General features: G+C 62.8%; 200 protein-coding genes, 2 tRNA genes and 3 pseudogenes (1 of these 205 only partly in view). 93 read left to right on the top strand and 112 right to left on the bottom strand.

Annotated features, from left to right (window positions below; all coding sequences use genetic code 11):
- A protein-coding gene (gene trmB, locus PIN31009_RS23465) for a tRNA (guanosine(46)-N7)-methyltransferase TrmB (protein WP_150791715.1) crosses the window boundary here: on the top strand, positions 1–242 show its final stretch. It extends 559 nt beyond the left edge of the window; only the last 242 of its 801 coding nucleotides appear in the window; the start codon falls outside the window, past its left edge; it ends in the stop codon at positions 240–242.
- 79 nt (positions 243–321) lie between these two features.
- Here trmB and PIN31009_RS23460 read toward each other — a convergent pair whose 3' ends face one another.
- The 4 genes from PIN31009_RS23460 to PIN31009_RS23445 all read right to left on the bottom strand — a co-directional run bounded on the left by PIN31009_RS23460 (position 322) and on the right by PIN31009_RS23445 (position 3,164).
- Complete coding sequence (locus tag PIN31009_RS23460; RefSeq protein WP_150791714.1) at positions 322–1,164, bottom strand: undecaprenyl-diphosphate phosphatase; 843 nt, start codon at positions 1,162–1,164, stop codon at positions 322–324.
- A gap of 98 nt (positions 1,165–1,262) precedes the next feature.
- On the bottom strand, positions 1,263–1,901 hold the full coding sequence (locus tag PIN31009_RS23455) for a DUF1439 domain-containing protein (RefSeq protein ID WP_150686265.1): 639 nt from the start codon (positions 1,899–1,901) through the stop codon (positions 1,263–1,265).
- A gap of 134 nt (positions 1,902–2,035) precedes the next feature.
- Positions 2,036–2,296 (bottom strand): YkgJ family cysteine cluster protein, encoded by a 261-nt coding sequence (locus PIN31009_RS23450; protein WP_150791713.1) that lies wholly within the window; start codon positions 2,294–2,296, stop codon positions 2,036–2,038.
- 94 nt (positions 2,297–2,390) lie between these two features.
- Positions 2,391–3,164 (bottom strand): SDR family oxidoreductase, encoded by a 774-nt coding sequence (locus tag PIN31009_RS23445; protein WP_150791712.1) that lies wholly within the window; start codon positions 3,162–3,164, stop codon positions 2,391–2,393.
- A gap of 108 nt (positions 3,165–3,272) precedes the next feature.
- On the opposite strand from PIN31009_RS23445, the gene PIN31009_RS23440 reads away from it, so the two are divergent.
- The 4 genes from PIN31009_RS23440 to PIN31009_RS23425 all read left to right on the top strand — a co-directional run bounded on the left by PIN31009_RS23440 (position 3,273) and on the right by PIN31009_RS23425 (position 6,643).
- On the top strand, positions 3,273–3,926 hold the full coding sequence (locus PIN31009_RS23440) for a TetR/AcrR family transcriptional regulator (protein WP_087686471.1): 654 nt from the start codon (positions 3,273–3,275) through the stop codon (positions 3,924–3,926).
- 79 nt (positions 3,927–4,005) lie between these two features.
- Positions 4,006–4,674 (top strand): protein-L-isoaspartate O-methyltransferase family protein, encoded by a 669-nt coding sequence (locus tag PIN31009_RS23435; protein WP_058379901.1) that lies wholly within the window; start codon positions 4,006–4,008, stop codon positions 4,672–4,674.
- A gap of 121 nt (positions 4,675–4,795) precedes the next feature.
- Positions 4,796–5,119, top strand: a complete 324-nt coding sequence (locus PIN31009_RS23430) for a rhodanese-like domain-containing protein (RefSeq protein ID WP_058376053.1) — start codon at positions 4,796–4,798, stop codon at positions 5,117–5,119.
- 9 nt (positions 5,120–5,128) lie between these two features.
- Entirely contained in the window at positions 5,129–6,643 is a 1,515-nt protein-coding gene (locus PIN31009_RS23425) for a TolC family outer membrane protein (RefSeq protein WP_150791711.1), read from the top strand.
- A 147-nt stretch (positions 6,644–6,790) separates the two neighbouring features.
- Here PIN31009_RS23425 and waaA read toward each other — a convergent pair whose 3' ends face one another.
- The 4 genes from waaA to PIN31009_RS23405 form a co-directional block, all read right to left on the bottom strand.
- Entirely contained in the window at positions 6,791–8,125 is a 1,335-nt protein-coding gene (gene waaA / locus PIN31009_RS23420) for a lipid IV(A) 3-deoxy-D-manno-octulosonic acid transferase (RefSeq protein ID WP_150791710.1), read from the bottom strand.
- Complete coding sequence (gene kdoO, locus PIN31009_RS23415; RefSeq protein ID WP_246185821.1) at positions 8,125–9,066, bottom strand: Kdo hydroxylase KdoO; 942 nt, start codon at positions 9,064–9,066, stop codon at positions 8,125–8,127. Before kdoO ends, waaA begins: the two co-directional genes overlap by 1 nt.
- Positions 9,063–10,052, bottom strand: coding sequence for a lipopolysaccharide heptosyltransferase I (gene waaC, locus PIN31009_RS23410; protein WP_246185826.1), 990 nt, complete (start codon positions 10,050–10,052; stop codon positions 9,063–9,065). Before waaC ends, kdoO begins: the two co-directional genes overlap by 4 nt.
- Before the next feature lie 200 nt (positions 10,053–10,252).
- Positions 10,253–11,650: a phosphomannomutase/phosphoglucomutase gene (locus tag PIN31009_RS23405; protein ID WP_087686468.1), complete on the bottom strand. Its 1,398-nt coding sequence runs from the start codon at positions 11,648–11,650 to the stop codon at positions 10,253–10,255.
- Positions 11,651–11,947: 297 nt separating this feature from the next.
- Here PIN31009_RS23405 and PIN31009_RS23400 point away from each other — a divergent pair, with 297 nt between their 5' ends.
- From PIN31009_RS23400 to PIN31009_RS23370, 7 genes are all read left to right on the top strand, one after another.
- Positions 11,948–13,186, top strand: coding sequence for an oligosaccharide flippase family protein (locus tag PIN31009_RS23400; RefSeq protein ID WP_150791709.1), 1,239 nt, complete (start codon positions 11,948–11,950; stop codon positions 13,184–13,186).
- A gap of 4 nt (positions 13,187–13,190) precedes the next feature.
- Entirely contained in the window at positions 13,191–14,330 is a 1,140-nt protein-coding gene (locus PIN31009_RS23395; RefSeq protein ID WP_150791708.1) for a glycosyltransferase family 4 protein, read from the top strand.
- A complete protein-coding gene (locus PIN31009_RS23390) occupies positions 14,327–15,472 on the top strand; it encodes a glycosyltransferase (protein ID WP_150791707.1) in 1,146 nt (381 codons plus the stop codon). The genes PIN31009_RS23395 and PIN31009_RS23390 overlap by 4 nt, the downstream gene beginning before the upstream one ends.
- 6 nt (positions 15,473–15,478) lie before the next feature.
- Complete coding sequence (locus tag PIN31009_RS23385; RefSeq protein WP_150686257.1) at positions 15,479–16,633, top strand: glycosyltransferase family 4 protein; 1,155 nt, start codon at positions 15,479–15,481, stop codon at positions 16,631–16,633.
- A gap of 55 nt (positions 16,634–16,688) precedes the next feature.
- A complete protein-coding gene (locus PIN31009_RS23380; RefSeq protein WP_150686256.1) occupies positions 16,689–17,789 on the top strand; it encodes an MraY family glycosyltransferase in 1,101 nt (366 codons plus the stop codon).
- Positions 17,790–17,839: 50 nt separating this feature from the next.
- Entirely contained in the window at positions 17,840–18,931 is a 1,092-nt protein-coding gene (locus PIN31009_RS23375) for an MraY family glycosyltransferase (RefSeq protein WP_150791706.1), read from the top strand.
- A 103-nt stretch (positions 18,932–19,034) separates the two neighbouring features.
- On the top strand, positions 19,035–20,060 hold the full coding sequence (locus PIN31009_RS23370; protein WP_150686254.1) for a symmetrical bis(5'-nucleosyl)-tetraphosphatase: 1,026 nt from the start codon (positions 19,035–19,037) through the stop codon (positions 20,058–20,060).
- A 157-nt stretch (positions 20,061–20,217) separates the two neighbouring features.
- Here PIN31009_RS23370 and PIN31009_RS23365 read toward each other — a convergent pair whose 3' ends face one another.
- The 7 genes from PIN31009_RS23365 to PIN31009_RS23335 all read right to left on the bottom strand — a co-directional run bounded on the left by PIN31009_RS23365 (position 20,218) and on the right by PIN31009_RS23335 (position 26,187).
- The gene (locus tag PIN31009_RS23365; protein WP_150791705.1) at positions 20,218–21,048 is read right to left on the bottom strand and encodes a lysophospholipid acyltransferase family protein; all 831 of its coding nucleotides are present in this window, start codon (positions 21,046–21,048) and stop codon (positions 20,218–20,220) included.
- Between the two features lie 12 nt (positions 21,049–21,060).
- Positions 21,061–22,374 carry a dihydroorotase gene (locus PIN31009_RS23360; RefSeq protein WP_150791704.1) on the bottom strand — a complete coding sequence of 438 codons (1,314 nt, stop codon included), beginning with the start codon at positions 22,372–22,374 and terminating at the stop codon, positions 21,061–21,063.
- An 8-nt stretch (positions 22,375–22,382) separates the two neighbouring features.
- Positions 22,383–23,360 (bottom strand): aspartate carbamoyltransferase catalytic subunit, encoded by a 978-nt coding sequence (locus tag PIN31009_RS23355; protein WP_150686251.1) that lies wholly within the window; start codon positions 23,358–23,360, stop codon positions 22,383–22,385.
- An 89-nt stretch (positions 23,361–23,449) separates the two neighbouring features.
- A complete protein-coding gene (ruvX, locus tag PIN31009_RS23350) occupies positions 23,450–23,878 on the bottom strand; it encodes a Holliday junction resolvase RuvX (RefSeq protein WP_087686458.1) in 429 nt (142 codons plus the stop codon).
- The gene (locus tag PIN31009_RS23345; RefSeq protein WP_058376067.1) at positions 23,875–24,444 is read right to left on the bottom strand and encodes a YqgE/AlgH family protein; all 570 of its coding nucleotides are present in this window, start codon (positions 24,442–24,444) and stop codon (positions 23,875–23,877) included. The genes ruvX and PIN31009_RS23345 overlap by 4 nt, the downstream gene beginning before the upstream one ends.
- A gap of 90 nt (positions 24,445–24,534) precedes the next feature.
- Complete coding sequence (locus PIN31009_RS23340; RefSeq protein WP_150791703.1) at positions 24,535–26,004, bottom strand: hypothetical protein; 1,470 nt, start codon at positions 26,002–26,004, stop codon at positions 24,535–24,537.
- Between the two features lie 12 nt (positions 26,005–26,016).
- Entirely contained in the window at positions 26,017–26,187 is a 171-nt protein-coding gene (locus tag PIN31009_RS23335) for a rubredoxin (protein WP_039370930.1), read from the bottom strand.
- 213 nt (positions 26,188–26,400) lie between these two features.
- On the opposite strand from PIN31009_RS23335, the gene thiD reads away from it, so the two are divergent.
- Positions 26,401–27,285 carry a bifunctional hydroxymethylpyrimidine kinase/phosphomethylpyrimidine kinase gene (gene thiD / locus PIN31009_RS23330; protein WP_150686249.1) on the top strand — a complete coding sequence of 295 codons (885 nt, stop codon included), beginning with the start codon at positions 26,401–26,403 and terminating at the stop codon, positions 27,283–27,285.
- 98 nt (positions 27,286–27,383) lie between these two features.
- Here thiD and PIN31009_RS23325 read toward each other — a convergent pair whose 3' ends face one another.
- The 8 genes from PIN31009_RS23325 to recA form a co-directional block, all read right to left on the bottom strand.
- The gene (locus PIN31009_RS23325) at positions 27,384–29,159 is read right to left on the bottom strand and encodes a PglL family O-oligosaccharyltransferase (RefSeq protein ID WP_174997355.1); all 1,776 of its coding nucleotides are present in this window, start codon (positions 29,157–29,159) and stop codon (positions 27,384–27,386) included.
- A gap of 231 nt (positions 29,160–29,390) precedes the next feature.
- Complete coding sequence (locus PIN31009_RS23320) at positions 29,391–29,915, bottom strand: pilin (RefSeq protein ID WP_217426830.1); 525 nt, start codon at positions 29,913–29,915, stop codon at positions 29,391–29,393.
- Between the two features lie 180 nt (positions 29,916–30,095).
- Positions 30,096–30,824 carry a TerC family protein gene (locus PIN31009_RS23315; RefSeq protein ID WP_150686246.1) on the bottom strand — a complete coding sequence of 243 codons (729 nt, stop codon included), beginning with the start codon at positions 30,822–30,824 and terminating at the stop codon, positions 30,096–30,098.
- A 125-nt stretch (positions 30,825–30,949) separates the two neighbouring features.
- Complete coding sequence (sucD, locus tag PIN31009_RS23310; protein WP_058376073.1) at positions 30,950–31,831, bottom strand: succinate--CoA ligase subunit alpha; 882 nt, start codon at positions 31,829–31,831, stop codon at positions 30,950–30,952.
- An 81-nt stretch (positions 31,832–31,912) separates the two neighbouring features.
- Positions 31,913–33,079: an ADP-forming succinate--CoA ligase subunit beta gene (sucC, locus tag PIN31009_RS23305; RefSeq protein ID WP_150686245.1), complete on the bottom strand. Its 1,167-nt coding sequence runs from the start codon at positions 33,077–33,079 to the stop codon at positions 31,913–31,915.
- Positions 33,076–33,753 carry a DUF2889 domain-containing protein gene (locus PIN31009_RS23300; protein ID WP_150686388.1) on the bottom strand — a complete coding sequence of 226 codons (678 nt, stop codon included), beginning with the start codon at positions 33,751–33,753 and terminating at the stop codon, positions 33,076–33,078. Before PIN31009_RS23300 ends, sucC begins: the two co-directional genes overlap by 4 nt.
- 318 nt (positions 33,754–34,071) lie before the next feature.
- Entirely contained in the window at positions 34,072–34,617 is a 546-nt protein-coding gene (recX, locus tag PIN31009_RS23295) for a recombination regulator RecX (RefSeq protein ID WP_150791702.1), read from the bottom strand.
- 142 nt (positions 34,618–34,759) lie between these two features.
- On the bottom strand, positions 34,760–35,824 hold the full coding sequence (gene recA, locus PIN31009_RS23290) for a recombinase RecA (RefSeq protein WP_058376077.1): 1,065 nt from the start codon (positions 35,822–35,824) through the stop codon (positions 34,760–34,762).
- Between the two features lie 201 nt (positions 35,825–36,025).
- On the opposite strand from recA, the gene PIN31009_RS23285 reads away from it, so the two are divergent.
- From PIN31009_RS23285 to PIN31009_RS23265, 5 genes and pseudogenes are all read left to right on the top strand, one after another.
- Positions 36,026–36,715, top strand: a complete 690-nt coding sequence (locus PIN31009_RS23285; protein ID WP_058376078.1) for a response regulator transcription factor — start codon at positions 36,026–36,028, stop codon at positions 36,713–36,715.
- Positions 36,716–36,879: 164 nt separating this feature from the next.
- Positions 36,880–38,523, top strand: a complete 1,644-nt coding sequence (locus tag PIN31009_RS23280; RefSeq protein ID WP_246185820.1) for a sensor histidine kinase — start codon at positions 36,880–36,882, stop codon at positions 38,521–38,523.
- Positions 38,524–38,694: 171 nt separating this feature from the next.
- Entirely contained in the window at positions 38,695–40,353 is a 1,659-nt protein-coding gene (locus tag PIN31009_RS23275) for an MFS transporter (protein ID WP_150686243.1), read from the top strand.
- Positions 40,354–40,519: 166 nt separating this feature from the next.
- A tRNA-Met gene (locus PIN31009_RS23270) sits at positions 40,520–40,596 on the top strand.
- A gap of 144 nt (positions 40,597–40,740) precedes the next feature.
- Positions 40,741–41,781 (top strand): annotated as a pseudogene (locus PIN31009_RS23265) (tyrosine-type recombinase/integrase).
- A 55-nt stretch (positions 41,782–41,836) separates the two neighbouring features.
- Here the strand turns inward: PIN31009_RS23265 and PIN31009_RS23260 are convergent.
- Positions 41,837–42,835, bottom strand: coding sequence for a protein NO VEIN domain-containing protein (locus PIN31009_RS23260; RefSeq protein WP_150791701.1), 999 nt, complete (start codon positions 42,833–42,835; stop codon positions 41,837–41,839).
- 303 nt (positions 42,836–43,138) lie between these two features.
- On the bottom strand, positions 43,139–43,978 hold the full coding sequence (locus PIN31009_RS23255) for a hypothetical protein (RefSeq protein WP_150791700.1): 840 nt from the start codon (positions 43,976–43,978) through the stop codon (positions 43,139–43,141).
- A gap of 453 nt (positions 43,979–44,431) precedes the next feature.
- Between PIN31009_RS23255 and PIN31009_RS23245 the strand changes: the two genes are divergently transcribed.
- Both PIN31009_RS23245 and PIN31009_RS23240 read left to right on the top strand, forming a co-directional pair.
- A complete protein-coding gene (locus tag PIN31009_RS23245; RefSeq protein WP_150791698.1) occupies positions 44,432–45,004 on the top strand; it encodes a helix-turn-helix domain-containing protein in 573 nt (190 codons plus the stop codon).
- 492 nt (positions 45,005–45,496) lie between these two features.
- The gene (locus PIN31009_RS23240; RefSeq protein WP_150791697.1) at positions 45,497–45,739 is read left to right on the top strand and encodes a hypothetical protein; all 243 of its coding nucleotides are present in this window, start codon (positions 45,497–45,499) and stop codon (positions 45,737–45,739) included.
- A 63-nt stretch (positions 45,740–45,802) separates the two neighbouring features.
- Here the strand turns inward: PIN31009_RS23240 and PIN31009_RS23235 are convergent, their stop codons facing one another.
- Positions 45,803–47,599, bottom strand: coding sequence for a hypothetical protein (locus PIN31009_RS23235; RefSeq protein WP_150791696.1), 1,797 nt, complete (start codon positions 47,597–47,599; stop codon positions 45,803–45,805).
- 516 nt (positions 47,600–48,115) lie between these two features.
- On the opposite strand from PIN31009_RS23235, the gene PIN31009_RS23230 reads away from it, so the two are divergent.
- A complete protein-coding gene (locus tag PIN31009_RS23230) occupies positions 48,116–52,240 on the top strand; it encodes a HigA family addiction module antitoxin (RefSeq protein ID WP_150791695.1) in 4,125 nt (1,374 codons plus the stop codon).
- Positions 52,241–52,599: 359 nt separating this feature from the next.
- Here PIN31009_RS23230 and PIN31009_RS23225 read toward each other — a convergent pair whose 3' ends face one another.
- Together PIN31009_RS23225 and PIN31009_RS23220 are read right to left on the bottom strand one after the other, a co-directional pair.
- Positions 52,600–52,980 carry a TFIIB-type zinc ribbon-containing protein gene (locus tag PIN31009_RS23225; protein WP_150791694.1) on the bottom strand — a complete coding sequence of 127 codons (381 nt, stop codon included), beginning with the start codon at positions 52,978–52,980 and terminating at the stop codon, positions 52,600–52,602.
- Positions 52,981–53,235: 255 nt separating this feature from the next.
- Positions 53,236–54,015 carry a TerC family protein gene (locus PIN31009_RS23220; RefSeq protein ID WP_150686241.1) on the bottom strand — a complete coding sequence of 260 codons (780 nt, stop codon included), beginning with the start codon at positions 54,013–54,015 and terminating at the stop codon, positions 53,236–53,238.
- Positions 54,016–54,207: 192 nt separating this feature from the next.
- Between PIN31009_RS23220 and PIN31009_RS23215 the strand changes: the two are divergent.
- A pseudogene (locus PIN31009_RS23215) lies at positions 54,208–55,080 on the top strand (LysR family transcriptional regulator); the annotation flags it as partial.
- 148 nt (positions 55,081–55,228) lie between these two features.
- A complete protein-coding gene (locus PIN31009_RS23210) occupies positions 55,229–56,302 on the top strand; it encodes an AI-2E family transporter (protein WP_150791693.1) in 1,074 nt (357 codons plus the stop codon).
- A 33-nt stretch (positions 56,303–56,335) separates the two neighbouring features.
- On the opposite strand, the gene PIN31009_RS23205 is transcribed toward PIN31009_RS23210, so the two are convergent.
- Positions 56,336–57,913: a tetratricopeptide repeat protein gene (locus PIN31009_RS23205; protein ID WP_150686239.1), complete on the bottom strand. Its 1,578-nt coding sequence runs from the start codon at positions 57,911–57,913 to the stop codon at positions 56,336–56,338.
- A 473-nt stretch (positions 57,914–58,386) separates the two neighbouring features.
- Here PIN31009_RS23205 and PIN31009_RS23200 point away from each other — a divergent pair, with 473 nt between their 5' ends.
- Together PIN31009_RS23200 and PIN31009_RS23195 are read left to right on the top strand one after the other, a co-directional pair.
- Complete coding sequence (locus tag PIN31009_RS23200) at positions 58,387–60,126, top strand: ABC transporter permease (RefSeq protein ID WP_150686238.1); 1,740 nt, start codon at positions 58,387–58,389, stop codon at positions 60,124–60,126.
- Between the two features lie 10 nt (positions 60,127–60,136).
- Positions 60,137–61,453 carry an ABC transporter ATP-binding protein gene (locus tag PIN31009_RS23195; protein WP_150686237.1) on the top strand — a complete coding sequence of 439 codons (1,317 nt, stop codon included), beginning with the start codon at positions 60,137–60,139 and terminating at the stop codon, positions 61,451–61,453.
- Positions 61,454–61,581: 128 nt separating this feature from the next.
- Here PIN31009_RS23195 and PIN31009_RS23190 read toward each other — a convergent pair whose 3' ends face one another.
- On the bottom strand, positions 61,582–62,475 hold the full coding sequence (locus tag PIN31009_RS23190) for an outer membrane protein (RefSeq protein WP_150686236.1): 894 nt from the start codon (positions 62,473–62,475) through the stop codon (positions 61,582–61,584).
- A 467-nt stretch (positions 62,476–62,942) separates the two neighbouring features.
- Here PIN31009_RS23190 and PIN31009_RS27980 point away from each other — a divergent pair, with 467 nt between their 5' ends.
- Complete coding sequence (locus PIN31009_RS27980) at positions 62,943–63,086, top strand: hypothetical protein (protein WP_157125863.1); 144 nt, start codon at positions 62,943–62,945, stop codon at positions 63,084–63,086.
- Between the two features lie 84 nt (positions 63,087–63,170).
- Here the strand turns inward: PIN31009_RS27980 and PIN31009_RS23185 are convergent, their stop codons facing one another.
- Positions 63,171–64,145: an NAD-dependent epimerase/dehydratase family protein gene (locus PIN31009_RS23185; RefSeq protein ID WP_174996248.1), complete on the bottom strand. Its 975-nt coding sequence runs from the start codon at positions 64,143–64,145 to the stop codon at positions 63,171–63,173.
- A gap of 2 nt (positions 64,146–64,147) precedes the next feature.
- Positions 64,148–65,365 (bottom strand): glycine C-acetyltransferase, encoded by a 1,218-nt coding sequence (kbl, locus tag PIN31009_RS23180; RefSeq protein WP_150791692.1) that lies wholly within the window; start codon positions 65,363–65,365, stop codon positions 64,148–64,150.
- A gap of 128 nt (positions 65,366–65,493) precedes the next feature.
- Between kbl and PIN31009_RS23175 the strand changes: the two genes are divergently transcribed.
- Together PIN31009_RS23175 and PIN31009_RS23170 are read left to right on the top strand one after the other, a co-directional pair.
- Positions 65,494–66,084 carry a helix-turn-helix domain-containing protein gene (locus PIN31009_RS23175; protein WP_150686233.1) on the top strand — a complete coding sequence of 197 codons (591 nt, stop codon included), beginning with the start codon at positions 65,494–65,496 and terminating at the stop codon, positions 66,082–66,084.
- 193 nt (positions 66,085–66,277) lie between these two features.
- Entirely contained in the window at positions 66,278–67,900 is a 1,623-nt protein-coding gene (locus PIN31009_RS23170) for a methyl-accepting chemotaxis protein (protein WP_150791691.1), read from the top strand.
- Between the two features lie 59 nt (positions 67,901–67,959).
- Here PIN31009_RS23170 and PIN31009_RS23165 read toward each other — a convergent pair whose 3' ends face one another.
- Positions 67,960–68,643, bottom strand: coding sequence for a TetR/AcrR family transcriptional regulator (locus PIN31009_RS23165; protein WP_150791690.1), 684 nt, complete (start codon positions 68,641–68,643; stop codon positions 67,960–67,962).
- Between the two features lie 243 nt (positions 68,644–68,886).
- On the opposite strand from PIN31009_RS23165, the gene PIN31009_RS23160 reads away from it, so the two are divergent.
- Positions 68,887–70,173: an MFS transporter gene (locus PIN31009_RS23160; RefSeq protein ID WP_150791689.1), complete on the top strand. Its 1,287-nt coding sequence runs from the start codon at positions 68,887–68,889 to the stop codon at positions 70,171–70,173.
- Between the two features lie 68 nt (positions 70,174–70,241).
- Positions 70,242–71,366 carry an alkene reductase gene (locus PIN31009_RS23155; protein WP_150791688.1) on the top strand — a complete coding sequence of 375 codons (1,125 nt, stop codon included), beginning with the start codon at positions 70,242–70,244 and terminating at the stop codon, positions 71,364–71,366.
- A gap of 122 nt (positions 71,367–71,488) precedes the next feature.
- On the opposite strand, the gene PIN31009_RS23150 is transcribed toward PIN31009_RS23155, so the two are convergent.
- The 6 genes from PIN31009_RS23150 to PIN31009_RS23125 form a co-directional block, all read right to left on the bottom strand.
- Positions 71,489–71,833, bottom strand: coding sequence for a type II toxin-antitoxin system PemK/MazF family toxin (locus PIN31009_RS23150; protein WP_150791687.1), 345 nt, complete (start codon positions 71,831–71,833; stop codon positions 71,489–71,491).
- Positions 71,834–72,168: 335 nt separating this feature from the next.
- Positions 72,169–73,404 carry a mechanosensitive ion channel family protein gene (locus tag PIN31009_RS23145; RefSeq protein WP_150791686.1) on the bottom strand — a complete coding sequence of 412 codons (1,236 nt, stop codon included), beginning with the start codon at positions 73,402–73,404 and terminating at the stop codon, positions 72,169–72,171.
- Between the two features lie 229 nt (positions 73,405–73,633).
- Positions 73,634–74,836, bottom strand: coding sequence for an osmoprotectant ABC transporter ATP-binding protein OsmV (locus tag PIN31009_RS23140; protein WP_087686437.1), 1,203 nt, complete (start codon positions 74,834–74,836; stop codon positions 73,634–73,636).
- Positions 74,833–75,480, bottom strand: a complete 648-nt coding sequence (locus PIN31009_RS23135; RefSeq protein ID WP_058376095.1) for an ABC transporter permease — start codon at positions 75,478–75,480, stop codon at positions 74,833–74,835. Before PIN31009_RS23135 ends, PIN31009_RS23140 begins: the two co-directional genes overlap by 4 nt.
- Before the next feature lie 52 nt (positions 75,481–75,532).
- Complete coding sequence (locus tag PIN31009_RS23130) at positions 75,533–76,435, bottom strand: glycine betaine ABC transporter substrate-binding protein (RefSeq protein ID WP_150686386.1); 903 nt, start codon at positions 76,433–76,435, stop codon at positions 75,533–75,535.
- A 67-nt stretch (positions 76,436–76,502) separates the two neighbouring features.
- Positions 76,503–77,237, bottom strand: coding sequence for an ABC transporter permease (locus PIN31009_RS23125; protein WP_058376096.1), 735 nt, complete (start codon positions 77,235–77,237; stop codon positions 76,503–76,505).
- 869 nt (positions 77,238–78,106) lie between these two features.
- On the opposite strand from PIN31009_RS23125, the gene PIN31009_RS23120 reads away from it, so the two are divergent.
- Positions 78,107–79,474, top strand: coding sequence for a GGDEF domain-containing protein (locus tag PIN31009_RS23120; RefSeq protein WP_150686227.1), 1,368 nt, complete (start codon positions 78,107–78,109; stop codon positions 79,472–79,474).
- Here the strand turns inward: PIN31009_RS23120 and PIN31009_RS23115 are convergent.
- The 4 genes from PIN31009_RS23115 to PIN31009_RS23100 are packed head-to-tail and all read right to left on the bottom strand — an operon-like array spanning position 79,471 to position 84,685.
- On the bottom strand, positions 79,471–79,884 hold the full coding sequence (locus tag PIN31009_RS23115) for a VOC family protein (protein WP_150791685.1): 414 nt from the start codon (positions 79,882–79,884) through the stop codon (positions 79,471–79,473). The two genes, PIN31009_RS23120 and PIN31009_RS23115, sit on opposite strands and share 4 nt — an antisense overlap.
- 50 nt (positions 79,885–79,934) lie before the next feature.
- Positions 79,935–81,482: a SpoVR family protein gene (locus tag PIN31009_RS23110; protein ID WP_058376099.1), complete on the bottom strand. Its 1,548-nt coding sequence runs from the start codon at positions 81,480–81,482 to the stop codon at positions 79,935–79,937.
- A 2-nt stretch (positions 81,483–81,484) separates the two neighbouring features.
- Positions 81,485–82,747 carry a YeaH/YhbH family protein gene (locus PIN31009_RS23105; RefSeq protein WP_058376100.1) on the bottom strand — a complete coding sequence of 421 codons (1,263 nt, stop codon included), beginning with the start codon at positions 82,745–82,747 and terminating at the stop codon, positions 81,485–81,487.
- Between the two features lie 15 nt (positions 82,748–82,762).
- Complete coding sequence (locus PIN31009_RS23100; RefSeq protein WP_058376101.1) at positions 82,763–84,685, bottom strand: PrkA family serine protein kinase; 1,923 nt, start codon at positions 84,683–84,685, stop codon at positions 82,763–82,765.
- Between the two features lie 1,019 nt (positions 84,686–85,704).
- Here PIN31009_RS23100 and PIN31009_RS28390 point away from each other — a divergent pair.
- The 10 genes from PIN31009_RS28390 (at position 85,705) to lnt (ending at position 94,952) form a co-directional block, all read left to right on the top strand.
- On the top strand, positions 85,705–85,827 hold the full coding sequence (locus tag PIN31009_RS28390) for a hypothetical protein (protein ID WP_257786045.1): 123 nt from the start codon (positions 85,705–85,707) through the stop codon (positions 85,825–85,827).
- Positions 85,824–86,597: a metal ABC transporter ATP-binding protein gene (locus PIN31009_RS23095; RefSeq protein ID WP_174996247.1), complete on the top strand. Its 774-nt coding sequence runs from the start codon at positions 85,824–85,826 to the stop codon at positions 86,595–86,597. The genes PIN31009_RS28390 and PIN31009_RS23095 overlap by 4 nt, the downstream gene beginning before the upstream one ends.
- A complete protein-coding gene (locus PIN31009_RS23090) occupies positions 86,587–87,465 on the top strand; it encodes a metal ABC transporter permease (RefSeq protein WP_174997353.1) in 879 nt (292 codons plus the stop codon). Before PIN31009_RS23095 ends, PIN31009_RS23090 begins: the two co-directional genes overlap by 11 nt.
- An 11-nt stretch (positions 87,466–87,476) precedes the next feature.
- Positions 87,477–88,415: a metal ABC transporter solute-binding protein, Zn/Mn family gene (locus PIN31009_RS23085; protein ID WP_150686223.1), complete on the top strand. Its 939-nt coding sequence runs from the start codon at positions 87,477–87,479 to the stop codon at positions 88,413–88,415.
- A gap of 279 nt (positions 88,416–88,694) precedes the next feature.
- Positions 88,695–90,038, top strand: coding sequence for a tRNA (N6-isopentenyl adenosine(37)-C2)-methylthiotransferase MiaB (miaB, locus tag PIN31009_RS23080; protein ID WP_150686222.1), 1,344 nt, complete (start codon positions 88,695–88,697; stop codon positions 90,036–90,038).
- A gap of 46 nt (positions 90,039–90,084) precedes the next feature.
- The gene (locus PIN31009_RS23075) at positions 90,085–91,155 is read left to right on the top strand and encodes a PhoH family protein (protein WP_058376106.1); all 1,071 of its coding nucleotides are present in this window, start codon (positions 90,085–90,087) and stop codon (positions 91,153–91,155) included.
- Complete coding sequence (gene ybeY / locus PIN31009_RS23070) at positions 91,152–91,709, top strand: rRNA maturation RNase YbeY (RefSeq protein ID WP_150791684.1); 558 nt, start codon at positions 91,152–91,154, stop codon at positions 91,707–91,709. The genes PIN31009_RS23075 and ybeY overlap by 4 nt, the downstream gene beginning before the upstream one ends.
- Before the next feature lie 21 nt (positions 91,710–91,730).
- The gene (locus PIN31009_RS23065) at positions 91,731–92,429 is read left to right on the top strand and encodes a gamma-glutamylcyclotransferase (protein WP_087686429.1); all 699 of its coding nucleotides are present in this window, start codon (positions 91,731–91,733) and stop codon (positions 92,427–92,429) included.
- Between the two features lie 78 nt (positions 92,430–92,507).
- Positions 92,508–93,383: a CorC family transporter gene (locus PIN31009_RS23060; protein ID WP_150686219.1), complete on the top strand. Its 876-nt coding sequence runs from the start codon at positions 92,508–92,510 to the stop codon at positions 93,381–93,383.
- A 21-nt stretch (positions 93,384–93,404) separates the two neighbouring features.
- A complete protein-coding gene (gene lnt, locus PIN31009_RS23055; RefSeq protein WP_246185818.1) occupies positions 93,405–94,952 on the top strand; it encodes an apolipoprotein N-acyltransferase in 1,548 nt (515 codons plus the stop codon).
- A gap of 99 nt (positions 94,953–95,051) precedes the next feature.
- Here the strand turns inward: lnt and PIN31009_RS27975 are convergent, their stop codons facing one another.
- Positions 95,052–95,207: a hypothetical protein gene (locus PIN31009_RS27975; protein ID WP_157125864.1), complete on the bottom strand. Its 156-nt coding sequence runs from the start codon at positions 95,205–95,207 to the stop codon at positions 95,052–95,054.
- Here PIN31009_RS27975 and glyQ point away from each other — a divergent pair.
- From glyQ to gloA, 6 genes are all read left to right on the top strand, one after another.
- Entirely contained in the window at positions 95,206–96,144 is a 939-nt protein-coding gene (gene glyQ / locus PIN31009_RS23050; protein WP_058379905.1) for a glycine--tRNA ligase subunit alpha, read from the top strand. The genes PIN31009_RS27975 and glyQ overlap by 2 nt on opposite strands.
- Positions 96,141–98,252, top strand: a complete 2,112-nt coding sequence (gene glyS, locus PIN31009_RS23045) for a glycine--tRNA ligase subunit beta (RefSeq protein WP_150791682.1) — start codon at positions 96,141–96,143, stop codon at positions 98,250–98,252. Before glyQ ends, glyS begins: the two co-directional genes overlap by 4 nt.
- 23 nt (positions 98,253–98,275) lie before the next feature.
- On the top strand, positions 98,276–98,878 hold the full coding sequence (gene gmhB, locus PIN31009_RS23040) for a D-glycero-beta-D-manno-heptose 1,7-bisphosphate 7-phosphatase (RefSeq protein ID WP_150791681.1): 603 nt from the start codon (positions 98,276–98,278) through the stop codon (positions 98,876–98,878).
- A gap of 91 nt (positions 98,879–98,969) precedes the next feature.
- Positions 98,970–99,734, top strand: coding sequence for a lysophospholipid acyltransferase family protein (locus PIN31009_RS23035; protein WP_150686215.1), 765 nt, complete (start codon positions 98,970–98,972; stop codon positions 99,732–99,734).
- Positions 99,735–99,835: 101 nt separating this feature from the next.
- Positions 99,836–100,780 (top strand): M48 family metallopeptidase, encoded by a 945-nt coding sequence (locus PIN31009_RS23030; RefSeq protein WP_150791754.1) that lies wholly within the window; start codon positions 99,836–99,838, stop codon positions 100,778–100,780.
- A 99-nt stretch (positions 100,781–100,879) separates the two neighbouring features.
- Positions 100,880–101,281: a lactoylglutathione lyase gene (gloA, locus tag PIN31009_RS23025; protein WP_150686214.1), complete on the top strand. Its 402-nt coding sequence runs from the start codon at positions 100,880–100,882 to the stop codon at positions 101,279–101,281.
- 58 nt (positions 101,282–101,339) lie between these two features.
- Here gloA and PIN31009_RS23020 read toward each other — a convergent pair whose 3' ends face one another.
- Positions 101,340–101,807 carry a rubredoxin gene (locus PIN31009_RS23020; RefSeq protein WP_150791680.1) on the bottom strand — a complete coding sequence of 156 codons (468 nt, stop codon included), beginning with the start codon at positions 101,805–101,807 and terminating at the stop codon, positions 101,340–101,342.
- Between the two features lie 283 nt (positions 101,808–102,090).
- Here PIN31009_RS23020 and PIN31009_RS23015 point away from each other — a divergent pair, with 283 nt between their 5' ends.
- Positions 102,091–102,981 (top strand): DMT family transporter, encoded by an 891-nt coding sequence (locus tag PIN31009_RS23015; protein WP_150791679.1) that lies wholly within the window; start codon positions 102,091–102,093, stop codon positions 102,979–102,981.
- Here the strand turns inward: PIN31009_RS23015 and rsmA are convergent.
- The 4 genes and pseudogenes from rsmA to PIN31009_RS22995 form a co-directional block, all read right to left on the bottom strand.
- Positions 102,956–103,789 carry a 16S rRNA (adenine(1518)-N(6)/adenine(1519)-N(6))-dimethyltransferase RsmA gene (gene rsmA / locus PIN31009_RS23010; protein ID WP_150791678.1) on the bottom strand — a complete coding sequence of 278 codons (834 nt, stop codon included), beginning with the start codon at positions 103,787–103,789 and terminating at the stop codon, positions 102,956–102,958. The two genes, PIN31009_RS23015 and rsmA, sit on opposite strands and share 26 nt — an antisense overlap.
- A 166-nt stretch (positions 103,790–103,955) precedes the next feature.
- Positions 103,956–104,948 (bottom strand): annotated as a pseudogene (pdxA, locus tag PIN31009_RS23005) (4-hydroxythreonine-4-phosphate dehydrogenase PdxA); the annotation flags it as partial.
- A gap of 42 nt (positions 104,949–104,990) precedes the next feature.
- Entirely contained in the window at positions 104,991–106,358 is a 1,368-nt protein-coding gene (locus tag PIN31009_RS23000; protein ID WP_150686210.1) for a peptidylprolyl isomerase, read from the bottom strand.
- Complete coding sequence (locus tag PIN31009_RS22995) at positions 106,351–108,765, bottom strand: LPS-assembly protein LptD (protein WP_174997351.1); 2,415 nt, start codon at positions 108,763–108,765, stop codon at positions 106,351–106,353. The genes PIN31009_RS23000 and PIN31009_RS22995 overlap by 8 nt, the downstream gene beginning before the upstream one ends.
- A gap of 109 nt (positions 108,766–108,874) precedes the next feature.
- Here PIN31009_RS22995 and PIN31009_RS22990 point away from each other — a divergent pair, with 109 nt between their 5' ends.
- The 7 genes from PIN31009_RS22990 to purH all read left to right on the top strand — a co-directional run bounded on the left by PIN31009_RS22990 (position 108,875) and on the right by purH (position 116,616).
- On the top strand, positions 108,875–109,963 hold the full coding sequence (locus tag PIN31009_RS22990) for an aminoglycoside phosphotransferase family protein (RefSeq protein ID WP_150686208.1): 1,089 nt from the start codon (positions 108,875–108,877) through the stop codon (positions 109,961–109,963).
- Between the two features lie 10 nt (positions 109,964–109,973).
- Positions 109,974–110,723, top strand: coding sequence for an N-acetylmuramate alpha-1-phosphate uridylyltransferase MurU (murU, locus tag PIN31009_RS22985; protein ID WP_246185817.1), 750 nt, complete (start codon positions 109,974–109,976; stop codon positions 110,721–110,723).
- Between the two features lie 103 nt (positions 110,724–110,826).
- A complete protein-coding gene (locus PIN31009_RS22980; protein WP_150686207.1) occupies positions 110,827–112,158 on the top strand; it encodes an aminopeptidase P N-terminal domain-containing protein in 1,332 nt (443 codons plus the stop codon).
- Positions 112,159–112,191: 33 nt separating this feature from the next.
- Complete coding sequence (locus PIN31009_RS22975; RefSeq protein WP_425495509.1) at positions 112,192–113,550, top strand: UbiH/UbiF/VisC/COQ6 family ubiquinone biosynthesis hydroxylase; 1,359 nt, start codon at positions 112,192–112,194, stop codon at positions 113,548–113,550.
- Between the two features lie 76 nt (positions 113,551–113,626).
- A complete protein-coding gene (gene dusB / locus PIN31009_RS22970) occupies positions 113,627–114,655 on the top strand; it encodes a tRNA dihydrouridine synthase DusB (protein WP_425495508.1) in 1,029 nt (342 codons plus the stop codon).
- A complete protein-coding gene (locus PIN31009_RS22965) occupies positions 114,652–114,885 on the top strand; it encodes a Fis family transcriptional regulator (RefSeq protein ID WP_058376120.1) in 234 nt (77 codons plus the stop codon). The genes dusB and PIN31009_RS22965 overlap by 4 nt, the downstream gene beginning before the upstream one ends.
- Before the next feature lie 165 nt (positions 114,886–115,050).
- The gene (gene purH, locus PIN31009_RS22960) at positions 115,051–116,616 is read left to right on the top strand and encodes a bifunctional phosphoribosylaminoimidazolecarboxamide formyltransferase/IMP cyclohydrolase (protein ID WP_150686205.1); all 1,566 of its coding nucleotides are present in this window, start codon (positions 115,051–115,053) and stop codon (positions 116,614–116,616) included.
- 443 nt (positions 116,617–117,059) lie between these two features.
- Here purH and PIN31009_RS22955 read toward each other — a convergent pair whose 3' ends face one another.
- The 12 genes from PIN31009_RS22955 to PIN31009_RS22900 all read right to left on the bottom strand — a co-directional run bounded on the left by PIN31009_RS22955 (position 117,060) and on the right by PIN31009_RS22900 (position 131,527).
- Positions 117,060–118,115, bottom strand: coding sequence for a porin (locus PIN31009_RS22955; protein WP_150791675.1), 1,056 nt, complete (start codon positions 118,113–118,115; stop codon positions 117,060–117,062).
- 50 nt (positions 118,116–118,165) lie between these two features.
- Positions 118,166–119,239 carry an XdhC family protein gene (locus tag PIN31009_RS22950; protein WP_150791674.1) on the bottom strand — a complete coding sequence of 358 codons (1,074 nt, stop codon included), beginning with the start codon at positions 119,237–119,239 and terminating at the stop codon, positions 118,166–118,168.
- Complete coding sequence (locus PIN31009_RS22945; RefSeq protein ID WP_425495511.1) at positions 119,239–121,515, bottom strand: xanthine dehydrogenase family protein molybdopterin-binding subunit; 2,277 nt, start codon at positions 121,513–121,515, stop codon at positions 119,239–119,241. Before PIN31009_RS22945 ends, PIN31009_RS22950 begins: the two co-directional genes overlap by 1 nt.
- 34 nt (positions 121,516–121,549) lie before the next feature.
- Entirely contained in the window at positions 121,550–121,993 is a 444-nt protein-coding gene (locus PIN31009_RS22940; RefSeq protein WP_058376124.1) for a (2Fe-2S)-binding protein, read from the bottom strand.
- Between the two features lie 199 nt (positions 121,994–122,192).
- Positions 122,193–123,146: an AraC family transcriptional regulator gene (locus PIN31009_RS22935; protein ID WP_150791672.1), complete on the bottom strand. Its 954-nt coding sequence runs from the start codon at positions 123,144–123,146 to the stop codon at positions 122,193–122,195.
- Positions 123,147–123,378: 232 nt separating this feature from the next.
- Positions 123,379–124,005 carry a HutD/Ves family protein gene (locus PIN31009_RS22930; protein ID WP_174997349.1) on the bottom strand — a complete coding sequence of 209 codons (627 nt, stop codon included), beginning with the start codon at positions 124,003–124,005 and terminating at the stop codon, positions 123,379–123,381.
- Between the two features lie 52 nt (positions 124,006–124,057).
- Positions 124,058–125,326, bottom strand: a complete 1,269-nt coding sequence (locus tag PIN31009_RS22925; protein ID WP_150686200.1) for a glutamate-5-semialdehyde dehydrogenase — start codon at positions 125,324–125,326, stop codon at positions 124,058–124,060.
- A gap of 82 nt (positions 125,327–125,408) precedes the next feature.
- On the bottom strand, positions 125,409–126,488 hold the full coding sequence (holA, locus tag PIN31009_RS22920; protein ID WP_150791670.1) for a DNA polymerase III subunit delta: 1,080 nt from the start codon (positions 126,486–126,488) through the stop codon (positions 125,409–125,411).
- Positions 126,489–126,525: 37 nt separating this feature from the next.
- Positions 126,526–127,041, bottom strand: coding sequence for an LPS-assembly lipoprotein LptE (locus tag PIN31009_RS22915; protein ID WP_174996243.1), 516 nt, complete (start codon positions 127,039–127,041; stop codon positions 126,526–126,528).
- Positions 127,042–127,123: 82 nt separating this feature from the next.
- Positions 127,124–129,715: a leucine--tRNA ligase gene (leuS, locus tag PIN31009_RS22910; protein WP_150791669.1), complete on the bottom strand. Its 2,592-nt coding sequence runs from the start codon at positions 129,713–129,715 to the stop codon at positions 127,124–127,126.
- A gap of 285 nt (positions 129,716–130,000) precedes the next feature.
- Positions 130,001–130,798, bottom strand: a complete 798-nt coding sequence (dapB, locus tag PIN31009_RS22905; RefSeq protein ID WP_087686528.1) for a 4-hydroxy-tetrahydrodipicolinate reductase — start codon at positions 130,796–130,798, stop codon at positions 130,001–130,003.
- 30 nt (positions 130,799–130,828) lie between these two features.
- The gene (locus PIN31009_RS22900) at positions 130,829–131,527 is read right to left on the bottom strand and encodes an outer membrane protein assembly factor BamE (protein WP_150686196.1); all 699 of its coding nucleotides are present in this window, start codon (positions 131,525–131,527) and stop codon (positions 130,829–130,831) included.
- A 164-nt stretch (positions 131,528–131,691) separates the two neighbouring features.
- Here PIN31009_RS22900 and fur point away from each other — a divergent pair, with 164 nt between their 5' ends.
- Positions 131,692–132,123, top strand: coding sequence for a ferric iron uptake transcriptional regulator (fur, locus tag PIN31009_RS22895; RefSeq protein WP_023594193.1), 432 nt, complete (start codon positions 131,692–131,694; stop codon positions 132,121–132,123).
- A 39-nt stretch (positions 132,124–132,162) separates the two neighbouring features.
- Complete coding sequence (locus PIN31009_RS22890) at positions 132,163–133,149, top strand: GumC domain-containing protein (protein WP_150791668.1); 987 nt, start codon at positions 132,163–132,165, stop codon at positions 133,147–133,149.
- Positions 133,150–133,268: 119 nt separating this feature from the next.
- Here the strand turns inward: PIN31009_RS22890 and gap are convergent, their stop codons facing one another.
- Together gap and tkt are read right to left on the bottom strand one after the other, a co-directional pair.
- Positions 133,269–134,279: a type I glyceraldehyde-3-phosphate dehydrogenase gene (gap, locus tag PIN31009_RS22885; protein ID WP_058376133.1), complete on the bottom strand. Its 1,011-nt coding sequence runs from the start codon at positions 134,277–134,279 to the stop codon at positions 133,269–133,271.
- 28 nt (positions 134,280–134,307) lie between these two features.
- On the bottom strand, positions 134,308–136,320 hold the full coding sequence (gene tkt, locus PIN31009_RS22880; RefSeq protein ID WP_150791667.1) for a transketolase: 2,013 nt from the start codon (positions 136,318–136,320) through the stop codon (positions 134,308–134,310).
- A 197-nt stretch (positions 136,321–136,517) separates the two neighbouring features.
- On the opposite strand from tkt, the gene PIN31009_RS22875 reads away from it, so the two are divergent.
- The 4 genes from PIN31009_RS22875 to PIN31009_RS22860 all read left to right on the top strand — a co-directional run bounded on the left by PIN31009_RS22875 (position 136,518) and on the right by PIN31009_RS22860 (position 139,556).
- A complete protein-coding gene (locus PIN31009_RS22875; protein WP_150791666.1) occupies positions 136,518–137,459 on the top strand; it encodes a spermine/spermidine synthase domain-containing protein in 942 nt (313 codons plus the stop codon).
- A gap of 113 nt (positions 137,460–137,572) precedes the next feature.
- On the top strand, positions 137,573–138,001 hold the full coding sequence (locus tag PIN31009_RS22870; RefSeq protein ID WP_150686192.1) for a VOC family protein: 429 nt from the start codon (positions 137,573–137,575) through the stop codon (positions 137,999–138,001).
- A gap of 113 nt (positions 138,002–138,114) precedes the next feature.
- Positions 138,115–138,852 carry a 16S rRNA (uracil(1498)-N(3))-methyltransferase gene (locus PIN31009_RS22865; RefSeq protein WP_150791665.1) on the top strand — a complete coding sequence of 246 codons (738 nt, stop codon included), beginning with the start codon at positions 138,115–138,117 and terminating at the stop codon, positions 138,850–138,852.
- Positions 138,853–138,914: 62 nt separating this feature from the next.
- Entirely contained in the window at positions 138,915–139,556 is a 642-nt protein-coding gene (locus PIN31009_RS22860; protein WP_150791664.1) for a YidB family protein, read from the top strand.
- Between the two features lie 155 nt (positions 139,557–139,711).
- On the opposite strand, the gene PIN31009_RS22855 is transcribed toward PIN31009_RS22860, so the two are convergent.
- From PIN31009_RS22855 to PIN31009_RS22845, 3 genes are all read right to left on the bottom strand, one after another.
- On the bottom strand, positions 139,712–140,260 hold the full coding sequence (locus PIN31009_RS22855) for a barstar family protein (protein ID WP_058376139.1): 549 nt from the start codon (positions 140,258–140,260) through the stop codon (positions 139,712–139,714).
- A gap of 7 nt (positions 140,261–140,267) precedes the next feature.
- The gene (locus tag PIN31009_RS22850) at positions 140,268–140,663 is read right to left on the bottom strand and encodes a guanyl-specific ribonuclease (protein ID WP_150791752.1); all 396 of its coding nucleotides are present in this window, start codon (positions 140,661–140,663) and stop codon (positions 140,268–140,270) included.
- A gap of 295 nt (positions 140,664–140,958) precedes the next feature.
- Positions 140,959–143,262 carry an NADP-dependent malic enzyme gene (locus PIN31009_RS22845; protein ID WP_150791663.1) on the bottom strand — a complete coding sequence of 768 codons (2,304 nt, stop codon included), beginning with the start codon at positions 143,260–143,262 and terminating at the stop codon, positions 140,959–140,961.
- 371 nt (positions 143,263–143,633) lie between these two features.
- On the opposite strand from PIN31009_RS22845, the gene thiL reads away from it, so the two are divergent.
- The 3 genes from thiL (at position 143,634) to PIN31009_RS22830 (ending at position 145,725) form a co-directional block, all read left to right on the top strand.
- Positions 143,634–144,635, top strand: coding sequence for a thiamine-phosphate kinase (gene thiL / locus PIN31009_RS22840; protein ID WP_150791751.1), 1,002 nt, complete (start codon positions 143,634–143,636; stop codon positions 144,633–144,635).
- Positions 144,632–145,153: a phosphatidylglycerophosphatase A family protein gene (locus PIN31009_RS22835; protein ID WP_150686189.1), complete on the top strand. Its 522-nt coding sequence runs from the start codon at positions 144,632–144,634 to the stop codon at positions 145,151–145,153. The genes thiL and PIN31009_RS22835 overlap by 4 nt, the downstream gene beginning before the upstream one ends.
- Positions 145,154–145,221: 68 nt before the next feature.
- A complete protein-coding gene (locus tag PIN31009_RS22830) occupies positions 145,222–145,725 on the top strand; it encodes a CinA family protein (RefSeq protein WP_058376143.1) in 504 nt (167 codons plus the stop codon).
- 205 nt (positions 145,726–145,930) lie between these two features.
- On the opposite strand, the gene pyrF is transcribed toward PIN31009_RS22830, so the two are convergent.
- Positions 145,931–146,743, bottom strand: coding sequence for an orotidine-5'-phosphate decarboxylase (pyrF, locus tag PIN31009_RS22825; RefSeq protein WP_150686188.1), 813 nt, complete (start codon positions 146,741–146,743; stop codon positions 145,931–145,933).
- A gap of 63 nt (positions 146,744–146,806) precedes the next feature.
- A complete protein-coding gene (gene corA / locus PIN31009_RS22820; RefSeq protein ID WP_150686187.1) occupies positions 146,807–147,769 on the bottom strand; it encodes a magnesium/cobalt transporter CorA in 963 nt (320 codons plus the stop codon).
- A gap of 279 nt (positions 147,770–148,048) precedes the next feature.
- Between corA and PIN31009_RS22815 the strand changes: the two genes are divergently transcribed.
- Positions 148,049–148,903 (top strand): mechanosensitive ion channel family protein, encoded by an 855-nt coding sequence (locus tag PIN31009_RS22815; protein ID WP_150791662.1) that lies wholly within the window; start codon positions 148,049–148,051, stop codon positions 148,901–148,903.
- A 36-nt stretch (positions 148,904–148,939) separates the two neighbouring features.
- Here the strand turns inward: PIN31009_RS22815 and mtgA are convergent, their stop codons facing one another.
- From mtgA to mpl, 7 genes are all read right to left on the bottom strand, one after another.
- Entirely contained in the window at positions 148,940–149,683 is a 744-nt protein-coding gene (gene mtgA / locus PIN31009_RS22810; protein WP_058376147.1) for a monofunctional biosynthetic peptidoglycan transglycosylase, read from the bottom strand.
- A 9-nt stretch (positions 149,684–149,692) separates the two neighbouring features.
- Positions 149,693–150,595, bottom strand: a complete 903-nt coding sequence (gene aroE / locus PIN31009_RS22805) for a shikimate dehydrogenase (RefSeq protein WP_150791661.1) — start codon at positions 150,593–150,595, stop codon at positions 149,693–149,695.
- Positions 150,596–150,771: 176 nt separating this feature from the next.
- Complete coding sequence (lpxO, locus tag PIN31009_RS22800; protein WP_150791660.1) at positions 150,772–151,668, bottom strand: lipid A hydroxylase LpxO; 897 nt, start codon at positions 151,666–151,668, stop codon at positions 150,772–150,774.
- 69 nt (positions 151,669–151,737) lie between these two features.
- Complete coding sequence (locus tag PIN31009_RS22795; protein ID WP_246185816.1) at positions 151,738–152,718, bottom strand: energy transducer TonB family protein; 981 nt, start codon at positions 152,716–152,718, stop codon at positions 151,738–151,740.
- Positions 152,712–154,895: a ribonuclease catalytic domain-containing protein gene (locus PIN31009_RS22790; protein WP_150791659.1), complete on the bottom strand. Its 2,184-nt coding sequence runs from the start codon at positions 154,893–154,895 to the stop codon at positions 152,712–152,714. Before PIN31009_RS22790 ends, PIN31009_RS22795 begins: the two co-directional genes overlap by 7 nt.
- Before the next feature lie 130 nt (positions 154,896–155,025).
- The gene (locus tag PIN31009_RS22785; protein ID WP_150686183.1) at positions 155,026–155,637 is read right to left on the bottom strand and encodes a YqiA/YcfP family alpha/beta fold hydrolase; all 612 of its coding nucleotides are present in this window, start codon (positions 155,635–155,637) and stop codon (positions 155,026–155,028) included.
- Between the two features lie 66 nt (positions 155,638–155,703).
- Positions 155,704–157,086 carry a UDP-N-acetylmuramate:L-alanyl-gamma-D-glutamyl-meso-diaminopimelate ligase gene (gene mpl / locus PIN31009_RS22780; RefSeq protein ID WP_150686182.1) on the bottom strand — a complete coding sequence of 461 codons (1,383 nt, stop codon included), beginning with the start codon at positions 157,084–157,086 and terminating at the stop codon, positions 155,704–155,706.
- A 212-nt stretch (positions 157,087–157,298) separates the two neighbouring features.
- Between mpl and PIN31009_RS22775 the strand changes: the two genes are divergently transcribed.
- The 10 genes from PIN31009_RS22775 to PIN31009_RS22730 all read left to right on the top strand — a co-directional run bounded on the left by PIN31009_RS22775 (position 157,299) and on the right by PIN31009_RS22730 (position 165,398).
- The gene (locus tag PIN31009_RS22775; RefSeq protein ID WP_150686181.1) at positions 157,299–158,003 is read left to right on the top strand and encodes a UDP-N-acetylmuramate--alanine ligase; all 705 of its coding nucleotides are present in this window, start codon (positions 157,299–157,301) and stop codon (positions 158,001–158,003) included.
- Between the two features lie 102 nt (positions 158,004–158,105).
- Positions 158,106–158,630, top strand: coding sequence for a TlpA family protein disulfide reductase (locus PIN31009_RS22770; RefSeq protein ID WP_087686389.1), 525 nt, complete (start codon positions 158,106–158,108; stop codon positions 158,628–158,630).
- Positions 158,631–158,784: 154 nt separating this feature from the next.
- Positions 158,785–159,231, top strand: coding sequence for a type II 3-dehydroquinate dehydratase (gene aroQ / locus PIN31009_RS22765; protein ID WP_058376153.1), 447 nt, complete (start codon positions 158,785–158,787; stop codon positions 159,229–159,231).
- Between the two features lie 70 nt (positions 159,232–159,301).
- Positions 159,302–159,763 carry an acetyl-CoA carboxylase biotin carboxyl carrier protein gene (gene accB, locus PIN31009_RS22760; protein ID WP_150686180.1) on the top strand — a complete coding sequence of 154 codons (462 nt, stop codon included), beginning with the start codon at positions 159,302–159,304 and terminating at the stop codon, positions 159,761–159,763.
- Between the two features lie 106 nt (positions 159,764–159,869).
- Positions 159,870–161,231 carry an acetyl-CoA carboxylase biotin carboxylase subunit gene (accC, locus tag PIN31009_RS22755; protein WP_150686179.1) on the top strand — a complete coding sequence of 454 codons (1,362 nt, stop codon included), beginning with the start codon at positions 159,870–159,872 and terminating at the stop codon, positions 161,229–161,231.
- A 40-nt stretch (positions 161,232–161,271) separates the two neighbouring features.
- Positions 161,272–162,165 carry a 50S ribosomal protein L11 methyltransferase gene (prmA, locus tag PIN31009_RS22750; protein ID WP_150686178.1) on the top strand — a complete coding sequence of 298 codons (894 nt, stop codon included), beginning with the start codon at positions 161,272–161,274 and terminating at the stop codon, positions 162,163–162,165.
- 24 nt (positions 162,166–162,189) lie between these two features.
- Positions 162,190–163,305, top strand: a complete 1,116-nt coding sequence (locus tag PIN31009_RS22745) for a DUF3426 domain-containing protein (protein ID WP_150791658.1) — start codon at positions 162,190–162,192, stop codon at positions 163,303–163,305.
- A gap of 33 nt (positions 163,306–163,338) precedes the next feature.
- Positions 163,339–163,839: a thiol peroxidase gene (gene tpx / locus PIN31009_RS22740; protein WP_087686385.1), complete on the top strand. Its 501-nt coding sequence runs from the start codon at positions 163,339–163,341 to the stop codon at positions 163,837–163,839.
- Positions 163,840–163,966: 127 nt separating this feature from the next.
- Positions 163,967–164,902 carry a carbohydrate kinase family protein gene (locus tag PIN31009_RS22735; RefSeq protein WP_150791657.1) on the top strand — a complete coding sequence of 312 codons (936 nt, stop codon included), beginning with the start codon at positions 163,967–163,969 and terminating at the stop codon, positions 164,900–164,902.
- Between the two features lie 16 nt (positions 164,903–164,918).
- Positions 164,919–165,398, top strand: coding sequence for an outer membrane lipoprotein (locus PIN31009_RS22730; RefSeq protein WP_058376160.1), 480 nt, complete (start codon positions 164,919–164,921; stop codon positions 165,396–165,398).
- Between the two features lie 238 nt (positions 165,399–165,636).
- Here PIN31009_RS22730 and PIN31009_RS22725 read toward each other — a convergent pair whose 3' ends face one another.
- Together PIN31009_RS22725 and PIN31009_RS22720 are read right to left on the bottom strand one after the other, a co-directional pair.
- Positions 165,637–166,302 carry a histone H1-like DNA-binding protein gene (locus PIN31009_RS22725; RefSeq protein WP_058376161.1) on the bottom strand — a complete coding sequence of 222 codons (666 nt, stop codon included), beginning with the start codon at positions 166,300–166,302 and terminating at the stop codon, positions 165,637–165,639.
- 716 nt (positions 166,303–167,018) lie between these two features.
- The gene (locus PIN31009_RS22720; RefSeq protein WP_150686174.1) at positions 167,019–168,170 is read right to left on the bottom strand and encodes a ribonucleotide-diphosphate reductase subunit beta; all 1,152 of its coding nucleotides are present in this window, start codon (positions 168,168–168,170) and stop codon (positions 167,019–167,021) included.
- A 655-nt stretch (positions 168,171–168,825) separates the two neighbouring features.
- On the opposite strand from PIN31009_RS22720, the gene PIN31009_RS22715 reads away from it, so the two are divergent.
- Positions 168,826–169,767, top strand: coding sequence for an aldose epimerase family protein (locus PIN31009_RS22715; RefSeq protein ID WP_150791656.1), 942 nt, complete (start codon positions 168,826–168,828; stop codon positions 169,765–169,767).
- 107 nt (positions 169,768–169,874) lie between these two features.
- On the opposite strand, the gene PIN31009_RS22710 is transcribed toward PIN31009_RS22715, so the two are convergent.
- From PIN31009_RS22710 to PIN31009_RS22690, 5 genes are all read right to left on the bottom strand, one after another.
- Positions 169,875–172,826 carry a ribonucleoside-diphosphate reductase subunit alpha gene (locus PIN31009_RS22710; RefSeq protein WP_150686172.1) on the bottom strand — a complete coding sequence of 984 codons (2,952 nt, stop codon included), beginning with the start codon at positions 172,824–172,826 and terminating at the stop codon, positions 169,875–169,877.
- A gap of 375 nt (positions 172,827–173,201) precedes the next feature.
- Positions 173,202–173,828: a 1,6-anhydro-N-acetylmuramyl-L-alanine amidase AmpD gene (ampD, locus tag PIN31009_RS22705; RefSeq protein ID WP_150791655.1), complete on the bottom strand. Its 627-nt coding sequence runs from the start codon at positions 173,826–173,828 to the stop codon at positions 173,202–173,204.
- Between the two features lie 415 nt (positions 173,829–174,243).
- Complete coding sequence (locus PIN31009_RS22700) at positions 174,244–174,756, bottom strand: DUF1269 domain-containing protein (RefSeq protein WP_150791749.1); 513 nt, start codon at positions 174,754–174,756, stop codon at positions 174,244–174,246.
- Between the two features lie 268 nt (positions 174,757–175,024).
- Complete coding sequence (locus PIN31009_RS22695) at positions 175,025–175,303, bottom strand: PP0621 family protein (protein ID WP_058376166.1); 279 nt, start codon at positions 175,301–175,303, stop codon at positions 175,025–175,027.
- Between the two features lie 6 nt (positions 175,304–175,309).
- The gene (locus PIN31009_RS22690) at positions 175,310–176,194 is read right to left on the bottom strand and encodes a cytochrome C assembly family protein (RefSeq protein ID WP_058376167.1); all 885 of its coding nucleotides are present in this window, start codon (positions 176,192–176,194) and stop codon (positions 175,310–175,312) included.
- Between the two features lie 103 nt (positions 176,195–176,297).
- On the opposite strand from PIN31009_RS22690, the gene ffh reads away from it, so the two are divergent.
- Positions 176,298–177,662, top strand: a complete 1,365-nt coding sequence (gene ffh, locus PIN31009_RS22685; RefSeq protein ID WP_058376168.1) for a signal recognition particle protein — start codon at positions 176,298–176,300, stop codon at positions 177,660–177,662.
- A gap of 139 nt (positions 177,663–177,801) precedes the next feature.
- Entirely contained in the window at positions 177,802–178,350 is a 549-nt protein-coding gene (locus PIN31009_RS22680) for a hypoxanthine-guanine phosphoribosyltransferase (protein ID WP_058376169.1), read from the top strand.
- Positions 178,351–178,437: 87 nt separating this feature from the next.
- On the opposite strand, the gene PIN31009_RS22675 is transcribed toward PIN31009_RS22680, so the two are convergent.
- Both PIN31009_RS22675 and PIN31009_RS22670 read right to left on the bottom strand, forming a co-directional pair.
- Positions 178,438–179,031: a MarC family protein gene (locus PIN31009_RS22675; RefSeq protein ID WP_150686169.1), complete on the bottom strand. Its 594-nt coding sequence runs from the start codon at positions 179,029–179,031 to the stop codon at positions 178,438–178,440.
- Positions 179,032–179,214: 183 nt separating this feature from the next.
- Positions 179,215–180,954 (bottom strand): proline--tRNA ligase, encoded by a 1,740-nt coding sequence (locus PIN31009_RS22670; protein WP_150791654.1) that lies wholly within the window; start codon positions 180,952–180,954, stop codon positions 179,215–179,217.
- 130 nt (positions 180,955–181,084) lie between these two features.
- Here PIN31009_RS22670 and PIN31009_RS22665 point away from each other — a divergent pair, with 130 nt between their 5' ends.
- Positions 181,085–181,822, top strand: a complete 738-nt coding sequence (locus PIN31009_RS22665; protein ID WP_246185815.1) for an RNA pyrophosphohydrolase — start codon at positions 181,085–181,087, stop codon at positions 181,820–181,822.
- Positions 181,823–182,014: 192 nt separating this feature from the next.
- Entirely contained in the window at positions 182,015–182,587 is a 573-nt protein-coding gene (locus PIN31009_RS22660) for a CNP1-like family protein (protein WP_150791653.1), read from the top strand.
- A 169-nt stretch (positions 182,588–182,756) separates the two neighbouring features.
- Here PIN31009_RS22660 and proB read toward each other — a convergent pair whose 3' ends face one another.
- The 4 genes from proB to rplU form a co-directional block, all read right to left on the bottom strand.
- Positions 182,757–183,890: a glutamate 5-kinase gene (proB, locus tag PIN31009_RS22655; RefSeq protein WP_150686166.1), complete on the bottom strand. Its 1,134-nt coding sequence runs from the start codon at positions 183,888–183,890 to the stop codon at positions 182,757–182,759.
- Positions 183,891–184,068: 178 nt separating this feature from the next.
- The gene (gene cgtA / locus PIN31009_RS22650; protein ID WP_150686165.1) at positions 184,069–185,211 is read right to left on the bottom strand and encodes an Obg family GTPase CgtA; all 1,143 of its coding nucleotides are present in this window, start codon (positions 185,209–185,211) and stop codon (positions 184,069–184,071) included.
- Positions 185,212–185,361: 150 nt separating this feature from the next.
- On the bottom strand, positions 185,362–185,622 hold the full coding sequence (gene rpmA, locus PIN31009_RS22645; protein ID WP_017234735.1) for a 50S ribosomal protein L27: 261 nt from the start codon (positions 185,620–185,622) through the stop codon (positions 185,362–185,364).
- Positions 185,623–185,650: 28 nt separating this feature from the next.
- Positions 185,651–185,962, bottom strand: coding sequence for a 50S ribosomal protein L21 (gene rplU / locus PIN31009_RS22640; RefSeq protein ID WP_058376175.1), 312 nt, complete (start codon positions 185,960–185,962; stop codon positions 185,651–185,653).
- 350 nt (positions 185,963–186,312) lie between these two features.
- Here rplU and PIN31009_RS22635 point away from each other — a divergent pair, with 350 nt between their 5' ends.
- The 9 genes from PIN31009_RS22635 to yacG all read left to right on the top strand — a co-directional run bounded on the left by PIN31009_RS22635 (position 186,313) and on the right by yacG (position 194,169).
- Positions 186,313–187,242, top strand: a complete 930-nt coding sequence (locus PIN31009_RS22635; protein WP_246185824.1) for a polyprenyl synthetase family protein — start codon at positions 186,313–186,315, stop codon at positions 187,240–187,242.
- A 24-nt stretch (positions 187,243–187,266) separates the two neighbouring features.
- Positions 187,267–187,343 (top strand) — tRNA-Pro (locus PIN31009_RS22630).
- Between the two features lie 227 nt (positions 187,344–187,570).
- Positions 187,571–188,860 carry an HlyC/CorC family transporter gene (locus PIN31009_RS22625; RefSeq protein ID WP_150791652.1) on the top strand — a complete coding sequence of 430 codons (1,290 nt, stop codon included), beginning with the start codon at positions 187,571–187,573 and terminating at the stop codon, positions 188,858–188,860.
- Positions 188,861–189,047: 187 nt separating this feature from the next.
- Complete coding sequence (locus PIN31009_RS22620) at positions 189,048–190,331, top strand: GspE/PulE family protein (protein WP_150791651.1); 1,284 nt, start codon at positions 189,048–189,050, stop codon at positions 190,329–190,331.
- Positions 190,312–191,565 carry a type II secretion system F family protein gene (locus tag PIN31009_RS22615; RefSeq protein ID WP_174997347.1) on the top strand — a complete coding sequence of 418 codons (1,254 nt, stop codon included), beginning with the start codon at positions 190,312–190,314 and terminating at the stop codon, positions 191,563–191,565. The genes PIN31009_RS22620 and PIN31009_RS22615 overlap by 20 nt, the downstream gene beginning before the upstream one ends.
- A complete protein-coding gene (locus PIN31009_RS22610; protein ID WP_150791649.1) occupies positions 191,562–192,431 on the top strand; it encodes a prepilin peptidase in 870 nt (289 codons plus the stop codon). Before PIN31009_RS22615 ends, PIN31009_RS22610 begins: the two co-directional genes overlap by 4 nt.
- A complete protein-coding gene (coaE, locus tag PIN31009_RS22605; protein WP_150686159.1) occupies positions 192,428–193,042 on the top strand; it encodes a dephospho-CoA kinase in 615 nt (204 codons plus the stop codon). The genes PIN31009_RS22610 and coaE overlap by 4 nt, the downstream gene beginning before the upstream one ends.
- A gap of 172 nt (positions 193,043–193,214) precedes the next feature.
- A complete protein-coding gene (gene zapD / locus PIN31009_RS22600; protein ID WP_058376183.1) occupies positions 193,215–193,970 on the top strand; it encodes a cell division protein ZapD in 756 nt (251 codons plus the stop codon).
- A 4-nt stretch (positions 193,971–193,974) separates the two neighbouring features.
- Entirely contained in the window at positions 193,975–194,169 is a 195-nt protein-coding gene (yacG, locus tag PIN31009_RS22595; protein WP_058376184.1) for a DNA gyrase inhibitor YacG, read from the top strand.
- Between the two features lie 121 nt (positions 194,170–194,290).
- Here the strand turns inward: yacG and PIN31009_RS22590 are convergent, their stop codons facing one another.
- The 4 genes from PIN31009_RS22590 to secA all read right to left on the bottom strand — a co-directional run bounded on the left by PIN31009_RS22590 (position 194,291) and on the right by secA (position 200,104).
- Positions 194,291–194,722 carry an NUDIX domain-containing protein gene (locus PIN31009_RS22590; RefSeq protein WP_150686158.1) on the bottom strand — a complete coding sequence of 144 codons (432 nt, stop codon included), beginning with the start codon at positions 194,720–194,722 and terminating at the stop codon, positions 194,291–194,293.
- Between the two features lie 85 nt (positions 194,723–194,807).
- Positions 194,808–195,686: an ATP-binding protein gene (locus PIN31009_RS22585; RefSeq protein ID WP_058376186.1), complete on the bottom strand. Its 879-nt coding sequence runs from the start codon at positions 195,684–195,686 to the stop codon at positions 194,808–194,810.
- 225 nt (positions 195,687–195,911) lie between these two features.
- Positions 195,912–197,141, bottom strand: coding sequence for a bifunctional glutamate N-acetyltransferase/amino-acid acetyltransferase ArgJ (gene argJ / locus PIN31009_RS22580; protein ID WP_150791648.1), 1,230 nt, complete (start codon positions 197,139–197,141; stop codon positions 195,912–195,914).
- Positions 197,142–197,308: 167 nt separating this feature from the next.
- Entirely contained in the window at positions 197,309–200,104 is a 2,796-nt protein-coding gene (gene secA / locus PIN31009_RS22575; RefSeq protein ID WP_150686156.1) for a preprotein translocase subunit SecA, read from the bottom strand.
- A gap of 306 nt (positions 200,105–200,410) precedes the next feature.
- On the opposite strand from secA, the gene PIN31009_RS22570 reads away from it, so the two are divergent.
- Positions 200,411–200,878, top strand: coding sequence for a DciA family protein (locus PIN31009_RS22570; RefSeq protein WP_174996241.1), 468 nt, complete (start codon positions 200,411–200,413; stop codon positions 200,876–200,878).
- A 125-nt stretch (positions 200,879–201,003) separates the two neighbouring features.
- Here the strand turns inward: PIN31009_RS22570 and lpxC are convergent, their stop codons facing one another.
- From lpxC to coq7, 17 genes are all read right to left on the bottom strand, one after another.
- A complete protein-coding gene (gene lpxC / locus PIN31009_RS22565) occupies positions 201,004–201,918 on the bottom strand; it encodes a UDP-3-O-acyl-N-acetylglucosamine deacetylase (RefSeq protein ID WP_058376190.1) in 915 nt (304 codons plus the stop codon).
- 578 nt (positions 201,919–202,496) lie between these two features.
- Positions 202,497–203,687 (bottom strand): cell division protein FtsZ, encoded by a 1,191-nt coding sequence (ftsZ, locus tag PIN31009_RS22560; protein WP_058376191.1) that lies wholly within the window; start codon positions 203,685–203,687, stop codon positions 202,497–202,499.
- Positions 203,688–203,803: 116 nt separating this feature from the next.
- Positions 203,804–205,036 (bottom strand): cell division protein FtsA, encoded by a 1,233-nt coding sequence (gene ftsA, locus PIN31009_RS22555; RefSeq protein WP_010806905.1) that lies wholly within the window; start codon positions 205,034–205,036, stop codon positions 203,804–203,806.
- 22 nt (positions 205,037–205,058) lie between these two features.
- Positions 205,059–205,895 (bottom strand): cell division protein FtsQ/DivIB, encoded by an 837-nt coding sequence (locus tag PIN31009_RS22550; RefSeq protein WP_150791647.1) that lies wholly within the window; start codon positions 205,893–205,895, stop codon positions 205,059–205,061.
- 50 nt (positions 205,896–205,945) lie between these two features.
- Complete coding sequence (locus tag PIN31009_RS22545) at positions 205,946–206,929, bottom strand: D-alanine--D-alanine ligase (protein WP_084656438.1); 984 nt, start codon at positions 206,927–206,929, stop codon at positions 205,946–205,948.
- A gap of 1 nt (position 206,930) precedes the next feature.
- Positions 206,931–208,340, bottom strand: a complete 1,410-nt coding sequence (gene murC / locus PIN31009_RS22540; RefSeq protein ID WP_150686153.1) for a UDP-N-acetylmuramate--L-alanine ligase — start codon at positions 208,338–208,340, stop codon at positions 206,931–206,933.
- A gap of 1 nt (position 208,341) precedes the next feature.
- Positions 208,342–209,445 carry an undecaprenyldiphospho-muramoylpentapeptide beta-N-acetylglucosaminyltransferase gene (murG, locus tag PIN31009_RS22535; RefSeq protein ID WP_425495507.1) on the bottom strand — a complete coding sequence of 368 codons (1,104 nt, stop codon included), beginning with the start codon at positions 209,443–209,445 and terminating at the stop codon, positions 208,342–208,344.
- Positions 209,442–210,710, bottom strand: coding sequence for a putative lipid II flippase FtsW (ftsW, locus tag PIN31009_RS22530; protein ID WP_150686152.1), 1,269 nt, complete (start codon positions 210,708–210,710; stop codon positions 209,442–209,444). The genes murG and ftsW overlap by 4 nt, the downstream gene beginning before the upstream one ends.
- Entirely contained in the window at positions 210,707–212,230 is a 1,524-nt protein-coding gene (gene murD / locus PIN31009_RS22525) for a UDP-N-acetylmuramoyl-L-alanine--D-glutamate ligase (protein WP_150791646.1), read from the bottom strand. Before murD ends, ftsW begins: the two co-directional genes overlap by 4 nt.
- A gap of 126 nt (positions 212,231–212,356) precedes the next feature.
- Positions 212,357–213,526, bottom strand: coding sequence for a phospho-N-acetylmuramoyl-pentapeptide-transferase (gene mraY / locus PIN31009_RS22520; protein ID WP_058376197.1), 1,170 nt, complete (start codon positions 213,524–213,526; stop codon positions 212,357–212,359).
- 15 nt (positions 213,527–213,541) lie between these two features.
- A complete protein-coding gene (locus PIN31009_RS22515) occupies positions 213,542–214,951 on the bottom strand; it encodes a UDP-N-acetylmuramoyl-tripeptide--D-alanyl-D-alanine ligase (RefSeq protein ID WP_150791645.1) in 1,410 nt (469 codons plus the stop codon).
- Positions 214,948–216,486, bottom strand: coding sequence for a UDP-N-acetylmuramoyl-L-alanyl-D-glutamate--2,6-diaminopimelate ligase (locus tag PIN31009_RS22510; RefSeq protein WP_150791747.1), 1,539 nt, complete (start codon positions 216,484–216,486; stop codon positions 214,948–214,950). The genes PIN31009_RS22515 and PIN31009_RS22510 overlap by 4 nt, the downstream gene beginning before the upstream one ends.
- 23 nt (positions 216,487–216,509) lie before the next feature.
- Entirely contained in the window at positions 216,510–218,285 is a 1,776-nt protein-coding gene (locus PIN31009_RS22505) for a peptidoglycan D,D-transpeptidase FtsI family protein (protein ID WP_150686149.1), read from the bottom strand.
- Entirely contained in the window at positions 218,282–218,626 is a 345-nt protein-coding gene (ftsL, locus tag PIN31009_RS22500; protein ID WP_087686358.1) for a cell division protein FtsL, read from the bottom strand. Before ftsL ends, PIN31009_RS22505 begins: the two co-directional genes overlap by 4 nt.
- Positions 218,623–219,576 (bottom strand): 16S rRNA (cytosine(1402)-N(4))-methyltransferase RsmH, encoded by a 954-nt coding sequence (gene rsmH / locus PIN31009_RS22495; protein WP_058376201.1) that lies wholly within the window; start codon positions 219,574–219,576, stop codon positions 218,623–218,625. The genes ftsL and rsmH overlap by 4 nt, the downstream gene beginning before the upstream one ends.
- A 22-nt stretch (positions 219,577–219,598) precedes the next feature.
- Positions 219,599–220,027 (bottom strand): division/cell wall cluster transcriptional repressor MraZ, encoded by a 429-nt coding sequence (gene mraZ, locus PIN31009_RS22490; protein WP_039406026.1) that lies wholly within the window; start codon positions 220,025–220,027, stop codon positions 219,599–219,601.
- A gap of 440 nt (positions 220,028–220,467) precedes the next feature.
- Complete coding sequence (coq7, locus tag PIN31009_RS22485) at positions 220,468–221,163, bottom strand: 2-polyprenyl-3-methyl-6-methoxy-1,4-benzoquinone monooxygenase (protein ID WP_150791644.1); 696 nt, start codon at positions 221,161–221,163, stop codon at positions 220,468–220,470.
- A gap of 318 nt (positions 221,164–221,481) precedes the next feature.
- Between coq7 and PIN31009_RS22480 the strand changes: the two genes are divergently transcribed.
- Entirely contained in the window at positions 221,482–222,636 is a 1,155-nt protein-coding gene (locus PIN31009_RS22480) for a porin (protein WP_150791643.1), read from the top strand.
- A 169-nt stretch (positions 222,637–222,805) separates the two neighbouring features.
- The gene (locus tag PIN31009_RS22475) at positions 222,806–223,285 is read left to right on the top strand and encodes a MarR family winged helix-turn-helix transcriptional regulator (protein WP_058376204.1); all 480 of its coding nucleotides are present in this window, start codon (positions 222,806–222,808) and stop codon (positions 223,283–223,285) included.
- 164 nt (positions 223,286–223,449) lie between these two features.
- Here PIN31009_RS22475 and PIN31009_RS22470 read toward each other — a convergent pair whose 3' ends face one another.
- Both PIN31009_RS22470 and PIN31009_RS22465 read right to left on the bottom strand, forming a co-directional pair.
- On the bottom strand, positions 223,450–224,583 hold the full coding sequence (locus PIN31009_RS22470; protein WP_150791642.1) for an aminopeptidase: 1,134 nt from the start codon (positions 224,581–224,583) through the stop codon (positions 223,450–223,452).
- A 109-nt stretch (positions 224,584–224,692) separates the two neighbouring features.
- Entirely contained in the window at positions 224,693–226,768 is a 2,076-nt protein-coding gene (locus PIN31009_RS22465; protein WP_150791641.1) for a molybdopterin-containing oxidoreductase family protein, read from the bottom strand.
- Between the two features lie 213 nt (positions 226,769–226,981).
- Here PIN31009_RS22465 and PIN31009_RS22460 point away from each other — a divergent pair, with 213 nt between their 5' ends.
- A complete protein-coding gene (locus PIN31009_RS22460) occupies positions 226,982–228,178 on the top strand; it encodes a M20 aminoacylase family protein (RefSeq protein ID WP_150686144.1) in 1,197 nt (398 codons plus the stop codon).
- Between the two features lie 69 nt (positions 228,179–228,247).
- Here the strand turns inward: PIN31009_RS22460 and PIN31009_RS22455 are convergent, their stop codons facing one another.
- Entirely contained in the window at positions 228,248–229,087 is an 840-nt protein-coding gene (locus tag PIN31009_RS22455; protein WP_150791640.1) for a DUF3047 domain-containing protein, read from the bottom strand.
- Positions 229,088–229,326 lie beyond the last annotated feature (239 nt).

Here is a 229,326-nt window from a genome sequence, read left to right as displayed (position 1 = left end):
AGCCGCCGTTTGTCGCGCTGCTCGCCTCGCGCCTGAAGCCGGGCGGTTATCTGCACTGCGCGACCGACTGGCAGGAATACGCCGAACAGATGCTCGAAGTGCTGGGCGCCGAGCCGACGCTCGAGAACACGGCCGCCGACTATGCGCCGCGTCCCGATTACCGTCCGGTGACGAAGTTCGAAAACCGTGGCCTGCGCCTCGGTCACGGCGTGTGGGATCTGGTCTTTAAGAAGCGCGGCTGAACGGCGCGATTGAAAGGCTGAGGTATACGAAAAAGGGCACCGCGACGTGCCCTTTTTTCATTGCGTCAATCCGTGATGCTTAGTCGGCCCAGACCACCAGCCCGCTGTAACCGGTCGCCAGCACCACCAGACCGAACACGATGCGGTACCACGCGAACGCCGTGAAGTCGTGCGACGCGATGTAGCGCAGCAGCCAGCGCACGCAAATGAAGGCGCTGATGAACGCCGCCACGAAGCCGATACTGAACATACCGACGTCGTCCACCGACAGAATCGAACGCGATTTATACAGTTCGTAGATCGTTGCGCCAAACAGGATCGGAATCGCGAGGAAGAACGAGAACTCGGTCGCCACCTTGCGCTCCAGCCCGAACATCATCCCGCCGATGATCGTGGCGCCCGAGCGCGACGTGCCGGGCACGAGCGCGAGGCACTGCGCAAAACCGACCTTCAGGGCGTCGGCCAGCGACAAATCGTCGATGGAGTTCACACGCGGCAATTGACCGGCTTCGACATTACGGCGGTTATGCCGCTCGACCAGCAGAATGATCACGCCACCCACGATGAACGCCGTAGCCACCACCGTCGGATTGAACAGCATCGCCTTGATGTGCTTGCCGAGCAGCAGCCCCAGCACGATGGCCGGCAGGCAGGCGACGATCACGTTGATGGCGAAGCGGCGCGACGTAGCATCGCTGCCCAGTCCGGCCACGACGCGCGCAATCTTCACGCGGAATTCCCAGCACACGGCCAGAATCGCGCCGAACTGAATCACGATCTCGAAGACCTTGCCTTTGTCGTCGTTAAAGTTGAGCAGACTGCCGGCCAGAATCAGGTGACCGGTCGATGAGATCGGGAGGAATTCGGTCAGACCTTCGACCACACCGAGAATGATCGCCTTAAGCGCCAGCAACAAGTCCATGCAATGGTTTCCTGATAAGTGTCTTGAAAGGGTGAAATCGGGAGATTCGTGAGCCGGCGAGCGTTGCCGCCGGATTAACGGATTAATTGATCAACGGATTAGCGCGAATCGAATTTGACGTTCACACCGTGCGAAAGCACCGTGATCTGGCCGGGTTGCCGTGCCACGCCGCCAATGTTCAGTTGCTCGGGCTTGAACGTGTAGATCGGGGCGCCCTGCAACAACTGGGTGGCGAGCAATGCGCCAGCAGCGTTGAGCTGGCGAGACCAGCGCTCGGGCAGGCCATCGATCGTGAACGTTTCGACTTCTGGGTCGCGCAGCACCACGGACAGCGTGGCCGGGTCGTAGGCCAGCGCACTGTCGATGGCCAGCGTGCCGGTGAGCGGTGCGCCGCCAAGCGGATGCGTCACGGTGGCGTCGACAGCCACCGCCAGCCGGTTACGGTCCGGCAGCAGCGTGAGACGCGGGTGCGACAGGTTCACGTCGAGCACGGCCAGCACGCGGCGGTCGAACGGAAACTTGCGCTCCAACGCGCGCTGCAATTGGCTTTCTGAAAACGTGTAGTCGTTGCCGAACGGCAAACCGGCACAAGCGGCAAGCCCGGCAGCAAGTGCCGATGCGCCAGTGAGGGTCAGCCAGCGACGACGCGAAGGGTTCGTCGCTTCGTGCACATCGCGTGTGTCCAATGCCTCGCACTGCTGATGATGTTGCCGGTCCGGATGCGTGTGACGCGCCATGTCTCATTCCACTACAGGGCGCCCAGCGCCCGACACGCGCGACTATAGCATTCGCCCATGACGCCGAACTACCCTGCGCCTATTGGCGTAGCGCCGTGCTGGATGACGTTTGATGTGGCGGCGCGATCCGCCGGTTACCGCACCGGCGCAGTCAGCGCTTCGAGCTCGGAGAGCCAGCGCACGGCCTGTTCACGGTCGTCGCCGCACATTTCCACGGAAGGCTGCAACGAGCCGCACACGGCCGGGCGCAGCGGGCTGCCGAAGATCTGGCAGCGGTCGGCCTCGTCGAGTTGCACGCAACGCGTGTTCGCCGGCTTGCCGTGCGGCATGCCGGGAATCGGCGACGAGATGGAAGGCGCGATACAACAAGCCGCGCAATGAGGTCGGCAGTTCATGAAACGATCGGTCGGGGCCGGTGGCGGAGGTGTCACCGGATTAGCAGGCTGCGCATTTTACCGCGAGCACAACCTGCCCTCCCCCTTCACCTGATCACCACGGCAACGCGCCTGCCACGTTAAAGAAGCCGCCGTTGACCGCCCCGCGCTCGCCCAGCGCCAGCATCACCACGCTGCGCGCACCGTCTTCCACGCTCTGCGTGCCCCGCTTGCCGTTCAGATCGGTGGCCGTGTAGCCCGGGTCGACCGAATTCACGGTGATCGCCGTCTCGCGCAAGGTGTGCGAGAGCTGCACCGTCAGCATGTTGAGCGCCGCCTTGGAAGCGTTGTAGCCGATCAGCTTGAACGCGGCATGCTCCCACGCCGGGTCGCCGTTGTAGGCGAGCGAGCCCAGACCGCTCGACACGTTGACGATACGCGCGGCATCCGAGCGCGACAGCCACGGCAACATGGCTTGCGTCACCCGCAAGGTGCCGAAGAAGTTGGTCGCGAATATCCGCTCGACTGCCTCGATGGACGCCCGCTCGGGGGTGTCGTCGCGCGGATCGGTAATGCCCGCGTTGTTCACCAGCACGTCCAGCCGCCCGTGATAGCGCCCGATCCGGTAGGCCGCCGCGTGCAGCGTCTCCGGCTTGAGCAGGTCGATCACCAGCGTCTCGGCCTGAAAACCCGCCTTGCGCAGCGGCGCCACCACCTCTTCACCTCTTGCCTCGTCGCGGGCCCCCACCACCACCGTCATGCCCGCCTCCGCGAGCGAGCGTGCCACTTCCTGCCCAATTCCCTTGGTTGCGCCCGTCACCAGTGCCACCCGTCCCAGATGGCGTTCGGCGTCCGCTCGCACTGCGTTGTCGATTGCGTCCCGTTTCATCACTGCTCCCGTCGTCATGCCTGTTGTTCTGCGCTGAACTGCATGCAAAGCCGCGCAAATTTGTTAGCATCGAGTTTATGAAGAATCCTTCAGATTTTCTATTCGCATATGAAACCGGACATCCGAGGGGCCTCAGGGCCCCGTAAATCGCCGCAGCAGGCCCGTTCGCGTGTCACGATCGACGCGATTTTCGAGGCCGCCCTTCAGGTTTTGCTGCTCGATGGCGGGCGCCAGCTCACCACCACCCGGGTGGCGGAGCGCGCCGGGGTGTCGGTCGGCACCCTCTATCAATATTTTCAGAACAAACAGGTGCTGCTTTATGCCGTGCTGGAGCGGCATATCGATCGCATCGTCTGCACGGTGGAAAAGACGTGTCTCGATTCGCACGGTCTGCCGCTCGAGGCGATGGCCCGGGCGCTGGCCGACGCGTACGTCGGCGCGAAGATGACGGATATCGAGGAGGCGCAGGCGCTCTATCGTCTGTCGGAAGATCTGGATGGCCGGGAGGTGTTTGCGGGGGCGAGCCAGCGCATGCATGCGGCGGTCGTCGCCATGCTGGATACCGCGCAGGACGGGCGTTTCGACGATACGAGCACGGTCGCATTCGTGTTTCTGAATTCGATGACGGGGCCGATCAAAGCGATTCTGGAGAACCGCACGCCGGCGGGCACGACCTGCGGCCAGCTCGCCGCGCACATTGCCGATCAGATCGCCACGATGTGTGCGGCATATCTGCATCGGGTGACCCTTCCCACCCCATAAGTTCACGCGTCATCATGACCGTCGCCCGGAACTGGTAAAATGCGCGGTTGTGTTTGCCTACAATCCCACGGTAATCGAAATGAATTACGAACAGGCCCGCTTTAACATGATCGAGCAGCAGATCCGCCCTTGGGATGTGCTCGATCAGCAGGTGCTCAATCTGTTGACGGTGGTCAAGCGCGAAGACTTCGTGCCGGCGCCCTACCGCAACCTCGCTTTCACCGACGTCAAGATCCCGCTCAAGGGCGCCGCGATCAGCAACGACAGCCAGTTCATGCTGGAACCGCGTGTCGAAGCGCGCATTCTGCAAGCGCTCGCGCCGAAGAAGAACGAGAACGTGCTGGAAATCGGTACGGGTTCGGGCTATATGGCCGCGCTGCTCGCGTATAACGCGCATCACGTGACCACGGTGGAATTCGACGCCTACCTCGCCCAGACCGCCCAGCAGACGCTGCGCGCGAACGGCGTGACGAACGTGGAAGTCGTGAACGCCGACGGCGCGCAAGGCTGGAGCGCCGCCGCCCCGTACGACGTGATCGCGATCTCGGGCGCGCTGGCAGAACTGCCGCAGGCCTTCCTCGCACAGCTCAAGGTGGGCGGCCGTCTGGCAGCCTTCGTGGGCGGCTCGCCGGTGATGGAAGCGCAACTGATCACGCGCCTGTCGGAAAACGAGTACCGCACCGAAAACCTGTTCGAGACGCAAGTGGCCTATCTGGTCGCGCCGCAACCGTCGAGCTTCAAGTTCTGAGCCCGGCGCCCGGGTGTGTACCGCCGCCAGCTGACGGCGGTGCGCCCGGATTGCCGTGTGCGGACCAGTCCCACGGGGGATGAACGAGGACTGGCCGCCATCTATACGACACACGTTGATCATGCAAAACATTACACCGGCGCAATTAGCCCAGTGGCTGGCGGATGGGGACCGCGGCCAACCCACGCTTCTGGATGTGCGTGAGGATTGGGAAGTGCAGACCTGCCACATTGCGCAGAGCAAGAACGTGCCGCTCGGCGACGTGCCTGCCCGCCTGAACGAACTCGACGCCGACGCGCCCATCGTGTGCATTTGCCATCACGGCATGCGCAGCGCCCGTGCAGCGATGTTTCTGGAACAACAAGGTTTTACCCAGCTTTTCAATCTCGACGGTGGTATCGATGCCTGGGCTCGCCAGGTCGACCCGTCGATGCCGACTTACTGAGTCAGGGCCATGCGCCCCTCGAGGCTCGCCGCGCTCCCGCGCGCGGCCAAGCGTGCGCCTGCCCTGCGCGCAGCGTCTGCGATGCCCGTCGTCCTCGCGACGATGTGCTTCGCGCTCGCAGCGCCCGCCGGTGCTACCGATCTTCTCCAGCTTTATGGGGAAGCCCAGACCCGCGACGCGCTGATCGCCAGCGCCCGCTCGGCCTATCTCGCGAATGTCGAAGCCCTTCCGCAAGCCCGCGCCGCCCTGCTGCCGCAAGTGACCGCGCGCTGGAGCAGCGTGAATACGCACTACGGCTCGGGCAATATTTCGAACACGTTCGGCAGCGGCGGTTACAGCCTCGCGCTCACGCAACCGATCTTCCATTGGGATAGCTGGCAGACGTATCAGCAAGGCAAGCTGACGGTCGCCGCCGCCGAAGCCTCGTTCGCGCAAGCGGAGCAGGATCTGATTCTGCGTGTGGCCGGGGCCTATTTCGATGTGCTCGCGGCGCAGGACGACCTCGCGCTGGCCGGTACGCACAAGCAGGCGATTGCCGAACAACTCGCCGCCGCGAAGCGCAATTTCGAAGTCGGGAACGCGACGATCGTCGACGCGAATGAAGCGCAGGCCAGTTTCGATCAGGCCACGGCGCAGGAAATTGCCGCGCAGAATACGCTCGATGTGCGCCGCGCTGCATTTGCGCGCATCGTCGGCCACCCGGTCGGCTCGCTCGCGACGCTGCGCGCTGGCTCGACGCTGCCTTCGCCGCAGCCGAACAATGTGGCGGACTGGGTCGCACAAGCGGAACAAGCGAACTACGGCGTGCAGTTGCAAACACTGACGCTGGAGACGGCGCGACGCGAAACGTCGAAAGCGAAGTCGGGCTATATGCCTTCGATCGATCTGATCGCCAGTGGGGCGCACTCGAACGTCGGTAACGCGAACAGCCTGCTGTCGTCGGCGATGTCGAGTCCGACCAGCCAAGGCTCAGGGCCCAGCTCGGCCGGACAGATCGGTATTCAGATCAGCATTCCGATCTTCTCGGGCGGCTCGGTGCAGAGCAAACTCCGCCAGACACTCGCGCTGGAAGACAAGGCGATGAGCGATCTCGACGACGCACGCCGGCTCGCCGTGCTGAGTGCGCGTACCTCATATCTCGGGGTTTCCAGCGGACTGGCTCAGGTGAAAGCGCTTGAAGCCGCAGAGCAATCGGCGCAATCGTCGGTCGCGTCGAACAAGCTGGGCTATCAGGTCGGCATCCGCATCAACGCCGACGTGCTCAACGCGGAAGACAAACTCTTCACGACACGCCGCGATCTCGCCAAGGCACGCTACAGCACGCTGCTCTCAAGCCTTCAGTTGAAGGCCAGCGCGGCTACGCTGGTCGATACGGATCTGCAACTGCTCAACGCGCTGCTGACGGAAAATCCTGACGCGTCAGCCGCGATGGCTGGTGTTCGCGAAGCCGCGCCGAAGAACGCTGGGGCGGGGTTGCCCGAAAAAGGTGTGCGGCCGGGGACTACGGCGCCATTGCGACGCTAAGGCGCTAAGGCTGATGGGTGCGCCCAGTCTGTCCTCCGGGACGGACCGGGGCCCCTTCCCGCTGCTCAGACAAGTTCAACTCGCCTCGGGAAGGGGCCCCGATCCATCCCCTCCCACATCGCCTGTCCGCCCACGAAACCGATCAGCTCAAGTCGCGCTCGGTGCGGCTTTCACGACTTGCTCTACCGTCGTTTCTTCGCCCAGCCAACGGCCCAGTGCGCCCACGGTGCGCCGGGTCGCGCCCTGATGCTGCTTGGCAAATAACGTCGCCGCCGTACGCATCGCCAATCGACGATCGTCGTTAACCAACAAGTCCGCCAACGACGCCGCCAACTCGCCCGCATCGCTCACCCGTCGCGCAGCACCCGCCGCCAACGCGTTTTCGCTCGCCTGCGTGAAGTTGAACATGTGCGGACCAAAGATCACCGGGGTGCCCGCGGCACACGCTTCAATCAGATTCTGGCCACCCAACGGCAGCAAACTTCCACCGATGAAGGCGATGTCCGCCGCCGAAAAATACGCCGGCATCTCGCCCATCGAGTCGCCCAAGACCACTTCGACGTCGGCAGGTAACAACGTGCCATCGTCAGGCCAGGCGCTGCGACGCACGTAGTTGAGTCTGAACTTCTCCAACATCGCCGCGACTTCGTCGAATCGCTGCGGATGCCTCGGCACCAGTACCAACAACGCACGGCGCCCTTCGTCCGACGCTGCCGCCAACATGGCCCTCGCCTGCAATACCTGCGCTTCCTCACCATCGCGTGTGCTGGCGGCCAGCCACACTTTCCGATTGCCGAAACGCTCGCGCCACACTTTGCCCAGCGCAACGAGTGCGGGCGGTGCCGTCATGTCGAACTTGAGATTGCCCAGCACGTCGACGTCATGCGCACCCAACATGCGCAAGCGCTCGGCGTCGGCATCGCTCTGCGCAAGCACGCGCGTGAAACCACCGAACACCGGCCGGGCCGCTTCGCCAAACTTGGCCGCCCGCTTGAATGAACGCGCAGACATGCGCGCATTGACGAGCACCAGCGGCACACTCTGTTCGCGGCACGTGAAGATCAGGTTCGGCCAGACTTCGGTCTCCATCACCACACCGACACTCGGGCGCCACTGCTTCAGGAAACGCCGGATCGGTCCGACCATGTCGTACGGCAGATAACAACGCAACACGCGATCGCCGAACAGGCTTTCGCCCGTGGCACGGCCGGTGGGCGTCATGTGCGTGAGCAAGATGCCGTGCGACGGATATTGTTCGAGCAAAGCCTCGATGAGCGGCTGTGCGGCACGCGTCTCGCCAACGGAGACGGCATGCACCCAGATGAGCGGGCGGCCGGTGTACGGCGCCGCATCGTAGAAACCGAAACGCTCACCAATGTGACGGCGATAGCCCGGTTCGAACCGGCCGCGCCACCACAGGCGAATCACCGCGAGCGGCGCTACGATCCACCACAACGCACCATAGACGAGACGCAAGAACATCAGATGAGCGCCCGGTGCGTGAGACGTTGCAAGACCGCCAGCGGCGAGCACTCGGGGTGCACCATCGCGTCGGCAGGCAGGAAGAAGGTCTGCTCCATCATGAACTGCCCGGACATCACGGCATGCGAGGTCTGGTCGGAAAAACAGATCCACACGCTCCCCGGCGGGAACGGCATGGTCTGCTGACCGGCTTCGCTCTGGTAAGTCATGTCGGCCTTCATGCCGTCGTGCAGATTCAGCATGATGTGGTCGTAACCACTGCGCGGACGCTTGGTAATGCCCACCGCGTTTTGCAACCACGCGGAGCCCGGCCACTGGGTCGGCACTTTCGGCAGGAAACGCTTGGCCACGTCTTCGAATGGCTCACCCACCCGCCACACGCGCGGCTGGCCCGCCGGGTTGATGTTGGTGAACACGCGCAGGATGCGCTCGCCATAGTTGGGCCGCGACGGGAACGCATCGACGTGCAGACGGCTGTCGTCCTTGCGCCACGAGGTCTGGCGCGTCTCGACCTGATGCAGACGCAAGCTCGTCGGCGCCGCACGCAGCTTGCCCCGGTACTCGGGCAACAAACCGTCGATCAGGCTGCTCGCCTGCGCATAGTAGCGTTTGACGAGTGCATGCACTGCGCGCTGGGTGGCGTCGTCGGACGCCACGCCCACGAGGACGTCGGTTTTCGGATCGAGGCTGATGTTCTTGCGCTTAGGATCGGCAATCGCCGGGTCCAGCAGACGCTTTTCGTCCGCGCCGATCGCAAAGGCCAGATGCGGGAAATACAGCACCTTGCCGGCCTCGACATCGGCCACCAACCGCTCGCGTGGCAGCGACAACTCGCCGCCCTGCCAGTTGCCGGATTCGACGGTGACGATCTGGCTGCCCTCGTTCGCAGTGTTCGCCGTGCTCGTAGTATTGGCAGCACTGGTTGAATTCGTTTGGCTCATGCGTTTCGGTCCTCCCCGGAGGCGGCGACGTTGCCGGGCAACCCATGCGCCGGCGGCGAGGCTGCCGGCAGCAACGGTGCGAACGCGCGCACGGTGTCGCGCACCTGCGCGAGCGTGGGTTTGTGCTCGGCGTCGCCGAGATTGACGATGTGCGGCGACCAGAATCCGCCGGTGCGCCACGCAGTGCTGAAATTGTATAACTCGATGGTCGGACGGTTCAGCGCTGCGGCAATATGTACCAAACCGGTATCGACCCCGACGGTAAGCGCGCCGCGATCGATCAGCCCGACCACCTGCGACAGGTTCATCTTCGGCGGGACCCATGCGCTGTCACCCAGTGCCGCGCCCAAACGCTCGGACACCTCACGTTCGGCCGCACTGCCCCACGGCAACACGATCAGCAGGCCCTGCGCGGCCAGATCGCGGCCCAGCGCAATCCAGTCGGCCTCGGGCCACGTCTTGTCGTCACGCGAGGTGGCATGCACGAACACGGCATACGGACGGTCCGGGCACTGGCTGTGATCGGCACGCTCGGTCGCAATGCCGAAGTCGATATCCCCCGGCACCTCGAAACCCATCGCCCCGGCCACCAGCAGGCGCGAGCGCGTCACGACATGGGTGTGCGGTTCGATCTGCACCATGTGCTGGTAGAGCAGCCGCACGGGCCATTCGTAGCTGGCGCCTTCGGTGCGATTGCCCAGCCCCCACACGGCACCACGCGCCGTGCGCGCGATCCAGCCGGTCTTGACCAGACCCTGCGTGTCGATCACGTAGTCGTAGGGGGTTTCGCGCAGGGCACGGCGGAACGTGCCGATCTCCTGCCACGTCTGGGCAGCGAGCGGCTTCTTGCGCCAGCGGCGCAGCGCAAAGGGGATGACCCGGCGCACACCGCGCACGAGTTTGACGAGGTCGACGAAGCCCTCTTCCACGACCCAGTCGATCTGGGCGTCGGGATGGTGACGCAGGATGTCCTGCACCACGGGCATGTTATGGACGACGTCGCCGAGCGACGAGACTTTGACGATCAGAACCTGCAACCGAACGCTCCGGCGGTTCGGCCGGGCCTCGTGAGCAAAAACGCGATTTTACTCTGTCCCAGCCCGCCAATCATGGCTTCGGTGACAGTTCGGGCCCGACGACACCAGTGGATGGCGAACGTCAGGCCCGAAATGCCCTCAATCCACGCTTAGAACGGCAGCTTGGCGTCCGGCTTGACCGCCAGAATGGCGCTGCGGAAGTCGTCCTGAATACGCTTGATGGCAGCCTCGCTGTCGGCTTCGAAACGCAGCACGACGACCGGCGTGGTGTTGGACGAGCGCGCCAGCCCGAAGCCATCCGGATACTCGACACGCACGCCGTCGATCTTGATGATTTCCTGCGAGCCATCGAACTTCGCGGTCTCGCGCAGCTTGTCGATCAGCGCGAAGTTCTCGCCTTCGGCCAGCGGAATCTGCAACTCGGGCGTGGAGATCGAGTTCGGCAGCGCATTTAGCACCGCGCTCGGATCGGCCGACTTCGAGAGAATCTCGAGCAGGCGCGCGCCGGTGTACAGGCCGTCGTCGAAACCGTACCAACGGTCCTTGAAGAACACGTGACCGCTCATCTCACCAGCCAACGGGGCGCCGGTCTCCTTGAGCTTGGCCTTGACCAGCGAATGGCCCGTATTCCACATGACCGGCTCGCCACCGTGCTCACGCACCCAGCTGGCGAGATTACGCGTGCATTTGACGTCGTAAATGATCTTCTCGCCCGGGTTGCGGCTCAGCACGTCGGCCGCGAACAACATGAGCTGACGGTCCGGGTAGATGATCTGGCCGTCTTTGGTCACAACCCCCAGACGGTCGCCGTCGCCATCGAAGGCGAGGCCGATTTCGGCATCGGTGGTCTGGAGCGTGCGGATCAGGTCCTGAAGGTTCTCGGGGTGCGCCGGGTCCGGATGATGGTTCGGGAACGTGCCGTCGACATCGCAGAACAGCTCGATCACGTCGCAACCGAGCGCATGGAACAGCGCCGGAGCATAAGCGCCGGCCACACCGTTGCCGCAGTCGACGGCAATCTTCATCGGACGCGCCAGATGCACGTCGTTCGAGATGCGCGAACGATACGACTCGCCGATTTCGTCGGCCGTGTAGGTGCCCTGACCGGTCTCGAAATCCTGCTGCTCGATGAGCTTCGCCAGACCCTGAATGGCATCGCCGTAAATGGCGCGGCCACGCAGCACCATCTTGAAGCCGTTGTAGTCGGGCGGGTTATGGCTGCCCGTGACCATGATGCCGGAATCGACGACGCGTCCGTGCAGGGTCACGTTGGTGGCGAAATAGACCATCGGGGTGACAACGACGCCGATGTCGACCACGTCGACGCCGGCGGCGCGCAGGCCGTCGGAGAGTGCGCCGACCAACTCGGGGCCGGACAGACGGCCATCACGGCCGACCACGACGGCATTGCCGCCTTCGCGACGCAGCGCCGTGCCGAAAGCGCGACCGATCAGGTGCGCGACGTTGGCATCGAGGGTCTTGCCGACGATGCCGCGAATGTCGTATGCCTTGAAAATCGCAGGCGAAACTTGCGTGGTTTGCGTCATGGAAAAGGGTCTCTCGGAAACGAGGGGGAAATTAGTACCTGATGCGGATACGCGAAGCGGCATGTCAGAGCATGCGGCCATGCTGCCGTATCAAGAAAGGCCCGCCACGAAGGCAGGCCGGTAACGGCTGCATTACGCTAAAATTATACGGGACTTCGCCGCACTGCGGCACGCCGCGAAACCCTTGTCAGCGAGTGCCTACAATCGCCCTGCGAACCGTACCGGCTCACGATGACAAGCCAGTGAAGTCCCCCAGCACCGGCCTCCCCAGGCCGGTTTTGCTTATTTTGAGATCGAGTGAGCCCCGCGCCCGCCTACATGCCCTACCGGACCATCATTCGCAATATCCTCTGGATGCTGACCGAGCGCGGCGCGCAAATCGTCGGCGGCATCGTGGTCTCCGGCCTGCTCGCCCGTAGTCTCGGTGCCGCCCAGTTCGGCCTGTTTCAATACGCGCAATCGTTGGTGTTTCTGGCCGCCTCGCTCACGCTGTTGTGCGGCAGTGAAGTGGTCGTGCCGCGCCTCGTAGGCAAGCCCGAAGCGGAGCAGCGCACGGTCATCGCCCACGCCTTCATGCTGCGTCTCGGCGCCGCCGCCGTGGCCTACGCGGCGCTGGCGATCTATGTGATCGCGTTTGCCGACTCGGAACTGATGGCCGCCGCCCTCTGGCTCGGCGTGGCGTTGTGGTTCCGCGAACCGGTGGGCATCGTCATCGCGTGGTTGCAGGCACGCACGTTCAACCGCCCCAGCGTGACGGCCAACTTGTGCGCGCTCGGCGCCAAGCTCGCGCTGGTGGCCGTGTTGTTCGTCACCCATGCGGGCATCGTCGCGTTCGCCATCGTCTACGCTGTGGAAGCCGCGGTCGCCGCCGCGCTGCTCGCCCGTTATTACTTCCGGCATTCGCCGTCGACCCGCGTGGTCTGGCGCCCCGAACTGCTGCGAGAATTGCTCACGAACGGCATGACGTTCTGGGGCGGACTGATGCTGATGATGCTCTTCAAGCGTATCGACCAGCTCGTACTCAAGCCGATCATTCCGCTCGCCGAACTCGGCGCTTATGCGGCCGCCATGCAAATTACGGAGAACTTCGTACTCGTCGCGCCGATCATCGCGAATTCGCTGGCGCCGCAATTGATCTTTCAGGCGAACGACAACCTGCACGCGCGCCGCAATACCGTGCGTGCCATGTGGCTGATGGTCGCGGCCGGTGCCAGTCTGGCCATCCCCATCGCCCTGCTCGCCCCTTGGATCGTGCATTTGATCTACGGCGCCGGGTTTGCGGAGTCGGCGCAGATTCTGCGCGTGTCGGCCCTGATGGGCATTCTGGTGTTTGCCGACGCCGCCCTCAATCTGACGCTGGTGCGGCGCGGCGCCGGGCGCTGGGTGATCGCCAAGTGGCTGTTCGCGGCAGTGATCGCGTTCGCCGTGGTGCGCACGCTCGCTCCGCAAATCGGGGCATTGGCGGGAGCACTGGGGTATGGCGCGGGCTACGCCGCCGCCCTCGGCCTCGGCATCTGGCTGCTGCGACGGGACTGACGCGATGACGACCTCCACGCCCATCCGCTCGCCCCAGACGATCTGCCTGTTCACCGGCACATTGGCCGCCTTCGCCGGTGCCGAGCGGGCGACCGCCACGCTGGCCAATGCGCTTGCCGCACGCGGCCACCGCGTCCATGTGCTTTCGCTGTGGGGCCATACGCCTGTCTTTTCGTTGGCCTCCGACGTTCAGCATCACGCATTATTTGCCGAACGGGTGGCGTTCAAGCATCACTATCTGTCGATCGTTCGAAACGTTCGGCGATACGTGCAAGAACACGGTATCGACGTAATGATCGACGTCGACCCGATGCTCGCGCTCTACACGCTCCCTGCCACGTTCGGCCTGTCGTTGCGCCGTATCGCGTGGGAGCACAGCACGTATGCCAGCGACCTTGGCCGTCGCGCGCGCCGTTGGGCGCGAAGTCTGGCGGCACGCCGCTACGACGCCGTTGTCGTTCTCACCGATGCGGATCGCGATGCTTGGCAAGCGCACCACCCTCACGCGCGAGCGCAGTTCGTCACGCTGCCCAATCCGCTGGGCATCGCCGCCCCTGCCGATGCGCCCTCGCACGACGGCGCACGTCGCATTCTCGCTGTCGGGCGGTTGGTGCCCGAAAAGGGATTCGACCGGCTGATCGACGCGTGGGCGAAGATTGCGGCGGAAGTCCCCGGCTGGCAGGTCCGCATCGTGGGCGATGGCGCATTGCGCGACACGCTTCTCGCTCAGGCTAACGCGCGCGGTGTCGGCGACAGCGTGCAGTTGCTGCCTGCGGTGGCCGAGATTGCCCGGCATTACGCCGAAGCCGCCATCTATTGCCTGCCGTCGCGACGCGAGAGTTTCGGGCTGGTGCTGCTCGAAGCGCAGGCGTTTGCGCTGCCCATCGCGGGCTTTGCCGCCGACGCCGGGCCCCGGGCACTGCTGCATGACGGGATCGATAGTCTGATCGCCACCGATGGCGACATCGCCGCGCTTGCCATCGCACTGCGCCGCCTGATCGACGATGCGCCGCTGCGCCTGCGGCTGGGTGCGGCCGGCTACGTGCACGCTCAGGCGTATCTGCCCGATACCATCGCGGCGCGCTGGGAGGGGTTGTGGTCGCCGTGGCCGCACGCGACGACGGCCTCGGGGGAGGCATCATGAAAATCGTACTGTTCGTGACCGGCTTGCAGTTGGGCGGCGCGGAAACGCAGGTCGCCGATCTTGCCCGTGGCTTTCTCGCGCGCGGGCACAACGTCGTCATGATCTCGTTGACCGGCGAGTGCGCTGTCCGGCTGCCGGACTCCCCACGCTTCTCCCTGATCGAATTACGCGCCGCCAAGACGCCGTGGTCGCTGGCTGCGGCCGTGGCAACGTTGGCCTCGCATATCCGGCGCCTGCGGCCCGATGTCGTCCATGCCCACATGGTGCATGCGAACTTGCTGGCCCGCGTTGCGCGGCTGTTTGCGCCGATGCCGGTGCTGGTGACCAGCGCGCACAGTCGCAATGAAGGCGGCAAGCTGCGCATGCTTGCGTACCGGCTCACCGACCGCCTTACCGACCTGACGACCAACGTCAGCGACGACGCCGTCGCCGCGTTCGTGGCCCAACACGCCGCCCCCGCCGCGCGCATCGTCAGCATGCCCAACGGTATCGACACCCAGCGTTACCGCCCCAATCCGGCCGACCGCCCCACCCTGCGTGAACGTTTGCTGTCAGCAGATGCCCGTTCGCCCGCTCCGACCGCGCCACCCGTCGTCTTCGCTGCCGGCCGTCTGGTCGACGCGAAGGATTACCCGACGCTGTTCGCCGCCTTCGAACGGGTGCTCGCCGACATGCCGGATGCCCGGCTCTATATCGCCGGCGACGGTCCGCTGCGTGCCGCGTTGCAGGCACAGATCGAGACGCGGAACCTGTCGCACGCCGTTACACTGCTGGGCCGTCGCGACGACGTCGCACAATGGCTGCGCGCCGCCGACGTCTACGCCATGTCGTCGGCATGGGAAGGCCTGCCGCTGGTGGTCGGCGAAGCCATGGCGAGCGGCCTGCCGGTGGTGTCGACCGACTGCGGCGGGGTACGCGAACTGCTCGGCGCTGGCGGCGGCAACGTCCTCGTACCGGTCGGCGATGCCCGCGCGCTGGGCGATGCCCTGCTCCGCTTGCTGCGCCTGAGCGCCGGCGCACGCGATGCGATCGGGGCCGCCAACCGCGAGCGCATCGTCACTCATTACTCGCTCGACGCCGTCGTGGCGCGCTGGCTCGATGCCTACGCGCAGCTCGCCGCACGGCCTGCTTCAACTCACTGATCGCCCATGCGCCCACCCGTTCTGTTCTGCTCCAATTCGTTCTGGTCGATCCACAACTTCCGCGGCGGCCCGATCCGCGCCCTGCTGGCCGATGGCTACCCGGTGCATGTGGTCGCCCCGGATGACGACTATTCGCCGCTCCTGCGCGCGATGGGGTGCGTTGTTCACCTCATGCCAATGGCATCGAAGGGCAAGAATCCGCTGGACGATCTCGCGCTCGCCCGGCGGCTGTTCCGCCTTTACCGCAGCGTTCGCCCCGCCGTGTGCTTTCACTACACGATCAAGCCCAATATCTACGGCGCCATGGCCGCGCACTGGGCGCGTATTCCTTCGGTGTCGATCACCACGGGCATGGGCACGGTCTTCATCAACCGGTCGTTCCTGACCCGGATCGTGCGCCTGCTCTACCGCCACGCGTTTCGCCATACGCGGGAGAACTGGTTCCTGAACGAATCGGATTTCGACGCCATGGTCGGTGGCGGACTCGTCGACCTGCGCAAGGCCCGGCTTCTGCCCGGTGAAGGGGTGAATCTCGATCACTTTGCCAGCGCACCGTGGCCGGCCGACAACGGTTCGTTCCGGTTCCTGCTGATCGCCCGCATGTTGCGCGACAAGGGGGTGCTGGAGTTCATCGAGGCGGCCCGCGCGCTCAAGTCGTCGGCCCCGCACGTAAAGTGCCAGTTGCTGGGCCCGGCCGATGTGGAAAACCCCACGGCCATCTCCCGCGATCAGATTGCCGAGTGGGAACGGGAGGGGCTGGTCGAGTATCTGGGGGTCACGCAGGAGGTGCGCCCCGCGATCGCACAAGCGCACTGCATAGTGCTGCCGTCGTATCGCGAAGGCTTGTCCCGGACGCTGCTCGAAGCGGGGGCGATGGCGCGCCCGGTGATCACAACCGACGTTCAGGGATGCCGGGAAGTGGTCGACCATGGTGTCACCGGATGGGTCGTGCCGGTTCAGGATGCCAAGGCACTGGCAACGCAAATGGCGGCAACTTCTGGCATGCCACTGCCCGAGTTGCAGGCGGTTGGGCGGGCCGGGCGTGCTAAAGTAGCGCAAAATTTCGACGAAGGTCTGGTGATCGCAGAGTATTTCAGAATCCTCGGCGAGATCGATGGGAGCCCCACTCGCACCCGGCTCTCATCCGATTCAGCGCAATAAGCTGACACCGGTCGCACATAAGAACTAACAACGCGCTCAACGACTTGTCCGCACTATGCTGAACCTGACATTGGCCCTCGTAGTCTCGTTTGTCACCACGCTGCTGATCGTGCGTTATGCCCACGTGCACGCGCACTTTTCGAGCGACAGCGACACGAAGGGCGTCCAGAAGGTCCATGCGCATCCCGTGCCACGCATCGGCGGGCTGGGCATCATGCTCGGCCTGCTTGCTGCCGGTACGTTTGCGAAGTTCCACTACGATGGCCCATTGGAAGAGATTCTTCTTCTGGCCGCCTGCGCCGCCCCGGTGTTCCTCGGTGGTTTCATCGAAGACATCACCAAGCGGGTGTCGCCGCGCATGCGTCTGCTGTGCGCCATGATCTCGGCGTTCGTCGCCTATCTGGTGCTCGGCATTCACATCAATCGCATCGGCATCGCGCCCGTCGATCATCTGCTGACGATCCCCGTCATTTCAGTCGTGCTGACGGTCATCTGCACCGCCGCCATGACGAATGCGGTGAACATCATCGATGGCTTCAATGGTCTGGCGGCGATGGTGAGCATCTTCATGTTCGCGTCGCTCGGCTATGTCGCTTTTCAGGTGGGCGACTACATCGTGCTGGCCACGTCGATGATCATGATCGGGGCCGTGCTGGGCTTCTTCATCTTCAATTACCCGAACGGCCTGATCTTCCTCGGCGACGGCGGGGCCTATTTTGTCGGCTTCATGCTGGCTGAACTGGCCATTCTGCTGGTCATGCGCAACCCGGCCGTGTCGCCGTGGTATCCGGCGCTCATGCTGATCTATCCGATCTTCGAGGTGTGCTTCTCGATTTATCGCCGCCGTTTTATCCGTGGCGTTTCGCCCAGCATGCCCGATGGCGTGCACCTGCACATGCTCATTTACAAGCGCATTCTGCGCTGGGCAGTCGGCTCGCGGGTCGCGGCGCAACTCACGCGCCGTAACTCGCTGACGTCGCCGTACCTGTGGGTGCTTTGCCTGCTCGCGGTCATTCCCGCCACGATCTTCTGGCGCCACACAGGCATTCTCGTCGCGTGCTGTCTGGCGTTCATCGTGACCTACACGTGGCTGTATCGCCGCATCGTGCGATTCCGCTCGCCGCGCTGGTTGATCGTCAAGAAAAAGAAATCCTGATTGTCCGCTTCACTCTTTGATGGCCCCGTCGCGGGCCATCGGGCTGCATCATGCTGAGTCTTGCCATCGCTCTCGTCGTGTCGTTCGTCGCGACGCTGCTTATCGTGCGCTACGCGCATGTTCACGCCCGCTTTTCCGGTGACAGCGATGTCGTCGGTGTGCAGAAATTTCATGTGCGCCCGGTGCCGCGCATCGGTGGTGTTGGCATTCTGGCCGGCCTGATCGTCGCCGCTACTGCTCTCGCCTTCCCCTACCCGAACGTCGCGCGCGACATTCTGATGCTCGTGGCCTGCGGCCTGCCTGCGTTTCTCGGTGGCTTTGTCGAAGACCTGACCAAGAAGGTCACGCCGACGGTGCGGCTGGTCTGCACCATGTTCGCAGCCGTGCTCGCCTGGCTGCTGCTCGACATCCGCATCACGCGCATCGACATCGGTTTTGCCGATCGTGCGCTGTTGCTTGCCGCCGTGTCGGTGCCCCTCACGGTGCTGTGTGTGGCCGGCATGGCCAATGCGGTCAACATCATCGACGGCTTCAACGGGCTTGCCGCCATGGTCGCCATGATCATGTTCGCCTCGCTCGGGTATGTCGGGTTTCAGGTGCAGGACCCCATCGTGCTCACCACCTCGATGATCATGGTTGGGGCCATCTTGGGATTCTTTATCTTCAACTTCCCCGGCGGCCTGATCTTCCTTGGCGATGGCGGCGCCTATTTCGTCGGCTTCATGCTCGCCGAAATTGCCATCCTGCTCGTGATGCGCAACCCGCAGGTCTCGCCGTGGTATCCGGCACTCATGGTGATCTATCCGGCTTTCGAGGTCTGTTTCTCGATCTATCGCAAGCGCTTCGTGCGCGGCATCTCGCCCGGCATTCCCGATGGCGTGCACCTGCACATGCTCGTGTACAAACGGCTGATGCGCTGGGCCGTCGGCGTGCGCACTGCGAGTGCCCTCACGCAACGCAATTCCTTGACGTCCCCGTACCTGTGGCTGTTATGCTTGCTGGCAGTGATCCCGGCGACTGTCTTCTGGCGACACAGTCTGGTGCTCGCACTATGCTGCGTCGCCTTCATGGTGACGTATGTCTGGCTGTACCTGCGCATCGTCCGCTTCAAGGCACCCCGCTGGCTGATCTACAAAAAATGAAAGACCACGGGGGGCGACGCACTTTAGTACGACACTGAAGTGCGCGGCCGCGGCACACGGAATCCCCCTGTTCGGGACAACAAGACAAGACAGCGCCACCGCGATGCGTGACATCTATGCCATCGGCGACCTTCAGGGTTGCCAAACGTCGTTTGAAGAACTTCTTGCCCTTCTGCCGCAAGACGCCGACCTATGGCTGGCGGGCGATCTCATCAATCGCGGCCCCCGTTCGCTCGACACGCTCCGTCAGGTCATCGCCCTCGGCGATCGCGTAAGTGTCGTCCTCGGCAACCACGACCTGCACCTGCTGGCGGTGGCCGCCGGGGTGCGGCAGGCGCACGGCAGCGATACGCTCGACGATATTCTCAACGCTCCCGATCGCGACGCGCTCATCGACTGGGTGCGCCATCGTCCGCTCGCGCACTTCGCCCACGGCCACCTGATGGTGCACGCGGGTGTGTTGCCGCAGTGGGACGCCGAGCAGGTCATCACGCTGGCGCGCGACGTCGAAAGCCAACTGCGTGGCCCGGACTGGCAGACGTTTCTCTCGCGCATGTTCGGCAATCAACCGGATCAGTGGCGCGAAGGGCTGGCCGACGAGGACCGTCGACGCCTCACGATCAATGCGCTCACGCGGCTGCGCTTTTGCACCGCCGACGGCCGCATCGATTTCAAGCTCAAGGAAGGTGCCGACGCCGCTACGGACGACCTCAAGCCGTGGTTCGACGCGCCGAATCGACGTACCGCCGACATCACCGTCGTGTTCGGTCACTGGTCGGCGCTCGGTCTGGTGATGCGTGAGCATGTGCTCGGCCTCGACACCGGCTGCGTGTGGGGCGGGCAACTGACGGCCGTGAAACTGGCCGACTCGCCGGCACAACGCGACCTGATTCAGATCGACTGCCCGCAGGTGCGTGATCCGTTCGGATCGGGCGATGGCAAGAAGCGCGGCAAGATCAAGAAGGCCGAGAAGGCCGAAGATGCGTTCAAGGCCGCGAAGGAAGAAAAGCTTGGCAAGTCCGTGCGCAAGCTCGAGAAGATCGGCAAGAGCGCGGCGAAGCATTCGAAGGCAGAGAAGCTGGAGAAGAACGACAAGCCTGAGAAAGCGGCCAAGCGCAAGGAAGCTTGACCGCGTTGCCGTCTACCGTCGCGTAGGACACCTACGACGCCTAGGACGCTTAAGACACATCAGGTCATCGTCGAGACAAGAACGGCGCCGTGAATGCGGCGCCGTTTTCATTTTGCAATGCTGGATTCAGTCCAGCATCACACCTGCTCACACCTGCTCAGACCTGCACGGCCTGCGTGGTGTCGCCCTCTTCATCGCCCACAGCGGCGTCACGCGACCCCACCGAGCCGCTCTGCGGCAGCACCGCTTCCGGCAAGTAGCCCTGCAACTGATCGCCCACTGCCTTCTGTGCGGCGAGTGCGACTTCGCGTCGATGCTGCCCTTCCTGCGGATACTGCGGCTCACCGACCGCCAGACGCACCGTCATCGGCGGCGCCCGCAGAATCATGTCGATGGACTCGATCAGCGTCATCTCGCCGATGTACGCCGGTGCCATCGTGTGACGCCCGCTGGCGGCATCGGTGTAGAACAAGCACAGCGGCTGCACGGGCTTGCCGGTGCTGACAGGGGCTTGCAACAGATTGGCGTGGAACGGCAGAAGGCTTCGTCCGTCCGTGGTCGTGCCTTCCGGAAACACCGTGATGATGTCGCCGTCGCGCAAACATTCCGACAGGTAATGCATGATGCGGCGCGCGTCGGCACGGCGTTCACGTTGCAAAAAGATCGTGCGCGTCTGCACGCACAGCCAGCCCACCAGCGGCCAGTGACGGATCTCGGCTTTCGCGACGAAACGCACCGGCTGCCACGCGTTGATCGCGAAGATGTCGATCCACGAGACGTGATTGCACAACAGCATCACGCCGCTCTCCGGGAGCGGCCCGCGCTGTTCGACTTCGAGTTGCATGCCGCACAGTCGCAACAGCTTTTGCGACCATGCGCGAATGCGGCGATGCCGGCCCGCTTCCGACAGGAACGGGAACAGCAGCAGCGCGGTCAGCAGGCCGCGCGCGAGGTGCAGGCCCAGACGGAGTTTTTTGATCAACAGCACGGCAATCGCGTCCTAAACGGCAAGGATTTCATACGCCACATGGCCGCCGACCAGTGTGAAACGTACGCGTCCCGGCAATTCGTAACCGAGGAACGGGGTGTTGTGTCCCGCACTGCGCAGCAGCCCCGGCGACACTGTCCAATAGGCGGAAGGTTCGAACACGCAGAGATCGGCCGGCAGGCCAACGGCAAGCATACCTGCACCGGCCGCCTTACCGCTCGTTCCGCTCGTTCCGCCGGGCCGGGCCGGATGGCTCAGGCCGTCCAGATGCTGTGCGGGCCCGTGGGTGACGCGCGCCAACGCGTCGATCAGCGGCACCCGGGCCTCCTCGGCCCACTTCAATACCAGCGACAACAGCAGCTCCAGCCCCGTCGCACCGGGGGCTGCCTCGGCAAACGGCACGAGCCGGGCATCTGCGGCGAGCGGCGTGTGGTCGGAACAAATGGCATCGATCGTCCCGTCGCGGGCCGCGTCGCGAATCACTTCGCGATCGCGCTGGCCGCGCAACGGCGGGTCGAGCCGGTACTGGGCATCAAAGTAACCGATGTCCATGTCGGTGAGATGGAGGTGATGTGCCGCGACGTCACACGTCACGGGCAAGCCCTCGGCCTTGGCTGCACGTACCAGCGCAACGCCCGCGGCCGACGACAGGCGGCACAGGTGCACCCGTGTGCCCGTGACACGCACCAGTTCGAGGATGGTGTGCAGCGCGATCGTCTCGGCGGCCACCGGGATACCGGCCAGCCCCAGACGTGACGCCACTGCCCCGCTGGCAGCCACGCCCCCGGCGGCAAGTGCAGCGTCCTGCGGGCGTAGCCAGACGGTCAACCCGAAGGTGCCCGCATATTGCAGCGCGCGCAGCAGCGTGCGGTTGTCCGCGATGGGCGCATTGGCCTGCGACAAACCGATACAACCCGCGGCACTCAACTGGGCCATTTCGGTGAGTTCTCGGCCAGCGAGTCCGACGGTGAGTGCGCCGAGGGGATGCACCTGTGCTTGGTGCATCGCCCGAGCGCGAAGTTGCAGCATTTCGACCAGATCGGGCGCATCGAGCACGGGATCGGCATCCGGCGGGCATACGGCACGCGTCACGCCACCAGCCAGCGCCGCCGCCGCTTCGCTCGCCGCCGTCAACTTGCGCGCCGCCAGATCCACCAGCCCCGGCGCCACGACGAGGCGCGACACATCGATCGTACGGTCGGCGGTGAAGCCATCCGGCGCGCTCGCCAAGCCGGCAATGTTGCCGTCCGCAATGAATACGTCTTGTACCCGGTCGGTGCGGGTGGCGGGGTCGATGACGCGGCCGCCCTTCAGATGCAGTTTCATGGGCGCGCTCATCCGTGGTTTCCGGCGACGATACTCATCACCGCCATGCGCACGGCAATGCCGAACGACACTTGTTCGAGAATGACGGACTGCGGACCATCGGCCACCCGCGAATCGATTTCCACGCCGCGATTCATCGGCCCCGGGTGCATGACGATGGCGTCGGGCTTGGCCAACGCCAGTCGCTCGGGGGTGAGGCCGTAGTATTTGAAGTACTCGGCTGCCGACGGCAGCAGTGCACCGTTCATCCGCTCGTTCTGCAAACGCAGCATGATGATGACGTCCACGTCGCGCAGCCCTTCGTCCATGTCGTGAAACACGCGCACGCCGAGTTGTTCGAGCCCGGTCGGCAATAGCGTGCGCGGCCCGATGGCGCGCACTTCCGGCACGCCGAGCGTGGTGAGTGCGTGAATATCGGAGCGCGCGACCCGCGAATGCAGAATGTCGCCGACGATGGCCACCGTCAGGTTGTTGAAATCGCCCTTGTGGTGGCGAATCGTGTACATGTCGAGCAGCCCCTGCGTGGGGTGCGCATGGCGTCCGTCGCCCGCGTTGATGACGTGTACGTGCGGGGCGCAATGCTCGGCGATCAGATACGGGGCGCCCGACTGTGCGTGCCGCACGACGAACAGATCCGCATGCATCGCCGAGAGGTTGCCGATGGTATCGAGCAGGGTTTCGCCTTTGCTCGTCGACGACGCATTGATATTCAGATTCAGCACGTCGGCAGACAATCGCGCAGCCGCGATCTCGAACGTCGTGCGCGTACGTGTGGAGTTCTCGAAGAACAGATTGAAAACGGACTTGCCGCTCAGCAGCGGCACTTTCTTCACATCGCCGTCGTTCAGACTGACGAACTGCGTCGCGGTGTCGAGAATATGGGTGAGAACGGCGCGCGGCAGGCCTTCGACCGTGAGCAGATGCTTCAACTCGCCATTGCGAGTGAGTTGCGGGTGGCCGCGCCGGCCGAGCATTCCATTAGCCATGCGGCGTCTCCGGGGTGGCGGCCCAATGCCGGGGCGCCTCGCCCGATGCGGGCAATTCGGGCAATGCCGATAACGCCTGCGGCGCAGCGTCAGGCAGGCACATGCTCGTCGAAGTACTGCTGAAGAATGATGCGGGCGGCTTCGGCGTCGAGGGAGGTCTTTTGCGAGACCTTGACGCCGGCTTCCGCGAGGGCGGCGGCCGCGGCCACCGACGAATAACGCTCATCGACCCACACCACGGGCACATCGAAGCGCCCATTGACCTGATTACCGAAGCGCTTGGCCTGCTGCGTCATTTCATGCGGCGTGCCGTCGGGATGGCACGGCAGGCCGACGACGATCAGCTCGGGCTGCCATTCGGCCACGAGCTTGCCGACTTCGGCAAAACGGACTTCGCGATTGAGATTGGCGAGAACGGTGAGTGCACGGGCTTCTCGCAGCAGCAGATTGCCGATCGCCACGCCGATACGACGCTCGCCATAATCGAAGGCGAGCACCGTCGCGCTGCCAGCCGTCATGCGTGGCCAGCGTCGGCGGAGAGCATCGACGACGACACCCCCAGCAACGCGAGTGCAGCGTCAAAACGCTCTGCCGGCGGAACGTCGAACACGATGCCGGGGTCGGCCGCCACCGTCAGCCAGCCGTTGCGGCTGATTTCGTCTTCCAGTTGCCCCGCGCTCCAGCCCGAATGACCGAGCGTGAGCAGGAAGCGGCTCGGACCATCGCCATTCGCCACGGCTTCGAGCACATCTTTGGAAGTGGTCATCTCGAGACCGCCCGGCACCGACAGCGACGAGCTGTACGGCGTGCCGGTCGCTTCGTGCAGCACGAAGCCGCGCTCCGTCTGCACCGGGCCGCCGAAAAACACCGGCTGATGCGCCAACGGGTCGATTTCGAGCTTGAGGTCCAGCCGTTCGAAGAGCGATTGCAGGTCGATATCGGTCGGACGATTGATCACCAGTCCGATCGCGCCGCGCTCGCTGTGCTCGCACATATACACGACCGTTCCGGAAAACGTCGGATCGGCCATGCCGGGCATGGCGATGAGGAACTGATTCGTGAGATTGATACGGTCGTTCGGCATAGGGCCAGAGTATATTCGCGGACGGTTTGCGGTCTTACCGCGTCGTGCTACGGCCATCGGTCGCTTTGGGCAGCCTTTGCGCCGACTTTATCACGGAACGTCGCGCCCGGTGACGAGCCGCTGTCCGAATACACTCGCATCCAGCGCCCGCTCCCGCCACATCGCCATCTCGGCAATCAGGTCGGGGCGCGGCTCCGGATAAGCGTCTGCGGCGAACTGATGGAGCATGCCGCGCAACGCCTTGACGGTCATGGCCAGCGCCGCCGGGCCGCCCGGCTCGGCCGGTGGCGACGCCGCCAGACGCTCGCCCGTCGCCGACACGGCGGCAGCCAGCCGCGCGACCGGCGCCAGACCGATTGCCGACGCGTAGTCGGCAACACGCCCCGCCACGGCAGGGTCGTTCAGATTCGGTAATGCCTCGTCGGCAAGACTCAGGAAGGTCTGGCAGACGTCATGACGCACCGCAATCGGACCGATACGCAGCCAGTCGCGCGAACTCGTGCCCGCGCCCTGCTTCTGGGCGGCCTCGACCGCGTCGGCCAGCGACGCGGGAAGATGGCCGCCACTGCGCAACACGCCGAAATCGGCCAACAACGTGTTCAGCCAGCTGTCCGGTGCCTGCGCCTGCCACGTCGCCAGCGCTTCGAGCAGGTCGTGTCCCGGAATGACTTCGGTCTGTGATTTGGCGGCCGATGCAGCACTTGCCGTGCCCGCCGTGCCTGTTGCACTCGTTGCGGCCGTGCCGGCTTGTCCCGGTGCCGCAGGCGCTGCCGACAGGTTCTGCGCGGGAATACCGGTGGTCGTCTGACCCGGCTCGGTCGGCCGTGTCAGTTGGCGCCGCAGCGCCATGTTCATTCGCCCGATCTGACGCTTGTCGGCCAGACTCAGTGGCGCACGGGCAAAACGCAGCCATGCGGCCGCGAGACGCCAGTAATCGAGTGGGGCGGTCGCGCCGGCACGGTGCAGGTCGGCGGCCAGATCGGCCAGTTGCGCAAGCGCTGCCGTGGTGTCGGTCGCATCGGCATCCGGGCGCAGCAGACGCAACAGCACGCGCTCGACATCGGCACGCAGCGGTGCGGTCCCCGCCGGCAAGCCATGCAGACGCGGCGTGGCAATCGCCCAGCCGGTCATGCGTAGTTCGCCGGGCGTCGGCGAGCCCGGCCAGTCTGAGGTTGCCGTGGGTGTTACCGCAGTTGCCGCCGTCGGCGCGGATAGTGCCGACGGTGCGGTGCCGGCCTGCCAGATCTCGCGCTCGAACTGGCGCAACGCATTGCGCATGGCGTCCTGACTACCGGGCTGGCCGTAAGCCGTCTCGGCAATCGCTTGCACGAGGCGTTCGCCATGGAGCGCCCAGTCGGCATGACCGCTGGTCTGCAACAAACGATTGGCACGCCGTAAGGGTCCGAGCGCTGCCGCCGGTCCGTTCGACCATGCGTCGGAGGCTTCGGTCAACGCCTCGGCGACGTCGGGCAGCCGCCATAGCGGGGCGTCACGCGTCTCGCGTGTCGCAGGACCGGGCGTGCTTGCGGGGGCGTCGAGGGGCGTTTGCGGAGTCACCATGGGCCATCGGCCTCAGATCTGCACCATCTCGAAGTCTTCCTTGCGCGCCCCGCACTCGGGGCAGGTCCAGTTGATGGGCACGTCGTCCCAGCGCGTACCGGGGGCAATGCCTTCGTCGGGCAAACCTGCCTCTTCGTCATAAATCCAGCCGCAAATGAGGCACATCCAGCTCTTGTATTCCATTCTTTCTTTAGCGACTAGCGTTCCGTTACAATGGCTTGTCAACCGCTTCGGGCCCCGGCGACAGACTTGTCGAACGGTGATGTGGGGGACCTGCCGATGCATTGCCCGGCCGGTGCTGCCCACGACGCTTGCAAGCGCTCCGAAGCGGGCATTTAAGGCGTGATGGTACCAACGAACCCAAGCCCTGACCAGATCGCCGTCTATCCTGCCCCCATGCAAACTGAATCCCCTCCCATTCTGCTGACCTTCGGGCTTTCCGATCCCACTTCGGCCACCGGCATTCAGGCCGACCTGCTCACGTTCGCGAGCATGGGCGGCTACGGCGTGTCGGTGCTTACCGGTTATTCATCGCAAGACTCTCGCGCCTGCGCGGACGTGCAGACCGTCGATCCGGACTGGATCGTCGATCAGGCGCGCATGCTGCTCGAAGACATGCCGGTCGCCGCCTTCAAAGTCGGCAGTGCCATCAATGCCGAGAACGTCGCGGCCATCGCCGAAATCGTCGCCGACTATGACGAGACGCCGCTGGTCGTAGCGCCGGACTTCGGTCTGGCCGGCGAACACCTGCTCTCGGCCGACGAACTGCGCGAAGCCACCGCCAGCCTGCTGGTGCCGCAGGCGAGCGTACTGGTGGTGAGCCCGGCGAGCACCATCGCGCTGGCACAGACGGTCAGCGAGAACGAAAACGTGTCGATGGAGGAAGCCGTGAGCATCCTCCTCGAACACGGCTGCGAGTTCATTCTGGTGAGCGACAGCAACGCGCCGCAATTCACCCACACGCTGTATTCGGACGATGGCGTGGTGCGCGAAGACACTTGGGACCGCCCGCCGCATAACGTGGCAGGTGCCATGGATACGCTCGCGGCGGCAGTGGCTGCGATGCTCGCCAATGGTCTGGCCATGCCCGAAGCCGTGCGCGAAGCGCAGGAGTACTTGCAACAAGTACTCGAGAATGCGTTCCGCCCGGGGATGGGGCGGCATTTCCCCGATCGCTTCTTCTGGGCGCGCAACGACGAAAACGAGGACGATCCGGTGGCGGATTCCCCCGATATCGCCGTGCCGCCCCCGGTCGCACCGAACGAAGGCGACAAGGCCTGACGGCCCACGTTTGCGCCCCGCGTCGCCCCAAAGAAAAACGCCCGCAATGCGAATTGCGGGCGTTTCCTTTTCGCCGGGCACGTCAGCGTGAGCGACGCTCAGGACAGCCGTTTCGAGGCCGATGCCGGTGACGTCATGGCTTCGTCGTCATCCGGATCTCCCTTCGGGCGGCCCCACTTCTCGATGACCCGCTTGGTGAACGGCTTCAGATCGTCGCCCTGAGCGCGCAGCAAGCGAATCAACGCCGCGTACTGACCGTCGAAAATCTGCATGTTGTAATTCTTCAGGCGCTGCACGTCCTCCAACGCCTCATCGTCACGCCCCGCGAGGGCGAGCAACACGATGTAGCGCTTGATCATCGTCGGCCCGGCACCGAGCGCCAGCGCCTCGCGATGGGACGCCAGCTTTTCGTCGAGCTGATCGCGATTGAGGTACAACGCGCCGGTCACGGCGTAGTCGCCATACGGCGCGAAGAACAACGCCGGGTCGGTGCGATACGTGTCGATCTTGCCCGCACGGTAGGCCACCTCCACACGCTGGTAGTCGCCGATCAACCACGGAATCGCCACGCAGCCGAAGAGCACGATCACGCCGTTGATAGCGCCGGTCGCAGTCGGCGACACGCCATTGATGGCCTTCGTATCGCAAAAGCCCAACAGGAACAGCGCCGGGAGCAGGAAGAACGCGTAATGCTGCGGATACTCGAGCATCGCGTGCACCGCAAGCATGCCCAGCAAGATGAACGCGAACGCAATCGGTGCCGACTTGATGCCGCGCACTGCCCGGACGAACCAGAGCAGCAGCGGCACAAGGACCAGCAAGGTGCCGACCAGACCGATTTTCGCGAGCAGATCGAGCAGCGCATTGTGGGCGTTGTCCGCCATCTCGACGGGGCCGAGCTTGTCGACCAATGCGAACTGCGCGTCGATGTAATTCGACCACCCCGCACCGAAGAACCAATGCTCACGGAAAATCGCGAAGCCGTATTCCCACAGATTCAGCCGCCCCGTGACCTGCCCCGCCTGCTGCATGCGCGCCACCGCGCTGCCGTCGAGTTGCAGTCCCCACGCCCCATTGGCCCAGCCGACGAACATCGTCATCAGGCCCAGCAGCGGCAGAATCGCGATGGGCGCAAACCAGCGCATCGGACGGCGCATGTTGTGCGGCGAATCGACGCGCTCATTCCAGACGAGCCACAGACCGAATGCCGACAGCAAGGCCAGTTGCAGCCACGGCGTGCGCGAGCCGGTGAAACAGATACCGATATCGAACGCCGCCCACACGGGCAGCAGCAGCCACACCGGCAGCTTGCGGTGATACCAGAGATAGAACGCCCCGGCACTCGCAAGCGACAGATACGTCGCCAGATGATTCGGCTGATACATATTGCCGAACAGGCGCCGCGCCACGCTGACGGTGTACTTCGCGACCAGCCACGGCACATGCGCTTCGAGATGGAAGGCCTGCACCACCTGTGCACCGAACGCATAGAGGCCGCCAACGGTGAGCGCCGCCGCACTCAAGCGCATGAGCGTGCCGCGCCAGCCCAATTGGGCGAGCCAGTAGCCCGAACTCACCGCCACGATCATCGCCACGCCGTAGAGCAGCGCCGTCATCATCAACTGCGGCAACTCGGTCGCCATCGTCGCGCGCTGGACGAGAATCACCGCGATGAACATCAACGGCATCCACGTAACGCGTGGCAGTTGCAGCAAACGCGAGTCGCGCCGCAGCACGGCCACCATCGACAACACGCCGAGTGCGCCGAACAGCGAGAACGTCAGCGCCTCCGAATAGAACGTCGAGATCGGATACGTGTGTTTAACAAAGTTGTAGGGCAGAGCCCAGATCGCGGCCAGCGTGAGCCCGATCATTGAAAGAAGCAGAGGTGGAAACAAGGTCGCCGCCGTGCAGTACACCGGTTGAAAGATGCGCAAGCATAACGAAAAACGGTCGCCGAAGGGGCGACCATTTCATGCGAGAGACGACATGCAGGAGACGAATCGCCGCCTCTCGTTCCGATGCGCAAACCATGCGGCGAATGACGGACGGTTTCCCTCCCCCGTCCCTCATCCCCGCTCACACCATTCGCTACCCGGGCAGACTCAGCCCTTGGCAGCTTCTGCCGGCACACCGCGGCATTCCGGCGGGGCAACCTTGGCCGACAGCGTGGCACCACTCGGGGCACCGTCGCGGCCTTGCGCATAGCACGTCCAGACGATCTGCCCTTCCGGTGCTTTGCCGCTGTCCAGCACCTTAGGCTTGCCGTCGGGACCGGTCTGCATCGGCACCAGCACCAGCGTGCCGTCGCCGGCGCGTTGCGTGTAGGCGATGCTGACGTTACCCGTGCCGCCATCGATATTGACCGAGTTGACGTTATCCGTCGCGCTCGGCACCTGCCAGCCGCTGTTGAACGGCGCGCCGTGCATGGCGTTCTCGGCGACGAGCGCCTTAGCCGCCGCCGCCGACCCGAGACCCTCGACGACGCGCGCACGCACCAGATAATTTTGCAGATACGGGACACCTGCAGTGACCAGCACACCGATGATCGCCAGCACGATCATCAGCTCGATCAGGGTGAAGCCCCGGGACTTGGCGATACCGGTGGTCCGGTGGCCGAAACGACGCATTATGTAACTCCCAGCGATAGCATTGAAAACGAAACGGACGCGCCATTCCAGGCTCGGAACGGCGCTCGTCGGGGGGAAGTGGGCGGAGTATGCCATAGCCCCCGCGCCGAGAACCCTGCCGCAGATCAAAATCGGGCGGGGCTGTATGGGTGATGAGAAATCACCCGGTAATGGACCGGATTATTCCGAAGAGGTTGCACGCAATTGGCGCGCCTCGCTGCGACGCCGGAGTATCAGCCCGACACCGACGACCAGCAGTGCCCCGATACCCGACGCAATGTAGTGCGTGTATTCGGCCGCTGCGCCCGGCAGGTGAAGCCAGGGGCCGATGCCCGGGTCGGTCACGATCAGGTTGCCCGCAATCCAGCCAAGCAGCGCCGCGCCGGCCATCACGATGATGGGAAAGCGGTCGAGCGCCTTCAGCACCAGTTGCGAGCCCCAGACGATGAGCGGAATGCTCACGAGCAGCCCGAAGATCACGAGCGGCAGCTGGTGGTGGTCGGCGGCCCCTTCGGCGGCACCGGCAATGGCGATCACGTTGTCGATGCTCATGACCAGATCGGCGACGATGATCGTCTTGACCGCGGTCCAGAGCTTGTCGGCTGGCTTCACGCTGTCGTGCGCGTCGTGGTCGGGCACGAGCAGCTTCGTGCCGATCCAGAGCAGCGCCAGACCGCCCACTGCCTTCAGATAAGGCACGGCGAGCAGCGTCACGGCGAACGCGATCAAGATCACGCGCAGTACGATCGCGCCGACGGTGCCCCACATGATGCCCTGCAAACGTTGCTTGGCCGGCAGATTACGGCACGCGAGCGCGATCACCACGGCATTGTCGCCACCCAGCAGGATGTCGATCATGATGATTTGCAGCACAGCTGCCCAGTTCAGCTCAGCGAAGAACGCCAGCATGGCAAGAAATCCTTGATATGAAACCCATAGCAAAAAAGGGAGCCCGATAGTTCAGGCTCCCTTTCTAGTGACTCATCGCAATGGCTACCGGTTCCGGCAGCCGCAACGGAGTCAACCGGCGGTAATTACAGCACCGACTTGAGCAGGCGGCCCATTTCCGACGGGTTCTTGGTCACCTTGATACCGCAGGCGTCCATGATGGCCAGCTTGGCTTCGGCCGTATCGGCACCGCCCGAGATCAGCGCGCCGGCGTGGCCCATGCGCTTGCCCGGAGGCGCCGTCACGCCTGCGATGAAGCCGACGACCGGCTTCTTCATGTTGCCCTTGATCCACTCAGCAGCCGTGGCTTCGTCCGGACCACCGATTTCACCGATCATGATCACGGCGTCCGTATCCGGATCGTCGTTGAACATCTGCATGACGTCGATGTGCTTCAGACCGTTGATCGGGTCGCCACCGATACCGACGGCGGTCGACTGGCCCAGACCCAGGGCAGTCAGTTGGCCGACAGCTTCGTACGTCAGGGTGCCCGAGCGCGACACGACGCCGATGCGGCCCTTCTTGTGGATGTGACCCGGCATGATGCCGATCTTCAGTTCGTCCGGCGTGATCACGCCCGGGCAGTTCGGGCCGAGCAGCAGGGTCTTGCGACCTTCGCGGCGCATACGGTCCTTCACTTCGATCATGTCACGAACGGGGATGCCTTCCGTGATACAGATCGCCAGGTCCAGATCGGCTTCGACGGCTTCCCAGATCGCGGCAGCAGCGCCTGCGGGCGGGACGTAGATCACCGAAACGGTGGCGCCGGTTTGTTGCTTGGCGTCCTTGACCGAACCGAAAATGGGGATGCCCTCGAAGTCCTCGCCGGCCTTCTTCGGGTTCACGCCTGCGACGAACGCGTTCTTGCCGTTCGCGTATTCGCGGCACATGCGGGTGTGGAACTGGCCAGTCTTGCCAGTAATACCCTGGGTGATGACCTTGGTATCTTTGTTGATCAGAATCGACATTGCTTGATTTCCTTCATCCGGTTGCCGGGCAGCGTTCGCACAACCCCTGAGGCGGTGCGCCGCTGCGGCTTAGACAGTTAGTTAGTTGCCTTTGGCAGCTGCAACAACCTTCTGGGCAGCTTCTTCCATGCTGTCTGCGGCGATGATCGGCAGGCCGGATTCGGCGAGCATCTTCTTGCCCAGGTCTTCGTTCGTGCCCTTCATGCGCACGACCAGCGGCACCTTCAGCGAAACGGCCTTCGAGGCAGCGATCACGCCTTCGGCGATCACATCGCAGCGCATGATGCCGCCGAAGATGTTGACCAGGATGGCGGTCAGGTTCGGGTTCTTCAGCATGATCTTGAACGCTTCGGTCACCTTCTCCGTCGTGGCGCCACCGCCCACGTCCAGGAAGTTGGCCGGCTCGCCGCCGAACAGCTTGATGGTGTCCATCGTGGCCATGGCCAGACCGGCACCGTTCACCAGACAGCCGATGTTGCCGTCGAGCGAGATGTAGGCCAGATCGAACTTCGAGGCTTCGACTTCAGCCGGATCTTCTTCGTCCAGATCGCGGTACGCGACGATTTCCGGATGACGGAACAGGGCGTTCGAATCGAAGTTGAACTTGGCGTCCAGTGCCGTGACCGTGCCGTTGCTCGACACGTTCAGCGGGTTGATTTCGGCCAGCGATGCGTCAGTTTCCCAGAAAGCCTTGTACAGACCTTGCAGGATCGCGCGGGCTTGCGGAACCGAAGCGTCCGGGACGCTGATCTTCTTGGCGAAGTCGTCGGCTTGCGCGTCGGTCAGACCGGCCGACGGATCGATGACAACGTGGTGAATCAGTTCCGGATGCTTTTCGGCGACTTCTTCGATGTCCATGCCGCCTTCGCTCGAACCCATCATCACGATCTTCTGCGTGACGCGGTCAACCACGAGGCTGACGTACAGTTCGTTATTGATGTCCGCGCCTTCTTCGATATACAGGCGGTTGACCTTTTGGCCTTCCGGACCGGTCTGGTGCGTGACCAGTTGCATACCGAGGATCTGGTTGGCGTACTCGCGCACTTGCTCGAGCGACTTGGCCACCTTCACGCCGCCGCCCTTACCGCGACCGCCTGCGTGAATCTGGGCCTTGACCACCCAAACCGGACCGCCGAGTTCTTCGGCTGCCTTCACGGCCTCATCCACGGAATAAGCCGGAATGCCGCGGGGAACCGCGACTCCGAATTTCCGGAGGATTTCCTTGCCTTGATACTCATGAATCTTCATGCGTGATTCCCTTCTTGCTGAGTTGGAAGTTTGGGTTCGAGCTTGCGAGTCGAGGCACCATCGCGCACCGCTTCGGTAGTGGCGGGCGTCGTGGGCTCGTTCGCTCGATCGTTTGCGCGGCCGTTGAACCAGCGCGGGTAAAACCGGCGCACTGCCTCGCCATCAAACCGCAAGGCGTGACAATGTCCGAGTTGGAAAGGAGGCGCCGTGTTTTCGGCGTCATTGGCCGCAGTGTCCGGTGTATGGATGACAACACCGGCAAAGGCCTGAATCGCTGCCGTAGGCAGGACACTACAAAGTTCGGTCAGATGGGTACAGCCTGCCGCGCCGGCGAGTCGCTCGCGCACACCACGGCGGAAGCCGCGGCGCAGGTTAAGACCGATCAACTGACGGTATTCGGGGCCGATCTGATCGCAAATGCCGGGATATGGCACCCAGTCAGAGACGGCTTCGGCGTCATGCACCTCGAAATCTTCGTCGATCGTCAAGCGCAGCCACAGCTCGTGGATCGGCGTGCCCTCCTTGCGAAGGCCCGTTGCCAATGCAAAATCCCGATCTTTGTGATCGGTCAGACGGGCTTCGATGTCCCATAGGCCATCCTCGCGCGAATACGCTTCGACAGCGATCGTGCGGCGGTGACGCAGGGTACGAGGGGCGGGCTCAGAGAGCGGCATGCGAGAGTGTGCAATGCATGAACGCAGAAAGACCTTGATTCTAGCATAGGCCACGAAGTCTTCTGCCGCAGCGCAGCAGACGCCCGCTGCATAAGGCCCGATTACCCGACCCATCGGTCGGGTTATGCGGATTTCGAGGTCGTGGGGAGCATGGTGCGACGCCACATCCCGATAAGCGCGCAACCAAGGTGTCATGCGAGTTTCCGTGCCGCGTCATACGTCACGTGACGTGGCTCGCGCGCCCTCATAAACCTCGCGTATTGCCGATGAATGGCCGCCTATTCATGAGAAACATTTTTTGTGCTCACCGGATGCGGCTCAGTCATCGTCCGAGAATTCGTCGGCGCCTCGCACGATTTTGCTGATAACGGTACGCGAAAAGCCACGCGACGCGAGAAAGCGCATCTGTTTGGCGCGTGCCTCGGGGGTGGTAGCAACTTCGCCGAACTTGCGTTGCCAGACGGCGCGCGCGCGGGACAGCTCGGTCTCGCGCAATTGCTCTGCGAGCGCGGATACGGTGTCCGGGTCGACCTGATGTTGTTTGAGTTCGCCGACGATGCGCGACGTACCGAGCCGCGACGACCGGCGGTGCACCACACTTTCCGCAAACCGCTCGTTGGACAACCAGCGCTCGGCCTCGAGCGTGTCGAGCAGGCGATCCAGTGCTTCGGGGTCCTCGGCATCGGCGTACGGCATCAGCTTGCGGCGCAATTCCGCACGGCTGTATTCCCGGCGCGACAGATAGCCCATGGCGCGGCCCTTGAGACTGAGCACGGGTTTTCGCGAGCGCTTGACCGCGACCGCCTCGTCACCCGGTGGCGGGGGTGGATCTTGCGGGTTGCGGGGAGGACGTCGATTGATCATGAAGATAGCGCGCGGATAGGACCAAAGCAGGGATCAAAGCAGAGCCTAGCGCTACGGCCCGAACGGCAAAACCAAAACGACAAACAAAAACGGCAACGCGACGCCGTATCAGCGTCGCGTTGCCGTATTGACTCGGGGGTCATCAGACCTCGTCGTCTGCTTCGATCTCGCCGGTTTCGTTAATCGCCGTCACGCCGAGCGATGCACGCACCTTGTTTTCGATCTCGTGGCCGATGTCAGGATTTTCACGCAGGAATTCGCGCGCGTTGTCCTTACCTTGGCCGATCTTCTCGCCGTTGTAGCTATACCAGGCGCCCGACTTCTCGACGATCTTCGCAGTAACGCCCAGATCGATGATTTCGCCTTCGCGCGAGATACCCTGACCGTACAAGATGTCGAAGATGGCTTCGCGGAACGGCGGCGCCACCTTGTTCTTGACGACCTTCACACGGGTTTCGTTACCGACGACTTCGTCACCCTTCTTGATCGAACCGATACGGCGGATGTCCAGACGCACCGAGGCGTAGAACTTCAGCGCGTTACCGCCCGTCGTCGTTTCCGGGTTACCGAACATCACGCCGATCTTCATCCGAATCTGGTTAATGAAGATGACCGTGCAGTTCGTCCGCTTGATCGTGCCGGTGAGCTTACGCAGCGCCTGCGACATCAGACGGGCTTGCAGACCCGGCAGCGAGTCGCCCATTTCGCCTTCGATTTCGGCCTTCGGCACCAGTGCCGCCACCGAGTCGATCACGATCAGGTCGATCGAGCCCGAACGCACCAGCGCGTCGGCGATTTCCAGTGCCTGTTCACCGGTGTCCGGCTGCGAGATCAGCAGTTCCGGGACCGAGACGCCCAGCTTGCTGGCGTAGCCAACGTCGAGGGCATGTTCTGCGTCGATGAACGCGCAGGTGCCGCCGATCTTTTGCATCTCCGCCACGACTTGCAGCGTGAGCGTCGTCTTGCCCGACGATTCCGGGCCGTAGATTTCGATCACACGGCCGCGCGGCAGGCCACCGACGCCAAGCGCGATGTCCAGACCCAGCGAGCCGGTCGAGACGACCTGGATGTCAGCTTCGACCTCGCTGTCGCCCAGACGCATGATCGAGCCCTTGCCGAATTGCTTTTCGATCTGCGCGAGGGCAGCGGCGAGCGCCTTGCCCTTCTCGGCCGACAGATTGGCAGACCCTTTCTTGCTTTCTTCCATGAATCGTCCTTTGATATGATGAGCGAGACGGCTCGAGTGAGGCGTGAATGCCAGCACTGTATAAAAAAACAGTGCTTTTGGCAAGTGCCTGTTGTCCGAAAGCGCCGAAACGACAAAAAAAGCCGCGAACCACGCGCCGCAACATCACAGGAGACACGCCGCAGCCGTCAGGCTCCGGTGCCTAACAAGCCTATCACGCCCATGCGAATTCTCATCGCAGAGGATGACAGCATTCTGGCTGACGCCCTGACCCGCTCGCTGCGTCAGGGAGGCTACGCCGTCGATCACGTCAAAACCGGGCTCGAAGCCGACTCCGCGCTGTCTGCCCAGACGTTCGATCTGCTGATTCTCGATCTTGGTCTGCCCCGCCTGCCCGGCCACGAAGTCCTACGCCGGTTGCGCGCACGAAACTCCCATCTGCCTGTATTGATCCTGACCGCATCGGACAGCGTCGATGCGCGCGTGAAAGGGCTCGATCTCGGCGCCGATGACTATATGGCGAAGCCGTTTGCGCTCGCCGAACTCGAAGCACGCGTGCGAGCGCTCACGCGACGCGGTGCCGGCGGCGGCTCGACCGTGATCCGGCACGGCCCGCTCAGTTTCGATCAGGTCGGGCGCACGGCCTATATTCATGAGCAGATGCTGGATCTGTCGGCGCGCGAGCTCGAACTGCTCGAAGTGCTGCTGCTGCGTACCGGCCGGCTCGTCTCGAAGGAGCAACTCGTCGACCATCTGTGCGGCTGGGGCGAAGAGGTGAGCAACAACGCCATCGAGGTGTACATGCACCGGCTGCGCAAGAAGATCGAGCCGAGCGGCGTGCGCATTGCGACGATCCGCGGACTGGGCTACTGTCTGGAAAAACCCGCCACCGCGCCTGCCAATGCGGCGTGATGGGATGCGACGCGGGGTGCGACGCGATCTACACAGCGGGCAGCGGGATGTGACCCGGACGACAAACGCAGATCAAGTGAACCCGGCTTGATGACCGCCAAGCGTCGCCGGCCGGACACCGGCGCCTTCAGCGACTCGAGGCCCTCCAGAAATTCCGAGGTTTTATGCGCCTGAGTCTTCGTCATCATCGCGATGCCAACACGGCGAACGGCTCTCGGCCATCGCGTTCGTCAAGTTCAGCATACGACGACGCCTTCCCGCCCGACATCGAAGAGCCGTCGCTCGACTCGGTCGACACCACCGACCCGTTCGACCCGTACGCCGACCCCTTCACGCGCCCCGGCTTCGGCGCGCCGCTGGAGCGCGAAGCCGAGCCACCGCCCCGCTCGCTCTTCGGCGAGATTCTCGACTGGATGCTCGCGCCGTTGCTGCTGCTCTGGCCGATGAGTATTGCGGTGACGTATCTCGTCGCCAAGTCGATTGCCAACGGCCCCTTCGACCGCGCCCTCGAAACCAATACTTATGTGCTTGCCCAGCAGGTCCACACCGATCGCGGACAAGTCACACTGACGCTGCCCATGCCTGCGCGTGACCTGCTGCGCGCCGACGCGACCGACAGCGTCTACTTTCAGGTGCTCGGCGCGAAGGGCGAACTCGTGGCCGGTACCGCCGACTTGCCGCTGCCTCACGAAGACGACCGCCCGCAGCCGGGCGTCGTGCAGTTTCGCGACGAGACCCTCGGCGGCAACGACATTCGCGTGGCGTTCACGTATGTCGATCTGCCGCGTCTCGAGCCGAAAGGCGGCATGGCGCTGGTTCAGGTCGCCGAGACACTCGACAAGCGCAGCCAACTGGCGAACGAAATCATCAAGGGCGTGATCCTGCCGCAGTTCGTCATCCTGCCGCTGGCCATCGTGCTCGTCTGGTTCGGACTGTCTCGCGGGCTCGCCCCGTTGCACGCGTTGCAGGAACACATTCGCGCGCGGCGTCCCGACGATCTCTCGCCACTCGAAGCGCGGCAGGCACCGCCGGAAATTGCCCCGCTCGTGAATTCGCTGAACGATCTGCTGGGACGGCTTGAAACGAACATGAAGCTCCAGCAGCGCTTCATCGCTGACGCCGCCCATCAATTGAAGACGCCGCTCGCGGGCCTGCGCATGCAAGCCGAGCTGGCGCTGCGGCAAACGTCGCCCGACGAATTGCGCCGTTCGCTCTCGCAGATTGCCGTGAGTTCCGAACAGGCGGCACGTCTCGTCAATCAGTTGCTGGCACTGGCGCGCGCAGAAAACAGCGCGAACGATGCGGCTGCGTTCACGCCGGTCAATCTCAGCGTGTTGGCGCGCAATGCAATGCAGGACTGGTTTCAGGCGGCGTTCGCCAAGCGTATCGATCTGGGCTTCGAGGAACCGCCGTTCCCCGTGCAGTTGTCGGGTCAGCCGGTGATGCTGCGCGAGTTGCTCAACAACCTGATCGACAACGCGATTCGTTACACACCGGCGGGCGGCAAGGTCACCGTGCGGCTGCGTCATGAGGCCTCGGACGGCTTCGTGCATCTGGAAGTCGAAGACACCGGGCCGGGCATTCCGGCGGCGGAGCGCCCGCGTGTATTCGAGCGCTTTTATCGCATTCTCGGCAGCGACAGCGACGGCAGCGGACTGGGTCTCGCAATCGTGCGCGAGATCGTGCAGATTCATCGCGGCGACGTGAATGTGCTCGACCATGTCGACGCGCAGCATCCCGAAGCAACGGGCACGTTGATACGCGTCACCCTGCCCCTTGGGGACCCTATCGAAAACCCGCATGCCTGACGAAAATACGTCCAAAACCGTCAATTTCGGGGCAAAGACGAGGGTAAGTCCCTAGCAACGTAAGCTTCGAGTCAGTTTGGCGTCAGACGGCGGTAAGGTTGCGCTCCAATAATCAGTTGCAACGGCCCGGGCACGACCCAGGGGCGTGCTTACATTACAGGAGACAACCGCATGGCTACTGCAACGACAGCCACTACGCATGCGCCGATGACCAAAGAAGAACGAAAGGTCATCTTCGCGTCGTCGCTGGGCACGGTGTTCGAGTGGTACGACTTTTATCTGGCCGGTTCGCTGGCCGCCTTCATCAGCCGGCACTTTTTCTCGGGCATCAACCCGACCGCGGCATTCATCTTTACGCTGCTGTCGTTTGCGGCAGGCTTCGCGGTGCGTCCGTTCGGCGCCATCGTGTTCGGCCGCATCGGTGACCTGGTCGGCCGTAAATATACGTTCCTCGTGACCATCACGTTGATGGGTCTGTCCACGCTGGTCGTCGGCTTGCTGCCGGGCTACGCGTCGTGGGGCATTGCCGCGCCGGTGATCTTCATCGCGATGCGTCTGTTGCAGGGTCTGGCACTTGGCGGCGAGTACGGTGGTGCCGCCACGTATGTGGCCGAGCATGCCCCGCACGGTCGTCGTGGCTTCTACACGTCGTGGATTCAGACGACGGCCACGCTCGGTCTGTTCCTCTCGCTGCTGGTCATTCTCGGCACGCGTATGGTGATGGGCGAAGAAGCGTTCGGTGAGTGGGGCTGGCGCATTCCGTTCGTGCTGTCGATCGTGCTGCTGCTGATCTCGCTGTGGATTCGTCTGCAACTGAGCGAATCGCCGGCGTTCCAGCGCATGAAGGCTGAGGGCAAGGGCTCGAAGGCACCGCTCAAGGAATCGTTCGGTGAGTGGAAGAACCTGAAGATCGTGATTCTGGCGCTGGTTGGCTTGACCGCCGGTCAGGCAGTCGTGTGGTACACGGGCCAGTTCTATTCGCTGTTCTTCATGACACAGGTGCTCAAAGTCGACGGCAACACCGCCAACATCATGGTGGCGCTGGGTCTGTTGATCGGCAGCCCGTTCTTCGTGTTCTTCGGCGCGCTGTCGGACAAGATCGGCCGTAAGCCGATCATCATGGCCGGCTGCCTGCTCGCGGCACTGCTGTACTTCCCGATCTTCAAGGCACTGACGCACTACGCCAACCCGGCGCTGGAAGCGGCAACGGCACGTTCGCCGATCACGGTGATCGCCGATCCGAACGAGTGCTCGTTCCAGTTCAACCCGGTGGGTACGTCGAAGTTCACCAGCTCGTGCGATATCGCGAAGAGCTATCTGTCGCGCGCAGGTTTGAACTACGAGAACCAGGCGGCACCGGCGGGCACGATGACGACGGTGAAGATTGGCGACAAGGTGATCCAGTCGGTGGACGGCAAGGCAGCGGACGCGAAGGACAAGACCAAGGCGTTCGAGGCCGACATGTCGGCCACGCTCAAGGCGGATGGTTATCCACCGAAGGCTGACCCGGCGCAGATGAACAAGCCGATGGTTGTGATTCTGCTGGCGATTCTGGTGATCTTTGTGACGATGGTGTATGGCCCGATTGCGGCGATGCTGGTGGAAATGTTCCCGACTCGCATTCGCTACACGTCGATGTCGCTGCCGTATCACATTGGTAACGGCTGGTTCGGCGGCTTCCTGCCGGCAACTGCGTTCGCCATCGTGGCGGCCAAGGGCAACATCTACTCCGGCCTGTGGTACCCGATCGTCATCGCGCTGATCACGTTCGTCATCGGCATGCTCTTCATCAAGGAGACGAAGGACGTCGATATCTACGCCAACGACTAATGGCGTGACCTGCCAGACAGGTTGAATGGATCGTCAACGCCGGTGCCCTCGGGTACCGGCGTTGTCTTTTGGTGCGACGGCGGGCTGAGGGGGCTGACGGTTATTTTCATCTTCTCGTAAAAACCTGTTGACAGCCCAAGGTGGCCTTCATATAATCTTTTTCTACGGCGAATTAGCTCAGTTGGTTAGAGCGACGGAATCATAATCCGCAGGTCCGGGGTTCGAGTCCCTGATTCGCCACCAAATGCAAAAGCCCTGTAAATCTCTGATTTACAGGGCTTTTTCACTAAGGGCTCTGCGGCTTCGCTGCGAGCCCTTTTCTTTTACCGGCTCCTCACGGTGCAAATTCGGTGCAATACGCGGTGCAGACCTCAAGGAAGGAGCACCATGGCAGCACTCACAAAAACACCCTCAGGAACCTGGAAAGCGACGATTCGTCGCGTGGGTTGGCCCACCGCAGCCAAGACATTTCGAACGAAGCGCGACGCAGAGGATTGGGCCCGCCGGACCGAAGACGAAATGGTCCGAGGTGTGTTTATTCAACGCGCGCCATCCGAGCGCACTACCGTCGCGTCGGCGCTGGCACGGTACGTCAAAGAGATCGTCCCCACGAAAAAGGCGTCCACACAACGCCGCGAACAGGCCCGAGTCGCCACGCTCCGGGCGGCATTCGGCAAATATTCACTTGCAGCGGTTACTCCCGACCTGATCGGAAAATTCCGCGACCAGCGACTGGCGGAAGGCAAGGCGAACAATACAGTTAGGCTTGAGCTGGCCCTTCTAGGTCACCTCTTCACGGTCGCGATAAAGGAATGGCACATCGGGCTCGCCTACAACCCTGTCGCCAATGTCCGAAAACCGAGCCCGGGCGAAGGTCGCGACCGTCGCATTACTCACGACGAGCAAACACGGCTGCTCGCAACCATCGACAAGCACTCAAATCCGATGATGGGTCAGATTGTGCGCATCGCGATCGAGACAGGCATGCGCCAATCGGAAATCCTGGGGATCCGACGATCGCAGGTTGACTTAACGCGACGGGTGGTCAGATTACTGGATACCAAAAACGACACAGCGAGAACAGTTCCCTTGAACAAACAGGCGACGATTGTCTTCGCTCAGGCCCTCGCGTGTCCTATTCGCCCCATCGATACTGATCTGTTATTTTTTGGCGAGCCGGGCAAGGATGGAAAACGTCGCCCCTAACAGTTCGCCAAGACATGGAACATCCTGAAAAAGGGAATCGGCCTGTCCGATTTACGATTCCATGACCTCCGACACGAGGCCGTCAGCCGCCTTGTCGAAATGGGGCTGAGCGATCAGGAAGCTGCAGCCATAAGCGGTCACAAATCGATGCAAATGCTTCGGCGGTACACGCACTTGCGAGCAGAGGATCTCGTGAAGAGACTGGACATGCTTTCGGCTTAACCGCATCGCGACGATTGTGCGGGCAAGAGGACAGCTTCTCCGCCCGCCGTTACGTTCACTCCGCAACTTTCGGAGCAAAGGTTCCGCGATAAACGTAAGGATCCAGATCGAACGTATCGTTAAGCTCGTTGCGAGCGTACACAGCGATCTCAGGAGCGCGCAACGCGTTTGTGACCATTGCTAAACGCCATCGCGGGTTCGACAGCATTCCCTCCCTATATTCGTTTCGAGTCAAGAAAAACTGAGGATTGGAGCTCGCAGTTCCTTTTACCTCAACGTGCAACTTCTTCCCTTTTTTCGAGAAAACAAAGTCATACCCACAAGGCAGATGCGTCACTCGTTCACAGGCGAATCCGTCGCTCTGATAATGGGCAATCACTGCATCTTCCGCAGCTTTCTCAACGGCCTTTCTATGCTCAGGCGTACCGAAGCCTTTCAGCGGATCAACGGGATCTAGTTCAGGGTCGGGAAGGGAATTTTCATCAGGATTCCGCACGACGAAAGGTCGCAAGGCATCGATGCGCCCCTCCAACAATGCGAGCACACGCTGTCTCGATTCATTGGTCTCGATATCCGGCCCCTCAAGATATGAGTATTTTCCTGTCCGCACCGCTGGGTCGGAAAACGGAAGGCGTCGAGACTCTGGCGGGATGAAGTATGCCGTCCTGCTTGAGATGCAATACGACCAGTCATACCCAGCGCGATCTGTGTCGCCACGTTGCGGTATGAAGTCGGCCGGTGGCGCGAACCATTTCCCGTAAAGCGTTGCGTTCTCGTACCAACCTACGACATAGATCCCGGTACGGTCGGGGTGCTTCGCGAGACAGATCACAGTCCAACCGTGAGGATCGTCGCTTGACGGTGCAGCTCCTTTCCCTTGGGGTGGCACGTAGCAATAGTAGGTACCATCCTGAGACGGCTTGAAATTGAACGCCTCATGGCCTCTTCCACCGTTCTTTTCTCCGTTCTCTTTTAGCCAGCCGAAATTACCGTCAACAGGGCCACCTCGGTAATACGCCGACCATCCGAACTTCACCCACAGAACTTTCTTCATTTTTTCGATGTTGGCTATGTTGCAAGCGCGTCCCTTCGGATCTGAGCACGCCGATTATATCGATACGAAGTATCGCTGCGCGCACATAGAAACGCGCATGACGAACGTGCGGCCAAGTAGGGGCATGACAAACATTACAAATATAGACAAGAGGGCCTACTTCTCACAGAAGTCACACGCCAAACAGCGAGGCATCAAGTTCACGCCCTGGTGCTGTACAGGGAGGGCAGCGTGAAGAAGGACAGCCTTGGCGCGTTGCTTGGATCGGCAAGCTGCTGGTGAAGTTTTACGGGCGACGTGATGCTACGTACACACCAGTTCGCAATTGATCGGGCTGTCGATGTGCGCATCAACGTCAAACAACTCCGAGTGGTGATACCAGTAACGAAGCGCCTCCACATAACGAGGATTCGACGCGATGCGCTCACGCTCCATGTGAGTGAAGTACCTCCTGATGTCCTCATAAACACTCAACAGCCGTAGGCTAGACTGACATGCCATCAGTGCCCGATGGACGATGACATAGCTTTCAATTGCCGCGCAAACATCATGCAACTCATCGCGCAGCAATCGCCGGTACATCACTACCGCGCGCCCGAGATCCGCAAGCTGCACCGCATTGGGATCACGGCGCTCCGCGTTGGTCAATTTCTGGCCCAGCACTTCAAGCAACGCATCGATCTTCCGAGCATCGCCCCAACTCTCACCATAAGCCCCCGTGGCAGGATAAAGCTGCCAGAGCTGATCGGACCCGCTTTCACCATCCCAAATGGCCGACCAAAGCCGACCGGGCCCAAATCGGAATAAGCAATCCGCCGGCGAAGTCATCAGCGAAACCTCACCCCATTCGCCCTGCTCCATCCCCGTGTCCGCGTACTCGACACCCTTACCGGCGTCCGAACGAGTCGTTGCGACGTAAAAACGCCCGTCAGGGAACAACTCCCGCAAAAATGATCGTGACTCCTCGGCCATCGAGACATCCCCGCGGAAATTCTTTCGCCATTTGTTTCGACTCTCAGACTCCCATGCTCGGCCGGGGTGCAGCGCACGCATTCTCTGATCAAACCAGCGAGAGAATTGATTGACGTTGTCGACGACCGTAACGCGCAAATATAGTGCTCGCAGCATCGCCATCGTCTTCACACGGTCTCGTACTCGAGCATCAAAGGTTTTCACCGCACCTCGCGGTCGCCCTCGTCGGACGCGCGTCTCGGAAATTCCCTCTGACTTAATTAGGCTCGCGCTCATTTGCGTCGGTAACAAATATCGAACGAATTTATTTTACCGACAACTGAGGGGCTCCAGAGCGAAAACTACCGATCAGTAACGTAGTTAACCGTTAGAGAAGGAGTTCCTGATGACAACAACAAGTTCAACGCTTACGGAGAAGTACTCTGTCCTGCTGACGTTGAGTCAGTTGGCAGCAATCCTAGATCGAAGCCCTGAGGGGCTCCGAATTAGCCTGTCGAGATCATCCTCGGATTGGGCAACCAAGATCAATGCCACCAAGGTTTGCATCGGCAGACGGGTTTACTTTCGAACCGAGGCAATAGCTGCCCTCATTGACGAGGAATTTTCACTGCTCAAAACGGTTGCATGATGTCGCAGCAAGACGCAGATGAACTTCGCGCAGAGACAACATGGTTCCATGTGTTTCGATCAATGTTCTCGTCGGGCGACGCGGCGAAAATGGGCCCGCACGCCGTTGTCGTCTACCTCGTAATTAAGGCGCACGCCAACTTCCGGACGGGGTTCGCGTCGCCCTCCATCGACTTGATATCGACGATGTCTGGCGTAAGCCGTAGTCAGGTCATCAGGGCACTCGAAACCCTAGAGAGAGAAGGCTATATCGAGAGAACGCTTGCAGGCAGAAGCAATAAATACGTACTTCGTGAGAAAGTGCTCATTCGGGATCGATCCGGCCAACAATCCGCCATCGCAAGCTGGAACTACTTGCCGGGATCATTGCACACCACCATTGATCACGTGAAAACAGCGATGCGGTCCGGGGACCTCGCGAGCTCTCCCGTTGTGCATATCGAGAGGCTTCAGGTCAACGTAACTCAAGTGCAGGGGCCAACTCTTATGCTTAATTTGGCGGACATTGAGGGCTTACCGCCAGGCGCCAAAGACGCATTGCTGTCTCTCTACGGGAAGCTCACACAATAGATATCCACAGCTCCACTGGATACGGTTTTAGGGGACACCCAACTTGTCCACACCGGTGCCGCACTGACACCATTTCGAGGGCAATCAGTGTCTCCATGACACCCTAACAAGATTATTGATATTTCTAATGAATACGGAGGCATCTCCGGCAAGTTACCCACATTCGCACAATGATGCCTGAGTGGTTACCCCCCGGGATCTGCCGGTGGCATTAACATCCCCGCACCCAGTAGTGGAACATAAAGAACGTATTCGCCGACGTGCGGAGAATTATGCTAGATGTTTGATTTTATTCATCAAAAGCGAGCATACGTACAGATCATTTTTTCCAAAAATGTATTCCAAAGCGAATACATTCCGCGTGGTGACGAAATGGTGGCGAGATGTTGATACTACGTTGATTCTTTGTTGACTTTGGCTCGCGAGGGGACCGCCCCGCCCTTTGCATCCGATTCTCCGCCCCAGCGGGAAGCCCCATCAGGAGATAGCGAAATGACACGGGAGCAAGACGATATTGGTGCCGAGATAATTCGGCTCATCGAGCAGGATGTGGAGGACGATTCGGAGGCGCGCTGGCACTTATCGGCAGGGCGTGCAATTTATTACGATCTTCCCGAACTGGATTTGCTCGTGCGCGAACTTCCTGATGGAACAATCGAACGCGTGGATGTCGCCGACGACGGAACAATCATCACGCTTTTCTCGCATGCGAGAAATCGTGACAAGAACTCATAACACTAGACCCAACCATACTTTAAACTGGGCCCACCCACGCATGCGCCCTTTACCTCTTCGGACCTATTGCGGTTTCAGCTCTAGGAGAAACGATTTCATCGGTCCAGCGTCGCTTTTCCGCAACCCCTCTAAAGCGCGCGCGTAGCTATGCTCAGCTCGGATAAAAAACTCCTGCGGGCTGGCAAGCGTTGGGATTCGCCCGAACGCCGCAAGCAGCGTTGTCAGCACCGATTTCAGGTATGCCTCGAGGTTTGCACAAAGCAGCGCAATGTTCACCATGCGACCGCCACTATGGACGATGTCGCAGCGGGCTCTCCAGATGCGTTGCAAATGCCACCGAAGCCCCTCCTCACAGCGCTGAAGAAACTCGCCCATTCGCTGGGGCGATACCAAGAACTCCATGAAGCGATCAAGGCGCACTTGCGTAAGTGGCAGCGCCTGCAGCTTTGCGTTAATCGTCTGCCGATGATCCGCCTGACTCAGCGTGTCATAAAGTTGGACCAAATCGAGTTCCTTGAGGGCAATCGGCCGACCACTTTTGGCATCTATAAGCTCAACTGATTGCTCGAGCAGTACCTCACGATAAGCATTGAGGTGATTAATCACGGACACCCCCATAAGGACCGGAGTGACACTACCCTCAACTGCTGCGACGATGGAATTCGAACCACCCATGCCCTTGGCTAAGAATTCGAGTCCTGTCCACCAATTCACAAGCTTATTTTCGAAACCCGTTGTGTCTGCACCCATTCTGTACAACCTAAACGCTGCGAGCACTCGATCACGGCCCTCTTGAGAGAAGCGATCACCACCGACCAACGCGCTCACGTTTTTCGCAAATGCGTCGAGCTGCTCGGGGCTGACCGAGGATTGCGGATTAGGCACCACCTTCGGAATCGGCAGCAGACGCCAATTGTCATCAGTCTTCTTGCGGACTGCGAACAAATCGGAGACGGCAATATTCGCTCGATCGTATTCAAAACGCACCAAGTCGAGCACTCGATTGATGCGCTCATGAACCCGCTGCCCCGCAGTGCGCGCATCAATCGCGCCCTCAACAGCCGTCACAAAGAGACGGTGCCCCTGCTCTTTCATACCGCCGTCCAGCACCGCGACCTCTTTGGGGCTGGTTTCGGCGAACGCAATCCCACCGATGCTTTCGGGAAATGCGGCAGGATCAGTGATTCCATCGACTGCGAACCATACCTCCCATGGCCGTTGATCTGACGCAATCAGCTTTTTGAGTAAGTCGAAACGCTGCGCAAAATCATATGGCTTCGGCAACCGACGGACCGGGACGAGAACATGGCTGTACAGCTGAAATAACCCCTCGATGCTCTGCCCTTGAGCGATCAAGTAGCTGATAAGACTACCCGTCAAGGATCGAATTTCGTCAAAGCGCTCAAGCTCGGGTCTGGCGTCCGGAGATAACACGGCATCATGGATGCCCTGAATGGTTTCGCGAAAATAGTGGCAACCCAACGTCGCTTGATACTCTCGCAAGTGGGACTCAAGCAGGAGACGCCCCTTGTCGAGCGCAGACTTATCGTATTTCTCACCGAACGACTTGACCAACAATGCACGAATGGTCGCCGTCGGCACGCTAAGCGAAGAGCGCTTTAGTACCGCCTCCGAGTCCAAAATTTTGATCGCCTCACGGCCCACCATCCATCGGTCTTCGCCGTTTGCATGGGCGTACGCGTTCAGCCTCGACAGTTCCTCAAGAATATTGACCGAATGCATAACGCGCACGCGATGCGAATCCAAGGAATAGGCATACGTCATGTTGTACCAGACGCTCGCGAATACAGCCTGTTCACGGGTCAACTTGTACTGAGCAAGTTTGGGATCGTTTTTCATCGCTTCTGAGGCACGCCTATTTTTCGTTTTTTGGCATAGACTGTCTGATGCCGCGATTTCGCGACGACGTTTTTGGGCACATTACGACGCATTTTCGCAACGTCGTTTTTGTTGACCGCGGAACTTCGCGCGCCTATAGTACGTCTTACCCTCTCAAGCCCGTCGCGTTTTTGACGGCAAGATTATCAAGGGGTCAGGGGTGTGGGCCTGGGCGGTGTCCCGCTACATTTTCTGTTCCCCAACCTATTCAGAAGGCTCGCCAAATGGCGGGCCTTTTGTTTTGCCCCCCCTCACGCCAAGCGACTCCACCACCTCAACGCCTGGGTCCGCCAGCCGCCAGCCGCCAGCCGCCATTGCCCAACGGGACGCCCCGCCTGCTTTCACACTGCCTTTTGCACCCTCGGCTGAGCATCGCAGGGCCCTTTTCGCGAGCATGAAATGATTGTATCTTGTAGCGCTACACAATACAATACATCAAAGAATAATTGTTTATCAGCTCAAGTTCATGAGGATCTTATGACTCTGCCCACCGACATTCCCCATCCTGGAACGCGCATCAGGGCTGAGATCATTCCGCAGGGGATGTCTGTCACAAAAGCTGCGCAGCTTATTGGGGTGGGCCGCCCCGCCCTGTCGAATTTGCTCAATGGCAATGCATCGCTGTCCGCCGAGATGGCAGCCCGTCTAGAGAAGGCGTTTAGCTACCCGCTCAAGGAGCTCATGGAGATGCAAGCGCAGTACGACGCGGCACAGGCCAAGCAAAAAGACGCACCTGCCGACACCAAGACCTACGTGCCGCCTTTTTTGAGAATTAAGGCTAACGATATCGAAGATTGGGTCTCGCATAACATCACAGCGCGAAGCCGCCTAGCTGTGTTTTTGCGCACACTGATTCATTCAACCTCGAGTGGCCTTACGAAAGTGGACTTTCCAGGCAACGACGATGCCGAACGCCCAGGATGGGACGGTGTCCTTGAGGCAAACGAAGGAACGCCTTGGGTTCCTATCGGGCGTTCCGGCTGGGAGTTTGGAACCAACGAGGACCCCAAGGCCAAAGCCGAGAGCGACTTCGAAAAAAGCGTGAAGGCTTTGGGTAGCGAAGAGCGTGCAGAGACGACGTTTATGTTCGTTACTCCGCGTCGATGGGCTGGGAAGGCAACTTGGGTTGCGACCAAGAAGGCAATGGGGCTTTGGAAGGACATTCGCGCCTATGACGCGAGCGATCTTGAACAATGGCTGGAGCAGTCTCTGCCCGCACAAACGTGGTTCGCCAATGAGACGCAAAATCCTTCGGTCCACGTTCGCTCTCTAGACAAGTGCTGGGCAGACTGGGCTGGCGTCAGCACCCCGCCATTGAGTGGTGCTCTGTTTGACTCCGCCATCCAGTCAACCAAAAGGTCCTTGCTCGCTCGACTCACGAGACCGTCAGAAGGGCCGATTTTGATTGCGGCTGACTCTACTGACGAGGCGCTTGCCTTCCTTGCCCAATTGCTAAGCGAGCGCGGCGGTAACGATCTGATGCTGTATCGCGACCGCGTTTTGGTGTTCGACACACCAAACGTATTGCCCCGCCTGATGACAGGGGCACAAACGTTCATCCCTGTAGCGTTTTCGCGGGAAGTCGAGCGCGAACTCGCACCATACGCCAACTCTACGCATTCTATCGTCATCTACCCTCGAAACGCCGTGACTGCCACCCCAGACATCGTTTTGGAACCGGCCAGCTTCGAGACCTTCAATAAGGCGCTTGGCGAGATGGGCAAGAATCGCGACGAAATCGCGCGGCTAGCGGGTGCGTCGGGCAGATCACTCACCGTCTTACGCCGTCAGCTATCTTCGCTCCCAGCCGTCCGATCACCGGAATGGGCGATGGATCGTCAGACGGCGGGAAGCCTCGTTCCGTTCCTTTTTGTGGGCGCATGGAATAGTCAGAATGAAACCGATAGGATCGGCCTTTCGCTTCTGGCCGACGACCGTCCGTACGACAATCTCGAGAGAGACTGCCAAAGCCTTGCTCAATTGAATGACGCGCCTATCTGGTCTGTCGGCACATACAGGGGCGTGATCTCGAAGCTTGACCTGCTCTACGCTATTGCCGGCACAATAACGCGGGCCGATCTAAACCGCTACTTTGCGGTAGCACGTATGGTGCTCGGCGAAGACGACCCAGCACTCGATCTCGACGAGGATCAGCGCTGGGCGGCGGCGATTCATGGCAAGACGCGCGAGTTTTCAAGTACCTTCCGCGACGGCATTTCGGAAACGTTGGTCCTATTGGCCTTTCATGGAAAGCAACTGTTCCAGAGTCGCCTCGGCATAGATACCGAGATCGAGGCGACACACGTCGTGCGAGAGTTACTGACACCACTGAGCACGCGGATTCTAGAGGCAAATGATCGCGACCTACCTACCTATGCAGAAGCAGCTCCTGACGAATTCCTCTCGATCCTTGATCGCGATCTTAACGCCAAGAATCCCGCCGTTCTTGGACTTCTTCGTCCGGTAGACGCCGGCGTTTTTGGGCGTAGCCCAAGTCGAACCGGATTGCTTTGGGCATTGGAAGGTCTTTCCTGGAATCCCCAAACGCTACCGCGCGCCGCCTTGATCCTCGCCCGACTTGCACAGGTAGAAATTGCCGACAACTGGACCAACAAGCCGATCAATTCGTTGCTGTCCATCTTCCGCGCTTGGATGCCCCAAACCGCAGCGAACCACGAGCAACGAGTGGCCCTGATGAGAAAACTCGCAGAGAGATTTCCAAGTGTGGGATGGAAGATTTGCGTCGCGCAATTTGGCAACCATCATCAAGTCGGTGACTATAGCCACAAGCCACGCTGGCGCCCCGACGGGTACGGATTCGGCGAACCGTTTCCTACGTGGGGACCAACCATCGACTTCGTTAGAGAAATGGTCGAGATGGCGTTGACATGGCCGAATCATTCGCTAGGAATGTTGTGCGATCTGATTGAGCGCCTACACGACCTAACCGAGGTCGACCAAAATCGTGCCTGGACGTTGATCGTAGACTGGGCAAATAATGGCGCCAGTGATGCTGATAAAGCCATATTGCGCGAAAAGATCCGAGTTTCCACACTCACTCGACGGGCAGCCCTCCGAACAAAAAAGAGCGGACAAACAACTCACCTTGCGACCGCGGGCATGGCTGCCTACGCAGCGCTTGAGCCAAGCGATCCCCTTAATAAACACGCATGGTTGTTCCGCAATGGATGGGTCGAGGAGTCTGCCGATGAGATTGATGATATTGAGAAAATCGATTTCCACAAGCGCGAGGAGCACGTCACTCGCCTAAGGGTCGCCGCACTCTGCGAGATCGTCGCGCAGCGTGGTCTAACAGGAATACTAGAGCTTGCCGAACGCGGGAATGCTGCGTGGGTGATCGGCGGACTCGTGGTCAGCACCGTCTTGTCCGAGCAGGAACTAGTGGAATTGTTGCGACTCGCACTTGCGCCGATCCTACTGGCGCAGGAGGAACTACATTCGCACAAGACTCTCATTAGCGGAGCCTTGCGAGCCATGGCCGACGACGACAAACGCAGTGCGACCCTTAAGAGCGTCGCGGTTGGACTTGCCCCTGAGGATGTGGTGCAGATGTTTGTCCTCGCACCGTTCTGCAAAAGCACCTGGAAGTTGGTCGATGCCCTCGATGAGGCGAACCAAGCCAAATATTGGAGTGAGGTCACGCCAGACTGGATTCACGACGAAAGCGGCGAAAACAACGAAGCGGTCGAGAGACTATTGGGTGCAGAGCGACCACGTGCAGCATTCTCGTGTATTCGGTTTCATCCGACCAAGCTCGATGCAAAAGTTCTTTTCCGAGTTTTGTCGGCAATGGCAAAAGGCGGAAAGGATCGCCCCGGCGAGTACGCGCTCGAGCATTACTATGTTGAAGAGGCATTCAAACACCTCGACAGTAGTCAAGCACTAACTCTCGATGAGAAGGCTGGCTTGGAGTTTGCGTACCTTGATGCCCTAGCGCGCCCTTGGGATCGCCAAGGTCAGTATGGAATTCCAAACCTAGAGCGGTACGTCGAGGTGCATCCCGAACTTTTCGTGCAGGCAATATGTTGGGTCTACAAACGTAACGATGGCGGAACAGACCCTGCTGAATTTCAGGTCTCAGCCGATAGCGTCGTGAATATGGCGGAGCGGGGATATAAGCTGCTGGAAGCCATCCAACGCATTCCGGGCCATAACGACCTCAACGAACTCACCGGGGATCGTTTAGCGAAGTGGATTTTGACCGTTCGACAGTCCTGCGCCCAGTTGGACCGCTCCGAAATTGCCGACATCTGCATTGGCAAGCTGCTTTCCGGCGCACCTATCGGCCACGATGGCGCGTGGCCGTGTGAACCGGTACGGGACGCGATGGAGGATATCCAGTCAGAGCCGCTAATGGAGGGGGCGTGCACCGGAGTTTTCAATTCGCGCGGAGCACACTGGCGCGGCGAAGGCGGCGAACAGGAACGCGCACTAGCAGAAAAATACCGAAAATGGGGCCAGATGATTCAGTTTTCACACCCGTTTGTCTCTTCCAAACTTCTCATGGCGCTAGCCGAAAACTACGATCGTGACGCTAGCCGTGAAGACATTGAAGCAGGCATTAGGCGTCGCTTGAGGTGAGTGTTCTGACCACAATGCACTCGTCACTCCAGCGGCACTTCGACGGGAAGCTTGTGGGGCTAGGCCCCCGCTTTCGGTGCAACGAAGGTGCAGTGCTCAATTCTCCAAGGGTCGCTGAAGTTACGCTAAACTATTGACGCCAAATAACTTTGCATTATGTTCGTTTACGGGTACATAAGCTTATTTTTCAGCAACTTACCGCGTCACACGCCGAATCATAATCCGCAGGTCCGGGGTTCGAGTCCCTGATTCGCCACCAGATGTAAAAAGCCGCTGTTCCGAAAGGAGCAGCGGCTTTTTCTTCGTTTGCGCATTTGCGAGTGCGCTGTCTGCGGTTACCTCACTTCAATCTCCCTGCTTCAATCAAAGTCGAACATCTCAAACAGCGACTTCTTCTTTCTTGGCTGATCGTAGTGGCGGCGGCGGTCGTCGTGGCCGTAGTGGGCGTCGCGGCGCTGTTCGCCGCTGTGGCCGAAGCCGTGTCCTGCGCTCTCCTTGCGATACTCGCGCTCGATGTGCTGGCCGCGTTCGTCGCTGTCCCGGCGCTCACCTCGATCGCTTCGGTCGCCGTTGCGGGTCAGATGCGCCGGCATTGTCGCGCTCCCGTCCGTGCGCTCGATCAGCTTGTCCAGTTCGCCACGGTCCAGCCACACGCCCCGGCAGATCGGGCAGTAATCGATCTCCACTCCCTGACGCTCCGTCATCAACAGATCCGGGGTACTGCACACAGGACATTTCATCGTTTCGCTCCGTTACGTAAAAGACAACGTCCTCAATGTATCGGTCGGCGGCATCCCAAAAAACCTGCATTTTCATTCATCCAACTTCGCAAAAACCGAACTCTTCAATCGCATCGCCCAAACGAAAAAGCGGCGCCGATTCTCATCGGCACCGCCTTGTTCACTTCACCCGCACTTCACCCAATATCGCAGCGACGTGACGTCAGTCAGCCTTCGACACGCACGTCACACTTGTTGCGTATCGCGGAGCACAGGTCACTCCACTACCCGCGCCTTCTCCACGTTGCGCCGCGCTTTGGCACGACGCGTCAACATGTTCAGACCTTCAACGAACGCCGAGAATGCCATGGCCGCGTAGATGTAACCCTTGGGTATGTGTGACCCCATCCCTTCCGCAATCAGCGTCATACCGATCACCAGCAGGAAGCCCAGCGCCAGCATGATCACCGTCGGGTTCGCCGCGATGAATCGCGAGAGCGGCCCTGCCATGAACAACATCGCCGTCACCGCTGCAATCACCGCAATAAACATGATCGGGATGTGCTCCGTCATGCCCACCGCCGTCACGATACTGTCGATCGAGAACACCAAGTCCAACACCAGAATCTGGATCACCGCCGCCTTCGCCGTGATCGTCACCACCGCGCCGGCCGCCGACCCCGTTTCAGCATGCGGCTCATCATTGGTTCCCGACGCCACGTGGTGATGCATCTCCTTGGTCGCCTTCCACACCAAGAAGAGACCGCCCGAAATCAAAATCAGGTCGCGCCACGAATACCCATGACCGAACAACTCGAACAGCGGGGTGGTCAGCTTAGCAATCCAAGCCACCGTACCCAGCAGCGCCAGACGCATGACCAACGCCAACCCAATGCCCATGCGCTGCGTGCGCGCACGCATCGATAGCGGCAACTTGTTGGTCAAGATCGAAATGAAGATCAGGTTGTCGATGCCAAGCACGACCTCCATCACCACCAGCGTAACGAGCGCCGCCCATACCGCCGGGTCGGCCGCCAAAGCAAGCAGATAGTCCATAAGTGCGCCAGAGTTTCCGTAGAGTTATCGAAATCGCGCCGCCAACCACCCTCGCCAGCCGCCCCGATTCCGTTTGTTGTCCCGCAAACAACGCATAACGCGGGTTCAGGTCAGCATCATCGTCGAACTCATGCTTCGCAAAAACCAGTTATATACTTCACCTTAGTTCGGTTTTTTCGAAGTTGCCGCTTTATGTTGAACTACCGTCATCTTTACTATTTCTGGGTCGTCGTCAAGGAGGGAGGTTTCGCACGGGCCGCGGAACGCCTCGACATGGCCGTGCAGACGATCAGCGCGCAGGTTCGCGAACTGGAAAAATCGCTGGGCCACCAGTTGCTCAAGCCGCTGGGGCGCGGCGTGGCGATGACCGAACCCGGTCAAGCCGCGTTCCGGCGCGCCGAAGAAATCTTCCGGCTCGGGCAGTCGATTCCCGATGAAGTCCGCGAAGCCGCCAGCGGCCGCGTCGCGCGGCTGGCCGTCGGTCTCTCGGACGGGATCTCGAAACTCGCCGCCCATGCCCTGCTGGCGCCGGTGCTCGCTACACCCTCGCTGCGACTCGTCTGTCATGAAGGCGAGCACGAGCAACTGCTCGCCGAACTCGCCCTGCACAAGCTCGATCTGGTGCTCGCCAGTCAGCCCGCCCCCTACAACCCCACCCTGCGGCTCGCCAGTGAGCGCCTCATCGAGTCGCCGGTCGACTGGTACGGCCCCGCCTCGCTCGTGCGCAACGTCTCGCGCGAACACTTTCCGCAATGCCTCACGGAACTGCCCGTGCTGATGCCCACCGGCCACTCGGCCCTGCGGGCGCGTCTCGACCAATGGTTCGAAGCCCAAGCCATTCGCCCGAACATCGTCGGTGAATTCGAAGACAGTGCGTTGATGGCGGTCTTTGCCACGCGTGGCATGGGTGTGTTTCCGCTCAGCGAGGCCGGCGCGGGCGACGTGTCGGTGCTGCGCGGCCTGCGCTGGCTCGGACGCCCGCACGGCGTCCATGAAGAAATTCACGCGATTCGCTCGCGGCGCGGCGAAGGACATCCGCTCGTGCACCAGATCATGCAAGAAGCGGCCGCGCTCGCGGCGACGCCATCCGAGTCTGATATAACAACGAGTGCGACGATCACACCGAGTACCACGGCGAAGGCGCACACCCTGCGTGCGACGCGTGACACCTCCGCCGAGTCGTTGACACCCCCAGCCGCTTCGAGGAAATCTCATGTCAAGCCGTAGCGAGCAGCGCAAGTTCTTCCATCTCCTGCTGTTCGCCGTGACGGTCGCCTTCGTGTGGATTCTGTTTCCGCTGTTCGGCGCCGTCTTCTGGGGAACGATTCTAGCCGTGCTGTTCCAGCCGATCCAGCGCCGCATCGAGCTTCGTATGCGTGGCCGCAAGAATCTGGCGGCCCTCGTCACCTTATCGCTGATCCTGATCATCGTGATTCTGCCGCTCACATTGATCGTCGGCATGCTCACGCAGGAAATCGGCACGGCCATCGTGCGCTTTCGCACCGACCTGCCGCAACTCACCATCGCGTTTCAGGGGCTGCTCGACCGCCTGCCCCTGAGCGTGCACCGGATCATGGATCTGGCCGGAATACAGGACGTCACGGCCATGCAGTTGAAACTCGGCGACGGTGCCGCGCAGATCGGCCGCTTCGTGGCCGTCTACCTGCTGAGCATCGGCCAGAACACGGCGCAGTTGCTCGTGAGTTTCGGCGTGATGCTCTATCTGCTGTTCTTCCTGCTGCGCGACGGCATCGTGCTGGGCGTGATCATCCGCCGCGCCATTCCGCTCGACGAACGTCACAAGACGCAGTTGCTCAAGCAGTTCACGACGGTCGTGCGTGCAACGGTCAAGGGGAACATCGCCGTCGCCGTGGCGCAGGGCGCGCTCGGCGGCTTCATCTTCGCGGTGCTGGGGATTCAGGGCTACGTGCTGGCTGCCGTGGTGATGGCGTTTCTGTCGCTGCTGCCGGCCGTGGGCGCGGCCTTCGTCTGGGTGCCCGTGGGCGTGTGGCTGTTTCTCTCGGGAGATATCTGGCGCGGGGTGATCCTGTTCGCCTTCTGCGGCACGATCGTCAGTCTGGTCGACAACGTGCTGCGCCCGATTCTCGTGGGCAAGGACACCAAGCTGCCCGACTGGGTGGTACTGATCTCCACCCTCGGCGGCATGTCACTTATCGGGTTGACCGGGTTCGTGATCGGCCCGCTCATCGCCGCCCTCTTCATCGCGTGCTGGAATATCTACACCCGCATGCGCGACGAAGAGGTCGATCAGAGCGATATCGGCTGACCCGGGCGGCCGTCGAGGCGGCCATCGTTCAGCTCAGCCCGCGACCGGCTCGCCCTTCGCGTTCGTCGCGATGGCGGCAAGATCTTCACTCACCTGCGCCATCACGGCATCCCAGTCGCCGCGCTGCGGCTGGCGATAGAGCGCTGCCGACGGATACCATTCGCTGTCGCGACGCGTCAGCTGCCAGCGCCAGTCGGGCGTGTGGTTGAGCAACACCCACACCGGCTTACCCAGCGCGCCCGCCACGTGCGCCACGGCCGTATCGGCCGTAATCACCACGTCCATCTGTGCGATGACCGCCGCGGTCTCGGCAAAATCGCTGAGCTTCGCGCCGATGTCGCGCACGTTGGCGTGCGTGGCAAGTTGCGCGCGCTCTTCGTCGGTCGCATCCACCTGCAAGGAAAAGAACTGCGCCCCGGTCGCAAACACCGGCTTCCAGTGATCGAGGCCGACATCGCGATTCGGCGGGAACGGACGGGGACGCCACGCAAAGCCCACCCGCACTTCGCCCGCAGGTTTGGCCCCCAGCATCGAGCGCCAGATCATTTCGCGCGCCGCGCTCGAGCGCACATAAGGCATGTGCCCGCTGCTCACATCGCCGCCGACGCCGAGCAAATGCGGCAGGCTGAGCAACGGCATCTGCCAGTCGAACGACGGCACCGGCATATGTTCGCCCAGCACCGTCACACCACGGGCGAAACCGCCCAGCAACGTCACGAGCGGCGCTTGCACGCAGAGCATCACCTGCGCGCCCAGTTCCACCAGCCGGGGCACGAAGCGCACGAACTGAAGCGTGTCGCCGAAACCCTGTTCGCTATAAACAAAGACCTTCTTGCCCGCCAGCGGCGCACGGCCGTCCCACAGCCGGTCGGGGAAGCGCCGCGTTTGCCCGCCATCGAGCCAACGCCATTCGTAGTCGCGCCAGCCGTGCTCGAAGTCGCCGAGCAGCAGGTTCGTCTGCGCACGATTCGTGCGCGCACCCGCGTGTTCCGGCGACAACTTCACGGCTTGGGTGAAGCACTGCAAAGCGTCTTGGAAAGCGTGTCGCTCGCGCAGCGCCACGCCGAGATTGACCAGCGGATCGGGCTGCTGCGGCGCAATCGCGTTGGCGAGCCGGTAGGCATCGATTTCTTCGTCGTAGCGGCCCAGCGCACCGAGCGCACGGCCACGGTTGAAATGCGCCTGCCACAACGCCGGTGCCTTGGCGGCAGTGCGCTCGAACCAAGTCAGCGCGCGGGCGTTGTCGCCCGCCTGCGCCCACGTCATGCCGACCGTATGCATCGCGCCGATGGCATCGGGAGACTGTTGCACGGCCGATTCGAACAGTGCATCGGCCCGCATGGGACGGCCGGCCTGCAAACTGGCCATCGCCGCATCGAAACTGACTTGCGCGCCGGCCTTCGGCACCAGCGCCAGCATCCGGTCGAACGCATCGGCCGCCGCGTCGAACGCGTTCATCCGCAGGGAGACGTAGGCGAGACCTTCCAGACCGGGCAGAAACTCCGGTGCCTGTTTGAGCAACTGACGCAGTTCGGCAATCGCTTCGCCCAGCCGGCCGGCGGCACTCAGTTGTCGTGCGCGCTCGCAACGCGCATCCATTGGCGTCGTCATTCGGCGCTTCCTTGCTGTTCTTAAAATTGGGGGGCGGGTCGGCCAGGCGGTCCTTTATACATGACGTACATCGAGTACCGGCGGCCCGAACAAGCGGTGCACACTACACCACCGCACGGCACGAAGCAAGCCGCGGGGATTCGGCCTTCCAAGTGACGCAAAGTTCACATCCCGGAGCGACGTAAATGTGACAATTTCTACAGGCGGTACCGAAGCTTCCGAAACGGCCTTCGCCGGCCGTCTTATCCATCGAAACCATAACTGCGGCAGTGCAGCATAAAAACCACAGTCGGCAAATGGCGAGCGCAGTTTGCCAGCCCGTTGCGGTCGCTTTAACATCATTTTGCGGGTCAATCTGGTAGCATCCGCTGCCGTCCATGTGCACGTGCGCGATCGCTGGCCCTATTGCCGCCCTGCCGCATGCCGACGCCGAGTCCGTTGTTCGTCCGACCCCTCAAAATCACGAGGTCCTGATGCCGCGCGTAGCCCGACCGTTCATTCCCGCCACCGCGCGACGCCTGCTGCCCAACCGCTGGGATTTCATTGCCTTCCCGATCATCATCGGCTTTCTGATGGTCAGTTCTTCAGGCATTCGCCAGACTTGGGCCCCGCTGGCCGATCTGCAAACCGAAGTCATCTCGCTCGACCCATCCAATCTGCCCGAGTACGCGCTACGCACCACCCTGCGCATGCTCGCCGCGATGGTCGCCTCGCTGATCTTCACGCTGATCTACGGCACGCTCGCCGCCAAGAGCCGCCGCGCCGAGAAGCTGCTCGTGCCGATGCTCGACATCCTCCAGTCGGTGCCGGTGCTGGGCTACATCTCGTTCACGGTCACGTTCTTCCTCGCGCTCTTCCCCGGGCGCGTGCTGGGCGCCGAGTGCGCCGCGATATTCGCGATCTTCACGAGTCAGGCGTGGAACATGACGTTCTCGTTCTACCAGTCGATGCGAACCCAGCCACGCGATCTCGCCGAAGTCTCGGTGAACCTGCGGCTCTCGCCGTGGCAGCGCTTCTGGAAGCTCGACGTGCCCTACTCGATGCCCGGCCTCATCTGGAACATGATGATGAGCATGTCGGGCGGCTGGTTCTTCGTGGTGGCGTCCGAAGCCATCACCGTGGGCGACAAGACGGTCACGCTGCCGGGCATCGGTGCCTATCTGGCCACCGCTATCATCCAACGCGATCTGCACGCCGTGGGCTGGGTGATTCTTGCGATGACGATCGTCATCCTGATTTACGACCAGTTCCTGTTCCGCCCGATGGTCGCGTGGTCGGACAAATTCCGGCTGGAAGACACGGTCTCGCAGGCCGCTCCCGAGTCGTGGGTGCTGAACATGATTCAACGCACCCGTGCGATTCAGTACCTGCTGCGCCCGTTCGGCAAGCTGCTGCGCACGATCGCCCGGGCGCGCATGCCGATCTCGCTGCCGGCCGCCATCCATTCCGAATCGAATTCGCCGCTGTCTCGCGTGATCGACTGGATCTGGGCGGCGGTGCTGGTCGGGCTCAGCGTGTTCGCCGCGTGGAAGATCGTGGCGTTCGTGCTGGCCGAAGTCGGCTTTTCCGAAATCCTGCGGGTGTTCGGTCTGGGCCTGATCACGCTGGTGCGCGTGATGGTGCTCATCGCCGTGGCGTCGGTCGTGTGGGTGCCGCTGGGCGTGCTGATCGGCCTGCGACCCAAGCTCGCCGAACGGATTCAGCCGCTCGCGCAGTTCCTCGCGGCCTTCCCGGCGAACCTGCTGTTCCCGATCTTCGTGGTGGCGATCGTGCATTTCCACGCCAACCCCGACATCTGGCTCTCGCCGTTGATCGTGCTCGGCACGCAGTGGTACATCCTGTTCAACGTGATTGCCGGCGCGACCACCTTCCCGAACGATTTCAAGGAAGCCGCGACCAACTTCCGCATCCGCGGCTGGCAATGGTGGCGTCAGATCATGCTGCCGGGCATCTTCCCGTACTACGTGACGGGCGCGATTACCGCCTCGGGCGGCGCATGGAACGCGTCGATCGTCTCGGAATACGTGCAATGGGGCGACGACAAGCTCGCCGCGCACGGTCTGGGCGCCTATATCGCGCAAACGACGGCGGCCGGCGACTATCCGCGCATTCTGCTGGGCATCGCCGTGATGGCGCTGTTCGTCGTACTGTTCAACCGCTTGCTGTGGCGTCCGATGTACGCCATCGCCGAAAACAAGCTTCGCCTGAATTGAAGGGACCGTGATGCCGAACGATACCCAACCGACCGTCGGAAAAGAGATCTTCTCGCTCGCCAATGTCAGTCGCGGTTTCCGCAAGGGCAGCGACGAGCGTCAGGTGCTCGATGGCGTGAACCTGCAACTGCATGAAGGCGAAATCGTCGGCATGCTCGGCCGCTCGGGCTCGGGCAAGTCGACGTTGCTGCGCATCATCGCCGGCCTGATCCAGCCCAGCTCGGGCGACATCCGCTATCTCGGCGAGCCGCTCGAAGGCCCGCCCGAAGGCGTGGCGATGGTGTTCCAGACCTTCGCACTGTTCCCGTGGCTGACCGTGCTGCAAAACGTGGAAGCCGGTCTCGAAGCGCTTGGCGTCGAGCCGAAAGAGCGCCGCAAGCGTGCGCTCGCGGCCATCGACCTGATCGGTCTGGACGGCTTCGAGAACGCCTATCCGCGCGAACTCTCGGGTGGCATGCGCCAACGCGTGGGCTTCGCCCGTGCGCTGGTGGTCAACCCCACGCTGCTGCTCATGGACGAGCCGTTCTCCGCGCTCGACGTGCTGACCGCCGAAACGCTACGTACCGACCTGCTCGACCTGTGGAGCCAGCGCCAGCTGCCGATCAAGTCGATCCTGATCGTCACGCACAACATTGAAGAAGCCGTGTTCATGTGCGACCGCATTCTGGTGCTGTCGTCGAACCCGGGGCGCGTGGTGGCCGAGATCAAGGTGCCGTTCCCGCACCGCCGTAATCGTCTCGACCCCGCCTTCCGCAAGATGGTGGACGAGATCTACGCGCTGATGACCTCGCGCCGTAACGCGCACACCACGCAGAAGATGCCGCTGGAACTGTCGAGCCCGCTGCACGAGGTGTCGACCAACCTGATGGCCGGTCTGCTCGAAGCGCTGGCGGGGCCGCCCTACAACGGCCGCGCCGACTTGCCGGATATCGCGCAGACGCTGCTGCTCGAAGTCGACGATCTGTTCCCGGTGGCGGAAATTCTCGACCAGTTGGGCTTTGCGGAACTCAAGGAAGGCGACCTGCTGCTGACGGCGGCCGGCAAGCGTTTTGTGGATGTGAGCACGCAGGAGCGCAAGGTGCTGTTCGCCGAGCATCTGCTGCGTCACGTGCCGCTCGCCGCGAAGATTCGCGCCGTGTTGCAGGAACGTCGTGGCGGGCGCGCCCCGCGCGTGCGTTTCGAACAGGAACTGGAAGATTCGATGTCGGACGATCTCGCGCAGGAAACGCTCGATACGGCCATCAACTGGGGCCGTTACGCCGAGATCTTCTCGTACAACGACCACACCGAGACGTTCAGTCTCGAGGACGTGGAAGGCGCGACCTGAGCGTGATCGTTCGCGCGGATCGGCGCCGGTAGCGACGATCCGACGAACATTGACCGCAGGGTTTTACGCCGCGCAGGACGCCAGTCCCCGCGGCGTTTTCGTTTCCGGGTCGGGGTTCACAACGAGGCTCAGAACGCGTACCCCACGCCGATCATCCACGTCTGGTTGATCGTCTTCGAATCGGGTTCGTAGGCGTTGACGCCCGGCGACACCTGCGTCACGTCGGAGCGGCCGTACTGGAAGCGCGACCACTCGTAGGTGGTATTCACGTGGAAGTTGCGCGTCACCGCGTAGTCCAGACCAAAGCCCGCCACGACCACCGGCTTGCTGCCCAGCGTGAACGTGTTCTGCGAGCCCGCCAGCGTCATCGAGGCGCCAAGGACCGCGCCGGCCCGCACATCGGCCGTCGCCACCAGTTTCGAGGTGACTTCGAGCTGGCCCATCAGACCGCCGCCCACGACGTGGTGGCGATACCGCTCATAGAAACCATACGGGTCGCGGCTGCTGTCTCGAATCCAATCGCGATAGCTGTAGCTCACGTACGGGACGACTTGCGCGTGCCACGTGCCGAGCATGAACGGCAGCGCCTTGCCCGCCTTGAGCGTGACGTCGGTCGCGGTGGAGCGCGTACTCATCTGGTAGTTCGGCAGCACGACGCGGCCCGTCGGATCCTGCAAATAGCCGCCGTAATCCGTGTTGCCGTGGGCAACGCGCACCTGACCACTGAAATACAGATTGGAAATCCCGAACAGCTGATGCTGTGTGGATGCGCCGAGCCCGAACGCGGCAGTGGTGCCTCGCTCGGAATCGCTTTTGCCCCCACCGATGTTCTCCCAGTAGTGCAGTTGCTGCACCCCGCCGTCGACCCAGACCTGATTGTTGGCGCGCAGCATGGCTTCCTGCGCATGGACGTTGCTCGCCATCAAAGTCGCGGCAACCAATGCAATGGCGGTGGCCGCGTGACTTGCAGCGGCGGCTCCGCGTTGGCCGCAATCGATGGTGCGGCGCGTCTTCGGCGTCATGGCACGGCCCTCCCCAGGCGTGAACTCAACGACGACTCGGCAATGGCCGTCAGCGCGGCCACCGTTTTCAGGCATTGTTTCAGCGCGTGACGTGGTGCGCAAGCGGGCAACCGTGGATTTTTTGTGGTCTTCGAGATTCAAAAATCTCGCGATTCGAGAGACCTATGCGCACTTGCCCCGGCCAACGCATGGGCGGCCTTGATGGGCGAGCGTGAGGACTGCGCAAGTGTGGAGGGAAGAAGAGGTTGGTCGATCCCGAGGATGGCGTCGAAACGCATGGGACGGCGACCTGACCGTGTCAAAAAGGCCACACCTATCAGTGTAGATACTGATTAGCGGTCGTTTTTGTGCGGTCGCATAATCAGTCAAGGATCTGCCTGTCACGCGCCGGGGGGCGCTGCGACAAGCCTTCGCGCAGATCCCATCCGCGGCAGAGACCGTGTGTCAGAAGACCCGAGATACGCACTATGAGCTACTACCATTCGAAAGAAGAAGGCCGGGGACGCGCCATCACCTTCACTACTGGCTATCGCTGGCGCCGTCGCGGCATGGCCGTCACCTTTGCGGTCATCGCCGCGCTGGTCTACTACGCGGTACATCACCCGAAGTAAGGCCCGGAAGTAAGGCTCAGCCGTAAGGCCCCGAAGCACGGCCCCGTCAATCACGACGCGGCCGCTTCCTCCCTCTCGTGCCCTTCAGGCGGCGTTTCCCAAGGCCGGCGCATGCCAGTCGAGGGGAACATTCGCGAGCATGTCGTCCACCATCGCCTCCAGACCGAACGCCGGCTGCCAGCCCCAGTCGTAGCGCGCGTGCGTGTCGTCGAGCGTATGCGGCCACGTCTCGGCAATCGCCTGACGGAAGTCCGGCGCGTACTTCACCGTGAAGCCCGGCACACGACGCTCGATCGCCGCCGCCAGCGTCGCCGGATCGAAGCTCACCCCCGCCACGTTATACGACGAGCGCACGCGCAAGCGCGATGCGTCCGCGTTCATCAATTCGAGCGTGGCGCGCACGGCGTCGGGCATATAAATCATGGGCAGCGTGGCGTCTTCCTTCAGGAAGCACGTGTATGTCTCGCCTCGGCGCGCCGACTGGAAGATATCGATCGCGTAGTCGGTGGTGCCACCGCCCGGGGGCGTCTTGTAGCTGATGACACCCGGGTAGCGCAGGCTGCGCACGTCCACACCGAACTTCGCGTGGTAGTACTCGCACAGCCGCTCACCCGCCTGCTTGCTGATGCCGTACATGGTCGTCGGGTCCATGATCGCGAGTTGCGGCGTTTCAACGGCCGGCGTGTGCGGCCCGAACGCGGCGATCGACGACGGCCAGAACACGCGCAAGCCCTTGCGCGACTGATGCTCGCGGGCCAGTTCCAGCACGTTGAGCAGGCCGTTCATGTTGAGCGTCCATGCCTGCAACGGACGGGTTTCGCCCGTGGCCGACAGCAGCGCCGCCAGATGGAAGATCTGCGTGATGCCGAAGCGCTCGACGAGGGCGGCCAGACGCGCCGCATCGAGCACGTCGAGGGTCTCGTAATGCACCGGATGGCGCGACGGCCCCGGTGCGATATCTGTCGCCACGACATTCTCTTTGCCGTACTGCGCGGCCAAGGCTTCGACGAGTTCGCTGCCGATCTGCCCGTTGGCGCCAATGATGAGGATCCGTTCCATGTTCAACCTTGCTTGAGAATGCCGAGTTCGTTACCGGCCTGCGCAAAGGCGGCCAGCGCGCGCGTGAGTTGTTCACGCGTGTGGGCCGCCGAGAGTTGCACGCGCACGCGCGCCTGCCCCTGCGGCACCACCGGATAAAAGAAGCCCGTGGCGATCACGCCCAGTTCGTAAAGACGTTGCGCGAAGCTTTGCGCCAGCGTGGCGTCGAACAACATCACCGGCACGATCGGGTGCGTGCCCGGTTTGATCGTGAAACCCAGCGCGGCCACTTCATGGCGGAAGAACGCCGTGTTCTCATGCAATTGCTCGCGGCGTGCCGACGAGTGTTCCAGTTCATCGAAAACCGCCAGCGACGTGCCGACGATGGCCGGCGCCAGACTGTTCGAGAAGAGATACGGACGCGAGCGCTGACGCAGCGTCTCGATGACTTCGCGGCGCCCGGCCGTGAAGCCGCCCATCGCGCCGCCCAGCGCCTTGCCCAGCGTGCCCGTGATGATGTCGATCTTACCGATCACGCCATGGTGTTCGTGCGTGCCGCGCCCGGTCGCGCCCATGAAGCCGGTCGCATGACACTCGTCGATCATGATGAGCGCGCCGTACTGTTCGGCCAGCGCGACGATGCGGTCGAGCTGCGCAATCGTGCCGTCCATGGAGAACACACCGTCGGTGACGATGATGCGGTGACGGGCCCCGGCAGCGGCCTGCAACTGGCGCTCCAGATCTTCCATGTCGTTGTGGGCGAAGCGCAGACGTTGCGCCTTACACAGCCGCACGCCGTCGATGATCGAGGCGTGGTTCAGGGCGTCGGAAATGATGGCGTCCTGCTCGTCGAACAGCGGTTCGAACACGCCGCCATTGGCGTCGAACGCGGCGGCGTACAGGATGGCGTCTTCGGTGCCCAGATAAGCGGCGATGCGTGCCTCGAGCTCCTTGTGCGGGCCTTGCGTGCCGCAGATGAAGCGCACCGACGACAGGCCGAAGCCGAAGTCTTCGAGCGCCTTCTGACCGGCCTTGACCAGCGATTCGCTACCCGAGAGGCCAAGATAGTTGTTGGCGCACAGATTGATGCGGGTCACCCCGTCGTCGCACATGACCTCCGGCCCCTGCCGCGACATGAGCACGCGTTCCTGCTTGAAAAGGCCTTGGCGGCGCGTGTCTTCGAGTCGTTCGGTCAGTTGCTGGTAGAAGCCCTCGCGGGCTTCCGCGGTTTGTGCGGTCATCGTGTACTTCTCCTCGGTCGTTCGGCCGGTGCGCTCTGCTACCATGCAGGCATTCACCTTAGCGGAAACTATACTTTATATTGAACTAGTTTCAATATATTGAAAAATTCTAATATCCCGGAAAGAATATGGCAAGCACCCCCGCAACGCCCGCGTCCGTGCCAACGGCACCGCCGCCGGTCGGCGACATGATTCAACAGCTGCGCAAAGAGCGCGGCATGACGCTGGAAACCCTCTCGCGCGCCTCGGGCGTCTCGAAGTCGATGCTCTCGCAGATCGAACGCGACAAGGCCAATCCGACGATTGCCGTGGCGTGGCGGCTGTCCAACGCACTGGGCGTGCGGCTCGACCAGTTGCTCGGCGCACCCGCCGGCGATCCGGAACCGGTGCGCGTGATCGGCAAGCACGAAATCCCCACGCTGGCCGGCGCGGAACATGCCTATCAGTTGAAGATCCTTGGCCCAATGGAACTGGCCGGGAAATACGAGTGGTACGAGCTCACGCTCCAGCCGGGTGCCGCGCTCGTCTCCGACCCGCATGACCCGGGCACCCGCGAGCACTTCACGGTATTCGACGGACAGGTGGACATCGAAGTCGAGACGTTCTTGCGCCGTGCCAAGCCCGGCGAGACCGCCCGTTACCCCGCCGACCGCGCCCATGCGATCCGCAACGCGGGCAAATCCGTGGCGCGCGGACTGCTCGTCGTGATTCACGGGTAAGCCCTTCCCGCTCAAGTCCGCCGCCAGACTGCCGTTACCACACGTTCGGTCGGTGCCTTCATCAGGGGCACTGATAACCAATACACAACCGGACCGCCCGGACGTCTCCCCCCTTGTGAGACGTCAAGGGCAGCCACCGCCAGCGCAAGCACCTAGCTAGCACCTAAGCGGAACGAGTGGGGATGACGAAGTAATGCAGCGATTGAGTTTGAATGCGAAGTTGTGGTCGGCCGTCGGGTTGATGTGGATCAGCCTGCTGGCGATGGCCGTGTGGGGCGCGTGGGCACAGCGCAACACGATGCTCAGCGAACGTCGCGCGGGGCTGACCCACGTGGTCGATTCGGGCCTCAGTCTCGTGAAACACTACGCCGAGCGCGCCGAACGCGGCGAAATGACTGTCCCCAATGCGCAGAAACTCGCCCGCGAGCAGATCGGCGCGATCCGCTACGACGGCGACAACTATTTCGGTATCTTGAACTCGCAGCGGGTGATCGTGCTGAACTCGGTCAATCCGAAGCTCGAAGGCAAGGATATGAGCCAGTTCCGCGACCCGTCGGGCAAGCTCATGTTCTCGGACATCGTCGCCGCTGCGCGCACCGACAATCCGTTCGTGACCTATCTCTGGCCCAAGCCGGGCTCGGACAAACCCGTCGAGAAGATCAGCCGCGTGGGGGCCTATACCCCGTGGGACTGGTATCTGACGACCGGCGTCTACGTCGACGACATCAACGCCGCCTTTGTCGGCGCGCTGCTGCGCTGGGGTGCCATTCTGGCGGTCATCGGTCTGGCGGTCTCCGCCGTCATGCTGCTCATCATCCGTAACGTGCGCGACAGTCTGGGCGGTGAGCCGGAATACGCGGCCGACATTGCCTCGCGCATCGCCGACGGCGATCTGCTCACCCAAGTGAAGCTGCGTCAGGGCGACCGCGCCAGCCTGCTGTATGCGATGCAGCGCATGCAGGGCAATCTGCAACAGATGATCGGACGGATTCGCAGCGGCACCGGTGCGATCACCACCGCCGCGCGCGAGATCGCCGAAGGCAATACGGATCTGTCGGCACGTACCGAGCAACAAGCGGCAGCGCTCGAAGAGACGGCATCGTCGATGGAGCAACTGACCTCGACCGTGCGCCAGAACGCCGACAACGCCCGTCAGGCCAGCCAACTCGCCGAGAGTGCCTCGTCCATCGCCGTTCGCGGCGGACAGGTGGTCGATCAGGTGGTGGCGACGATGGAAGGCATTTCGTCGAGTTCGAACAAGGTGGTCGACATCATCAGCGTGATCGACGGCATTGCCTTCCAGACGAATATTCTGGCGTTGAACGCCGCCGTGGAAGCTGCGCGGGCCGGTGAACAGGGCCGGGGGTTTGCCGTCGTGGCCGGCGAAGTGCGTACGCTCGCCCAGCGCAGCGCCGCCGCCGCGAAGGAAATCAAGGAACTGATCGAAGCGTCGAACGGCCGCGTGCAAGACGGTTCGATCCTCGTCGCGCAAGCCGGACAGACGATGCACGATGTGGTGCAGGCCGTGCGCCGCGTGACCGACATCATGGGCGAGATTTCCGCCGCATCGAGCGAACAGAGCCACGGCATCGAACAAGTCAGCCGGGCAGTCACGCAGATGGATGAAGTGACGCAGCAGAACGCCGCGCTGGTGGAGCAAGCCGCCGCAGCAGCCGCTTCGATGGAAGATCAGGCCCATCAACTCGATGCCGCCGTGGCCGCCTTCCGGATGGCGACGGGGCAGCATCTCGAGACGGCGTCAGGTCCGCTGAGAACGCAAACCGCGTCGGTGGCGATGCAGCGTCTGGCGGCCTAAGAGAGCGCCAGATAACGCGAACGGCGACGGTTCGTGCCGTTCGCCGTTGTGCTTCCTCATCAGGCGGGTGCAGCCACTTCCGATAGCGCCGCGTCGATGATCTGCGCGGCCACCGTAGGCAGCACCCGCAACGGGGCCGACCCCGGGCCGAACGTCTGGCTTGCGGCGTAGGCGCCTTCGAGCACCAGCGACAGCGCATCGACCAATGGGGCCGGTTCCTGCAAACCGGCAGCCGTTGCCAACTCGGTGAAGCGGCGCACCACTTCCGCCTTGTAGTTCACCACCGACTTGCGGGCCGGGTGTTCCGGATCCGGAAACTCGGCGGCCACGTTCACGAACGGGCACCCGCGATAGCCGGGATGGCTTGCACGTTCCGCCAAATCCACGAAGATCTGAAGCAACTGCTTGCCCGGCTCGCCCGGTCGGCGGGCAATACTCTCGTCGATGCGCTGAAGACTGCACGTCTGCATTTCATCCAGATACGCCAGAATCAGCTCGTCTTTCGACGCGAACTGGCGATACAGGCACATCTTGTTGACGCCCGCGCGCTTGACGACGGCGTCCACCCCCACGGCCCGCACGCCCTCCGTGTGAAACAACTCCACAGCGGCATTGAGCAGATATTGCTGCGCCAACGGTGCCGGCGTCACATGCCGGCCGCCTTTGACCGTGCTGCGACCCGTTGCGGGGGAGCCTTCCGCGCTGGTGGCTTGCGTGGGATCCCGGGCTATCGTTTTGGCCATTCTCTGGCGCTCCTGATTCTATGATTTGTGACGGAAGGCATGCGGCGCCTCGGCAGTGCGCTGGCGGGTCGCGGAAAGCCCCTGCCGTCACAAAGGAATGCTTGACATGTTACCGATCGGTTCATAACATGGCAACCTCATGTTACCGAGCTGTCACAAACCGTTATCCCGATAGACAGCACGGTGACAGGCAACGTTCCCGAAATCGTGACGCGGTCCCCCGGAACCGCAAGGATTCCCGCCATGAAGGCAGCCATTGCAAGACGCATCAACGGCCATTTCCACTACGGGTGGATTGTCGTGGGCGTGATTTTCCTCGTCCTGCTCGCCTCGGCGGGTATTCGCGCCACGCCCAGCGTGATGATGGTGCCGCTGGAGCATGATTTCGGCTGGAGCCGCGCTACGGTGTCGCTGGCGATTTCCGTGAACCTTGCGCTGTATGGCCTGACCGGGCCGTTTGCGGCGGCGGCGATGCAGCGTTTCGGCATCCGTCCGACGGTCATGGTCGCCTTGCTGCTGTTGTCTTCGGGCACCGCCCTCTCCTCGCTGATGACCGCCCCGTGGCAGATGATTCTGATCTGGGGCGTGATGGTCGGTGGCGGTACCGGTGTAGCGGCAGTTACGCTCGCGGCAACCGTCTCGAATCGCTGGTTCCATACGCACCGTGGCCTTGCCATGGGCATTCTCACGGCCAGTTCCGCGACGGGTCAGATGGTCTTCCTGCCGATGATGGCCGCCATCACCGAGCGTTACGGCTGGCGTCCGGTCGTGCTGATCGTCGCGGTGGTTGCGGCGCTCGTGCTGCCGCTGGTCGCGTTTCTGGTGCCTGAGCGTCCAGGCTCGGTCGGGCTGCGCCCGGTGGGCGCTCCGGAAGACGCCCCCGACGTGCAACTCGCCCAAGGCAACCCGCTGAAGCACGCGCTGTCGGTACTGCGCATGGCGGCCGGCAAGCGCGACTTCTGGCTGCTCTTCTTCAGCTTCTTCATTTGCGGCGCCAGCACCAACGGTTATATCGGCACGCACTTCATCGCGATGTGTGGCGACTATGGCATCTCCGAGGTCAAGGGCGCCGGTATTCTCGCCGCGATGGGCGTGCTCGACCTCGTGGGCACAACGCTCTCCGGCTGGCTCTCCGATCGCTACAACAGCCGTGTGCTGCTGTTCTGGTACTACGGGCTGCGTGGTCTGTCGTTGATCTATCTGCCGCATGCGTTTGGGCTCGACTTCTTCGGCCTGCCGCTGTTTGCCCTGTTCTACGGTCTCGACTGGATCGCCACGGTGCCGCCGACGGTGCGCCTGACCACCGACGTGTTCGGCAAGACCATGGCGCCGATCGTTTTCGGCTGGATCGTGGCCGGGCACCAACTCGGTGCAGCCACGGCGGCGTTGGTCGCCGGCTCGCTGCGCGCCACGCTGGGTAACTACACGATGGCATCGATGCTCTCGGGCGGCGTGTGCATCATTGGCGCCTTCATGGTGTTGCGTATCGCGCGCCGGGCACCGACGAGCCCGAGCCCTGCAAGCGCTTAAAAATTGCCTTAACCTGTGCAGGTTTTTGTGCAGCACAGCAACCCCCAACTTTCACAGGACCTTCAGCAATGACGGATTCCCAAGCTACCCAACTCTCGTCGCTCGACACGGACCTTTTTTCGCCGTACCGGCTGGGCCCGCTCGAGCTGAGCAATCGCGTCGTGATGGCGCCGCTGACCCGCAGCCGCGCCAGTGCCGGTGATGTGCCCGGCCCGCTGGTCGCCGAGTATTACGCGCAACGCGCTTCGGCCGGCCTCATCATCAGCGAAGCCACCAATATCTCGCAGCAAGGCAAGGGCTACGCATTCACGCCGGGCATCTACACGGACGAGCAAGTCGCCGGCTGGAAGCAGGTAACCGACGCGCTGCACGCCAAGGGCGGCAAGATTTTCTGCCAGCTCTGGCACGTGGGCCGTATCTCGCACCCGTCGCTGCAACCGGACGGCGGACTGCCGGTCGCGCCTTCGGCGATTCAGCCGGCAGGCAAGGCCTTCACCGAGCACGGGTTCGAGCCGCACCCAACGCCGCGTGCGCTTGAGACGTCCGAGATTCCGGGCATCGTCGAACAGTACCGTCATGCGGCCGAGTGCGCCAAGCGCGCCGGTTTCGACGGTGTGGAAATTCACGCCGCGAACGGGTATCTGCTCGACCAGTTCATGCGCGACAAGACAAACCATCGTACGGACCAGTACGGCGGCAGCATCGAAAACCGCGTGCGCCTGACGCTCGAAGTCACGCAGGCCGTCGTCGATGTGTGGGGCGGCGATCGCGTCGGCATTCGTCTCTCGCCGATCAGCCCGGCCAACGATTGCGGCGACAGCAATCCGGAACCGGTGTTCACCTATGCCGTGGAACAGTTGAACCGTTTCGGCCTCGTGTATCTGCACGTGGTCGAAGGGGCGACGGGCGGCCCGCGCGAAGTGGCGGACGGCTTCGATCTGCAAAAGCTGCGTCGCTTGTTCAACGGCACGTACATGGCCAACAACGGCTATGACCTCGCGCTGGCCATCGAAGCCCGCAAGGACAACCTCGCGGATCTGATCGCCTTCGGCAAGCCGTTCATTGCCAACCCGGATCTGGTGGAACGCCTCAAGCGCGGCGGCCCATTCAATCCGCTCGACCGCGACACGCTTTACGGCGGCGACGCCCGCGGTTATGTGGACTATCCGACGTTGGATGAATCGGTGGCGTAATTAAACTAAATGGGGGGCGACGATCTGACACCGCGCCCTCGCGGCGTTGGCGATAGGTCGCCGGACCGATTGAGAAGGGCTCCCGCTAGGGAGCCCTTTTTCATGACATTCACGCCATCGATTCAATGAACGATCCCGTCCCGATCATCATCGGCAAAGGCTTCGCGCAGATGGTGCATCGTGTCACTGAGCGCCGCGCTGTTGAGCACCCCAACCCGGCGCACCAGACGCCGCCTGTCGATTGCCCGCACCTGATCGACGACCAGCGACCCATGTCGCCCATCGAAACTAGTCGGCACGCGAAAGCGCGACATACGCGCCGATGACGTCAATGGCACCACAATCACCGTGCGAACATGTCGGTGCATCCGCGCAGACGACACCACCACGCATGGACGCGTCTTCCTGATCTCACTCCCGACCGTCGGATCTAACGCAACGAACCAGACGTCGCCGCGTTTCACCACGTCCACTCCTCCTCATCGAAGTCGTTGCCGAGATTACCGAGCAAGAGTTCACCATCGTCATAGGTGTCATCCGCCACGGCGTCCGATGTCTTTACTGTTGCGTCAAAGCTGTCCCTGTCATCCATTGCACCACCCCATCACATTGCCCCGTCGACATCTCATCTTGCGTGAGTCGTGAAGCATCGTCGCAGGCGTGAACGGTGAAGTAAACAGGGGCAACAATCTTCCGGAATATTCCTGAAGCGGGTCTCGGAAAAATCGCGCGATCAGTCAGAAACAGCGCACAGTTTTTATGCGTCATGCACGCGCGTTTTTTCCTCACGCTCTCGCCAATATCAAGCCGCCCGCTGCTGCCAGCGCAGCAAATCGGCACCTGCCGGGTTCTGGTACATGCGCAGGCCGAACTCGGGCAGGATCGCGAGCAGGTGGTCGAACACATCGCCCTGCACGCGCTCGTATTCCGCCCACACGATCGTGTTCGTGAAGCAGTACAGCTCGACGGGAATGCCCGTGGCCGACGGCTCTAGCGAGCGCACCATGCATGTCATGTTCTCGTGAATATTCGGATGCGACTTCAGATACGCCAACGCATACGCGCGGAACGTGCCGATGTTCGTCAGCCGGCGCGTGTTCGCCAGCACGCCCGCCGCATTGCCCAACGCCGCATTCGCCTCGGCAATCGTGCGTTGCTTCTCCGACAGATACGGCGCCAGCAGATGCACTTTCGACAAGCGCGCGATTTCGCTCTCGTCCAAAAAGCCCACGCTGCCCGCATCGATGCACAACGTGCGCTTGATGCGTCGCCCGCCCGCCTGCTGCATGCCGCGCCAGTTGCGGAAGCTCTCCGAGATCATCCGCCACGTCGGAATCGTCGTGATCGTCTTGTCCCAGTTCTGCACTTTCACCGTGTGCAACGCGATATCCACCACGTCGCCGTCGGCACCGACCTGCGGCATTTCGATCCAGTCGCCCACGCGCAGCATGTCGTTGGAAGTGAGCTGCACGCTCGCCACGAACGACATGATCGTGTCCTTGAACACCAGCAGCAACACCGCCGACATCGCCCCCAGCCCGGAGAGCAGCAGCCACGGCGAACGATCGATGATGGTCGCCACGATGGCAATGGCCGCAACCACGTACAACGCGATTTTGCCCAACTGCACATAACCCTTGATCGACCGCGTGCGCGCGTGCTCCGACGTCGCATAGACAGCCTGCGAAGCGTTCAGCATCCCCGCGATGGCGAGCGTCGCGTAGAGCAACGTCGTCGCGAGCGCCACATTGGCGATCACGATCGCAAGCTTCGGCGGCACATCGGGGACTAATTCAATGCCGAACTGAATCACCAGATACGGCAGAATGTGCGCCGCCCGCTGGAAGACCCGATGGGTCAGCAAAGCGTCGTCCCATCGGTTGGCCGTGCGCTGCACGACCATGCGCGCCACGCGCACGATCACGAAGGTCGCCACCGCCTGCACCAGCAACGCCGCCACGACCAAGATCGCCAGCCCGCCGACCATATGCGCCCACTGCGCGTTCTCCAGCCACATCAACATCGAATCCCACGTCATCCTGCAACTCCTTGACTACGATTTGCCTGCTTGCTGCTTGCTGTGTACGTTCCGCATCGCCACGTTCACGCATTGTCCACGTGCGGACGACAGATGCGTCAGATGCGACAGATGCGACAGATGCGACAGATGCGACAGATGCGACAGATGCAAAAATGACGGCCCTGCTGGACCGTCATTTCCTCACACCGTGTCGTGGCAGATCATCTTGCCCGGACCGCGCACTGCCTTAAATCTGCGCCCCGAACGGCACACTCGCCACCACGCTCGGCGAACCGGGCAGCGACGGGGCGGAAATCGTACCACCGCCGCTACTGCCCCGCGATTTGCCGGAACTCAGATAGTCGGCAATCGAATCCTGCGTGACTTCGCCCAGATACTGATTGTCGTCGCCGAGCACCGGCAGCGATGCCAGATTGTGTTCGTACATGCGCGAGAGCAACACACGCAGATTGTCGTTGGCCACCGCCGACGCCTTGAAATCGCGCACTCGCTCGCCACACGTCCCCTGTGCATGACGGGTGTCGCGACGGGCAATGTAACCCAGCGCCTTCGCGTTTTCGTCGACAACCACCAGCGAACGCGTATCGAGCTCATCCATCATGCCGTAGGCTTCCGCGAGCGTGGTCTGCGGCTTGACGGTCGGCTGCGGCGTCGCGGCATCTTCCGCACGCACCAGCAGCAGGCGCTTCAGAATGCGGTCGTGACCGACAAAGCTCGCCACGAACTCGTCGACCGGGCGCGCCAGCAGCGCATCCGGTTGTGCGTACTGCACCAGACGCCCCTGCCGGAAGATCGCAATGCGGTCGGCCAGCTTGATCGCCTCGTCGATATCGTGACTCACCATGATGACGGTCTTGCCCAACTGACGCTGCATCTGGAAGAACTCGTTCTGGATCGACTCGCGATTGATCGGGTCGACCGCGCCGAACGGCTCATCCATGAGCAGCACGGGCGGATCGGCCGCCAACGCGCGAATCACGCCGATACGCTGCTGCTGCCCGCCGGACAACTCGCGCGGATAACGCGACAGATAGTGCTTCGGATCGAGGGCCACCATCGCCATCAGTTCGGTCGCACGTTCGCGGCAGCGCTTCTTGTCCCAGCCCAGCAGACGCGGCACCACCGTGATGTTCTCTTCGATGGTCATGTTCGGGAACAGACCGATCTGCTGAATCACGTAGCCGATGTGGCGGCGCAATTCGATTTCGTTGATCTTGCCGGTGTCTTCGCCGTTGAGCAGAATGCGGCCCGACGTGGGCTTGATCAACCGGTTGATCATCTTGAGCGTGGTCGTCTTGCCGCAACCCGACGGGCCGAGAAAGACGCAGATTTCGCCCGGCGGCACTTCGAGACTGACCGAGTTCACGGCGTTCACGCGGGTGCCGTCCTTCTGGACGAAGCTTTTGGTGAGATTGTCGAGTGTAATCATGCGGTTCGAATTCCTTTGGGTGTCAGCACGCGCTGGAGGCGGTGCAACAGAGTGTCGGCAACGATGGCGAGCAAGCTCACCAAGACCGCACCCACGACAAGTTGTCGGGTATCGCTCTGGCTGATCCCTTGGGTGATCAACACCCCGAGGCCGCCGGCGCCGACGATGGCACCAATGGCCATCACGCCAATATTCATCACAACAGCCGTGCGTACGCCGCCCAGCACCACTGGCACCGCCAGCGGCAACTCAACCAGACGCAAGCGCTGCCAGAACGTCATGCCGATGCCGATGCCCGCTTCGCGGATGCTCGGATCGATCTGTTGCAGCGCCAGACACGTGTTGCGCATGATCGGCAACAACGAATAGAGAAAGACGGCGGCCACGGCCGGCGCCGGCCCGATACCGATGCCATAGACCGACAGCAGCGGAATCATCAGGCCGAACAGCGCGATCGACGGGATCGTGAGCACGACCGTCGCCAACCCGAGCACGACGCCCGACAGCCAGCGAAAACGCGTGACCAGCACGCCCAGCGGCACGCCGACCACGATGGCCGCGCCGACCGACGCGGCCACCAGCCACGCATGCTGGACCGTGAGGTTCAGGATGCGGTGCCAGTTGTGAGTCAAAAATTCAATCATTGGAGTTCCTCGATCTGTGACGTCAGCGGCGGAGCCATCTGAGGCAACGGCCTCACTGCACCAGCCCTTCCTGTGAGAGGAATTCGCGCGCCACGCGAGCCACGCCCTTGTGCTCGATGTCGACCTTGGCGTTCATCTCGCGCATGTTCTCGTCGTTGATCTTCGCGGCCAACACGTTGAGTTCGTCGGCCAGCTTCGGATTCGCGTCGAGCACTTCCTTACGCACTACCGGCGTCGCCGCGTACGCGGGGAAGAAGCCCTTGTCGTCGGTGAGCACCTTCAGATCGAAACCCTTGTTGCGGCCGTCGCTCGTGTAGACCAGACCGCTGTCGATCTGCTCGTTCTTGAGCGCCGTGTAGACGAGGCCCGGGTCCATCTGCTTGATGTTCTCGCGCTCGAGATGGAAGTCGTAGAGTTGTTCCATCGGTTCGAGACCATCCGAGCGGCCGACGAATTCCATGTCGAAGGCGAACTGCATCTTCGGATTCGCCTTGAATCGCTCGATCAGTTGCGAGACCGTTTCGATGCCGGCTTCGCGGGCGATCTTGCCGGGCATGGCGAAGGCGTACGTGTTGTTGAGCGTCGACGGGTTCAGCCAGACGATGCCGATCTTGCCGTCGAGTTCTTTCACTCGCTCGTAGGTCTGCGCCGGGTCGAGCTTCTCGGTGACCTTGTTGTAGACGATCAGCGACGTGCCGGTGTATTCCCAGACCACGTCGAGCTGGTTGCTCTCCATGCCCTGGCGCATCACCACGCTGCCCAGACCGTTCTTGAGTTCGACGTCGTAGCCTTTGCTTTTCAGGTACTGCGCCGTCATCTCGGAGAGAATCAGTTGCTCAGTGAAGTTCTTGCCGCCGATGGTGAGCGTGGCGGCCTGCGCCACGCCACTCACTGCCATGGCCGTCAGCGCCAAGCCGACGACAGCGAGCTTGCGCGTCCGGCGCGCTACGTTCATGAAACGAGGCAGCTTGCCAAAGCGTGTTCGGGAGAAAATGGATTTCACGTGTGGGGTCTCCTTTGTCTTAGCGCGTGGCCGCGCCGTGACGTGCAAACCAGAGGCCGCTCGCGAAGGCGACAATGCCGTCGAGCACGAGCGCAAGCAGCGCGGTGCCGGCAGCGCCGAGCAACAACTTCGTCTGGTCGTTCAAATAGATGCCCGGGAAAATCAGTTGTCCCAGACTGTCCGCCCCGATCAGGAAGGCGAGCGGCGCCGTTCCGACATTGATCGCGAGCGAGGTGCGAATGCCGCCGATGATGACCGGCATGGCGTTGGGCAGGTCCACGCGAAACAGCACTTGCGCGGGCGTCATGCCCATGCCGCGCGCCGATTCACGCAACGCGGCGGGTACTTGGCGCAGGCCTTCGTAGGCGTTGCGCACGATCGGCAGCAACGATGCGAGCCACAGGGCCAGAATGGCCGGGCGATCGCCGATACCGAGCACTGCCATCGATAGCGCCAGCACGGCGAGCGACGGCAGCGTGTTGCCGATGTTGAAGATCTGCACCGCGCGCTCCGCATGTTTCGCGAATATCGGCCGCGAGATCAACACGCCCGCAGGCACGCCGACGGCAATGGCCATCGCCATCGATATGGCCACGAGCTTCAAGTGCTGTTGGGTGTAATACACCAGGTCTCCCCGGTATTTGACGAGCGCATCCACGCCCAGCCAATACACCAGACCGGCGACTGCGGCGGCAACACCAAGCAGCCCGAAACCGGCCAGATAGAGAATGCGATACTGCTTCGCCACGTTCATGCTCCCTTTGAATGGGTTGGCAGCGCTGGCGCGAGGCAATAGCAATCGCCCCGCGTGACAACGCGGTCAAACAAGCATGACAACTGATAGCTGCCTTGCGAATTGTGAGGTGTTCGATCCGAAGGTCTGAGAAAGACAACGGTGACGAACCAGGCGTCGCGATATGCGACATGAGAGACGAGCTTTCGACGCCGTGGGCGCCTGGGCCTCTCGATGCACGCTTATTGAAAGCGCGCGAATGTTTTACTGCACAAGCTCATTGCGTGATGGTACGGATCGCCGGCGCAACGAGGAACACCGGCAACGCTTATGTTTCTATTGGCCAGTCAGAGCGATTGGCCTTTTTTATTCTAGTACAGATAGTGCGTCGATGCCAACCCATGAGACACCTTCTGCTACGAATGCACTGCAAATTCGCATAATCTGCCGCGATATTTCTCATATACATCGGATACCGAATTAATTGCACACACGGCAATCCCCCGTCATCTCTGGGTTCTCACTAGGTCAATGGGATTTGTCCCATTTTTTAAAAATCGCGCGTTTCGCAGAGCGGTTCAGTGTGTCGCGCCGAATTATTTTCCTGACTTAGTAAGGAACCCTCTAAACGCTTTTTCGAGTGCCTGAAACCCGCCTGTTCATGCGGGTCCGAGCGAATTTAGAGGGGGGTCGTGGAAACGGATGCCAACCCTTGGAAACTCGTGTATTCTCCGAGGTTTATCTTAGTTTTCAACCATTTAGCGCTAAATCGGGGAAACGCGGCGGCAACGTGAGGCTATGACCTGGCGGCCAGTCGCGAGTGCAAAGGTTGGACGGTAAAAGAGCGATCGTGCGCGAGGCACGAGGGCGTTGATTGGCAAATAAGAACTATGAAAAGCACCATCAGCCGTACCGAACAGGGCAACCGCGTTGCTGCGACGACGATTCTCGTCGCGTGTGCCGCGCTCACCCTCGCGGGGTTTCTCACACGCGCCTTCGAAGGTGCGGTGAACCCGTTGCTCACGTTCTTCTTAGTCTCTGCCGGAGGCATCCTCAATTTATCGACGGCGTGCCTGCTCGGCGTCCAGTATCTCTACAACGGCAAGCGCTACTTCGCCCAGTTCGGCTGCGCGTTTTTGCTGCGCGGCCTGTTCATGTTCACGCAAGGGGTGTTGTTGGCGAATCAGCTCGCTGGCATCTCAACGCACGTCACGCGCGCCCCCTTCTGGCTCTGGCTGGTGGCCGAAGCGAGCTTCGCCGCGTACGTGATGATCAGCGTGCGCAGTTACTCGCGCACACGCAGCGACCCGCACACGCGCCCCGGCTATCGCGACGCGGCGCGCCACGGCGCCACGGTGCTGATAATTTGGCTGACGGTATCGCTCTCGGTGGTCGGCGCGGCCCGCACGCTCGTCACGCCAAAGTTTGCCGGGGGTGTCGACATCGAGACGATGGCACTGGGCGCACTCTTCGTCGCCTACGTCGCGTTGTGGTGGCGTATCGCGGCGGTCACGCGGCTTTCGCACAAGTTGTTCCTGCTGGTGTGGGTGGTCGTCACCATCTCGCTGTGCCAGTTGCTGCTCGCGCTTACCGCGCCGAGTGAAGCGTCGTATCAGTGGTACGCGGCCCGCCTGCTGGCGCTGGCCTCGCCGGGTGTAGCAACGCTCGCGCTCGTGTGGGAAATCACGCGCCAGTATCAGTCGCTGGCGCTCACGAATACCGATCTCGTCGAGAAGGTGTTCATCGATCCGCTCACGCATATCTACAACCGGCGCTATTTCGACAACCGCATCCGCATCGTCGCGGATCGCGTGCAGCAATACAACACGCCGCTGTCGGTGCTGATCATCGACATCGATTTGTTCAAGCAGGTCAACGATCGCTACGGGCATCCGTTCGGCGACACCGTGCTGCAACGCATCGCCAATACGATTCAGCATTGCATCCGGCTGCCGAGCGATTTCGTCGTGCGTCTGGGTGGGGAAGAGTTTGCCGTGGTGCTGCCTGAAATCGATCAGCACGCTGCATTGCGCGTGGCAGATCGCATTCGCGAGTCGGTCAAACGCGCCAGTACCGACCTGCTGCCTGCCAAGGCACGTGAAGACGGCGAAGCGATCACGATCAGTGTGGGCATCGCGTCATGGCACCCGGGCGAGCCGCTGGTCATCAGCGCAATGCTGGAGCGCGCCGACAAGGCGCTGTATCAGGCAAAGCACAAGGGCCGCGATCAGAGCGTGCTGGGCCAACTGGCCGCCTAACTTCGCGTTGGCGGCCCCTTGAGTTCCACGACATTCCCATCGGGATCGGTGAGATAGCAGGACGGCCCTTCGCCGTGTGCGCCGTACCGCTGCACGACTTCCCCGAGCGTCACGCCATGCGAGGCCAGTCCTTTGCGGATGGCCTCGTCGTCGAACGGTTCGACGCGCAGACAGAAGTGATCGAGATTGTGCCCCTCGGCGCCCGGCGCTTCACCACCCTGCCGGCCGATGGCGCCGGCCACGTCGACCAGATCGATCAACGCGTCGCCCGCACGTAATTGCACGAGCCCGATATCGGCCTGCACCTTCTCGAGCGTGCAGCCCAGCACGTCGACATAGAAGTGCTGTAGCCGCGCCACATCCACGGTGCGCAGCACCACGTGATCGAGTGCGACGAACGGGATCTTCATCGGGCCGCCGCTACCGAACTCTTCGCACTCATGCGCTGCTCATCCGGCACTCACGCCGCGCTCAGCGAATAACGCCGGCGCTTTTCGACCTTGGTCTCGTGGGTCATCTCGCTGCGGCCGTCTTCGAACACGGTTTCCAGCCTCACCGTAAATCCCCACAGACGTGCCACGTGCTTGAGCACCTCTTCGAAACCTTCGTCGAGCGGCTTCCGGTCGCTTTGCACATGCCGCAGCGTGAGCGAGCGGTCGCCGTGCAAATCGACGTGCGAGACCTGAATATTCGGCTCCAGCGTGCTGAGGTTGTACTGCTGCGCGAGCATCTCGCGAATCTCGCGATAGCCGTTGTCGTTGTGAATGGCCGTCACACGCAGGCGGCTGTCCCGGTCGTCGTCGAGCACGGAAAAGAGCTTCAGATCGCGGATGACCTTCGGCGAGAGGAATTGCTGGATGAAGCTCTCGTCCTTGAAGTTGCGCATCGCGAAGTCGAGCGTCTTGATCCAGTCGCTGCCGGCAATATCCGGGGCCCACAGACGATCTTCCTCGGTCGGTTCCTCACACATGCGGCGGATGTCCTGAAACATCGCAAAACCCAGCGCATACGGGTTGAGGCCGCTGTAATACGGGCTGTCGAACGATGGCTGATACACCACGTTCGTGTGCGCGTGCAGAAACTCCATCATGAACGCGTCGTTGACGAGTTTCTCTTTGTAGAGCTGCTGGAGAATCGTGTAGTGCCAGAACGTCGCCCAGCCTTCGTTCATCACCTTGGTCTGGCGTTGCGGATAGAAATACTGGGCGAGCTTGCGCACGATACGCACGATCTCGCGCTGCCACGGCGCAAGCTTCGGCGCGTTCTTCTCGAAGAAGTACAGCAGGTTCTCCTGCGGCTCGCCCGGGAAGGCCGGTTCGTCTGAGTCGGTCGGGTCGAGCCCGTCGTCCTCGTCGTCATCGTGCAGCACGTGATTCGGCAACGTGCGCCACAGATCGTTGATCTGCAATTGCAGGTAGTTTTCGCGCTCTTTCTGGCGCGCCTGTTCCTGCGCGAGCGACAGACGCTTGGGTCGCTTGTAGCGGTCCACGCCGTAGTTCATCAGTGCATGGCACGAGTCGAGCAACAGCTCGACCGACTGCTCGCCGTAACGCTGCTCGCACTCGCTGATGTAGTTACGCGCGAACAGCAGGTAGTCGACGATGGCGTCGGCGTTCGTCCACGTGCGAAACAGGTAGTTGCCCTTGAAGAACGAGTTATGACCGTAACTGGCGTGCGCAATGGTGAGCGCCTGCATGGTCATGCTGTTCTCTTCCATCAGATACGCGATACAGGGGCTCGAGTTGATGACGATCTCGTACGCGAGACCCATCTGGCCGCGCTTGTAGCCGCGCTCGGACGACAGGAAGTGCTTGCCGTACGACCAGTGGTGATACCCGATGGGCAACCCCACGGTGGCGTAAGCGTCGAGCATCTGCTCGGCGGTGATGATCTCGATCTGGTTCGGATACGTATCGAGCTTGAAGTTCGCGGCGATGCGCGCGATCTCATGCTCGTAACGCTGAATCAGCTCGAAGGTCCATTCCGATCCGGTCGATATGTAGGCCATAGTCAGGCCGCCTTTTTCTTGAACAAATCGTGCAGCACCGGGTAGATCTCCGCGGCCTCCATGATGCGTTGCATCGCGAAGTTCGAATGCTGCTGCTTGACCGACAGGTACTCGTTCCACAAATTCTGCGGTTCCGCGCTGGCCACTTCGACATACGCGAAGTACTGCACGGCGGGCATGATCGATTGCATCAGAATGTCGCGGCAAATGGGCGAGTCGCCATCCCAGTTGTCGCCGTCCGACACCTGCGCGCCGTAGATATTCCAGTCGCTCGGCGAGTAGCGGTCGGCGATGACTTCCATCATCAGCTTGAGCGCGCTCGACACCACCGTGCCGCCCGATTCCCGCGCGTAGAAGAAGTCGTCCTCGTTGACTTCCTTCGCCGTCGTGTGGTGCCGGATCAGCACCAGATCGATGCGCTCGTAGTTATGCCGCAGGAACATGTAGAGCAGCATGAAGAAGCGCTTGGCGAGATCCTTGCGGCTCTGGTCCATCGAGCCCGACACGTCCATCAGACAGAACATGACGGCCTGCGCCTGCGGACGTGGCTGCATGACGCGGTTCGAATAGCGCAGATCGAGCTTCTCGATATACGGAATCGCTTCGACGCGCGTGCGCAGGTGCGTGATCTCGTGCGCGAGGGCGACGGCGCGTGGCGAGGTATCGCCTTCGCGCGCCACGACATCGGCGTACTCGTTCTCGAGCTCTCGCAACTGCTTGCGATACGGTGCGGTGAGTGCGATGCGGCGGCCCAGCGAGCTGCGCATCGTACGGATGACGTTCAGATTCGACGGCGTACCGTCGATGGAATAACCCGCCCGCACCTTGCGAAACTCCGGGATCTGCGCGAGCCGGCGTTTAGCGAGGTCTGGCAGCGCCATGTCCTCGAAGAAGAATTTCAGGAACTCCTCGCGCGAGAGGTTGAAGACGAAATCGTCCTCGCCCTCGCCCGAATCGCTGGCGCGGCTGCCGCCGCCACCGGCGCCCGATGGCGGACGCTCGAAGTTATCGCCCACCACGAACTCGCGGTTGCCGGGATGTACCATCTCCCGCCGCCCGCCGGGCCCGTGGTGGAACAAGGGCTCCGAGATGTCCTTGACCGGGATCGAGACCTGTCCGCTGCCATCGATATCGGTGATCTTGCGCCCAGACACCGCCTTCGCTACCGCGCGCCGAATCTGATCGCGGTAGCGCTTGATAAAGCGTTGCTGGTTGATGGCGCTTTTGTTCTTACCGTTTTGCCGTCTGTCGATGATCGCTGACATAGTGGCCCCGAGTGGTTACGAGGATTTGCGCACGCGCAGGTACCATTCCACGAGCAGGCGAACCTGCTTCGGGGTATAGCCTTTTTCCACCATCCGGTTGACGAAGTTGGCGTGCTTTTCCTGATCCTCTTTGGACGACTTCGCATTGAAGGAGATCACCGGCAGCAAGTCCTCGGTCGTGGAGAACATGCGCTTCTCGATGACGGCCCGCAGCTTCTCGTAACTTGTCCAGAGCGGATTCTTGCCCGCGTTGTTGGCGCGCGCACGCAGGACGAAGTTGACGATCTCGTTGCGGAAGTCCTTCGGGTTCGTGATGCCGGCCGGCTTCTCGACTTTCTCCAGTTCATCGTTGAGCGCCGTGCGATCGAGAATTTCGCCGGTATTCGGATCGCGATACTCCTGATCCTGAATCCAGAGATCTGCAAAATTCACATAGCGGTCGAAGATGTTCTGACCGTACTCGGAGTACGACTCCAGATACGCGGTCTGAATTTCCTTGCCGATGAACTCGACGAACGGTGCGGTCAGATACTCCTTGATGTAAGAGAGATAGCGCTTCTCGACTTCGCCCGCATACTGCTCGCGCTCGATCTGCTGTTCGAGCACATACAGCATGTGCACCGGGTTGGCCGCGACTTCGGTGTTGTCGAAGTTGAACACCTTCGAGAGCACCTTGAAGGCGAAACGCGTCGACATGCCGGTCATGCCTTCGTCCACCCCGGCGTAGTCGCGATACTCCTGATACGACTTGGCCTTCGGGTCGATGTCCTTGAGGTTCTCGCCGTCGTAGACGCGCACCTTGGAGAAGACGTTGGAATTCTCCGGCTCCTTCAGACGCGTGAGCACGGCGAACTGCGCGAGCATCTTGAGCACGTTCGGGGCGCGCGGCGCATTGGCGAGCGAGCTGTTCTTCACGAGCTTCTCGTAGATCTTCACCTCGTCGGTCACGCGCAGGCAGTACGGCACCTTCACGATATAGATCCGGTCGAGGAAAGCCTCGTTATTGCGGTTGCCCTTGAAGCTCTGCCATTCCGCCTCGTTCGAGTGGGCGAGCACGATGCCGTCGAACGGAATCGCACCGAACCCTTCCGTACCCTTGTAGTTGCCTTCCTGCGTTGCGGTCAGCAACGGGTGCAGCACCTTGATCGGGGCCTTGAACATTTCGACGAATTCGAGCAGGCCGCGATTGGCCAGACAGAGGCCGCCGGAATACGAGTAGGCATCCGGATCGTCCTGCGGGAATTCTTCGAGCTTGCGGATATCGACCTTGCCGACCAGCGACGAGATGTCCTGATTGTTCTCGTCACCTGGTTCGGTCTTGGCGATGGCGATCTGTTGCAGCACCGACGGACGCAGCTTCACCACGCGGAACTTGGTGATGTCGCCGTTGAATTCGTTCAGGCGCTTGGTCGCCCACGGCGAAGGAATCGTCGTGAGATACCGAATCGGGATACCGAAGTCCTCTTCAAGAATCTTGCCGTCTTCCTCGGGCGAGAACAGGCCCAGAGGCGACTCGTGCACCGGCGATCCCTTCAGGCAGTAGATGGGCACTTCTTCCATCAACACCTTCAGCTTCTCGGCCAGCGACGATTTGCCGCCGCCCGGAGGCCCGAGCAGATACAGGATCTGCTTGCGTTCTTCGAGCCCCTGCGCGGCGTGTTTGAAGAACGAGACGATTTGCTCGATGGTGTCTTCCATGCCGTAAAAGTCACGGAAGGCCGGATAGATCTTGATGATCTTGTTCGAGAAGAGCCGCGAGAGCCGCGGGTCATGGTGCGTATCGATGAGCTCGGGCTCACCGATGGCGCGCAGCATTCGTTCGGCCGCCGACGCATACGCGGTCGAGTCCTTCTTACAGATCTCCAGATACTCCTGGATGCTGTACTCCTCTTCCTTGCGTGCGTCGAAACGTGTCGTGTAGTGGCTGAAAATATCCATATGCCTCACCCCCGCTTCATCGGAAAACACCGCAACGCGATGCCCGCTCTGTTGCCTAAGACCCGGATGACTGCGCAATGGTTTCGACCTGGCTCACTGCATGCCGGAGCGACGTTCGCGAAACCTTTCGCACTGTCCCCTCCCTCACATGAACGACTCAAAATCGGTTTAGGTTGACTTTAAACTTGTCACTGGAAAAAGCAACCGTTAACTCATCATATGCACAAACAAAAAAACTGTCGCTAGATATTTTCCGCAGCGCTAAGCATCCTCGATAACCCGCAGCCCGTAAGGGTTTCCGAGAAATCTACGCATTGCGCATGCTCGTTGAAATACATCAAAATTCGAGCGAATTCTCACGCGTGTCGACACGCATTGCGCACTCGGGTTTGCCTGCATTCGCAACACATCGTAATGTGTCGCTAATTATTAAGTAATCCTATTTATTCGATAGTGTTAAACAGGAAATGTCTGCACGCTGCGTGCGATGTTTTTTGGAAAAAAGAGTGGGCGGCCCGACGACGTCGACGAAAGCGAAGACGTGGGCGCGAGACGAGTAGCGTTCCGGCAGAAGCCGCGCGGCTGCGCAAGCCGCGAAGGTCACACGCACTGCATGCGCGACTGGCATGGAGCCGTGACCGGAAAGCCGACGACGATCGGATGATTGAACGGGCGAACCTCCTCAGGCAGGGTCGGCATGCCGCGTCGCGCGAGAGTCGCTGCGTCGCACCATGTCGCCGTCTCATCGATGCCTTGCATATTGCCGAACTCTGGAATGAAGCGAACACCATGCCAGTCGATTCAGCGTGAAGTCATGTTACGCCGGTTCGCAAAAACGTGCTGCGGCGATATGTAACCCGTTGTGTCTCACCGACGCCCCGCCCCCACCCCGAGCCTCCCCCGCCAGTCCGTCCACCCTCATCGACGCCCGCGACGTGCCTGACGAATCATGTAATAATGCAACTTTGTTGCATTTATTACACAGTTGCAATCTGTGTGATGTCCGCCCTACCCGCGCCATGATTCGCTTTTCCGTTTGGCTCTATCGCCTCGCTGGCTGGCAACGCACCGCACTCACCCTGCTGGTGCTCGTGCCGCTATGGGCGCTCGTCCTCTGGGCACTCCAGGGAGTCGCCTCGTGATCGGCTGCCGTAATCTCTCGGTCCGTTTCGGCCCCAACCTTGCGCTCGAAGGCGTGGACGCGACGTTTGCGCCCGGCGTGCTGTCGGCGGTCGTGGGCCCGAACGGCGGTGGCAAGACCACACTGCTGCGCGTGCTCGCTGGTCTCCAGAAGGCGACCACGGGCAATGTCATTTGCGACGAGCCCGTCGCCTATCTCTCGCAACGCCCCGAGACCGACCATCGCTTCCCGATGTGCGTGGAAGAATATGTGCTCACCGGCACGTGGCGCCGCACCGGCGATGCCCGCCGGCTCGGCCGCGACGAGTTCGCGCGCGCCCACGAAGCCCTCAGCCGTGTCGGGCTTGCCGACAAGCGCGCCCAGCCGCTGGAAGTCTTGTCGGGCGGCCAATGGCAGCGTGCCCGCTTCGCCCGCCTGATCGTCGAAGATGCGCCGATCGTTTTGCTGGATGAACCCCTTACCGGCATCGATGTGCCGTCTGCGGAACTGTTGCTGGCTTTGCTGGATCAATGGCGCAACGAGGGTCGCACGGTGGTGACGGTGCTGCACGATCTGCCGCTGGTACTGGAACGCTTCGCTTATGTCGCCGTAATGGCCGGCAAGCTGGTTGCCGCCGGACGGCCGGCCGACTGTTTACATAGTGGCTTCCCGTCGGCAGGCGGCGCATTCGGCATAGGCGGTCTCGGTGGCGTTGGCGGCAACGCGCACGTCGGCCTATCCGACGCCGGCGGCTACACGACCTTCACCGCAGGAGGCCGCCATGGCGCTTGAGTCGCTGGGCGCCGTGGGCAACTTGATCCACCTGCTGATCGGCCCGTTTGCGGAATTCGATTTCATGCGCCACGCGCTGGTCGGCAGCCTCGCGCTGTCGCTCGGTTGCACGCCCGTAGGGGTGTTTCTGCTGCTGCGGCGCATGAGCCTGATGGGCGATTCGCTCTCGCATGCCGTGCTGCCGGGCGCTGCCGTGGGGTATCTGATCGGCGGGTTGTCGCTGCCGTGGATGGCCGGCGGCGGTATGGTCGCCGGTCTGCTCGTGGCGTTGCTGGCCGGGGTGTCGAGCCGCCGCACGCGGCTCGATGAAGGCGCGTCTTTTGCCGGCTTTTACTTGCTGGCGCTGGCGGGCGGCGTGGTGATCGTCTCGAAATGGGGCAACAGCGTCGACCTGATGCACCTGCTGTTCGGCTCGGTGCTGGCGGTGGACGACCCGTCGCTGATTCTCGTGGCCGCCATCGCGACCGTGACGCTGGTGTGGTTCGGCTGGCATTATCGCGGCCTCGTGCTCGACAGCGCCGATCCGGCGTTTCTCGGCCACGGGCATGGCAAAGCCGTGCTGCGCTATCACCTCGGCTTCACCGTGCTGACGGTGATGAATCTGGTCGCAGGGTTTCAGGCCATGGGCACGCTCATGGCCGTGGGTCTGATGATGTTGCCGGCGGCCACCGCCCGTCTGGTGGCGAGCACGCTGCCGGGCATGCTGCTCGTGGCGTGGCTGGTCGCCAGCGCGTCGAGCGTCATCGGACTGCTGATTTCGTACTATCTGGCCTGCCCATCGGGGCCGGCCATCGTTTTGACGGCAGGGATCGCCTATCTTGGTGCGCTCCTTGTCACGCCGGGCCGCACACAGGCTCCGGCGATCTAAGAGAGGAAAACATGTTCGGATTGGGTAAATCGGGCGGTAAATCATGGCCGGGTGCGCGTTTCTTCGCCGCGCTGCTTTCGTCGGTCGCGCTCACGCTGGCAGCCGCCGGCCCGGCACAGGCACAAGACACACGTCTGCCGGTCGGTGTGAGCTTCAGCATCCTGTCCGACATCGTGAAGGTGGTGGGCGGCGACCGCGTCGACGTCACGACACTGGTCGGCCCCGATCAGGACACGCACGTCTATGAGCCGACCCCGGCCGACGTCGCCAAACTCTCGGGCACGAAGCTGTTCTTCGTGAACGGCCTCGGTTTCGAGGGCTGGCTGCCGCGCCTGATGAAGGCCAGCCACTACCCGGGCAAGATCGTGACGGTCACCGACGGGCTCAAGCCCCGCACCATGCGCGATGACGGTAAGGTCGTCACCGACCCGCACATGTTCCAAGACCCGGTGCTGGTGAAGTCGATGGTCGACAAGGTCGCCGCCGCGCTCTCGCAGGCCGATCCGGCCGGGCGCGCCTACTACACCGATCGTGCGAAGAACTATCAGCTCGCCCTCGACGACCTGATTACATGGGCCCGCAAGCAACTCGCCGCCGTGCCGGCCAACCGCCGCGTGGTGCTGACCTCGCATGACGCCTTCGGCTATCTGGGCGAGCGCTTCGAGATCAAGTTCCTGGCCCCGGAAGGCGTGTCGACGGAAAGCGAAGCCAGCGCGCGCGACGTGGCCAACCTGATCCGCATCATCCGCCGCACGGGCATCAAGGCCGTGTTCATGGAGAACATCTCGAATCCGCGCCTGATTCAACGCATCGCGCACGACGCGAAGGTGCAGGTCGACGGCAAGCTCTATTCAGACGCGCTCTCGCAAAACCCGGAAGCCTCGACCTACCTCCAGTTGTTCCAGCACAACATCCGCGCCATCGCCGCCGCGATGAAGGACAACCGCTAAGCACGGCTGGCCTCGCTGCCCCGGCCGGCCCTCGCCGGCCCGGGCAGCCGTGACGCCGCCAGCGTCCACCTGACGCAATACCCCTGCCGTTCACGCGGTATAATGCGCGCACCACTCACCGGCCCCGCTACGGAGGTCCGGACAGGCCGGCCACGCCGGCTTTTGCGTTTTGGCTGCCGCTTTTTTCTCTGGCCGGCCACCCGACAGAACCCCGGAAAACCTCCGAAATAACCAATTACGGACGCCCCCAGGTTAACCACTGCGAACGGCGCACACTCAATGGCAAAGAAGATTTACATCAAGACGTTCGGCTGTCAGATGAACGAGTACGACTCCGACAAGATGGCGGACGTGCTCGGCGCCGCCGAGGGTCTCGAGAAGACCGACACCCCCGAAGACGCTGACGTCATCCTGTTCAACACCTGCTCGGTGCGTGAAAAGGCGCAGGAAAAGGTGTTCTCGGATCTGGGCCGCATGCGCGCCCTCAAGGAAATCAAGCCGGATCTCGTGATCGGCGTCGGCGGCTGTGTCGCCAGTCAGGAAGGCGCCGCCATCGTGCAGCGCGCCCCGTACGTCGACGTGGTGTTCGGCCCGCAAACCCTGCACCGCCTGCCGCAGATGCTCGAAGCGCGCCGTTCCACCGGCCGCTCGCAAGTCGACATCTCGTTCCCGGAAATCGAGAAGTTCGATCACCTGCCGCCCGCCAAGGTCGACGGTGCCACGGCCTTCGTCTCGATCATGGAAGGCTGCTCCAAATACTGTAGCTACTGCGTCGTGCCGTACACGCGCGGCGACGAAGTCTCGCGTCCGTTTGAAGACGTGCTCACGGAAATTGCCGGTCTGGCCGAGCAAGGCGTGCGCGAAATCACGCTGCTGGGTCAGAACGTGAACGCCTACCGCGGCCTGATGGCCGACGGCGAAATCGCCGACTTCGCCCTGCTGGTGGAGTACGTGGCCGAAGTGCCCGGCATCGAGCGCATTCGCTTCACGACGAGCCATCCGAAGGAATTCACGCAGCGCCTGATCGACATGTACGCGAAGGTGCCCAAGCTCGTGAGCCACCTGCACCTGCCGGTGCAGCACGGCGCCGACCGCGTGCTCTCGGCCATGAAGCGCGGTTACACGGCGCTGGAATACAAGTCGATCATTCGCCGTCTGCGTCAGGTGCGCCCGGACATGTCGATGTCGTCGGACTTCATCGTCGGCTTCCCCGGCGAGACCGAAGAAGATTTCGACAAGCTCATGGCGATGATTCACGAGATCGGCTACGACACGAGCTTCTCGTTCATCTACAGCCCGCGCCCGGGCACGCCCGCCGCCAACCTGCCGGACGACACGCCGCGCGAAGTGAAGCTGCGCCGCCTGCAACACTTGCAGGCCGTGGTCGAAGAGAACGCCGCGCGCATCAGCCAGCGCATGGTCGGCTCGCGTCAGCGCATTCTGGTCGAAGGCGTCTCGCGCAAAGATCCGAACGAGTTGCAAGGCCGCACCGAGAACAACCGCGTGGTCAACTTCCCGGCGTCCGAGGCACAACGCAGCGCACTCATCGGCCAGATGACGGACGTGGTGATCACCTTCGCCTACCCGCACTCACTGCGCGGCGAACTGATCATCACGCACTGATCGCACTGACTGCCCTGACAGCACTGACCCATCACACCGGATCATCTTGAAAGCACTCGCCCAAGAATTTACCGCGCCGCGCGACGACAATCGCCGGCTGGCCAACCTTTGCGGCCCGCTCGACGAGAACCTGCGCCAGATTGAACAGGCTCTCGACGTGTCGATTTCCCGCCGGGGCCATCGCTTCACGATTCGCGGCAAGAGTGCCGTCATCGCGACGCAGGCGCTGGAAAGCTTCTACAACCGCGCCACCGAACCGCTGTCGGTCGACGACATTCAGCTGGGTCTGGTGGAAACGCGTCAGGGCCATGAGCCGATCCTGCGCCACGGCGACGATAATCCGTTCGCCACGGGTGACGAGACGGAAACCGGCTCGCCGGTGCTGCACACCCGCCGCACCGACCTGCACGGCCGCACGCCGGCGCAGCGCGACTACCTCAAGCAGATTCTGTCGCACGATGTCACGTTCGGCATCGGACCGGCGGGCACCGGCAAGACGTATCTGGCGGTGGCCTGCGCCGTCGATGCGCTCGAGCGCGACGCGGTCAAGCGCATCGTGCTGACCCGCCCGGCCGTCGAGGCCGGTGAGCGTCTCGGCTTTCTGCCCGGCGATCTCGCGCAGAAGGTCGACCCGTACCTGCGCCCGCTCTACGACGCACTCTACGATCTGCTCGGCTTCGACAAGACGCAGAAGTACTTCGAGAAGCAGATGATCGAAATTGCGCCGCTTGCCTATATGCGCGGGCGCACGCTCAATCACGCGTTCATCATTCTGGACGAGGCGCAGAACACCACGCCGGAACAGATGAAGATGTTCCTCACGCGGATCGGCTTCGGCAGCAAGGCCGTGGTGACGGGCGATACGACGCAGGTCGACTTGCCGCGTGGCCACAAGAGCGGCCTGAACGAAGCGCAAGTGATTCTGAAGAACGTGCGCGGCATCGCGATGACCCGTTTCACCAGCGTGGATGTGGTGCGTCACCCGCTGGTCGCGCGCATCGTCGATGCGTACGAAGCCCACGCCCAACACGCAGAAGCGGGACTCGATCTGCCGGCCTCGGCCGATCATGAGCCGCGCCAACCCCGTCAGGCGCGTGCGCCGCGAGGCAACGCATGAGCGGTGCCCGCCCCCGTCACGCGCTGACGCTCACGAGCCAGTTCGTGCTCGGGCGCGACTTCGCCGCCCACAAGGCGGTGCTCTCGCGCGCCAACCTGCGCCGCTGGGTGCAGGCCGCGCAACTGGCCGACGCCGAGCTGACGCTGCGCTTTGTCGATGCCGACGAAGGTCAGGAGCTGAACCGCAGCTATCGCGGCAAGGACTACGCGACCAATGTGCTGACGTTCGCGTACGCGCAAGACGAGAGCGACCCGGTCATGGGCGACATCGTGCTGTGCTGCCCGGTGGTCGAGCGCGAAGCGAACGAGCAGGGCCTGACGCTTGAGGCGCATTACGCCCATCTGATCGTGCACGGCGTACTGCACGCGCAAGGCTACGATCACGAAGAAGACGACGAAGCCGAGGAAATGGAAGCGCTGGAGACGGAGATTCTCGCCGGCCTCGGCTACGCCGATCCTTATGCGTCGGAGAAGATCGCCACGCAGCGCAAGACGCCCAAGACCACGCCGGCCGCTGCCAAGACCACCCCGCCGGCCAAATCGCGCCGCGCCTGAACCGCCGAACGCATAGACCGCATGGACCGCATCCCAGACCACCCGACCGCCCCCGAATCCCCTCAGGCCAGCGTGTCGAGCGGCCCCGGATGCACCCAGTACCCGCCCGACCTCGGCATCGCCCGCCATCTGAGCCCCGAAGAGCTGTCGCGCTCGCTCGACGCCGCCCTCGCCGGCTGGAACGGCAAGCAGGATCTCTGGATCTTCGCCTACGGCTCGCTGATCTGGAACCCGGGCGTGCCGATGGAAGAAAGCCTGCACGCCCGCGTGTTCGGCTATCACCGGGGCCTTTATCTGTGGTCGCGCGTCAATCGCGGCACCCCGGAACACCCCGGCCTCGTGCTCGCGCTCGACCGGGGCGGCTCATGCGCCGGCGTGGCATTGCGCCTCTCGGCAGCAACCGCACGCGCACACCTCGAATCGCTCTGGCATCGTGAAATGGCGATGGGCTCGTACCGTCCGGCGTGGCTGCACTGCGCGCTCGCCGACGGTCGCACGACCCCCGCGCTGGCTTTCGTGATGCGCCGCGACGTGAAAAGTTACGCCGGCCGTCTGCCCGACAACATCGTGCGCAAGGTCTTCGATCAGGCACAGGGCCGCTACGGCACCACCCACGATTACGTGGCCCGCACGGTCAAAGCACTACGCGAAGCGGGCATGCCCGACCCCGCGCTCGAAGCCGTGCTGCACCGCTGCGGTGCACCGACCGGCCAGCGCTGACACGGCAATGGCGTGCATCTGGTGTATCCTTTAGCTTCCTGAAACAGCTCGGCGTCCGCCCAACTTGGACGCGCCGTCATGAACGACCCTTATCCCAGTCGACCCGGTCAAAAAAAGCCCGAAAAACCTCGCTCTCTGCTCGAACGCCTCACCGATCTGATTTCCCCGGAGCCGGAGTCGCGCGCAGAGTTGCTCGAAATTCTGCAAGACGCTCACGCCCGCAACCTGATGGACGCCGATTCTCTGGCGATGATCGAGGGCGTGTTCCAGGTGGCCGATCTGTGCGCACGCGACATCATGGTGCCCCGCGCCCAGATGGACGCCATCAACATCGAACAGACTCCCGAAGAATTCATGCCGTTCGCACTGGAACAGGCGCACTCGCGCTATCCCGTGTACGAAGGCAATCGCGACAACATCATCGGCATTCTGCTCGCGAAGGATCTGCTTCGCTTCTACGCGAATCACGACTTCGATGTGCGCGACATGCTGCGCCCGGCGGTGTTCATCCCCGAGTCGAAGCGTCTGAACGTGTTGCTGCATGACTTCCGCGTGAACCGCAACCACATCGCCATCGTCGTGGACGAATACGGCGGCGTGGCCGGTCTCATCACCATTGAAGACGTGCTCGAACAAATCGTCGGCGACATCGAAGACGAGTACGACTTCGACGAAGAAGAAGACAACATCATCGCGGCGCCCGACGGCAGTTATCGCATTCGCGCGCTCACCGAAATCGAGCAGTTCAACGACGCGTTCGGCACCCAGTTCGTCGACGCGGAAAACGACACGATCGGCGGTATGATCACGCACCAGTTCGGTCGTGTGCCGCGTCGTGGCGAACGTCTGCGCGTCGGCAATCTCGTGTTCGAGGTGCTGCGTGCCGACGGCCGTCAGATCCATATGCTGCTGTTGCGGCGCGTGGAACCGGCACCCGTCGTTCAGACTGACTAACCTCATCGATCCATGCAGGAAATGACCGTCCACGCGCCCGAGCGGCGCTCGTGGCCGGCCTGGCGTGCGCGTGCGCTCGCCGGTCTGGCCGGTATTGCACAAACGCTGGCTTTCGCACCCCGCGATGACTGGTGGCTGCAACTGCTGGCGATGGCCGGCCTGTTTGCGCTGGTCGAGCGCAGCGCATCGCGGCGCGATGCGTTGTGGCTCGGCGGCTGTTTCGGCGTGGCGTCGTTCGTCTCCGGCATCTGGTGGCTCTACATCAGCATGCACACGTACGGTGGCATGCCCGGCGTGATGGCCGGTGCCGCTGTCGTGCTGTTCTCGCTTTATCTGGCGATCTACCCCGCACTCGCGACCTTCGTCACGCGCTGGGTACCGGCCACGGGCCCGTGGCGTGCGTTGGCGTTTGCCGGCAGTTGGACGCTCGCCGAATGGCTGCGTGGCACCGTCTTCACTGGCTTCCCGTGGCTCACGCCCGGTTACGCCCACGTCGATGGCCCGCTCGCCGGCTTTGCGCCGCTGCTCGGCGTGTATGGCATTGGCGGTCTTGCTGCACTGGCCGCCGCATGGCTCGCGCGTGCGGTGTTGCCGCTGAACATGGCGACGCGACCGGCACGCCGACTGCTCGCGGTCGTCGGGGTGCTCGCACTGCTCAGCATCGGTACCGGCCTCGCCCGTCACGCATGGACCACGCCTTCTGGGCAACCGCTCACGGTGCGACTGCTGCAAGGCAATATCCCGCAGGACATGAAGTTCGAGCGTGCCGGTATCGATCACGCGATGGCACTCTATCGCGACATGATCACCGCAGCGCCGGCCGACCTGATCATTACGCCGGAAACGGCCTTCCCGGTGCTGCTGCAAGGGATTCCTCCGGAAATTGCCGCACCGATCCGCGAATTTGCGGACCGCACCGGCTCGCACGTCGTGCTCGGCGCTGTGGGCGCGACGTTGACGCCGCAAGGTCCGACGGATTTGACCAACAGTCTGTTCGGCGTCACGCCGCGCGACCAGACGCTGCACCGCTACGACAAACACCATCTCGTGCCATTCGGCGAGTTCGTGCCGTGGGGCTTCCGGTGGTTTGTCGACATGATGCATATCCCGCTGGGCGACTTCCTGCGCGGCTCGGCAACGCCGACCGGCTTCCCGGTGCGCGATCAGCGTGTGGCGCTCGACATCTGCTACGAAGACTTGTTCGGCGAAGAGATCGCTCAGGCGCTACGCAACATGCCGGAGCCCGCAACGGTGCTCGCCAACTCGACCAATCTGGCGTGGTTCGGCGACACCATTGCACTAGATCAGCATCTGCAAATCGCCCGCATGCGCACGCTCGAAACCGGACGTCCGATGCTGCGTGCGACCAACACCGGCACGACGGCCATCATCGATGCACAGGGTCGCGTGCAAGGCCGCCTGCCGGCGATGACCGTCGGCGCGCTCACGGGCAAGGTGCAGCCCTACACGGGCCTCACGCCTTACGTGCGTTTCGGCAATGTGCCGGCACTGCTGCTGGCGCTGGCCGCCCTCGGCCTTGGCCTGATCGCCGGTCGCCGCACGCGCTGAATCCGTCACATAAATGCGCCACGCTTGACGGGCGCTGCGGCAAGGCTGGCGCGTCATTGGTCGGCCAACACCCCGCTCGGGCCGGATTCCCGCTAAAATTCAAGGTTTTGGGGCCTGTTCACCCTGGTTTTTGGCGGGCAATCCTTGCCCGATATCAGGATGAACAGGCCCCAGTTCGTCGGCCGCGCTCGCGGCCGGGCCGATGAACTGCGCAAAATCCGCATATTTCTCTTTTCGTCCGCGCGAATTCATCATGCTTACCTTTCAACAAGTCATCCTGACGTTGCAGGATTACTGGGACAAGCAAGGCTGTGCGTTACTCCAGCCTTACGACATGGAGGTCGGCGCCGGTACCTCGCACACCGCCACGTTCCTGCGCGCGATCGGCCCGGAGCCGTGGCGCGCCGCCTACGTGCAGCCGTCGCGCCGTCCGAAGGATGGCCGTTACGGTGAGAACCCGAACCGCATGCAGCACTACTACCAGTATCAGGTGGTGCTCAAGCCGGCACCGGAGAACATTCTCGACCTGTATCTGGGTTCGCTGCGCGCGCTCGGTCTCGATCTGACCGAAAACGACGTGCGCTTCGTCGAAGACGACTGGGAAAACCCCACGCTCGGCGCCTGGGGTCTGGGCTGGGAAGTGTGGCTCAACGGCATGGAAGTCACGCAGTTCACCTACTTCCAGCAAGTGGGCGGTCTGGACTGCAAGCCCGTGCTCGGCGAAATCACGTACGGCATCGAGCGTCTGGCGATGTATCTGCAACAGGTCGAGAACGTGTACGACCTCGTGTGGACGGAATGGGAAGAGCAGACGGCTGACGGCCCGGTGACGCGCCGCCTGACGTACGGCGACGTGTTCCATCAGAACGAAGTCGAGCAGTCGACGTACAACTTCGAGCACTCGAACCAGCCGATGCTGTTCAGCTTCTTCGACAACTACGAGAGCGAAGCCAAGCGCCTCATCGAAGCCGAACTGGCCCTGCCGGCCTACGAAATGATTCTGAAGGCGGCACACACCTTCAACCTGCTCGACGCCCGTGGCGCCATCTCGGTGACTGAGCGTGCGGCGTACATCGGCCGTATCCGGGCGCTGTCGCGTCTGATCGCACAGGCCTACTACGCTTCGCGCGAGAAGCTCGGTTTCCCGATGCTGAACGCCCCCGCCGCCCAAACCCGAACGCAAGCCGCATGATGAGCACCGCACAACGTACCCTGCTGGTCGAACTGCTGACCGAAGAACTGCCGCCGAAGGCACTGGCACGTCTGGGCGACGCCTTTGCCGATGGCATCGCCAACGGCCTGCGCTCGCGTGGTCTCACGACCGACGCCAGCGTCGTCACGCCGTACGCCACGCCGCGCCGTCTGGCCGTCACGATCACCCACGTGCTCGAGCGCGCCCCGGATGCCACCATCCGCGCGAAGGTGCTGCCGGTGTCCGTCGCGCTCGACGCCAGCGGCAACCCGACCCCGCCGCTCGCGAAGAAGCTCGCCGCGATGGGCTTCGCCGACCTACCGGTCGCAAGCCTCGAGCGCGCCATGGACGGCAAGGCCGAAGCCTTCTTCCATACCTACACGGCCGCCGGTGCCCAACTGGCCGACGCGCTGCAAGCCTCGCTCGACGAAACGCTCGGCAAGCTGCCCATCCCGAAGGTCATGAGCTACCAGCGCCCCGACGGCGAAACGGTGCAGTTCGTGCGCCCGGTGCATGGCCTGATTGCGCTGCACGGCGACACGCTCGTGCCGGCGACGGCGATCGGTCTGGCCTCGGGCAACAAGACGCTGGGTCACCGCTTCCTGTCGAACGGCGAAGTCGTGATCCATCAGGCGGACGAATACGCCGCCACGCTGCTCGATGAAGGCAAGGTCTACGCGAGCTACACGGCCCGCCGCGATGCGATTCGCGAGCAACTGCTGGCCGCTGCCGGCAACGACCACGTGGTCATGCCCGACTCGCTGCTCGACGAAGTCACCGCACTGGTGGAATGGCCGGCCGTCTACGCCTGCCATTTCGAAAGTGAATTCCTCGCCGTGCCGCAGGAATGCCTGATTCTCACGATGCAGACGAATCAGAAGTACTTCGCGCTCACCGACAAGCCGCTCGCCGAGGGTGGCCGTCTGACGAACCGCTTCCTGATCGTCTCGAACATCGCCACCGACAAGCCCGAGCAGATCGTGACCGGCAACGAGCGCGTGGTGCGCCCGCGTCTGGCCGATGCGAAGTTCTTCTTCGAGCAGGACAAGAAGAAGCCGCTGGCCGATCGCGTGCCGTTGCTCGCCAACGTCGTGTATCACAACAAGCTCGGCTCGCAGCTCGAACGCACGAAGCGCCTCTCGGCACTCGCGGGTGCGATTGCACAGATGACCGGCAGCGACGTGGCACTGGCCGAGCGCGGTGCACTGCTGGCCAAGGCCGACTTGCTGACCGACATGGTCGGCGAGTTCCCGGAACTGCAAGGCACGATGGGCACGTACTACGCACGCCATGACGGCGAGCCGGACGATGTCGCCCTCGCGTGCTCGGAACACTATCAGCCGCGCTTTGCCGGCGATGCGTTGCCCGTGAGCCCGACCGGCACGGCCGTGGCACTGGCCGACAAGCTCGAAACGCTCGTCGGCATCTGGGGCATCGGCCTGCAACCGACCGGTGAAAAAGACCCGTTTGCGCTGCGTCGCCATGCCCTCGGCATCGCGCGCATGCTCATCGAGAAGCGTCTGCCCGTGATGCTGCCCGACCTGCTGCGCGTGACTTACGAAGGCTTCACCACGGGCGTGGCCGATGGCGCCTATCTGCACGACGTCTACCTGTTTGTGCTCGATCGCGTGCGCGGTTACCTGCGCGAGCGTGGTTTCGGTGCGAACGAAATCGAAGCCGTGCTGGCCAATCAGCCCCCGTATCTGGGTGACTTGATCGAGCGTCTGGAAGCCGTGCGTGCGTTCTCGGCACTGCCGCAAGCCGAAGCGCTGGCCGCCGCCAACAAGCGTATCGGCAACATTCTGAAGAAGACGGCGGCGCCGCCGGACGGTGTGATTCAGCCGTCGCTGCTGATGGAACCGGCCGAGAAGGCGCTCGCCGCTGCGCTCGACAAGGTGACGCCGCTGGTGGAGACGAGCTTCGAGGCGCGTCAGTACGAGCAGGCGCTCACGGCGCTGGCGCAATTGCGCGATGCGGTCGATGCCTTCTTCAACGACGTGATGGTGATGGCCGACGACGAGGCACTGCGCAACAACCGCCTCGCGTTGCTCACGCGCCTGCACGTGCAGATGAACCGTGTGGCCGATCTCTCGAAGCTCGCCGCCTAATTTGCCGATATCCGATGCCGAACATGGACTCGCGTAAAGACCGTACCCCCGGCCCCGCCGCTCGCAAGCTGGTGATTCTCGACCGCGACGGCGTGATCAACGTCGACTCGGACCAGTTCATCAAGTCGACCGACGAGTGGGTGCCGCTGCCCGGCAGCCTCGAAGCGATTGGCCGGTTGAATCAGGCCGGTTATCGCGTGGTCGTGGCCACCAACCAGTCCGGGGTCGGACGCGGCCTGTTCGACATGGCGACGCTGGGCGCCATGCACGCCAAGATGTCGAAGCTGGCTGCTGCTGCGGGCGGCCGTATCGACGCGGTGTTTTTCTGTCCGCACACGTCGGCCGAGGGTTGCGATTGCCGCAAGCCGAAGCCCGGCCTGTTTCAGGAAATCGCCCGTCGCTACGAAGTCGACCTGACCGGCGTGCCGGCCGTGGGCGATTCGTTGCGCGACTTGCAGGCGGCTGCCGCCGTGGGGGCTCACCCGCATCTGGTGCTCACCGGCAAGGGCAAGAAAACACAGGCCGCCGGCAACTTGCCGGAAGGCACCCGCGTGCACGACAGCCTTCAGGCATTCGTGAACGACATGCTCGCCGAAGAGGATGCCAAGGACGCCAAGGGTGGCTGATGCGGTCTGAACCGGCTCATGCCGGCTCATGCCCGCTCAAGCGCCTGAAACACCCGATGCTCCCCGGCCCACACATTCAAGCCCAGATCTGATGCAGCGACTTCGTTCGATTCTTTTCTTCCTCTTCCTGATCGTCTTTACGATTCCGTATGCGATCGCGTGCATCGTGACGTTTCCGATCCTCAACCGCGTCCGGCGTTATTGGTTCGCGGTGGGCTGGTGCCGCACGACGATGATCGTGGCCGACAAACTGTGTGGCATCCGCTACCGCGTGATCGGCCGCGAGAACCTGCCCGATTCGCCCGCCATCGTGCTCTCGAAGCACCAGTCGGCGTGGGAGACGCTCGCGTTGCCGGCACTCATGCCGCGCCCGCTGTGCTTCGTGTTCAAGCGCGAATTGCTCTACGTGCCGTTTTTCGGCTGGGCGCTCGGCCTGCTGAGCATGATTCACATCAACCGCAGCAAGGGCACCGACGCGTTTCAATCGGTGGTGGCGCAGGGGCGTGAGCGTCTGGCCGAAGGCTCGTGGATCATCATGTTCCCGGAAGGCACGCGCACGAAGACCGGCTCGCGTAACAAGTACAAGTCGGGTGGTGCGCGTCTGGCGGCGACGACCGGGGCGCCGGTGGTGCCCATCGCGCACAATGCCGGGCGTATGTGGCCGCGCAATTCGTTCATGAAATTCCCCGGCGAAGTGATCGTGTCGATCGGCCCGGTGATTCAGACGGAAGGACGCACGCCGGAAGCCGTGAATGCTGATGTGGCCGAATGGATCGAACGTGAGATGATTCGTATCGACCCGGCAGCCTACACGTCGGCCCCGAAAGCCACGCCGGAAGCCACCCCTCGGACCTGAGCGCACTACGAGACAGTCTCATGTCGAAAGCCCGAACCGCGAACCGCAACGCCAGCAATACCCGCGATCGCCGCTCCCGGCATGAGATGCTCGTTCCCCAGATGGAACTCGACCTGTTCGGTAGCCCCGCCGCCGAAGCCAATGGTGTGGCGACCGATGCACCAGCGGCTGCACCCGCTATACCTACCGGCCCCGCTATTCCCGCTATCCCCAGTATTCCCCCTCTTTCCGCTACGCCCACGATCCCCGTTACCCCAGTTACCCCAGTTACCCCAGTTACCCCAGTTACCCCCGAGCCACCCAAGCCACGCCGTGCGCCGGCCGCCGGCGAGCGCGTGATCATGCTCGACGGGCACGCGCTCTACTACCGCTTCAAGCGCTCGTCGCGCCGCACGATCGGCTTCATCATCGACGAATCGGGGCTCGCGGTGACCGCGCCGCGCTGGGTCACGATCGCCGACGTCGAAGCCGCCGTCGTGGAGAAGAAGCGCTGGATCTTCAACAAGATCGCCGAGTTTCGCGAACGCTCGGCCCGCCGCGTGATTCCGCGCGTGAACTGGGTCGATGGCGCGACGCTGCCGTATCTCGGCCACACGCTGACCGTGCGTCTTGGCGGCCGCCCCGGCGCGCAGCAGTACGACATTCACACGCATACGCTCTGGCTCGACCTGCCGCCGCAAGCCGCACCGGAGCAGATGCGCGACCGGGTGCAAGGCTGGTTGCAGCAGGAAGCCCGCAAGCTCTTTACCACCCGGCTCGATGTGTATGGCGAGCGTCTGGGCGTCAGCTACTCGGCGCTCGGACTGTCGTCGGCAACCACGCGCTGGGGCAGTTGCAGCGCCGATGGCCGCATTCGCCTGAACTGGCGCCTGATCCACTTCCCGCTGGGCGTGATCGACTATGTGGTGGCGCACGAACTGGCGCACTTGAAGGAAATGAATCACGGGCCGCGCTTCTGGCAGGCGGTGGCGTCGATCTTCCCAGAGTTCGAATCCGCACGCGACACGCTCAAGTCGCATGCCCCGGAATGGCTGCCGGAGTTTTAAGCGTCACACTGAAATCGCTCAACGCTGCATGAACGCGGCTCATTTTTACTGGCACGGGTACAATTGACGCTTCGTTTGTCCCCACACAGTCAAAACACCATGCGAATGCTCCACACCATGCTGCGCGTCGGCGACTTGCAGCGCTCGATCGACTTCTACACGCGCGTGCTCGGCATGCAACTGCTGCGCCAGAGCGAAAACCCCGAGTACAAGTACACGCTGGCTTTCGTGGGCTACGGCCCCGAGTCGGAGAACACCGTGCTCGAGCTGACCTACAACTGGGGCGTGGAAAAGTACGAGATGGGCACGGCGTTCGGCCATCTGGCCGTCGAAGTCGACGATGCCTACAAGGCTTGCGACACGATCCGCGCCGCTGGCGGTAAGGTCTCGCGCGAAGCCGGCCCGGTCAAGGGCGGCACCACGGTCATCGCTTTCGTCGAAGATCCGGACGGCTACAAGATCGAGCTGATCCAGAAGCATTCGGCCAAGGGCGGTCTGTAAGAAGCAACGGCGGCGCCTGCCCGTTGTTGATCGGGCAGCGCCGCCCGTCGTACGTTCTTCAGAACTGCACCATCGCGAAGTCTTCCTTGCCCACGTCGCATAGCGGGCAACGCCAGTCTTCCGGCACCTCTTCCCACCGCGTTCCCGGCGCAATGCCGTCTTCGGGATAGCCGGTCGCTTCGTCGTAAATCCAACCGCAGATCACGCAGACCCACTGCCGGAATTCCGGTGCCGTGGCAGCACTCGCTTCGCCGTCGTTGGCCCTGTCGGTGTCGGTGTCGGACTCGCTGCCGGTGGTGGCGCCTTGGCCCTTGTTCCCCGGCACAGCGGGATCGAGCAGCGTGAACAACAACGGCTGATCGGTACCAGCAGCATCCGGCTCAGTGCCCGCCAGATGCGTTTGCAGCGCCGCCAGCAGCGCCTGCGCTTCGTCACGCGTGAGATCGATCCAGAACGGATCGCCCGCCCCATCGTTGAGTCGCGACGGAGAAAACTGGAGTTCGACAGCGGAGCCTTTCTTGTACATGGGGATGACTGCGGGGGAATGCTGCGGTGATGAGAGGGAGATGACGTGCGATGACACCTGAGCGACGTATTCTAGCGGCGCGACTGTCCCCGATAAACCCTCGTGAGGGGGAGACATTGTGCCGCGCAGAGCAACAATGATTACCCCTACGGCGCGCACCAAAATGATGCGCCCGCGAGGCGGATCATGGAGAATGGGCGGCGAATCGGATGGGCAGACGACCTGCGGCAACGCTGTGCCGCGTCGCCCGCTTGTTCACCCCTCCCACTCCCGAACCCATCTCATGAACACAGCCCCTCGCCCGATCGATGCCACCGCCCTCGCCATCATGGTGGGCCTGTGTGCGATATGGGGCGGCCAGCAGGTGGCGGTAAAACTCGCGGTGACCGCTGTACCGGCCGTGCTGCAAGCGGGTCTGCGCTCGGTGATTGCGACCTTGCTCGTGGGCGGGTGGATGCTGTGGCGGCGTCAGCGGCTCGTCACCGGCGACGGCACGCTACCGGCCGGTATTCTGGCGGGCGTGTTGTTCTCGTTGGAATTTCTCTGCATCTTCGTCGGGCTGACGCACACCACGGCGTCACGCATGGCGGTGTTTCTGTATTCCGCGCCCTGCTTCACCGCTATCGGCCTGCATTGGACCGTGCCCAGCGAACGGCTGCGTACCGGGCAATGGCTCGGCATGGCGCTGGCCTTCTGCGGCATCGTGGTGGCGTTCTCGGATGGTGGCAGCACGAGCCTCGCGACGACTTGGCCGGGTGACCTGCTCGGCATTCTGGCGGGCGTCTTCTGGGGCATGACGACAGTCGTCGTGCGGGCATCGCGGCTGGCAACGGCCGCCCCCGCCAAAACGCTGCTCTATCAGTTGGCCGTCTCCGCCGTGCTGTTGTGTGCACTGGCGCTGGTCACCGGCAACGTGCACATCGGCGAGATGACGAGTACGACGTGGATCAGCCTCGTCTATCAATCCATCGGCGTGGCGTTTGCGAGCTATCTGATCTGGTTCTGGATGCTCACGCGCTACAGCGCCGCCCGCCTCGCGTCGTTCTCGTTCCTGAGTCCGCTGTTCGGGGTGACGTTCGGCGTGCTGATTCTTGGAGAATCGGTGAGTTGGCGCTTTGCGGGCGCCGTCGCCCTCGTGTTCGCTGGTATCAGCCTTGTGAACCGGCGCCGCTGATCGTACGCGCCAGCGCCACGTATTCGTCGACGGAGACGTCTTCCGCACGACGCGTCAGATCGAACCCGAGCGCATCGAAGTCGACGCGGTCGCGATAGCTGTGCAGCGTGTTGCGCAGCATCTTGCGACGCTGCGAGAACGCCTGCGCGACCACGGCTTCGAACACCGTCAGATCCACCTCGGGCAAGTCGGCCTGTGCACGCGGAATCATCCGCACGATGGCCGAATCGACCTTCGGCGGCGGATTGAACGCCTCCGGCGGCACATCCAGCACCTTGTCCATCCAGTAGCGGTATTGCAGCATCACCGACAGCCGGCTGTAGTTGCTCGACCCGGCCGGTGCGACCATGCGCTCCACCACCTCGTTCTGCAACATGAAGTGCTGATCGCGCACTTGCGTCGCAAAACGCATCAGGTGAAAGAGCAACGGGCTCGATATGTTGTACGGCAGGTTGCCGACGATGCGCAGCGGCGACTCGTCGCTGCGGTCTTCCGGCACCAGCGAGCCGAAGTCGAAGTCGAGCGCGTCGCCCGCGTGCACGGTTACGCGATCGCCGAACTTGCGCGTCAGGCGTGCGACGAGATCGCGGTCGAGTTCGACGACATGCAGATGCGCGAGCCACTCGGCGAGAGGCGTCGTCAACGCGCCGAGCCCCGGCCCGATTTCGACCATCAGGTCATCGGTGCGCGGCGAAATGACGCTCACGATGTCGTCGATCACACCCATATCGACGAGAAAATTCTGGCCAAAACGTTTGCGCGCCACGTGGCCCTGTTGGACGCCCGTGCGCTTCGATGCGCTACTCATGTGAAATTCCTCAGGAACGCGGTGGGATGTCGGTGTCGCCGGCCGCGGCGGCCGCATCGCTGGCGGTGCCTGCTGTGCTGGGGGTGCCTGACGAGTCTGACGAGTCTGACGAGTCTGACTTATCGACAGTGCCAGCGCGCAGTTGTGCATGGGTGGCCGCATTGGCGGCCATGGTCGCGGCGGTGCGCAGGGCTTCGAGCAGGCTGCCGCTCTCGGCGCGCCCAGTGCCCGCAAGATCCAGCGCGGTGCCGTGATCGACCGACGTGCGAATGATCGGCAGGCCCAGCGTGATGTTCACGCCTGCGCCAAAGCTCGCGTATTTGAGCACCGGCAGGCCCTGATCGTGATACATGGCGAGCACCGCATCGGCCCCGTCCAGATGACGCGGCTGAAACAGGGTGTCGGCCGGGTACGGCCCACGAGCGTCGATGCCTGCCGCATGCGCATCGTCGAGCGCGGGCGTGATGACATCGATCTCTTCACGGCCGAGATAGCCCGACTCACCCGCATGCGGATTGAGTCCGGTCACGAGAATACGCGGACGCGTCACGCCGAAATGGCGCATCAGGTCCTGATTCAGGATGACGAGGGTTTCCAGCAGATCGTCCCGGCGAATGGCGCCGGGCACCTGCGCCAGCGGCAGATGCGTGGTGGCGAGCGCCACCCGCAGACCACCACCCGCCAGCATCATCACCACGCGCGGCGTATGCGTGCGCTCGGCGAGATATTCAGTGTGACCGGTAAAGGCCACGCCGCTGTCGTTGATCGTGCTCTTTTGCAGCGGCGCCGTGACGATCGCATCGAACGTGCCGGCCACCGCGCCATCGATGGCGGCGTCGAGCAGCGCCAGCACATAGGGCCCGTTGGCGGCGTTCAGTTGCCCGGCCACGGCCGGCACGGCGAGCGAATGATGCTCGACGCGCACACGCCCCTGCAACAGCAAGGCCTGCCATGCATCACCGAGGCCAACCGCTTGCGCGCGCGCCGTTAGCAGGGCAGCGTCGCCGAGCACGGCAAACTGACAATGTTCGAGGGGATCGGTTGCCGATAGGGCTGACGGTGTGAGGCACTGAACCAGTGCCTGCACGGTCAGCTCCGGCCCCACACCTGCCGGTTCACCGGTGGTGATGGCAAGGACGAAGGGCCGGGCGGATGTCATACGAGGAGGTGTGGCGTGTCGGGTCGTCGGATCGGGCTGCGCTTACTGCGCAGCCGTGCTCAGACGGTAATCGACATAAGCGCTGTCGCGCAGTTGTTGCAGCCAGTCGCGATACTGCTGCTCGGCCTTACGGCCACGCAGTTCCTGCATCGCCAGGTTGCGTTCCTGATCGCCCGACACTTGCGACTCGCGATGGCCGAGCACCTGAATCAGGTGATAGCCATATTCCGAGCGCACCGGATCGCTGATCTGGCCGTCCTTGAGTTCCGACATGGCACGCTCGAACGCCGGCACGGTCTCACCCGGTGAAATCCAGCCGAGGTCGCCGCCTTGCGAGGCCGAACCGTCCACCGACACCTGACGGGCATACGTCGCAAAGTCGCCCTTGCCGGCTTCGATCTGCGCCTTGATATCGAGCAGCTTCTTCTGCGCCTGCGCTTCGGACACACCGTCGCCCACCCGAATCAGGATGTGGCGTGCGTGAATCTGCGGCACGGTCATGCCCTGATCGCCGCCCTGCTTGCGGGTGTCGACCAGCTTGATGACGTGAAAACCGTTATTGCTGCGCAGCACCTGCGGCACCAACGTGCCCGCTTGCAGCTTCTGCACCTGATTCAGGTACAGATCGGGAATACGTTCAGGAATGCGGAAGCCCATGTCGCCACCGGCACTCGCGTCGGACGCATCCGAATATTGCTTGGCGAGGGCAGCGAAATCGCCACCGGCTTTCGCCTTGTCGAGCGCGTCGTTAGCCTTCTTCTGCGCGGCGTTGACCTGATCGGGCGAAGCGCCGTCCGGCACCTTCACGAGAATCTCGCTGATGCGGTATTCGGTTTCGGAAGGCGTTGCCGATGCCCCACGCTGGGCGGCGAGGAACGTGTTGATTTCGGTCTCGCTGACCTGAATCTGGCTGTCGACTTCCTTATCGCGCAGGCGGGCCAGAATGATCTGTTCGCGCACTTCCTTGCGGAAAGCATCCCAAGGCACGCCGGCTTGCGACAGGCGCGCCTTGTACTGATCGACGGACAGGCGGTTGTCGGCGGCGATGCGTTGCAGCGCCTGCTCGACGTCGGCGTCCTTCACGACGATGCCATCGTCCTTGGCGCGCTGGAGCTGCACCTGCGTGATGATCATCTGTTCGAGCACCTGACGCTGGAGCATGTCGGCCTCGGGGACCGGACGCTTGGCAAGCGTCAGCTGGTGCTTGGCTTCCTCGATTCGCGTGTTGAGTTCTTTGCGGGTGATCACGGCATCGTTGACCACGGCCACGATCGAATCGACCGACTGCGTGGACGATGCGGGCGCACCGGCGGCGCGGGCGCTGACCGGGGCCGGCTGGGCCACCGCCACCCCGGCGGCGAGACACAGGCTCGCCAGCAGCGAGGCACGCTTCACAAACATGTCATTCATAGTTGCTGAATCGAGAAGGAATCTGGTTCGTCGGCGGCGGCTGGTAGCCAGGCACGCCTTGCTTGAACGCTTCGGTGGCGCTGGTACCGGACTTGGTCAGGCCCTTCAACTCCAACTGCGCAAAAATACGCGAAGTCGTTGTCGTGGCATTGGTCGCATAGCGCTGCACGCCCACCCGGAAAGCCCAGCAGTCGGCATCATACTCGAAACCCGCCAGGGCATCGATGAACGACTTGTCCGTGATGCTGTAGTTGATCCGGCCCACCACGCCGAATCGGGGTGTGATCGGCCACTGCCCCGAAAGTTCGATCTGGTTGATCGGGGTCACCGTCAACGCGGTCTGCCCCACCACCGGCGGCGGGTTGCGCAGGTAACGGTAGTAGACGTTGAAGACGCGGCGCTCACCCGGACGCCACGTGATCCCCACGTCCGACCGGTTGAACTGCGACGTGCTCGGGCTGTACTGCACCGCCGTGCTGAACGTGATGTTGCTGTACAGCAGCGCCGAGCCGCCCACCAGAAAGTCGGACACCCCGGCGTTTTCCGGCGTGCCGCCCGGCATCGTCACGAGCGACTGCTGAATGTTGTAGCGCTGCGCATACCAGACGCGCGCGCGCTCCACACCGCTCTGCGCATCGATCAGGCGCGAGGTCAGCGCCATCGTGACGCGGTTGGCATCCTGAATCCGGTCTTCGCCGATGAACGAATTCTCGCTGAAGATTTCCGCGAGGTTGAAGTCGGCGACGGCACTGTCGAAAATCGGAATCGAGCTCTGATTCCGGTACGGCGTATAGACGTAGAAGATACGCGGTTCCAACGTCTGCTTCATGCTCGTACCGAACAACGTGAGCGGACGCTCGAACGTCAGACCGGCATCGAGACTGACCGTCGGGACCGTGCGCGTGATCGACGATTGCATCGTCGACCCGTTCGGATAGTCGACGTTGTACGACGCCGCGTTGAACATCACCTTCGGGATGATGAAGTAACCCGGCGTCAGAATCGGGTAACTCAACGTCGGCTGCGCATACAACCGCTCGCCATCGGGCTGGCCCGTGGTGGCCGCGATGTGGAACCGGTTGTACCGGATCGGCATCGTGAAGTCGAAACCGCCGAAGTCCAGCTTGTTGTACGTCGCCGACAGCTCAGGCACCGATTCATACTGCGGCGCACTCGGGGCGAGCGTCTGATACTTCAGTATTCGCGCAAGGAACGACCAGTCGCCGTAGTTCCACGTCACCCCGGCTTCGCGGTTGTACACACGCGTCACACCGGTCTGGAAGTTGGTCCCCGCGCCGAAGTCGTCAGGATACGTATCGTCCGAGACCTTGGTGAAGTTGACGTAAGCGTTGACGCCATAGCCCAGCGACTGCGCGTGCTGCCACGTAAACGTATAGCGCGCGTCGCCCGTCACCCGGTCCTTCGGCAGGTACTCGATGTGAAACAATCCGGAATACGTGTTCTCGAGGTACCGGAAGTCCCCCATCAGCATCGTGCCGCGCTTGGTCATGAAGCGCGGCGTGATCGTCAAATCGCGATTGGGTGCGATGTTGAAGTAATACGGTTGCGAGAACTCGAAGCCCGTCTGGGTCGATTGCGTAAAGGTCGGCGCGAGCAAGCCCGAGCGGCGCTCGGTGGTCGTCGGGAACGACATGTACGGACTCGCCAGAATCGGCACGCCCTGGAAGAACAGAATGCCGTTATAGGCCGTACCTTCCTGCTGTTCCTGATCGAATTCGAACGACGACGCCTTGATGTACCAAGCCGGCGTCTTGTCGTCATCGGTACAGGCGCACGCGGAATAGGTGCCGCGCTGCAACGTGACCACGTTGCCTGCATCGACATCCGCGCGTTCACCCTTGCCGCCGCCGCCCGTCACCAGTTGATACGTCGGCGTGAGCATGTAGCCGTCGCCTGCACCGGTATACATATGGGCTTCAGGGCCGACAAATTTATTGCCGCCCTGCGACATGTGCGCGTTGCCGTGCGCCACCACCTCGTCAGTGTCCTGATCGTAGGTCAGGCGATCGCCCTTCACGTAGGAGCGCAGTTTGCGCGCCTCCGCGTCGCCGTCGACGGTCGCGTCGACGTTGGTGCGGCCAGTCAGATGCATGCCGCGCACGTACATCGGCACGTCGTCGCCTTCCCCCAGTGCGAATTCCGACAGCGAAGGGACCGTGCGCAGCACAAGGCCGTCGCTCTTCGAAAGATCGGGGGGAGGGGCTTCCTGCGCACCGGCGAGCGAACACCACACCCCCGGCAGGGAGAGCAGTAGCGCCAGTGGCTTGCGTCGCGTGCGCATCAGGCGGCGCAGCGACGAAACTTCATTCGTATGGACTTGTTTATCCGGCATGTACGCAAACAGCATGACAATCGAGGCGCCGGTTGCGGGCAGCCAATTCCCCATGTCCGGACAGCTTTGCCGGGACATTCGGAACGGTCGATCGAGGTCGAGAATCAGGGCGTCGGGAAAACATGATCGGGTATTATATGGCAAGACGTTTACCGCCCCCATCATGACCGCACAACCCTCCGCTCCCGTGAGTGTTTCCAAGGCTTCCAGCCTGCTCGCCGCCGCTACCGACGATGCCCGCCTGCAATCGCTTGCCACCTGGCTCTCAGGGCTGGCCGAGCCGTTTTCTCTCGACATGGCGCAATGGGCGCCCGCCTCGGCAGACGCGAGCTTCCGGCGCTATTTCCGCATCGGCAGCCATGATCCCGCCCATCCGAGCCTGATCGTGATGGACGCCCCGCCGCCGCAGGAAGATTGCCGTCCTTTCGTGCACGTCGCGCAATTGCTCGACGAAGCCGGCCTGCAAGCGCCCAAGGTGCTCGCCGAAGACCTCGCACAAGGCTTCCTGCTGCTCACCGATCTGGGCAACCAGACCTACCTCGACGTGCTCGACGACGACAACGCCCGCCCGCTCATGCGCGCGGCGCTCGATGCGCTGATCGTGTGGCAGCAAAGCTCGCGGGCCGACGTCCTGCCCGCCTACGACACGGCATTGCTCCAGCGTGAGCTCGATCTCTTCCCCGACTGGTACATCGGTAAGCATCTGAAAGTCGAACTCACGGCCGACCAGCGTGCCACGCTCGACCGCATCAATCAGTTGCTGATCGACAATGCGCTCGCGCAGCCCAAGGTGTTCGTGCATCGCGACTTCATGCCGCGCAACCTGATGCCGGGCCTGCCGGGCACGACCGGCCCGGGCATTCTCGACTTTCAGGATGCCGTCTACGGCCCGCTCACCTACGACGTGATCTCGCTCATGCGCGACGCCTTCCGCAGCTGGGACGAAGAACGTCAGCTCGACTGGCTGGCCTATTACTGGGAACGCGCGCGCAAGGCCGGGCTGCCGGTGGACGCCGACTTCGGCGAGTTCTACCGTCAGGCCGAATGGATGGGGCTGCAACGCCATCTGAAGGTGCTCGGCATCTTCGCCCGCATCAACTACCGCGACGGCAAGCCGCGTTATCTGGCCGACACCCCGCGCTTCATCGACTACGCCCGCAAGGTGGCCGAGCGTTATGCGCCGCTGCGCCCGCTGGCACGACTGCTCGACACGCTGACCGACCAACAGGTCGACGTCGGCTACACGTTCTGAGGCACCGGGAATGGCCGGTCCCCAGCGCGCAACCCCTGCGCCGATGCCGCTCAAGGCGATGATCTTCGCCGCCGGGCGCGGCGATCGCATGCGCCCGCTCACCGACACCACGCCCAAACCGTTGCTGCCGGTGGCCGGCAAGCCGCTGATCGTCTGGCAGATCGAAGCCCTCGCACGGGCGGGCTACACCGACATCGTCATCAACCACGCGTGGCTGGGCGAGCAGATCGAAGCCACGCTCGGCGACGGCAGCCGCTTCGGCGTGCGTCTGACCTATTCGGCCGAGAGGGAAGCCCTCGAGACGGCGGGCGGCATCGTTCAGGCGCGCCCCTCTCTCGAAGGCGCGGGCAACGTGTTTCTGGCCATCGCAGGCGACCTTTTCACCGACTTCGATTTCGCCACGCTGCGTGCCCCTGCCGCACGCCTCGCCGCACAGGCGCAGCCCGGCATGCATCTGGTGATGGTGCCGAACCCGCCGTTTCACCCGGCGGGGGACTTCGCACTCGATGCCGCAGATCGTCTGCACCTGCGCGAGAACGCCCCGCCCGGCGCCGTACCGCTCACTTTCGGCAGCATCGCACTGTACGACCTGCGTCTGTTCGACGGCATTGCCCCGGGCACGCGCATGGCGCTCACGCCGCTGTACCACCGCACGATTGCCGACGCCCGCGCCACGGGCGAACGCTTTGACGGCGAGTGGGACAACATCGGCACGCCCGCACAGTTGGCGGCACTGAACGACATCGTTAGCGCCCGATAGCACCCGGAAACACTCGGCAGCACTCGAAAGCATCCGAGCGCACTCGGCAGCGCTGAACCCCCGGCAGTAGAATCGCCTCAATACGACAATAATGGAGCCCGCGATGACCGATTCCCCTTACCGTGCCCGCCGTGAGCGTGCCATCGAGCAAATGCGTCAGGCTGGCGGCGGTCTCGCCATCGTGCCGACCGCGCCCGAAGCGGCCCGCAACCGGGACAGCGACTATCCCTATCGTCACGACAGCTATTTCTATTACCTCTCGGGCTTTACCGAGCCCGAGGCCGTCGTGGTGCTCGATAGCCGCAACGGTCAGTCGATTCTGTTCTGCCGCGCGAAAAACGAAGAGCGCGAGATATGGGACGGATTCCGTTACGGCCCCGAGGCCGCGCGTGAAGCGTTCGGCTTCGACGCCGCCTACCCGATTGATGAAATCGACACGCGCCTGCCGCAGTTGATGGCCGACGCCCCGGCACTCTTCTACGCGCTGGGCGCCTCCGCACAGCAAGACCGTCAGGTGCGCCACTGGCTGAACACCGTGCGTGCGCAGAGCCGCACCGGCGTGTCGGCGCCCGCAGCCGCCCATGACATTCGCGCGATTCTCGACGAGATGCGCCTGATTAAAGACGCCCACGAGATCGACATCATGGCGCGCGCGGGCAAGATCTCGGCCGACGGCCACGTGCGCGCGATGAAAACGTCGCGTCCGGGCCTGCGCGAGTATCACCTCGAAGCCGAGCTGCTTTACGAATTCCGCCGTCACGGTTCACAGTTCCCGGCGTACACCTCCATCGTGGCGACGGGTGCCAACGCGACCGTGCTGCACTACCGCGCGGGCGACACCGAGCTGCGCGACGGCGACCTGTGCCTGATCGACGCCGCCTGCGAGCTCGACGGCTACGCCTCGGACATCACGCGCACGTTCCCGGTGAACGGGCGCTTCACGCCCGCACAGCGCGAGCTGTACGACATCGTGCTCGCCTCGCAGCAGGCTGCTATCGACGCCACCCGTGCCGGGGTCGCCTTCGACGCGCCCCACAACGCCGCCGTGCGCGTGCTTGCGCAGGGCATGCTCGACACCGGGCTGCTCAAGCGTGACACGGCCGGCAGCGTCGACGACGTGATCGCCGACAAGTCGTTCAGCCGCTTCTACATGCACCGCACCGGCCACTGGATCGGCATGGACGTGCATGACTGCGGCGAATATCGCGAAGACGGGCCGAACGGCGAACGGCCGTGGCGCACGCTCGCGGCGAACATGGTCACCACCATCGAGCCGGGCATTTACGTGCGCCCCGCGCCGGACATCGACGAGCGTTACTGGAACATCGGCATCCGCATCGAAGACGACGCTGTCGTCACCGCGAACGGCTGCACGCTGCTCACCCGCGACGTGCCCGTCGACGCCGACGAAATCGAAGCGCTCATGCGCGGTTGATTCGCCAGCCTGCGTTCTGACATGACGACGGACATGACTCCTGAGACCACGCGCCGTTTCGACGTCGCCATCGTCGGTGCCGGCCCGGTCGGCACGGCGCTGGCGCTGTTGCTCGCCCAGCGCGCGCCGCAAATGCGCGTGGCACTCATCGACGCACGCGGGCCGCAGGCCGGCTACGACGATCCTCGCGCGTTGGCGCTCTCGCACGGCAGCCGTGAGATTCTGGCGCGTGCCGGGGCGTGGCCGCACCCGGCGCATGCTGCCCAAGCGTTATCCGCTAACGCCAATATGGGCCTCGCCACCACGCCGATTCAGCATATTCACGTCTCGCAGGCGCGCCGCTTCGGCAGCACCGAGATCGATTTTCGCGAGCATGGCGTGCCGGCACTAGGCTACGTGGTGCGCTACGGCGCCTTGATGCGCGCGCTCGATAACGCCATGTCGCAGGTGCCCACGCGGTTCGAACACTCGCCGCAGTCGCCTCTCGCATCGGGCGAACTTCCCCCGGGGCTGCATCACTTCCGCCCATATCAAGCGATTGCCCTGCGTCAGGACGCACAGCAGGTCACGATCACCCTCGGCACCACCGCCGACGATCATGCCGAGACGCTGCATGCCACGCTGGCCGTCAATGCCGAAGGCGGGCTGTTCGAGGGCCAGACTTCTCGTCCCCGGGCACGCGATTACGGGCAGACGGCGCTCGTCGGTTTCGTCACATGCGAACGCCCGCGTGCAGGCTGGGCGTGGGAGCGCTTCACGTCCGACGGGCCGCTGGCCCTGTTGCCGCAGGACCACGGCTACGCCCTCGTGTGGTGTTGTTCGCACGATCAGGCCAAGCGCCGCCGCGACATGGACGACGCCAGCTTTCTCGCTGAACTGCACGCCGCCTTCGGCGACCGCATGGGCCGTTTTACGGCGATCAGCGGCCGGGCGGGCTTCCCGCTGGGCCTGAACGCACTGGGACAGGTCGTCGACGGGCGGGTGGCCGCTATCGGTAACGCCGCCCAGACGCTGCACCCCGTGGCTGGCCAAGGCCTCAACCTCGGCCTGCGCGACGCGTTCGACCTCGCCGACACGCTGGTGCGCCACGTGCACGGCGTGCGCGATATGTCCAGCCCGGCCCCGTCGGCCTCCCCCGCCGACGCGATCGGCACCGTCGGCACCATCGGCACGTCTGGCATCCCCGGTCCGGCGGCCCTCGCCGCCTTTGCCCGGCGCCGCCGCGCCGACCGTGGCATGACCATCCGCATTACCGACCTGCTGCCGCGCGTTTTCGGCATCGATGCCGCGCCTGTGGCCGTGCTGCGCGGCATGGCGCTCGCCAGTCTCGACCTTGTGCCGCCGCTCAAGACGGCCTTCGCCCGCCAGATGATGTTCGGGCAACGCGGGTGATCGTGCACATTTTTTAGGCGACGGGGACCGGTTTTCGCAGTAAAATGCTCGTTTTTTCCCGGCGACTCCCTACATCGTGCGTATCGGCCCCCACGAACTCCGCAATAACCTCTTCGTCGCGCCCATGGCTGGCGTGACGGACCGGCCATTCCGCCAGCTGTGCAAACGGCTGGGGGCGGGTTATGCCGTCTCGGAGATGGTGGCTTCGAACGCCCAGCTCTGGAAAAGCGAGAAGACCATGCGCCGCGCGAACCACGCGGGCGAGGTGGCACCGATTTCCGTGCAGATCGCCGGTGCCGACCCGGCCATGATGGCCGAGGCCGCGCGCTACAACGTCGAGAACGGCGCCCAGATCATCGACATCAACATGGGCTGCCCGGCCAAGAAGGTCTGCAACGTCGCCGCAGGCTCGGCCCTGTTGCAGAACGAGCCGCTGGTCGCGCGCATCGTGTCGGCCGTGGTCGGCGCGGTGGGCGATGTGGTGCCCGTCACGCTGAAGATCCGCACGGGCTGGGACCGCGAACACAAGAACGCACTCACGGTGGCGCGTATCGCCGAAGAGTGCGGCATCAGCATGCTGACCGTACACGGCCGCACGCGCGCCGATCTCTATCACGGCGATGCCGAGTACGAAACGATTGCCGCAGTGAAGGCCGCTGCGCGCATCCCGATCGTCGCCAACGGCGACATCGCCTCGGCACAGAAAGCCAAACACGTACTGGATGTCACGGGGGCGGACGCCATCATGATCGGCCGCGCCGCACAAGGCCGGCCGTGGCTGTTCCGCGACATCGAGCTGTTTCTCACAACGGGCGAGATTGCCCTGGCGCCGCGCGTCGACGAGATTCAGCAAATCATGAACGAACACCTCGAAGACCATTACGAGTTCTACGGGGAGTTCACCGGGGTGCGAACGGCGCGCAAGCATATTGCGTGGTATTCGCGCGGGCTGCCGGGGGCGGCCACATTCCGCCAGCGCATGAACACGCTGGACAGCACGCAAGACCAGTTGGCTGCGGTCAACGAATTTTTCGAACAGCAGAAGGCGCACTCGGACCGTCTCTGCTATGAACAAGAATCGCCGAGGGAGCTATTAGCCGCATGAGCAAAACAAACATAGAACAATGCGTACGCGACAGTCTGGATTCGTATTTCCGTGATCTGGACGGCGCCGTACCACACGATGTCTACGATATGGTTGTCACCGTCGTTGAAAAGCCGTTGCTCGAATTCGTGCTGGGCAAGGCCGATGGAAATCAGTCGCTCGCCGCAGAATATCTGGGGATCAACCGCAACACGCTGCGCAAGAAGTTGCAGCAGCACGGCCTGCTCTAGTCGCCCGCGGCGACGGGTGGCAGCGCGGATATCACCGATGCGAGCGCGCTACCTGTTCTGCCCCGCCGGGGCGCGCGCGTGCAAGGCTGAGGTCAGCCCCAACGTTTCTGCCCGCCCTATTTGTCCGTTTTTGCCGCTTCATTTGCCGCCTCACTACCGTCCGTCATGATTAAGCAAGCTCTCATCTCCGTCTCCGACAAGACCGGCATCGTCGACTTCGCCAAGTCGCTCGCTGCACAGGGCGTGTCGATTCTCTCCACTGGCGGCACCGCCAAACTGCTGGCCGACGCTGGCCTCAAGGTGACCGAAGTGGCCGACTACACCGGCTTTCCGGAAATGCTCGATGGGCGCGTGAAGACTCTGCACCCCAAGGTGCACGGCGGTATTCTGGCGCGACGCGATCTGCCCGAACACATGGCAGCGCTCGACCAGCACGGCATCCCGACGATCGACCTGCTCGTGGTGAACCTGTACCCGTTCGTGCAGACGATTGCCAAGGATGACTGCTCGCTCGAAGACGCCATCGAGAACATCGACATCGGCGGCCCGACGATGCTGCGCTCGGCTGCGAAGAACCATCGCGACGTGACCGTCGTGGTCGACCCGGCCGATTACGCCGTGGTGCTCGACGAGATGAAGGCCAACAACAACACCGTGGGTTACACCACGAACTTCCGTCTCGCGACGAAGGTGTTTGCCCACACGGCGCAGTACGACGGTGCCATCACCAACTACCTGACGAGCCTCGGCGAGTCGCTGCGTCACAACGAGCGCGCCGCCTACCCGGCCACGCTCAATCTGGCGTACACGAAGGTGCAGGACATGCGCTACGGCGAGAACCCGCACCAGAGCGCGGCGTTCTATCGCGATATCACCACGCCGGAAGGCTCGCTCGCGAACTATCGCCAGTTGCAAGGCAAGGAACTGTCGTACAACAACATCGCCGACGCGGACGCCGCGTGGGAATGCGTGAAGACGTTCGACGCTCCGGCCTGCGTGATCATCAAGCACGCCAACCCGTGCGGCGTGGCCGTGGCGGCAACGCCGGCCGACGCCTATGCGAAGGCATTCCAGACCGACCCGACGTCGGCCTTCGGCGGCATCATCGCGTTCAACCGCGAAGTCGACGAGACCGCCGCACAAGCCGTGGCCAAGCAATTCGTGGAAGTGCTGCTGGCCCCGTCGTTCACGGAAGGCGCCAAGCAAGTGTTCGCGGCCAAGCAGAACGTGCGTCTGCTGGAAGTGCCGCTGGGCAACGGCGTGAATCAGTACGACTTCAAGCGTGTGGGTGGCGGTCTGCTGGTGCAATCGCCGGACGCGAAGAACGTGGCCCCGCATGAACTGCGTGTGGTGACCAAGCGTCATCCGACGCCGAAGGAAATGGAAGACCTGCTGTTCGCTTGGCGCGTGGCGAAGTACGTGAAGTCGAACGCCATCGTGTTCTGCGCCGGCGGCATGACGCTGGGCGTGGGCGCGGGCCAGATGAGCCGTGTGGACTCGGCGCGTATTGCGAGCATCAAGGCGCAAAACGCGGGTCTGTCGCTGAACGGTTCGGCCGTGGCGTCGGATGCCTTCTTCCCGTTCCGTGACGGTCTGGATGTGGTGGTCGACGCTGGCGCCACCTGCGTGATCCATCCGGGTGGCTCGATGCGCGACGATGAAGTGATCGCCGCTGCCGACGAACGCAATGTCGCGATGCTGATGACGGGCACGCGCCACTTCCGTCACTGATCTGTCGTGATTCGCGATTCGTGACTCGGGGTCTCGTGCCCCGGTTCGCGAAAGTCGCAAAGAAAAAAGGCCGCTTCGGGTGATCTCCGAAGCGGCCTTTTTCGTTTTGCAGCCGGGTGCTGCTCCCCCCGTTCGCTTATTGAAAGAACGGTGCGGCGGTCGAGAGCATGATCAGACCTTGGAAGGCGTATTCGGCGGCGAGCATGAGTGCGGGCATGGTGTTTCTCCTTGATTCTGGCTTTGCGCGGAGTTGCGTGAGCCGGTGAATGAAGTATCGTCGTTGCGCCCTCTTGCCGAAACTGTGATTAATACAACTCGCGTGAGCGTCGCCTCCGAGTCAGACGCGCGCCCGGTGCTGTGCCTGACACCGGGCGCGTCCGACACTTCCCGCACGGCTGTCCCCCCGGATCAGCCGTGCGCTACGAGGCAGTGACGGTGCCGCCTCAGAAGTAGTGTGCGAGGCCGACCGCTACGCCGACCTGATTGCTGCCCGGCACGATGCTCAACCCATATCCGGTCACGCCGAGATTCGAGTTGTTCTGGTTGCGCGAAAAGCCGACTTCCGCGAAGAGCTGCGTGCGCTTGGACAGCAGATACGCCGCATTCGCCGCGAGCAGATACGGGTGCTGATTGGCCGACGAAATGTCGTTGTAGTAAATCGCTCCGGACAGAATGACTTCCGTCACCGGGCGATATTGCAGGCCCGCGTAGTACAACGCATTGCGCCCCGCGACCCCGGGTACATTGCTCAGATACCACTGATACCCGAGATACGGTTTGACGTTGCCGATGGCGTAACTCGCCCCGGCTGCCACGCGTTGCGAAGTCGCCCCCTGCGTTGCGACGGAGGTGCCCTTTTGCTGGTCGTACACCAGCGAGACGTTGAGCGGGCCGTTGGCATAACCCACCGACACGCTGTACTCCTTGCCCACACGCCACTCGCCCGGCACCTGCGCACCGTTGACGATGGTCGCGTCGTAGCCGGTCGAAAAAAGGCCGGCGACTTTGAAGCCGTTGAAGTTGCCCGCGTACTTGATCGAGTTGTCGGCGCGGCCCGCAAACTGCGCATCCATCGCAGGCAGCGAGTAGCTGTAATACGACAGCGGATCGAGTTCGAGGAACGCGTCGTAGATCAGGTTCTTCTGGCGGCCGATGGTCAGTGCGCCCCATTCGTTCTGAAGCCCCACCCAAGCCTGCCGGCCAAACATTCGCCCGCCTTGTTGCAACTGCCCGGAGTCGAGGTTGATGCCCGCTTCGAGCTGCATGATGGCCTTGAGGCCGCCGCCCAGATCTTCCGATCCTTTGAAGCCGAACCGGTTAGGTGCCTGCGAGCCATTGCTCACGCGAAAGAGCGACGACTTGCCGCCGTTCGCGCCAGCGCCTGCATTAGTGAGGTATTCCAGACTGTTGTCCAGAATGCCGTAAATCTGCAAACCCTCCGCCTTGGCGCAGCCCGCCGCGACGGTAAGCGCCATTGCCATCCAGACCTTGTGTTTCATGACATTCCCTGATTTTTATGTTGGATTCCAAACGACTCGTCCGTCAGGCACTACAAGACCGGCATGCGCTCGTTCCTTGTGAGAACGCGATGAGCGATTGCCGAGGGGGGAGGTGATTCAGCAGCACAGGAAGGCATCACACGGCGCGTGGTGTCGCCGAGCGTGCCGTTGCGCAGAGCGGTGATCTCTGCAAGGATCGCCAGCGCAATCTCCGGGGGGGTTCTTGCGCCGAGGTGAAGGCCGACCGGTCCGTACAGCCGGTCGATCTGCGCGGGCGTCAGATCGAACATGGCGAGGCGCTCACGACGCAACGACTGATTGCGGTGTGAACCGATGGCCCCGACATAGAAGGCATCGGATTTGAGCGCTTCGAGCAACGCCATATCGTCGAGCTTCGGGTCGTGAGTGAGCGCCACGATGGCGGTGTTGCCGTCGGGACGCAGACGCACGATGAGGTCGTCGGGCATTTCGCTCACACGCGTGACGTGGGGTGTCTGCGCATGGGGTTCGCCCTCGCCACGATCGTGAATATCGTGAATGTCGCGCGGATCGCAAATCACGATCTGATAACCCAGCGGCACCGCCATAGCCGTGAGATGACGCGTGAGCTGCCCGTCGCCGATGACGATGATGCGCCAGCGAGGCCCGAACGGCACGGTGAGGCGTGCGGGCGTGTAAGCGAATGCGGCGGGCTGTCTGACATGACGTACGCGTGCCTCGCCGGTCCGCAGATCGAGCTCGCGCGTGCCAAGCTCGCCCGCGTTGATCGCCGCGCGCATCGCATCAAGGGCGCTGCGCTCGGTGACGGCTTCAATGATCAGTTCCAAGGTGCCGCCACACGGCAAGCCGAACCGATGCGCTTCATCGGCGGTGAGACCGTACGTCTGCACGTGCGGGCGCAAACCGGGGTGAAAACCATCGGCCACTTTGGCAAGCAGATCGTCCTCGATGCAACCGCCCGACACGGAACCGGCGACCCGGCCACGTGCACCGAGCGCCATCATCGCGCCGACCTGGCGGGGTGCCGATCCCCACGTGCGGGCCACGGTCGCGAGCAGCACGTCGTCGCCCTGCGCCTGCCAGCGCGCCACGGCGTCGAGCACCTCGGCATCGAGGACATCCATTACGCGTGTCCCTTTGCGCCGGGCGCAGCGTCGCCCGCCAGCGCACGCGCCTCGGCAACGGTCTGCGGCAGCGGCATCGAGCGTGGCCGCACGCCCGTAGCACGCCGGATCGCTTGGGCCACTGCGGGGGCCATCGGCGGCAGCGAGACTTCCCCGCAGCCCTGCGGCGGCCGGTCGCTCGGCACGATCACGGTCTCGATCTTCGGCATCTCGACGAGATACAGCAGCGGGTAGTCGCCGAAGTTGCTTTGCTCGACGCCGCCGTTCGCAAACGTGATCTGGCTCTTGAACGTGTTGGTCAACGCGAAGCCGATGCCGCCTTCGATGTTGGCGCGAATCAGATTCGGATTGATCGCGCGGCCGCAGTCGACGGCACACACCACGCGCTCAATCTTGAAGCGATCATTCACGACGCGCATCTCGAGCGCGACCGCAACGTAAGTGGAGAACGCCGCAGCCCGGCCGGTGTAGGTGCAGTATCCGAAACCGCGATGCACACCGGGTTTGGCCGGAACCTGCCAGCCGGCCGCCTTGACCGCTGTGTCGATGACGGCACTCGCGAGCGCATCGTGTTTGAACAGGCGCTTGCGATAGACGATGGGATCGATGGCGGCCGCTTCGGCCATTTCGTCGATGAAGCTCTCGAGGAAAAACACGCTGGACGTCGAGCCGACCGAGCGCATGAAGCTCACCGGAATGTTCGGCTGCGGCACGTCGACCCCTTCGACGCGCAAGTTCGGCACGGCGTAGACGAGGTCGTATAGCCCGTCGAGCATGGTCTCGTCGTAGCCCGCCTTCTCGTAGTTTTCCTTCTTGATGACGTTGTAAAGCGACTGGCCTGCCACGCGAAGCTGCATCGCACGCGGTAAGCCGTCGTCACCCAAGACAGCCTGAAAGCGGCCGGACGCGCAGGGCCGATAGAAACCGTGCCGCGTATCGTCTTCGCGAGAACGAATCACTTTGACGGGACGCCCCACGGCAGCGGACGCCACCGCCGCATGGATGACAAAGTCGGGGACGTATTTGCGCCCGAAGCTGCCACCGAGGAAGGTGGTGTGCACGGTCACTTTCTCGGGCGGCAGTTTGAAGATGCCACCGAGCGCCCAGCGCACTTTGTCCTGCCCTTGAATCGGGCCCCAGACTTCGATCTCGCCAAGGTCCTTGCGCACGTGCACGGTCGCGTTCACCGGCTCCATCGTGGCGTGCACGATGTAAGGCGTGTGGTACTCGCCGGTAACGACCTTGCCGCCCGCCGCGATGATTCCCGGCGCATCGCCGATGTCCGTGGCGATGCCGGGTTTGCCGTGGATGAGTGCCGCGCGACGCTCGGCAAGAATGGTGGCGCTGTCGGCCGCCGCGCCCGCTTTCCATTCGACGTCGAGGGCGTCGCAGGCTTTCTTGGCACGCCAGTAGTCGTCGGCGACGACGATGATCGCGTCCTTGGCGATCACGACGTCATGCACGCCTTTGCGCGCCTTGATGTCGTCGCGATTCTTGACCGCGAGCGGCGCGCCGCCGGTGGTCGGCGCCATGCGCACTGCACCGATGAGCATGCCGGGCACCTTGACGTCGATGCCGAAGACAGCGGAGCCGTCGACTTTCGGCGGCGAATCGAGACGTTGCATCGGCTTGCCGATCAGTGCGTGAGCGGTCGCCGTCTTCAGGTGCGGATGCGGATTGAGCGGCAGCTTCGCCGCGTCGGCGGCCAATTCGCCGTAGCCCAGCGAGCGGCCCGACTGTGGATGGATCACGCGGCCTTCGCGTGTCACGCAGTTGGTAGTGCGCACGCCGAGGCGTTGCGCGGCCACGCTCACGAGTGCCTCTCGCGCCTGTGCGCCGGCAATGCGCAGGCGCTCGTAGAAGAGCGTCACGCTCATCGACGCGCCCACGAACTGCTGCAATGCCTCGTTGGCCGCCGCCGTACGGTACGCGTCGCGCGCCGTGACGAATTCCACCCGCACGCGCCGCCAATCGGCATCGAGCTCGTCGGCAAGTACTTGCGGCAGGCCGGTGTACACCCCCTGCCCGACCTCGCATTGCGACAGGCCGAGCACCGTCGTCCCGTCGGCGTCGATGCGAATCCAGTCGTTGATTTCGATGAGGTGAGCGCCCGGCGGATTGCCCGGCTCACTGCTCGCCGCACGGGCTTCGGGGCTCGCCACCCACGACGCGGAAATCGGAATCAGCAGGCTGCCGGTGGCGAGCGTCACGCCCTTGAGCCATTGGCGGCGTGAGGGCAATGCCACTGCCGTCGTGCCCTCGGCGATATCGTTCACCTTCGGCACGGTGCGCTCACCTTGCGCAGTGCGATCAGCGTTTAGCAGCGGCATGGATGGCCTCCCGAATGCGGTGATACGTCGCGCAACGGCACAGATTGGTCATGGCCTCGTCGATCTGCGCGTCGGTCGGGTGCGGATGCTTGTCGAGCAACGCCGCCGCCGCCATCACCATGCCCGACTGGCAGTAGCCGCATTGCGGTACGTCTTTGGCAATCCACGCCTGTTGGATCGGATGCGAGCGCGTGGGCGACAGCGCCTCGATCGTCGTGATGCGCTTGCCCGCCACGGCCGACACCGGCAGCACGCAAGTGCGCGTGGCGACGCCTTCGAGATGCACGGTGCAGGCGCCGCACGCGCCGATTCCGCATCCGTATTTGGTGCCGGTCAGTCCCGCGGCATCGCGGATGACCCACAGTAACGGCGTGTCGTCTTCACCCTCGAAAACGAACGGCCGCCCGTTGAGCTGGAATTCCATGGACTCTCCCGTTGTGTCTCGCCACCGGCATCGACACGCGTTGGCGCGCGCCTTCCGATGGCGATTGAATTCTCACAACGAGAAAAATGCCGAACAACGGCCGGCCGACCCGAAAAGGTCGCCGTTCGTCCAGAGACGGGAAAACCCCTGTGCCTCTGCCCGTGCGGCCGGTCGCTGACGCGCCGCCCGCTTTTTGTTTTTAGTGGCCCAGCTCACAACTGCGCAGATACTCGCGGGGCGGGAGTCCGTAACACCGCCGGAAGGCTCTCGTGAAGGCTTTCTCCGAGGCGTAGCCCACCGCGTCGGCCACGTCGGCCACTCTCGCCCCGGCACCCGCCAATCGCTCTGCCGCCATGTACATCCGGTGTGCGGTCAGATACGACATCGGTGACTCGCCCACTAACTCCCTGAACCGCAGACAGAACCGTGACCGCGACATGCCCGCGATGCCCGCCAACTGTTCCACCGTCCACGCTCGCGACGGCGCCTCGTGCATCGACGCAATCACCCGGCCCATCTGCGGGTCGGTCATGCCACGCAGCCAGTGCGTACTCGTCCCGCCGCTCGACGCCAGATACGCCCGCAAGATCTGCACGAACAACACGTCGGCGAGGCGCGCCACCGCCACGCGCCACCCCGCGCCGCGTTGCATCGACTCCTCGATGAACCCGGCGAGTGTCGTGGTCAGTAGCGCGGGCACGGCGGGGTCGCCCGCACGGATGTGAATCACCGGCGGCAGCGACGCCAGCAACGGGTTTCTCACGCGCTCCCGAAACATCACCACCCCGGTGTACAACTCGCTCACCGCGCCCGTGCCCCCGGCCCGAAACGCCAACGGGGTATCCAGCCGCGGTGCGATGCCCTGCGCCGACATCATTTGCTCGAAGACCACCGGCGTCTCGTCCAGCGACGAACACATCACATGCTCGTGCCCATGCGGCAGCAGCACGCAATCGCCCGGCTCGACACGCACCGGCGGCATGCCGGCCACCACGAGATAGAACGGCGCCCCCAGTGCCGTGCGAAACGGCACACCGTCCAGTGCAGGCTTTCGTAGTGACCACGGCGCACCGAACGTAAAGCGCCCGGTGACCACGGCATCCGCCCGCACATCACTCAGAACGTCACTCAGAACGTCACTCGACGGATCCATGGCATGGGTCCTCGCACGTAGGGATGGTTTGTTTCATGGGTGGAACTTCGATTTATATATGGATTAATCGAAGTATGCCGTTTCGCTCGCCGGAAAAGTATCCGGATCGGCCTAGGGGAAGTACGGGGGAGATTCTGGGAAGGACAGGGGAAGGATGCTGCGGAGGGCGGGGACGAGCGTCCCCGCCGAAGGGATGCGAGTGAGATGCGGACTTAATGCCGCATCGACTGCATCAGCCGTGCAGCCGCGTCACGCAGGTGAGGAACACTTCGCTCGACGGCCCTACGGCGCGTAGTTGGCACGCGGGTGCGTCGATCTGGTCCAAGCGCAGCGCGTGGCCAGCCGGCACGTGCACGGCCTCGCCATTGGCGAGTGCCACGCTGACGCCGCCCTCTCCCTCTGCACAGTAGAGAAACGCGACGCTGTCGGCCTGCGCCGGCAGTCCCCACGTCACAACGTCGCCCGTCAGGCGATGTTGCACCAGCGTGTGTTGCCACTCGCTACGGCGCGTCATGACGTTGAAGTCGTCGATGGGCACCCCCGCGTTCTCGAGCGCTGGCGTGCTGCTCACGGCAAGTTCGCCACCAAACGCATACGGCGAGGTTTGCGTCGTGAGCGTAACGTCGTCACGGCCTTCCACGTTCAGCGTGAGCGATCCGCCGCGCACGATGGCCAACGAGCGGTCGATGCCTGCGAAAACAGAGAATGGTCCGGCCGTGGCAACCGTCGCCGTGCTGATGCGCCAGTCGAAGCCGTCTTCGCCGGGGCGGCGCGCAACGGCCAGTTCGGTCGTCACGCCCAAGCCGTTCTTCCACGGCATCTTCTGGAAATCGGCCGGGCCGAGAACTTGTACTTTCATGCCCACTTCCCTGACATTCGCGCGCGTTGAGGTGTCACTCATCGAGCGTCACTTATTGACGCACTTCGCCGTGACCGAACACGACGTACTTGAGACTCGTCAGCCCTTCCAGCCCCACCGGGCCGCGGGCATGCAACTTGTCGTTCGAAATGCCGATCTCGGCGCCCAGCCCGAACTCGAAGCCGTCGGCAAAACGCGTGCTCGCGTTGATCATCACGCTCGCCGAATCGACTTCGCGCAGGAATTGCATCGCCGCGCTGTAGTCCTCGGTCACGATGGCATCGGTGTGATGCGAGCCGTAACGGTTAATGTGTTCGATCGCCGGGGCGAGACCATCGACGATCTTGATCGCGAGGATCGGCGCGAGATACTCGGTGGACCAGTCTTCCTCGGTCGCCGCCACGACACCGGTCACGCCCGCATCGGTCAGCGCCGCCACGGTGCGCTCGCAGCCGCGCAACTCGACCTGTTTGCCTTGGAACATGCGGGCAATCGCGGGCAACTGCGCCAGCGCGTTCTGGTCGACGAGCAGCGTTTCCATGGTGTTGCACGTGCCGTAGCGATGCGTCTTGGCGTTCTCGCAAATCGCCAGCGCTTTGGCGGCGTCGGCGCGTTGATCGACATACACGTGACAGATGCCGTCGAGATGCTTGATCATCGGCACGCGCGCATCCTGCATCAGGCGGGCAATCAGGCTCTTGCCACCGCGCGGCACGATCACGTCGACATATTCCGTCATGGTGATCAGCTCGCCCACGGCGGCGCGATCGGGTGTGCTGACGACCTGCACCGCATCGCCCGGCAAGCCGGTCGCGGCAAGCGCTTCGGCAATGAGGGTCGCCAACGCGGTATTGCTTTCGATCGCCTCGGAACCGCCGCGCAGGATCGTCGCGTTGCCCGACTTCAGGCACAGCGCCGCCGCATCGATGGTCACGTTCGGACGCGATTCGTAAATGATGCCGATCACACCCAGCGGCACGCGCATCTGGCCCACCTGAATGCCGCTCGGCTGCACGCGAACGTTGCTGATTTCGCCGATCGGATCGGACAGACCGGCGATCTGGCGCAAGCCTTCGATCATGGTGCGCAGTGCCTTGTCGGACAGCGTCAGACGGTCGATGAAGGCGGCGTCCTGCCCGTTGGCTTTGGCGCGTTCGAGATCGCGCCGGTTCACTTCCTGCAACTTCGCGCCATCACGCTCGATGGCGTCGGCAATGGCCAGCAATGCGCGGTTCTTAGCGGCCGTATCGGCACGCGCCATGGCGCGGGATGCCTCGCGGGCACGCTGGCCCAGCGACTGCATGTAGGCTTTGATATCCATCTCGTGACTCTGCTCGATTGGGTCGATTGGGTCGATCCGGCGGAGGGTCCGCCGTCGTCATTTGATATTTTTGGGGCGCGGTCTACGCGTGCGCCGGACGTGCCGGGCGGGCGGAGCGCGCCGCCGGCGGTCGGTCGCCGACGAGCAACAGGCCAAGTTGCAGCATGCCGTCCCACGGGTCGCCGGGCAGACCGTCGGCACGCAGCCCCTTGACCTGCCGGTCGAGACGCGCCGCCAGTTGCAACGCTTGGGCAAGCATCGCCGGCGTGACGCGGTTCGCCGCCTGTTCCATCAAACGCTCGCGCGGGCCCCACACACGGTATTCGCGCAACAGCATCGCGAGCGGTTTGCCAGCGGCCATGCCGCGTGTGATCTTCGCCAGTGTGCGCACTTCTTCGGTAAGCGCCCACAACACGAGCGGGGCCGCTTCGCCCTCGCCGCGCAAGCCGTCGAGCATTCGCACGAGTCGCGGCGTATCGCCCGCGAGCACCGCTTCGCTCAACTTGAAAACGTCGTAACGCGCGACGTTAAGTACCGCATCCTGCACCTGCTCGAATTCGAGCGTCCCCGACGGGTACAGCAAGCCGAGTTTCTGAATTTCCTGATGCGCCGCGAGCAAATTGCCTTCGACGCGATCGGCGATGAACTGCAACACCCGGCGTCCCGCTTCGCCCGCAGCCACGCGCTGCCCCTGTGCGGCAAGACGCTGCGAGATCCAGTCGGGCAACCGCGCCCGGTCGACCGTATCGATCTTGACCGTCACGCCCGCACGATCGAGTGCGGTGAACCAGTCGGACTTGGACGCCGCCGCATCGAGACGCGGCAACGTGATGATGGTCAGCACGTCGCCGCTGGCCGCCTCGGCATGCGCCTTGAGCGCAGCACCGCCGTCCTTGCCGGGTTTGCCGCCGGGAATACGCAACTCGATCAGCTTGCGGTCGCCGAACAACGACATCGACTGCCCCGAATTCGCCAGCGCGCCCCAGTCGAAACTGCGCTCGACCGACAGCACATCGCGCTCGGTAAAACCACCGGCGCGGGCCGCCGCGCGCACGCGATCGACCGCTTCCTGCACGAGCAGGCTCTCGTCGCCGTAGATCACGTAGATCGGCGAGAGGGTCTTGGCAAGATTCGCGTCAAGCGCGTCGGGGCGCAGTTGCATGGCCGTGAGTGTCGTGGGTGTCGTGGGTGTCGTTGGTCTAGTGGTCCGGGTTCGGCGCCGGCATGGTCTTCACCGCTTCCATGCGGCGAATGATCTGATCGACGGCATCCTTCTGCATGTCGCGATTGAGCAGCGCCGCTTCGGTATCGCGGGCCGTCGCCTCGCTATCGCTGTACGGCAGGTTACGCGTCAGACGGATCGTGCTCAGCGGAATGATCGGCGTACCGTCCGGGGTCACCAACTGGAACGTGAACGTACTACGCATCTCGTACTCACGCGCCTGCCCCGTCGAGTCCAGACTGACGGCGGTTCTCGTGGCGGTCTGCCCCAGAATTTCCAGCCGCGCATCGGCATCCGACGGCGCATCGACGACGACCGTCCCCTTACTGCCGTAACGGATGTATCGCCGGATATCGATACCCATCTGCCCGCCGCCGGAGATATACAGGCGCTTGAATGCGTACTCGCTCGCCCCGCGCAGTTGGAAACCACACGCGGTGAGCGTCAGCGCACAGCCCAGCAGGGCGATCCAGCCGAAGATCCTGCGCGTCATGCCCGCGCTGCGTTGCCCGGATGTCATTTGCACGTGATGTGCCCTCTTGTCACCAAATCATGGATCGGCAGTCGCTGCCGGCTCAGACCACCACGTTCACGAGACGACCCGGCACGATGATGACCTTCTTGACCGGCTTGCCTTCGCCGAACTTGACCGTCATCTCATGCGCCAGTGCCGCCTGCTCGATGGCCTCACGCGAAGCGTCCTTGGCCACGAGAATCGCGCCGCGCACTTTGCCCGCCACCTGCAACACGAGTTCGATTTCGTCCTGCACCAGCGCAGCTTCGTCCACCACCGGCCACGAGGCGTCGAGCAGATCGCCCGACTCGGCCGCGTAACCCAGCGCATCCCACAGGCCGTGCGTGACGTGCGGCACCACCGGGTAAAGCACGCGCAGCAAGATGCCGTAGCACTCGCGCACCGCGCCGGCACCGGCCGCGCCCTTGTCGTTCTCGATGGCGTTGAGCATCTTCATCGCCGCCGACACGACCGTGTTGTACTGCACACGCTGGTAATCGTAATTGGCTTGCTTGAGCACGCCGTGAACCTCACGACGCAGCGCCTGCGCGGCCGGGTTGGCGGTCTCGATGGCGACACCCGTCTGACGCAGCAACGCGGCTTGCGATTGACCAAAGCCCCACAGGCGGCGCAGGAAGCGGCTCGCGCCTTCCACACCAGCGCCCGACCATTCCAGCTGTTGTTCCGGGTGCGCCGCGAACATCACGAACAGACGCGCCGTGTCGGCACCGTACTGATCGATAAGCGATTGCGGATCGACACCGTTGTTCTTCGACTTCGACATCTTCTCGATGCCGCCCAGCACCACGTCGCCGCCGTCGGCCTTCGAGGTCGCGCCCACCGGACGACCCTTGTCGTCGAGCTGCACCTGCACGTCGAGCGGGTTGAACCACGTCTTCTTGCCGGCGTCGTCTTCGCGGTAGTACGTCTCGTTGAGCACCATGCCCTGCGTGAGCAGGTTCTGCGCCGGTTCCTTGAAACTCACCAGCCCCAGATCGCGCATGACCTTGGTCCAGAAGCGCGAATACAACAAGTGCAGAATCGCGTGCTCGATACCGCCGATGTACTGATCCATCGGCATCCAGTAATCGGTGCGCGCGTCGACCATGGTCTCGGCGTCCGGGCAGGCGTAGCGCATGAAGTACCACGACGAGTCCACGAACGTGTCCATCGTGTCCGTCTCGCGACGCGCCGGCTTGCCGCACTTCGGGCAGTCGCACTTCAGGAAGGCTTCGGACTTGGCGAGCGGGTTACCCGAGCCGTCCGGCACGAGGTCTTCCGGCAACACCACGGGCAGATCTTTCTCCGGCACCGGCACCGCACCGCACGTGTCGCAGTGGATGATCGGGATCGGCGTGCCCCAGTAACGCTGGCGCGAAATGCCCCAGTCGCGCAGACGGAACGTGATCTGCTTGTCGCCGACTTCCTGCGCCTTCAGATCGGCGGCAATCGCGTCGATGGCGGCAGCAAAGCCCAGACCGTCGTACTTGCCGCTGTTGATCAGCGTGCCTTCCTTGTCGCCGTACCAGGCCTGCCATGCGTCGGTCGAATACGTCTCGCCGGCGACCGCTACGACCTGCTTGATCGGCAGACCGTACTTGCGCGCGAACGCGAAGTCGCGTTCGTCATGCGCCGGCACGCCCATCACGGCACCTTCGCCGTAACCCATCAGCACGTAGTTGCCGATCCACACTTCGACCTTGTCGCCGGTGAGCGGATGCGTGACGAAGAAACCCGTCGGCATGCCCTTCTTTTCCATCGTGGCGATGTCGGCTTCGGCCACACCGCCCTGCTTGCATTCGGCAATGAATGCCTGCAAGTCGGGGCGCTCGGCGGCCAGACGCGTGGCGAGCGGGTGCTCGGCGGCAATCGCGCAGAAGGTCACGCCCATGATCGTGTCGGCACGCGTGGTGAACACGCGCAGCAGCTTGCGCTCGCCGTCGAGCTCGTACGGGAACCCGAAGTTCACGCCGAAGCTCTTGCCGATCCAGTTCTGCTGCATCACTTTGACGCGCTCGGGCCAGCCGAGGGCGTCCAGATCGCCGAGCAACTCGTCGGCATAATCGGTGATGCGCATGTAATACATCGGGATCTCACGCTTCTCGATCAGCGCGCCCGAACGCCAGCCGCGGCCGTCGATCACCTGCTCGTTGGCGAGCACGGTCTGATCGACCGGGTCCCAGTTCACCGTCCCGGTCTTCAGATAGACCACGCCCTTTTCGAGCATCTTGAGGAACAGCCACTGATTCCAGCGGTAGTACTCGGGCGAGCAGGTGGCGACTTCGCGCGACCAGTCGATCGCCAGCCCCATCGCCTGCATCTGCTTCTTCATGTAAGCGATGTTGTCGTACGTCCACTTCGCGGGCGGCACATTGTTGGCCATCGCCGCGTTTTCCGCCGGCATACCGAACGCATCCCATCCCATCGGCATGAGCACGTTGTACCCGCGCATGCGCATCTGACGGTACATCACGTCATTGATGGTGTAGTTGCGCACGTGTCCCATATGCAGCTTGCCCGACGGATACGGCAGCATCGAGACGCAATAGAATTTCTGCTTGTCCGCGCGCTCGGTGGTCTTGTAGGCATCGATTGCCTGCCAATGCGACTGGGCGGAGGCTTCGACGTCGGCGGGAACGTATTTTTCTTGCATGATGGGTCGGCGGATAGGATTCGGCTCGGCTTTGCCCTGCCGGTGTGCGGCCATCGGCGCGGCACACGGGTATTTGGGGCAGATCCGGGGAAAACGATGATTATAACGCCGCCGGGTGCGGATTCAGCGCGATGGCGGCGGGCGTCGCAACCTTCAGATCGAAGGGCTGCCAACACGGTGCAACGGCGGTGCTGGCAATGCGGGCCGGCAATTGACCGGGAAGCGAAAGGGCCGGGTTATCGACGTGCGCACTTCGCACGTCAAACGCCCCGGCCGGGCAGGGGCTTAGCGTAGGCCTAGCACGTCCTGCATGTCGAACAGACCGGTCTGGCGTTCGACGAGGAAGCGGGCAGCGCGCAGCGAACCCTGAGCATACGACAGGCGGCTCGACGACTTGTGCGTGATCTCGATGCGCTCGCCGATGCCGGCAAACAACACCGTATGGTCGCCCACGATATCGCCGCCGCGCACGGTCGCAAAACCGATGGTCGACGGATCGCGCTCGCCGGTCACACCTTCGCGGCCGTAGACGGCACATTCTTTCAGATCGCGCCCGAGCGCGTCGGCCACGACTTCGCCCATGCGCAACGCCGTGCCCGACGGGGCATCGACCTTGTGACGATGGTGCGCTTCGATGATCTCGATGTCGTAGCCGGTGTTCAGGATCTTGGCGGCCACTTCGAGCAACTTGAACGTGGCGTTGACGCCCACGCTCATGTTCGGTGCGAAAACGACGGCCACGCGCTTGGCGCCTTCGGCCAGACGTGCCTTGTCTTCGTCCGAGAAGCCGGTCGTGCCGATGATCATCTTCACGCCATGCTTCGCGGCGGCAGCCAGATGCAGCAGCGTGCCTTCCGGACGGGTGAAATCGATCAGGAATTCGGCGTTAGCCAGTGCGGTGTCGAGATCGGCGGTGATGTGCACGCCGGTTTCGCGGCCGAGGAAAGCGCCGGCATCGTGGCCGAGGGCCGGGCTGCCCTCACGGTCGAGCGCGCCCACCAGCTCGGCGTCATCGGCGGCCAATACGGTTTCAATCAGCATCCGGCCCATACGGCCGGACGCGCCCGCAATCGCAATCTTCATCATGGTGAGTCTGGTTGTATTTCTGACGGCTTACTTGGGTGCCGAGAACAGGCCACCACCGGAGGTCACGCGCGGCGACGGCACCAAACCCGTACCGCCGGCGGTACCGGCATTGCTGCTCGTGCTGGTGGTGGCGCTCGACGCAAGGCCGGCGTTGGTCGGCGTGGTCTGGCTGGCCGCCGCGTCGGTCGACACGGTCGCCACATCGTTGACTGCCGGCGTGGCGGCGGCCGTCGGTGCGGTGGCGGCAGCGTCAGGCGACGGCGATGCAGCTTCCGCTGCGGCCGCGCTCGCGGTCGACGGTGCCGGCGCATCGGTCTTCACCGTCTTGCCCTTCTGACCGTCGATTTCCTGCACCAGCTGGTATTCGGTCGGCAGGTTCTCGCCGCCGTCCCAGCGCGCCAGCGCATCGTTCTCGAAATACACCCTCAAATGGCGCTCTTGCACCACCGAAGTGTTGCCGCGCTTGAAGTAGAAGACGTAATCCCAGCGGTTGGCGTGGAAGATATCGGTGAGCAGCGGCGTGCCGAGCACCTGGCGCACTTGATCGCGCGTCATGCCGGCCTTGAGCTGTTCGTAGGCTTCCTTCGAGACGAAGTTGCCTTGAACGATGTTGATTCGATACGGCGTCACGACGCCGATCACCTTGTCGGTCACGCTGTCGTACGTAGAGCAGCCAGCCAGTGCCAGCAGTGCTGCGGCAGCATAAAGGGAGAGATAACGACGCAAATCTGACTCGCTTTCAAAAAAATCGAACTTGATCCGGCACGCCGGGCGCGCCGCCACATCGCCCCCGTTGACGGCTGAAACCGTCCCGTTTGCGCCGGTTTGCGCCGGGCAAGGCAAAAAGGCATTATTATTGGGGCTGTATTGTACTCTAGGGACGTAGAGCGATGCCGAATCCCGCCGATCTGAAAAATATCGGACTGAAAGCCACGCTTCCGCGCCTCAAAATTCTGGAAATCTTCCAGAACAGCGAGGTGCGCCATTTGACCGCCGAAGACGTTTATCGTCACCTGCTCGGCGAAAACCTCGACATCGGTCTGGCCACGGTCTACCGCGTGTTGACGCAATTCGAACAAGCCGGCCTATTGTCGCGCAGTAACTTCGAGTCCGGCAAGGCCGTATTCGAACTCAACGAAGGCCATCACCATGATCACCTGGTGTGCCTGGACTGTGGTCGCGTCGAAGAATTTTTCGATGCAGAAATCGAACGCCGCCAGAAGTTAATCGCAAAAGAACGCGGTTTCGCACTTCAGGAACATTCCCTTGCCATGTACGGGAGCTGCACGAAGGATCCGTGCCCGCACCGGCAGAAGAATTAATTCCACATCCTTACCCATCCCGGAGGCCTGGTCCGGGAGATGTTCCCCCAAGTCGGTTATTTGGAACATAAAGAGGGGTCACCGCATCAAACGGTGATTACCTCTCGCGCAAGGCATACGACCTTTCGGTCACGTCTAGACGTTCGATTCCACCCGATGAATAACGATAAAACACTCAACAAAACGACATCCGAAGGGCTGTCCGATCTCACACTCGCGGACGTATTGGACTTTGTACGAACCAATGCCAAGTGGATCGCCGGCCTTGCCATTGTGGGTGGCGCCATCGGTGTCGGCTGCACGTATCTCGTGCAGAAACAATGGGAAGGCAAGCTGACCCTGCAAGTGGGTCGTGCGGCCGGGTCCCCGGTAAGCGGGCCGGATGGGCCACTTATCGAGTCGGTACAGCAAACCGTCGGACGTGTCGGCCTGAACACTTTCCGCGATGACCTCACGGAAAAGGTACTGCCCGAACTCAAGGGCAACCTGGAAGCCCTACACAATTCTGTCGTCTGGAAAACGATCAAGGCGCGCGCCGTCCAAGGCACGACGTACGTTGAAATCGTCGCACGTGGCACGTCCGAGCAACAGGCCGGGCAAGCCCTCTCCACGGCAGCACAACAAATTCTCACGGAACACGCGGCCATTCTGGAACGCGTACGCGATCTGCCCAAGCAGCAATTGAGCGTCATCGACGCGGCAATCGATGCGAATACGAAGGCGCAGGAGCAACTCGGTGCCGCATTGGCGCAGTCCAAAAATACGGATTCCGTCATGGCGCTCAGCGCCCTTCAGAGCAGCCGCTCGGAGCGCGCGGTCCTGAACGACAGCCGGTATCGCGTATCGCAACTGCTCGCCCCGGATCAGTCCTACAACACCCGCATCGTCAGTGCCGTACAAGTTGACGATCACGCCGTCTATCCCCGCAAGCTCTACTTCGGTGGTGGCGGGCTGGTGCTCGGCGGTATCCTCGGTGTGCTGATCGGGCTGTGCCGCAAAAAGTCGCCCGCGGGTCGCGAAGTATAATCACACGGAAGCGCCGTCGCACACGACGCGCATGCCGACATGCGTTGTCGTGAGACCCCAAAGAAAAAGCCGCTGTCTTTCGACAGCGGCTTTTTTCATGCAACTACCGAAGCAGCAGTTTACTTGGCCGACATCAGCGCGACGGTCGTGTCGAGCATGCGGTTCGAGAAGCCCCACTCGTTGTCGTACCACGACGTGACCTTCACCAGACGACCCGAGACCTTGGTCAGCGTACCGTCGAAGTTCGACGATGCCGGGTTGTGGTTGAAGTCGACCGACACCAGCGGTGCCGTGTTGTACGTAGCGATAGCCTTGAGCGGGCCTTCAGCGGCTTCCTTCAGGATCGCGTTGACTTCATCGACCGTCGTGTCGCGCTTGGCGATGAACGACAGGTCAACGATCGACACGTTGATCGTCGGGACGCGAATGGCGTAGCCGTCGAGCTTGCCGTTCAGTTCCGGCATCACCAGACCAACGGCCGAAGCAGCGCCCGTCTTGGTCGGGATCATGCTCATCGTGGCCGAACGGGCACGACGCAGGTCTTCGTGATAGACGTCCGTCAGCACCTGATCGTTGGTGTAAGCGTGCACCGTCGTCATCAGGCCGTTTTCCAGACCGATCTTGGCGTGCAGCGGCTGCACCAGCGGTGCGAGGCAGTTGGTCGTGCACGAAGCGTTCGAGATGACCGTGTCGGTCGACTTCAGCACGCCTTCGTTCACGCCGAACACGACCGTAGCGTCCACATCCTTGCCGCCCGGGGCCGAGATGATGACCTTCTTCGCGCCGCCCTTCAGGTGGGCGCCGGCCTTTTCCTTCGTGGTGAAGAAGCCCGTGCACTCGAGCACGACGTCCACGTTCAGCTCGCCCCACGGCAGTTCGGCCGGGTTGCGGTTAGCCAGCACGCGAATCTTGTCGCCGTTGACGATCATGTAATCGCCGTCGACCGTCACCGTGCCCGGGAACTTGCCGTGCGCGGTATCGTATTGCGTCAGGTGAGCATTGGTCTGCGCATTGCCCAGATCGTTGATGGCGACGATTTCGATGTCGTGCTTCTTGCCACCTTCGTAATGGGCACGCAGTACGTTGCGGCCGATACGGCCATAGCCGTTAATAGCGACGCGAATGGTCATGGGGGTTTCTCCGTAAGGTCTAACGAAATCAGCCAAGCACGGACTTGACCGTCGCGACCACGTGGTCGACGGTGAAGCCGAAGTGTTTGAACAGCACGCCGGCCGGAGCCGACTCGCCAAAGGTGTCGATACCGACCACGCCGCCTTCCAGGCCGACGTACTTGTGCCAGAACGCCGTCACACCGGCTTCGATGGCCACACGCGGCACGCCGCGCGGCAGCACGCTGTCGCGATACGCCTTGTCCTGACGGTCGAACACATTGGTCGACGGCATCGAGACGACGCGCGCAGCAATACCCTCGGCCGCCAGAACTTCGGCGCCCTTGAGGGCCAGATCCATTTCCGAACCGGTCGCGATCAGCACGATCTGCGGCGTCGCCACGTCACGCAGCACATAGCCGCCGCGACGAATATTGGCGATCTGCGCATCGTCGCGCGAGACGAACGGCAGGTTCTGACGGCTGAGCACCAGGCTCGAGGGGCCGTCGTGACGCTCCACGGCCGCCACCCAGGCGCTCGCCGTTTCGGTCGTATCGCACGGACGCCACACGTCCATTTGCGGAATCAGACGCAGGCTGGAGACATGCTCGATCGACTGGTGCGTCGGGCCGTCTTCGCCCAGACCGATCGAATCGTGCGTGAACACGAAGATCGAACGCAGCTTCATGAGCGCGGCCATGCGCAGCGCGTTGCGGCTGTAGTCCGAGAACGTCAGGAACGTGCCGCCGAACGGAATGTGACCACCATGCAGCGCAAGGCCGTTCATGATGGCGCTCATGCCGAATTCGCGCACGCCGTAGTTGATGTGGTTGCCGTACTGCACGCCATCGGCGTTGGCACGCACCGGCTTGCTGGCTTTCCAGTTGGTCAGGTTCGAGCCGGTCAGGTCGGCCGAGCCGCCGAGGAATTCCGGCAGCACGGCAGCCAGACCTTCGATCGCCAGTTGCGACGCCTTACGCGTCGCCACGGTCTCGGCCTTCTCGTTGGTCTTGGCGATCAGGGCGGCAGCGGCCGACTTGAAGTCGCCCGGCAGTTCACCCTTCATGCGGCGCTCGAATTCAGCGGCTTCGGCCGGGAACTGGCCGCGATACGCGGCAAAACGTTCGTTCCAGGCGGCTTCGGCTTGTTGACCGGCGGCCTTGGCGTCCCATGCGGCGTAGACTTCGGCCGGCACTTCGAACGGCGGCAGGGTCCAGCCCAGTGCGGCGCGCGTGGCGGCGATTTCATCCGCGCCCAGCGGTGCGCCGTGCACGTCGTGACCACCCTGCTTGTTCGGTGCGCCCTTGCCGATCAACGTCTTGCAGCAGATCAGCGTCGGGCGATCCGACGTCTTGGCCTGCGCAATGGCGGCATCGACCGCGTCGGCGTTGTGCCCGTCGACATCGCGGATCACGTTCCAGCCATAGGCTTCGAAACGCTTGGGCGTATCGTCGGCAAACCAGTATTCGACATCGCCGTCGATCGAGATGCCGTTGTCGTCGTACAGTGCGATCAGCTTGTTCAGGCGCAGCGTACCGGCCAGCGAACAGGCTTCATGCGAGATGCCTTCCATCAGGCAACCGTCGCCGAGGAACGCATACGTGTGGTGATCGACGATCTCGGCGCCCGGACGGTTGAATTCCTTGGCGAGCAGCGCTTCGGCCAACGCAAAGCCGACGGCATTCGTGATGCCCTGACCCAGCGGGCCCGTCGTCGTCTCGACGCCCGGCGTGATACCCACTTCGGGGTGGCCCGGCGTCTTGCTGTGCAGTTGGCGGAAATGCTTGAGTTCTTCGATCGGCAGATCGTAGCCCGTCAGATGCAGCAACGAGTAGATGAGCATCGAGCCATGGCCGTTCGACAGCACGAAGCGGTCGCGATCGAACCAGTGCGGATTGACGGGGTTGTGCTTGAGGTGACGGCCCCAGAGCGCGACCGCGATATCGGCCATGCCCATAGGCGCACCAGGGTGACCGGAGTTGGCCTGTTGGACCGCGTCCATGGAGAGGACGCGAATGGCGGATGCCATCAGCGCAGCCGTAGCAGTAGAGGAGTTCGTCATGGTGACCAGCCGGAATAGCGGGCGTGCCCCGTTGCCGCGAGCTGCCGCGCGAAATCAAGTGCAGGATAAAGATCGCGATTTTATCAGATACGGCACCACCCCGGGTCGCTTGCGGTGAACTTCCCCAAATGGCGAGAACGTGGAATGATGCCAAAAAGTGGCGCAATCGCCGCAATTTAGAGGAAGTTGTCACAACAATGCCCGTCATAAGCGACGTCACTGCGGACGATTCCGATGCCGCACTCAAGCCGTTTTCCGCCCCGCTCGGCCCCTGGGCGACCTACGCGCTCGCCGGCCGCACGGTCGCGACGGCGGTGTCGCCTTATCAGCACATCGAAATCGTCGATCTGCCGGCCTTCGGGCCGCTCGGACGCGCTTATCGGCTCGACGGGCGGTTCATGGCCGGTCTCGCAGACGCTCATATTTGCCACGAGTGCATGGTCCATCCGCTACTGCTCGCACACGGCGACGCGAAACGCGTGCTCGTGATCGGTGGCGGTGATGGCGGCTCCGCACGCGAGGCTTTGCGTCACGCGAGCGTAAGCGAAGTCGTCATTGCCGAACTGGACGCCCAAGTCCCCGCGACGATTTTGCGGCACATGCCATCGCTCGCCGGTGGCGCGTTCGACGACCGGCGCACGACGCTCGTTATCGGCGACGCACGCGATTACGTGGACGCCGCACGCTCGCACGGCGACCGTTTCGACGCCGTGATCTTCGACCTCACCGAAGCCGACGGTGCGGCCGCCCCGCTCCACGACGCGGCGTTCTTTGCGAAAGTCCGGTCACTTCTGTCACCCCATGGCGGCATCGCAGTGCAACTGGGTGCGCCGTGGTTCGAGCCGGCGCAGGTGCAACGTGTGCTCGCGGCGCTGCGCTCGGTATTTGCGCACGTGCAGCCGATGACCGCCTACGTGCCCCTGTACGGCTCGCTGTGGGCACTGGCCATCGCCAGCGATGCGCTCGACGTGCGCGGCACCGACACCAACTCGTTGCAAGCCGCCGCCCAACGGGTCTCACCCGACCAGCTTCGCAGTCTTCGGCACTACGCCGTGTCGCGCCATGCAGCGCTTTTCGACATTCCCCCCGAACTGATCGACACGCTCGACGCCGCCGATGCGCCGATTGGCACGAGATGACACACCGCGGGGTGAAGATCGTGCGCGTTCCTTGTATATTGGATGCTCGTATCGAACGCCGGGCCTGAGGGCCGGGTCTTACGACTGCCCGGCAGCAACAACGGAGGAAAGTCATGTCCGATCCCCGCCCGTCACATGTGCCTTGGTTGACGCCCTATCTGACCGTGCGCGACGCGCGAGCTTCCGCCACGTTCTATGAGCAGGCGTTTGGCTTTACCGTGCACAACACGATGGACGACGATGGCGCCGTGATGCACGTCGAAATGTTCTATCAGGGCGAATTGATCCTGATGTTCGCCCCCGAAGGGGCATTTGCCAGCGCCGCCCGTTCGCCGCGAACCTCGGGCGTCGAAGCCCCGCAGAGCTTCTACGTTTTCACGGAGGATGTCGACGCGCTCTACGCGCGCGCGACCGCAGCCGGCGCCAAGGGCCTGATGCCGCCCGAGGACCAGTTCTGGGGTGACCGATTCTGCCAGCTTGAAGATATCGACGGCTATCGCTGGGGCTTCGCACGCCCCGTCGCACCCCGCGCCTGCCGTTAAGTCCCTGCGCGCCCCCTTGCGGTATGCTTCAGCCCCCGACCGGTTGCTGATGTTGCTTCGATAGCACCGGTGCCGCCCATTTTGTCGCCTGATCCGGCCCCTTTCCATTACGTATGCCCCGCTTCTTCGTTGATGCGCCACTGCACACCGGCGCCCTGCTCGACCTTCCCGACGCGGTCGTGCGTCATGTTCAGGTATTGCGTCTTAAAGCGGGCGACACGCTCACGCTGTTCAACGGCACCGGCGGGGAGTATCCAGCCGAGCTGACGAGTCTGGAAAAGCGGCATGCCATGGTGCAATTGGGCGAACACGATCCCCGCGAGGCCGAGACGCCCTATCGCGTGACACTGGCACAGGGCATTGCCGGGGGCGACAAGATGGACTGGCTGATCGAAAAGGCCATCGAGCTGGGGGTGACCGACATTCAACCGCTCGCGACGGAGCGCTCGGTGATTCGGCTCGACAGCGAACGGGCCGCCAAACGGGGCGCCCATTGGCAGGCATTGGCACAAGCGGCATGCGAGCAATGCGGTCGAAATCGCGTGCCGCAGATCTTGCCGATCCGGCCAATTGCGGCATGGTTACGCGATCGGGACGCGATTACGAGTTACACATGGCGTGTGCTATTGTCACCTAGAGCGGACAGCGGCTTTGATTCGCTATTGCCGCAGGCACCGGCGCAGCCCGGCGTGTTGCTCTTCGGCCCGGAAGGCGGGCTCACACCTCAAGAAGAAGCCCTCGCGCGCGACACCGGCTTTGAGGCCATTCGCCTCGGGGATCGGATTCTTCGCACGGAGACAGCGGGTATTGCAGTCCTTGCGGCGCTTGCCGCACGCTGGGGGGGTTGGTAAGGCTTTGTGTTGGGTAACTCCGTCATGAGTAACGGCCTAGCAGGCCTCAAGGAGAGATCGTCATGGGTATTCTCGATTCCATTCTCGGCGGCGCGGCCGGTAACCCCGCAGGCGGTAACAGCGGTGGTGGCAATACGCGCATGTTGCTGCTGATGGGCCTGCTGGCGATGATCGCCAGTCATACGGGCAAAACAGAAGGACAGGATGGCGGTGGCGGCGGCCTGCTGGGCTCACTCGGCGGCGCGCTGGGCGGCATGCTCGGCGGCGGTGCCGCAGCGGGCGGCGCGGCGGGCGGCCTTGGCGGTTTGCTCGGTGGCTTACTCGGCGGTGCGCAGGCACCCCAGCCCGGCGGTGCCGGGGCACCGGCAACCTCGCCGACCGATCTGATCGGTGCACTCGGCGGTCTTGGCGGCCTCACGCAGGTGCTGGAAAACGGTGGACTCGGTGACGCCTTGAAGTCGTGGGTCGGCACCGGCGGCAACCAACCGGTTTCCCCCGATCAGGTGGCGCAGGCGCTCGGCCCGGGCGGCCAGCTTCAGCAGTTGGCCAACACGGCGGGGGTCAGCACGGACGAAGCCGCGCAGCAACTGTCGTCAATTCTGCCGGAAGTCGTCAATCACCTCACGCCGAACGGCGATGTCCCACAGGGTCAGTTCGATCTGGCAGGCCTCGCCCAGAAGTTTCTGGCCGGACACACGTCCTGAGCGGCTGACCCGGTGAAAGCGTGACGGGCCGACATCTGCCCGGAAAATGAAAAAAGGTCCGCGATTGCGGACCTTTTTCTTTGCAGCACGACGAACGCTGAATCAGTCGATTTGGCGATATTCAGTGACGTTCACGCCAAATCAGCACCCGATGCTTACGCGAACGAGTAGAACACGCGGAAGCTCACGCGCCGCTCACCCCAAAACTCGGCGGCGTCACGGAACACATCCAGCAGCGTTTCGCGCGCATCTTTGTCGAACTTCGTCGCCACCGGCAGCCCTTCGAGCACGACCACGAAGCCCGGCTGTGCGCCGCTGCGGCTGACGAGATCGGTCAGGCAATCGTGTAAGGCGTCAAAATTCTTGCCGAAATGCTTCGGGAGCTGGAAGGACGTAGCGATCGTTTCAAGCACTTCGGCCTTGCTCTGCGCTTGTGCGCAGTTGGCATACAGGAAGTGCTGCCCCAGTCGCTCGGCCTCGTCAGCCAGCTCCGGCACACGGAAGGCGCGGATCGACTGCACAATATTCGGCCTGACGGTCTTGAAAAGACTCATATCTCCCTCTTCCGATAAGGCATGGCGGCGGCCAGCCCGCGCGACAGCATGCAGGCCCAGCACCTGCTTGAACAAGTTGCCCTCGCCCGCACCGAATGGATCTGCCATAAGATCTTTCCCGCGTTCTTGTGCGAAAACCGGCTCACTCATACTGCTGTCATTCCCTTATGCGTCTAAAGCTGTTGTAGTGATCTTGGGTGTAGTAACAAGGATCGACTGCACGTTGATCACCGCCACAGATGATGCGCCTGGCACCTCTATTGCGGGCACCGGGAGTCGGCACCGTATATTCATGGTAATAGCCGCGCGGCATTTTGGGCAGGCGCTTTTCGTAGTTCCCAAACACAATGCCATCTTTGGCATAGGGGAACGGCCCACCCTGCGCAATCAGCGACAGCGTGCGCTGCGCTTCGCGGGGCAACTCGGTGGCGGATACCGCCGCCGTTTGATCCGTGACATATGGCGCGGTTTCGCGCGCCACGGCATTCGCCCCCAGAAAAACACTCCCAGCCGCCGTCAGCGCCACGATGCTCCAGTGAAGCCAACGTGCCATTGTCATAGCTAGGTTGTCGGCCTGCGCGGTTTTGCGCTGCGGGCCCGTTCTGGTGGGTGAAGCCGTAAGGGTATCGCTATTACTCCCCGGAATCAATGTCGGCTTACATTTGGCAACTAATTCACTCAACAAATTCATGAAAACAAAGAGTTTTTCATGGAAGTGAGTGCACACATATCGATATACGATACGAAAAATGCGTCGCTAAAATGACAAAACGCCGCCCCGGAAAGGTGCGGCGTTTTGTGGCTAATGTGGGCCGAACGGCGGCGAACCGCCCATCGGCCCTGATCGGTCAGCGCGTTTCTTGTTGCGCTGCCGCATCGGCCACTACCAACGCGACCATGTTGATGATGCGTCGCACCGTCGCCGATTCCGTGAGGATGTGCACCGGCTTGGCCGCCCCCAGCAAGATCGGCCCGATCGCCACGTTGTTGCCTGCGGCCGTCTTGAGCAGGTTGTAGGCAATGTTCGCCGCGTCGATGTTCGGCATGACCAGCAGGTTGGCTGCACCGGTCAGCGTCGACTCCGGCATGATGCGCGCACGCAGCTCCGGGTCGAGGGCGCAATCGCCATGCATTTCGCCGTCCACTTCCAGCTCAGGTGCACGTTCTTGCAGAATCGCCAGCGTTTCGCGCATCTTGCGGGCGCAACCTGCGTCGCTCGTCCCGAAGTTCGAGTGCGACAGCAGTGCAACCTTCGGCTGAATGCCGAAGCGGCGGATCTCTTCCGCGGCCATCAGCGTGATTTCGGCGAGTTCTTCCGCGCTCGGATCCTGATTGATGTGCGTATCGACCAGGAAAATCTGACGATTCGGCAGAATCAGCGCGTTCATCGCGCCGTACACATGACCGCCTTCGCGCTTGCCGATCACACGATCGATAAAGTGGAGGTGACGGCCCGGGGTCGACACGGTTCCGCAGATCAGGCCATCGGCTTCACCCTTGCGCACCAGCATGGCGGCGATGAGCGTGGTCCGGCGGCGCATTTCCACACGTGCGTACGATGCCGTCACGCCCTTGCGGTTGGTCAACTGGTGATACGTCTCCCAGTAGTCGCGGTAGCGCTCGTCGTGCTCCGGGTTGACGACCGTGAAGTCGACGCCGGCGGTCAGACGCAGACCGTACTGCTGAATACGATGTTCGATGACGGCCGGACGACCGACCAGAATCGGCGTGGCAACGCGCTCATCCACGAGAATCTGGACCGCGCGCAGCACGCGCTCTTCTTCCCCTTCGGCAAATGCGATGCGCTTCTTGTCGGCCGGCACACTGCGCGCCACCGAAAACAGCGGCTTCATCAGACCGCCGCTGTGATACACGAATTGCTGCAACGATTGCTCGTAGGCGTCGACGTCGGCGAGCGGACGCGTTGCGACACCAGCCGCCATCGCGGCTTCGGCCACGGCAGTAGCGACCTTGACCAGCAAGCGCGGATCGAACGGCTTCGGAATCAGATATTCAGGGCCGAACGACAGGTTCTTGATGCCGTAGGCCGAGGCGACGATGTCGCTCTGCTCCTGACGTGCCAGTTCTGCCAGCGCGTTCACGGCGGCGATTTCCATCGAGCGCGTAATCGTCGTGGCACCCACGTCGAGTGCGCCACGGAAGATGAACGGGAAGCACAGCACGTTGTTGACCTGATTCGGATAGTCGGTGCGGCCCGTGGCCATCACGCAATCCGGACGCACTTCCTTCGCGAGTTCCGGCGTGATTTCCGGATTCGGGTTGGCCAGCGCGAAAATCAGCGGCTTGTCGGCCATGGTCTTGACCATTTCCGGCTTGAGCACGCCCGCAGCCGACAGGCCGAGGAACACGTCGGCACCGCCGATCACCTCGGCAAGCCCGCGCGCGTCGGTCTTCTGCGCGAAGCGAATCTTCTCGGGGTCCATCAGTTCGGTACGGCCTTCATACACCACACCGGCCAGATCCGTCACCCAAATGTTCTCGATGGGCAGGCCCATGTCCACGATGAGGTCGAGACAGGCGAGTGCTGCGGCACCGGCGCCGGAGGTCACCACCTTGACCGACGTCAGATCCTTGCCGACCACCTTCAGGCCGTTGATGAGCGCCGCTGCCACCACGATGGCGGTGCCGTGCTGATCGTCGTGGAAGACCGGAATCTTCATGCGCTCGCGCAGCTTGCGCTCGACGATGAAGCACTCGGGCGCCTTGATGTCTTCAAGGTTGATCGCGCCGAACGTCGGTTCGAGCGCCGCGATGATGTCGACGAGCTTTTCGGGGTCCTTCTCGTCGATTTCGATATCGAACACGTCGATATTGGCGAACTTCTTGAACAGCACGCCCTTACCTTCCATCACCGGCTTGGAAGCGAGCGGGCCGATATCGCCGAGACCCAGCACGGCCGTGCCGTTCGAGATCACGCCGACCAGATTGCCGCGCGCGGTGTAGCGCGAGGCGTTGAGCGGGTCGATGACGATTTCTTCACACGCGGCGGCAACGCCCGGCGAGTACGCCAGCGCCAGATCGCGCTGGTTCAGTAACTGCTTGGTCGGGGCGATGGCAATTTTGCCGGGGGTGGGGAATTCGTGATACTCGAGCGCAGCTTCGCGCAGTTTCGGATCGATCGGCGTGGGCATGAGGGGAAGCTCTTAACGGACAGAATGGCTCAAATTTTCTATGCGAATTGTAGCCCTATTTATTCACGCCATTTATGCAAAAAGCGGATAAGGGCTGCACCTTCGATCTGAGCATCGTCGCGATAATTCCGCGAGAATTCAACGCTGCATCGCACCATATTCGCGATTTTCGGACCAGGGATGAAATTTCGGTAAGGTGCAGTCCGAGACATGACTAAGCCGCGTGCCGAAATCGTACAAGCACGCCACAAGGGCATTGGGAAAACCCGGGGGCGCTCGTAAAATAGGTTGCCGTCGTCTTTTCGCCAAAGGCCTGCCGACTTCGCATGACGCGCCACGTCATTGCCCGCAACGCCGACACTTCGTCACCCATGACCATGCCTACGTCAACGCCCTTACCTTTGTCCGAGTTCTCGCTGATCGATCGCTTCTTCGCCGGAGCGACGCGTCAGGGGGATCAAGTGACGCTCGGCATCGGCGACGACTGCGCCTTGCTGCGCCCGCCAACGGGCGAACAGCTTGCGATCTCGACGGACATGCTGGTTGAAGGGCGTCATTTCTTCCCTGACGTGGATCCTCGCGCGCTGGGTCACAAGACGCTGGCCGTGAACTTGTCGGACCTCGCGGCGATGGGTGCCAAACCGCTCGGTTTTACGCTCGCGCTCGCCTTGCCCGACAGTGACCCGGCGTGGCTCGGGCCCTTCGCGGCAGGACTGGCCGCGCTGGCCGATCGCTATGATTGCCCGTTGATCGGCGGCGACACCACGCGCGGCCCCCGCAACCTTTGTGTGACTGTTTTCGGCGCGGTGCCGGGCGCACATGCGCTGCGACGCGACGCGGCACAGCCCGGCGACGATATCTGGGTTTCCGGCACGTTGGGGGATGCACGGCTGGCACTCGGCGTATTGCGCGGTGAATGGACGTTGGACGATGCCAGCGTCGATCGGGTGCGCCGTGCGATGGACTGGCCCGAACCGCAGATTGCGCTCGGCATGGCGCTTCGCGGCGTGGCGCGTGCGGCGCTCGACGTGTCCGATGGCCTGCTCGGCGATCTCGGTCATATTCTCAAGCGCTCGGGGGTGGGGGCTCGGCTCAACGTCGATGCGTTGCCGCGCTCGCCCGAACTCGCCGCACAATCGCAGGCGATCCAGCGACTTTGCACATTGGCCGGTGGTGACGATTACCAGCTGTGCTTCTGCGCCGACAGCGCGCAACGCGACCGAATTACCGCCATCGGCAACGAACTCGGCCTGCGCGTGACGCGTATCGGTACAATAGCGCTTCCTGATGCACGTCAGACCCCACTGCAATTACACGATGATACGGGGGCGCCTGTCGCTGCCGACTTCAAAAGTTTCGACCATTTCCAATGAGTACTGACCAAACGGCCGCCCTCAATCCGGGCAGCGGCCCGCGCCGGCCGAACACGCGTTTCCTGCTGTCGCACCCCGCCCACCTGTTTTCCCTCGGCTTCGGCACGGGACTGTCGTCCCTGGCACCGGGAACGGTCGGCACGCTCTTCGGCTGGGCTTCGTATCTCGTACTGAATCTGTATCTGACGGTCACCGGCTGGGCGACGCTGATTGCCGTTGCGGTCATCGGCGGCATCTGGATCTGCGGCTTTACGGCCCGCAAGCTCGGCACGCAGGACCCGAGCGCCGTGGTGTGGGACGAGATTGTGGCGTTCTGGATCGTGCTGCTGCTCATCACACCCACGAGCTTCGTCGGTCAATTGGTGGCGTTCATCCTGTTCCGCTTCTTCGATGCGGTGAAGCCGCCGCCGATCCGTTACTTCGACCGCACCGTGAAAGGTGGCCTCGGCATCATGCTCGACGATCTCGTCGCCGCATTCTGCACGCTGCTGGTCATTGCACTGTGGCGCTCGATCTGAATGGCGAACGAATGGATGGTCCGGTCGGCCGCAGCACCCCGCACATACACTTTTGAAGGCGTCGTCCCGTGGTTTCCCAACAAGCTCTTCTGGCCCAACTGTCGGTAAAAGTCGGCAATCGTCTGCGTGACGAGCGTCTGATGCTGACCACCGCGGAGTCGTGCACCGGCGGGCTCGTGGCCGCCGCGATCACGGATATTTCGGGCAGCAGCAACTGGTTTGAACGTGGCTTTGTCACTTACTCGAATCAGGCCAAGACCGAAATGATCGGCGTGCCTGCCGAACTGATCGAGAAACACGGTGCGGTGAGCGAACCCGTGGCACGCGCCATGGCCGAAGGGGCGTTGTTCAACAGCCGCGCGCAGATTTCGCTGTCGATCACCGGTGTTGCCGGCCCCGGTGGCGGCACGCCCGACAAGCCGGTCGGCATGGTGTGCTTCGGATGGAGCAATCGCGTGAAGACGATTGTCGAAACGAAACACTTCAAGGGCGACCGCACACAAGTGCGCAGTCAGGCGGCACAACACGCGTTGCGCGGCGTGATCGAATTGCTCGACACCGCCGAGTCGTAAATCACGGCGCCGGCACGCTCTCGGGTCAACATCGACACAACATCGGCCCGCCCCAACGGCGAAGCCCGAAAGACATAAAAAAACAGCGCCTTGCGATTTTTCGATTCGCAGGCGCTGTTTTTTATCGTGGTACTGGCGCTGACGCAGTACCGCAGTCGCAGCCCCCGTGCGACGGCCTCCGCCGCATCACGGGTGTCTGCCGGGATTACCGATACGCGTTGATGCTGTCGCGCGTCTTCTCCGCAGCGACGGCGGCAGCGGCAGCAAACTGCTCATCGCGTCCGGCGTAAATAATGGCGCGCGACGAGTTGACCATCATGCCCGTGCCATTGGCCGTGCGGCCGGCCTTGACCGTCGCTTCCACATCGCCGCCCTGCGCTCCGACACCGGGAATCAGCAACGGCATGTCGCCGACGATGCCGCGCACCGTAGCGATTTCGGCCGGGAACGTGGCACCCACCACCAGACCGATCTGCCCGCTCGTGTTCCACGGGCCAGCGGCCAGACGGGCAACCGTCTGATACAGCGGCTTGCCGTCGACATCGAGAAACTGAAGATCGCTGCCCCCCGGGTTCGACGTGCGGCACAGCACGATCACGCCCTTGTCGGTGTGCGCCAGATACGGCTCCAGCGAATCGAAACCCATGTACGGGTTCACGGTCACGGCATCGGCGCGATAGCGCTCGAATGCTTCGCGGGCGTACTGCTCGGCGGTGCTGCCAATGTCGCCGCGCTTGGCATCGAGAATCACGGGCAGGCCCGGATGATCGGCGTGAATGTGAGCGATCAGGCGCTCAAGCTGCTCTTCGGCGCGATGCGCTGCGAAGTAGGCAATCTGTGGCTTGAACGCGCACGCGTACGGTGCCGTGGCATCGACGATCTGGCGGCAGAATTCAAAGATGGCGTCCGGGCGCCCCTGCAAATGGGCCGGGATACGCGACGGTTCGGGATCGAGGCCGACGCACAACAGCGAGTTGTTGCGGGTCCAGGCTGAGCTGAGGGCTTGCGTGAATGTCATGACGGTTTTCCGGCGGTGTTCCGATTCGAGGCCGCTATTTTACCTGCTCGGCACCCTTCCCCCTCAGTCGAGCCAGCCGCGGTGACGGAAATACAGGAACGGCGCGATCGCCGACAGGATCATCAGGCCGACCGCGAACGGATACCCCGCCTCCCATTGCAGTTCCGGCATCATCTGGAAGTTCATGCCGTAGATACTCGCGATGAGCGTCGGCGGCAGGAACGCCACCGCGGCCACCGAGAAGATCTTGATGATCTTGTTCTGATTGATGTTGATGAAACCGATGGTGGCGTCCATCAGGAAGTTGATCTTGTCGAACAGATACGCCGTGTGGTTGTCGAGCGACTCGATGTCACGCAGGATCTGCTTGCCTTCCTGATACTGCTCGTCCTTGAGCATGCGCGTGCGCATCAAAAACGACACCGCCCGCCGCGTGTCCATCACGTTGCGCCGGATACGCCCGTTCAGATCTTCCTCGGCCGCAATGCTCTCGAGCGCCTTGGCCGCATCCGCGTCGGTCAGGTTCTTGCCCAGCACGCGCCGGCTCACCTCTTCAAGCGCCGCGTACACGCCTTCGAGCGAGTCGGCCGAATACTCGGCATCGGTCGAATACAGATCGAGCAGCACGTCCATGGCGTCGCGCACCGAACCGGGCCGGATACGCGCGCGCATGCGCACCAGCCGGAATACCGGCAGGTCTTCGTCGTGGATGGAAATCAGCAGGTCTTTGAGCACAACGAACGCGACCGGCACGTTGCGCGACTGCTCTTCTTCGTCGAGCAGAAAATCGGTGCGCACGTGCAACACGCCGCCATCGTCTTCGTAATATCGCGCCGACGCCTCGATATCGGTGAGTTCGTCGCGCGTGGGCAACTTCACGCCATAGGCCTCTTCGACCCAGCGGCGCTCTTCCTCCGACTCACTGTGCAAATCGACCCAGACCGGCGAGACACTCGCCAGATCGCTCGGATGGTCGCAGGTCACCTGTTGCAGGCGGCCATTATGGATGACGAAGGCATTGATCAAACGGAATTCTCCCTGCTACGCGGCGACGCCAAGTGTACAGGCACGCGACAGGCACGCCAAGGGCGGCACCCAACGGCTCAGGACGCGCGTGACGATAGCGCCGCCGCCGTGCCGCCAGCGTCAGCGGACGCCGTATTTCCGTGTAGGACGATTCTCAAAGTCGGCCAGATCGCTTCCATTCGTCGCCAGCCTCGGCACACTTGAAGAACCAATCAACGCACTTTGCGTCAATTTTGATATCGACGTTTCCGAGACGTCTGCTGACAGGGAGTTGAAGAGATGACAGAAGTGACCACACCCTTGGCGTCGTTCGATGCCGTGATGGGGTTTCTCACCGCCAACGCGGTGAACTACGGCCTGTCGTTCATACAGGCCGTGCTGATTCTGCTGATCGGCTTCTGGATCGCGGCACGGCTGGGCAATTTCGTGCGCAGGACGCTGGGACGTTCGCCGAATTTCGACGCCACGCTCAAGCCGCTGCTCGCGTCGATCGTGCAATGGTCGGTACGCATCATTACCGTCATCGCCGTACTGGCACAGTTCGGCGTGCAAACGGCCAGCATCATCGCGGTACTCGGTGCGGCGGGTCTCGCCATCGGTCTGGCGTTGCAAGGCACTTTGCAGAACATTGCGGCGGGCACGATGCTGCTGCTCCTGCGGCCATTTCGCATTGGCGACTACATCACAGCGGGCAGCGCGGTGGCCGGCACCGTCGAAGAGATTGGCCTGTTCACCACGACGCTCACCAATGCCGACGGCATTTACGTCTGCGTGCCGAATAGCCAGATCTGGGGCCAACCGGTGACGAACTACAGCCGTAATGCCACGCGCCGCATGGAAATCACCGTCGGCATTGCGCTCGACGACGATCTCGATGCCGCCATGAACGCCCTGCGCGAACGCGTGGTGCAGGATGATCGCGTGATCGATAAACCGGCACCGGAAATCATGGTCAAGCAAGTGAGCGACAGTTCGGTGATCGTGAACGTGCGTGTCTGGTCGCTGCTCTCCAATTACTGGGGGCTTTACTGGGATCTTCAGCGCGGCGTGAAGGAAACGGTCGAAGGCGCGGGCTGCTCGCTGCCGTACCCGACCCGCACTGTCGTGCAGATCCCGGCGGACATGCCGCGCTAAGAGAATCGCGGCCTGCCGGCATCACCGGAATTGCCGCTACTGCGGCAATTCCGCAGCCCCCATGCGCCGCGCAATCACGCCCGCGCGTTGGGCAAGATACGGCGAGTTGCGGTGCGTGTCGAAATAGCGCGGCCGCGGCAGCATGACGGCCAACCGCGCCGCCTGCCACGGTGACAGCTTCGACGCCGGCACACCGTAGTAATAGCGCGCCGCCGCTTCGGCACCGAACACCCCTTCGCCCCACTCCACCGAGTTCAGATAGATCTCGTAGATGCGCTGCTTGTCCATCCAGAATTCGAGCATCCACGTGATGCTGAACTCCTCCGCCTTGCGCAGATAGCTCTTCTCACTCGAGAGAAACAGGTTCTTGGCGAGTTGCTGCGAGATCGTGGAGCCGCCGGCGACGATGTGCCCCTTCTTCTGATTCTTCTCCCACGCACCGAGCATCGCGTCGATCTCGTAACCGTCGTGATTGACGAAGTTGGCATCCTCGCTGGCGATGATCGCGCGCTTCAGATTGCGCGATATCTGGTCGTACGGCACCCACTGATGCTTGAGCGTCGCGTTCGAATCGGTCTCGCGCAAACGCTGCTCCGCCGCACGCATGAACGCCGTCGATTGCGGATTAAAGCGCACCCACCAGCCGATTTGCAGGAAGTAATAGAGCTGCGTGGCGAGTATGCCCACCACGAGCAACGTCACGAAGTAGGCGGTCCATTGCCATGGCCCCCACCGACGTTTGCGGGCACTGCGTGGGGCACGGCGTTGGACGGCGCTCATCGGACGCGCTCAGCCCTTGGCCACGAGACGCGCGCGAAGCGCCGCCCGCACGGCTTGCGTCGTCGCCGCGGACGGACGCACACCACGCCATACGGCAAACGCCTCGGCGGCCTGCTCGACCAGCATCCCCAGACCGTCGGCTACCTTCGCCGCACCGTGTGCGGTGGCGTGCGTCATGAACACGGTCGGATGCGCGCCGTACATCATGTCGTAGGCCAGCGCGCCCGTGGCGTAGACGCCCGGCGGCAATGGCGGCACGTCGCCTTGCAGGCTGCCGGCCGTGGCGTTGACGACCACGTCGAAGTCGGTGGGAATCGTGTCCCAGCCGCCACCGGCGAGACTGACACCGGCGTTGCGGGCAGCGTCGGCGAAGCGGGCAGCGTCGGCGAAGCGGGCGACGAGTTCATCCGCGCGCGCGGCCGTACGATTCGCGACGAACAGCAGCGAAGGGCCCGCACCGATCAGCGGCAGCAACGCCCCGCGCGAAGCGCCGCCAGCGCCGAGCACCAGCACGCGACGCCCGGCCAGCGATACGTCGAGTGACCCTTCGATATCGCGCACCAAGCCCACGCCGTCGGTGTTGTCGCCCGTGATCCCGCGTGCGTCGAACACCAGCGTATTGACCGCACCGGCGGCCTGCGCGCGCTCGGTCAGATGATCGGCCAGCGCGTGCGCTTCCAGCTTGAACGGCACCGTCACGTTGGCACCGCGTGCGCCGCTCTCGATGAATGTGCGCACGGAGGCGGCAAAGCCATCGAGCGGTGCCAGCAGACGCTCATAGGTCAGGTGCTGCTGCGTCTCACGCGCGAATTCGGCATGAATATAGGGCGACTGGCTGTGTTCAACCGGGTGGCCGATCACGGCGTAGCGATCAGCAGGCTCGACAGCCTCGGACGGAGTGTGGTTTGTCATCGTAGTCAAAGACGCGGCGCCTGGCTTTCGCACAGGCGCCGTTTGGAAAATGCATCGGATCGTGCGCCGATCGTACCGCATGCGGTGGCCTTCGCGCGTCATGCGTTGCGGCGCATCGATCCTTCAAGTCAATCGGGCCAACCGGGCTATACCGGTGGGACTTCTTCGACGGTGGATCACAAGAACACCCACAGCGCGATACCCCCGAACAGCGCCCACTTCACCGCATAGTACACATAGTAGTTCCACGCCTTGAGGCGCTTGCCGACGATGCGGATCGCGTAAATATACTTGAACACCCGGTTGAGCCCGCCGGTGCGGTCGCCCGCGTCGTTCGGCGACGCTGCCGCGCCCACCAGATGGCGCCCGAACCAGCGGTTCACGGCCTGCGTCCAGCGATATCGCATCGGCCGCTCCACATCGCAGAACAGAATGATCCGGTTCTGGCCGCTCTGATTCTCGGCGTAATGGAGGTAAGTCTCGTCGAACAACACGCCCTCGCCGTCGCGCCAGCTGTAGCGCCGCCCGTCGACGTCGATGAAGCAACGATCGTCGTTCGGCGTAACCAGCCCGAGGTGAAAGCGCAACGACCCCGCAAACGGATCGCGGTGCCGCACCAGCCGGCTGCCGTGCGGCAGCTCGGCAAACATCGCCGCCTTGATCGTCGGAATTTGCTGCACCAGTTGCGTCGTCACCGGGCACAACGCATGCGCCGACGGATGCGCCTCGTCGTACCACTTCAGATAGAAGCGCTTCCAGCCGCTCTTGAAGAACGAATTGAAGCCGACGTCGTTGTATTGGTCAGACGCTTTGATGCGGCGGGCTTCGAGCAACGCAACGGCTTCCGCGCGAATGGCTTCCCAGTGCTGACGCAGGGGTTCGAGTTCGGGGAAGTCGTCCGGCTTCAGATACGGCGTCGTCGGGACCCGCGAAAACGTGTACATGAACACGTTCAACGGTGACAGAAACGTCGAGTGATCGGAGAGTTGGCGAAAAAAACGATGGCGGATCTTACCTCGCAGGTGGACATACCCCGCGCACGCAGCAAAGATCGCCAGGAGGACCCATTTCATGGCGGACTTTCCAGTTCGAAAAAACTTCCAAATTATAAAAAGGATTGGAAAGTTTTACCGTGCAGGGCCTCAGGGCGAGGCTTTGCCGCCAGTGGCGCCAGTGGCCGACGCCGGGGACGCAAGGGTTTGCGCCTGCACGCCCTGACGCGAGAACGTCATGCGCGTGACGATTTCCAGAATGTCGTAACGCTGCTTCATTTCCGGCGAAAAATCGCCGAACGGTGCGCTGGCCTGCACGATGGCCACGGCACGCCGGTCGAGATCGCGGTTACCGGAGCTGCGGGTGATTTCCACCCCCTGCACGTCCCAGCCGTCCTTGTGATAACCGAGTCCGCCGCGCTGGTTGACGTTGAGCGTCACGATCAACTCGCCGTAGAGGCGGTCGTTACCCACTTGCGGGAAATGGTCCGTGCCGTAGCGCTCGATACGATGACGCAGCGTGTCGAAATAGCGTGCATAGGCCACTTCGCGCGTATTGGCCGTGACCTGACCGCGTTTCGGACGCGTCTGATACGCGCGCAGTTGCTTGTCGATTTCCGCCTGCAACCGGGCAATCTGCTGGTCGACGGTCTGGTCGTCCTGCCCGCGGCCGTTTTGTGCGGCGTTGGCCCGGCTGCGCTGCGACTCGGGCACGGCGGCGTACTGGCTTCGCAATTGCGAGAGGAGCTTTTCCTGCACGGCCTCCAGTTCGCTCACATTGCGCTGAACTTGAGCGACGGGTGCACCGTCGCGCTCGGCTTCGCGCGATGGCAGCGGCGAGGTCGCGCGTTCGCCGTCGTGTTCGCCACCGCCTACGAGGTTGGCTTGGGCGAGCGCCGTGGCCTTATCGGGCGCGTTGGCCGACTTCGCGTTGACGAGAACGACTTCGAGGGGGGTGTCGGCGCTGTGTAGCCGGAAGCTGTCGGGCGCGACGAAATGCACCGCCAGTGCGATCAAATGCACGATGGCGGAGATGACCAGCCCCGTGGCGAGCGGATGCTCGCGCACGATGGCCCAGCCGCGGCGGCGAGCCGCGGCCAGATCGCCGGACGCGACAGCCGGTTTCAGCACGCAGCGTTCGCCGAGGCGTGGGTGGCTTGCGCGGTGCCAGCGGCGCCGGCAGCGTCTGCGGCCATCACGGCAACACCATCATCATCGTTGGCATCGCCGGAATCACCGCCAGCATCGTCGTCCGACTCGACATCGGACTCATCGGACGCGTCCGACGTATCGGCAGCACCGCCGTCGGTATTGCCGTCAACGCTTCCGTCGGCTTCACCCGATCCAACGTTACCGCCGTCTTCGTTGCCTTCACCGCCGTCGCCGTCGTCTTCATCCTCGGCCACCACCGACTGGCTGGCGTCGAGCACTTGCGACACACGCACCGAAATACCCAGCGTGACGACGTCGAGCGAGAGCATGTCGAGCATGATCTGCGTGCCACGCGCATGCGGCGCGAGACCCGGCACGACCAGCGTGAGCGGCACGTCGTTCAGGCGCACGGTATCGCCCTTGAGTACGCTCGCCTGCACCTGCGACTTGTTCTCTTGCAGCAGCCAGCGCAGGCACCAGTAACGCTCCATGCGGCTCTGATGCTCGGCATACGCCGCGTAAGCGGCCTCGAAGCTCGACACGGTGACGTAGAGATCGGCGTCCTTCGGCTTGAACGGCGCCGCCAGCTTGGCCGTCACGCCGTGACGCACGCATGCCAGCAACTGCCATTGATTGACCAGATCGACGTAACGGCGCAGCGGCGAAGTGCTCCACGCGTACTGCTCCACGCCAAGCCCTTCGTGCGGCGCGGGCGAAGTCTGCATGCGCGTACGGTTCACCCCGTAAGCACGCTGTGCGCGATAGATCCCCGGCACGCCGCAATCGGCCAGCAAGCGGCCCCAGCGACTGTTCGCCAGAATCGCCATTTCGGCCACGATCAGATCCAGCGGCGCACCACGCATGCGCTGCTTGATCGTGACGTGTTCGCCGTCGACGTAGAAATTAAAGTCGGTCTTGTTCTGCACTTCCGGGCGCAGGCCATAGCCCACGCGCGCGGCCTGACGCTTGTCGTACAGCGATTGGGCAAACGGCCACAGCAGGCGCAGTTCTTCCTTATGCGGATACTCGCCGCTGCCGTCGGCCAGCGTCTCGGCCGTAATGATCGAATCGAGTTCGTTATGGCGCAGATTCGCGGAGATCGGCACCAATTCGGCACGCGTCTCGGTGGTCACGATCTCGTAGGTGTCGGCCTTGACCACGACATACAGCGACAGCGCTGGCCGGGCACCGCCTTCGGCGAGCGTATAGGTCTCGACCACCGAGTCGGGCAGCATCGTGATCTTTTCGCCCGGCGCGTAGACCGTCGACAGGCGCACGCGCGCAATCTCGTCGATGGCGTCGCCACGCGTGATACCCAGCGCGGGGGCGGCAATGTGGATGCCCACACGCAGCAACCCGTCGGGCAGCAACTGCACCGACAGCGCGTCGTCGATTTCGGTCGTGGTGGAGTCGTCGATGGAGAACGCCTGAACGTCCGCCAACGGCAGGTCTTCGGTCGGCACCGGCGTCGGCCCCACATCGGGGAAGCCCGTGCCACGCGGGAAGTATTCGTACAGGAACGCGGCCTCGTGATACGCACGCGGCGACGCAATGCCGCCGCACGCCAGCATCACTTCTGCCTGCGTCTTGCCGAGGGCGCTGGCGGCCGCGTCGAGGGCCTTCCATTCGATGGCGTTCTTGTCGGGGCGGAACAGCAGTTGCAGCTCCTTGCCCTTGAGTGCATCGGGCAAGCTGCCCGCGATCAGCTGATCGGCGTAGCTGGCCTGCAACTCGGCCTGCTGCTGCTTGCGCGCCAGCCCGGCGAGCGCGGCCTGAATCTGTTCCTGCGGTGCGCGTTGATATTGACCACGGCCCTTGCGGCGGAAGTAGATCGGCGAGGCCTGCAAGGCGAGCGCGAGGCCCGCCTGCTGCGCGACGCTCGCCCCTTCACCGAAGTACTCGGCGGCGAGCACTGGGAACGCGAATTCCTCGGCCGGCGCGCATTCCCACAGGAAACTCATGTCGATATCCTGCGATGCCGCCTGCGCTTGCACGATCAACTCAGCCGGCGCGGGGGACTCGAAGCGCAAGAGGACATCGCGTCCTTTGATCTTGCTGCGACGTCCGCCCGGCAGCTCCACCTGATACGACTCGCCCTGCTGCGACAACACCGTGCCGGCCTTGAAGCCGCCGGATTCCTCGAAAAAAATGTTCATGAAACAGCCATCGATCGCAATAGGCGACATTGTAGCCCGCCGACGTGCGGCGGTTTAGGGCAGAAAGGGAACGCGCGCATCGTCGACACCACCGGCAGAATTCGCCGCCAGGCGTCGCTGCGGTGAGTCATTATTCCCCGGCAAAAGCGGCGGACGTGCCGATGGACGCCGGCACATCGATGCCGGCGAAACGCAGCACATCGTCCATATAGTCGACAAAATCTGAAATCCCGTGATCGCTGCCCTCAATCAAGGTGAGCTTGGCACCGGGAAATTTCGCGATCATGTCGCGGTAATCCAGCGTCTGGTCGCCCGTAGCAGCCACCAGGTAATAGCGCTCCGGACGGGTGATCTGCGCGACGTCGATCATGCGCAACTCGTCCAGATGGCGGGGCTCGACGACGATCGTGCCGCCGCCATGCCACATCGGCTGTTCGCCGAGCCATTTGCCAAGGTCCTCGTACGGACGCGTGGCCGGATTGAGCAGCACGGCGCGGCAGCCGAGCTTCTCGGCCAGATAGGTTGCGTAGTACCCGCCGAGCGAGCTGCCAACGATGGTCAACTCGTCGGGGTCCACCCCGGTGAGCAGGCGCTGCGCGTCGACGACGGCCGCCAGAGGCGACGGCGGCAGTTGCGGGCAGGCCCACACATGCCCCAGCCCGAGCTTGTGCATGCGGGCGGCCATCAACTGCGCCTTGAACGAACGCGGCGAGGAACGGAAGCCGTGCAAATAGAGAATCATGTGAGGCTCCGGAAAACTTGTCTTTCAGTAGCGCAGGCGGGCATCGCGGGTGTCATGAAGCCAAGCTTAGGCGCGCGCGGCCAGCGCATCGAGCAATTTCTGATGAATACCGCCGAAGCCGCCGTTGCTCATGACCACCACCTGATCGCCCGGCTGGGCCGCTGCCACCACGGCGCGTACGAGCCCGTCGATGTCGCTGAAGGCCTGCCCCCGCGCGCCGAGCGGTGCCAGCGCCTCGGCCAGATTCCAGCCTAGCGAGTCTTTGCCGCTCGGGGCGCCATAGCCGAACACGAGATCGGCGTCGGCCAAACTCGCGGGCAATTGCGCCTTCATCACGCCCAGCTTCATCGTGTTGGAGCGCGGTTCGAGCACGGCCAGAATGCGGGCCTCGCCAGCACGGCGGCGCAAACCGGCAAGTGTGGTCTGGATGGCGGTCGGGTGATGCGCAAAGTCGTCGTAGACCGTGACACCCGCGGCCACGCCGCGCACTTCCATGCGGCGCTTTACGTTTTCGAACTTGGCAAGCGAGGCCGCGCCCTGCTCGGGCGGCACACCGACGTGACGCGCCGCAGCAATCGCCGCCAGCGCATTCATCCGGTTGTGTTCGCCCTGAAGCGCCCACTTCACCTCGCCGGCAGCCGGCTGGCCATGGTGTACCCAGAAGGCTTCCTGCCCCGGGGCCAGCGTTTCGGTCGCTTGGGCGACGTGCCAGCCGTCGGTCACGCCAAAGCGCTCGACTTCGCTCCAGCAGCCGCGCGCCAGTACGCGCTCGAGCGCCGGTTCGCGACCGTTGACGATCAGGCGGCCCTGCCCCGGCACGGTACGCACCAGATGATGGAATTGCGTCTCGATTGCCGTCAGATCCGGGAAGATATCGGCGTGATCGAACTCAAGATTGTTCAGGATGGCCGTGCGCGGGTGGTAGTGGACGAACTTCGAGCGCTTGTCGAAGAAGGCCGTGTCGTACTCGTCGGCCTCGATCACGAAGAAGTCGCTCTCGGTCAGGCGCGCCGAAATACCGAAATTCATCGGCACCCCGCCCACCAGAAAGCCCGGGTGATAGCCGGCGTCTTCCAGAATCCATGCCAGCATCGACGTCGTGGTGGTCTTGCCATGCGTGCCGGCCACGGCCAGCACCCATTTGTTCGAAAGAACGTGCTCGCCAAGCCACTGCGGGCCCGAGGTGTAGGGAAGATTCCGGTTCAGGATCTCTTCCATCAGCGGATTGCCGCGCGAAACCACGTTGCCGATCACGAACAGATCGGGCTTGAGCGAGACCTGATCCGCATCGAAGCCCTCGATCAGCTTGATGCCCTGCGCCTCAAGCTGCGTGCTCATCGGCGGGTAGACATTGGCGTCGCAACCGGTGACGGTGTGACCGGCCTGACGCGCCAGGACTGCCAGACCGCCCATGAACGTGCCGCAGATGCCAAGAATATGAATATGCATGGATGGGGAGCTGATGAGGACGGGCGGCGCCCGTGCGGGAAATGGGAGTGCGGATAACCGAGGGCTACATTGTACCTGCCACGTGACGCGGGTGGCCCGGGCGCAGTCTCAGATGCGTATCGGATACCTCTTGAATAAGTACGCCAACGCATACCCGGTACGCACCGCCGCCGGCAGGCGGCCGGACACGCCTTTCGGGTATCATCGGCCGCATGACACGTAAATCCTGGACCGATGCCCAACGCCTGCGCGAAGAAATCGCACTGGCGGCCGCTCGCCTCATCGCCGAGGAGGGGGCCGACTATGCCACCGCCAAACGCAAGGCGGCGAAACAGGTGACGGGCGAGACTCGCATCGCGGGTGAATTGCTGCCGGATAACGACCAGATCGAAGCGGAAGTGCGCGAGTACGTACAGATATTCATGTCTGACACGCAACCCGCCGAGCTGGCTCACCTGCGCGACGCCGCCCTGAACGTCATGGATGAACTGGCCCGCTACCGCCCGTACATTGCGGGCGCCGTCTATAACGGCACGGCCACGGCGTTATCCGATATCTATTTGCAGGCTTTTTGCGACAACCCCAAGGAAGTCGCCATCGATCTCCTGAACCGGGGGATCGACTACGAGGTGTCCGAGTCCCGTCACTTCAATGGCCGGGGCATGGTCGAGACGCTGAGTTTCCTGTGGCGCCAACGCGGTCAGCGGGGTGACCCGGCGGGTGTGCACCTGTCGCTCTACTCGCTCGACGACATGCGCGGCGCGCTCAAGGCGAGCGACGGCAATGGCCGCCCGGCACGCACTGACGCCAACGGCTTGCGCGCCCTGATGGCTGCCGAGGCCGCCGAGGCTGCCACGCGTGCGGCGCAAGCCCCCGGCACTGCCGGTCAGGCCCGCGCGGACGAACGCGAACACTGACGCAGCAGGTCATCAAATCGCGTCGATATCGCCACATCTTCTCCATATTTGTCAGCCGTTTCCCGGCTATTGTCTACTCAGCGTGATTTTTCCCTTCCCGTCATGACAAAACGCATCGTCATTCTGGTGGTACTGGCGCTCGTGGGGCTGGGGGCCGGCTTCTGGCTCGGCCACCGTAACCAGCAAGCGGCGGACACCTCCGACGCCGCCGTCGCCCAACTGCTTGCGACCCGGCTGCCCGATCTGACCGGCACCGAACAGCCCGTATCGCAATGGCGCGGCAAGACGCTCGTCATCAACTTCTGGGCGCCGTGGTGCGGCCCCTGCGTAGAAGAAATGCCGGAACTGGCCGCCCTGTCTCAGGAATATGCGGCGAAGAACGTGCAATTCGTCGGGATCGGCATCGATACGGCGCAGAACATGATCGCCTTCGAGCAAAAAGTGAAGGTCGACTACCCCCTGCTCGTGGCAGGCTACGCGGGCACCGATCTGGCGCGGGCATTAGGTAATAAGGCAGGCGCCCTGCCGTTCACCGTGGTGGTCGACGCACAAGGGCGCATGCACTATCAGAAGCTCGGCCGCATTACGTCCGACGAAGTGCGCGCGGCGCTCAAACCGCTCATCTGACCCCGCTTGTCCGGGGCGCCCGAACGGACGGCCCCGCGCGGTCGGGGCGAACACCCCGGAAAGCCGCATAATACGGTGCCGATTTTCGCCCCACTGGACAAAATCCACCAACTGGCGTTTAATTGCGCCCAATTTCGTGAAATTTGATTCGCCGATGCCTCACCGCATTCTCGTGCTACATGGTCCTAACCTGAACCTGCTCGGTACTCGCGAGCCGGCGGTGTATGGCCGCACGACGCTGGCCGACATCGACAACGCCCTGCTGGCGCAGGCCCAGGCGGCCGGTGCGGAGCTGGCGACGTTTCAAAGCAATCACGAAGGCGCACTGGTTGACCGGATTCAGGCAGCGCGCGGTGAATCGATCGACTTCATCGTCATCAACCCTGCGGCCTATACCCACACGAGCGTCGCCATTCGCGACGCGCTGGCGGGCGTTGGCATCCCGTTCGTCGAAGTTCACCTCTCGAACGTCCATGCCCGCGAGGCCTTCCGGCATCACTCGTATTTTTCCGATATTGCGCAAGGTGTGATCTGCGGCCTGGGCTGGCGCGGGTATACCTACGCACTCGAATTTGCCCTGCACCGGCTCACCGGCGGGTAGTCCTCTCATCCCCTATTTCCCATCGCGGGACGCTGTTCCCGCGTCGATACCGAATCAAGGAGCTTCCTTCATGGATTTGCGCAAACTCAAGACGTTGATCGACCTCGTGGCCGAATCGGGTATTTCCGAACTCGAAGTCACCGAAGGCGAAGGCAAGGTCCGCATCGTCAAGGCACCGCCGCAACTGATCGCCGCCCCGATGCAAATGGCCATGCCGGTCGCCCCGCAAATGAGTGCGCAAGGCCCCGCCGCGACCCCGGCTGCCCCCGCAGCGCCGGTGGCCCCGGCCGTGCCGCAAGGTCACATCGTGACCTCGCCGATGGTCGGCACGTTCTACCGTGCCCCGTCGCCGGGCGCCGACGCGTTCGCGCAAGTGGGCGACTCGGTCAAGGAAGGCCAGACGCTGTGCATCATCGAAGCGATGAAGCTGCTCAACGAGATCGAGTCGGACAAAGCCGGCGTGATCAAGGAAATCCTCGTCGAGAACGGTCAGGCTGTGGAATACGGTCAGCCGCTGTTCGTGATCGGCTAAAGCCAGTTGCCGGACGCGCACGCGTTGTTGCGGACTGCGGCTCGCCCGCACCGCACCGCCGGGCGGCCGGCCCCGCTCCTTACCCCTACGGGCAGGACTGCACAAAATGTTTGAAAAAATCCTCATCGCCAATCGCGGCGAAATTGCCCTGCGCATCCAGCGTGCGTGCAAGGAATTGGGCATCAAGACCGTTGTCGTCTACTCCGAAGCCGACAAGGAAGCCAAGTACGTCAAGCTCGCCGACGAAGCCGTCTGTATCGGCCCGGCCCCGTCGCAGCTCAGCTATCTGAACATGCCGGCGCTGATCAGCGCCGCCGAGGTCACCGACGCGCAGGCCATCCACCCGGGCTACGGTTTCCTCTCCGAAAATGCCGACTTCGCCGAGCGCGTCGAGCAATCGGGCTTCACGTTCATCGGCCCGCGCCCCGACACCATTCGCCTGATGGGCGATAAGGTCTCGGCCAAGCAGACCATGATCAAGACCGGCGTGCCCTGCGTGCCGGGTTCGGAAGGCGCATTGCCCGACGATCCGAAGGAAATCGTGCGTATTGCACGCCAGATCGGCTATCCGGTGATCATCAAGGCCGCTGGCGGCGGTGGTGGCCGCGGCATGCGCGTGGTGCACACGGAAGCGGCACTCGTGAACGCGGTCAACATGACGCGCGAAGAAGCCGGCCGGGCGTTCAACAACCCGGAAGTCTATATGGAGAAGTTCCTCGAGAACCCGCGCCATATCGAGATCCAGGTGCTCGCCGACAAGCACAAGAACGCCATCTGGCTGGGCGAGCGCGACTGCTCCATGCAGCGCCGTCACCAGAAGGTGATCGAAGAAGCCACCGCACCGCTGATTCCGCGCCGTCTGATCGAGCGTATCGGCGATCGTTGCGCCGACGCCTGCAAGAAGATGGGTTACGTCGGTGCCGGCACGTTCGAATTCCTGTTCGAAAACGGTGAGTTCTACTTCATCGAAATGAACACGCGCGTGCAGGTCGAACACCCGGTGACCGAAATGATCACGGGCGTGGACATTGTGCAGGAGCAGATCCGCATCGCGGCCGGCGAGAAGCTTGCCCTGCGTCAGCGCGACGTGCAGTTCCAGGGTCACGCGATCGAATGCCGTATCAACGCCGAAGATCCGTACAAGTTCACACCGTCGCCGGGCCGCATCACCGCCTGGCACATGCCCGGCGGCCCGGGCATTCGCGTCGACTCGCACGCTTACAACGGTTACTTCGTGCCGTCGAACTACGACTCGATGATCGGCAAGCTGATCGCCTACGGCGCGACGCGCGACCAAGCCATCCGTCGTATGCGTGTGGCGCTGTCGGAAATCGTGATCGAAGGTATCCAGACCAACATTCCGCTGCACCGGGAAATGATGCTCGACGCCAAGTTCGTCGAAGGCGGCACGAGCATTCACTATCTGGAACACAAGCTGGCGCAGAAGTCTGCCGTCGGCGGTAATTAAGCCGTTTTTAGCCGTTCATCTGTAAGGAAGCACTCGCCCTATGTATCGCGAACTCGTCGTGGAAGTTGCCCGCGCACAAGCTGAGGCCCTGTCGGACACCCTGATCGACCTGGGTGTCCTGTCGGTCTCCGTGGAAGACGCGGATGCCGACACCCCCGACGAGCAACCGATGTTCGGCGAGCCGGGTCTCACCCCGCCGGACACCGCGTGGCAGCGCTCGCGCGTGGTCGCGCTGGTGGGGGAAGATCAGGACGCCGCCGTGCTGCTCGCGGCGGCCGTCAACGAACTCAACCTGCCCGAGTCGCCGGCCTTCACGGTGCGCGACGTGGAAGATCAGGACTGGGTGCGTCTGACGCAATCGCAATTCGAGCCGATGCAGATCGGCGAGCGCATCTGGGTCGTGCCGTCGTGGCACGATGCGCCCGATGCCGACGCGCTCATCCTCGAACTCGATCCGGGCCTCGCGTTCGGCACCGGCAGCCACCCCACCACGCGCTTGTGCATGGAGTGGCTCGAGCAACACGTGCAAGCCGGGCAGTCGCTGCTCGACTACGGTTGCGGCTCGGGCATTCTGGCCATTCTGGCGCGCAAGTGCGGCGCCGATCCGGTGGTCGGCATCGACATCGATCCGCAGGCGGTCGAGTCGGCACGCTATAACAGCGAGCGCAATCACGCGCCGGTCGAATACGGCCTGCCCGACGATCTGCGCGACGGTCAGTTCAATATCGTGGTCGCCAACATCCTGTCGAATCCGCTCAAGCTGCTCGCCTCGATGCTCACCTCGCGTGTGGCACCCGGCGGCCGGCTCGCGCTCTCGGGCGTGCTGGAGCGGCAGGCCGACGAGGTGATCGCCGCTTACGCGCCCTATATGAAGATGTCGGTCTGGCGCGCACACGACGGCTGGGTCTGCCTGCACGGGCAGGCCGCCGGTTAAAGCGCTCACAACGCGCCGAGTCCCATGACCCCATCCCCGCGCGTTCAGGCTACCCGCTGCCCTCACTGTCATACCGTCTTTCGCGTCGTCGCCGACCAGCTCAAGCTGCGCGACGGACTGGTGCGCTGCGGCCATTGCCGCGAGGTGTTCGATGGGCGCGCGTACCTTTGTGAACCGCCGGGAGACGGAGACGACGAGGCACCGCAGGTGGCAACCGAGTCGGTGCCGGAGATGCACGCGGCGCCGGTCGCCTCACCAGCCGCATCAGCACTTGCTCCCGCGCCCGTCGTTAGCGAACCCGCAGACACCGCGAACCCAAGCCTAAGCGATATCGAAAGCGAAGCCTCGACAGCGCGCATGTCCGTGCCCGAGATGCTGACGCCCACGGCGATCGCAGCGTTGCTCGGCACACCCGACGAGAGCCGTGCGCAGATGCAGCACGGTCCCGGTCGTTACATCGACGACGAAGACCCCACCGTATTACCGGCACCGACGGCGACACCGGCAAGCGCAAAGCTCGCGGGTGCGTCCGCCATCACGCCGGCGGAAAAGCCGCCGGGTGCCGCCCGCGTCATCTGGCGTGTGCTGCTCACGCTGGCCGTCATTGGCCTGCTCGCGCAATGGGCATGGCTCGAACGCGCGGCGCTCGTCGACCGATTCCCTGCGCTTCGCGACGCGTTCGCCGCCGTCGGACGTCCGCTGCACATCGCCATCGCACCGGCGCGTCAGCCGGACATGCTGCAACTCTCGAGCGTCACGCTGGTGACCGACGACGGCAGTGCCACCAACACGACGGATAGCAATAGCGCTGCCAGCACCGCGACGGCTTCGACCATCGCCGCCGCGAGCGACGCCTCGGCAGACGCCACCGTCCCGGCCGACAGCGTGCCGATGACGCTGACCGTCTTCATGCGCAACGATGCCGGCCACGCGGTGGCGTGGCCATCGCTTGAACTTACCCTCTCGGATATCGACGGCAAGCCGGTCGTGCGACGCGTTTTTGCTGCGGGCGATTATGTTGCCGACAACACGTTGCGCGATGCCGGCCTTGCACCGCACAACGAACGCACGATTCGGTTACGATTGTCGGCGCAAGCAGCGCTTGCCAGTAACTATCGGGTACTCGCGTTTTATCCCTGATAGCGCTGCCGCACTCAACACTAGGAGATATCAATGTCCCAAGTCACCCTCGGGGGTAACCCCATCGAAGTCGACGGCCAGTTCCCGCAGAAGGGGCAAACTGCACCGGCGCTCAAGCTGGTCAATGCCAAATTGCAGGACGTCACGCTCGATGACTTCGCGGGCAAACGCAAGGTTCTGAACATCGTGCCGAGCCTCGACACGCCGACCTGCGCCACGTCGACCCGCAAGTTCAACGAAGCCGCCGGCAAGCTTGAAAACACCGTCGTGCTCGTGATCTCGGCCGACCTGCCGTTCGCCATGAGCCGCTTCTGCGCGACCGAAGGCCTGAACAACGTCGTCACGCTCTCGACCATGCGCGGCCGCGAGTTCCTGAAGGACTACGGCGTGGCCATCACGACCGGCCCGCTCGCCGGCGTGAGCGCCCGCGCCGTGGTGGTGCTCGATGCCGAGAACCGCGTCGTGCACGCCGAACTCGTGCCCGAGATCAAGAACGAACCGAACTACGACGCCGCACTGGCTGCACTGGCGTAAGCCGGTAGTTCATCGGCCGTCATCCGTGACGGCCAAACGCATGACCCGTGCCGGCGCCTGCGCCGGCACATTGCCGTCCGGCTGACGTGCCGCCGTGCCCCTCTGACTTCTAGTAAGGAATCATCTCGTGACTACCGTGATCTGCGGCTCGCTCGCCTACGACAACATCATGACGTTCGAAGGCCGCTTCGGCGAGCACATCCTGCCCGACCAGGTGCACATCCTGAACGTGAGCTTCCTCGTGCCGACCATGCGCCGCAATTTTGGCGGCTGCGCGGGCAACATCGGTTACAGCCTGCATTTGCTCGGCGGATCACCCACGGTGATGGCCACGGTCGGCGAAGACGGCGGCGCCTACCTCGAGCGTTTCAGCTCGCTCGGTATGACCACCGAGTTCGTGCGCACGGTGTCCGACACCATGACGGCTAACGCGATGATCACCACCGATCTGGACAACAACCAGATCACCGCTTTCCACCCGGGCGCGATGATGTTCTCGGCACAAAACCGTGTGGCCGACGTGAAGGGCGCAACGCTCGGCATCGTGGCACCGGACGGTCCCGAAGCGATGCTCGCGCACGCCGAAGGGTTCGCCGCCGCGGGCGTCCCGTTCGTGTTCGATCCGGGTCAGGGCCTGCCGATTCTGTCGTCTGAGACACTGCGTCGCATCGTGGAACTTGCCACTTATCTCGCGGTCAACGACTACGAAGCCAAGCTCCTCGCCTCCAAGACCGGTTGGTCGCTGGAAGACCTCCAGTCGCGAGTCGAGGCACTGATCGTCACACGCGGAGAACACGGGGCCCTGATCTTCGCCGGCGGTGAGCAGCACGACATTCCTGCTGTGAAAGCCAAGCGAGTCGTCGATCCGACCGGATGCGGCGACGCGTTCCGTGGCGGGTTGCTCTATGGCATCGAAAAGGGTCTCGACTGGCCGACCACTGGCCGACTGGCCAGCCTGATGGGTTCGCTCAAGATTGCCGAGCAGGGCCCGCAGACCTATGCACCGACGCGCGCCGACATCGACGCGCAATATGAAGAAGCGTTCGGCCACCGCTTCGAATGATTTCAGGATATTAACGATGGCACGACTGACCACACCGCTCGTAGTTCTCACCGTCACGGCATCGCTCATGCTGTCCGCCTGCACGGCGTTCGGCCCGAGCAATTCCGCGAGCGTCTACAACAGCCGCCAGGCACAACGCGAACAGGTCGTTCGCATGGGCACGGTCGAATCGGTTCGTCCGGTGACGATCGACAGCAGCAACGGCGATCCGGGCGTGCTCGGCGTTGTCGGCGGCGGCGCACTGGGTGCGATCGGTGGCAGCGCCATCGGTGGCGGTCGCGGCTCGATTGCCACGGGCATCATCGGCGGTCTGCTCGGCGCCGTTGCCGGGCAAGCCGTCGAGAACCGGATGAGCAAGAAGGCAGGGCTGGAGATCACCGTGCGACTCGACAATGGCGAGCTGCGTGCGATCACGCAGGATGCCGACGACGCCTTCCAACCGGGCCAGCGCGTACGCCTGCTCTCGAGCGGCGGTGTGACCCGCGTGACCCATTAAGCTGGTCCGTTAGACGGCAAGACGTGCGAGCGCCGCCACGGCGCTCTGAGCGCAATCCAAGCGCATGCAGCGGGCGACCACAGGTCGCCCGTTTGCATTTCTGCACTCGCACACCCGCTGTTCGTTCGCCCATGAAAAAACCCGCTGTGGCGACTCGCGTCACAGCGGGTTTCTGATCGAGTAGGACTACTCGGTCAAAAGACACCTAAGTGTCTTGGTCCCTGCGTCAGCACTCGAATTACGGACGGCTGCCGGTCGGGAACGGCCATGCAGCTGCCGGGTTCAGTGCCGTCTTCGGAGCGGCTGCCGGTGCTGCTGCGGGAGCCGCAGCAGGCTTAGCAACCTTCTTCACGACAGCCTTCTTCACAGCGGGCTTCTTGGCAGCAGCCGGCTTAGCGGCCGGCTTAGCAGCAGGCTTCTTCGCCGCAGCGGCAGGCTTCTTAGCAGCCGGCTTCTTCGCAGCAGCCTTCTTCGCAGCAGGCTTGGCAGCCGGCTTCTTGGCAGCAACCTTCTTCACTGCTGCCTTCTTGGCTGCCGGCTTCTTGGCGGCGACTTTCTTGACGGCTGCTTTCTTAGCGACCGGCTTCTTCGCAGCAACCTTCTTCACTGCGGCTTTCTTGGCCACCGGCTTCTTGGCTGCAACCTTCTTCACCGCTGCCTTCTTGGCCACCGGCTTCTTCGCAGCAACCTTCTTCACTGCGACTTTCTTGGCTGCCGGCTTCTTAGCGGCGACCTTCTTGGCGGCCGGCTTCTTAGCGGCAACAGCCTTCTTAGCGACCGGCTTCTTAGCGGCCACAGCCTTCTTGGCGACAGGCTTCTTGGCAGCAGCAGCCTTCTTCGCTACCGGCTTCTTCGCAACAGCAGCCTTCTTGACTGCGGGTTTTTTCTTAGCAGTAGTAGCCATCACAATGCTCCTTAACGTGAGATATCACTCAAACGAAACTACCTGAGAAGGAAACCCGACCACCGCACGGCGAACCGCCGGCGAGCGGGCTATTCATCGGCGTACGCATCGGACATCGACGGCTTACGCTAATGAATTCGGCGCTGCGCGCATGACGCTTACCATGAGTGGTCACGCGCGCAAAAAAATTGCCGACGACATCGCCGTCAGCAATTCGATTGTCTTGAAAAGGGGAGTTCGCCAGATTCTTCGGGGGGTAGCTTGCCTGTCCCGTCATCGGGATGGAGGAGATTGCGATAGCGGATAAGCGATACTGCTTGCTATGCACCAAGGTTTTTACGCTCCGTAACTACCAGCTCTCTGTCGCGGGAGGAAAGCAATGTGCTTTCGTGTGTTCATCGAGACTGCAATTTATTTGAGCGAATAATAATTCTTTTGTGATGCGATGTTAATACTTTGCGCATAAAAAAGCGCACATCAATCGCAACGAAGAAGTCAATCTGTTGTATTTGATGCACATCGCACGCGTGCTTCGATCACTTCGACGCACTCACGAGCATGCGATGACGAGGGCGATGTGTGTGACTCGTGCCTTCTCTTGCGCTTCGCTTTGACTTCTCTTCGCACAAGTCACGCGTGCTTCGCACGCACACACCACCCTCTCAAGAACCGCATGAATGCTGGCTTTGCAGCCAGCACCCATTTTCATGCAACGCTTAGTCCCAGCTCAACGCACCGCCGGTTTGATAATCGATCACTCGCGTCTCGAAGAAGTTGCGCTCCTTCTTCAGGTCGATCATCTCGCTCATCCACGGGAACGGATTCTCTTCGTTCGGGTAGAGCGCCTCGAGACCGATTTGCGCGCAGCGACGGTTCGCGATGAAGCGCAGATAGCTCTTGAACATGCCCGCGTTCAGACCGAGCACGCCGCGCGGCATCGTGTCTTCAGCGTAGCGATACTCCAGCTCGACAGCCTTCTTGAACAGCTCGCGAATCTCGTCGCGGAACTCCGGCGTCCACAGGTTAGGGTTTTCCAGCTTCACCTGATTGATCAGGTCGATGCCGAAGTTGCAGTGCATCGACTCGTCGCGAAGGATGTACTGATACTGCTCCGCAGCACCGGTCATCTTGTTCTGACGGCCCAGCGCGAGGATCTGCGTGAAGCCCACGTAGAAGAACAGACCTTCCATGATGCAGGCGAACACGATCAGCGAGCGCAGCAGCTTTTGGTCATTCTCCTGCGTGCCGGTCTGGAACGACGGATCGGCAACGACTTCGATGAACGGCAGCAGGAACTCGTCCTTGTCGCGAATCGACGCCACTTCGTGATACGCGTTGAAGATCTCGCCTTCGTCCAGACCCAGGCTCTCGACGATGTACTGATAGGCGTGCGTGTGGATCGCTTCTTCAAACGCCTGACGCAGCAGGAACTGACGGCACTCGGGCGCGGTGATGTGGCGATACGTGCCGAGCACGATGTTGTTCGCGGCGAGCGAGTCGGCGGTCACGAAGAAGCCGAGGTTGCGCTTGATGATGCGGCGCTCGTCTTCGGTCAGGCCATTCGGATCTTTCCACAGGGCGATGTCGCGCGACATGTTCACTTCCTGCGGCATCCAGTGGTTGGCGCAACCGGCCAGATACTTTTCCCACGCCCATTTGTACTTGAACGGCACCAGTTGGTTCACGTCGGTCGTGCCGTTGATCACGCGCTTGTCGGAGGCGCTCACGCGGCGCGTCGACGACGAGGCGATCACATTCGGGGTATCCCCCTGCGTGCCAAGGATATTTTCTGCCGGCGAGAAGGTCGCGGCGGGGGCTGCCGGTGCAGCGGGTTTGGCGGTGGTGGTCTCTTCTTCCCAGTTCAACATAGGGTCTCGGTCCGTTCAGGTTGATGCGGTGCACACAAACGCGCACACCGCCGAAGTGGCAGATCAGCCGATCACTCGCTTGGCGCGTGTGCGACTCGGCTGATACGAATCAATGGTTACTTAACTTACTGGGTCACGCGCAAAAAGCCATGCGTTCCGGCGGACATCATCGCGTGATTCGCGTGACGGGCGGCGGAAAATCCGCAAGGGTCGATACCGTGTTTCGGGGGCCAGTCAGATGCGCATTCGCGCAGTTTTGAGGGACTTCGCAGACGGGGGAGTTGGCTTGCGTCACTGGCAACATCATGACCTCCCGACGTCAAATTGAATGACTCCAATTTAGCACAATTACGTCGCGCATTCCAGCACCCTCCACTATATATAGTGCCGCACCCCATACAAACCACTATACCTAGTGTTCTGGCGTAACACGCGTGCCATGCCCGTCAAGGCCCACGGGACCGGCATGTTGCCATGATTTGCGGGCGGGCGGTAGGGCTTGCGCAGCACCGGACGCGACGTTGACGGCGAGCCACTCGGCACGACGACATCGGGCGTATCCTATGCGTCACGCGTCACCCGCACAGTGAATTCGGACGGCAGATCCGGACGCGCTGCGCGTCAAGGCGCGAAGGAGACGAAGGAGATACCGACGATGCATTCCCCTGATGCCGACACGCGCGCCCTCGCGACGCCGCTCACCCTCACCCCGGGCAAACCGGTCCGGCTCTCGGCCGGGTCGTTGATCGCGGAAGTCCAACCGGGCTGCGGCGGGCGGCTCGCCCGACTGGCGCGACGCGACACACGCGGCGATCTGTTCGACTACCTCATGCCGCTCGGCAACGAACCCTTTGCGTCGGACGAATGGCCGAAGGCCGGCGCATTTCCGATGCTGCCCTATACCAATCAGTTGCGCGACGACACGCTCCACTGGCAAGGCCGCACCATCGTCGCGCGGGAAGCGGCGGTGGCCTCCAGTTCGCTGCATGGCTGGGGGCTGCGCCGCCCTTGGGAAGTCGTGGACGAGAGCGCGCACTGCTGCGTGCTGCAACTCGACAGCCCCGCGCAACCCGAGTGGCCTTGGCACTATCAGGCCTACCTGTCGATCTCGCTCGATGCACAGGGTGTCGACATGCAGCTCTCGCTCACCAACCTCTCGGCGGGCGAGATGCCGGCGGGGCTCGGCCTGCATCCCTACTTCCGCTGGCCCGCCGGGGCGCGCCTGACGTTCGAAGCGGAGTCCATCTGGCGCTCGCCCTCGGAAGACGTCCGGTGGCCGAGCGAGCAACGTATTCATGTCGGCGCGATCGAGGTGGTGTCGGTCGGCGGCGGACTCGACAGCGAAGGCCGCTCGACGTGGTTCGCCGAAGTGCCCACCGAAGGCCGCTTCGATGCGCGCATCGACTACGCAGGCGGCCTGCGCTCGGCGACGGTGCGCAGCGACGACGCCTCGTGGCTCGTGGTGCACTCGCCCGCCGGGCGCCCTTACCTGTGCCTGGAGCCGTCGACGCATCGCGTGGGCGACTTCGATCACGATCACATCGGCGTGCCGCACGGCGAGACGCTCAACCTGTCGATGCGGATTGATTTAGCGTGATCCGACCCGAGCGGGACGGCACGCAAGAAAAAACCCCGTCGTCCTGAAGGACCGACGGGGGTTTTTCCGAGCGCCCGGCACCGAACCGGCACCGGCGCGAACTCAACTTACTGGCAAGCTTCGCACTCGTCGAAGCCGGCATCGCCCGGACGCATCGTGCAGACGGCGCCTTCGGCTTCCGGCATCGGCTGGGCCAACGGCGAGGTCGGCTCGGCCGAGAAGCTGCTCGTCGGCGTCACACCGCCCGAACTCACCGAGTTCAGCGCGCCGTGGTTCACCGTCGACTTCTCGACGTGCGTGGCCGACATCGTACGGAGGTAGTACGTGGTCTTCAGACCGCGCGTCCATGCCAGCTTGTACGTCTCGTCGAGCTTCTTGCCCGAAGCGCCGCCCATATAGATATTGAGCGACTGCGCCTGATCGATCCACTTCTGACGACGCGAAGCCGCTTCGACCAGCCACTTCGGCTCGACTTCGAACGCCGTGGCATAGATCTCGCGCAGATCGGCCGGCACGCGGTCGATACGGGAGAGCGAGCCGTCGAAGTACTTCAGGTCGGCGACCATCACTTCGTCCCACAGGCCACGCGCCTTCAGATCACGCACCAGATACTCGTTCACCACCGTGAATTCGCCCGACAGGTTCGACTTCACGTACAGGTTCTGGAACGTCGGCTCGATACAGGCCGACACGCCGATGATGTTCGAGATCGTTGCGGTCGGTGCGATCGCCACGCAGTTCGAGTTGCGCATGCCGTGCGAAGCGATGTGCTTGCGCAGGCTGTCCCAGTCGAGCGTTGCCGACTGGTCGACTTCGAGGTAACCGCCACGCTCTTCGGCCAGCAGCTTGATCGAGTCTTGCGGCAGGATGCCACGATCCCACAGCGAGCCCTTGTACGACGAGTACTGACCGCGTTCCTTGGCCAGCTCGCTCGACGCCCAGTAAGCGTAGTAGCAAACGGCTTCCATCGAACGGTCGGCGAACTCGACGGCATCGTCGGACGCATACGGCGTGCGCAGCAGGTGCAGGCAGTCTTGGAAACCCATGATGCCCATGCCCACCGGACGGTGATGCAGGTTCGAATTACGCGCCTTCGTCACGGCGTAGTAATTGATGTCGATCACGTTGTCGAGCATGCGCATCGCCACGCGAATGGTGCGCTGCAACTTCTCGTGATCCAGCTCGTAGCCGTTGGCCGTCTGCTTCAGGTGAGCCACCAGATTCACCGAGCCGAGGTTACACACGGCAATTTCGGTCTCGCTCGTGTTCAGCGTGATTTCCGTGCACAGGTTCGACGAGTGCACCACGCCCACATGTTGCTGCGGCGAGCGGATGTTGCACGGGTCCTTGAACGTGATCCACGGGTGCCCGGTTTCGAACAGCATGCCCAGCATCTTGCGCCAGAGCGCTTGTGCCGGCACCTTCTTGAACAGCTTGAGTTCGCCGCGCGCTGCCTTGTCTTCGTAGGCGGTGTACGCCTGCTCGAAGGCCTTGCCGTACTTGTCGTGCAGGTCCGGGCAGGTCGACGGCGAGAACAGCGTCCATTCACCACCTTCCATCACACGCTTCATGAACAGATCGGGAATCCAGTTCGCCGTGTTCATGTCGTGCGTACGGCGGCGGTCGTCGCCGGTGTTCTTACGCAGTTCGAGGAATTCTTCGATGTCCAGGTGCCACGTTTCGAGGTACGCGCAGACCGCGCCCTTGCGCTTGCCGCCCTGATTCACGGCCACGGCCGTGTCGTTGACCACCTTCAGGAACGGCACCACGCCCTGGCTCTTACCGTTCGTGCCCTTGATATGCGAGCCGAGCGCGCGAACCTGCGTCCAGTCGTTGCCCAGACCGCCGGCGAACTTCGACAGCAGTGCGTTTTCCTTGAGCGCTTCGTAAATGCCTTCCAGATCGTCCGAGACGGTCGTCAGGTAGCACGACGACAGCTGCGAGCGGCGCGTACCCGAGTTGAACAGCGTCGGGGTCGAGCTCATGAAGTCGAAGCTCGAGAGGATCTGATAGAACTCGATCGCACGCGCTTCGCGCTCGACTTCGTTCAGCGCCAGACCCATTGCCACACGCATGTAGAACGCCTGCGGCATTTCGATGCGATGGCTGTCGATATGCAGGAAGTAGCGGTCGTACAGCGTTTGCAGACCCAGATAGTTGAACTGGAGGTCGCGCGATGCGTCGAGTGCAGCACCCAGCTTGGCCAAGTCGTACGTGAGCAGTTGCTCGTCGAGCAGTTCAGCTTCCACGCCTTGCTTGATGAAGCGCGGGAAGTATTCGACGTAACGGGCAGCCATCTCGCCCTGCGGCACTTCTTCGCCGAGGATTTCGCGGCGGATCGTGTGCATCAGAATACGGGCCGTGACGAGACTGTACGCCGGCTCTTTCTCGATGAGGGTACGCGAGGCGAGGATCGCCGAGTCGTACACCTGCGACAGCGGCACGCCGTCGTACAGGTTCTTGATGGTCTCGGTCAGGATCGGCTCGGCGCTGACTTCGTTGCCGAGGTTTTCGCAAGCGGCCTGCACCACGCCACGCAGCACGCCCATGTCGAGGGCACGCGTCACGCCGTTGTCGGTCACACGCAGCACCGGCGCGTCAGGCGCTGCCGTCTCTTGCGTGGTTTCAACCGCGTGAGCACGCTCTTGCGAACGCTTTTCGCGATACAGCACGTAGGCACGTGCGACGTTGTGCTCGCCCTCGCGCATCAGCGCGAGTTCGACCTGATCCTGAATGTCTTCGATGTGGAACGTACCGCCGTTCGGGCGGCTGCGCACGAGCGCACGCACGACGGCTTGCGTCAGTTGCTCCACGAGTTCGCGAACACGCGCCGAAGCCGCGCCCTGACCGCCGTTCACGGCGAGGAACGCCTTGGTCACGGCGATGGCGATCTTCGACGGCTCGAAACCCACCACCGCGCCGTTGCGTCGAATCACTTTGAAGTCGGCGTTGGTCGCCGGTTCGAAGGCACCCGTCGTCTGGGGCGCCGACGCACCCGTGCTGCCGGCATTCGTGGCAGCGGTCGGGTTCGGGCGGGTGAGGTTTTCGTTAGTCTGCATGTAAAAACTCCCGTTCCAATGAGATGGTGCTGTTAGCGCGTCTCTACCAGTTTGACGGCCGGCAAAAATGCGCCCTGGGGGCGCCGATGGAGCGAAGTGCTGAACACCGTACGACCGACGGACGGCCAAGGGTTCGAGGTGTCCGCTGCACGGCTTTGCTGCTGTACCGCCCCACAAAACGCCGCGGGACAAGCACGGTATTGATGGATATTGCTTCCTGCGCCGACCTCATGAAAAACCACTACATATAGTGGTCGGCACCCGAATTGGCACTAAGTATAGTGGAGATGACGCACTCCGCAAACTCAAAAATTTGTCTCGCCGGGAAGGCCCGTGGCGTCGCCGTGTCAAGCAAAACCTATTCCGGCATGGGGGTTAATCCGCCGGTTGAAACGGCAACATCGCGGGGTTCAGGCCTGCCATCCGGCGCAACCGCTGCCACTCGAAATGCGGCCCCGGATCCGTCTTGCGGCCCGGTGCTATATCGGCATGTCCGGCGACAGCTTGAATCGGGTAACGCACCTGCAACGTTTGCGTCAGCGCCGCCAGCGTTGCGTACTGCGCCGCCGTGAACGGCGTCTCGTCGGTGCCTTCGAGCTCGACCCCGATCGAGAAATCGTTGCAACGCGCGCGCCCTTCGAACGACGACGCACCGGCGTGCCATGCCCGGGCGTCGCACGACACGAACTGTTGCAACGCACCATCACGGCGCACGAGAAAGTGCGACGACACGTGCACGCCGCGAATCTCGTCGAAGAACGGATGCGCGTCGTGATCGAGCCGGTTCTGGAAGAACGCCGGAATCTCGTCGCCGCCGAACTGCCCCGGCGGCAGCGAAATGTTGTGCACCACGAGCAGGTCGGTCGGCAGCCCGGCCGGACGTGCATCGAAATTCGGCGACGGCAGCCGCTGCGCTTCGCGCACCCAGCCTTCGGTGTCGAGCGTGAAGACCGGCAACGGGTTCGCTGTGCCTTCGACTTTCGATCGATCCGGTGCGTTCATGCCGCGCCCCGCGACAACATGCGCGATACCGCAGCGCAAGCGCTGACGCGGCAATCCGGCCGGTGGGCAACGATAGGGGACACAAATGACTGGAGCATGACGGGCACAGCGATCTCCCGTAGAGCGAGGGGCGCCATTGTAGCCCACTTGGCGTAACGCCGCCGACGCGGGGCCCAACGGTCGCTGCGGGGTGCGGTGAGAGGCGCACTCCCGCTAATGTGCCCGGCCGATGCCCCGAAAAAAATCGGCAGAATCCCCAAAGAAGAAGCCTCTCGCCGCACTAGGCCGAGAGGCTTCCATGGGCGTTGCCACGCCCGGGGGTGGCAACGGACTCGTGTCGTGCAACACGCGTACCACCCCGCACCGCTCACAGGGGCGGCGCCATTGGCCGTTGCCGGCCGGATGAACCCATCGATCACGGAAATGCCGGAATCGCCGCCTCCACCCCTTCCATATGCGCTTCGGGATGGTGCGCTTTCAACATCTCGCGAATCTCGTCGACGCGGCTCTCGCGCACATCGGCCATCAGCAGAATCTGGCCTTGCTCCAGCGGCTCACGGAACATCTTGAGCCGCGAGTTCGGCACCGATACGCCGATCATGCTCGACACCCACGCGCCGAACAGCGAACCGAGCGGCGCGGTAATGATCATCAACTCCCATTGGGGACGTGTGCCCACGATGGGGAAAAACGCCGCGACTGCACCGACTGCCAGCCCACAGAAGCCACCGATCACGAGCCCGGCTTCGGCGCCGTGCACGATATCGGAAGTCTGTAGGAGGTTAGCCTCGTGCAGTCCCTCCAGGTCCATTTCGTCACGTGCCATGAAGTGGATGTGACGCTCCTCGATTCGCGCCAGCAGCAGGTCACTCATCGTGCGCTGCGCACTCGCCAAATCGGGAAGAAGGAAATACATCCGTCTGCGCATTAGCATATGACGCCCTCCTGTCGACTGATCCCCCTGCCCGTCGTCGTCATGCTCGTTCTTGTTCTGTACGGGGCCGGTTACTGTGTTTTAGTGCATGCGACAGGCATGCGCAAGCCGGCCACGGGGGCAGGCTTGCTAATAGAGAGAGGGAGCGAGGGCAGAAGAGAGATGCCGCGGGAAAGAAAGTGCGGCGAATCGGCGAAGCACGGCCGACGAATGACTGATGAATGCGCCCGGACGAATGCGCGGTGATGCCGCGCTTCGGGGCTCAGGCGCGGCGTTCGCGCGCGAGATAGGCGTCGCGATGCGCGCCACTGCAAAAATGCGTGCCACCGGCGCCGTGGATCGCGTCGCTCTCGGGCAGATAGGTATCGCACTCCTGACACCGCACCATGCGCTCGGCGGGCGGCAGCGACTGTTGCACGGTGGTCTTCGCCCCGTTCGCGGGCGGCGGGCGCATGCGATCGGCGTCGCGCTTGCGCTCGTTATGACGCATCCACCAGGTGCCCAGCACCAACAACACCAGTAACAGCAAGATATTGCGCATCGCGCTTCAAGTCTCCGTCATGCGATGCAGCACCACCTCTAGCACGAAGCGAGAACCGACATACGCCAGCAACAGCGCCACGAATGACGCCAGAACCCAACGCAGCGCGACCTTACCGCGCCACCCATAAAAATGCCGTCCCAGCAGCACCGCGCCGAACATCAGCCACGACACCACCGCAAACACGGTCTTGTGATCGATGCGCACCGCGCGCCCGAAGAGCGCCTCGGAAAACATCACGCCGGAAATCAGCGTCAGCGTGAGCAGCACGAAACCCGCACCGATCAGACGGAACAGCAGCTTCTCCATCGTGAGCAGCGGCGGCAGCGTTTCGAGCCAGCGGGCCAGCCAGCCGGTCGGCTCGCTGCCGCGCGACGGATGCAGTTGCCGCTCGGCATAAATCATCAGCAGCGCATGCAGCGCCGCCAGTGCAAACAGGCCGTACGCCATGTTCGCGATGATGAAGTGCACCTTGAAGATCGGTTCGGCCGCAAAGCCGAGAATTCGCACGTCGGGAAAAACGAGCGGCAGAATGCAGGCCACGGCCGCGATCGGTGTGACCATTAGCCGCAGGCTGTCGAGCGGGAAGAAGAAACTTTCGATCCAGTAAATGCCCACCGAGAGCCAGAGCATGGCCGAGAGCATGTACGCGAAACCGAAGTGCATGCTGTCGGCGCGGAAGATCGTCTGATGCAGCAACACCCCGTGCAGCGCGAGCGCGACGAACAGCGAAAGCTGCATCGGCCAACGCGAAGGCGTGCCCGTGACCGGCGCAGGCGCGAGCTGCCCGCCCGCCATCGCGAGTGCGGCATCGCGCCGGTAACCTTGCCACGAACAAACCGCCAACCCGGCGTAGAGGATGGCGGTCAGCGCATACAGTAAAATAGTCATGTTTGAAGTTTACACCAGCCCATGACGGGCGCGCTGCCGTGCTGCTCACTCGCCCGGGCACGCCCGCCCACCGGGCCACTGCGGGTCTTACAGGATACGTTTCATGCTCGACAATCTCACTACGCGCCTTGCCAAGGTCGTCAAGACCCTGCGCGGCGAAGCCCGTCTGACCGAGGCCAACACGCAGGAAATGCTGCGCGAAGTGCGCCTTGCCCTGCTTGAGGCCGACGTTGCCCTGCCCGTGGTCCGCGATTTCGTCGCCAAAGTGCGCGAAAAGGCGCTCGGCGAAGAAGTCGTCGGCAGCCTCTCGCCGGGTCAGGCGCTCGTGGGCGTGGTCCAGCGCGAACTGACCGCGCTCATGGGCGGCGACTACGAAGGCCGTGCCGCCGAACTCAATCTCGCCACCACCCCGCCCGCCATCATCCTGATGGCCGGTCTGCAAGGTGCCGGTAAGACCACCACCGTCGGTAAGCTCGCCAAGCTGCTGCGCGCGCAGAAGAAGAAAGTCCTCACGGTTTCCGTCGACGTCTATCGCCCTGCCGCTATCGCGCAGTTGCAGACGGTGACCGAACAAGTCGACGCCGACTTCTTCCCGTCGCAACCCGATCAGAAACCGGTCGACATCGCCCGCGCGGCAGTGGACTGGGCGCGCCGCCATCACCACGACGTGCTGCTCGTCGACACGGCCGGCCGTCTGGGTATCGACGAAGCGATGATGCAGGAAATCACCGCCCTGCATACGGAACTGAAACCGATCGAAACGCTGTTCGTCGTCGACGCCATGCTCGGTCAGGACGCCGTGAACACCGCGCGCGCCTTCAACGAAGCGCTGCCGCTCACCGGCGTGGTGCTCACCAAGCTCGACGGCGATTCGCGTGGCGGTGCCGCGCTGTCGGTGCGTCACATCACCGGCAAGCCGATCAAATTCGTCGGTGTGGGCGAAAAGCTCGACGGCCTCGAAGTCTTCCACCCGGACCGCATGGCGAACCGGATTCTCGGCATGGGCGATATTCTCGCGCTCGTCGAAGAGGCCCAACGCGGCGTGGACGTGCAGGCCGCCCAGAAGCTCGCCGAGAAGGTCAAGAAAGGCGGCGACTTCGATCTGAACGACTTCAAGGCGCAAATCGGCCAGATGAAGAAGATGGGCGGGCTTTCCTCGCTCATGGACAAGCTGCCGGCGCAGTTTCAGGCGGCCGCCAGCCAGACCAATATGGATCAGGCCGAGAAGCAGGTGCGCCGCATGGAAGGCATCATCAACTCGATGACGCCCACCGAGCGCGCCAAGCCCGAACTGATCAAGGCCAGCCGCAAGCGCCGCATCGCTGCCGGTGCGGGCGTGCAGGTACAGGAAGTCAACCGCATGCTCAATCAGTACGATCAGATGCGCACGATGATGAAGAAGCTCAAGGGCGGCGGCATGATGAAGATGATGCGCAGCATGAAGGGCATGATGCCGGGCATGCGCTAAGCGCAGACGTTGTCTACCCGGTCGCAGGGTTGCGGCCCGCCAGATTTCGGACAGATCCGGTTAACGCCGGCTATTCCGTATATACTCCGGGCCGCAAATAGCGACATCCCCCGCAACAAGTGATACAGGGTCGCCCCATATGAACCGCGAAGAAGCCCTCGAAGTATTCCGTAATTCCGAAGAAATCGTCTCGTCCGATCAGGTCAACGCCTCGGTCGACCAGATGGCCGGTGCCATCAAGGCCGCCATCGGCGACGAATTCCCGATGGTGCTGTCGGTCATGGGCGGCGCCGCCGTCTTCACCGGCATGCTGCTGCCGCGCCTCGACTTCCCGCTCGAGTTCGACTACATCCACCTCTCGCGCTACAACAACACCACGACTGGCGGTGCCATGCAATGGCGTGTCGCCCCGCGCGACTCGGTGCGTGACCGCGTGGTGCTCGTGCTCGACGACATCCTCGACGAAGGGGCGACGATGGCCGCCATTCGCGACCGGATTCTCGAGATGGGCGCGTCGAAGTTCTACAGCGCCGTGCTGTGCGAGAAGATTCTCGCCAAGGACAAGCCGTCACATCCCGACTTCTGCGGCTTTACCGTGCCTGATCGCTATGTCTTCGGCTGCGGCATGGATGCCAAGGGTTACTGGCGGAACCTGCCGACGATTCGCGCACTGACGACGCCGCGCTGATATCGTTTTGACATCAGCCACATCGCCATGAAGAAAGGGCCCCTCGGGGCCCTTTTCTTTTGCTGCCGATGCCTTCGATGCATAGGCTCAGAACTGATGCACGAAGACCTTCACGCCCTTGAGGATCATCTCGACCGAGATGGCCACGAGAATCAGCCCCATCAGACGCTCGAACGCCGCCACCACGCGTGAACCCAGCAAGCGCTCGATGCGGTCGGCCAGCAACAGCACCACCGCACACACGGCCATCGTCACGCTCAGTGCCGTGATCCATTCGAGCATCCTGCCCGGCTGCTGCGACACCAGCAGCATGACGGTCGCCAGCGCCGACGGCCCGGCAAGCGCGGGGATGGCCAGCGGCACGATGAGCGGCTCGCCAGTGGTCGGCAGCGACCCCTGATCGGGATGCGGGAAGATCATGCGCAGCGCAATCAGAAACAGCACGATGCCGCCCGCCAGTTGCAACGACAGATCGGTCAAGCTCATCATCCGCAGGAAGCGATCGCCCACGAGCATGAACAGCAGCAGAATCGCGAATGCGATCAGCACCTCTCGCACGATCACGCGCGGCCGTCGAGATGCCGGCACGTTACGCAGCGCGTTGACGAAAATGGGGATATTGCCGAACGGATCCGTGATGAGCAGCAGCAGGATCGTGGCCGAAGCGAACGTGTATTCCATACGGAGAATGCTCTGGATATGACAACGGCAGCCGCCAAGGCGACTGCCGTCAGGTAATGCAGGGGCCAGCCGGTTCACCCTCTAAAGGATGGTGCGGCTGGTTGGCAGGTGCAGTGTCGCCCGTCGCATCGCATCGAATCGAACGAACCGATGCGGCTCGACCCGCACCCGCCTCACTGACGCTCAGATCGCCTTCGCGGCGCGCACCTTGCCGGCAACGATCTCGGCCACGGTCGCAGCGTCGAGCAACTGGGCTTCCGTCTCGCGACGGCCCTGATACTCGATCTTGCCTTCCTTCAGGCCGCGATCGCCGATCACCACGCGGTGCGGCACGCCGATCAGTTCCCAGTCGGCAAACATCACGCCCGGACGCTCGCCACGGTCATCGAGAATGACGTCGACGCCGGCAGCCAGCAGGTCCTCGTGGAGCTTGTCGGCAGCGGCGCGCACGGCGTCGCTGCGGTCGTAGCCCATCGGGCACAGCACCACTTCGAACGGCGCGATCGATTCCGGCCAGATGATGCCGCGATCGTCGAAATTCTGTTCGATGGCGGCGCCCAGCACACGCGTGATGCCAATGCCGTAGCAACCCATTTCCATCGGCGCCGGCTTACCGTTCTCGTCGAGGAAGGTGGCCCCCATGGCATCCGAGTACTTGGTGCCCAACTGGAACACGTGACCCACTTCGATGCCGCGGCACAGGGCAATCTCGCCCTTGCCGTCCGGCGACGCATCGCCCGGCACGACGTTGCGCAGATCGGCCACCACTTCGGCCTCGGGCAGGTCGCGGCCCCAGTTCACGCCGGTGATGTGGAAGTCCGCCTCGTTGGCGCCGACCACGAAGTCGCTCATCTTGGCCACCGTGCGGTCGACCACCAGCTTGACCGGCTTCTTCGTGCCGATCGGGCCCAGATAGCCCGGCGGCGTGCCGAACCACTCGACGATTTCGGCTTCGGAGGCAAAACGGAAGTCCGTCAGCCCCGGCACCTTGCTCGCCTTGATTTCGTTCAGATCGTGATCGCCGCGCAGCAGCAGCAGCCAGACCGTGGTGCCGGCGTCTTCGCTGTCGGTGGCCAGCACGATCGACTTGACCGTGCGCGCGAGCGGAATCGACAGCAGTTCGGCCACGGCTTCGCACTTGGCCTTGCCCGGCGTCGCGGTCTTGGTCAGGGCTTCGGCTGGGGCCGCACGCTCGCCTTGCGGGGCGGCGGCTTCGGCCATTTCGACGTTGGCCGCATAGTCCGACGTCGGGCAGTAAGCGATGGCGTCTTCACCGGTATCGGCGATCACGTGGAATTCATGCGAACCCGAGCCGCCGATCGAGCCGTTATCGGCCACGACCGCACGGAAGTCCAGCCCCAGACGCGTGAAGATGCGCACATAGGCGTCGAACATCTTCTGATACGAGACTTGCAGGCCGGCACGGTCCTTATCGAACGAGTACGCGTCCTTCATCATGAACTCGCGACCGCGCATCACGCCGAAGCGCGGACGGATCTCGTCGCGGAACTTGTTCTGCACCTGATAGAAGTTGACCGGCAACTGGCGGTAGCTCTTGATCTCGCGGCGCGCGATGTCCGTCACCACTTCTTCGTGGGTCGGCCCGACCACGAAATCGCGGTCGTTGCGGTCCTTCAGGCGAAGCAGCTCCGGACCGTACTTTTGCCAGCGGCCCGATTCCTGCCAGAGTTCGGCCGGCTGGACGGCTGGCATGAGCAGTTCGAGCGCGCCGGCGCGGTTCATTTCTTCACGGACGATGGCTTCGACCTTGCGAATCGAGCGCAGGCCGATCGGCAGGTAATCGTAGATACCGCCGGCAACGCGACGGATCATGCCGGCACGCACCATCAGCTTGTGGCTGACGATCTCGGCGTCCGCGGGAGCTTCCTTGAGGGTGCCGATGAAGAAACGAGAGGCTTTCATGCAGATTTCCGGAAAAATTAGGGGTCAACGGCCGGGTTGCTTCGGTCGGGTGCCCGAGCCCCGCCAGCCGCCGCGCCGGTGATTATCTGTTTATAATCGAAGCAATTTTAAAGGATTCAAGGGTGGTTGTATGCTTGACCGTGAAGGCTTTCGCCCGAACGTCGGCATCATCCTCTTAAACGCACGCAATGAAGTGTTCTGGGGCAAGCGGCTGGGCGAACACTCCTGGCAGTTCCCGCAAGGCGGCATCAAGTACGGCGAAACGCCCGAACAGGCCATGTTCCGAGAATTGCACGAAGAAACCGGGCTAAAGCCAGAACACGTCAAAATCATCGGTCGCACGCGCGACTGGCTGCGTTATGAGGTGCCGGACAAGTTCATCAAGCGCGAAGTGCGCGGACATTACCGGGGCCAGAAACAAATCTGGTTCCTGCTGCGCATGGTCGGTCGCGATTGCGATATCTGCCTGCGGGCGACCGATCATCCCGAGTTCGACGCCTGGCGCTGGAACGAATACTGGGTGCCGCTCGAGGCCGTGATCGAGTTCAAACGCGAAGTGTATCAACTCGCGCTCAACGAACTCTCGCGCTATCTGCGGCGCACGACGGCGCGCGCCCAGCACGAGCGTCGGCGGTTTCCGCGCGCGGGTGCCCACATCGGCGAATTGCCGCCGGGCGCCACGAGCGGGTCGTACGGCGACGCGATCGACCCCGGCCCGGGTGAGCATCACTCGGGCGAGTACAGCGACGATTGCGCCGGTGCTTCGGTGGCGGTCGACGATGCCGATGCTGCCGAGCACGCCGGTAATTCGGGCAGCGCCGTCAGTCCGGTTAGTCCGGGTAAGGGTTCCGCAGGCGGGGGGCACTGAACCGGGCCGCGAGCGCGCTGTCCATCATCCGTACGCGGGCGTCATGCCCGCGTCGTGCTGAATTCTCCCCGTGTTCGTTGTCGCGATGTTGTCGCCGCGTTTGCCGTCGCCGCATCTGTCGTCGATCACCCAGAACATTTTGCGCGGCCTCGCCCGCTTTTGCTCATCAGCCGTCTTACTGACCGTCACCTCATGCGCCTGTCTTTCACCCGCCGCGCTCCGCGCCTCGCCGTTCTGGTTCCTCTGGCCGCGCTGTCACTGCTTGCCGCTTGCAGCAGCACGTCGCAGCCCGTTCAGGATCTCGACGAATACTTCGCCCAGCAGGAAGCCGCCAAGGGCAAATGGAAGGAATCCGACTTCACGATGCCGACGACGGCCCCGCAGAACGCCGATCTCGCCACCTTCCCCACCCTGCCGGGCTCCTCGCTGACCTACGCGATCGACACCAAGTCCGTGCAAGTGTCTGACGACGGCGTGGTGCGCTACGTAGCCGTCATCACCAGCAAGGAAGGCGCGCGTAACGTGTCGTTCGAAGGCATGCACTGTTCGACGTTCGAGACGCGCCTGTACGCCACCGGCCGTCCCGACGGCACGTGGGTCGCCGCACGCAACAGCGAATGGCGTCCGATTCGCCCGTACGGCTCGACCGCCTATCAGGGCATTCTGTACCGCGACTACCTGTGCCGCGAGAAAACGCCGCTGGGAAAGCCGAAGGAAATCGTGCAAAACCTGCGCTTTCCGGTGGGCAACCCCGATTACAAGTAATCGCGCAGCAGGAGACTGCGGGCGGAATTTCGTCCGCTGGCTTTCGCGCCGATACCCATCGACGTTCGTTGATGCCATAAAAAACGCCGGCCACGGTTATCGTGCCGGCGTTTTTGTCTCTGCTTCTGTTTGTCGATTCACACCCGGGAGCCCCGGCAGTGCTTATCGGTCAGCGCAGAATCAGGTTGTCGCGGTGAATCAGCTCAGGTTCGTTGGCGAAGCCCAGCACCTGCTCGATATCGCTGCTCGGGTGACGGCGGATGAGCCGGGCCTCCGAAGCGCTGTAGTTCGACAAGCCGCGGGCGACCTCGTGACCGGCTTCGTCCACACACGCAATGACTTCACCGCGCGCGAACGTGCCTTCCACGTCGATCACGCCGATCGGCAGCAGGCTCTTGCCCTCTTCGATCAGCTTCTTGCACGCGCCCGCATCGATCACGACACGCCCGCGTACCTGCAAATGGTCGGCCATCCACTGCTTGCGCGCCGTCAGTACGGCCGTGCGCGCCACCAGTTGCGTGCCGATCGCCTCGCCGCCCGCGAGCCGCACCAGTACGTCAGCCTCGCGGCCCGACGCGATCACCGTGTGCGCACCGCTGGTCGCCGCCCGCTTTGCCGCCAGAATCTTGGTCAGCATGCCGCCACGGCCGATGCTTGAACCGGCACCGCCGGCCATCGCTTCGAGACGCTCGTCGCCCGCTTCCGCTTCGTGCACGAACTCGGCATCCGGATTCTTGCGCGGGTCGGCGGTATAGAGCCCCGACTGATCGGTGAGAATGACCAGCGCGTCGCCGTCGATCAGGTTGGTCACGAGCGCGCCCAGCGTGTCGTTGTCGCCGAACTTGATTTCGTCGGTCACGACCGTGTCGTTCTCGTTGATGATCGGCACCACGCCAAGGCGTAGCAGGGTCAGCAGCGTGGTCCGGGCATTCAGATAGCGCTCGCGGTCGGCCAAATCGGCGTGCGTGAGCAGAATCTGCGCGGTGCGCACGCCGTGCTCGGCGAAGCGCGTCTCATAGACCTGTGCGAGCCCCATCTGTCCGACAGCGGCGGCCGCCTGAAGCTCGTCGATGGCTTTCGGCCGACGCGTCCAGCCCAGACGCTGCATGCCTTCGGCAATGGCCCCCGAGCTTACGAGCACCACTTGCTTTGGCGCACGCCCGTCGCCACCATGCCGCAGGGCGGCAATCTGCTGCGCCCATCGCGCAATCGCAACATCGTCCAACCCGCGACCATCGTTGGTCACAAGGCTGGAACCCACTTTCACCACGAGCCGCCTGGCATCGGCAATGACCGAACGCATGGGACTGGTTTCTCCTGCGGATGTATTGGGGAAGGCTGGTTCGCTGGCACCGTCGGGCGAGAGCGGCGGACGCGTCGATACGCCCCGTCGAATCTGCACCGCTCATGGCCAGCGTGGCCGGATCACCGGCGGCAACGTCATTGCGACGGCACCGCCTGTGTCTTGAGTGATGTGGAGTTTACGCCTTTGGCGTATCGTCCGGGGGCGTTTGTGGTGCGGGTTCGGCAGCGGGCGCAGCCTCGGGGGACGCCGTACCTGCGCGGAAGCGCGGATCGAGCGCGGCATCTTCCAGCGCTTCTTCGACAGCACCGCGTTGCTGGTACAGATACTCCTGCACCGAAAGGCACAGGTGTTCGCAGCCTTCGCCGGTCAGCGCCGAAATCTGGAAGGTCGGACCGTCCCAGTCGTAACGCTTGAGGAAGTCGGCCACGCGCTCGGCGCGCTCGTCTTCCGGGATCATGTCGACCTTGTTGAGCACCAGCCAACGGGGCTTCTCGAACAGCATCTGATCGTACTTCTGCAATTCGAGCACGATGGCCTTCGCGTCCGCCACCGGATCGACGCCTTCGTCGAACGGTGCGATGTCCACGATATGCAGCAACAGGCCCGTACGCTGCAAGTGACGCAGGAACTGGTGGCCCAGACCGGCACCTTCGGCGGCGCCTTCGATCAGGCCGGGAATATCGGCGATCACGAAGCTCTTGCCCGGCGCGGTGCGCACGACACCGAGGTTCGGGTGGAGCGTGGTGAACGGATAGTCGGCGATCTTCGGACGCGCGTTCGACACCGACGCGATGAAGGTCGATTTGCCCGCATTGGGCATGCCGAGCAGGCCGACGTCCGCGAGCACTTTGAGCTCAAGCTGGAGCATGCGGCGCTCGCCGGGCTTGCCGTCGGTCTTCTGACGGGGCGCACGGTTCGTGCTCGACTTGAAATGGAGGTTACCCAGACCGCCGGCACCGCCTTGCGCGAGCACCACTTCCTGACCGTGTTCGGTCAAGTCGGCGATGACTTCACCGGTGTCCATGTCGCTGATGATGGTGCCCACCGGCATACGCAGATGGATGTCGTCGCCGCCCTTGCCGTAGCAATCCGAGCCGCGGCCGGTCTCACCGTTGCGCGCCAGATGCTTCTTCGAGTAACGGTAATCGATCAGGGTATTGATATTGCGATCTGCCACGGCATACACGCTGCCGCCACGACCGCCGTCGCCGCCGTCGGGTCCGCCGAACGGCACGAACTTCTCACGGCGCATCGATGCCGAGCCATTGCCGCCGTCCCCGGCGATCACCTCGATACGCGCTGCGTCAATGAATTTCATGGTTCCGTTCCGCTTTGTCGACCGTCCGCAGACGATACTGAATTCTGTACAACGCCCCGTGAGCCTCGCGACATTTCGCGAATGTGGCGACGGGACAAACAAAAAAGGCTCCGCATGAGAGCGGAGCCTTTTGGTGGCAAAAGGCTTAGCTTACGCTGCCGGCACCACGCTAACCACTTGCTTCTTCGCTGCGCCCTTGATGGCGAATTGCACGTGGCCATCGGCCAGTGCAAACAGCGTGTGGTCCTTACCAATACCGACGTTTTCGCCGGCATGCATACGAGTACCGCGTTGGCGAACGATGATGCCGCCAGCCAGGATTGCCTGACCGCCGTACACCTTCACGCCGAGGCGCTTCGACTCGGAATCGCGGCCGTTACGGGACGATCCGCCTGCTTTTTTGTGTGCCATGACTTAACTCCTTACCTAGCTCTATCGATTAGCCGTTGATGCTGTCGATACGCAGCTCGGTGTAGTTTTGGCGATGGCCTTGACGCTTTTGGTAGTGCTTGCGACGGCGCATCTTGAAAATCTTCACCTTGGGGTGACGACCCTGGGCGATAACGGTAGCCTTGACGGAAGCCCCACTAACCAGCGGTGCACCGAACTTAATCGATTCACCCTCGCCGACGGCGAGAATCTGGTCGATGGTGATTTCAGCGCCAATGTCAGCCGGTATCTGTTCTACTTTAAGTTTTTCGCCAGCAGCAACCTTATATTGCTTGCCGCCGGTTTTTATGACCGCGTACATTGTTGAACCTCACTCATAAACAAGAGATATTTTCTTCCCGTGCAGGCCGAGGGTCCCGGTCCCTAAAAAGGACGCTTTGGACGCTGCTTACCGGCCAACGCCGCCCCCGCAGCCCGTCATACCGAAGTATTTTCGGACTTGTCGCGAAGAATGCGCGCACGAAAACCGGGGATTATACAGACTTTATCCTTTTGAGTCAAAGACTTCCGTGAAGCCAGTCATTCCGCGGGGCTGGTGCCCGAAAGTGGCCCTGCGCACTATATAATTTGGGGCGAATTTTTCCTCACCCGAGCCTTGTCTTGACTGCTTCGACTTCTCCCCAGAACGTACTGGCCGCCATCGCCGACGACATGCGTGCCGTCGACCAGCTTATCCGCCACCGGCTGGCCTCCGAGGTGGTCCTGATCAATCAGATCTCGGAGTACATCATCAATTCGGGCGGCAAACGGCTGCGCCCGGCCTTGCTGCTGCTCGTCGCGAACGCGCTGGGCGTCACCTCGCCGGCGCGTTTCGAACTGGCCGCCGTCATCGAGTTCATCCACACCTCGACGCTGCTGCACGACGACGTGGTCGACGAATCCGACCTTCGCCGCGGCCGCCAGACGGCCAATGCCCTGTTCGGCAATGCGGCGTCCGTGCTCGTCGGCGACTTCTTGTACTCCCGCTCGTTCGAAATGATGGTGAGCGTGGACAACATGCGTGTGATGCAAATCCTCGCGCGCGCCACGAACGTCATTGCGGAAGGCGAAGTCCTTCAGTTGCTGAACATGCACGACCCGGACGTCGACGAAGCGCGCTACCTCCAGGTCATTAAGTACAAGACGGCCACGCTGTTCGAAGCGGCCACGCAACTCGCGGCTGTGCTGGCCAATGCCGATGCGCAGACCGAAGCGGCGGTACTGGAATATGGCGGCCGCCTCGGCACGGCGTTCCAATTGATGGATGATTGGCTCGATTACGCGGGCGACACCGATGCGATGGGCAAGAACGCCGGCGACGATCTGCGCGAGGGCAAGCCGACGCTGCCGCTGATTCATGTACTGCAACATGGCACCGACGCCGAACGCGCGCTCGTGCGGGAAGCCATCGAAAATGGCGGCACCGACAAGTTCGAACCGATCCTCGCCGCGATTACGCGTACGGGGGCGCTCGACTACACGTTGGCACGTGCACAAGAAGAAGCCGATGCGGCCGCACAAATTATTTCTACACTCCCCTCTTCACAATACAAAAATAGCCTGCTAGAATTGTGTTCTTACTCGATAGCGCGACGCACTTAACAAGCGGAGCGACAAAATCGAAAGCGGGGTGTAGCTTAGCCTGGTAGAGCGCTACGTTCGGGACGTAGAGGCCGGAGGTTCGAATCCTCTCACCCCGACCAAGATTCACTTTGCTCTCATGCAAAGCAAAAAAACCGCCGGATTCGTCCGGCGGTTTTTTTATTTCTACGCTGCCCTTTCTCCCCCCTTTTTCCCTGCGCAAATGCCATGCACTCCATCGCATTCGCAAACTTTCCCCTCACCCGCGTCACGCTGGCGGAACGGCCAGCCCCCTCTGCTATAGTGGCAACTCATTGCCACCCCCCGCGCCACTGGTGCACAAATACGCTTGGAAGCCTTGCCCTTATGGGCGCAAATTTGCGCCGTCGCCCTGCTGATCGTCTGTTCGGGCTTCTTCTCCATCTCAGAGACGAGCATGATGGCGCTCAACCGCCATCGCCTGAAACATCTCGTGCGCCTCAATGTGCGAGGCGCGAAGGACACACAGGGTCTGCTCTCCCGCACGGAGGATCTGCTGTCGACGATTCTCGTCGGCAATAACGTCATCAATACCGTTGTCCCCGTACTCACCACGTCCATTGCGGTGCGCTACTTCGGCAACGACGCGGTCACCCTCACGATTGCCACGGCGCTGATTGCGTTGCTCATCATCGTGTTCGCTGAGATTGGTCCGAAAATCGTCGGCGCGACCTATCCCGAACGCATTGCGCTGCCCACCAGCGCGCTGCTCAAACCGATCGTCACGCTCGCAACGCCGCTTGTCTGGGTGCTCAACGGCTTCGTGCGCGGCATTCTGCGGGTGCTCGGCATCAACACGCGCCGCGACGCCAGCGAAACACGGCTCACCACTGAAGAACTGCGCACCATCGTGCTCGAAGCCGGCAACTACATGCCGACCAAACCGCGCAGTGTGCTGCTCAACCTGCTCGATCTGGAGAACATCGCGGTGGACGATGTCATGGTGCCGCGCGCGCGTATCGAAGCGCTCGATATTTCGGCACCGCTCGAGACGATCCTCTCGCAGCTCGAGACCTGCTATCACAACAAGTTGCCGGTGTACGACGGCGATATCGACCGCATCGTCGGCATCCTGCCCGTGCGCCGCACACTCTCCGCGCTGCGCCATCCCGACGACATCACGGTCGACACCCTGCGCGCGCTGCTCGTCGAGCCGTATTTCATTCCGAGCGATACGCCTGCACTGCGCCAGTTGCAGTACTTTCAGGAAAACCATCGCCGCGTAGGACTCGTCGTCAACGAATACGGCGAAGTCGAAGGGCTCGTGACGACGGAAGACATCATCGAGGAACTGATCGGCGAGTTCACCACGAGTACGCACGGCTCGGGCGGCAGCCGCTCGGGCTGGAGCAAAGACGCCGATTGTCTGGTCAGTGGCGGCGTCGGGTTGCGCGACCTGAATCGCCGGCTGAGCCTGCATCTGCCGACCGATGGGCCGAAGACACTCAACGGCTTGATCCTCGAAGTGCTGCGTGAGATTCCGGAAGCGTCGGTGAGTCTGGAGATCAGCGGCGTGCGTATGGAGATCGTGCAGATCGACAATCAGGCGATCAAGACCGTGCGATTGTTCAAGCCGGCGGTGCACTCGTCTGCCAACTGACGGCGGCGGTGCCGGCGAAGAAGATTGCGCCGATTTAGCGGGTTGAAATTAGCCGGTTGAAATTACCGGGTTGAAATCCCCTCGTTCACTGCGCGTTACACCGCCCCATTTTTCGGGCAATTCCGATTGAGATCCCTCAGGGTTTTGACGAGACTGAAGCTTCACGCCGCTCTCGTCATACCCTGTCATGTCATCGCAAACCGTCTCGACGCCCTCTCGTCCGACACCCGCTGAATCCCGCGGCGTCGACGCACCGATTGCCGCGTCGTTTTCATCCTCCGCACGCGAAGCGACCTCGCCGCTCCAGTATCTCGAACAGATGCTCGGCGAAGCCGTGCGCGCCGGCGCCTCCGACATTCACTTCGAGCCGATGGCACGACGGTTCCGCATTCGCTTACGCGTGGATGGCGCACTGCACGAGCACGCCGAAGTCCCCGTGGCGTGGCGCGACATGCTGGTTGCCCGATTGAAAGTGCTCGCCCATCTGGATATCTCGGAAAAGCGGTTGCCGCAGGATGGCCGCATGTTGTGGCGCGAAGCGGGCGACCCTGTTGAATGCCGCGTCAGCACGTTGCCCACGCTCTACGGCGAGAAGCTGGTGGTGCGGCTGCTCGATGGCGCCAAGGTCCCCCTCTCGCTCGAATCGCTCGGTTACACGCCCGTGCAATATCAGGCGCTCGCGCGCGCCATCGCGCGCCCGCACGGCATGATTCTGCTCACGGGGCCGACAGGGAGCGGCAAGACGGTGTCGCTCTACAGTTGCCTGCGGCGGCTCAACGACACCACACGCAATATCGTGACGATCGAAGACCCGGTCGAAATCCGGCTGCCGGGCGTCACGCAGGTCAATCTCAACGAGCGGGCCGGGCTCGACTTCTCGACCGCCTTGCGCGCCTTCCTTCGCCAAGATCCCGACGTGCTTGTCATCGGGGAAATCCGCGACGCACAAACCGCCTCGATTGCCGTGCAAGCCGCACAAACGGGACATCTGGTCTTCGCCACGGTGCACGCCAACGATGCGTCGAGCACGGTCGCCCGATTATTGGATCTCGGCGTCGCCCCGTTCAATCTTTCATCGGCACTTCTGCTGGTCAGCGCGCAACGTCTCGTCAGGCGCCGTTGTCCGGCGGGGTGTGAAGTGGCCGGGAGTGCCGACGCATCGAAGGAGACGCCGTCGGCCCCGTCCGAGATTGCCGGGCATGGAGCGCGCGGAGGGGACCGCGACGAAGCGCAGCGCCGCCACACCTGCATGCGCTGTCACGGCACTGGGTTTGCGGGGCGCATTGGTGTGTTTCAGGTGATGCCGATCAGCGCGACGCAAGCGGTCAACATCGCGCAATCGCGCAGCCCTCACGAACTGGCGGCGCAGGCGGCGAGCGAAGGCGTCATGACGTTGCGCGAAGCCGGTTTGTGGCACGCCGCTGCGGGCACGATCTGTCAGGAGGATGTCGATGCAACAACACCTGCCTGACCGGGCGCCCCGACACACGCCGGGCGCCCCACCCCGTCGCTGGCACTGGCAGGGCCGCGACGCCGATGGCCGTGCCCGGCAGGGTGAGTTGATCGCGCATGGCGAAGCGATTGCGCGCCTCGAACTGCGCCGGCAGCATATGAGCGTGACGCATCTGAGCGCTGGGCGCCGCCACACGCCCGCCATTCGCGTGAATGCCCTAGATGCCGCCAACCTCATGCGGCGCCTCGCCACGCTGCTGGCCGCCGGTGTGCCATTGAGCGCCGCACTCGATATCCTCGCGCGCGGCGCACATGCCCGTGGCCTCAAACGTCTCGCGCGCGAAATCGGGCACGACGTCAGGCAAGGTTTTCCGCTGGCACAGGCGATGGCGCGGGCAACGCATCACTTCAACGCCATCGATTGTCAGTTAGTCGCCGCCGGCGAGCTGGGCGCACAACTGGCGCCGACGCTCGCGCGGCTCAGTGCGCAGCGCGACCACACACGGGCGCTACGGGAAAAACTCCAGCGGGCGCTCTCCTATCCGCTGACCGTGCTGGGCGTGGCCATTGCGATCGTGATCGCACTGCTCCGCTGGGTCATCCCCGAGTTCGAACGGCTCTTCGCCAACGCCGCCGGCGGTGGCGTACCGCTGCCCCCGCTCACCCGCTGGCTCATCGACGTGTCCCGCGCAGCGATCGACGACGGGCCGTGGCTGCTTGCCGTTGCCAGTGCCGTGGGGGTTGCCGTCAGCGTGACACTCCGGCGCAGTGCACGCGTGCAACGATGGCGAGATCGCCTGATCTTGCAACTGCCCGGTATCGGTCAGATCATGCGCATGACGAGCACCGCGCGCTGGGCGCGCACGCTGGGCACGCTGCTCGACGCAGGCATTCCGCTGGGCGACGCGATGGACGCCGCAGCCAATGCCTGCGGCAACCTCGTCATCCGGCAGTCGGCGCATGTCGTGCACGTGTCGGTTGCCCGCGGCGCACGGCTGGCAACGGCGCTCGAGGCCGATACGCACTGGCCGCTGGTCATCGCGCAACTCGCCGTGGTGGGGGAGGAATCGGGTACACTCGGGCGCATGCTCAACCAGGCGGCCGATCTGCTGGACGACGAAGCCGCACATACGCTGGTGAGCGCCTGCGCGACGCTAGAACCCATGATGATTACGTTGCTCGGACTGCTGATCGGGGGCATGGTGCTCGCCATGTATCTACCGATGTTCCAACTCGGATACGGTGTCGCATGAACGGCTACGCAGAGCCTCTGCTCATCGACTTTCTCGCCGAACTGGCGCCGCACTGGCGCTTTGCACTCTTTGCTGCGGTCGGCATCGTCGCGGGCCTATTGCTCGATATCGCCATACGCCGCGTGCCGGTCGCCGTCGAGCGCGCATGGCTGGCGGAATCCGCCAACGCGGCCACCTCGGTCACGTCAGTCACCTCAGTCACTGCACGGGCGTCCGTCGTATCCACCGACCATGACCCTGCGGACGTTCCTCTGGCATCGATCACTGCCCTATCCGCAGAACGCTTTCAGGCAGTGCCATTCCCCGATGCCGCCCCGACGCGCCGCTGGCAGTTGTCGCTGCTCACGGCGCTACTGAGTGTAGCCGTGGCATGGCGCTTCGGCCCGACTTGGCAGAGCGTTGGTGCTCTCGGTCTCGTGTGGACCCTAATCACGCTCGCCTATATTGATTTCGACACGCAACTGCTGCCCGACATCCTGACGTTGCCGTTGCTGTGGGCGGGCCTGCTCTGCAATCTGGGCCACTGGTTCGCGGCGCTGCCTGCGGCGGTGATCGGAGCGGCGGCAGGCTATCTGAGTCTCTGGTTGCTGTACTGGGTCTATTGGCTGCTGCGCCGTCGCGAGGGCATGGGCTTTGGCGATTTCAAACTCTACGCCGCCCTCGGCGCGTGGCTCGGATGGGCCGCGCTGCTGCAAATCATGACGCTCGCGTGTTTGCTTGCCATCGTGGTGGCCGGCAGTGCCTGGCTCGCGGGCCGGCTGCGGCACGATCAGATGTTTCCGTTCGGCGCGTTTCTCGCGGCGGCGGGTATTGCCACGCTGTTCGGTGGCAACGAATTGATGATGTGGATCGGAGGCCCCCTATGACTTACGCCATCGGCCTGACCGGCGGCATCGGCAGTGGCAAGACCACCGTCGCCAACCTGTTCGCCACGCACGGCATCGCGATCATCGACACCGACGCGATCGCCCACGGCATTACGGCACCCGGCGGTGCTGCCATGCCAGCCATCCGCCGCACGTTCGGCGATGACTTCGTCGCCCCCGACGGCTCGCTCGACCGGGCTCGCATGCGCGAGCTCGTGTTTGCCGACGACGCGGCAAAAGCGCGTTTGGAGGCCATTACCCATCCGCTGATCCGCACCGAATGCGAGCGCGCGGCGGCGCAAGCCGAGGGGCCCTATCTGATTTTCGTCGTGCCGCTGCTGGTTGAGTCCGGTACGTGGCGCGAACGAGTGCAACGCATACTCGTTGTCGACTGTCCGGAAGAAACGCAGATTGCCCGCGTGATGGCGCGCAACCGTTTTTCGCGCGATCAGGTGCTCGCAATCATGGCGCGGCAGGCCACGCGAGCGCAGCGGCTCGCACTCGCCGACGATGTTGTCGACAACGACACGCAGCACGCTGCCCTCACCTCGCACGTGGATCGGCTGCACGCGGAATATCTCAAACTTGCGGCGCAATCCGGTGCACACTGAGTCATTCGACAGTCACAGGAGCATCGCTATGCAACGCTTGCTGAGCGTACGCACTGAGCACACGCACCGCAATTGCACGCCATGGAACGCCGACGCGCGTTGCTTCTCTTTGGATTCCCGCATTAGAATGTCGCCATTACGCTGAAAAGCGCCAACTTTTGGGCCAACGCGCTTGATCCTGTACGAATATCCGCTCAACGAACGCATTCGCACGCTGCTTCGGCTAGAAGAGCTGTTCGGGCGCTTTGCCTTTTTCGTCGGACAGGATCAGCCGCTCGATCATCACGCGGCGCTGATCACCATGTTCGAAATCGCGGACATCGCGGGGCGCTCCGACCTGAAGAACGATCTGGTCAAAGAACTGGATCGGCAGCGGCTGACGCTTCAGACCTATCGCGGCAATCCTGACATCGCGTCGGATGCCCTCGAACAGTTCATCGACGAAGTCGAGCGCGCGATTGCCAATCTCAATCAGATTCCCGGCAAACCCGGCCAGCACCTGAACGACAACGAATGGCTGTCGAGCATTCGCAGCCGCTCGGTGATCCCGGGGGGCACGTGCCGTTTCGATCTGCCGTCGTATTACGCGTGGCGGCATAACGATACCGAACAGCGCCGCCAGGACATCGACAAATGGATTGGCCCGCTGATGCCGCTGCGTGATGCCATCGGCATCGTGCTCGGGCTGGCGCGCGAATCCGGTCATGCCAGCAAGGCGATGGCGCAGCAAGGCAGCTATCAGCAGATGCTCACGGGCCGCGTCTACCAGCTCATGCAGGTGCGCGTGGCCGCCGATCTGCGCGTGATCCCGGAAGCCAGCGCCAACAAGTACATGCTTTGGGTGCGTTTCACCACGCAGGACGGCGATCTGAAGCCCCGTCCGGTCGACAGCGACGTACCTTTCCTGCTGACACTCTGCAATCTGTAAGACCATGACAACCGTCGTCAATTGTCCGACCTGCGGCAAGAAAGTCGTTTGGGGCCCTGAAGCCAAGTTTCGTCCGTTCTGCTCGGAGCGCTGCAAGCAGATCGACATCGGCGCATGGGCCGCAGAGAAGTACACCATTCCCGCAGAAGCCGCTGACGATCCCTCGCAAGACTCACCGCTCGATCCGACGGAGCGCTGAAACGGGGCGCTAAATCAGTCGCTGACGTTGGTCGCTGACGTTAGCCGCTAGAACAAGAAAGGCACCCGAGGGTGCCTTTCTTGCTTTCCAGACCTTGCGTTGCCGCACGTCTGTTACCGCGTCACTTGCCGGCCATTTCCTCAGCAAGCCACGCGAGCGGCGGTTCTGCGGCCGGCAGCAAGGGCGCTACGCCCACCGGCGGCCGCTCCCACGCCAATGCCTGCCCTTCCTTGCCATGCGGCTCGCCGTCCCATGCCGTGACCTTGCAGAAGTGCAGACGGACATACGCATGCGGGTAGTCGTGCTCCAGCACGCGCCACGGCGCGCACCGTACGACCGTCACGCCCAACTCTTCGTGCAATTCGCGCGCCAGCGCCGCCGCCACCGACTCGCCTGCTTCGAGCTTGCCGCCCGGGAACTCCCAGTAGCCGGCGTACGGTTTGCCTGCCGGGCGTTGGCCCAGCAGCACCGTGCCGTCGGGGCGCACCATCACGCCGACCGCCACTTCCGTAATGGCACGCCCATCGGGCGCGTATCGCTTCGATTCAGTCATAAGTCTGCGGTTCTCTTGGCCGGGCGCGCCATCGCTGCGCACGCCCCGGCTTTTTTGCGGGTCTGTTGTCGGACTTGAAAAGGCGTCAGGACGCCGCCGCGCCGCTGAGCTTGCCCGCCCAATCGCGCGCAAACTGGAACGCCACACGCCCCGAGCGCGAACCGCGCTCCAACGCCCAGATCAGCGCCTCATGGCGCGCTTTCTCAAGCTGGTCGGCCGGCACACCGAAGTGTTGCAGCCAGTGGCCGACGATGCTCAGATAGTCGTCCTGCTTGAACGGATAGAAGCTTACCCACAGGCCGAAACGCTCGGACAGCGAGATCTTCTCTTCGATCACTTCGCCCGGATGAATCTCACCGTCGTCGGTGTGGCGATAGGTCTCGTTGTCCTTCATGTACTCGGGCAACAGATGGCGGCGGTTCGACGTCGCGTAGATGAGCACATTGTCCGATTGCGCGGCGATGGAGCCGTCGAGCGCAACCTTCAGCGCCTTGTAGCCCGACTCGCCGTCCTCGAACGACAGGTCGTCGCAAAACACCACGAAGCGCTCCGGACGCGCCGAAATCAGGTCGACGATGTCGCCCAGATCGACCAGATCGTCCTTGTCGACTTCGATCAGACGCAGGCCCTCGCTCGCATACTGATTCAGGCAGGCCTTGATCAGCGACGATTTGCCGGTGCCGCGTGCGCCCGTGAGCAGCACGTTGTTGGCCGGCTCACCGCGCACGAACTGGCGCGTGTTCTGTTCGATCAAGCCCTTCTGGCGCTCGATGTTCTGCAAATCGCCCAGCGTGATTTCCGAGACGTGCGCGACCGGTTGCAGGAACCCGCGTCCCTGCTTCTTGCGCCAGCGAAACGCCACTGCCGCATTCCAGTCGATCTCGGGCGTGGCCGGCGGCAACATCGCCTCCAGTCGGGCCAGCACGCCTTCGGCGCGCGTGAGGAACTGCTCCAGCTTGTCCATGCTTCGAATCCTTGCGCTGGCGAGAAAACGCCAGTCGATGTCTCGTCGTTCGGTGTTGTCGTTTCCCTTCGCTATCGGCCCCGACGCTCGTGCCATCGGCGACCTGCCTGCCGGCGCATTGTTACCGGCACCTCGAACGGCGCATCGCCCGTGCCGGTCGGGCACGCATCGATGTCGCCGACAGCCCTCGTCTCCGGTGGAAGACAAGGGCTGTCGCGTCGGGGCTCAGGAGCGGTAGTCCGCGTTGATGCTCACATAGTCGTGCGACAGATCGCAGGTCCACAGCGTTGCTGCCGCGTCACCGCGACCCAGCACCACGCGCACCGTGATCTCGCTTTGCTTCATCACGCGCTGACCGTCTTCCTCGCGATAGTCGGCGTTACGGCCGCCAGCGCGGGCGACCAGCACGTCGTCCAGATACAGGTCGATCTTGCTGACGTCCAGATCGTTCACGCCGGCATAGCCGATGGCGGCCAAAATCCGGCCCAGATTGGGGTCCGACGCGAAGAACGCCGTCTTCACCAGCGGCGAGTGGCCGATGGCATAAGCGATCTGACGGCACTCGGCCACGTCGCGGCCGCCTTCGACGGTCACGGTGATGAACTTGGTGGCGCCTTCACCGTCGCGCACGATCAGTTGCGCCAGTTCCTGCGAGATCGACAGCAGTGCGTCGCGCAGGGCAGCAAAAGCGGGCGTGTCGGTGCTGCTGATTTCCGGCAATTCGGTCTGGCCCGTGGCGGCCACGATGAACGAGTCGTTCGTCGAGGTATCGCCATCGATGGTGATCGCGTTGAACGAGCGGTCGGCCACGTACTTCACCAGCGCGTCGAGCACCGGCTGTGCCACGCGGGCGTTAGTGCCGACGAAACCGAGCATGGTCGCCATGTTCGGCTTGATCATGCCGGCGCCCTTGCTGATGCCCGTCATGACGATGGTCTGGCCGTCGATCACGACTTCACGCGAGGCGGCCTTCGGCAGCGTGTCGGTGGTCATGATCGATTGAGCGGCTTCGTACCAGTGCGCCGGTGCGAGATTGCCAATGGCTTGCGGCAGCCCTGCGACCAGACGATCGACCGGCAGCGGCTCGAGAATCACGCCCGTGGAGAACGGCAGAATCTGGTTCGGCGCAACCGACAGCAGCTTGGCCAGCGCATCGCACGTGGCGCGCGTCGCGGCCATGCCCGGCTCACCGGTGCCAGCGTTGGCGTTGCCGGTGTTCACCACCAGCGCGCGAATGCCCGCGTGTGCGGCCAGATGCTCCTTGCAGACGGTGACCGGCGCCGCGCAGAAGCGGTTCGTGGTGAACACGCCCGACACGGTGCTGCCGGCGGCCAGTCGCATGACCAGCACGTCCTTGCGGTTCGGCTTACGGATATTGGCTTCGGCCCAACCCAGTTCGACGCCGGGCACGGCGCGCAATTGGGAGGCTTCGATCGAGGGGAAATTGACGGCCATGAGGGTTCGCCCGCGAGAGGTAAGGGTTGCATCTCCCGCCCTGGCGACGTCGGCACGACAGTCCGCCCGGGCGGCGGTTGATCGGTGCGGCCGGAGACTGCAAGTACCGGCGCCACAAACGACTCGGCGCCGATTTTTGGTCGGCGCCGCGTCGCTCGGTTCACATCTTAAGACAGTTTGCCGTGGCAGTGCTTGAATTTCTTGCCGCTGCCGCACGGGCACGGATCGTTGCGGCCGACCTTCGGCAGCAGATCGTCGCCACCGGCCACCGCAGCAGCAGCCGAGGCGATCGCCGCGACCACCGGACGCCCGGCGTCCTCGTCGACTTCGCCTTCACCGCCCACGGTCTCGAGTTCGTCATGCTTGAACTCGATGTTGACCAGCCCACCCGCGTTGTCTTCGAGCGATTCGGTCGCCTGCTCCAGCTCTTCCTGCGACTGAATCCGCACGTTCATGATCACGCGCGTGACTTCCAGCTTGATGGTTTCCAGCAACTGGGAGAACAGTTCGAACGCTTCGCGCTTGTATTCCTGCTTCGGGTTCTTCTGTGCGTAACCGCGCAGATGGATACCCTGACGCAGGTGGTCGAGCGCGGCGAGGTGTTCGCGCCAGTTCGAGTCCACGCTTTGCAGCATGACCGAACGCTCGAAGCCCGAGAACGACTCGCGGCCCACTTGATCGATCTTGGCGTTGTAGGCGGCCTCGGCGGCTTCGAGCACTTCCTTGAGGATGTCCTCGTCGTCGATCTCGTCGGCGCCTTCGATACGCGATTGCAGCGGCAGGTCGAGCTGCCACTCTTCGCGCAGCGTCGTCTCGAGACCCTTCAGGTCCCACTGCTCTTCCACCGTACCGGCCGGCACGTAGGCACGCACGATGTCTTCGAACACGCTCTGGCGCATGCCGGCGATGGTCTCGGAGACGTCTTGCGTTTCGAGCAGTTCGTTACGTTGCTGGTAGATCACCTTGCGCTGATCGTTGGCCACGTCGTCGTACTCGAGCAGTTGCTTACGCACGTCGAAGTTACGCGCTTCGACCTTGCGCTGTGCCGATTCGATCGAGCGCGAGACGATGCCGGCTTCGATGGCTTCGCCTTCGGGCATCTTCAGGCGATCCATGATCGCGCGCACGCGGTCGCCCGCAAAAATGCGCAGCAGCGGATCTTCCAGCGACAGATAGAAACGCGACGAACCCGGGTCGCCCTGACGGCCCGAACGGCCGCGCAACTGGTTGTCGATACGGCGCGACTCGTGACGCTCGGTGCCGATGATGTGGAGACCGCCAGCGGTCTTCACTTGCTCGTGCAGCCCTTGCCACTCGTCCTGCAATTGCTTGATGCGGCTTTGCTTGTCGGCTTCCGACACGCTCTCGTCGGCTTCGATGAACGCCGATTGCTTCTCGACGTTGCCACCCAGCACGATGTCGGTACCACGACCGGCCATGTTGGTCGCGATGGTGATCACGCCCGGACGGCCCGCCTGCGCCACGATCTCGGCTTCACGCTGGTGCTGCTTGGCGTTGAGCACCTGATGCGGCAGCTTTTCACGCGTGAGCAGTTGCGAGAGGTATTCCGAGGTTTCGATCGAGGTCGTGCCCACCAGCACCGGCTGGCCACGCTCGACGCAATCGCGGATGTCCTTGATGACCGCGTCGTACTTCTCTTTCGAGGTCTTGTAGATCTGATCCTGACGGTCGATCCGCTTGGGCGGACGGTTGGTCGGGATCACCACCGTCTCGAGACGGTAGATTTCGTTGAATTCGAACGCTTCGGTATCCGCCGTACCCGTCATGCCCGAGAGCTTGGCGTACATGCGGAAGTAGTTCTGGAACGTGATCGAGGCGAGCGTCTGGTTCTCGTGCTGGATCGTGACGTGTTCCTTCGCTTCCACGGCCTGATGCAGACCTTCGGACCAGCGACGGCCCGACATCAGACGGCCCGTGAATTCGTCGACGATGACGATCTCGTCGTTCTGCACCACGTAGTGCTGGTCCTTGTGGAACAGCGTGTGACCGCGCAGGGCGGCATACACGTGGTGCATCAGCGTGATGTTCTGCGGTGCGTAGAGGCTGTCGCCCTCGGCGATCATGCCCCACTCGGCGAGCAGTTGCTCGGCCTTCTCGTGACCGCGCTCGGTCAGGAACACCTGACGTGCCTTCTCGTCGAGCGTGTAGTCGCCCGGCACTTCAACGCCCGTGCCGTCGGCCTTCTCTTCACCGATCTGACGTTCGAGCATCGCCGGCAGGCGATCCATCTTGACGTACAACTCGGTGTGATCTTCGGCCTGACCCGAGATGATGAGCGGCGTACGGGCTTCGTCGATCAGGATCGAGTCCACTTCGTCGACGATGGCGTAGTTCAGAGCTCGCTGCACGCGCTGCTCGGTCTCGTAGACCATGTTGTCGCGCAGGTAGTCGAAGCCGAACTCGTTGTTCGTGCCGTACGTGATGTCGGCAGCGTAAGCGGCCTGCTTCTGATCGTGCGGCATCTGCGACAGGTTGATACCCACCGACAGACCGAGGAAGTTGTACAGGCGGGCCATCCACTCGGCGTCGCGCTGGGCCAGATAATCGTTGACCGTCACAACGTGCACGCCCTTACCCGAGAGTGCATTCAGATAGGCCGGCAGCGTGGCAACGAGCGTCTTGCCCTCACCCGTGCGCATTTCGCCGATCTTGCCGAAGTGCAGCACCATACCGCCGATCAGCTGCACATCGAAGTGACGCATCTTCAGCACGCGCTTGCCTGCTTCACGGCAGACGGCGAAAGCTTCGACGAGCAGCGAGTCGACGCTCGCCCCTTGGGCGATACGTTGCTTGAATTCCTCAGTCTTGCCACGCAGTTGCTCGTCGCTCAGCTGTGCGATCTGCGGCTCGAGCGCGTTGATCGCCGCAACGGTTTTCTGGTACTGCTTGATGAGCCGCTGGTTGCGGCTGCCAAATACTTTTTTGAGAAGACCGGGAATCATCGGATCACTGGTTAGGGCGGCAAATGTCGTTCGCAAGCGTGCGGACGGTCAAAGGAACAAGGTCCGAGCGCCACGAAAATCCCCCCGTGACATCCGGACCGCCCGACGCGCCTGCGCACTGCGGGTCACCAGCATTTGGCAGGCTTGCCACGTGCCGGTTCGATACCTGTTCTAAAAAAAGGATTCTAGCATGCTGCGGTGATACGCCCGGGCGCCATGGCATCGCGCACAGCCTTGGTTTCTCGCTTCTCGCCGGGTCCACGCCCGATCGCGGGGTAGAATATGAGGCATTCTCTGTCTCACCATATGAAACGACGCAAAGCACCTCGTGTTGCCCGCCCGCTGAACGCCCTGTTATCCGCATCTGACGGTGCGGGGTCGTTGCTGGCCGCCGCCGAACAACTCGGCCGGCTGGAGCGCGATGTGCACGCGTTGCTGCCGGCGCCGCTCACCGCGAGTGTGCGACTCTCGCCGCCGCGCGATGGGGCCCTCGTCTTTCTCGTTGCCAACAACGCACTGGCCGCGCGCCTGCGTCAGCAGACCCCCTCGTTGATCGAAGGCCTCGCCAAGCGCGGCTGGCTGATTCGCACGATTAAAATCCGCGTGAGCATCACCGCGCCGGAGCCACCCAAACCGCCCAAGGAAGCCCGCCTGCCGCGGCAAGGTCTCGTGAGTCTGCGTGATCTGCGCGATTCGCTGGAGCCGTCGCCGCTGCGCGATGCGCTGGCGCGGCTGGTGGCACGGCACTCTTACGGTGGCACCCGCAAGCCGTGAGCTTTGCGGTCATCAGACGCGACCGAAACTTGTTGCGCGTCAAATAAAAAAGCGCCGGAAAACCGGCGCTTTCGTTTTGTTACATTCACACCGGCTAGCGGTGCGGCACGTAACGTGTGCGTAAATTATGCGAATTGCGTTTGCGGTTCGAACTGGAAGCCGCGCGGTGCGTCTTCGGCACGCTCGAACGTCACCACTTCGAACGCTTCCTGCGCGAGAAGCTCGCGCAGTAGTTGGTTGTTCAGACCGTGGCCCGACTTGTACGCCGTGTACGACGCCAGCAGCGGGTGACCGATCACATACAGATCGCCGATCGCGTCGAGCATCTTGTGCTTCACGAACTCGTCGTCGTAGCGCAGGCCGTCGTTGTTCAGGATGCGGTACTCGTCAAGCACGATCGCGTTGTCCATGCTGCCGCCACGGGCCAGACCCAGCTCACGCAGCATTTCGACTTCATGCGCGAAACCAAACGTGCGGGCACGGGCGATTTCCTTCGCGTAGGACGTTTCGGCGAAATCGACTTCGAGCGCCTGACCGGTGCGGTCCACCGCCGGGTGACGGAAATCGATCGTGAACTTGAGCTTGAAGCCCTCGAACGGATCGAGGCGGGCGAACTTGTCGCCTTCGCGAATCTCGACCGGCTTGGTCACACGGATGAATTTCTTGGCGGCGGGCTGCTCTTCGATGCCGGCCGACTGGATCAGGAAGACGAACGTTGCAGCGCTGCCGTCCATGATCGGAATTTCTTCGGCGGTCACATCGACGTACAGATTGTCGATGCCCAGCCCTGCGCATGCCGACATCAAGTGTTCCACGGTGGAAACACGCGCACCATCCTTCTGCAACACCGACGCGAGACGCGTGTCGCCGATCGCCATCGCCGACGCCGGAATCTCCACGGGGGGATTCAGATCGGTGCGACAAAAGACGATGCCGGTGTTCGGCGGCGCCGGACGCAACGACAACTCGACCTTGCGACCGGAGTGCAAGCCGATGCCGACTGTCTTGGCGATGGATTTGAGAGTGCGCTGCTTGAGCATGCTATTTATTAAAACTATCAGACGCTAATGACCATAGATCGAATTATATCAGATCGGCGCCTTCATCGCTGTGCCACAAACACAACGATTCGTTACTAAACATTTTGGATTGTGCCTCACGGATACACATTCCGAATATCCCGTCATACGAAACAAGCCATTTCGCATTTCAGCGAAGGCCATTACCTCTCGGGGGCCCCTCGCGCCCTTCAACGTTCATCCTAGAACATCGACGCGCTGGTGCAGGGCACCCCGGCCACCGCGACGGAGGCATGCCGCGGTGGCCGGGGGACAGACCCGCGAGACCGGGTCAGGGATAACAGACGCTTACCCGTAACGCCCGTCATCTGTCACGCGTTGACCTCTCATGCGACTCTGGCTGTCGCAACAACGAGACATCAACCCACGTAACAACCTTGCCGTATCGCCTTTCAGACTCGTACTGCGGCGCGCCTTCCCCACACCGAAAGGTATGGTTCATAGGGCGGCGACGAGTCCTCACGACGACCTGCGTAGGTCTCGCGATTCCCAAGGTGCGGCGGCGCCAGGCACTGGCACCCGGCCCGCGCGCAACCCTGTCAGTCGGCTTGCTTGCGCAGGAAGGCCGGAATGTCGTACGTGTCGACACCCTTCTCCTGCAACGCGGCAACGTGCGAGGCTGCGGTCTCGCGCGTGCTGCGCCACACGGCCGGCGTATCGAGCGCGCCGTAATCCGTACCGCTGGCCTGACCCACGTTCGGCACATGGCCGGTCGCGATCGGCATGTTGTCGGTACCGGTCTTGAGCAACGTCATCGGTGCAGCGGCCTTCTTCGCCACAGCACGGCCCAGGCCCGTTGCGACCACGGTCACGCGCAGTGCATCGCCCATCTTGTCGTCGTAGACGGTACCGAAAATCACGGTCGCGTCTTCGGCGGCATAGCTCTTGATGGTGTTCATCACTTCACGCGTTTCCGACAGACGCAGCGAGCGCGAGGCCGTGATGTTGACCAGCACGCCACGCGCGCCCGACAGGTCCACGCCTTCCAGCAGCGGGCTTGCCACGGCTTGCTCGGCGGCCAGACGTGCACGATCGACACCGGCAACCGTCGCCGTGCCCATCATGGCCTTGCCCTGCTCGCCCATCACCGTCTTCACGTCTTCAAAGTCGACGTTCACCAAACCGTCGACGTTGATGATTTCGGCGATACCGGCCACGGCGTTGTGCAGCACGTCATCGGCGCACTGGAAGCACTTGTCCATCTCGGCATCGTCGCCCATGACTTCGAACAGCTTGTCATTGAGCACCACGATGAGCGAGTCGACGTTGTCTTCCAGCTCTTGCGCACCCGTCTCGGCCACGCGCATGCGCTTGCCACCTTCGAACTCGAACGGCTTGGAGACCACACCCACCGTCAGAATGCCCATCTCCTTGGCGATCTGTGCGACCACCGGTGCCGCGCCCGTGCCCGTACCGCCGCCCATACCGGCGGTGATGAACACCATGTGTGCACCACGCAGAGCATCGGCGACGCGCTCACGCGCTTCGTCCGCTGCGGCACGGCCCATCTCCGGCTTCGCGCCAGCACCCAGACCGGTCTTGCCGAGCTGGATGTTGACGGAGGCCTGCGAGCGGCCCAGTGCCTGCGCGTCCGTGTTCATGGCGATGAATTCCACGCCTTGTACACCGCGGTTGATCATGTGCTGGACGGCATTGCCGCCAGCGCCACCAACACCCACCACCTTGATGATGGTGCCGTTGGTTTCCGTTTCCAACATTTCGAAGTTCATAGCGCCTCCAGTGAATTAAAAACAGATCCGGCACTGCCTGATCACGCGCCGCTCGGGTAAGCCGCTCGTGGGTTCAACACCGAATCCACACCCCTCAAACAACTCAATAAAACGACTTAAAAATTGCTGAAGAACCAGTCGCGCATGCGCGTCCACACCTGGTTCGCTTGTCCCGATTGCACGGCGACCTTGCGGCCGCGCATGCGTTGCGAGCGCCCTTCGAGCAGCAGGCCCATCGCGGTCGCGTAACGCGGGCTGCGCACCACATCGGCCAAGCCGCCCGCATACTCCGGTACGCCGATACGCACGGGCTTGAGGAAGATGTCCTCGCCCAGTTCGACCATGCCCGGCATCATCGCGGCGCCGCCCGTGAGCACGATGCCCGAGGACAGCAGTTCTTCGTAGCCCGACTCGCGCACGACCTGCTGCACCAGCGAGAACAGTTCTTCCACGCGCGGCTCGATCACGGCCGCCAGTGCCTGACGCGAGAGCGTGCGCGGACCGCGCTCGCCAAGGCCCGGCACTTCGATCATTTCGTCCGGATCGGCCAGCGACTGCTTGGCGATACCGTGCTGAATCTTGATGTCTTCCGCGTCGGGCGTCGGCGTGCGCACGGCCATCGCGATGTCGCTCGTGATCTGGTCACCGGCGATCGGAATGACCGCCGTATGGCGAATCGCGCCTTCGCTGAAAATCGCGATATCGGTCGTGCCGCCACCGATATCGATGAGCACCACGCCCAGTTCTTTCTCGTCTTCCGTCAGCACCGAAATGCTCGATGCCAGCGGTTGCAGAATCAGGTCGTTCACTTCGAGACCGCAGCGGCGCACGCACTTCACGATGTTCTGTGCGGCCGACACGGCGCCGGTCACGATGTGCACCTTCACTTCGAGACGGATGCCGCTCATGCCGATCGGCTCGCGTACATCTTCCTGACCGTCGATGATGAATTCCTGCGTGAGGATATGCAGCACCTGCTGGTCGGTCGGAATGTTGATCGCCTTGGCCGTCTCGATGACGCGCGCCACATCGGCCTGCGTCACTTCCTTGTCCTTGATCGCCACCATGCCGCTCGAATTGAAGCTGCGGATGTGGCTGCCGGCAATGCCCGTGAACACGTTGGTGATCTTGCAGTCGGCCATCAGCTCGGCTTCTTCAAGCGCGCGCTGAATGGATTGCACGGTGGCCTCGATGTTCACCACGACGCCCTTCTTCAGGCCCCGCGATTCACTCTGGCCGAGACCGATCACTTCGTAACGGCCTTCAGGGCGCAGCTCGGCCACCACCGCCACGACTTTCGACGTGCCGATATCGAGGGCGACCAACAGATCTTTGTAATCTTTGCTCATAGCGTGTGTAAGTCCTGAAGTCTCACTGGCTTCGCTTCACCGGGGCGGCAGACTTCTTCGCTGCCGGCTTTTGCGAATCCCGCTTCTGCGGCGGGGCGGCGGCGAGTTTCTTGGCCTGCTCTTCGCTCAAGAAACGCATCCCCGCTGCCCGTACCGCAAAACCGTTCGGGTAACGCAGATCGGCATACTCGATCTGATTGCCCCAGCGCGCCGCTACCTGCGGATACGCCTGCACAAAACGACGACTGCGCGTGACGAGGGTCTCGGGCGTACGCTCGCGTCCCAGCGCCAGTTGCAGCCCCCCTGCCAAACGCACGCCCCAGGCGTAGCGGTTCGACAGCGTGACCGCTTCGGGTTTCATATTCAGCGGCGCGAACCACTTCACGAAGTCGTAGTACCGCGCCGTCACATCTTTCTCGCTGCCCGGCGGACCGGCGAATTCCGGCAACTTGCCGTCGTCCTCCGCTTCGGCCAGATTTGCCGCAAACAGTTCGCCGTCCACACTCACCAGACGGCCGTCGTTCCACGTCGCCAGCGGCTTGTACTCCTCGATCGACACCGCGAGCTGGTTCGGCCATACCCGACGCACGCTCGCATGACGCACCCAGGGCACCGCTTCGAACGCCGCGCGCGTGGCATCCAGATCGATCGTGAAGAAGTTGCCCTTCAACCGCGACACCGCATTCGCACGCAAGGTCGGTCCGTTGATGTGCGCCACATCCCCGTCGATCTGAATCGCCTTGAGCGTGAAGATCGGTCGCTGAATCAGCCAATGGCCGCCCGCCGCGAGCGCCGCCAGCACGACGAGTGCGACGAGCGCACTCGCGATGGCGTTGAGCAGGCGTACGTTTTGCCACATGGCGATTCGCTTTCCGTATCAGGGCGTTCTTCAACGCGTTATTCAAGATGTCACTCAGGTTTCCACTGCGCGTTCGGATGCAGATCGAGCGTCGCAGTTGCCAGAATTTCAACCACCAGGTCTTCATACGACAGGCCCGCCGCCCGCGCCGAAATCGGCACCAGCGAGTGGCCGGTCATTCCCGGCGACGTATTGATCTCCAACAGATACGGCTTGTTGTCGCGCTTGCGCAGCATCACGTCGGCACGCGCCCAGCCACGGCAACCCAGCACCAGGTACGCGCGCAACACGATGCGCTGCACCTCTTCCTGCAACGAAACCGACAACGGCGGCGGGCACTCGTAGCGGGTGTCGTCCTTGAAATACTTGTTCTGGTAGTCGTAGTTCGCGTCCGGCGCGACGATACGGATCACCGGCAGCGCACGCGCCGCGGCGGCCCCCTTGGTGCCCACGCCGAGCACCGGCACGGTCAACTCGTCACCGTCGATGAACTCTTCGGCGAGCACGTCCGGATCAAGCGCGACGGCCTTCTCGAACGCCGCCTTCAGTTGCGACGCCTCAGTGACCTTCGTCAAACCGATGGTCGAACCTTCGCGCGACGGCTTCACGATCAGCGGCAGGCCGAGATCGCGCGCCACGGCGTCGAAATCGCTGTCGGCGTTGAGCATCGTGAAGCGGGGCGTCGGCAGCCCTTCGTTGATCCACACGCGCTTGGTCATTTCCTTGTCCATCGCCAGCGCAGACGCCAACACGCCGCTGCCGGTGTACGGAATGCCCAGATGTTCGAGCGCGCCCTGCAACGTGCCGTCTTCACCGTAGCGGCCGTGCAGCGCGATGAACACGCGGTCGAACTTCTGCGCGGCCAGCGCGGCCAAGTCATGCATGCCGGTATCGAAACCGTGGGCATCCACCCCGCGCGAGCGCAGGGCTTCGAGCACGCCGTTGCCCGAAATCAGCGAGATCTGACGCTCGGCCGAGCGTCCGCCCATCAGGACGCCAACTTTGCCAAAACGTTTCGGATCGAAAGCACTCACGTCAAACTCCTTGCTGAACTTGCAACTTCGCGGGCACCGCGCCGATCGAGCCGGCACCCATGGTGATGACGACGTCGCCCGCGCGGGCGACCTGCGAAATGGCGTCGGGCAACAGCGCGACGTCTTCCACAAAAACCGGTTCTACCTTGCCCGCCACCCGCAACGCGCGCGCGAGTGCGCGGCCATCGGCGGCCACGATGGGCGCTTCGCCCGCCGAATAGACTTCGCCGAGGACCACGGCATCGGCTTCGGACAACACTTTCACGAAGTCTTCGAAGCAGTCACGCGTACGCGTGTAGCGATGCGGCTGGAACGCCAGCACGATGCGACGGCCCGGGAACGCACCCCGTGCGGCAGCGAGCGTCGCCGCCATCTCGACCGGGTGATGCCCATAGTCGTCAATCAGCGTGAACGTGCCGCCACCGTTCGCTTGCGGCAGGGCGATTTCGCCGTAGCGCTGGAAACGACGGCCCACACCGTTGAATTCGGCCAGCGCCTGTTGAATCGCGGCGTCGGGCACTTCGAGTTCGGTCGCAATCGCAATCGCCGCCAGCGCGTTGCGCACGTTGTGCTCGCCCGGCAGATTCAGCGTGATATCCAGCGGCGGCGCACCGTCGCCGAACGTGCGAAGCACGGTGAAGCACATACGCCCGGCATCGGCGCGCACGTTGATAGCGCGCACCTGCGCGTCTTCCGACAAGCCGTAGCGCACGATCGGCTTCGAGACGAACGGCAGAATTTCACGCACGTTCGGGTCGTCCACGCACAGCACTGCAATCCCGTAGAACGGCAGGCGCTGCGTGAAGGCCACGAACGACTGCTTCAGCCGCGCGAAGTCGTGCCCGTACGTGTCCATGTGATCCGCATCGATGTTCGTGATGACTTCGATGACCGGATTCAGATTCAGGAACGAGGCGTCCGATTCGTCGGCCTCGACCACGATGAAGTCACCCGTGCCGAGCTTAGCGTTGGCGCCCGCGCTGTTCAGGCGGCCGCCGATCACGAAGGTCGGATCGAGCCCGCCTTGGCCCAGCACGCTGGCCACCAGACTCGTCGTCGTGGTCTTGCCGTGCGTGCCGGCAATGGCGATGCCCTGCTTCAGACGCATGAGTTCTGCGAGCATCAGCGCGCGCGGCACGATCGGAATCTGACGGGCACGGCCCGCGAGCACTTCGGGGTTGTCTGCCGTAATGGCGGTCGACACCACGATGGCGTCCGCGCCTTCGATGTTCTCGGCCGCATGGCCGCGGGCGACGCGTGCGCCAAGCGCCACGAGGCGCTGCGTCACGGCGTTGTCGCCGAGATCGGAGCCGCTGACCTGATACCCCAGGTTAAGCAGCACCTCGGCAATGCCGCTCATACCTGAGCCGCCGATGCCGACAAAGTGAATGTGTTTGACGATGTGTTTCATTTCAATCCTTGGCCAGGGACGCGCACACGCGCGCCACTTGTTCGGTGGCGTCCGGCTTAGCGAGCGCCCTGGCTTTCTCTCCCATCGCGAGCAGCGATTCGCGCGTCTGACGGCGCAACCACTCGGCCAGGGTCTCGACCGACAGCTCGCGCTGATCGATCAGCGTTGCCGCGCCCTTATCGGCGAGGAAACGCGCATTGGTCGTCTGGTGATCGTCGACCGCATGCGGGAACGGCACGAACAGCGCCGCCACCCCGGCAGCGGCCACTTCGGCCACCGTCATCGCGCCCGCCCGGCAGATCACCAGATCCGCTGCGGCATAGGCCTCGACCATGTTGTCGATGAACGGCAGCGCTTCGACCGTCACCCCCGCTGCGGCGTAATTCGCCTGCAACGTCTGAATATGCTTAACGCCGGCCTGATGCGTGACCTGCGGACGCGTCTCGCGCGGCAGCTTGGCCAGCGCCTTCGGCACGATCTCGTTGAGCACCGTCGCGCCCAGACTGCCACCCACCACCAAGATGCGCAGCGGGCCGGTACGGGCACCGTAACGCTCAGCCGGCGGCGCCATGTCGTCGAAATCGGCGCGAATCGGGTTACCCACCCACTCGCCGCGCTCGATCGTGTCGGGGAACGCCAGCAGCACCTTGTCTGCCACGCGCGCGAGCACCTTGTTCGCCAGCCCCGCCACCGAGTTCTGTTCGTGCAGCACCAGCGGGCGGCCCAGCAGCGACGCCATCATGCCCGCCGGGAACGTGATGTAACCGCCCATGCCGAGCACCACGTTCGGCTTGGCGCGACGCACCGCCGCGAAGCTTTGCGCAAAGGCGCGCAGCAGGTTCAGCGGCAGCAGCAGCTTAGTCATCAGCCCCTTGCCGCGCAGCCCGCCGAACTTCACGAACTCCATCGGAATGTCGTACTTCGGCACGAGCGTCGCTTCCATGCCGTTCGGATTGCCGAGCCACACCACGCGCCAGCCCTGCACGCGCAAGAAATTGGCAACCGCGAGGCCCGGAAAGACGTGACCGCCCGTGCCGCCGGCCATGACCAGCAGCGTGCGTGTCTTCTTCTCCGGTGCCGGCATCGCGGTAGCGCGCTCGGTCATACTTTTCCTCCCCGCATCAGCACGCGGTTCTCGTAATCCACCCGCAGCAAAATCGCCACGGCCACACAGTTGAGCAAGATGCCCGAGCCACCGTAACTGACCAGCGGCAGCGTGAGCCCCTTGGTCGGCAGCAGGCCCAGATTCACGCCCATGTTGATAAAGGTCTGCGCACCCAGCCACACGCCGACGCCCTTGGCCAGCAAGCCGGCGAAGGTACGTTCGAGGGCCAGTGCCTGACGGCCGATTTCGAACGCGCGGCGCACCAGCCAGTAAAAGAGCAGGATCACCACCAGCACGCCCACGAAGCCGAACTCCTCACCGATCACGGCGAGGATGAAGTCGGTATGCGCTTCGGGCAGGTAGTGCAGTTTTTCGATGCTGCCGCCCAGCCCCACGCCGGTCCATTCGCCGCGACCGAACGCGATGAGCGAGTGCGTCAGCTGATAAGCCTTGCCGAGCGCGTAGTCTTCGCGCCACGGGTCGAGATACGCGAAGATCCGCTCGCGACGCCATGGCGATAGCCAGATCAGCATCGCAAACGTGCCGACCGCCGTGAGCGCCAGACCGCCGAACAGGCGGCCGTTCACGCCACCGAGGAACAAGATGCCCATGGCGATGGCGGCCACCACCATGAACGCGCCCATGTCCGGTTCGAGCAGCAGCAACAGACCCACGAACACCACGGCAATGCCCATCGGCAAGAAGCCCTTGCCGAAGCTCTGCATGAATTCCTGCTTGCGCACGGTGTAGTTCGCGGCGTACAGCGTCACCGCGAGCTTCATGATTTCCGACGGCTGGAGGTTCAACACGCCAAACGGAATCCAGCGCTTCGAGCCGTTCACGCCCTTACCCACGTGCGGAATCAGCACGATGATGAGCAGCAGCAGCGCGAGCAAAAAGACCTTGGGCGCGAGCTTATCGAGCGTCTTGACCGGAATGCGGAACGTAATGACAGCCGCCGTCAGCCCGATCGTGAGCGACACGATGTGTCGGCCGAGAAAGTGATACGTCGAGTAGCCGTTGTACTTGGGCGAATCGGGCAGTGCGACCGATGCCGAGTACACCATCACCAGACCGAGCGAGAGCAGCGTGATCACCACCCACATCAGCGCGTGATCGTATTCGAGCATGCGCGAGCGCGTGGGCTTGATGCTGCCCAGCGTGCGGCTCGCCGCCGTGGTTGCCGCGCCGGGTGCCGTGGCCGTACCCGCGCCGGCAAACCCCGCCTGACGCTTCTTGCTGAAGAACGACTTGAGACGATTCATAGCATCACCCCCGCGTCGGCGGCCAGATCAATGACGGTGTCGCGAAATACCTGCGCACGATGCTCGTAGTTACGGAACATGTCGAAACTTGCGCACGCGGGCGAGAGCACCACCGCGTCGCCCGGCTGGGCCAGCTTGGCGGCTTCGCGCGTGGCGTCTTCGAGCGTCGGCGCGTCGATCAGATCGACGCCGGTGTCGGTCAGGGCTTCGCGCAGCAAACCGGCGTCGCGCCCGATGAGGAACACGGCGCGCGCGTGATGCGCCACCGGATTGGCCAACGGCGAGAAGTCCTGCCCCTTGCCTTCGCCGCCCAGAATCAGCACCAGCTTCTTGTCCAGACCGGTGATCGCGGCGACCGTGGCACCGACGTTGGTGCCCTTGCTGTCGTCGTAGTACTCGACTTCGTTGATACTGGCCACGAGTTGCACGCGATGCGGCTCGCCCGGGTATTCGCGCAGGCCATGCAGCAGCTTCGCCATCGGCAGATCGATCGCGCGGGCGAGTGCCAGCGCCGCCAACGCGTTCGACGCGTTGTGCTGGCCGCGAATGCGCAGGGCATCGGACGGCATCAGGCGCTTGCCGAACACTTCGACAACGGCCTGCTCGGCGTTGGCCTTGCGGCGCTTCGGCGCGGGCGGGGCATCGTCGCGGGTGATGCCTTCCACCAGCCACCACATGCCGCCTTCCATCTCCAGACCGTAGTCGCCCACCGCATCGGGGGCCGACGTGCCGAACGTCACGATACTCGCCTCGGGCGACGCCATGGCGATCACGCGCGAATCGTCGCGGTTGAGCACGCGAACGGTCTGCGGCCCGAAGATGCGGGCCTTGGCGGCAACGTACGAATCCATGTCGCCGTGCCAGTCCAGATGGTCTTGCGTGATATTGAGAATGGTCGCCGCGTCGGGGGCGAGCGAGTGCGTGGTCTCGAGCTGGAAGCTGGAGAGTTCAAGCACCCAGACGTCGGGCAACGTCGCGTCGGCGATGCACTCGGTCAGACGATCGAGCGCCGACGGGCTGATGTTGCCCGCCACGGCCGTGCGCTTGCCGGCGCGACGGCACAGCAAACCGGTCAGACTCGTCGTCGTGGTCTTGCCGTTCGTGCCGGTGATCGCGAGCAGCTTCGGTGCGTAGCCGCTGGTCGCCTGCATATGACGCAGCGCCTGCGCGAAGAATTCGATTTCGCCCCACACGGGAATGCCGCGCTCGGCGGCCTCGGCCAGCAGCGCTGTCACATCGGACGCGAGCGGCGAGAGGCCCGGGCTGATGCCGATCAGTTCGATGTCGTCGAGCAACGGGTCGATGCGATCGGCAAACGCGCCGCCGACAAACTCGGCCTGCGGGGCTTCGGCGTGCAGCGTGGCGACATTCGGCGCGCTCGGCGGCAACGCGCGCGTGTCTGCCGCACGGACGCGGCAGCCGTAACGCGCGCACCAACGTGCCATCGCCAGGCCGGACTCTCCCAGACCCAGGATCAGGACACGCGGTTGCCAGGATTCACCAAACTTCTCGCCAAACACGTCGCTCTTCCTTTTATCGATTCAAACAACCTACGAATGCATCGCTTCTTTGCCGCCGATCTCCCACTATCGGCGTGAGCGGCCCTACCTTTAGCGCTTTACGACTTTTTGCGGCTTGATACCGCCTTAGCGCAGCTTCAGCGTCGACAAGCCGATCAGTACCAGCATCAGCGTGATGATCCAGAAGCGCACCACAACCTGCGTTTCCTTCCAGCCCGACAGTTCGAAGTGGTGATGCAACGGCGCCATCTTGAAGATGCGCCGCCCTTCCCCGAACCGTCGTTTCGTGTACTTGAACCACGTGACTTGCAGCATCACCGACAGGGTTTCTGCCACGAACACGCCGCCCATCACGAACAGCACGACTTCCTGACGCACGATCACGGCCACGGTGCCGAGAGCGCCGCCGAGTGCCAGCGCGCCCACGTCGCCCATGAAGACCTGCGCCGGGTGGGTGTTGAACCATAGGAACGCGAGCCCGGCCCCCGACATCGCGGAACAGAACACGAGCAACTCGCCCGCGCCCGGAATATGCGGGAACAGCAGGTATTTCGAGTAGACGACGTTGCCCATCACATAAGCGAACACGCCGAGCGCCGCACCGACCAGCACCACCGGCATAATCACCAGCCCATCGAGACCGTCGGTGAGGTTAACGGCGTTGGACGAGCCGACGATGACAAAGTACGTGAGCGCAATAAATCCGAACACGCCCAGCGGGTAGCTCATCGTCTTGAAAAACGGCACGATGAAGTCGGCCTTCGGCGGCAAATCGAGCGGGAAGCCGTTACGCACCCAGCTGATAAACAGCTCGAAAACCTTCAGGTTGCTCGTCTCGGACACCGAGAACGCCAGATAAATGGCGGCGAACAAACCGATGATCGATTGCCAGAAATACTTCTCGCGCGACGACATGCCGCGCGGGTCCTTGAACACCACCTTCCGGTAATCGTCGATCCAGCCGATGATGCCGAAGCCCAGCGTGACCATCAGCACGATCCAGATGAAACGGTTGCTCAGATCCGCCCAGAGCAGCGTCGCGACGGTAATGCCGATCAGAATTAGCACCCCGCCCATCGTGGGCGTACCCGACTTGATCAGGTGAGTCTGCGGGCCATCAGTACGCACGGCCTGACCCACCTTCATTTCGGCGAGCTTGCGGATGACCATCGGCCCGAACGAGAGCCCGATCACCAGCGCCGTGAGGCTTGCCATCACGGCCCGAAACGTCAGGTAGTTGAACACGCGCAAATAGCTCGCATCCGCTTGCAGCCATTGCGCCAACGTCAGCAACATTCCATCAATCCTTTTTTACTTAGCCGGGGCGTCGCCGCCCCCGGTTTCACTCGTAGCGCGCAGTGTTTCCAGCACGCGCTCCATCCGCATGAAGCGGGATCCTTTGACCAGCACCGTCGCCGGCGCACTCAGCGTCGCGTTCAGTGCCGCCACCAGCGGTGCGACGTCCGCGAAATGCTCGCCGCCGTCGCCGAATGCCGTGACTGTGTCCTGCGTTTGTTCACCCAGCGTCATCAACACGTCGATGCCGCGTTGTGCCGCGTATTCACCGACTTCCCGATGAAACTCGGGACCGTTGTCGCCGACTTCGCCCATGTCGCCCAGCACCAGCACGCGCGGCGCAGGGGTTTGAGCGAGGACGTCGATGGCGGCCCGGACCGAATCGGGGTTCGCATTATAGGTGTCGTCGATCAGCGTGACGCCGGCGAGCGGCCCCTTCGAGAGCGTCGACACGTTAAGACGGCCTTTGACGGCAGAAAACGCTTCGAGTGCCCGCACGATCGAACCAATATCGACATGTGCGCCGAGCGCACATGCAATCGCGGCCAGCGCGTTGCGGGCGTTGTGCTCGCCGAGCAGCGGCAGCTTCACCGTAAATTCGCCGGCGGACGACGCCACGCGCAGCACGCGGGTGGCCACGTCGTAGCGGCCGGACACGGCCGCGCGCGCATCGAGTGCGAAGTCGAGCACGCGGCGCTTGGTGCCGGGTGCGTCGGCAATCTCCCGCCACATCGGTGCGAATTCGCTTTCCGCCGGGAAGACGGCAACGCCATCGACCGGCAGCGCCGCCAGCACGGCCGAATGTTCTTCGGCCACGGCGGCCACGCTCACCATGAATTCCTGATGCTCGCGCTGCGCGTTATTGATGACAGCCACCGTCGGCTGCGCAATGCGCGCCAGATAGGCCGTCTCGCCCGGATGATTCATGCCCAGTTCAAGCACGGCGAGCTTGTCGCTGTCCTTGAGGCGGAACAGCGTCAGCGGCAAACCGATGTCGTTGTTGAAGTTGCCCGCCGTTGCCAGCCGGCCTTCGACACCGACCGCCTCGGCGAAGATTGCCGAGATCATTTCCTTGACCGTCGTCTTGCCGTTGCTGCCCGTCACGGCCACGACCGGAATCGCGAAGCGTCGACGCCACGCGGCCGCCAGTTCGCCCAGCGCGATACGCGTGTCGGGGACAAGCAATGCCGGCGTCTCGAAACCGTCAGGCACGCGCGAGGCCACCACGGCGGCCGCACCGGCGCGCACCACGTCGGCGAGGAAGTCGTGCGCATCGAAGCGCTCGCCCTTGAGCGCCACGAACAAATCGCCCGGCTGCACCGAGCGGCTGTCGGTCACGATGCGGGCAAACGCCGTCGCCACCGAACCCAGCACTTGAGAATCGGCCACGGCGGCCTGCGCATCGCTCAGTTGCCACATGCTCATTCGCCACCTCCGCGCACGGTCGTTGCACGCGCGGCAAGTGCCAGACGCGCATGCTCCTGATCGGAGAACGGCTTTTTCTTGCCCATGATTTCCTGTGTACTTTCGTGCCCTTTGCCCGCAATCAACACCACGTCGGCGGCCTGCGCGCCGCGCACGGCTTGCAGAATCGCGCTCGCGCGGTCTTCGATGCGGCGCGCGGCGTCGGGCTGCGCAAGACCGGCAGCAATCTGCGCCATGATCTCGGCAGGCACTTCGCTGCGCGGGTTGTCACTCGTGAGGACGATCGCGTCGGCCAGACGCTCGGCCACCGCACCCATCTGCGGCCGCTTGCCCGCATCGCGATCGCCACCGCAGCCAAACACGCAGACGAGCTTGCCGCCACGGGCATCGGCCACCGGACGCAACGCGGCGAGCGTCTTGTCGAGCGCGTCAGGCGTGTGCGCGTAATCGATCACCACGAGCGGCTGCCCGGGCTGACCGATTTGTTCCATGCGTCCGGACACCGGCGTCAGCGAGGCGAGTGCGGCAATCGCGGCATCCTGCGGCACACCGGCGGCGAGCGCAGCGCCCAACACGGCCAACGCATTACTAATATTGAATTCGCCGATCAACGGCACCGTGATCTGCTGGCTATGGCCGTCGATATGCAGCGTGAAGCGCGTACCGATGGTCGTCGCGCGGATGTCTTCGGCACGCAGCAGGGTGTTACCGTGCGCCGACGCCGCATCACCATGCAGACCGTATTCGTAGACCGGCGTCTTGCCTTTCAGACGTGCGAGCAGGCGCTGGCCCATCGCATCGTCGCGATTGATCACCGCAGACTTCAGACCCGGCCAGTCGAACAAGCGCGTTTTGGCCGCTTCGTACTCGGCCATCGTGCCGTGATAGTCCAGATGGTCTTGCGTCAGATTGGTGAACACGGCGACGTCGAAGGCCACGCCGTTCACGCGCCCCTGATAGAGACCGTGCGACGAGACTTCCATCGCGAGCGCCGCCGCGCCTTGTGCGCGCAAATCGGCAAGACTGCGCTGCAACTGCACGGCGTCGGGTGTCGTGAAGCCGGTGACCGTCAGATGGCCGGGAAAGCCGCTGCCCAACGTACCAATGACCGCACTGCGCGTGCCCGCCTTCGTCAGCAACTGCGCGAGCCATTGGCTGCACGACGTCTTGCCGTTGGTGCCCGTGACACCGAGCATCGTCATGCCGACGCTCGGCTCGCCGTACCACAGTGATGCCAGCGGGCCAGCCAGCCAATCGAGTCGCGGCACGCCGAACTGCGGCACATTACCGAGATTGGCGATGCCTGACGGCCACGCGAAATCGTCGCTCTGCCACAGCACCGCCGCAGCGCCACGTTCCACCGCATCGGCAATGAAACCGCGGCTGTCGGCGCCCTTGACCGCATAGGCGACAAACACATCGCCCGGCCCGACGCGACGGCTGTCGGCATGCAGGACGGCACCGGCCGGCACCGTGCGGCGCAGCCAGTCCCAAGCTTGTGCCAGCGTGGCGCGCTCGGTGGCGTTGGCGATCATCGCCAGCGTGACGGGGGAGGGATTCACGGTGCCCATGGCTCGCTCTCCTCCACGGCGTCGCTCACCACGAGCTTCGTTACCGGCGAATCCGGCACCACATTGAGCGAGCGCAGCGTGCCGCCCACGATCGCGGCAAACGCCGGACCGGCGGCCACGCCGCCGTAGTGAGCACCGCGGCCCGGCTCGTCCAGCGTCACGGCCACAATGATGCGCGGCTCGGACATCGGCGCCATGCCGACGAACGATGCGCGGTATTTGCTCTTGTCGTAACCCTTGCCCGATTGCTTGTAGGCCGTGCCCGTCTTGCCACCCACGCGGTAGCCGATGACCTGCGCGCGCGTGGCGGTACCGCCCGGCGACGTCACCATTTCAAGCATCTTGCGAACTTCGCGGGCCGTGGCAGGCGAGATCACCGGCGTGCCCTTCACGGTGCTGCCGTCGGTCTTGTAGATCGAGATCGGCAGCAATTCGCCGTCGTGCGCAAACACGGTGTAGGCGCGCGCAAGCTGAATCAGCGAGGCAGACAAGCCGTAGCCGTAGCCCATCGTCGCCTGCTCGATCGGGCGCCAGCTCTTGGCCGGACGCAGACGTCCCGCCACCGCGCCGGGAAAGCCGATCTTCGGCGCCTGACCGAGACCCACACTAGTAAACATGTCCCACATTTCCTGCGACTTCATTTGCAGGGCGATTTTCGCGGTGCCGATGTTGCTCGAGTGCTGGATGACGCCCTGCACGGTGAGCAGCCCGTAGTCGCGGGTATCCGTGATCGTCGCACCGAAGAAGTTGGCGCGGCCGGTGGTCATCACCGTCGTCATCGGCTTCACGTAGCCGTTTTCGATAGCCGCCGCGACAGTGATCGGCTTCATGATCGAGCCGGGCTCGAACGTGTCGGTGATCACGCGGTTGCGCAACTGGGCGCCGGTCAGATTCGTGCGGTTGTTGGGGTTGTACGTCGGCAGGTTGACCAGCGCGAGCACTTCGCCCGTGCGCACGTCGAGCACGACCGCGCTACCGGCCTTGGCGCCGGTGCGCTCGATGGCATCCTTCAACTCGCTGTAGGCGAGGAACTGAATCTTGCTGTCGATCGAGAGCGTGATGTCGTGGCCATCGCGCGGTTGCGCGAGGATATCGAGATCCTCGACCACGCGGCCCAGACGGTCTTTGATCACGCGGCGGCTGCCCGGCGTGGCGGCGAGGTCCTTCTGCATCGACAGCTCGACGCCTTCCTGCCCGATGTCTTCCACATTGGTGAAGCCGACGATATGCGCCGCGATCTCGCCTTCCGGATAGAAGCGCTTGTATTCCTTGCGCTGATAGATGCCCGGAATGTCCAGATCGGCCACTTGCTTGGCCACGTCCGGCAGCACCTGACGCTTCACATAGACGAAGCTCTTTTCCTGACCCAGTTTGCGGCGCAGATCGGGTTCGCCCATCTCGAGCAAGCGCGCGAGCTTGCGCACCTGATCGGTGGAGACATCTTCAGGTACATCTTCGGGAATGGCCCAGATGGCCTTGACCGGCAAACTGGTCGCGAGCACCTGCCCGTTACGGTCGAACACTTTGCCGCGCGTGGCGGACATCTCCAGTGTGCGTTCGTAACGGCTCTCGCCCTGACGTTGATAGAAGGCGTTGCCGGGGCCCTGAATCCAGAAGGCACGCGCAGCCAAAGCGGCAAACGCGCCGAAAATCACGAAGACGAGCATCTTCGAGCGCCACATGGGCAGACGCACGGACAGCACGGGGCTGGCAGAGAACTGCACATCCTTCGTCTTGGCCTTGGCGTCTTTGCGGCGGATCATCGCTTGCCTCCGCTGGCAGGGGCCGACGCGGCGCTCGCGGTCGGCACCGGCACGTCGACCATCGCGCCCGTGCCGCCGGCCGGGGCCGACAGATATTGCGTGCGGCCCGGGGAGACGGCCTGCATCTTCAGGTCGCTACGCGCCACGTTCTCGATGCGCGCGCTCTTGCTCTGCGCGCTCTGTTCATATTGGAGACGGTCCCAGTCCTGCAACAGCTGATGCTCGAGCGCCTGCTCGCGGTTCAGTTCGACGAACGTCCCGCGCGCACGATATTGCGCATTGATCAGCGACAGCGCGCAGCCGATGAGCAGCGCGAGCAGGAGGATGTTGAGCCGGCTCATGTCGACACCCGCTCCATGACCCGCATGATCGCCGAGCGCGCACGCGGGTTCGCTTCCACCTCGGCGGCGGAAGGCTTGCTCTTGCGATGGGCTTTGAACGGCGGCTCGGGAATTTCGTGGGCGCGCAAAGGCACGCGGCGATCCACCACCGGCGCGCTCGTGCGCGCTTGCATGAAGCGCTTCACGATGCGGTCTTCCAGCGAATGAAAGCTGATCACCACGAGTCTGCCTCCGGTTTCGAGGACATCGGCCGCCGCTTCAAGTGCTATCTCGAGATCCGCAAGCTCTTGATTGACGTGAATCCGTATAGCCTGAAAGGTGCGTGTTGCCGGGTCCTTGCCTTTCTCACGGGTCTTGACGGCGCCAGCCACGATCTCGGCAAGCTCGCGAGTGCTGACGAGTGGACCGAGGTGATCGGCGTTTGCCCGGCGAGCAACAAGCGCCTTTGCAATCTGAAAAGCAAACCGTTCTTCCCCATAGTCCTTGATGACCTCCGTCATTTCTTCCAGCGTTGCCCGGGCCAGCCACTCGGCGGCCGACTCGCCGCGCGTGGTGTCCATGCGCATGTCGAGCGGCCCGTCGAACCGAAAGCTGAAGCCGCGCGCAGGGTCGTCGAACTGCGGCGACGACACGCCGAGGTCCAGCAATACACCCGACACCTTGTCGACACCGCGACGGGCGAGCCCGTCACGCAGCGTCGCAAAGCTGTCGTGCTCAATCGAAAATCGCGGATCGGCAATCTTTGCCGCCTCCGCGATCGCTTGGGGATCCTTGTCGAATGCGATCAGCCTCCCCTGGGCCCCCAGCCGCTCAAGGACTCTGCGACTGTGCCCGCCCCGCCCGAACGTTCCGTCGACGTATACGCCTTCGTCGCGCCACAGCAGGGCGTCCACGGCCTCGTCCAGCAGGACCGTGCGGTGCTGCATTACCGTTTCCACCGCGTGCGCCATGCTCGTCGGACCACCTGATCAATCAAAAAGTGAAGTTTTTCAGTGCTTCCGGCATACCCTGCGCCATCGCTGCCTGTTCCTTGGCGGCGTAAGTCGCGGCATCCCAGAGTTCAAAGTGACTGCCCATGCCCAGCAGCATGACTTCCTTGTCCATGCCTGCGGCGGCACGCAATTCCGGCGCTACCAGGACACGCCCCGCCGAATCCATCTCGACGTCAGCGGCGTTGCCCAGGAAAATACGGCGCCACCAGTGCGCATCCATCGGCAGTGCGGCGATCTTGCCGCGGAAGATCTCCCATTCGGGACGCGGAAACAGCAGCAGACAACCATCGGGGTGCTTCGTGATCGTGACCTTGCCTTCGGCCTCGCCTTGCAGCACGTCACGATGCCGGGCCGGAATCGACATCCGTCCCTTTGCATCCAGTGAAAGTGCCGAGGCTCCCTGAAACACGTGCGCTCCGTGAGGTTTCGACCGCCTGTCCGTCATGCCGAGAGAGAAAGATTTCGTGCCTAACGCCACACAAAAATACACTTTCTCACACTATTTCCCACTTTAGAGGAGAGTGTTTGGCCGGTCAAGCGTTTCGCCGGTTTTTCGAAGGGGATTTGTTAGGCAGAACAATGACTTAGCGCACTTTCCTCAAGCAGCCAAACGAATTTTTGTCAGAAAAATTAATGACATAACTGCGATAGTGAAAGTGGAACCTCAAACTCGTGGCCCGGCCTCGCGCGAGGCCCGCCAACGCTATCGATACCGGGTAGTGCGCGCTCACGCCATTCGGCGGCACGCCAAATGACGCATGACACGGGCTACGCGAGGGGAGATTGGCCGAGAAGAGAGGAGGTGCCTGAGACGACCGCGGTGCTCTGACGAATTGCCTTTCGAGTGCTCTATATATAGTAGGCCGTCGTCGTCATGACCTTAGCGGCGGCGCGCATCACGCGCTGCACCGGCACCGGCAATTCGATACCACCGGCATCCCGCGCTGCCTGACCGTGCTCGATCTCGTCGAGGCGCATCTGATCGACGATGGCCCGCGAGCGCAGATCGTGCGCCGGCAGCTCATCCAGATGGGTATCGAGATGGTGTTCGACCTGACGTTCGGTCTCGGACATGAAACCGAGGCTGACGTTGTCGCCGCACTTGCCGGCAACAAAGCCGATCGCGAACGCACCGGCATACCAGAGCGGGTTGAGCAGACTAGGCCGGGAGCCCAGTTCGGTCAGCCGGTGTGCCGTCCATGCGAGGTGATCCTCCTCCTCTTTGCCGGCATGCTCGAAAGCCTTACGCAGTTCGGGCCGCTTGGTCGCCAGCTTCTGTGCCTGATAGAGCGCCTGCGCACAAACCTCGCCCACATGATTCACACGCATGAGGCCTGCGACATGGCGACGCTCCTGCGGGCTCAACGCATCGTCGGCGGCTTCAGGGGATGACGCTACACCATCGGTCGCCCCCGTTACCCCGTCGACTTGGGTCGACTGGGTAGTCATTTTTGCGGGGACGGGCGTCGGCCGGGAGGCTTGCGTGACACCCACGATTGCTCGCAGGCCACGGTCAAGTTCGGAGATCAGGCTGTCAGAGAACATCTTGCTTTCAACTCACTTCAATCTTTCACAATGTGGAATTCAGGACGATTCCACCGTGCCTGCCGGGGATCATACGCCCCTTTGCCAGACGTGCCTTGCGCGGGAGCAAACGCGCGTAACCCGCGCCAGAAGCCGGTTTCCGGGCTGTTGCGTAAACGAAACAAAGGTCGCCGCAAACCCGCGCAAAACCGGCCTTTTCCTTTGCCGCCCACATTGAATTTGTTACATTACGTCCAACTTCTCGCGAAGTTGATTAGCAAGGACGTTATCACTAGTGACCTTGTTAAACAAATCTCACAATCCTTTGGAGATCACTCAATGAAAAAGTCGCTTCTCGCTCTGGGTGTGCTCGGCGCATTCGCTGGCGCTGCTCACGCACAAAGCAGCGTGACCCTGTACGGTATCATCGACGCTGGCCTGACCTACACCAGCAAGACTGGCGGTAACCTGGCCGGCACGGGCACCACGTCCAAGAACTTCGCGTTCAGCAACGGCAACCTGCAAGGTTCGCGTTGGGGCCTGAAGGGCGCTGAGGACCTCGGTGGTGGCGTGAAGGCTATCTTCGTGTTGGAAAACGGCTTCAACCTGGGCAACGGTACGCTGGGCCAAGGCAGCCGTGAATTCGGTCGTCAAGCTTACGTCGGTCTGAGCAGCGCAACGGCTGGTACGTTGACCATCGGTCGTCAGTACGACTCCGTGGTTGACTTCGTTGGTCCGTTCGCAGTCGGCAGCCAGTGGGCCACGTTCGCGGGCGCCCACCCGTTCGATAACGACAACTTGAACAACTCGTTCCGCGTGAACAACACTGTCAAGTACACGTCGGTCAACTACGCTGGCTTCAGCGCAGGCGGTATGTACGGCTTCTCGAACTCGGCCAACAACGGTACGGCTGGTTCGGGCTTCGCTAACAACCGCGCATATTCGTTCGGTGCTGGCTACGCTAACGGCCCGCTGTCGTTCGGCGCTGGCTACTTGTACCTCGCCTCGCCGGGCACGAACACCAGCGGTGTTCTGACCGCCGGTGATGTGAACACGCCGATGAACCTGGGCGGTGCTGCTGTCAGCGACAAGGCATGGATCGGCGCAGCTGGTCTGTCGTACGCCTTCGGCCCGGCAACGGTCGGCCTGGTGTATGGCCACAGCTCGTACACGTACGTTGGTGGCGGCAGCTGGAAGTTCGACAACGTCGAAGTGAACGGCAAGTACATGCTGACCCCGGCTCTGCAACTGGGCGCATCGTACACGTACACGTGGTCGACGCTGAACAACGCCGGCACGAACGTGTCGCCGAAGTACCACCAAGTCAACCTGGGCGCCGACTACTTCCTGTCGAAGCGCACGGACTTGTACCTGGTTGGTCTGTACCAGCACGCCAACAACGACGCTCCTGGCGGCGCGTCGATGAACGGCCTGGGCTTCTCGAACGGCACGAACCAGTTCGCTGTCACGAGCGGCATCCGTCACAAGTTCTAAGCTGACAGTTTTCGTCACTTAGTCTTTGTTTGACGAAAGGGCACCTTCGGGTGCCCTTTTTTTATTGCCTGCGCGTTGTTTCCAGAGCAATGCCCCACGGAATCCCGGCTTGACCCGACGTTTATTTCAAACCTAAAATTTCCATACTGTAAATTTCACTGCGCCTCCCATGAGCCTCGCCGATTCCGACTCTCTCGATCTCGAAACGCGAGCCAATGATCGCGAGCACGACGCCTTGCGTCTCTGGCTGCGGCTGCTCACCTGCGCCAACATGATCGAAACCGACATCCGCTCGCGACTGCGCCAGGATTTCGATTGCACTCTGCCGCGCTTCGATCTGCTGGCACAGCTCGATCGCCATCCCGAGGGTTTGAAGATGGGAGAGCTCAGCAAGCGCATGATGGTCACCGGCGGCAATGTCACCGGCATCACCGATCAATTGGAAAAAGAGGGCTGGGTGACGCGCGAGACCGTCGTTAACGACCGGCGCGCCTTCCTGATCAAGCTCACGCCGCGTGGCAAGAAAGCGTTTTCGAATATGGCCCGCGCACACGAGGAATGGATCGAGCAACGGCTGGGCCGATTACCCGAAGACAGGCAGCGTCAGCTATATGCGTTGCTGGGGGATTTGAAGGCGGTGATTGCCTGACGCTTAGGCCAATATCCCGACGGGCGTCGGGTGGTGGTTTTTAAAGGCCCGGCCTCTGCCAAGGGCCGTCGCGAGGACACCAGAAACTGCCCGGTTCGACGCGCAGCTTCCCTCAGAGGTGCATCGCACAGGACGCGGGCCACCGCAAAATTCAATCGCTTCCGCTACTTGGCAGCATGTTCTCGTGCGTTCAAAGTCGCCCGCGCGGCGGCGGCCGCCGGTGTTTCGTCTAGTGCGGCAAGCGCCGCGTCACGGTCGGACGCTTTGCGCTTCGACAACGCTTTCACTGCCGCATAGAACTTGGGCAAATCGTTGTCCTCTTGCGCGAGCAGCGCCATGAATGCTGGCACCCACTGGTTATAAGTAGCGAACGATCCGATTTTTGCGTTATTCAGATCACTCGCGAACCAGAGATCGAACCCCTTATACCCGCCCCACGACACTTTGAGCGCCGCGTAATCGGCGCGCATGTGAGTGAACAGGATCTCCTTCTGTGCCGCTTTCTGCTCATCACTATCCGCCCCGCTGTAGAGCGCTTCCAACTGCTTCCGGTACCCTTCGACCAGATCACGGAACTGCCGCCGATACGCGTCATACCGCTCATACTCGATCGCCGCATCCGGATGCGCCGCGAGCCACCGCTGCACGCCGACCGTTTCTACCGTCACCGCAAACGATTCATTGAACGTCGTATCGCCGCGGACAAACAGGATCTGATGCGCCAGCTCATGGAAGATCATGCGGGCGACTTCGGCGCGCGGGAGGTAAATGAAGGTGCTGAGCAGCGGGTCATCGAAGTATCCCAACGTCGAATATGCGGGAATCCCGGCCACGAAGGTTTCCCATCCATCGCGGTGTAGTTCGGCGGCATAAGCCTCGGCCGACTCCCGGGAGTAATACCCGCGATATTCGACACATCCGACGACCAGCAAACACGACTCGTGCAGCTTGAGCGAGAGCGCCGGCGCAGCGAACACGTTATAGACAACGAACGGTCGCTTGATGTCGGCATAGCTGCGATAACTTCCGTTGTCGGGTTCGCCCAGCGCCGTTACGGCGTAGCTGCGAATCTGCTCGGCCTCGGCAAGACGCCCCCGCAGACGAGGGTCCAGCGAGGGGTCCGCCAGCAAATCATCGACCGGCTTCGCCTCGTGCAGCATCGCGAAATGCCCGTTGATCGACTGCGCATAGTAGCCAACCTGACTGCACCCGCAAACAGCGAGCAACATCGCCCATGCCGTCAGTGCCTTGAGACACCGAAACCCGATCGGGTAAGGCTTCACAGACAAGGTCGACATGACAAGCTCCATGAGCATTGATGTGCGTCGAAGAGCGCGGATGCCCTCGGGCGTCGGGCGTCGGGCGGTTGCCGACTGCCGACTGCCGACTGCCGGTCATTCAGGCTACTCAGGCCGGAGCGACGTCCACAAGGCAGTCATAGAACGTCGGTGCGCGGCCGAGGTCGGTGAGTTGCTGGCTCGTGACTTCGTTGGCATTTTTGCCGTCAGGCGCCAGCTTCTTCCACCAGATCGACAGCCCAACAACCACGCCCTCACGGGCTTTTTCCGTCACCCGTGCTTTGGCATTCAGGGTGCCGCGATCGTTGAAGATACGCACGCCTGCACCATCCGCAATCCCGCGCGGCGCGGCGTCTGCCGGGTGAATATCGAGTGTCGGCTCGCCGACGGACGAACGCAGGCTATCCACGTTGACGAAACTCGAATTGAGGAAGTTACGCGCCGGCGGCGAAATCATCGCCAGCGGGTAGCGCGCCGCCAACGTCGGATTACTCGCGACGGATTCATACGGCGGCACCCAATCCGGCAGCGGATCGAAGCCTTCCTGCACCATGCGTTCGGAATAGAACTCGCACTTGCCGGACGGGGTGAAAAACCCGCCATTGGCAAACGGCGCTTCGGGCAAGTCGTACCGCACCCAGCCATCACGCTTCAACGTTTGCCAATCAGTACCGGCCATCCGTGGGTCAGCCCATCGAATCGACTGCTCCGCCAGTTGATCGTCCGTATCCGCGAAGCACGGTTCCTGCCACCCCATGCGTTGCGCGAGCAGACGGAATATCTCGGAATTGGGCTTCGTCTCGCCCAAGGGTGCGATCGCAGGATTGTTCGCGAGCAGATAGGTGTGCCCGTAAGCCTTGTGAATATCCAGATGCTCAAGCTGCGTCGTCGCCGGCAGGACGAAGTCCGCATAGTCGGCCGTGTCGGTCTGGAAGTGCTCCAGCACCACCGTGAACAGATCCTCCCGCCCAAAACCCGACGCCACCTTGCTCGACTCAGGGGCCACGGCCACCGGGTTGCTGTTGTAGACGACGAGCGCTTCGATCTTCGGCCCGAACGAGGCGTCCCCCGGGTGGCACAACGCGTCACCGATGGCGCTCATGTTCACCAGCCGCGGCACTTTGGCCGGCTCTGGCCGCAGGTCCGGACGAGTTTGGGCGAGCCCGTCGACCGGGGCATAACCGGATGTCGACATCAGCATGCCGCCGGCCGGGTCGCGCCATGCGCCGATGAGCGCCGGGAGGCAAGCGACGGCACGCGTGGCCTGACCGCCCCCCTTGGCACGCTGCATGCCGTAATTCAGTCGAATCGCAGCCGGCTTGGCACTGGCATATTCCCGCGCCAACGTCACGACCGTCTCTTCACTGATGCCGCAAATCTCGGCGACACGCGCAGGCGTATAGCGCTGCGCCCGTTCCTTCAACTGGGCGTACCCGACCGTGTGCTGCGCGATGTACGCGTGGTCGACGAGATCCTCGGCGATCAGCACATGCATCATGCCTAGCGCCAGCGCGGCATCCGTGCCGGGCAGCAGCGCGATGTGCTGATGACATTTCTCTGCGGTGAGCGAGCGATAAGGATCGATTGCGATCAACTTCGCGCCACGTCGCTTGGCCTCCTGCGCGATCGCCCAGAAGTGGACGCTCGACGTGATTGGATTACTGCCCCAGATGAGAATCAGCTTGCTGTCGACAAAGTGTTCGACATGCATCCCGACGCCCGCGCCATAGGTGTAACGCAGACCGGCAGCGCCCGCACTCGCACAGATCGTGCGGTCGAGATCGGAAGCGCCGAGCTTATTGAAGAAGCGCGCCGCCATGGTTTCGCCTTGCACAAACCCCATCGTGCCGGCATAGCTGTAAGGCAGGATCGCTTCGGGGTCACGCGCGGCAATCGCCGTCAGGCGAGCGGCGATCTCGTCGAGCGCCTGATCCCAGCTCACCTGCACAAACTTGCCCGAGCCCTTCGGCCCCACACGTTTCAGTGGATGCAACAGACGATCGGGGTGATAAGTACGCTCGGTATAGCGAGAGACTTTCGTGCAGAGCACGCCCTTGGTCGTCGGATGGTCCGGATCGCCCTGAACCTTGATCGCGACGCCATTTTCCACCGTCACGTGAAGTGCGCACGTGTCGGGGCAGTCATGCGGGCAAGCGGCCCGAACGACGTGAACATTGGACGTCATGAAACTACTCCTCTCTCTACCGAAATGCTGCGTCTGGCTGGGGTGCGACGCTGGCGATATTGTATTACGTTCGCCGGCGCTTCGCCCCGCCCGGCGCGGCAGAGCCGCATTTTCCGGACACGTCTGGGGTGCCGCTCGGGGGATTCCTATCGAGATGCCAGACCCTGCCTTTAGGGGTAAGATGAGCCATTGCGTACGCAGGAAAACCCCGTCATGAAGCTTATTCCCGAAATCGATGCCGCTCGCGGCGAAATCCAGACCATTCGACGTGACATTCACGCGCATCCGGAGCTGTGTTTTGAAGAAAAACGCACCTCTGACGTGGTGGCCGAAACGCTGACGAAGTGGGGCATCCCCATTCATCGCGGACTCGGAACGACTGGCCTCGTCGGCGTCATCAAGAATGGCAGCAGCGACCGCGCGATCGGTCTGCGCGCCGACATGGATGCCCTGCCGATCAAAGAGGCCAACACCTTCGAACATGCATCGAAGCACGAAGGCAAGATGCACGCGTGCGGCCACGACGGCCACACGGCCATGTTGCTCGCAGCAGCGCAGTACCTCCAAAAGCATCGCAACTTCGACGGTACGGTGTACCTGATCTTCCAACCCGCAGAGGAAGGTGGCGGCGGTGCTCGCGAGATGATCAAGGACGGCCTGTTCGAACGCTTCCCGATGCAAGCCGTCTTCGGCATGCATAACTGGCCGGGTGTCCCCACGGGCACGTTCGCCGTCACGCCCGGGCCGATGATGGCATCGAGCAACGAATTCAAGATCACGCTGCGCGGCAAGGGTACGCACGCAGGTATTCCGAACGCCGGCATCGACCCCGTCATTGCCGCGGTACAGGTGGCTCAGGCGCTTCAAAGCATCATCACGCGAAACAAGCGCCCGATCGACGCCTCGGTGCTGTCGATCACGCAGATTCACGCGGGTGATACCACGAACGTGGTGCCGGACACGGCATGGCTGGGCGGTACGATCCGCACGTTCTCGCTGGAAGTTCTGGATCTTATCGAATCGCGCTTGCGTGAAATCTCAGAGTTTGTGGCCAAGGGGATGGGCTGCTCGGCCGAGATCGAATTCCAGCGCAATTACCCGCCGACGATCAACGATCCGGCCATGGCGGCCTTGTGTGCCGACGTGATGCGCCAGGTGGTGGGCGACGAAAACGTGAATGATAAAGTCGAGCCGACGATGGGTGCGGAAGACTTCTCGTTCATGCTGCTGGAAAAGCCGGGCGCCTATGTCTTTATCGGCAATGGCGACGGTACGCATCGCGATAGCGGTCACGGCCTTGGCCCCTGCAATCTGCATAACGCCAGCTACGATTTCAACGACGATTTGCTGCCACTCGGCGGCACTTACTGGGTCAAGCTGGTCGAGACCTACTTCGGGCGCGATAAATAATCGCTGCCACGTTGTTGCGTTATTCAACAAAAAAGCCGGCAATTGCCGGCTTTTTTGCGTCGATTAACACTACTTGGCAGCGGTGGTGGTAGGAATACCATCCGTATCCAATCGAATATCGCCATACCATGCGGTGAATTTCGATTGCGTATTGTCGCCGTCGCTCATGATGGCGATGCCGATCAATCGGCCCGGCGGTTCGCCGAATGCCTTCTCGTAATCCTTCGCGATATCACGCGAATAAGATTGCCATTGGCCGAGTCCGTCAGTCCCCCGCTGAACCACGATCGCGCGAATACGTGCGGTGTAGGGATTTCGCACCACCTCATCCGGTGCAAACTTCCCATCGCCCCACGTGTACATCAACGTTGCGTAAGGTAATTCGCGCCCGCTCACCAAGCGCGCCAGCTCGCGATGCAAATGATCCTGCACAGTGAGTTTCGCGGGGTCGCCGTCGAAAGCGAGTGCAATCCGTACGGGGGCATCATCGTATCGCTTCGTCCGAATATCGGCGGAGGCCGGCATTTCATCCGCACGCCATCGCCAATTCAATTTGGCGCCGGGATAGATGGGAATATCGAGCTTCTGTGCAATTCCTGACGCGGATTCGTCGACCTTTGCGCGAATTACCGCAATGCCATTCGCATCGAGCGCCTGTTCGTAGTTCGTTCGGCGCTTGTTGTTCGTCACGAGATAGGTCTCCCAATGAGGCGGAAGACCGTCAGCATTCAAAGCAGCTGAAAGGGGGGCAATATCGTCACTTCTTACGGCAGCGGTTGTCGCGACCGTATCACTGGCTGTCTGATGCGTGGCGCATCCAGCAATCATTAATGCAATACCAAGTGCGCCGCCAACCAAAACCCATCCACGCCACGTTGCATGGCGCTTGCATCGATCATCATCTACCACTGGTTTCACTCCCCGAACCACGGCCAACCCCGTGATCGAATGCTAAGCGAGAAACCGGCGTCGATCCATCCGAAGTTTCACTTCACGACATTGATGCAACACATTTTGGTTTGCGGGGAGACGTGATGTTCACGAAATCGCCCGCGCAAAGCAAAAACCCCCTGCTACGCGTTGTAGCAAGGGGTCTTTAGGGGAGCCTGACGATTACCTACTTTCACACGGGTATCCGCACTATCATC

It is taken from the genome of Pandoraea iniqua (assembly GCF_902459685.1).
In the GTDB taxonomy this organism is placed as follows: Bacteria; Pseudomonadota; Gammaproteobacteria; order Burkholderiales; family Burkholderiaceae; genus Pandoraea; species Pandoraea iniqua.
This window is presented reverse-complemented; position numbering and strand designations above follow the sequence as displayed.

What these genes read in the sequence shown, in the direction of transcription:
- PIN31009_RS22785 (WP_150686183.1), bottom strand. Translation starts at nt 155,637, where the DNA reads ATGATTCTCTATTTGCACGGCTTCCGTTCCTCGCCGCGTTCGTTCAAG.
- gap (WP_058376133.1), bottom strand. Translation starts at nt 134,279, where the DNA reads ATGACCATTCGCGTCGCTATTAACGGCTATGGCCGTATCGGCCGCAAC.
- tpx (WP_087686385.1), top strand. Translation starts at nt 163,339, where the DNA reads ATGTCCCAAGTCACCCTCGGGGGTAACCCCATCGAAGTCGACGGCCAG.
- mtgA (WP_058376147.1), bottom strand. Translation starts at nt 149,683, where the DNA reads ATGAGCGCCGTCCAACGCCGTGCCCCACGCAGTGCCCGCAAACGTCGG.
- kbl (WP_150791692.1), bottom strand. Translation starts at nt 65,365, where the DNA reads ATGACCGCACAAACCGCGGAAGCCCGCGAGGGCTTCTACCAGCAACTG.
- PIN31009_RS23100 (WP_058376101.1), bottom strand. Translation starts at nt 84,685, where the DNA reads ATGGATATTTTCAGCCACTACACGACACGTTTCGACGCACGCAAGGAA.
- PIN31009_RS23160 (WP_150791689.1), top strand. Translation starts at nt 68,887, where the DNA reads ATGAAGGCAGCCATTGCAAGACGCATCAACGGCCATTTCCACTACGGG.
- lpxC (WP_058376190.1), bottom strand. Translation starts at nt 201,918, where the DNA reads ATGCTCAAGCAGCGCACTCTCAAATCCATCGCCAAGACAGTCGGCATC.
- purH (WP_150686205.1), top strand. Translation starts at nt 115,051, where the DNA reads ATGATTAAGCAAGCTCTCATCTCCGTCTCCGACAAGACCGGCATCGTC.
- PIN31009_RS22550 (WP_150791647.1), bottom strand. Translation starts at nt 205,895, where the DNA reads ATGTGGCAAAACGTACGCCTGCTCAACGCCATCGCGAGTGCGCTCGTC.
- aroE (WP_150791661.1), bottom strand. Translation starts at nt 150,595, where the DNA reads ATGACAAACCACACTCCGTCCGAGGCTGTCGAGCCTGCTGATCGCTAC.
- PIN31009_RS23380 (WP_150686256.1), top strand. Translation starts at nt 16,689, where the DNA reads ATGCTGAACCTGACATTGGCCCTCGTAGTCTCGTTTGTCACCACGCTG.
- PIN31009_RS23085 (WP_150686223.1), top strand. Translation starts at nt 87,477, where the DNA reads ATGTTCGGATTGGGTAAATCGGGCGGTAAATCATGGCCGGGTGCGCGT.
- PIN31009_RS22715 (WP_150791656.1), top strand. Translation starts at nt 168,826, where the DNA reads ATGCATTCCCCTGATGCCGACACGCGCGCCCTCGCGACGCCGCTCACC.
- PIN31009_RS22660 (WP_150791653.1), top strand. Translation starts at nt 182,015, where the DNA reads ATGCGCCTGTCTTTCACCCGCCGCGCTCCGCGCCTCGCCGTTCTGGTT.
- PIN31009_RS23320 (WP_217426830.1), bottom strand. Translation starts at nt 29,915, where the DNA reads ATGCGTCGTTTCGGCCACCGGACCACCGGTATCGCCAAGTCCCGGGGC.
- gmhB (WP_150791681.1), top strand. Translation starts at nt 98,276, where the DNA reads ATGGACTCGCGTAAAGACCGTACCCCCGGCCCCGCCGCTCGCAAGCTG.
- dapB (WP_087686528.1), bottom strand. Translation starts at nt 130,798, where the DNA reads ATGAAGATTGCGATTGCGGGCGCGTCCGGCCGTATGGGCCGGATGCTG.
- PIN31009_RS22670 (WP_150791654.1), bottom strand. Translation starts at nt 180,954, where the DNA reads ATGAAAGCCTCTCGTTTCTTCATCGGCACCCTCAAGGAAGCTCCCGCG.
- PIN31009_RS28390 (WP_257786045.1), top strand. Translation starts at nt 85,705, where the DNA reads ATGATTCGCTTTTCCGTTTGGCTCTATCGCCTCGCTGGCTGGCAACGC.
- PIN31009_RS22890 (WP_150791668.1), top strand. Translation starts at nt 132,163, where the DNA reads ATGTTCCCCCAAGTCGGTTATTTGGAACATAAAGAGGGGTCACCGCAT.
- cgtA (WP_150686165.1), bottom strand. Translation starts at nt 185,211, where the DNA reads ATGAAATTCATTGACGCAGCGCGTATCGAGGTGATCGCCGGGGACGGC.
- ftsA (WP_010806905.1), bottom strand. Translation starts at nt 205,036, where the DNA reads ATGAGCAAAGATTACAAAGATCTGTTGGTCGCCCTCGATATCGGCACG.
- PIN31009_RS27975 (WP_157125864.1), bottom strand. Translation starts at nt 95,207, where the DNA reads ATGATGAATTCGCGCGGACGAAAAGAGAAATATGCGGATTTTGCGCAG.
- PIN31009_RS23340 (WP_150791703.1), bottom strand. Translation starts at nt 26,004, where the DNA reads ATGGTGACTCCGCAAACGCCCCTCGACGCCCCCGCAAGCACGCCCGGT.
- PIN31009_RS22515 (WP_150791645.1), bottom strand. Translation starts at nt 214,951, where the DNA reads ATGAGCATGTGGCAACTGAGCGATGCGCAGGCCGCCGTGGCCGATTCT.
- PIN31009_RS23280 (WP_246185820.1), top strand. Translation starts at nt 36,880, where the DNA reads ATGCGCCTGAGTCTTCGTCATCATCGCGATGCCAACACGGCGAACGGC.
- PIN31009_RS22990 (WP_150686208.1), top strand. Translation starts at nt 108,875, where the DNA reads ATGACCGCACAACCCTCCGCTCCCGTGAGTGTTTCCAAGGCTTCCAGC.
- PIN31009_RS23125 (WP_058376096.1), bottom strand. Translation starts at nt 77,237, where the DNA reads ATGAACGTGGCGAAGCAGTATCGCATTCTCTATCTGGCCGGTTTCGGG.
- PIN31009_RS23065 (WP_087686429.1), top strand. Translation starts at nt 91,731, where the DNA reads ATGGACCGCATCCCAGACCACCCGACCGCCCCCGAATCCCCTCAGGCC.
- PIN31009_RS23205 (WP_150686239.1), bottom strand. Translation starts at nt 57,913, where the DNA reads ATGACGACGCCAATGGATGCGCGTTGCGAGCGCGCACGACAACTGAGT.
- PIN31009_RS23345 (WP_058376067.1), bottom strand. Translation starts at nt 24,444, where the DNA reads ATGCCGAACGACCGTATCAATCTCACGAATCAGTTCCTCATCGCCATG.
- ampD (WP_150791655.1), bottom strand. Translation starts at nt 173,828, where the DNA reads ATGAACGCACCGGATCGATCGAAAGTCGAAGGCACAGCGAACCCGTTG.
- glyS (WP_150791682.1), top strand. Translation starts at nt 96,141, where the DNA reads ATGATGAGCACCGCACAACGTACCCTGCTGGTCGAACTGCTGACCGAA.
- PIN31009_RS23210 (WP_150791693.1), top strand. Translation starts at nt 55,229, where the DNA reads ATGTCAAGCCGTAGCGAGCAGCGCAAGTTCTTCCATCTCCTGCTGTTC.
- PIN31009_RS23240 (WP_150791697.1), top strand. Translation starts at nt 45,497, where the DNA reads ATGACACGGGAGCAAGACGATATTGGTGCCGAGATAATTCGGCTCATC.
- PIN31009_RS23060 (WP_150686219.1), top strand. Translation starts at nt 92,508, where the DNA reads ATGAACGACCCTTATCCCAGTCGACCCGGTCAAAAAAAGCCCGAAAAA.
- PIN31009_RS23390 (WP_150791707.1), top strand. Translation starts at nt 14,327, where the DNA reads ATGAAAATCGTACTGTTCGTGACCGGCTTGCAGTTGGGCGGCGCGGAA.
- PIN31009_RS23220 (WP_150686241.1), bottom strand. Translation starts at nt 54,015, where the DNA reads ATGGACTATCTGCTTGCTTTGGCGGCCGACCCGGCGGTATGGGCGGCG.
- PIN31009_RS22465 (WP_150791641.1), bottom strand. Translation starts at nt 226,768, where the DNA reads ATGACGTCCAATGTTCACGTCGTTCGGGCCGCTTGCCCGCATGACTGC.
- sucC (WP_150686245.1), bottom strand. Translation starts at nt 33,079, where the DNA reads ATGAAGATTCATGAGTATCAAGGCAAGGAAATCCTCCGGAAATTCGGA.
- PIN31009_RS23020 (WP_150791680.1), bottom strand. Translation starts at nt 101,807, where the DNA reads ATGTACAAGAAAGGCTCCGCTGTCGAACTCCAGTTTTCTCCGTCGCGA.
- PIN31009_RS23405 (WP_087686468.1), bottom strand. Translation starts at nt 11,650, where the DNA reads ATGACGCAAACCACGCAAGTTTCGCCTGCGATTTTCAAGGCATACGAC.
- secA (WP_150686156.1), bottom strand. Translation starts at nt 200,104, where the DNA reads ATGATTCCCGGTCTTCTCAAAAAAGTATTTGGCAGCCGCAACCAGCGG.
- PIN31009_RS23325 (WP_174997355.1), bottom strand. Translation starts at nt 29,159, where the DNA reads ATGATCGGGCTCACGCTGGCCGCGATCTGGGCTCTGCCCTACAACTTT.
- PIN31009_RS22460 (WP_150686144.1), top strand. Translation starts at nt 226,982, where the DNA reads ATGAAGCTTATTCCCGAAATCGATGCCGCTCGCGGCGAAATCCAGACC.
- glyQ (WP_058379905.1), top strand. Translation starts at nt 95,206, where the DNA reads ATGCTTACCTTTCAACAAGTCATCCTGACGTTGCAGGATTACTGGGAC.
- PIN31009_RS23115 (WP_150791685.1), bottom strand. Translation starts at nt 79,884, where the DNA reads ATGAAGATCCCGTTCGTCGCACTCGATCACGTGGTGCTGCGCACCGTG.
- PIN31009_RS23175 (WP_150686233.1), top strand. Translation starts at nt 65,494, where the DNA reads ATGGCAAGCACCCCCGCAACGCCCGCGTCCGTGCCAACGGCACCGCCG.
- PIN31009_RS23460 (WP_150791714.1), bottom strand. Translation starts at nt 1,164, where the DNA reads ATGGACTTGTTGCTGGCGCTTAAGGCGATCATTCTCGGTGTGGTCGAA.
- PIN31009_RS22915 (WP_174996243.1), bottom strand. Translation starts at nt 127,041, where the DNA reads ATGACGCGCAGGATCTTCGGCTGGATCGCCCTGCTGGGCTGTGCGCTG.
- PIN31009_RS23165 (WP_150791690.1), bottom strand. Translation starts at nt 68,643, where the DNA reads ATGGCCAAAACGATAGCCCGGGATCCCACGCAAGCCACCAGCGCGGAA.
- PIN31009_RS22950 (WP_150791674.1), bottom strand. Translation starts at nt 119,239, where the DNA reads ATGGATGTCCTCGATGCCGAGGTGCTCGACGCCGTGGCGCGCTGGCAG.
- lnt (WP_246185818.1), top strand. Translation starts at nt 93,405, where the DNA reads ATGACCGTCCACGCGCCCGAGCGGCGCTCGTGGCCGGCCTGGCGTGCG.
- PIN31009_RS22815 (WP_150791662.1), top strand. Translation starts at nt 148,049, where the DNA reads ATGACAGAAGTGACCACACCCTTGGCGTCGTTCGATGCCGTGATGGGG.
- PIN31009_RS22860 (WP_150791664.1), top strand. Translation starts at nt 138,915, where the DNA reads ATGGGTATTCTCGATTCCATTCTCGGCGGCGCGGCCGGTAACCCCGCA.
- PIN31009_RS23275 (WP_150686243.1), top strand. Translation starts at nt 38,695, where the DNA reads ATGGCTACTGCAACGACAGCCACTACGCATGCGCCGATGACCAAAGAA.
- PIN31009_RS22855 (WP_058376139.1), bottom strand. Translation starts at nt 140,260, where the DNA reads ATGAGTGAGCCGGTTTTCGCACAAGAACGCGGGAAAGATCTTATGGCA.
- accC (WP_150686179.1), top strand. Translation starts at nt 159,870, where the DNA reads ATGTTTGAAAAAATCCTCATCGCCAATCGCGGCGAAATTGCCCTGCGC.
- PIN31009_RS22725 (WP_058376161.1), bottom strand. Translation starts at nt 166,302, where the DNA reads ATGGCTACTACTGCTAAGAAAAAACCCGCAGTCAAGAAGGCTGCTGTT.
- PIN31009_RS23450 (WP_150791713.1), bottom strand. Translation starts at nt 2,296, where the DNA reads ATGAACTGCCGACCTCATTGCGCGGCTTGTTGTATCGCGCCTTCCATC.
- kdoO (WP_246185821.1), bottom strand. Translation starts at nt 9,066, where the DNA reads ATGAGCCAAACGAATTCAACCAGTGCTGCCAATACTACGAGCACGGCG.
- ftsW (WP_150686152.1), bottom strand. Translation starts at nt 210,710, where the DNA reads ATGAATCGTCTCAAGTCGTTCTTCAGCAAGAAGCGTCAGGCGGGGTTT.
- PIN31009_RS23000 (WP_150686210.1), bottom strand. Translation starts at nt 106,358, where the DNA reads ATGAATGACATGTTTGTGAAGCGTGCCTCGCTGCTGGCGAGCCTGTGT.
- ruvX (WP_087686458.1), bottom strand. Translation starts at nt 23,878, where the DNA reads ATGACGGCTGGCAGCGCGACGGTGCTCGCCTTCGATTATGGCGAGCGT.
- PIN31009_RS23225 (WP_150791694.1), bottom strand. Translation starts at nt 52,980, where the DNA reads ATGAAATGTCCTGTGTGCAGTACCCCGGATCTGTTGATGACGGAGCGT.
- PIN31009_RS22935 (WP_150791672.1), bottom strand. Translation starts at nt 123,146, where the DNA reads ATGGATCCGTCGAGTGACGTTCTGAGTGACGTTCTGAGTGATGTGCGG.
- PIN31009_RS27980 (WP_157125863.1), top strand. Translation starts at nt 62,943, where the DNA reads ATGAGCTACTACCATTCGAAAGAAGAAGGCCGGGGACGCGCCATCACC.
- PIN31009_RS22845 (WP_150791663.1), bottom strand. Translation starts at nt 143,262, where the DNA reads ATGCCCACGCCGATCGATCCGAAACTGCGCGAAGCTGCGCTCGAGTAT.
- argJ (WP_150791648.1), bottom strand. Translation starts at nt 197,141, where the DNA reads ATGGCCGTCAATTTCCCCTCGATCGAAGCCTCCCAATTGCGCGCCGTG.
- PIN31009_RS23140 (WP_087686437.1), bottom strand. Translation starts at nt 74,836, where the DNA reads ATGATTACACTCGACAATCTCACCAAAAGCTTCGTCCAGAAGGACGGC.
- mpl (WP_150686182.1), bottom strand. Translation starts at nt 157,086, where the DNA reads ATGCATATTCATATTCTTGGCATCTGCGGCACGTTCATGGGCGGTCTG.
- PIN31009_RS22930 (WP_174997349.1), bottom strand. Translation starts at nt 124,005, where the DNA reads ATGAAAGTACAAGTTCTCGGCCCGGCCGATTTCCAGAAGATGCCGTGG.
- PIN31009_RS23120 (WP_150686227.1), top strand. Translation starts at nt 78,107, where the DNA reads ATGAAAAGCACCATCAGCCGTACCGAACAGGGCAACCGCGTTGCTGCG.
- PIN31009_RS23370 (WP_150686254.1), top strand. Translation starts at nt 19,035, where the DNA reads ATGCGTGACATCTATGCCATCGGCGACCTTCAGGGTTGCCAAACGTCG.
- PIN31009_RS22955 (WP_150791675.1), bottom strand. Translation starts at nt 118,115, where the DNA reads ATGAAACACAAGGTCTGGATGGCAATGGCGCTTACCGTCGCGGCGGGC.
- PIN31009_RS23435 (WP_058379901.1), top strand. Translation starts at nt 4,006, where the DNA reads ATGAATTACGAACAGGCCCGCTTTAACATGATCGAGCAGCAGATCCGC.
- PIN31009_RS22870 (WP_150686192.1), top strand. Translation starts at nt 137,573, where the DNA reads ATGTCCGATCCCCGCCCGTCACATGTGCCTTGGTTGACGCCCTATCTG.
- PIN31009_RS23230 (WP_150791695.1), top strand. Translation starts at nt 48,116, where the DNA reads ATGACTCTGCCCACCGACATTCCCCATCCTGGAACGCGCATCAGGGCT.
- murU (WP_246185817.1), top strand. Translation starts at nt 109,974, where the DNA reads ATGGCCGGTCCCCAGCGCGCAACCCCTGCGCCGATGCCGCTCAAGGCG.
- PIN31009_RS23155 (WP_150791688.1), top strand. Translation starts at nt 70,242, where the DNA reads ATGACGGATTCCCAAGCTACCCAACTCTCGTCGCTCGACACGGACCTT.
- PIN31009_RS22680 (WP_058376169.1), top strand. Translation starts at nt 177,802, where the DNA reads ATGAACCGCGAAGAAGCCCTCGAAGTATTCCGTAATTCCGAAGAAATC.
- PIN31009_RS22700 (WP_150791749.1), bottom strand. Translation starts at nt 174,756, where the DNA reads ATGCGCAGACGGATGTATTTCCTTCTTCCCGATTTGGCGAGTGCGCAG.
- accB (WP_150686180.1), top strand. Translation starts at nt 159,302, where the DNA reads ATGGATTTGCGCAAACTCAAGACGTTGATCGACCTCGTGGCCGAATCG.
- PIN31009_RS23185 (WP_174996248.1), bottom strand. Translation starts at nt 64,145, where the DNA reads ATGGAACGGATCCTCATCATTGGCGCCAACGGGCAGATCGGCAGCGAA.
- miaB (WP_150686222.1), top strand. Translation starts at nt 88,695, where the DNA reads ATGGCAAAGAAGATTTACATCAAGACGTTCGGCTGTCAGATGAACGAG.
- pyrF (WP_150686188.1), bottom strand. Translation starts at nt 146,743, where the DNA reads ATGACATTCACGCAAGCCCTCAGCTCAGCCTGGACCCGCAACAACTCG.
- ftsZ (WP_058376191.1), bottom strand. Translation starts at nt 203,687, where the DNA reads ATGAACTTCGAAATGTTGGAAACGGAAACCAACGGCACCATCATCAAG.
- waaA (WP_150791710.1), bottom strand. Translation starts at nt 8,125, where the DNA reads ATGTTCTTGCGTCTCGTCTATGGTGCGTTGTGGTGGATCGTAGCGCCG.
- PIN31009_RS23015 (WP_150791679.1), top strand. Translation starts at nt 102,091, where the DNA reads ATGAACACAGCCCCTCGCCCGATCGATGCCACCGCCCTCGCCATCATG.
- PIN31009_RS23440 (WP_087686471.1), top strand. Translation starts at nt 3,273, where the DNA reads ATGAAACCGGACATCCGAGGGGCCTCAGGGCCCCGTAAATCGCCGCAG.
- rplU (WP_058376175.1), bottom strand. Translation starts at nt 185,962, where the DNA reads ATGTACGCGGTCATAAAAACCGGCGGCAAGCAATATAAGGTTGCTGCT.
- PIN31009_RS23190 (WP_150686236.1), bottom strand. Translation starts at nt 62,475, where the DNA reads ATGACGCCGAAGACGCGCCGCACCATCGATTGCGGCCAACGCGGAGCC.
- PIN31009_RS23090 (WP_174997353.1), top strand. Translation starts at nt 86,587, where the DNA reads ATGGCGCTTGAGTCGCTGGGCGCCGTGGGCAACTTGATCCACCTGCTG.
- PIN31009_RS22980 (WP_150686207.1), top strand. Translation starts at nt 110,827, where the DNA reads ATGACCGATTCCCCTTACCGTGCCCGCCGTGAGCGTGCCATCGAGCAA.
- PIN31009_RS23030 (WP_150791754.1), top strand. Translation starts at nt 99,836, where the DNA reads ATGGAACTCGACCTGTTCGGTAGCCCCGCCGCCGAAGCCAATGGTGTG.
- PIN31009_RS23300 (WP_150686388.1), bottom strand. Translation starts at nt 33,753, where the DNA reads ATGCCGCTCTCTGAGCCCGCCCCTCGTACCCTGCGTCACCGCCGCACG.
- aroQ (WP_058376153.1), top strand. Translation starts at nt 158,785, where the DNA reads ATGCCTCACCGCATTCTCGTGCTACATGGTCCTAACCTGAACCTGCTC.
- PIN31009_RS22975 (WP_425495509.1), top strand. Translation starts at nt 112,192, where the DNA reads ATGACTCCTGAGACCACGCGCCGTTTCGACGTCGCCATCGTCGGTGCC.
- ybeY (WP_150791684.1), top strand. Translation starts at nt 91,152, where the DNA reads ATGAGCGGTGCCCGCCCCCGTCACGCGCTGACGCTCACGAGCCAGTTC.
- PIN31009_RS22925 (WP_150686200.1), bottom strand. Translation starts at nt 125,326, where the DNA reads ATGGATATCAAAGCCTACATGCAGTCGCTGGGCCAGCGTGCCCGCGAG.
- rsmA (WP_150791678.1), bottom strand. Translation starts at nt 103,789, where the DNA reads ATGAGTAGCGCATCGAAGCGCACGGGCGTCCAACAGGGCCACGTGGCG.
- PIN31009_RS22585 (WP_058376186.1), bottom strand. Translation starts at nt 195,686, where the DNA reads ATGGACAAGCTGGAGCAGTTCCTCACGCGCGCCGAAGGCGTGCTGGCC.
- PIN31009_RS22745 (WP_150791658.1), top strand. Translation starts at nt 162,190, where the DNA reads ATGACCCCATCCCCGCGCGTTCAGGCTACCCGCTGCCCTCACTGTCAT.
- murC (WP_150686153.1), bottom strand. Translation starts at nt 208,340, where the DNA reads ATGAAACACATCGTCAAACACATTCACTTTGTCGGCATCGGCGGCTCA.
- coaE (WP_150686159.1), top strand. Translation starts at nt 192,428, where the DNA reads ATGACTTACGCCATCGGCCTGACCGGCGGCATCGGCAGTGGCAAGACC.
- PIN31009_RS23170 (WP_150791691.1), top strand. Translation starts at nt 66,278, where the DNA reads ATGCAGCGATTGAGTTTGAATGCGAAGTTGTGGTCGGCCGTCGGGTTG.
- PIN31009_RS22690 (WP_058376167.1), bottom strand. Translation starts at nt 176,194, where the DNA reads ATGACTATTTTACTGTATGCGCTGACCGCCATCCTCTACGCCGGGTTG.
- waaC (WP_246185826.1), bottom strand. Translation starts at nt 10,052, where the DNA reads ATGCCCGTGGTGCAGGACATCCTGCGTCACCATCCCGACGCCCAGATC.
- PIN31009_RS22790 (WP_150791659.1), bottom strand. Translation starts at nt 154,895, where the DNA reads ATGAACATTTTTTTCGAGGAATCCGGCGGCTTCAAGGCCGGCACGGTG.
- PIN31009_RS22850 (WP_150791752.1), bottom strand. Translation starts at nt 140,663, where the DNA reads ATGGCACGTTGGCTTCACTGGAGCATCGTGGCGCTGACGGCGGCTGGG.
- PIN31009_RS23245 (WP_150791698.1), top strand. Translation starts at nt 44,432, where the DNA reads ATGATGTCGCAGCAAGACGCAGATGAACTTCGCGCAGAGACAACATGG.
- recX (WP_150791702.1), bottom strand. Translation starts at nt 34,617, where the DNA reads ATGATCAATCGACGTCCTCCCCGCAACCCGCAAGATCCACCCCCGCCA.
- PIN31009_RS23445 (WP_150791712.1), bottom strand. Translation starts at nt 3,164, where the DNA reads ATGAAACGGGACGCAATCGACAACGCAGTGCGAGCGGACGCCGAACGC.
- PIN31009_RS23145 (WP_150791686.1), bottom strand. Translation starts at nt 73,404, where the DNA reads ATGACGTGGGATTCGATGTTGATGTGGCTGGAGAACGCGCAGTGGGCG.
- proB (WP_150686166.1), bottom strand. Translation starts at nt 183,890, where the DNA reads ATGCGTTCGGTCATTGCCGATGCCAGGCGGCTCGTGGTGAAAGTGGGT.
- PIN31009_RS22775 (WP_150686181.1), top strand. Translation starts at nt 157,299, where the DNA reads ATGACACGTAAATCCTGGACCGATGCCCAACGCCTGCGCGAAGAAATC.
- PIN31009_RS22710 (WP_150686172.1), bottom strand. Translation starts at nt 172,826, where the DNA reads ATGCAGACTAACGAAAACCTCACCCGCCCGAACCCGACCGCTGCCACG.
- PIN31009_RS23130 (WP_150686386.1), bottom strand. Translation starts at nt 76,435, where the DNA reads ATGAACGTAGCGCGCCGGACGCGCAAGCTCGCTGTCGTCGGCTTGGCG.
- thiD (WP_150686249.1), top strand. Translation starts at nt 26,401, where the DNA reads ATGCAAACTGAATCCCCTCCCATTCTGCTGACCTTCGGGCTTTCCGAT.
- PIN31009_RS23355 (WP_150686251.1), bottom strand. Translation starts at nt 23,360, where the DNA reads ATGGCTAATGGAATGCTCGGCCGGCGCGGCCACCCGCAACTCACTCGC.
- PIN31009_RS22620 (WP_150791651.1), top strand. Translation starts at nt 189,048, where the DNA reads ATGTCATCGCAAACCGTCTCGACGCCCTCTCGTCCGACACCCGCTGAA.
- rsmH (WP_058376201.1), bottom strand. Translation starts at nt 219,576, where the DNA reads ATGGCGCACGCGGTGGAAACGGTAATGCAGCACCGCACGGTCCTGCTG.
- PIN31009_RS22570 (WP_174996241.1), top strand. Translation starts at nt 200,411, where the DNA reads ATGAAACGACGCAAAGCACCTCGTGTTGCCCGCCCGCTGAACGCCCTG.
- PIN31009_RS23235 (WP_150791696.1), bottom strand. Translation starts at nt 47,599, where the DNA reads ATGAAAAACGATCCCAAACTTGCTCAGTACAAGTTGACCCGTGAACAG.
- PIN31009_RS23425 (WP_150791711.1), top strand. Translation starts at nt 5,129, where the DNA reads ATGCGCCCCTCGAGGCTCGCCGCGCTCCCGCGCGCGGCCAAGCGTGCG.
- PIN31009_RS23335 (WP_039370930.1), bottom strand. Translation starts at nt 26,187, where the DNA reads ATGGAATACAAGAGCTGGATGTGCCTCATTTGCGGCTGGATTTATGAC.
- PIN31009_RS23315 (WP_150686246.1), bottom strand. Translation starts at nt 30,824, where the DNA reads ATGCTGGCGTTCTTCGCTGAGCTGAACTGGGCAGCTGTGCTGCAAATC.
- PIN31009_RS22505 (WP_150686149.1), bottom strand. Translation starts at nt 218,285, where the DNA reads ATGATCCGCCGCAAAGACGCCAAGGCCAAGACGAAGGATGTGCAGTTC.
- rpmA (WP_017234735.1), bottom strand. Translation starts at nt 185,622, where the DNA reads ATGGCACACAAAAAAGCAGGCGGATCGTCCCGTAACGGCCGCGATTCC.
- PIN31009_RS23285 (WP_058376078.1), top strand. Translation starts at nt 36,026, where the DNA reads ATGCGAATTCTCATCGCAGAGGATGACAGCATTCTGGCTGACGCCCTG.
- PIN31009_RS23260 (WP_150791701.1), bottom strand. Translation starts at nt 42,835, where the DNA reads ATGAAGAAAGTTCTGTGGGTGAAGTTCGGATGGTCGGCGTATTACCGA.
- PIN31009_RS23360 (WP_150791704.1), bottom strand. Translation starts at nt 22,374, where the DNA reads ATGAAACTGCATCTGAAGGGCGGCCGCGTCATCGACCCCGCCACCCGC.
- PIN31009_RS23105 (WP_058376100.1), bottom strand. Translation starts at nt 82,747, where the DNA reads ATGTCAGCGATCATCGACAGACGGCAAAACGGTAAGAACAAAAGCGCC.
- sucD (WP_058376073.1), bottom strand. Translation starts at nt 31,831, where the DNA reads ATGTCGATTCTGATCAACAAAGATACCAAGGTCATCACCCAGGGTATT.
- PIN31009_RS22675 (WP_150686169.1), bottom strand. Translation starts at nt 179,031, where the DNA reads ATGGAATACACGTTCGCTTCGGCCACGATCCTGCTGCTGCTCATCACG.
- PIN31009_RS22615 (WP_174997347.1), top strand. Translation starts at nt 190,312, where the DNA reads ATGCAACAACACCTGCCTGACCGGGCGCCCCGACACACGCCGGGCGCC.
- lpxO (WP_150791660.1), bottom strand. Translation starts at nt 151,668, where the DNA reads ATGAAATGGGTCCTCCTGGCGATCTTTGCTGCGTGCGCGGGGTATGTC.
- PIN31009_RS23385 (WP_150686257.1), top strand. Translation starts at nt 15,479, where the DNA reads ATGCGCCCACCCGTTCTGTTCTGCTCCAATTCGTTCTGGTCGATCCAC.
- mraY (WP_058376197.1), bottom strand. Translation starts at nt 213,526, where the DNA reads ATGTTGCTGACGTTGGCGCAATGGCTGCAAGCGGATGCGAGCTATTTG.
- PIN31009_RS23200 (WP_150686238.1), top strand. Translation starts at nt 58,387, where the DNA reads ATGCCGCGCGTAGCCCGACCGTTCATTCCCGCCACCGCGCGACGCCTG.
- PIN31009_RS23455 (WP_150686265.1), bottom strand. Translation starts at nt 1,901, where the DNA reads ATGGCGCGTCACACGCATCCGGACCGGCAACATCATCAGCAGTGCGAG.
- PIN31009_RS23135 (WP_058376095.1), bottom strand. Translation starts at nt 75,480, where the DNA reads ATGATTGAATTTTTGACTCACAACTGGCACCGCATCCTGAACCTCACG.
- ftsL (WP_087686358.1), bottom strand. Translation starts at nt 218,626, where the DNA reads ATGAGCCGGCTCAACATCCTCCTGCTCGCGCTGCTCATCGGCTGCGCG.
- PIN31009_RS22865 (WP_150791665.1), top strand. Translation starts at nt 138,115, where the DNA reads ATGCCCCGCTTCTTCGTTGATGCGCCACTGCACACCGGCGCCCTGCTC.
- PIN31009_RS22875 (WP_150791666.1), top strand. Translation starts at nt 136,518, where the DNA reads ATGCCCGTCATAAGCGACGTCACTGCGGACGATTCCGATGCCGCACTC.
- PIN31009_RS22995 (WP_174997351.1), bottom strand. Translation starts at nt 108,765, where the DNA reads ATGGGGAATTGGCTGCCCGCAACCGGCGCCTCGATTGTCATGCTGTTT.
- PIN31009_RS22590 (WP_150686158.1), bottom strand. Translation starts at nt 194,722, where the DNA reads ATGACTGAATCGAAGCGATACGCGCCCGATGGGCGTGCCATTACGGAA.
- PIN31009_RS22510 (WP_150791747.1), bottom strand. Translation starts at nt 216,486, where the DNA reads ATGATCGCCAACGCCACCGAGCGCGCCACGCTGGCACAAGCTTGGGAC.
- PIN31009_RS22965 (WP_058376120.1), top strand. Translation starts at nt 114,652, where the DNA reads ATGAGCAAAACAAACATAGAACAATGCGTACGCGACAGTCTGGATTCG.
- PIN31009_RS22730 (WP_058376160.1), top strand. Translation starts at nt 164,919, where the DNA reads ATGGCACGACTGACCACACCGCTCGTAGTTCTCACCGTCACGGCATCG.
- ffh (WP_058376168.1), top strand. Translation starts at nt 176,298, where the DNA reads ATGCTCGACAATCTCACTACGCGCCTTGCCAAGGTCGTCAAGACCCTG.
- PIN31009_RS22720 (WP_150686174.1), bottom strand. Translation starts at nt 168,170, where the DNA reads ATGTTGAACTGGGAAGAAGAGACCACCACCGCCAAACCCGCTGCACCG.
- PIN31009_RS23395 (WP_150791708.1), top strand. Translation starts at nt 13,191, where the DNA reads ATGACGACCTCCACGCCCATCCGCTCGCCCCAGACGATCTGCCTGTTC.
- PIN31009_RS23430 (WP_058376053.1), top strand. Translation starts at nt 4,796, where the DNA reads ATGCAAAACATTACACCGGCGCAATTAGCCCAGTGGCTGGCGGATGGG.
- prmA (WP_150686178.1), top strand. Translation starts at nt 161,272, where the DNA reads ATGTATCGCGAACTCGTCGTGGAAGTTGCCCGCGCACAAGCTGAGGCC.
- holA (WP_150791670.1), bottom strand. Translation starts at nt 126,488, where the DNA reads ATGCAACTGCGCCCCGACGCGCTTGACGCGAATCTTGCCAAGACCCTC.
- PIN31009_RS22835 (WP_150686189.1), top strand. Translation starts at nt 144,632, where the DNA reads ATGAGTACTGACCAAACGGCCGCCCTCAATCCGGGCAGCGGCCCGCGC.
- PIN31009_RS22470 (WP_150791642.1), bottom strand. Translation starts at nt 224,583, where the DNA reads ATGTCGACCTTGTCTGTGAAGCCTTACCCGATCGGGTTTCGGTGTCTC.
- PIN31009_RS22480 (WP_150791643.1), top strand. Translation starts at nt 221,482, where the DNA reads ATGAAAAAGTCGCTTCTCGCTCTGGGTGTGCTCGGCGCATTCGCTGGC.
- PIN31009_RS22610 (WP_150791649.1), top strand. Translation starts at nt 191,562, where the DNA reads ATGAACGGCTACGCAGAGCCTCTGCTCATCGACTTTCTCGCCGAACTG.
- gloA (WP_150686214.1), top strand. Translation starts at nt 100,880, where the DNA reads ATGCGAATGCTCCACACCATGCTGCGCGTCGGCGACTTGCAGCGCTCG.
- PIN31009_RS23035 (WP_150686215.1), top strand. Translation starts at nt 98,970, where the DNA reads ATGCAGCGACTTCGTTCGATTCTTTTCTTCCTCTTCCTGATCGTCTTT.
- yacG (WP_058376184.1), top strand. Translation starts at nt 193,975, where the DNA reads ATGACAACCGTCGTCAATTGTCCGACCTGCGGCAAGAAAGTCGTTTGG.
- PIN31009_RS22770 (WP_087686389.1), top strand. Translation starts at nt 158,106, where the DNA reads ATGACAAAACGCATCGTCATTCTGGTGGTACTGGCGCTCGTGGGGCTG.
- fur (WP_023594193.1), top strand. Translation starts at nt 131,692, where the DNA reads ATGCCGAATCCCGCCGATCTGAAAAATATCGGACTGAAAGCCACGCTT.
- leuS (WP_150791669.1), bottom strand. Translation starts at nt 129,715, where the DNA reads ATGCAAGAAAAATACGTTCCCGCCGACGTCGAAGCCTCCGCCCAGTCG.
- tkt (WP_150791667.1), bottom strand. Translation starts at nt 136,320, where the DNA reads ATGACGAACTCCTCTACTGCTACGGCTGCGCTGATGGCATCCGCCATT.
- PIN31009_RS22635 (WP_246185824.1), top strand. Translation starts at nt 186,313, where the DNA reads ATGCGTGCCGTCGACCAGCTTATCCGCCACCGGCTGGCCTCCGAGGTG.
- PIN31009_RS22695 (WP_058376166.1), bottom strand. Translation starts at nt 175,303, where the DNA reads ATGCGCAATATCTTGCTGTTACTGGTGTTGTTGGTGCTGGGCACCTGG.
- thiL (WP_150791751.1), top strand. Translation starts at nt 143,634, where the DNA reads ATGACCATGCCTACGTCAACGCCCTTACCTTTGTCCGAGTTCTCGCTG.
- coq7 (WP_150791644.1), bottom strand. Translation starts at nt 221,163, where the DNA reads ATGTTCTCTGACAGCCTGATCTCCGAACTTGACCGTGGCCTGCGAGCA.
- PIN31009_RS22665 (WP_246185815.1), top strand. Translation starts at nt 181,085, where the DNA reads ATGCTTGACCGTGAAGGCTTTCGCCCGAACGTCGGCATCATCCTCTTA.
- PIN31009_RS23195 (WP_150686237.1), top strand. Translation starts at nt 60,137, where the DNA reads ATGCCGAACGATACCCAACCGACCGTCGGAAAAGAGATCTTCTCGCTC.
- PIN31009_RS22940 (WP_058376124.1), bottom strand. Translation starts at nt 121,993, where the DNA reads ATGGAATTCCAGCTCAACGGGCGGCCGTTCGTTTTCGAGGGTGAAGAC.
- PIN31009_RS23110 (WP_058376099.1), bottom strand. Translation starts at nt 81,482, where the DNA reads ATGGCCTACATATCGACCGGATCGGAATGGACCTTCGAGCTGATTCAG.
- PIN31009_RS22475 (WP_058376204.1), top strand. Translation starts at nt 222,806, where the DNA reads ATGAGCCTCGCCGATTCCGACTCTCTCGATCTCGAAACGCGAGCCAAT.
- PIN31009_RS23375 (WP_150791706.1), top strand. Translation starts at nt 17,840, where the DNA reads ATGCTGAGTCTTGCCATCGCTCTCGTCGTGTCGTTCGTCGCGACGCTG.
- recA (WP_058376077.1), bottom strand. Translation starts at nt 35,824, where the DNA reads ATGGAAGAAAGCAAGAAAGGGTCTGCCAATCTGTCGGCCGAGAAGGGC.
- murG (WP_425495507.1), bottom strand. Translation starts at nt 209,445, where the DNA reads ATGACCGAGCGCGCTACCGCGATGCCGGCACCGGAGAAGAAGACACGC.